This is a genomic window from Pseudalkalibacillus sp. SCS-8 (assembly GCF_040126055.1).
Lineage (GTDB): Bacteria > Bacillota > Bacilli > Bacillales > Fictibacillaceae > Pseudalkalibacillus > Pseudalkalibacillus nanhaiensis.
Genome location: NZ_CP143541.1, coordinates 1,209,151 through 1,439,836 on the forward strand (window position 1 = coordinate 1,209,151; position 230,686 = coordinate 1,439,836).

The 230,686-nt window shown below is 42.2% G+C and carries 228 protein-coding genes, 1 tRNA gene and 1 other annotated feature (2 of these 230 running past the window's edge); of the genes, 164 read left to right on the forward strand and 65 right to left on the reverse strand.

What is annotated here, in order from left to right; all coding sequences use genetic code 11:
* The 3 genes in view from V1497_RS06300 to V1497_RS06310 are tightly spaced (at most 21 nt apart) and all read left to right on the forward strand, a layout consistent with a single transcriptional unit that may run on beyond the window.
* Nucleotides 1-665, forward strand: partial view of an ABC transporter permease gene (locus V1497_RS06300; protein ID WP_349410126.1) — the 3' portion only. 286 nt of this gene lie to the left of the window's left edge; 665 of the gene's 951 nt are visible here — the last part of the coding sequence; its start codon lies beyond the left edge, outside the window; its stop codon occupies nt 663-665.
* A gap of 11 nt (nt 666-676) precedes the next feature.
* Nucleotides 677-1,603 (forward strand): oligopeptide ABC transporter permease, encoded by a 927-nt coding sequence (gene opp4C, locus V1497_RS06305; protein ID WP_349410756.1) that lies wholly within the window; start codon nt 677-679, stop codon nt 1,601-1,603.
* Between the two features lie 21 nt (nt 1,604-1,624).
* Nucleotides 1,625-3,625: a S9 family peptidase gene (locus tag V1497_RS06310; protein ID WP_349410127.1), complete on the forward strand. Its 2,001-nt coding sequence runs from the start codon at nt 1,625-1,627 to the stop codon at nt 3,623-3,625.
* 295 nt (nt 3,626-3,920) lie between these two features.
* Here the strand turns inward: V1497_RS06310 and V1497_RS06315 are convergent, their stop codons facing one another.
* Nucleotides 3,921-4,790 (reverse strand): STAS domain-containing protein, encoded by an 870-nt coding sequence (locus V1497_RS06315; protein WP_349410128.1) that lies wholly within the window; start codon nt 4,788-4,790, stop codon nt 3,921-3,923.
* A 126-nt stretch (nt 4,791-4,916) separates the two neighbouring features.
* Between V1497_RS06315 and V1497_RS06320 the strand changes: the two genes are divergently transcribed.
* The 8 genes from V1497_RS06320 (at nt 4,917) to V1497_RS06355 (ending at nt 12,108) form a co-directional block, all read left to right on the forward strand.
* The gene (locus V1497_RS06320; RefSeq protein WP_349410129.1) at nt 4,917-5,051 is read left to right on the forward strand and encodes a hypothetical protein; all 135 of its coding nucleotides are present in this window, start codon (nt 4,917-4,919) and stop codon (nt 5,049-5,051) included.
* Between the two features lie 33 nt (nt 5,052-5,084).
* On the forward strand, nt 5,085-6,779 hold the full coding sequence (locus tag V1497_RS06325) for a M3 family oligoendopeptidase (RefSeq protein ID WP_349410130.1): 1,695 nt from the start codon (nt 5,085-5,087) through the stop codon (nt 6,777-6,779).
* Between the two features lie 98 nt (nt 6,780-6,877).
* A complete protein-coding gene (gene deoD, locus V1497_RS06330; protein ID WP_349410131.1) occupies nt 6,878-7,591 on the forward strand; it encodes a purine-nucleoside phosphorylase in 714 nt (237 codons plus the stop codon).
* A 172-nt stretch (nt 7,592-7,763) separates the two neighbouring features.
* Nucleotides 7,764-8,462: an ABC transporter ATP-binding protein gene (locus tag V1497_RS06335; RefSeq protein ID WP_349410757.1), complete on the forward strand. Its 699-nt coding sequence runs from the start codon at nt 7,764-7,766 to the stop codon at nt 8,460-8,462.
* Nucleotides 8,452-9,471 (forward strand): ABC transporter permease, encoded by a 1,020-nt coding sequence (locus V1497_RS06340; RefSeq protein WP_349410132.1) that lies wholly within the window; start codon nt 8,452-8,454, stop codon nt 9,469-9,471. The genes V1497_RS06335 and V1497_RS06340 overlap by 11 nt, the downstream gene beginning before the upstream one ends.
* Before the next feature lie 30 nt (nt 9,472-9,501).
* The gene (locus V1497_RS06345; protein ID WP_349410133.1) at nt 9,502-10,167 is read left to right on the forward strand and encodes a TetR/AcrR family transcriptional regulator; all 666 of its coding nucleotides are present in this window, start codon (nt 9,502-9,504) and stop codon (nt 10,165-10,167) included.
* A 42-nt stretch (nt 10,168-10,209) separates the two neighbouring features.
* A complete protein-coding gene (locus V1497_RS06350) occupies nt 10,210-10,959 on the forward strand; it encodes a TspO/MBR family protein (protein WP_349410134.1) in 750 nt (249 codons plus the stop codon).
* A gap of 93 nt (nt 10,960-11,052) precedes the next feature.
* Nucleotides 11,053-12,108: a class I SAM-dependent methyltransferase gene (locus V1497_RS06355; protein ID WP_349410135.1), complete on the forward strand. Its 1,056-nt coding sequence runs from the start codon at nt 11,053-11,055 to the stop codon at nt 12,106-12,108.
* Nucleotides 12,109-12,155: 47 nt separating this feature from the next.
* Here the strand turns inward: V1497_RS06355 and V1497_RS06360 are convergent, their stop codons facing one another.
* The 3 genes from V1497_RS06360 to V1497_RS06370 are packed head-to-tail and all read right to left on the reverse strand — an operon-like array spanning nt 12,156 to nt 15,906.
* On the reverse strand, nt 12,156-13,280 hold the full coding sequence (locus V1497_RS06360; RefSeq protein ID WP_349410136.1) for a Ger(x)C family spore germination protein: 1,125 nt from the start codon (nt 13,278-13,280) through the stop codon (nt 12,156-12,158).
* Nucleotides 13,281-13,286: 6 nt separating this feature from the next.
* Entirely contained in the window at nt 13,287-14,375 is a 1,089-nt protein-coding gene (locus tag V1497_RS06365; RefSeq protein ID WP_349410137.1) for an endospore germination permease, read from the reverse strand.
* On the reverse strand, nt 14,365-15,906 hold the full coding sequence (locus tag V1497_RS06370; protein WP_349410138.1) for a spore germination protein: 1,542 nt from the start codon (nt 15,904-15,906) through the stop codon (nt 14,365-14,367). The genes V1497_RS06365 and V1497_RS06370 overlap by 11 nt, the downstream gene beginning before the upstream one ends.
* 146 nt (nt 15,907-16,052) lie before the next feature.
* Here V1497_RS06370 and V1497_RS06375 point away from each other — a divergent pair, with 146 nt between their 5' ends.
* The 5 genes from V1497_RS06375 to V1497_RS06395 all read left to right on the forward strand — a co-directional run bounded on the left by V1497_RS06375 (nt 16,053) and on the right by V1497_RS06395 (nt 20,167).
* The gene (locus tag V1497_RS06375; RefSeq protein ID WP_349410139.1) at nt 16,053-16,352 is read left to right on the forward strand and encodes a metal-sensing transcriptional repressor; all 300 of its coding nucleotides are present in this window, start codon (nt 16,053-16,055) and stop codon (nt 16,350-16,352) included.
* Between the two features lie 18 nt (nt 16,353-16,370).
* On the forward strand, nt 16,371-18,794 hold the full coding sequence (locus V1497_RS06380; RefSeq protein ID WP_349410140.1) for a heavy metal translocating P-type ATPase: 2,424 nt from the start codon (nt 16,371-16,373) through the stop codon (nt 18,792-18,794).
* A 26-nt stretch (nt 18,795-18,820) separates the two neighbouring features.
* Nucleotides 18,821-19,024, forward strand: a complete 204-nt coding sequence (gene copZ / locus V1497_RS06385; protein ID WP_349410141.1) for a copper chaperone CopZ — start codon at nt 18,821-18,823, stop codon at nt 19,022-19,024.
* Between the two features lie 413 nt (nt 19,025-19,437).
* Nucleotides 19,438-19,791: a hypothetical protein gene (locus V1497_RS06390; RefSeq protein ID WP_349410142.1), complete on the forward strand. Its 354-nt coding sequence runs from the start codon at nt 19,438-19,440 to the stop codon at nt 19,789-19,791.
* A 160-nt stretch (nt 19,792-19,951) separates the two neighbouring features.
* On the forward strand, nt 19,952-20,167 hold the full coding sequence (locus tag V1497_RS06395) for a DUF2188 domain-containing protein (protein ID WP_349410143.1): 216 nt from the start codon (nt 19,952-19,954) through the stop codon (nt 20,165-20,167).
* A 74-nt stretch (nt 20,168-20,241) separates the two neighbouring features.
* On the opposite strand, the gene V1497_RS06400 is transcribed toward V1497_RS06395, so the two are convergent.
* The gene (locus V1497_RS06400; protein WP_349410144.1) at nt 20,242-20,829 is read right to left on the reverse strand and encodes a CPBP family intramembrane glutamic endopeptidase; all 588 of its coding nucleotides are present in this window, start codon (nt 20,827-20,829) and stop codon (nt 20,242-20,244) included.
* Nucleotides 20,822-21,754 carry a DMT family transporter gene (locus V1497_RS06405; RefSeq protein ID WP_349410145.1) on the reverse strand — a complete coding sequence of 311 codons (933 nt, stop codon included), beginning with the start codon at nt 21,752-21,754 and terminating at the stop codon, nt 20,822-20,824. Before V1497_RS06405 ends, V1497_RS06400 begins: the two co-directional genes overlap by 8 nt.
* Nucleotides 21,755-21,917: 163 nt before the next feature.
* Between V1497_RS06405 and V1497_RS06410 the strand changes: the two genes are divergently transcribed.
* The 7 genes from V1497_RS06410 to V1497_RS06440 all read left to right on the forward strand — a co-directional run bounded on the left by V1497_RS06410 (nt 21,918) and on the right by V1497_RS06440 (nt 28,241).
* Complete coding sequence (locus V1497_RS06410) at nt 21,918-24,251, forward strand: putative bifunctional diguanylate cyclase/phosphodiesterase (RefSeq protein WP_349410146.1); 2,334 nt, start codon at nt 21,918-21,920, stop codon at nt 24,249-24,251.
* Between the two features lie 211 nt (nt 24,252-24,462).
* Nucleotides 24,463-25,506, forward strand: a complete 1,044-nt coding sequence (locus V1497_RS06415) for a glycoside hydrolase family 15 protein (protein ID WP_349410147.1) — start codon at nt 24,463-24,465, stop codon at nt 25,504-25,506.
* A gap of 118 nt (nt 25,507-25,624) precedes the next feature.
* Nucleotides 25,625-26,143, forward strand: a complete 519-nt coding sequence (locus tag V1497_RS06420) for a hypothetical protein (protein WP_349410148.1) — start codon at nt 25,625-25,627, stop codon at nt 26,141-26,143.
* A gap of 107 nt (nt 26,144-26,250) precedes the next feature.
* Nucleotides 26,251-26,523, forward strand: coding sequence for a hypothetical protein (locus tag V1497_RS06425; RefSeq protein WP_349410149.1), 273 nt, complete (start codon nt 26,251-26,253; stop codon nt 26,521-26,523).
* A gap of 178 nt (nt 26,524-26,701) precedes the next feature.
* A complete protein-coding gene (locus V1497_RS06430; RefSeq protein ID WP_349410150.1) occupies nt 26,702-26,923 on the forward strand; it encodes a hypothetical protein in 222 nt (73 codons plus the stop codon).
* 415 nt (nt 26,924-27,338) lie between these two features.
* Nucleotides 27,339-27,728, forward strand: a complete 390-nt coding sequence (locus V1497_RS06435) for a transporter (RefSeq protein WP_414703603.1) — start codon at nt 27,339-27,341, stop codon at nt 27,726-27,728.
* A gap of 156 nt (nt 27,729-27,884) precedes the next feature.
* On the forward strand, nt 27,885-28,241 hold the full coding sequence (locus V1497_RS06440; protein WP_349410152.1) for a cytochrome C oxidase subunit II: 357 nt from the start codon (nt 27,885-27,887) through the stop codon (nt 28,239-28,241).
* A gap of 44 nt (nt 28,242-28,285) precedes the next feature.
* Here V1497_RS06440 and V1497_RS06445 read toward each other — a convergent pair whose 3' ends face one another.
* Entirely contained in the window at nt 28,286-28,519 is a 234-nt protein-coding gene (locus V1497_RS06445; RefSeq protein ID WP_349410153.1) for an IDEAL domain-containing protein, read from the reverse strand.
* 190 nt (nt 28,520-28,709) lie between these two features.
* Here V1497_RS06445 and V1497_RS06450 point away from each other — a divergent pair, with 190 nt between their 5' ends.
* The 19 genes from V1497_RS06450 (at nt 28,710) to V1497_RS06540 (ending at nt 48,710) form a co-directional block, all read left to right on the forward strand.
* Nucleotides 28,710-29,084, forward strand: coding sequence for a hypothetical protein (locus tag V1497_RS06450; RefSeq protein WP_349410154.1), 375 nt, complete (start codon nt 28,710-28,712; stop codon nt 29,082-29,084).
* Between the two features lie 294 nt (nt 29,085-29,378).
* Complete coding sequence (locus tag V1497_RS06455; protein WP_349410155.1) at nt 29,379-31,193, forward strand: GAF domain-containing sensor histidine kinase; 1,815 nt, start codon at nt 29,379-29,381, stop codon at nt 31,191-31,193.
* Between the two features lie 16 nt (nt 31,194-31,209).
* Complete coding sequence (locus V1497_RS06460) at nt 31,210-31,851, forward strand: response regulator transcription factor (protein ID WP_349410156.1); 642 nt, start codon at nt 31,210-31,212, stop codon at nt 31,849-31,851.
* Between the two features lie 372 nt (nt 31,852-32,223).
* The gene (locus V1497_RS06465) at nt 32,224-32,859 is read left to right on the forward strand and encodes a GntR family transcriptional regulator (RefSeq protein WP_349410157.1); all 636 of its coding nucleotides are present in this window, start codon (nt 32,224-32,226) and stop codon (nt 32,857-32,859) included.
* 94 nt (nt 32,860-32,953) lie between these two features.
* Nucleotides 32,954-33,883, forward strand: a complete 930-nt coding sequence (gene hpaI, locus V1497_RS06470) for a 2,4-dihydroxyhept-2-ene-1,7-dioic acid aldolase (protein ID WP_349410158.1) — start codon at nt 32,954-32,956, stop codon at nt 33,881-33,883.
* Entirely contained in the window at nt 33,883-34,677 is a 795-nt protein-coding gene (locus tag V1497_RS06475) for a fumarylacetoacetate hydrolase family protein (protein WP_349410159.1), read from the forward strand. The genes hpaI and V1497_RS06475 overlap by 1 nt, the downstream gene beginning before the upstream one ends.
* Nucleotides 34,658-36,178 carry a 5-carboxymethyl-2-hydroxymuconate semialdehyde dehydrogenase gene (gene hpaE, locus V1497_RS06480; RefSeq protein WP_349410160.1) on the forward strand — a complete coding sequence of 507 codons (1,521 nt, stop codon included), beginning with the start codon at nt 34,658-34,660 and terminating at the stop codon, nt 36,176-36,178. The genes V1497_RS06475 and hpaE overlap by 20 nt, the downstream gene beginning before the upstream one ends.
* Nucleotides 36,179-36,269: 91 nt before the next feature.
* The gene (gene hpaB / locus V1497_RS06485) at nt 36,270-37,745 is read left to right on the forward strand and encodes a 4-hydroxyphenylacetate 3-monooxygenase, oxygenase component (RefSeq protein ID WP_349410161.1); all 1,476 of its coding nucleotides are present in this window, start codon (nt 36,270-36,272) and stop codon (nt 37,743-37,745) included.
* A 14-nt stretch (nt 37,746-37,759) separates the two neighbouring features.
* Nucleotides 37,760-38,743 (forward strand): 3,4-dihydroxyphenylacetate 2,3-dioxygenase, encoded by a 984-nt coding sequence (hpaD, locus tag V1497_RS06490; protein ID WP_349410162.1) that lies wholly within the window; start codon nt 37,760-37,762, stop codon nt 38,741-38,743.
* 281 nt (nt 38,744-39,024) lie between these two features.
* On the forward strand, nt 39,025-39,480 hold the full coding sequence (locus V1497_RS06495) for a pyridoxamine 5'-phosphate oxidase family protein (protein WP_349410163.1): 456 nt from the start codon (nt 39,025-39,027) through the stop codon (nt 39,478-39,480).
* 104 nt (nt 39,481-39,584) lie between these two features.
* Nucleotides 39,585-40,214: a TVP38/TMEM64 family protein gene (locus tag V1497_RS06500; protein ID WP_349410164.1), complete on the forward strand. Its 630-nt coding sequence runs from the start codon at nt 39,585-39,587 to the stop codon at nt 40,212-40,214.
* Nucleotides 40,215-40,333: 119 nt separating this feature from the next.
* Nucleotides 40,334-41,098 (forward strand): type I methionyl aminopeptidase, encoded by a 765-nt coding sequence (map, locus tag V1497_RS06505; protein WP_349410165.1) that lies wholly within the window; start codon nt 40,334-40,336, stop codon nt 41,096-41,098.
* A 409-nt stretch (nt 41,099-41,507) separates the two neighbouring features.
* Nucleotides 41,508-41,900: a DoxX family protein gene (locus V1497_RS06510; RefSeq protein ID WP_349410166.1), complete on the forward strand. Its 393-nt coding sequence runs from the start codon at nt 41,508-41,510 to the stop codon at nt 41,898-41,900.
* 167 nt (nt 41,901-42,067) lie between these two features.
* Nucleotides 42,068-42,313: a spore coat associated protein CotJA gene (locus V1497_RS06515; protein ID WP_349410167.1), complete on the forward strand. Its 246-nt coding sequence runs from the start codon at nt 42,068-42,070 to the stop codon at nt 42,311-42,313.
* Nucleotides 42,294-42,557 carry a spore coat protein CotJB gene (locus V1497_RS06520; protein WP_349410168.1) on the forward strand — a complete coding sequence of 88 codons (264 nt, stop codon included), beginning with the start codon at nt 42,294-42,296 and terminating at the stop codon, nt 42,555-42,557. Before V1497_RS06515 ends, V1497_RS06520 begins: the two co-directional genes overlap by 20 nt.
* 33 nt (nt 42,558-42,590) lie before the next feature.
* The gene (locus V1497_RS06525; protein ID WP_349410169.1) at nt 42,591-43,160 is read left to right on the forward strand and encodes a manganese catalase family protein; all 570 of its coding nucleotides are present in this window, start codon (nt 42,591-42,593) and stop codon (nt 43,158-43,160) included.
* 82 nt (nt 43,161-43,242) lie between these two features.
* Nucleotides 43,243-46,026: a collagen-like protein gene (locus V1497_RS06530; protein ID WP_349410170.1), complete on the forward strand. Its 2,784-nt coding sequence runs from the start codon at nt 43,243-43,245 to the stop codon at nt 46,024-46,026.
* Nucleotides 46,027-46,066: 40 nt separating this feature from the next.
* Nucleotides 46,067-47,173 (forward strand): glycosyltransferase, encoded by a 1,107-nt coding sequence (locus tag V1497_RS06535; RefSeq protein ID WP_349410171.1) that lies wholly within the window; start codon nt 46,067-46,069, stop codon nt 47,171-47,173.
* A complete protein-coding gene (locus V1497_RS06540; RefSeq protein ID WP_349410172.1) occupies nt 47,163-48,710 on the forward strand; it encodes a glycosyltransferase family 2 protein in 1,548 nt (515 codons plus the stop codon). Before V1497_RS06535 ends, V1497_RS06540 begins: the two co-directional genes overlap by 11 nt.
* Nucleotides 48,711-48,789: 79 nt before the next feature.
* On the opposite strand, the gene V1497_RS06545 is transcribed toward V1497_RS06540, so the two are convergent.
* From V1497_RS06545 to V1497_RS06560, 4 genes are all read right to left on the reverse strand, one after another.
* Nucleotides 48,790-49,593 carry a TerC family protein gene (locus tag V1497_RS06545; RefSeq protein WP_349410173.1) on the reverse strand — a complete coding sequence of 268 codons (804 nt, stop codon included), beginning with the start codon at nt 49,591-49,593 and terminating at the stop codon, nt 48,790-48,792.
* 283 nt (nt 49,594-49,876) lie between these two features.
* Nucleotides 49,877-52,063, reverse strand: coding sequence for a PAS domain S-box protein (locus tag V1497_RS06550; RefSeq protein ID WP_349410174.1), 2,187 nt, complete (start codon nt 52,061-52,063; stop codon nt 49,877-49,879).
* A gap of 176 nt (nt 52,064-52,239) precedes the next feature.
* Complete coding sequence (locus V1497_RS06555; RefSeq protein ID WP_349410175.1) at nt 52,240-52,866, reverse strand: O-methyltransferase; 627 nt, start codon at nt 52,864-52,866, stop codon at nt 52,240-52,242.
* Between the two features lie 21 nt (nt 52,867-52,887).
* The gene (locus V1497_RS06560) at nt 52,888-53,319 is read right to left on the reverse strand and encodes a hypothetical protein (RefSeq protein WP_349410176.1); all 432 of its coding nucleotides are present in this window, start codon (nt 53,317-53,319) and stop codon (nt 52,888-52,890) included.
* An 85-nt stretch (nt 53,320-53,404) separates the two neighbouring features.
* Between V1497_RS06560 and V1497_RS06565 the strand changes: the two genes are divergently transcribed.
* From V1497_RS06565 to V1497_RS06600, 8 genes are all read left to right on the forward strand, one after another.
* Nucleotides 53,405-53,950, forward strand: a complete 546-nt coding sequence (locus tag V1497_RS06565) for a GNAT family N-acetyltransferase (protein ID WP_349410177.1) — start codon at nt 53,405-53,407, stop codon at nt 53,948-53,950.
* Nucleotides 53,951-54,015: 65 nt separating this feature from the next.
* Nucleotides 54,016-54,804 carry a GNAT family N-acetyltransferase gene (locus V1497_RS06570; RefSeq protein WP_349410178.1) on the forward strand — a complete coding sequence of 263 codons (789 nt, stop codon included), beginning with the start codon at nt 54,016-54,018 and terminating at the stop codon, nt 54,802-54,804.
* Between the two features lie 170 nt (nt 54,805-54,974).
* Nucleotides 54,975-55,205 carry a hypothetical protein gene (locus tag V1497_RS06575; protein WP_349410179.1) on the forward strand — a complete coding sequence of 77 codons (231 nt, stop codon included), beginning with the start codon at nt 54,975-54,977 and terminating at the stop codon, nt 55,203-55,205.
* Nucleotides 55,206-55,219: 14 nt separating this feature from the next.
* Nucleotides 55,220-55,600: a hypothetical protein gene (locus V1497_RS06580; protein WP_349410180.1), complete on the forward strand. Its 381-nt coding sequence runs from the start codon at nt 55,220-55,222 to the stop codon at nt 55,598-55,600.
* Nucleotides 55,601-55,700: 100 nt separating this feature from the next.
* Nucleotides 55,701-59,198 carry a helicase-exonuclease AddAB subunit AddB gene (addB, locus tag V1497_RS06585; RefSeq protein ID WP_349410181.1) on the forward strand — a complete coding sequence of 1,166 codons (3,498 nt, stop codon included), beginning with the start codon at nt 55,701-55,703 and terminating at the stop codon, nt 59,196-59,198.
* The gene (gene addA / locus V1497_RS06590) at nt 59,191-62,931 is read left to right on the forward strand and encodes a helicase-exonuclease AddAB subunit AddA (protein WP_349410182.1); all 3,741 of its coding nucleotides are present in this window, start codon (nt 59,191-59,193) and stop codon (nt 62,929-62,931) included. The genes addB and addA overlap by 8 nt, the downstream gene beginning before the upstream one ends.
* Before the next feature lie 13 nt (nt 62,932-62,944).
* Nucleotides 62,945-64,114 carry an exonuclease SbcCD subunit D gene (locus tag V1497_RS06595; RefSeq protein WP_349410183.1) on the forward strand — a complete coding sequence of 390 codons (1,170 nt, stop codon included), beginning with the start codon at nt 62,945-62,947 and terminating at the stop codon, nt 64,112-64,114.
* A 2-nt stretch (nt 64,115-64,116) separates the two neighbouring features.
* Nucleotides 64,117-67,524: an SMC family ATPase gene (locus V1497_RS06600; RefSeq protein WP_349410184.1), complete on the forward strand. Its 3,408-nt coding sequence runs from the start codon at nt 64,117-64,119 to the stop codon at nt 67,522-67,524.
* Nucleotides 67,525-67,590: 66 nt separating this feature from the next.
* Here V1497_RS06600 and V1497_RS06605 read toward each other — a convergent pair whose 3' ends face one another.
* Nucleotides 67,591-68,967 (reverse strand): aspartate aminotransferase family protein, encoded by a 1,377-nt coding sequence (locus V1497_RS06605; RefSeq protein WP_349410185.1) that lies wholly within the window; start codon nt 68,965-68,967, stop codon nt 67,591-67,593.
* A gap of 290 nt (nt 68,968-69,257) precedes the next feature.
* Between V1497_RS06605 and V1497_RS06610 the strand changes: the two genes are divergently transcribed.
* Entirely contained in the window at nt 69,258-69,932 is a 675-nt protein-coding gene (locus V1497_RS06610) for a hypothetical protein (protein ID WP_349410186.1), read from the forward strand.
* 16 nt (nt 69,933-69,948) lie between these two features.
* Complete coding sequence (locus tag V1497_RS06615; protein ID WP_349410187.1) at nt 69,949-71,409, forward strand: efflux RND transporter periplasmic adaptor subunit; 1,461 nt, start codon at nt 69,949-69,951, stop codon at nt 71,407-71,409.
* A gap of 61 nt (nt 71,410-71,470) precedes the next feature.
* Here the strand turns inward: V1497_RS06615 and trhA are convergent, their stop codons facing one another.
* Together trhA and V1497_RS06625 are read right to left on the reverse strand one after the other, a co-directional pair.
* The gene (gene trhA, locus V1497_RS06620; protein ID WP_349410188.1) at nt 71,471-72,124 is read right to left on the reverse strand and encodes a PAQR family membrane homeostasis protein TrhA; all 654 of its coding nucleotides are present in this window, start codon (nt 72,122-72,124) and stop codon (nt 71,471-71,473) included.
* A 15-nt stretch (nt 72,125-72,139) separates the two neighbouring features.
* Nucleotides 72,140-73,909, reverse strand: coding sequence for a B12-binding domain-containing radical SAM protein (locus V1497_RS06625; RefSeq protein ID WP_349410189.1), 1,770 nt, complete (start codon nt 73,907-73,909; stop codon nt 72,140-72,142).
* 195 nt (nt 73,910-74,104) lie between these two features.
* Here V1497_RS06625 and V1497_RS06630 point away from each other — a divergent pair, with 195 nt between their 5' ends.
* The 3 genes from V1497_RS06630 to V1497_RS06640 all read left to right on the forward strand — a co-directional run bounded on the left by V1497_RS06630 (nt 74,105) and on the right by V1497_RS06640 (nt 76,843).
* Entirely contained in the window at nt 74,105-74,389 is a 285-nt protein-coding gene (locus tag V1497_RS06630; RefSeq protein WP_349410190.1) for a 4a-hydroxytetrahydrobiopterin dehydratase, read from the forward strand.
* A 9-nt stretch (nt 74,390-74,398) separates the two neighbouring features.
* Nucleotides 74,399-75,304, forward strand: coding sequence for a fumarylacetoacetate hydrolase family protein (locus tag V1497_RS06635; protein ID WP_349410191.1), 906 nt, complete (start codon nt 74,399-74,401; stop codon nt 75,302-75,304).
* A gap of 102 nt (nt 75,305-75,406) precedes the next feature.
* Nucleotides 75,407-76,843, forward strand: a complete 1,437-nt coding sequence (locus tag V1497_RS06640; protein WP_349410192.1) for an NAD-dependent succinate-semialdehyde dehydrogenase — start codon at nt 75,407-75,409, stop codon at nt 76,841-76,843.
* A 116-nt stretch (nt 76,844-76,959) separates the two neighbouring features.
* On the opposite strand, the gene V1497_RS06645 is transcribed toward V1497_RS06640, so the two are convergent.
* Nucleotides 76,960-77,406, reverse strand: coding sequence for a hypothetical protein (locus tag V1497_RS06645; RefSeq protein WP_349410193.1), 447 nt, complete (start codon nt 77,404-77,406; stop codon nt 76,960-76,962).
* Nucleotides 77,407-77,676: 270 nt separating this feature from the next.
* Nucleotides 77,677-78,894 (reverse strand): ornithine--oxo-acid transaminase, encoded by a 1,218-nt coding sequence (locus V1497_RS06650; RefSeq protein ID WP_349410194.1) that lies wholly within the window; start codon nt 78,892-78,894, stop codon nt 77,677-77,679.
* A gap of 140 nt (nt 78,895-79,034) precedes the next feature.
* Between V1497_RS06650 and V1497_RS06655 the strand changes: the two genes are divergently transcribed.
* Nucleotides 79,035-79,388 carry a YisL family protein gene (locus tag V1497_RS06655; protein ID WP_349410195.1) on the forward strand — a complete coding sequence of 118 codons (354 nt, stop codon included), beginning with the start codon at nt 79,035-79,037 and terminating at the stop codon, nt 79,386-79,388.
* A gap of 71 nt (nt 79,389-79,459) precedes the next feature.
* Here the strand turns inward: V1497_RS06655 and V1497_RS06660 are convergent, their stop codons facing one another.
* The gene (locus tag V1497_RS06660; protein ID WP_349410196.1) at nt 79,460-79,852 is read right to left on the reverse strand and encodes a hypothetical protein; all 393 of its coding nucleotides are present in this window, start codon (nt 79,850-79,852) and stop codon (nt 79,460-79,462) included.
* Between the two features lie 270 nt (nt 79,853-80,122).
* Here V1497_RS06660 and V1497_RS06665 point away from each other — a divergent pair, with 270 nt between their 5' ends.
* Nucleotides 80,123-83,020, forward strand: a complete 2,898-nt coding sequence (locus tag V1497_RS06665; protein WP_349410197.1) for an EAL domain-containing protein — start codon at nt 80,123-80,125, stop codon at nt 83,018-83,020.
* Between the two features lie 40 nt (nt 83,021-83,060).
* On the opposite strand, the gene V1497_RS06670 is transcribed toward V1497_RS06665, so the two are convergent.
* Nucleotides 83,061-83,837: a carbon-nitrogen family hydrolase gene (locus tag V1497_RS06670; protein ID WP_349410198.1), complete on the reverse strand. Its 777-nt coding sequence runs from the start codon at nt 83,835-83,837 to the stop codon at nt 83,061-83,063.
* A gap of 130 nt (nt 83,838-83,967) precedes the next feature.
* Here V1497_RS06670 and V1497_RS06675 point away from each other — a divergent pair, with 130 nt between their 5' ends.
* The 3 genes from V1497_RS06675 to V1497_RS06685 all read left to right on the forward strand — a co-directional run bounded on the left by V1497_RS06675 (nt 83,968) and on the right by V1497_RS06685 (nt 88,328).
* Nucleotides 83,968-85,137 carry a pyridoxal phosphate-dependent aminotransferase gene (locus V1497_RS06675; protein WP_349410199.1) on the forward strand — a complete coding sequence of 390 codons (1,170 nt, stop codon included), beginning with the start codon at nt 83,968-83,970 and terminating at the stop codon, nt 85,135-85,137.
* An 82-nt stretch (nt 85,138-85,219) separates the two neighbouring features.
* Nucleotides 85,220-87,067: an asparagine synthase (glutamine-hydrolyzing) gene (gene asnB, locus V1497_RS06680; protein WP_349410200.1), complete on the forward strand. Its 1,848-nt coding sequence runs from the start codon at nt 85,220-85,222 to the stop codon at nt 87,065-87,067.
* Between the two features lie 256 nt (nt 87,068-87,323).
* Nucleotides 87,324-88,328 carry a nuclease-related domain-containing protein gene (locus V1497_RS06685; protein ID WP_349410201.1) on the forward strand — a complete coding sequence of 335 codons (1,005 nt, stop codon included), beginning with the start codon at nt 87,324-87,326 and terminating at the stop codon, nt 88,326-88,328.
* Here V1497_RS06685 and V1497_RS06690 read toward each other — a convergent pair.
* A complete protein-coding gene (locus V1497_RS06690; RefSeq protein WP_349410202.1) occupies nt 88,325-90,079 on the reverse strand; it encodes an alpha-glycosidase in 1,755 nt (584 codons plus the stop codon). The genes V1497_RS06685 and V1497_RS06690 overlap by 4 nt on opposite strands.
* 169 nt (nt 90,080-90,248) lie before the next feature.
* Here V1497_RS06690 and V1497_RS06695 point away from each other — a divergent pair, with 169 nt between their 5' ends.
* From V1497_RS06695 to V1497_RS06720, 7 genes are all read left to right on the forward strand, one after another.
* The gene (locus tag V1497_RS06695) at nt 90,249-91,520 is read left to right on the forward strand and encodes an extracellular solute-binding protein (protein WP_349410203.1); all 1,272 of its coding nucleotides are present in this window, start codon (nt 90,249-90,251) and stop codon (nt 91,518-91,520) included.
* A 144-nt stretch (nt 91,521-91,664) separates the two neighbouring features.
* Nucleotides 91,665-92,951 carry a sugar ABC transporter permease gene (locus V1497_RS06700; RefSeq protein WP_349410204.1) on the forward strand — a complete coding sequence of 429 codons (1,287 nt, stop codon included), beginning with the start codon at nt 91,665-91,667 and terminating at the stop codon, nt 92,949-92,951.
* 1 nt (nt 92,952) lies between these two features.
* Nucleotides 92,953-93,795, forward strand: a complete 843-nt coding sequence (locus tag V1497_RS06705; RefSeq protein ID WP_349410205.1) for a sugar ABC transporter permease — start codon at nt 92,953-92,955, stop codon at nt 93,793-93,795.
* Between the two features lie 84 nt (nt 93,796-93,879).
* Nucleotides 93,880-94,905, forward strand: a complete 1,026-nt coding sequence (locus V1497_RS06710; protein WP_349410206.1) for a LacI family DNA-binding transcriptional regulator — start codon at nt 93,880-93,882, stop codon at nt 94,903-94,905.
* Between the two features lie 184 nt (nt 94,906-95,089).
* Nucleotides 95,090-96,040: a DUF3445 domain-containing protein gene (locus V1497_RS06715; protein WP_349410207.1), complete on the forward strand. Its 951-nt coding sequence runs from the start codon at nt 95,090-95,092 to the stop codon at nt 96,038-96,040.
* On the forward strand, nt 96,037-96,453 hold the full coding sequence (locus tag V1497_RS18685; protein ID WP_414703605.1) for a hypothetical protein: 417 nt from the start codon (nt 96,037-96,039) through the stop codon (nt 96,451-96,453). The genes V1497_RS06715 and V1497_RS18685 overlap by 4 nt, the downstream gene beginning before the upstream one ends.
* A gap of 151 nt (nt 96,454-96,604) precedes the next feature.
* Nucleotides 96,605-97,411, forward strand: coding sequence for a PDR/VanB family oxidoreductase (locus V1497_RS06720; protein ID WP_414703633.1), 807 nt, complete (start codon nt 96,605-96,607; stop codon nt 97,409-97,411).
* Between the two features lies 1 nt (nt 97,412).
* On the opposite strand, the gene ligD (V1497_RS06725) is transcribed toward V1497_RS06720, so the two are convergent.
* From ligD (V1497_RS06725) to V1497_RS06740, 4 genes are all read right to left on the reverse strand, one after another.
* The gene (gene ligD / locus V1497_RS06725) at nt 97,413-98,327 is read right to left on the reverse strand and encodes a non-homologous end-joining DNA ligase (protein ID WP_349410209.1); all 915 of its coding nucleotides are present in this window, start codon (nt 98,325-98,327) and stop codon (nt 97,413-97,415) included.
* Nucleotides 98,294-99,256, reverse strand: coding sequence for a non-homologous end-joining DNA ligase (gene ligD / locus V1497_RS06730; protein WP_349410210.1), 963 nt, complete (start codon nt 99,254-99,256; stop codon nt 98,294-98,296). Before ligD (V1497_RS06730) ends, ligD (V1497_RS06725) begins: the two co-directional genes overlap by 34 nt.
* Complete coding sequence (locus V1497_RS06735) at nt 99,253-100,074, reverse strand: Ku protein (RefSeq protein WP_349410212.1); 822 nt, start codon at nt 100,072-100,074, stop codon at nt 99,253-99,255. The genes ligD (V1497_RS06730) and V1497_RS06735 overlap by 4 nt, the downstream gene beginning before the upstream one ends.
* Before the next feature lie 313 nt (nt 100,075-100,387).
* Nucleotides 100,388-101,275 carry an SDR family oxidoreductase gene (locus V1497_RS06740; RefSeq protein WP_349410213.1) on the reverse strand — a complete coding sequence of 296 codons (888 nt, stop codon included), beginning with the start codon at nt 101,273-101,275 and terminating at the stop codon, nt 100,388-100,390.
* A 161-nt stretch (nt 101,276-101,436) separates the two neighbouring features.
* Between V1497_RS06740 and V1497_RS06745 the strand changes: the two genes are divergently transcribed.
* The 4 genes from V1497_RS06745 (at nt 101,437) to V1497_RS06760 (ending at nt 106,345) form a co-directional block, all read left to right on the forward strand.
* A complete protein-coding gene (locus V1497_RS06745) occupies nt 101,437-103,059 on the forward strand; it encodes an amidohydrolase (RefSeq protein ID WP_414703606.1) in 1,623 nt (540 codons plus the stop codon).
* Between the two features lie 87 nt (nt 103,060-103,146).
* Nucleotides 103,147-104,325: a histidine kinase N-terminal domain-containing protein gene (locus V1497_RS06750; protein WP_349410215.1), complete on the forward strand. Its 1,179-nt coding sequence runs from the start codon at nt 103,147-103,149 to the stop codon at nt 104,323-104,325.
* Entirely contained in the window at nt 104,294-105,556 is a 1,263-nt protein-coding gene (locus V1497_RS06755) for a hypothetical protein (protein WP_349410216.1), read from the forward strand. The genes V1497_RS06750 and V1497_RS06755 overlap by 32 nt, the downstream gene beginning before the upstream one ends.
* Nucleotides 105,557-105,862: 306 nt before the next feature.
* Nucleotides 105,863-106,345 carry a sigma-70 family RNA polymerase sigma factor gene (locus V1497_RS06760; protein ID WP_349410217.1) on the forward strand — a complete coding sequence of 161 codons (483 nt, stop codon included), beginning with the start codon at nt 105,863-105,865 and terminating at the stop codon, nt 106,343-106,345.
* A gap of 52 nt (nt 106,346-106,397) precedes the next feature.
* On the opposite strand, the gene V1497_RS06765 is transcribed toward V1497_RS06760, so the two are convergent.
* Together V1497_RS06765 and V1497_RS06770 are read right to left on the reverse strand one after the other, a co-directional pair.
* Complete coding sequence (locus tag V1497_RS06765) at nt 106,398-106,529, reverse strand: DUF3941 domain-containing protein (protein ID WP_349410218.1); 132 nt, start codon at nt 106,527-106,529, stop codon at nt 106,398-106,400.
* Nucleotides 106,530-106,573: 44 nt separating this feature from the next.
* Nucleotides 106,574-107,443, reverse strand: a complete 870-nt coding sequence (locus V1497_RS06770) for a DegV family protein (RefSeq protein ID WP_349410219.1) — start codon at nt 107,441-107,443, stop codon at nt 106,574-106,576.
* Between the two features lie 170 nt (nt 107,444-107,613).
* Here V1497_RS06770 and V1497_RS06775 point away from each other — a divergent pair, with 170 nt between their 5' ends.
* Nucleotides 107,614-108,456 carry a YitT family protein gene (locus V1497_RS06775; protein ID WP_349410220.1) on the forward strand — a complete coding sequence of 281 codons (843 nt, stop codon included), beginning with the start codon at nt 107,614-107,616 and terminating at the stop codon, nt 108,454-108,456.
* A 94-nt stretch (nt 108,457-108,550) separates the two neighbouring features.
* Here the strand turns inward: V1497_RS06775 and V1497_RS06780 are convergent, their stop codons facing one another.
* Nucleotides 108,551-108,811, reverse strand: coding sequence for a NifU N-terminal domain-containing protein (locus V1497_RS06780; RefSeq protein WP_349410221.1), 261 nt, complete (start codon nt 108,809-108,811; stop codon nt 108,551-108,553).
* Nucleotides 108,812-108,872: 61 nt separating this feature from the next.
* Nucleotides 108,873-109,325 (reverse strand): GNAT family N-acetyltransferase, encoded by a 453-nt coding sequence (locus tag V1497_RS06785; RefSeq protein WP_349410222.1) that lies wholly within the window; start codon nt 109,323-109,325, stop codon nt 108,873-108,875.
* A 218-nt stretch (nt 109,326-109,543) separates the two neighbouring features.
* Here V1497_RS06785 and V1497_RS06790 point away from each other — a divergent pair, with 218 nt between their 5' ends.
* On the forward strand, nt 109,544-110,227 hold the full coding sequence (locus tag V1497_RS06790; RefSeq protein WP_349410223.1) for a diphthine--ammonia ligase: 684 nt from the start codon (nt 109,544-109,546) through the stop codon (nt 110,225-110,227).
* Nucleotides 110,228-110,239: 12 nt separating this feature from the next.
* Nucleotides 110,240-110,809, forward strand: coding sequence for an SGNH/GDSL hydrolase family protein (locus V1497_RS06795; protein WP_349410224.1), 570 nt, complete (start codon nt 110,240-110,242; stop codon nt 110,807-110,809).
* 163 nt (nt 110,810-110,972) lie between these two features.
* On the opposite strand, the gene V1497_RS06800 is transcribed toward V1497_RS06795, so the two are convergent.
* Both V1497_RS06800 and V1497_RS06805 read right to left on the reverse strand, forming a co-directional pair.
* Entirely contained in the window at nt 110,973-111,125 is a 153-nt protein-coding gene (locus V1497_RS06800; protein ID WP_349410225.1) for a hypothetical protein, read from the reverse strand.
* A 42-nt stretch (nt 111,126-111,167) separates the two neighbouring features.
* Nucleotides 111,168-111,989 (reverse strand): Cof-type HAD-IIB family hydrolase, encoded by an 822-nt coding sequence (locus V1497_RS06805; RefSeq protein WP_349410226.1) that lies wholly within the window; start codon nt 111,987-111,989, stop codon nt 111,168-111,170.
* 148 nt (nt 111,990-112,137) lie between these two features.
* Between V1497_RS06805 and V1497_RS06810 the strand changes: the two genes are divergently transcribed.
* From V1497_RS06810 to moaD, 11 genes are all read left to right on the forward strand, one after another.
* Entirely contained in the window at nt 112,138-113,622 is a 1,485-nt protein-coding gene (locus V1497_RS06810; RefSeq protein WP_349410227.1) for a Na+/H+ antiporter NhaC family protein, read from the forward strand.
* 87 nt (nt 113,623-113,709) lie between these two features.
* Nucleotides 113,710-113,982: a hypothetical protein gene (locus V1497_RS06815; RefSeq protein WP_349410228.1), complete on the forward strand. Its 273-nt coding sequence runs from the start codon at nt 113,710-113,712 to the stop codon at nt 113,980-113,982.
* A 108-nt stretch (nt 113,983-114,090) separates the two neighbouring features.
* Complete coding sequence (locus V1497_RS06820; RefSeq protein ID WP_349410229.1) at nt 114,091-114,858, forward strand: alpha/beta fold hydrolase; 768 nt, start codon at nt 114,091-114,093, stop codon at nt 114,856-114,858.
* A gap of 152 nt (nt 114,859-115,010) precedes the next feature.
* Nucleotides 115,011-115,229 (forward strand): DUF1659 domain-containing protein, encoded by a 219-nt coding sequence (locus tag V1497_RS06825; RefSeq protein WP_349410230.1) that lies wholly within the window; start codon nt 115,011-115,013, stop codon nt 115,227-115,229.
* A 33-nt stretch (nt 115,230-115,262) separates the two neighbouring features.
* Complete coding sequence (locus V1497_RS06830) at nt 115,263-115,481, forward strand: DUF2922 domain-containing protein (RefSeq protein ID WP_349410231.1); 219 nt, start codon at nt 115,263-115,265, stop codon at nt 115,479-115,481.
* An 82-nt stretch (nt 115,482-115,563) separates the two neighbouring features.
* Complete coding sequence (locus V1497_RS06835) at nt 115,564-115,701, forward strand: YvrJ family protein (protein WP_349410232.1); 138 nt, start codon at nt 115,564-115,566, stop codon at nt 115,699-115,701.
* Between the two features lie 71 nt (nt 115,702-115,772).
* Nucleotides 115,773-116,084 carry a metal-sulfur cluster assembly factor gene (locus V1497_RS06840; RefSeq protein WP_349410233.1) on the forward strand — a complete coding sequence of 104 codons (312 nt, stop codon included), beginning with the start codon at nt 115,773-115,775 and terminating at the stop codon, nt 116,082-116,084.
* A gap of 122 nt (nt 116,085-116,206) precedes the next feature.
* Nucleotides 116,207-117,475 carry a gephyrin-like molybdotransferase Glp gene (glp, locus tag V1497_RS06845; RefSeq protein ID WP_349410234.1) on the forward strand — a complete coding sequence of 423 codons (1,269 nt, stop codon included), beginning with the start codon at nt 116,207-116,209 and terminating at the stop codon, nt 117,473-117,475.
* On the forward strand, nt 117,472-117,996 hold the full coding sequence (gene mobB, locus V1497_RS06850; protein WP_349410235.1) for a molybdopterin-guanine dinucleotide biosynthesis protein B: 525 nt from the start codon (nt 117,472-117,474) through the stop codon (nt 117,994-117,996). Before glp ends, mobB begins: the two co-directional genes overlap by 4 nt.
* A 4-nt stretch (nt 117,997-118,000) precedes the next feature.
* The gene (locus V1497_RS06855; protein WP_349410236.1) at nt 118,001-118,471 is read left to right on the forward strand and encodes a molybdenum cofactor biosynthesis protein MoaE; all 471 of its coding nucleotides are present in this window, start codon (nt 118,001-118,003) and stop codon (nt 118,469-118,471) included.
* Nucleotides 118,464-118,700 carry a molybdopterin converting factor subunit 1 gene (moaD, locus tag V1497_RS06860; protein WP_349410237.1) on the forward strand — a complete coding sequence of 79 codons (237 nt, stop codon included), beginning with the start codon at nt 118,464-118,466 and terminating at the stop codon, nt 118,698-118,700. Before V1497_RS06855 ends, moaD begins: the two co-directional genes overlap by 8 nt.
* A 79-nt stretch (nt 118,701-118,779) precedes the next feature.
* Here moaD and V1497_RS06865 read toward each other — a convergent pair whose 3' ends face one another.
* Nucleotides 118,780-119,592 (reverse strand): undecaprenyl-diphosphate phosphatase, encoded by an 813-nt coding sequence (locus V1497_RS06865; RefSeq protein ID WP_349410238.1) that lies wholly within the window; start codon nt 119,590-119,592, stop codon nt 118,780-118,782.
* A 167-nt stretch (nt 119,593-119,759) separates the two neighbouring features.
* Between V1497_RS06865 and V1497_RS06870 the strand changes: the two genes are divergently transcribed.
* From V1497_RS06870 to V1497_RS06880, 3 genes are all read left to right on the forward strand, one after another.
* A complete protein-coding gene (locus V1497_RS06870; RefSeq protein WP_349410239.1) occupies nt 119,760-120,056 on the forward strand; it encodes a hypothetical protein in 297 nt (98 codons plus the stop codon).
* Nucleotides 120,057-120,157: 101 nt separating this feature from the next.
* Nucleotides 120,158-120,337: a YjzC family protein gene (locus tag V1497_RS06875; protein WP_349410240.1), complete on the forward strand. Its 180-nt coding sequence runs from the start codon at nt 120,158-120,160 to the stop codon at nt 120,335-120,337.
* A gap of 95 nt (nt 120,338-120,432) precedes the next feature.
* Entirely contained in the window at nt 120,433-121,155 is a 723-nt protein-coding gene (locus V1497_RS06880) for an amino acid ABC transporter ATP-binding protein (RefSeq protein WP_349410241.1), read from the forward strand.
* 53 nt (nt 121,156-121,208) lie between these two features.
* On the opposite strand, the gene V1497_RS06885 is transcribed toward V1497_RS06880, so the two are convergent.
* Nucleotides 121,209-121,388 (reverse strand): YjzD family protein, encoded by a 180-nt coding sequence (locus V1497_RS06885; protein ID WP_349410242.1) that lies wholly within the window; start codon nt 121,386-121,388, stop codon nt 121,209-121,211.
* Nucleotides 121,389-121,609: 221 nt separating this feature from the next.
* Between V1497_RS06885 and V1497_RS06890 the strand changes: the two genes are divergently transcribed.
* From V1497_RS06890 to V1497_RS06935, 10 genes are all read left to right on the forward strand, one after another.
* Nucleotides 121,610-122,353 (forward strand): alpha/beta hydrolase, encoded by a 744-nt coding sequence (locus V1497_RS06890; RefSeq protein ID WP_349410243.1) that lies wholly within the window; start codon nt 121,610-121,612, stop codon nt 122,351-122,353.
* A gap of 151 nt (nt 122,354-122,504) precedes the next feature.
* Entirely contained in the window at nt 122,505-123,209 is a 705-nt protein-coding gene (locus V1497_RS06895; protein WP_349410244.1) for an NAD(P)-dependent oxidoreductase, read from the forward strand.
* Between the two features lie 61 nt (nt 123,210-123,270).
* Entirely contained in the window at nt 123,271-124,224 is a 954-nt protein-coding gene (locus V1497_RS06900) for a BMP family ABC transporter substrate-binding protein (RefSeq protein WP_349410245.1), read from the forward strand.
* Nucleotides 124,225-124,239: 15 nt separating this feature from the next.
* Nucleotides 124,240-124,431 (forward strand): ComZ family protein, encoded by a 192-nt coding sequence (locus tag V1497_RS06905; protein ID WP_349410246.1) that lies wholly within the window; start codon nt 124,240-124,242, stop codon nt 124,429-124,431.
* 342 nt (nt 124,432-124,773) lie between these two features.
* Nucleotides 124,774-125,709 carry a beta-ketoacyl-ACP synthase III gene (locus tag V1497_RS06910; protein WP_349410247.1) on the forward strand — a complete coding sequence of 312 codons (936 nt, stop codon included), beginning with the start codon at nt 124,774-124,776 and terminating at the stop codon, nt 125,707-125,709.
* A 21-nt stretch (nt 125,710-125,730) separates the two neighbouring features.
* Nucleotides 125,731-126,972 (forward strand): beta-ketoacyl-ACP synthase II, encoded by a 1,242-nt coding sequence (gene fabF / locus V1497_RS06915; protein ID WP_349410248.1) that lies wholly within the window; start codon nt 125,731-125,733, stop codon nt 126,970-126,972.
* A 198-nt stretch (nt 126,973-127,170) separates the two neighbouring features.
* Nucleotides 127,171-128,097: a glycerophosphodiester phosphodiesterase gene (locus V1497_RS06920; protein WP_349410249.1), complete on the forward strand. Its 927-nt coding sequence runs from the start codon at nt 127,171-127,173 to the stop codon at nt 128,095-128,097.
* Nucleotides 128,098-128,230: 133 nt separating this feature from the next.
* Nucleotides 128,231-128,452: a hypothetical protein gene (locus V1497_RS06925; RefSeq protein WP_349410250.1), complete on the forward strand. Its 222-nt coding sequence runs from the start codon at nt 128,231-128,233 to the stop codon at nt 128,450-128,452.
* Between the two features lie 110 nt (nt 128,453-128,562).
* On the forward strand, nt 128,563-129,312 hold the full coding sequence (locus V1497_RS06930) for a YjbA family protein (RefSeq protein ID WP_349410251.1): 750 nt from the start codon (nt 128,563-128,565) through the stop codon (nt 129,310-129,312).
* Nucleotides 129,313-129,526: 214 nt separating this feature from the next.
* The gene (locus tag V1497_RS06935) at nt 129,527-130,195 is read left to right on the forward strand and encodes a type 1 glutamine amidotransferase domain-containing protein (protein WP_349410252.1); all 669 of its coding nucleotides are present in this window, start codon (nt 129,527-129,529) and stop codon (nt 130,193-130,195) included.
* Between the two features lie 49 nt (nt 130,196-130,244).
* On the opposite strand, the gene V1497_RS06940 is transcribed toward V1497_RS06935, so the two are convergent.
* Together V1497_RS06940 and trpS are read right to left on the reverse strand one after the other, a co-directional pair.
* Nucleotides 130,245-130,373: a hypothetical protein gene (locus V1497_RS06940; protein ID WP_349410253.1), complete on the reverse strand. Its 129-nt coding sequence runs from the start codon at nt 130,371-130,373 to the stop codon at nt 130,245-130,247.
* A gap of 177 nt (nt 130,374-130,550) precedes the next feature.
* The gene (trpS, locus tag V1497_RS06945; RefSeq protein WP_349410254.1) at nt 130,551-131,549 is read right to left on the reverse strand and encodes a tryptophan--tRNA ligase; all 999 of its coding nucleotides are present in this window, start codon (nt 131,547-131,549) and stop codon (nt 130,551-130,553) included.
* Between the two features lie 50 nt (nt 131,550-131,599).
* Nucleotides 131,600-131,853, reverse strand: a binding site (T-box leader).
* Between the two features lie 415 nt (nt 131,854-132,268).
* On the opposite strand from trpS, the gene V1497_RS06950 reads away from it, so the two are divergent.
* The 7 genes from V1497_RS06950 to V1497_RS06980 all read left to right on the forward strand — a co-directional run bounded on the left by V1497_RS06950 (nt 132,269) and on the right by V1497_RS06980 (nt 139,442).
* Nucleotides 132,269-133,915, forward strand: coding sequence for a peptide ABC transporter substrate-binding protein (locus V1497_RS06950; RefSeq protein ID WP_349410255.1), 1,647 nt, complete (start codon nt 132,269-132,271; stop codon nt 133,913-133,915).
* A 112-nt stretch (nt 133,916-134,027) separates the two neighbouring features.
* A complete protein-coding gene (locus V1497_RS06955) occupies nt 134,028-134,960 on the forward strand; it encodes an ABC transporter permease (protein ID WP_349410256.1) in 933 nt (310 codons plus the stop codon).
* 77 nt (nt 134,961-135,037) lie between these two features.
* Nucleotides 135,038-135,892, forward strand: coding sequence for an ABC transporter permease (locus tag V1497_RS06960; RefSeq protein WP_349410758.1), 855 nt, complete (start codon nt 135,038-135,040; stop codon nt 135,890-135,892).
* Between the two features lie 15 nt (nt 135,893-135,907).
* Nucleotides 135,908-136,927: an ABC transporter ATP-binding protein gene (locus V1497_RS06965; RefSeq protein WP_349410257.1), complete on the forward strand. Its 1,020-nt coding sequence runs from the start codon at nt 135,908-135,910 to the stop codon at nt 136,925-136,927.
* Complete coding sequence (locus tag V1497_RS06970; protein ID WP_349410258.1) at nt 136,927-137,913, forward strand: oligopeptide/dipeptide ABC transporter ATP-binding protein; 987 nt, start codon at nt 136,927-136,929, stop codon at nt 137,911-137,913. Before V1497_RS06965 ends, V1497_RS06970 begins: the two co-directional genes overlap by 1 nt.
* A gap of 140 nt (nt 137,914-138,053) precedes the next feature.
* Complete coding sequence (locus V1497_RS06975; RefSeq protein ID WP_349410259.1) at nt 138,054-138,908, forward strand: DegV family protein; 855 nt, start codon at nt 138,054-138,056, stop codon at nt 138,906-138,908.
* 117 nt (nt 138,909-139,025) lie between these two features.
* On the forward strand, nt 139,026-139,442 hold the full coding sequence (locus V1497_RS06980) for a hypothetical protein (protein WP_349410260.1): 417 nt from the start codon (nt 139,026-139,028) through the stop codon (nt 139,440-139,442).
* Between the two features lie 4 nt (nt 139,443-139,446).
* On the opposite strand, the gene V1497_RS06985 is transcribed toward V1497_RS06980, so the two are convergent.
* Nucleotides 139,447-139,986 (reverse strand): HD domain-containing protein, encoded by a 540-nt coding sequence (locus V1497_RS06985; protein ID WP_349410261.1) that lies wholly within the window; start codon nt 139,984-139,986, stop codon nt 139,447-139,449.
* 244 nt (nt 139,987-140,230) lie between these two features.
* Here V1497_RS06985 and V1497_RS06990 point away from each other — a divergent pair, with 244 nt between their 5' ends.
* Entirely contained in the window at nt 140,231-141,421 is a 1,191-nt protein-coding gene (locus tag V1497_RS06990) for a putative glycoside hydrolase (protein ID WP_349410262.1), read from the forward strand.
* 87 nt (nt 141,422-141,508) lie between these two features.
* On the opposite strand, the gene V1497_RS06995 is transcribed toward V1497_RS06990, so the two are convergent.
* Nucleotides 141,509-141,694 carry a hypothetical protein gene (locus tag V1497_RS06995; RefSeq protein WP_349410263.1) on the reverse strand — a complete coding sequence of 62 codons (186 nt, stop codon included), beginning with the start codon at nt 141,692-141,694 and terminating at the stop codon, nt 141,509-141,511.
* A 265-nt stretch (nt 141,695-141,959) separates the two neighbouring features.
* Between V1497_RS06995 and V1497_RS07000 the strand changes: the two genes are divergently transcribed.
* Nucleotides 141,960-142,502, forward strand: coding sequence for a GNAT family N-acetyltransferase (locus tag V1497_RS07000; RefSeq protein WP_349410264.1), 543 nt, complete (start codon nt 141,960-141,962; stop codon nt 142,500-142,502).
* A 24-nt stretch (nt 142,503-142,526) separates the two neighbouring features.
* Entirely contained in the window at nt 142,527-142,652 is a 126-nt protein-coding gene (locus tag V1497_RS07005) for a hypothetical protein (RefSeq protein WP_349410265.1), read from the forward strand.
* 192 nt (nt 142,653-142,844) lie between these two features.
* Here the strand turns inward: V1497_RS07005 and V1497_RS07010 are convergent, their stop codons facing one another.
* Nucleotides 142,845-145,913: an efflux RND transporter permease subunit gene (locus V1497_RS07010; protein WP_349410266.1), complete on the reverse strand. Its 3,069-nt coding sequence runs from the start codon at nt 145,911-145,913 to the stop codon at nt 142,845-142,847.
* A 9-nt stretch (nt 145,914-145,922) separates the two neighbouring features.
* On the reverse strand, nt 145,923-147,098 hold the full coding sequence (locus tag V1497_RS07015; RefSeq protein WP_349410267.1) for an efflux RND transporter periplasmic adaptor subunit: 1,176 nt from the start codon (nt 147,096-147,098) through the stop codon (nt 145,923-145,925).
* 345 nt (nt 147,099-147,443) lie between these two features.
* On the opposite strand from V1497_RS07015, the gene spxA reads away from it, so the two are divergent.
* Complete coding sequence (spxA, locus tag V1497_RS07020) at nt 147,444-147,839, forward strand: transcriptional regulator SpxA (RefSeq protein ID WP_349410268.1); 396 nt, start codon at nt 147,444-147,446, stop codon at nt 147,837-147,839.
* A gap of 65 nt (nt 147,840-147,904) precedes the next feature.
* Here the strand turns inward: spxA and V1497_RS07025 are convergent, their stop codons facing one another.
* Nucleotides 147,905-148,576 (reverse strand): TerC family protein, encoded by a 672-nt coding sequence (locus V1497_RS07025; RefSeq protein WP_349410269.1) that lies wholly within the window; start codon nt 148,574-148,576, stop codon nt 147,905-147,907.
* Nucleotides 148,577-148,995: 419 nt separating this feature from the next.
* Between V1497_RS07025 and mecA the strand changes: the two genes are divergently transcribed.
* The 4 genes from mecA to pepF all read left to right on the forward strand — a co-directional run bounded on the left by mecA (nt 148,996) and on the right by pepF (nt 154,511).
* Nucleotides 148,996-149,667, forward strand: coding sequence for an adaptor protein MecA (gene mecA / locus V1497_RS07030; RefSeq protein ID WP_349410270.1), 672 nt, complete (start codon nt 148,996-148,998; stop codon nt 149,665-149,667).
* A gap of 102 nt (nt 149,668-149,769) precedes the next feature.
* On the forward strand, nt 149,770-151,284 hold the full coding sequence (cls, locus tag V1497_RS07035; protein ID WP_349410271.1) for a cardiolipin synthase: 1,515 nt from the start codon (nt 149,770-149,772) through the stop codon (nt 151,282-151,284).
* Nucleotides 151,285-151,380: 96 nt separating this feature from the next.
* Nucleotides 151,381-152,571, forward strand: a complete 1,191-nt coding sequence (locus V1497_RS07040; protein WP_349410272.1) for a competence protein CoiA — start codon at nt 151,381-151,383, stop codon at nt 152,569-152,571.
* Nucleotides 152,572-152,690: 119 nt separating this feature from the next.
* Nucleotides 152,691-154,511 carry an oligoendopeptidase F gene (gene pepF, locus V1497_RS07045; protein WP_349410273.1) on the forward strand — a complete coding sequence of 607 codons (1,821 nt, stop codon included), beginning with the start codon at nt 152,691-152,693 and terminating at the stop codon, nt 154,509-154,511.
* A 35-nt stretch (nt 154,512-154,546) separates the two neighbouring features.
* Here pepF and V1497_RS07050 read toward each other — a convergent pair whose 3' ends face one another.
* From V1497_RS07050 to V1497_RS07070, 5 genes are all read right to left on the reverse strand, one after another.
* A complete protein-coding gene (locus tag V1497_RS07050) occupies nt 154,547-154,729 on the reverse strand; it encodes a hypothetical protein (protein ID WP_349410274.1) in 183 nt (60 codons plus the stop codon).
* Nucleotides 154,730-154,814: 85 nt separating this feature from the next.
* On the reverse strand, nt 154,815-155,705 hold the full coding sequence (locus V1497_RS07055) for a ClpXP adapter SpxH family protein (RefSeq protein ID WP_349410759.1): 891 nt from the start codon (nt 155,703-155,705) through the stop codon (nt 154,815-154,817).
* Between the two features lie 54 nt (nt 155,706-155,759).
* Nucleotides 155,760-156,140 (reverse strand): globin, encoded by a 381-nt coding sequence (locus tag V1497_RS07060; protein WP_349410275.1) that lies wholly within the window; start codon nt 156,138-156,140, stop codon nt 155,760-155,762.
* Nucleotides 156,141-156,327: 187 nt separating this feature from the next.
* Nucleotides 156,328-156,945 carry a lytic transglycosylase domain-containing protein gene (locus V1497_RS07065; RefSeq protein WP_349410760.1) on the reverse strand — a complete coding sequence of 206 codons (618 nt, stop codon included), beginning with the start codon at nt 156,943-156,945 and terminating at the stop codon, nt 156,328-156,330.
* Between the two features lie 67 nt (nt 156,946-157,012).
* Nucleotides 157,013-157,606 (reverse strand): CYTH domain-containing protein, encoded by a 594-nt coding sequence (locus V1497_RS07070; RefSeq protein ID WP_349410276.1) that lies wholly within the window; start codon nt 157,604-157,606, stop codon nt 157,013-157,015.
* A 118-nt stretch (nt 157,607-157,724) separates the two neighbouring features.
* On the opposite strand from V1497_RS07070, the gene V1497_RS07075 reads away from it, so the two are divergent.
* Genes V1497_RS07075 through V1497_RS07090 form a run of 4 tightly spaced genes read left to right on the forward strand, consistent with a single transcriptional unit; the run spans nt 157,725 to nt 160,547 of the window.
* Complete coding sequence (locus V1497_RS07075; protein ID WP_349410277.1) at nt 157,725-158,117, forward strand: hypothetical protein; 393 nt, start codon at nt 157,725-157,727, stop codon at nt 158,115-158,117.
* A 50-nt stretch (nt 158,118-158,167) separates the two neighbouring features.
* A complete protein-coding gene (locus V1497_RS07080) occupies nt 158,168-158,794 on the forward strand; it encodes a GTP pyrophosphokinase family protein (RefSeq protein ID WP_349410278.1) in 627 nt (208 codons plus the stop codon).
* A 31-nt stretch (nt 158,795-158,825) separates the two neighbouring features.
* Nucleotides 158,826-159,620, forward strand: coding sequence for an NAD kinase (locus V1497_RS07085; RefSeq protein WP_349410279.1), 795 nt, complete (start codon nt 158,826-158,828; stop codon nt 159,618-159,620).
* A gap of 24 nt (nt 159,621-159,644) precedes the next feature.
* Nucleotides 159,645-160,547: an RluA family pseudouridine synthase gene (locus V1497_RS07090; RefSeq protein ID WP_349410280.1), complete on the forward strand. Its 903-nt coding sequence runs from the start codon at nt 159,645-159,647 to the stop codon at nt 160,545-160,547.
* 31 nt (nt 160,548-160,578) lie between these two features.
* Here V1497_RS07090 and prpE read toward each other — a convergent pair whose 3' ends face one another.
* Together prpE and V1497_RS07100 are read right to left on the reverse strand one after the other, a co-directional pair.
* The gene (prpE, locus tag V1497_RS07095; protein WP_349410281.1) at nt 160,579-161,319 is read right to left on the reverse strand and encodes a bis(5'-nucleosyl)-tetraphosphatase PrpE; all 741 of its coding nucleotides are present in this window, start codon (nt 161,317-161,319) and stop codon (nt 160,579-160,581) included.
* 427 nt (nt 161,320-161,746) lie between these two features.
* Nucleotides 161,747-162,931 carry an FtsW/RodA/SpoVE family cell cycle protein gene (locus V1497_RS07100; RefSeq protein ID WP_349410282.1) on the reverse strand — a complete coding sequence of 395 codons (1,185 nt, stop codon included), beginning with the start codon at nt 162,929-162,931 and terminating at the stop codon, nt 161,747-161,749.
* Between the two features lie 197 nt (nt 162,932-163,128).
* Here V1497_RS07100 and mgtE point away from each other — a divergent pair, with 197 nt between their 5' ends.
* The gene (gene mgtE, locus V1497_RS07105) at nt 163,129-164,481 is read left to right on the forward strand and encodes a magnesium transporter (protein WP_349410283.1); all 1,353 of its coding nucleotides are present in this window, start codon (nt 163,129-163,131) and stop codon (nt 164,479-164,481) included.
* A gap of 51 nt (nt 164,482-164,532) precedes the next feature.
* On the opposite strand, the gene V1497_RS07110 is transcribed toward mgtE, so the two are convergent.
* On the reverse strand, nt 164,533-165,723 hold the full coding sequence (locus tag V1497_RS07110; protein ID WP_349410284.1) for a PqqD family protein: 1,191 nt from the start codon (nt 165,721-165,723) through the stop codon (nt 164,533-164,535).
* Between the two features lies 1 nt (nt 165,724).
* A complete protein-coding gene (locus V1497_RS07115) occupies nt 165,725-166,870 on the reverse strand; it encodes a ThiF family adenylyltransferase (RefSeq protein WP_349410285.1) in 1,146 nt (381 codons plus the stop codon).
* Nucleotides 166,871-167,390: 520 nt separating this feature from the next.
* On the opposite strand from V1497_RS07115, the gene V1497_RS07120 reads away from it, so the two are divergent.
* Together V1497_RS07120 and fabI are read left to right on the forward strand one after the other, a co-directional pair.
* Nucleotides 167,391-169,232, forward strand: coding sequence for a monovalent cation:proton antiporter family protein (locus V1497_RS07120; protein WP_349410286.1), 1,842 nt, complete (start codon nt 167,391-167,393; stop codon nt 169,230-169,232).
* A 166-nt stretch (nt 169,233-169,398) separates the two neighbouring features.
* Complete coding sequence (fabI, locus tag V1497_RS07125; RefSeq protein WP_349410761.1) at nt 169,399-170,175, forward strand: enoyl-ACP reductase FabI; 777 nt, start codon at nt 169,399-169,401, stop codon at nt 170,173-170,175.
* A gap of 105 nt (nt 170,176-170,280) precedes the next feature.
* Here fabI and V1497_RS07130 read toward each other — a convergent pair whose 3' ends face one another.
* A complete protein-coding gene (locus tag V1497_RS07130; RefSeq protein ID WP_349410287.1) occupies nt 170,281-170,547 on the reverse strand; it encodes a penicillin-binding protein in 267 nt (88 codons plus the stop codon).
* A 253-nt stretch (nt 170,548-170,800) separates the two neighbouring features.
* On the opposite strand from V1497_RS07130, the gene V1497_RS07135 reads away from it, so the two are divergent.
* From V1497_RS07135 to cysC, 14 genes are all read left to right on the forward strand, one after another.
* Nucleotides 170,801-171,001, forward strand: a complete 201-nt coding sequence (locus tag V1497_RS07135; RefSeq protein ID WP_349410288.1) for a hypothetical protein — start codon at nt 170,801-170,803, stop codon at nt 170,999-171,001.
* A 95-nt stretch (nt 171,002-171,096) separates the two neighbouring features.
* On the forward strand, nt 171,097-172,020 hold the full coding sequence (locus V1497_RS07140) for a glycosyltransferase family protein (protein WP_349410289.1): 924 nt from the start codon (nt 171,097-171,099) through the stop codon (nt 172,018-172,020).
* A gap of 15 nt (nt 172,021-172,035) precedes the next feature.
* Nucleotides 172,036-172,785: a glycosyltransferase gene (locus tag V1497_RS07145; protein ID WP_349410290.1), complete on the forward strand. Its 750-nt coding sequence runs from the start codon at nt 172,036-172,038 to the stop codon at nt 172,783-172,785.
* Nucleotides 172,786-172,874: 89 nt separating this feature from the next.
* On the forward strand, nt 172,875-173,654 hold the full coding sequence (locus tag V1497_RS07150) for a sulfotransferase domain-containing protein (protein WP_349410291.1): 780 nt from the start codon (nt 172,875-172,877) through the stop codon (nt 173,652-173,654).
* 136 nt (nt 173,655-173,790) lie between these two features.
* Nucleotides 173,791-174,873 (forward strand): non-hydrolyzing UDP-N-acetylglucosamine 2-epimerase, encoded by a 1,083-nt coding sequence (gene wecB, locus V1497_RS07155; RefSeq protein WP_349410292.1) that lies wholly within the window; start codon nt 173,791-173,793, stop codon nt 174,871-174,873.
* A 3-nt stretch (nt 174,874-174,876) separates the two neighbouring features.
* Nucleotides 174,877-175,863 (forward strand): UDP-N-acetylglucosamine 4,6-dehydratase family protein, encoded by a 987-nt coding sequence (locus V1497_RS07160; RefSeq protein ID WP_349410293.1) that lies wholly within the window; start codon nt 174,877-174,879, stop codon nt 175,861-175,863.
* A gap of 26 nt (nt 175,864-175,889) precedes the next feature.
* Nucleotides 175,890-176,693: an SDR family oxidoreductase gene (locus V1497_RS07165; protein WP_349410294.1), complete on the forward strand. Its 804-nt coding sequence runs from the start codon at nt 175,890-175,892 to the stop codon at nt 176,691-176,693.
* Nucleotides 176,680-177,582 carry an NAD(P)-dependent oxidoreductase gene (locus tag V1497_RS07170; protein WP_349410295.1) on the forward strand — a complete coding sequence of 301 codons (903 nt, stop codon included), beginning with the start codon at nt 176,680-176,682 and terminating at the stop codon, nt 177,580-177,582. Before V1497_RS07165 ends, V1497_RS07170 begins: the two co-directional genes overlap by 14 nt.
* A 50-nt stretch (nt 177,583-177,632) precedes the next feature.
* A complete protein-coding gene (locus V1497_RS07175; RefSeq protein ID WP_349410296.1) occupies nt 177,633-178,382 on the forward strand; it encodes a glycosyltransferase in 750 nt (249 codons plus the stop codon).
* A gap of 44 nt (nt 178,383-178,426) precedes the next feature.
* Nucleotides 178,427-179,626 carry a glycosyltransferase family A protein gene (locus V1497_RS07180; protein WP_349410297.1) on the forward strand — a complete coding sequence of 400 codons (1,200 nt, stop codon included), beginning with the start codon at nt 178,427-178,429 and terminating at the stop codon, nt 179,624-179,626.
* A 53-nt stretch (nt 179,627-179,679) separates the two neighbouring features.
* Nucleotides 179,680-180,714, forward strand: a complete 1,035-nt coding sequence (locus V1497_RS07185) for a glycosyltransferase family 4 protein (protein WP_349410298.1) — start codon at nt 179,680-179,682, stop codon at nt 180,712-180,714.
* A 4-nt stretch (nt 180,715-180,718) separates the two neighbouring features.
* Entirely contained in the window at nt 180,719-181,864 is a 1,146-nt protein-coding gene (gene sat, locus V1497_RS07190) for a sulfate adenylyltransferase (protein WP_349410299.1), read from the forward strand.
* A gap of 3 nt (nt 181,865-181,867) precedes the next feature.
* On the forward strand, nt 181,868-183,634 hold the full coding sequence (locus V1497_RS07195; protein ID WP_349410300.1) for an SLC13 family permease: 1,767 nt from the start codon (nt 181,868-181,870) through the stop codon (nt 183,632-183,634).
* 7 nt (nt 183,635-183,641) lie between these two features.
* Nucleotides 183,642-184,256 (forward strand): adenylyl-sulfate kinase, encoded by a 615-nt coding sequence (gene cysC / locus V1497_RS07200; RefSeq protein WP_414703634.1) that lies wholly within the window; start codon nt 183,642-183,644, stop codon nt 184,254-184,256.
* A gap of 57 nt (nt 184,257-184,313) precedes the next feature.
* On the opposite strand, the gene V1497_RS07205 is transcribed toward cysC, so the two are convergent.
* Together V1497_RS07205 and V1497_RS07210 are read right to left on the reverse strand one after the other, a co-directional pair.
* Nucleotides 184,314-184,607 carry a hydrolase gene (locus tag V1497_RS07205; protein WP_349410302.1) on the reverse strand — a complete coding sequence of 98 codons (294 nt, stop codon included), beginning with the start codon at nt 184,605-184,607 and terminating at the stop codon, nt 184,314-184,316.
* Nucleotides 184,608-185,009: 402 nt separating this feature from the next.
* On the reverse strand, nt 185,010-185,768 hold the full coding sequence (locus tag V1497_RS07210; RefSeq protein ID WP_349410303.1) for a hypothetical protein: 759 nt from the start codon (nt 185,766-185,768) through the stop codon (nt 185,010-185,012).
* Nucleotides 185,769-185,875: 107 nt separating this feature from the next.
* Here V1497_RS07210 and V1497_RS07215 point away from each other — a divergent pair, with 107 nt between their 5' ends.
* The 4 genes from V1497_RS07215 to V1497_RS07230 all read left to right on the forward strand — a co-directional run bounded on the left by V1497_RS07215 (nt 185,876) and on the right by V1497_RS07230 (nt 189,422).
* Entirely contained in the window at nt 185,876-187,057 is a 1,182-nt protein-coding gene (locus tag V1497_RS07215) for a hypothetical protein (protein WP_349410304.1), read from the forward strand.
* A gap of 173 nt (nt 187,058-187,230) precedes the next feature.
* Nucleotides 187,231-188,112: a hypothetical protein gene (locus V1497_RS07220; protein WP_349410305.1), complete on the forward strand. Its 882-nt coding sequence runs from the start codon at nt 187,231-187,233 to the stop codon at nt 188,110-188,112.
* Nucleotides 188,113-188,205: 93 nt separating this feature from the next.
* A complete protein-coding gene (locus V1497_RS07225; RefSeq protein WP_349410306.1) occupies nt 188,206-188,448 on the forward strand; it encodes a hypothetical protein in 243 nt (80 codons plus the stop codon).
* Nucleotides 188,449-188,525: 77 nt separating this feature from the next.
* Complete coding sequence (locus V1497_RS07230) at nt 188,526-189,422, forward strand: MBL fold metallo-hydrolase (protein ID WP_349410307.1); 897 nt, start codon at nt 188,526-188,528, stop codon at nt 189,420-189,422.
* On the opposite strand, the gene V1497_RS07235 is transcribed toward V1497_RS07230, so the two are convergent.
* From V1497_RS07235 to V1497_RS07250, 4 genes are all read right to left on the reverse strand, one after another.
* A complete protein-coding gene (locus V1497_RS07235; RefSeq protein WP_349410762.1) occupies nt 189,409-190,092 on the reverse strand; it encodes a DUF421 domain-containing protein in 684 nt (227 codons plus the stop codon). The genes V1497_RS07230 and V1497_RS07235 overlap by 14 nt on opposite strands.
* Nucleotides 190,093-190,279: 187 nt before the next feature.
* Complete coding sequence (locus V1497_RS07240; RefSeq protein WP_349410308.1) at nt 190,280-190,714, reverse strand: GNAT family N-acetyltransferase; 435 nt, start codon at nt 190,712-190,714, stop codon at nt 190,280-190,282.
* A gap of 3 nt (nt 190,715-190,717) precedes the next feature.
* Nucleotides 190,718-191,236: a YjcG family protein gene (locus V1497_RS07245; protein ID WP_349410309.1), complete on the reverse strand. Its 519-nt coding sequence runs from the start codon at nt 191,234-191,236 to the stop codon at nt 190,718-190,720.
* A 101-nt stretch (nt 191,237-191,337) separates the two neighbouring features.
* The gene (locus tag V1497_RS07250; protein WP_349410310.1) at nt 191,338-192,063 is read right to left on the reverse strand and encodes an alpha/beta hydrolase; all 726 of its coding nucleotides are present in this window, start codon (nt 192,061-192,063) and stop codon (nt 191,338-191,340) included.
* Between the two features lie 127 nt (nt 192,064-192,190).
* Here V1497_RS07250 and V1497_RS07255 point away from each other — a divergent pair, with 127 nt between their 5' ends.
* Both V1497_RS07255 and V1497_RS07260 read left to right on the forward strand, forming a co-directional pair.
* Complete coding sequence (locus V1497_RS07255) at nt 192,191-192,745, forward strand: phosphatidylglycerophosphatase A (RefSeq protein WP_349410311.1); 555 nt, start codon at nt 192,191-192,193, stop codon at nt 192,743-192,745.
* Between the two features lie 115 nt (nt 192,746-192,860).
* Nucleotides 192,861-192,936 (forward strand) — tRNA-Val (locus V1497_RS07260).
* Between the two features lie 373 nt (nt 192,937-193,309).
* Here the strand turns inward: V1497_RS07260 and V1497_RS07265 are convergent.
* Nucleotides 193,310-193,483, reverse strand: a complete 174-nt coding sequence (locus tag V1497_RS07265) for an aspartyl-phosphate phosphatase Spo0E family protein (RefSeq protein ID WP_349410312.1) — start codon at nt 193,481-193,483, stop codon at nt 193,310-193,312.
* A gap of 156 nt (nt 193,484-193,639) precedes the next feature.
* On the opposite strand from V1497_RS07265, the gene corA reads away from it, so the two are divergent.
* Together corA and V1497_RS07275 are read left to right on the forward strand one after the other, a co-directional pair.
* Nucleotides 193,640-194,695 (forward strand): magnesium/cobalt transporter CorA, encoded by a 1,056-nt coding sequence (corA, locus tag V1497_RS07270; RefSeq protein ID WP_349410313.1) that lies wholly within the window; start codon nt 193,640-193,642, stop codon nt 194,693-194,695.
* Nucleotides 194,696-194,759: 64 nt separating this feature from the next.
* Nucleotides 194,760-196,280 (forward strand): MDR family MFS transporter, encoded by a 1,521-nt coding sequence (locus V1497_RS07275; protein ID WP_349410314.1) that lies wholly within the window; start codon nt 194,760-194,762, stop codon nt 196,278-196,280.
* Nucleotides 196,281-196,319: 39 nt separating this feature from the next.
* On the opposite strand, the gene V1497_RS07280 is transcribed toward V1497_RS07275, so the two are convergent.
* Both V1497_RS07280 and V1497_RS07285 read right to left on the reverse strand, forming a co-directional pair.
* On the reverse strand, nt 196,320-196,688 hold the full coding sequence (locus V1497_RS07280) for a VOC family protein (RefSeq protein ID WP_349410315.1): 369 nt from the start codon (nt 196,686-196,688) through the stop codon (nt 196,320-196,322).
* Nucleotides 196,685-197,428 (reverse strand): sulfite exporter TauE/SafE family protein, encoded by a 744-nt coding sequence (locus V1497_RS07285; RefSeq protein WP_349410316.1) that lies wholly within the window; start codon nt 197,426-197,428, stop codon nt 196,685-196,687. The genes V1497_RS07280 and V1497_RS07285 overlap by 4 nt, the downstream gene beginning before the upstream one ends.
* A 124-nt stretch (nt 197,429-197,552) precedes the next feature.
* Between V1497_RS07285 and V1497_RS07290 the strand changes: the two genes are divergently transcribed.
* From V1497_RS07290 to V1497_RS07305, 4 genes are all read left to right on the forward strand, one after another.
* Entirely contained in the window at nt 197,553-198,434 is an 882-nt protein-coding gene (locus V1497_RS07290) for a LysR family transcriptional regulator (RefSeq protein ID WP_349410317.1), read from the forward strand.
* Between the two features lie 64 nt (nt 198,435-198,498).
* The gene (gene dapD, locus V1497_RS07295) at nt 198,499-199,218 is read left to right on the forward strand and encodes a 2,3,4,5-tetrahydropyridine-2,6-dicarboxylate N-acetyltransferase (protein ID WP_349410318.1); all 720 of its coding nucleotides are present in this window, start codon (nt 198,499-198,501) and stop codon (nt 199,216-199,218) included.
* Between the two features lie 25 nt (nt 199,219-199,243).
* Entirely contained in the window at nt 199,244-200,365 is a 1,122-nt protein-coding gene (locus V1497_RS07300; protein ID WP_349410763.1) for an N-acetyldiaminopimelate deacetylase, read from the forward strand.
* A 376-nt stretch (nt 200,366-200,741) separates the two neighbouring features.
* Nucleotides 200,742-200,990 carry a YkuS family protein gene (locus V1497_RS07305; protein ID WP_349410319.1) on the forward strand — a complete coding sequence of 83 codons (249 nt, stop codon included), beginning with the start codon at nt 200,742-200,744 and terminating at the stop codon, nt 200,988-200,990.
* A gap of 46 nt (nt 200,991-201,036) precedes the next feature.
* Here V1497_RS07305 and V1497_RS07310 read toward each other — a convergent pair whose 3' ends face one another.
* On the reverse strand, nt 201,037-201,243 hold the full coding sequence (locus V1497_RS07310; protein WP_349410320.1) for a ChaB family protein: 207 nt from the start codon (nt 201,241-201,243) through the stop codon (nt 201,037-201,039).
* Between the two features lie 55 nt (nt 201,244-201,298).
* Nucleotides 201,299-202,144 (reverse strand): mechanosensitive ion channel family protein, encoded by an 846-nt coding sequence (locus tag V1497_RS07315; RefSeq protein WP_349410321.1) that lies wholly within the window; start codon nt 202,142-202,144, stop codon nt 201,299-201,301.
* A gap of 358 nt (nt 202,145-202,502) precedes the next feature.
* On the opposite strand from V1497_RS07315, the gene V1497_RS07320 reads away from it, so the two are divergent.
* The 6 genes from V1497_RS07320 to V1497_RS07345 all read left to right on the forward strand — a co-directional run bounded on the left by V1497_RS07320 (nt 202,503) and on the right by V1497_RS07345 (nt 210,215).
* Nucleotides 202,503-203,045, forward strand: coding sequence for a peroxiredoxin (locus V1497_RS07320; RefSeq protein WP_349410322.1), 543 nt, complete (start codon nt 202,503-202,505; stop codon nt 203,043-203,045).
* Nucleotides 203,046-203,291: 246 nt separating this feature from the next.
* On the forward strand, nt 203,292-205,046 hold the full coding sequence (locus tag V1497_RS07325) for an ABC transporter ATP-binding protein (RefSeq protein WP_349410323.1): 1,755 nt from the start codon (nt 203,292-203,294) through the stop codon (nt 205,044-205,046).
* A gap of 14 nt (nt 205,047-205,060) precedes the next feature.
* Complete coding sequence (locus V1497_RS07330) at nt 205,061-206,869, forward strand: ABC transporter ATP-binding protein (protein WP_349410324.1); 1,809 nt, start codon at nt 205,061-205,063, stop codon at nt 206,867-206,869.
* Nucleotides 206,870-207,133: 264 nt separating this feature from the next.
* Complete coding sequence (locus V1497_RS07335) at nt 207,134-208,462, forward strand: cytochrome ubiquinol oxidase subunit I (protein WP_349410325.1); 1,329 nt, start codon at nt 207,134-207,136, stop codon at nt 208,460-208,462.
* 11 nt (nt 208,463-208,473) lie between these two features.
* Nucleotides 208,474-209,493, forward strand: a complete 1,020-nt coding sequence (locus V1497_RS07340) for a cytochrome d ubiquinol oxidase subunit II (RefSeq protein ID WP_349410326.1) — start codon at nt 208,474-208,476, stop codon at nt 209,491-209,493.
* Nucleotides 209,494-209,552: 59 nt separating this feature from the next.
* Nucleotides 209,553-210,215, forward strand: a complete 663-nt coding sequence (locus V1497_RS07345; RefSeq protein WP_414703607.1) for a potassium channel family protein — start codon at nt 209,553-209,555, stop codon at nt 210,213-210,215.
* A gap of 56 nt (nt 210,216-210,271) precedes the next feature.
* Here the strand turns inward: V1497_RS07345 and V1497_RS07350 are convergent, their stop codons facing one another.
* Nucleotides 210,272-211,828: a mechanosensitive ion channel gene (locus V1497_RS07350; protein WP_349410327.1), complete on the reverse strand. Its 1,557-nt coding sequence runs from the start codon at nt 211,826-211,828 to the stop codon at nt 210,272-210,274.
* A gap of 314 nt (nt 211,829-212,142) precedes the next feature.
* On the opposite strand from V1497_RS07350, the gene V1497_RS07355 reads away from it, so the two are divergent.
* From V1497_RS07355 to V1497_RS07375, 5 genes are read left to right on the forward strand one after another with little or no spacing between them, the layout of a single operon-like run.
* The gene (locus V1497_RS07355) at nt 212,143-213,723 is read left to right on the forward strand and encodes a response regulator (protein WP_349410328.1); all 1,581 of its coding nucleotides are present in this window, start codon (nt 212,143-212,145) and stop codon (nt 213,721-213,723) included.
* Between the two features lie 2 nt (nt 213,724-213,725).
* Nucleotides 213,726-214,772 (forward strand): hypothetical protein, encoded by a 1,047-nt coding sequence (locus V1497_RS07360; RefSeq protein WP_349410329.1) that lies wholly within the window; start codon nt 213,726-213,728, stop codon nt 214,770-214,772.
* Nucleotides 214,773-214,790: 18 nt separating this feature from the next.
* Entirely contained in the window at nt 214,791-216,215 is a 1,425-nt protein-coding gene (locus tag V1497_RS07365; RefSeq protein WP_349410330.1) for a glycosyltransferase, read from the forward strand.
* 24 nt (nt 216,216-216,239) lie between these two features.
* Entirely contained in the window at nt 216,240-217,337 is a 1,098-nt protein-coding gene (locus V1497_RS07370) for a hypothetical protein (protein WP_349410331.1), read from the forward strand.
* Nucleotides 217,338-217,355: 18 nt separating this feature from the next.
* Nucleotides 217,356-219,140, forward strand: a complete 1,785-nt coding sequence (locus V1497_RS07375; protein ID WP_349410332.1) for a hypothetical protein — start codon at nt 217,356-217,358, stop codon at nt 219,138-219,140.
* A gap of 41 nt (nt 219,141-219,181) precedes the next feature.
* Here the strand turns inward: V1497_RS07375 and rnjA are convergent, their stop codons facing one another.
* Entirely contained in the window at nt 219,182-220,849 is a 1,668-nt protein-coding gene (gene rnjA, locus V1497_RS07380) for a ribonuclease J1 (protein ID WP_349410333.1), read from the reverse strand.
* Between the two features lie 3 nt (nt 220,850-220,852).
* The gene (locus V1497_RS07385; RefSeq protein WP_349410334.1) at nt 220,853-221,062 is read right to left on the reverse strand and encodes a DNA-directed RNA polymerase subunit epsilon; all 210 of its coding nucleotides are present in this window, start codon (nt 221,060-221,062) and stop codon (nt 220,853-220,855) included.
* Nucleotides 221,063-221,535: 473 nt separating this feature from the next.
* On the opposite strand from V1497_RS07385, the gene V1497_RS07390 reads away from it, so the two are divergent.
* Nucleotides 221,536-222,456: a DMT family transporter gene (locus tag V1497_RS07390; protein ID WP_349410335.1), complete on the forward strand. Its 921-nt coding sequence runs from the start codon at nt 221,536-221,538 to the stop codon at nt 222,454-222,456.
* Complete coding sequence (locus tag V1497_RS07395) at nt 222,453-223,232, forward strand: Cof-type HAD-IIB family hydrolase (RefSeq protein WP_349410336.1); 780 nt, start codon at nt 222,453-222,455, stop codon at nt 223,230-223,232. Before V1497_RS07390 ends, V1497_RS07395 begins: the two co-directional genes overlap by 4 nt.
* Nucleotides 223,233-223,285: 53 nt before the next feature.
* Here the strand turns inward: V1497_RS07395 and V1497_RS07400 are convergent, their stop codons facing one another.
* Entirely contained in the window at nt 223,286-223,597 is a 312-nt protein-coding gene (locus V1497_RS07400) for a hypothetical protein (protein ID WP_349410337.1), read from the reverse strand.
* 159 nt (nt 223,598-223,756) lie between these two features.
* Nucleotides 223,757-224,308, reverse strand: coding sequence for a peptide deformylase (gene def / locus V1497_RS07405; RefSeq protein WP_349410338.1), 552 nt, complete (start codon nt 224,306-224,308; stop codon nt 223,757-223,759).
* Nucleotides 224,309-224,549: 241 nt separating this feature from the next.
* On the opposite strand from def, the gene V1497_RS07410 reads away from it, so the two are divergent.
* The 5 genes from V1497_RS07410 to lpdA all read left to right on the forward strand — a co-directional run bounded on the left by V1497_RS07410 (nt 224,550) and on the right by lpdA (nt 230,604).
* Nucleotides 224,550-225,224 (forward strand): YkyA family protein, encoded by a 675-nt coding sequence (locus tag V1497_RS07410; protein WP_349410339.1) that lies wholly within the window; start codon nt 224,550-224,552, stop codon nt 225,222-225,224.
* 503 nt (nt 225,225-225,727) lie between these two features.
* Complete coding sequence (gene pdhA, locus V1497_RS07415; RefSeq protein ID WP_349410340.1) at nt 225,728-226,813, forward strand: pyruvate dehydrogenase (acetyl-transferring) E1 component subunit alpha; 1,086 nt, start codon at nt 225,728-225,730, stop codon at nt 226,811-226,813.
* A gap of 3 nt (nt 226,814-226,816) precedes the next feature.
* Nucleotides 226,817-227,794, forward strand: coding sequence for an alpha-ketoacid dehydrogenase subunit beta (locus V1497_RS07420; RefSeq protein WP_349410341.1), 978 nt, complete (start codon nt 226,817-226,819; stop codon nt 227,792-227,794).
* Between the two features lie 57 nt (nt 227,795-227,851).
* Nucleotides 227,852-229,189, forward strand: coding sequence for a dihydrolipoamide acetyltransferase family protein (locus tag V1497_RS07425; RefSeq protein WP_349410342.1), 1,338 nt, complete (start codon nt 227,852-227,854; stop codon nt 229,187-229,189).
* Nucleotides 229,190-229,191: 2 nt separating this feature from the next.
* Complete coding sequence (lpdA, locus tag V1497_RS07430; protein WP_349410343.1) at nt 229,192-230,604, forward strand: dihydrolipoyl dehydrogenase; 1,413 nt, start codon at nt 229,192-229,194, stop codon at nt 230,602-230,604.
* Between the two features lie 69 nt (nt 230,605-230,673).
* Here the strand turns inward: lpdA and V1497_RS07435 are convergent, their stop codons facing one another.
* A protein-coding gene (locus V1497_RS07435) for a hypothetical protein (protein ID WP_349410344.1) crosses the window boundary here: on the reverse strand, nt 230,674-230,686 show its 3' portion. The gene runs 374 nt beyond the window's last position; 13 of the gene's 387 nt are visible here — the last part of the coding sequence; its start codon lies off the right edge, out of view; it ends in the stop codon at nt 230,674-230,676.

A 230,686-nucleotide genomic window follows, 5' to 3' on the forward strand; every position in this document is an offset into this window, starting at 1 on the left:
TACCGAACACATTGTTTCTAATGGGTGTATCGACTTTGTTAGCGGTGTTGATATCGATTCCATTTGGAATCTTGTCAGCTCGTAAGCCGTACACACTTACTGATTACTCTGTAACGTTCACTTCTTTCCTAGGTCTAGCAACTCCGAACTTCTGGTTAGGTCTTGTTTTGATCATGTTCTTATCTGTTCAGTTTGGGTGGTTCCCAACTGGAGGTATCGCTACGTTGAATGAACCATTCAGCGTTTGGGATCGTATCCACCACTTGATTTTACCTGCCTTTGTATTAGCGACTGCGGATATGGCAGCTTTGACACGTTATACACGTACAAGTATGCTCGAAGTTTTGAAGCAGGATTATATCCGTACGGCTCGTGCGAAAGGTTTCAGAGAACAAAAGGTCGTTTATAAACATGGATTACGTAATGGTTTAATTCCAGTCATTACAATATTCGGTTTGATGCTTCCATCTTTCTTTGCTGGAACTGTTATTGTCGAAAAGATCTTCAACTGGCCTGGAATTGGATTATTGTTTGTCGATGCAGCCTTCCAACGTGATTACCCGATCATCATGGCAGTTACCGTTATTACAGCAGTCCTGACGGTAATCGGGAATCTACTTGCTGATATCCTATATGCTGTATTCGATCCAAGAATTGAGTATTAAGGGGGATTATGATGTCACAGCCTGATAATCAATTACAACCTAACGTTCCCGTCCATCCAGAGCCACATGCACCTCTTCCGCAAAAGAAGCCTGACACATTGACTCGGATTGCGGTTGACAAGTTCATTAAGAACAAGCTGGCAGTGCTGGGTCTGATCCTATTAGTCATGATCATCTTAGCGGCTATCTTTGCACCTTTGCTTACACCATACGATCCTAGTAGCCAGCAATTATTGAAAAAGCTCACACCGCCTAATGGTGAGCATCTTCTAGGAGTGGACACGTTAGGACGCGATATGTTTACACGTATGCTCTATGGTGCTCGTGTTTCATTATTAGTAGGATTTGCTTCGGTTGCTGCTTCAATTTTCATTGGTACGATTGTTGGAGCACTTGCAGGTTATTATGGAGGAAAAATTGACGCATTCTTGATGCGTGTCGTCGATGTGTTCCTTGCATTTCCTAGTTTGTTCTTACTTATTACGCTTGTAACTATTTTCGAGCCAGGTGTAGATAAGTTGATTTTAGCATTTGCTTTGTTCGGTTGGACGACAACGGCACGTCTCGTACGTGGAGAGTTCTTATCACTTAGAACACGTGAATTCGTTCTTGCAGCGAAAACAATGGGTGTTCGAAGCTCTAAGATCATCTTCTCACATATTCTGCCGAATGCGATGGGACCAATCATCGTTGCCGCAACATTGAATGTCGGTATCATTATCCTGGCAGAATCAGCACTTAGCTATTTAGGATTAGGAATCCAACCTCCTACACCGAGTTGGGGAAATATGCTTCAGGATGCTCAAAACTTGACGATCATGTATACCGCACCATGGTATCCGATCTTCCCTGGAGTCATGATTCTCATTACAGTATTGGCGTTCAACTTTGTTGGAGATGGACTCCGTGATGCTCTTGATCCGAAAATGAAATCCTAGGGTTTAAAAGGAGTGAAAGAGATGGATCAAAGAAAAGGTGTACAAATCGATGATTTATTAAGACTGAAATTCGTAAGTGATCCTCAATTATCTCCTGATGGAAAACGTTTAGCTTACGTTGTTAAAGAGATTAACGATGATAAAAAATATCAATCTCATATTTATTTGATGGATGTTGAAACGAAGGATATGGTCCGTTGGACGAGCGGACCTTCCATGGATGTACATCCGAGATGGTCACCTGATGGCTCAAAGCTCTTATTCTTATCGAACAGATCTGAAAAGAAGATGCAGGCATTCGTCATATCTGCTAAAGGTGGAGAGCCCGAACAGGTAACAAAGGTGGAAAAAGGTATCTCCAATCCCTCATGGCATCCGGATGGCCAATCCATTTTATATGGATTCACCGTAGAGGAAGATCAGGATTCCGACGAAGCGTCATTAAAAGGACCTATTATTGTGGACAAATTGAAATACAAGGCGGATGGGGTACCAACTCTCACAACCCAATCATATGCGCATATCGCAATGGTTTCGTTGAAAACAGGGGATGTGCAAGTTCTGACTGAGGGTGACACAAACCATTATTACGCTAATTTCTCACATGATGGGAAAGCAATCGTTTATGCTCGATTTGCTGAAGACCAACCAGGTTCATATATGAAATCGAAAATTTATCTTCAGGAATTTGGTGGAAAACCAGTTGCTATTTCAACGCTGAATGGAACTGTTTCTCATCCTGTATGTTCACCAGATGGTCGTTATATCGCTTATGTCGGACATAATCAAAAGTACGGACCTGCTACTTATAATGAAATCTGGGTATACAATCGGGAAAAAGGGACCACACAATGTCTGACAGATAAGCTCGACATCCAGATAGGAGATGTGATGATCAGCGACTTGCACTCAGTTGAAGCATCTCCGAATATGAAATGGTGTCATAACAGTGAGAAGCTATATTTCCTGGCGAGTGAATTTGGTAACACGGAGCTTTATTCCATCGATCTGTATGGAAATGTTGAAAAGATTGTAGAAGGTGATCGTCATATTTTCCAATATGCAATGGATGATGACTCCAAGGATGTGTATTTAGCTGTAAGCACACCATCTCATCCGGGAGATTTGGTAAGACATGATATTAACAGCCTTTTGGAGGAACCGATAACGTTCCATAATGAAGACCTGTTAAGCAATATCACGTTGTCAGTCCCTGAGCCTATCCAGTATGCTAGCCAAGATGGAACAGTCATCCATGGCTGGATGCTGAAGCCGAATGATTTCGTGAGTGGAAAAAAGTATCCAATGATTCTCTATATTCATGGCGGACCACACATGATGTACGGGAATACATTCTTCCATGAATTCCAGGTGTTGACTGCCAAAGGCTATGCTGTCCTTTATCTTAACCCGAGAGGGAGTCATGGTTACGGACAGACCTTCGTGGATGGTTGCCGTGGTGATTATGGTGGAGGAGATTACCATGATCTGATGGCAGGAGTTGATCATGCTCTTGATTCCTATGACTGGATTGATCCAGAAGAGTTGTATGTTACTGGAGGCAGTTATGGTGGATTCATGACCAACTGGATCGTCGGAAGTACAAATCGGTTCAAAGCAGCCGTCACTCAGCGGTCAATCTGTAATTGGCAAAGTTTTTATGGCGTAAGTGATATTGGGTACTTTTTTACAAAGGGCGAAATCGGTGCTCATATGGAAGAAGACCCTGAAAAGCTCTGGTATCATTCACCGATCAGGCTTGTGAAAAACGTCGAGACACCACTTCTTATCCTACATGGAGAGAAGGATTTCCGTTGCCCGATTGAACAGGCAGAGCAATTATACATTGCTTTGAAGCACCAGAACAAGGCAACGCGACTTGTCCGATTCCCTGATGCGGATCACAACCTATCGAGAAATGGAGATCCATCCATGAGGATGGCAAGACTAGAGCAAATTACAGGATGGTTTGATCATTATCGGGTAACCCCACAAACATCCAAGATGGTAAATGTTCAATAACATAAAAGTCTGGTTCACCCCTTCGATGAAACCTGAAGAGGAACCAGACTTTGTTTATTATTTAGAACCTTCGTCGTAATATTTCAAGAATCAATATGCTACTAAATGAATTTAGTAAGGGGGAGAACCATATGGGGTGGTTTATCGTTGTCGTTTTACTTTACTTACCGATTCTTTACCGGATCCATTCCCGATTGCGAAAGCTAGAGGACGAGGTGAGACGCCTCAGACAATAGGACAACAGAATTCACAGACACTAAAAAGAATGGGATTTCCCCCATTCTTTTTAGTGTTATTATTTCACCTGCAATTGACGTTGAATGAAACCGATGGCTTCAAGTGCTTTTTGCAGACTGCTATATGTCGTGATGTCTTTGAAATCAATGCCAAGAGAAACGACAGTCTGAGTCAATTCTGCACGCATGCCGGTAATAATTGTAGTTACACCCAATAATTTAAGAGCATTGACGACCCGGAACAGGTTGTGAGCAACCATCGTGTCAATGATGACAATACCAGAAAGGTCAATAATCAAGTACGTGACCTTTAGTTTACTGCATTGTTCTAGCGCTTTTTCAAGTATAAAGTGTGACCGTTCTTCATCAAGTTCCCCGATGATCGGCAATACAGCCGCACCGTTACTTACAGGAACGATTGGCATTAGAAGTTGCTGGACATTTGCATGAGCTTTACGAACGACTTCCTTGTGGTCCGCAATATAAGCTAAACTGAAGCAATAAATACAACGGTCAAGGAGTGGATCAATGATTGAACAAATATCAATCACGTCCTCAATCGTCAGATGAACTTGCTCTGCTTCCTGTTTAAGGATTTGTAATATCGCTTTACGGAAAAAGCGCAACCCGTCCAATGATTCTTCAAGGGGCACATCTTCGTTGACAGCTAATTCTCCAGCTTTTTTGCTCCAATCCGTCACAAGTTCGAAATAGTATTTTTCATCGCCATAAACTGCTTCTCCTAAATAACGTACAAAAGTGGCAGTGAACTCCTCAGCTTCTTCTGCTGTCATAGAAGAAAAGGACCTGTTCTGGATCCTCTGGACAACCTCCGGATCTTCCACCATGCGTAACTCCATCGCAAGTTTGTTCACATCATACCGATTCTCTACAATCTTCTCACCTATGACTCTCAAATTCTCACGCATACGTGCTTCCTCCAGTAAATTCAGTTATAAGGTAAGTATACACGATTTTAATTCCGAAAATAAATATATAAGACAGCCTAGTACTTTCATAGTATAAAAGAGTACACAGTGAGAGGTGTTGCTCTTATGAAAGGAATTGACTGGCAAATGGTTGCCTTCGTTACCGTATCACTGTTCCAGGATCATTGGATTTATTCCAAGCTTCCCAGGCTTTATTTCTATGAAAATAATCATCCTGCATCTAACGATCAAAAGCACTAGAAGTGGTGATAACCTAGAAAGCGAGGCACAGTAATGACGTTCAGTGAGTACCACTATGAAAGACCAGATATGATTAAATTCAAGAAAGCATTTCTTGCATTATTGAAGAAATTCGAACAAGCCTCAAGTAAAGTTGAACAAAATGAAAGAATGAAAGAAATCGTGCAATTGAGAACGGAATTTGAATCGATGATGACCATTTGTTCAATTCGGCACTCCATAGATACAACGGATTCATTTTACAAACAAGAGAAGGATTTTTTTGATGAACAGGCACCTGTTTATGAAGGGTATGTAAATCAGTTTTATAGGAAGCTTCTTCAGTCTAAGCATCGTTTTTATCTTGAGGAGGAATGGGGCTCGCAGCTCTTCAGGATTGCGATGCTATCCTTAAATACCTACTCCGAAGAAATTATGCAAGAGATGAAGGAAGAAAACAAACTGACAACACAATACTCTAAGTTGATTGCTTCTGCTAAAATTGAATTTGATGGGAAACAACGGACCTTAGCCCAATTATCACCCTTCATTCAATCCAAGAACCGTAAAACAAGGAAACGGGCAAGTGAAGCGAAATATCATTTCTACGCAGAGCATGAGGAGGAGTTCGACCTTCTTTATGATCAACTAGTGAAGGTTCGTTCACGCATGGCACATAACCTTGGCTACTCGAACTTTATCCAGCTCGGTTATGATCGTTTATTAAGGGTGGATTATGGTGAATGCGAGGTTCAAAAATTCAGGGAGCAGGTGCTGAAACACATCGTGCCGATTTCTCAAAGGCTTTTCGAACGACAGAGAAGACGAATCGGCACACCAACCTTGACTTATTATGATTTACCGTTTAATTTTAAGTCGGGTAATCCGACACCGAAAGGGGACCCAGAGTGGATTATCAGGAATGGAAAAAGGATGTATGCAGAACTGTCTGCAGAAACTAATGAATTTTTCCAGTATATGAATGACAACGAATTGATGGATCTTGTGAACAAGCAAGGAAAACGTTCGGGTGGATATTGCACGTATATCAGTAAATATAAATCACCATTCATCTTCTCGAATTTTGTTGGTACCTCTCATGATATAGATGTTTTGACTCATGAAGCAGGCCATGCCTTCCAGGTTTATTCCAGCAGGCATCTGACTATACCAGAATATGCTTTCCCAACGCATGAAGCTGCGGAAATTCATTCAATGAGTATGGAATTTTTTACATGGCCATGGATGAGGCTGTTCTTTGAGGAGGAAGCACCGAAATACTGGTTCAGTCATCTGAGTGGTGCACTGACATTCATCCCATATGCAGCTGCTGTAGATGAGTTCCAGCACTTCGTGTACCAGAATCCAGAAATTTCTCCTGCAGAACGGAAAAGAGCATGGAGAAAGATTGAACGTAAATATCTTCCTCACCGTGATTACGAAGACAACGATTTTTTGGAGCGAGGTTGTTTTTGGTATCAGCAAGGTCATATTTTCAGAACACCTTTCTACTACATTGATTATGCGTTGGCACAGATCTGTGCCATGCAGTTTTGGTGTAAAGCCTATGATGATTGGGAGCATGCGTGGTCGGAGTATTTATACCTTTGTAGACAGGGAGGAAGGATGTCGTTCACTGAACTTTTGAAAGGGGCGCGATTGAACTCTCCTTTTGAAGAAGACTGTGTCCAGTCTGTGGTTGCACCTATTGTTGAATGGTTGGAAGAGATCGATGACGCAGCCTTATGATTCCTTAAAGGATAAGATTACAAACGTTGCAAACAGGGTACCCTACATAACAGTGTCTATACCAGAGTATAATGTTTAATTTTAGGAGGAAAAGAAGCATGAGTATTCATATTGGAGCAAATAAAGGCGACATCGCAGAAACGATTTTATTACCTGGAGACCCGTTAAGGGCGAAATATATCGCTGAGACATTTCTTGAGGATGTGACGTGCTACAACGAAGTACGTGGCATGCTCGGGTTTACAGGTACCTATAAAGGAAAAAGAATTTCTGTCCAGGGAACAGGTATGGGTGTACCGTCGATTTCCATTTATGCGCATGAACTGATTGACAGCTATGGGGTCAAGAATTTGATCCGAGTCGGAACATGTGGTGCTTATCAAAAGGACGTGAAGGTACGTGATGTCATCCTGGCAATGTCTGCCTCTACGGATTCATCAACGAACCGTCATCGTTTCGGAGGGATTGATTTTGCACCTACAGCCAACTTCGATCTACTCCATGATGCATACGGAAAAGCAGTAGAACGTGGTTTGGAAGTGAAGGTAGGAAACGTCTTTACAAGTGATACGTTCTATAATGATACGATGGATCTTGCTAAGCAGCTGGCTGATTATCAGGTGCTTGCGGTAGAGATGGAGACATCTGCATTATACACCTTAGCGAACAAATTCGGTGTAAATGCGCTTTCGGTATTGACGGTCAGTGACCATGTTTTCACCGGAGAATCAACGTCTTCAGAAGAACGCCAAAAAACATTCAACGATATGATCGAAGTGGCATTGGATACAGCGGTCGAACATACATCATAATAATAACGGGAAAAAAGCACTCGGACCTCGAGTGCTTTTTTTATTTCTAGCTTGAAAAGGAATATAGAAGATTTAATCGAATAGTATAAATGAGTGATTACTCACTTTTTTATTCCAGTAGAGAGGATGATGATTGGTGGTAAATGAAAACATCATTCAGCTGACGGATTTGATGAAAAGATTTGGGAAGACGACTGTCATTCATAAAACGACGCTTGAAATCCGGAAGGGAGAGATATTTGGGATGCTTGGTCCTTCTGGTGCTGGTAAAACCACGCTTGTGAAGATGATTGCAGGAATCGAAAAACAGTCAAGTGGTGAGCTGAAGCTATTCGATATGAAAATGCCGTCTGCCCAACCGATCCGGCATATTGGTTATATGGCACAAACCGATGGCCTGTACCATGACATTACCGGGGAAGAGAATCTAAGCTTTTTTGCCTCGATGTATCACCTGAAAGGGAAAGAGAAGAAGGAGCGTTTGGTCCATGTTCTTGATTTAGTGGATTTGACAGCTCATAGGAAAAAGCTTGTCAGACATTATTCAGGCGGGATGAAGCGTCGCTTATCACTCGCAGTCGCCCTGTTGCATGAACCAGATTTGATCGTGTTGGATGAGCCGACGGTTGGTATAGATCCGGTGTTAAGACAGTCCATATGGAACGAATTATATAAGCTGAAAAAGAAGGGGATGACGATCCTTGTCACCACTCATGTCATGGATGAAGCAGAAAAGTGTGACCGACTGGCGATGATGAGGGAAGGGAAAATCATCGCTGTTGGAACTCCAGAAGAATTGAAGCAGAATACTGACACAAGCTCGATTGAAGAAGCATTCTTGCATTTTGGAGGTGTTCAACATGCGAATTAAAGCCTTGACCATACGAATCATCAAACAGTTCTTCCATGATAAACGAACCTTAGCGATGATGCTTGTCGCCCCTCTGTTGATCTTAACGATCATATCACTGGTATTTAATGGGGAGGATGTTGTCCCAGTCATCGGTTCCGATCAACTACCAAAACCGATTGAGGATAAACTTAAAGAAGCAGATGTTGAATGGGAAGAAATAAAAGAGACTGAGTATGATGAGGCCTTTCAGGAAGGGATCCTCGATGCCTGGGTGACGATGGTGGACCAACAGCTTCATATTACTGTCGAGGGCAGTGACCCGGGAATGAGCCAGCGAATCCTAAGCCTCATCCAACGGTCTTTGCAATCTGAAGCTGGAGCGATGAAACAGCCAGAAATCGAGTATTATTACGGTTCAGAAGACATGACGAGTTTTGATAACTTCGGTCCCGTCTTGATTGGATTCTTTGCATTCTTCTTCGTATTCTTGATTGCTGGCGTTTCGTTTTTGAGGGAAAGAACAGGGGGAACGTTAGAACGATTAATGGCGAGTCCGGTCAAAAAGTATGAGGTCGTGTCAGGTTACCTGTTAGGATTCGGGTTCTTCACGATCATCCAGTCTGTTTTGATTGTATTCTATTCCATATACGTCCTTGATCTTCTTATGATTGGCGATTTTCTTTGGGTGTTAGTCATAACATTACTTTGTGCATTCACAGCTTTGACACTTGGAACATTACTTTCGGCTTATGCGCAGAACGAATTGCAGATGATTCAATTCATCCCGATTGTCATCGTTCCTCAAGTTTTCTTTTCAGGTTTATTCGATCTGGAAGCCATATCTGATTGGGTGAGCTGGATCGGACCATTGACCCCGCTCTATTATGCAGCAGATGCGTTGAGGGATGTTATGATAAGAGGACTGGGGTTTGAAGAGATTCGTTTGAACCTACTGGTCTTGTTCGGTTTTTCCCTTGTATTCTCAATTGCAAATATGATTGCACTGCGAAAGTATAGAAGCTTTTAGTACTCTTCAATAATAAAGGAGTTTTCCCATATGGATGTAAAAGGATGGGCTGATGAGTTTTACCAGCTGTTGGATGAAGAAAAAATGACGGAAAAGCAGAAGAAAATCGTGCAGGCTTCCATTGAGGTATTTGCTGAAAAAGGCTATGCGGGTTCTTCAACCTCTGAAATCGCTAAAAAAGCTGGTGTAGCAGAAGGGACCATTTTCCGGCATTATAAGACGAAGAAGGATCTGTTGCTCTCCATCGTAGCACCTGTCATGGCGAAGTTTATGGCTCCATTCATCATTAAGGATTTGCATAAAGTGTTTGATCAGGAATTCGTTTCCTACGAACAATTCTTAAGGACATTATTCCTGAACAGACTTACTTTCATTAAAAAGCACTTAGCTGTGGTTAAGATCATGTTGCAGGAAATCCCTTTCCATCCAGAATTGAAGCAACAATTCCGAGAAACGGTCGTCGACCACGTCGTGGATAAGGTAGAAGAGACGATCGTGGTTTTCCAGGAAAAAGGGGAGTTGATTGATCTTCCTCCAATTTCAATTGTTCGTTTCACGGCATCTTCGCTTTTCGGGTATTTAATCGGAAGATTCATCCTATTTCCTGAACATGAATGGAATGATGAACAAGCAGTAGAGCAAACCATACAGATGATTCTGTATGGTGTCCATCGTCGTCCGGAAACAGAAGAATAAAACCGAATGTGTTGAGGTATGTATGAGATAGAGGTGACCTATATGAACAAAAAAGTGATCATGCTTTATTTGTTTTCTGTCTTATCCTACATTTTAATGATTGTTGTCAATGCAGCAGCTAATTTGCTGCCGCTAAACGGCCAAACGACCGGTGAGATATCAAATCGATTTCCTGTTCTCTTCACTCCAGCAGGATATGTTTTTTCCATCTGGTCCGTCATCTATCTTCTGCTTGCAGTTTGGCTGGTCTATCTCCTTTTTCCGAAGAGTGTTAATCACAATGTCTTTCAAAAGACAGGTGTCTGGTTCATACTTAGTAGCCTGTTGAATACAGCTTGGATCATCCTTTGGCATTATGAGTATTTCAACTTGACGATCGTCGTAATGGTAGGGTTGCTTCTTACACTGATCATATTGTATTCCAAGATTCAACAGTCTTCAGGCAGAAATCTGTTAGACCGTCTTCCATTTTCGGTCTATCTTGCATGGATTTCCGTTGCTACCATCGTGAATACCGGTGTTGTCCTCCTGTATAACGACTGGAGTGGATGGGGGTTACCCGATGTCACATGGACGGTGATCCTGTTGATTGGTGGTACGTTGTTGGCGATTGGATTTGCTATGAAAAATGAGGACCTTGTTTATTCAATCGTATTCGCCTGGGCTTATATCGGTATTGCGGTGAAACAGAAAGACTATGAATCGGTTCAGTTTACAGCAGTGGGCATGGCGATTCTTCTAATCTTATTCGTAATTATCAGCTTCATTCGAGCCCGAAGGCCAAACGTGTAATCGTCGGAATATTGTGAAATATTATTGACTTTACTGTTCCTTCGTGTGTACGATAAATCCATAGATAACCCTCAAATGGACGGAGGAAGTTGGATGAACCATTTACAGGTATTGGACAAAAAGGGACCGACACCTTATGATGAGACGGATTTCGAATTCACCGAGGTCTTTCCTAGTTACCGTGTTGATTTACGAAATCCTAGGAATGAAATGCCGGACAAATTTTTCAATGCCAATCTGGTCAGTGATTGGTCACAGCTATCATGGGATGATATCGGTAAGCCTTATGAGGTGAAGACGGTATCTGTCGAGCGGATTGAATGGGAACGAGAGCATAGACAGAAGATGCCTGTGAAGACCTCATGGGAATATTTCAATCGATCGTTCCACGAATGGTTTGTAAAGGATGTTCCTGAAGAAAAATCAGAAGCGAAACGAGCATTGAAAGCGCATTTGAAGCAATTTAAGGCACGTGATGTGAAAGAGAGCATAGGAGATCTGGTTCGCTTGTCCTTGTGGAATTATGCACATCTTGTCGAGGACGGCATTTGGGATCCGCGTGGAAAGCGGGCTCTATTCGAGGGTTTGGATGTTGAGAAGCCGAATATTTTATTTTTAGGAGCGGCAGAAGGATATGAAGCGATGCAGCTGCAGGCGATGTATCCTGGAGGACAAGTTGTCATGGTTGATTATGATCCGTTCTGCAAAACGAATCGCTTTACTGAATTTCCAGAAACGTATCCATTCCTTGGTGTTAATCCTCAGACAGGTAGTCCGCGTGTATGGTATAAACATCAAATGAATATCGACTATGTGGTCGAGGATATACGTAACTTAAAATACGGAAAGGAATTTGATATCGTCATCAGCGTCGGTCTGTTGGAGCATGTACCTGATGCATATAAGGAAGAAATTCTCGACTTCCACCGACGCTTCTTGAAGCCAGGTGGTTATGTAATCATGACGACACCGCGTAACCAGTGGAAATCCAGGATGTATTATCATGTTATGGCCGATGTGATGAATCATACGTACCGTGAACTGATGGACATCCGTCAGATGGGACTATACGTTTACCAGTCAGGGTTCGATATCTTGAGGCATGGGTACATGAAGGTCCATAATGGGATTGTTGCAAAACCACGATGAAAAAAGATCTCTTCTTAATGAAGAGATCTTTTCATTTCTATTCGTATCTAGTTAAGAATTCCATTTCCGGTAATTTCAACCGTTACTTTTGCATTTATAGGGATGTTTGGGTAATCTTTTTCCCATTCAAGGTTCTTCCAAACCTTTGGATGAAAGGCCATCAATTCTCTGCCAATCCCGAGTGGATCACTATTTGCATCCTGAAGTTGCCTAATCATTTGGTTCATTTCTTTAGTTAGCATTGTGGATAATTTCCCCTCAAGTTTCTTGAATTCCTTTTTACTTCCAAGATTATCAGAAGGGTATTCGATAATATTCGCTTTTAAATTTACATCGAAATCAACCGTGAACGAATGGTTTGAAACATTATTTAAAGTCATATCACTTTTGCTTTTGTATACATCAATTGTAATATAATTTTCTATATCCTGTCGTTTATCCACATGAACTTTCCGAGAAAAGCGAAGAAACTTGTTGGTCTTGTTCATCAAGGTCAAAAGTAGAGTCGCATCATTTGTGTTAATGAATCCTGTCATCCGGTCATCGTTGAATAAAGCAAGTCCTTTCACTTCGATTTCAGGTACTTCTTCGTGTAAGACTAGATAGGGAAGTACAGGATCAGAACCTGGATCCATGAATTTTGAAAGGATGGCTTGTACATCAAGTCTTGGTAGAATAGAGTTTTTTTCACTGCTGATAATCAGTTCTTCAATATATTCTGCAACCAAAGTATTTCCTTTCCTTATAATTTCCAGATACTTTGCTGCTTCACCATTTGTGATAGCAATCTTCCCATTTAATGAACTGGAAGGTTCCCTGTAAAAAATATCCAAGTATGGATACAAGCCTTCCTCCCCAATCACTTCACTATAAAGATATACTCGCGTTTTAGCCCCTGTAAAAGAATCAGAGAGTTTCTTATCTATGTTCATACGTGTTTCTCGCATATTTTTTCCTACGCCAGATACAATTTCATTTTGAGGAGATCCGCCACCGGATTCGGCCCCACTTGCGACAAACCCTCTGATAATTACAGTACCCCTTACGTGCCCATTTTCTGTTCGATCTAAAGCAGCGGCATAAACAAGGCGTGCATCCTTTATAAGGTGTTGATCCCAACAACCAGTTAATAAAAGCAAAGGTAGAAGAATTCCAAATAGAAATTTTTTCACCTTTTATCACTCCGATCTTAATGACTTAAGAATTGAAATCAACAATAATAGGATAGGAATGAACGCTATGAATCCATAACTTACATATCCGATATACGTACTAATTTGTTCAATTTCAAACTTTGTGTTAGGGATTAAAGCCAAAGCAAAAGCAACAGAAGCTACAATGTAAGCAGAAGCCTTATGACCCTTCAATTTGAAAAGATAGGAAACCCCCTTGGATGCAAAAAGCAAATAGCTGATAAAAGAAGTTGCAACGATTACAATCCAGATTGAAATGAAGAGTAGATCGATTCTTTCTACGATTTTAAAGGTGATTGCCTTTAACATATACAAGACAGGATGTGGTATCAGATCTATTTCCTTTGGAGAGAAAAACATGAAGCTGATCAGAACCAGGAAAACGTAAATCAAAACAGTAATGCCATTGGCTAAACTTACTGCTTTCAATATTGAACGGTCATTTGCCTGTGTATATTTTGATAGGATTAACAACTGTTCGAATCCCAGCATTGAAATCAAGACAGAATGAGCACCGATAAATATTTTTAGAGTGCCAGCCTGGCCGATTGGAAACAAATATCGGTATTCAACAGATGTTGGAAAGGAAATCAATGTCAAGATGATCAGAATTGGCACCAATATGGTTACAAACATGAAGAACCTAGCAATAATGCGAACTCTTTCTTTGACAATATAGATACCTGCAAAAACCATCATCAGCATTAGTGCCCATTTCGGAGTATGGGGCAACACCCATAGCTTTAGAATGGATTGATATAAATCCAGAATCAACATACATATCAACGTTCCATAAATGATATATAAGGTACTGATCAATTTACCAAAATATTTTCCGGCCAGCTTCTCAGCAATCCCATAAATGGTTTCTCCTGGGTATTTTTTTATGAGACCCCAAATGATGAAAATTAATAGTTGGGATATAAAGCCTGCTATGAGGACGGAAATCCATCCATCGTTTTGGGATACTTGATGTACTGCAAAGGGCAGCCCTAAAACACCCACTCCGATTTGGGTTTGCAGGATCATATAAAACAATTGATATTTGGTAATCGTTTCTGCTTTATTTTTCATCCTTTTTCCATCCTCTAGATGGCCACTCCTGCCTCAAGTGTTGAGGGGATGCGTCCATCGGCCGAGTATTCATCATCCAGCGTGGTAATCGGAAGATGGTATCCTTTAGGTCTTTTAGATGGAATGGAGCAAATGGAGCGAAGTAAGGGTGTCCAAAAGGTTCCATCTTACATAACTGAATCAGGATCATCATCAAGCCAAATACGATACCGATAAAACCGAATAATGAAGCCAAAATCATGAGTGGAAAGCCTAATATACGGATTGTCGTCGTCATTTCATTCGATGGCACCACGAAAGAAGAGATTCCCGTGAGTGCAATGACGATAATCATGACATTGGAAATTAAATTTGCTTGAACAACAGCAGTACCAATGACGAGTCCACCTACGATACCAATCGTCTGTGAAATCGGACTGGGTAATCTTACTGAGGCTTCCCTCAGCAACTCTAATGTAAGCTGCATGATGAAAGCTTCCAATAACGGTGGGAAGGGAATGAACTCAAGAGAGCTTTTAACTGAAAAGACAAGCTCAATAGGAATAACTTCCAAATTGAATGATACAAGTGCAATGTAAAAAGCAGGTAGTCCGATTGCAATCAAGAAACTGAAGACTCTGATGGCACGGAGAAATGTACCGACAACCCATCTGCTGTTATAGTCATCCGGCGATTGATAGAAAGTGAAGAAATTAACAGGTAATACAAGTACAGTTGGACTCCCCTCCATCAAGATAATGACCCTCCCTTCCATCAAGTTGGCTGTAGCCCGATCTGGACGCTCTGTATTCAGAACTTGTGGAAATGGAGACAACGGATAATCTTCAATGAATTCTTCGATATAGCCGGGTGTTTGTATGGAGTCCGTATCAATGTAGTTCAGACGTTCTTCTATCGTATTGACCAGTTCCGGATCGGCCAGGTCTTTGATATACATAATCGCAAGTTTCGTATTCGTCGCTTTCCCTAAAGTGATATATTTCATATAAAGGTTAGGATTCTCGATTCGCTTTCGCATTAAATAAATATTTGTTTGCAAACTTTCAATGAATCCTTCATGGGATCCGCGGATGACATACTCATTCGTAGGTTCAGAAACACTTCTGAAATTAGTCTGAAAAACATTGACTAAGTAAGCGAAGTCCATATCCTCAGTAAAAATGGTACATTGCCCTTCAATCATTCCTCTGATGATTTTCATCAAATCGAATGAGTGATCAATTTGGGTTGTGTTTATCAACTCAGGAATTTCCCCACTATTCGCTTGCTGAAGCGGCTTAATTATGAAATCTTTCATCTTTTCTTTACTGACTAAAGAAGATATGAATAGGATGGTGAGTTTTTTGCCGTTAAACGTAAAGGTCCTGGATTCAACATCATCTGAGCGGAACAGGGCGTTCTTAATAAAATCTATATTCTCATCTAAACTTTGAAAAAAAGGTTTGGAAGTCGTGTTCAATTCGGATTGATAAGAATGCAGCGCTTTTTGTGATTTCGATTTAAGCGGTTTAGGAAATTTCCTTCTTTTCATTTGAACACTCACCCCCTCAAGAATTCTACTTATTAATAACCTTTCCATGTCAGCTAAAATTATCCAAAAAAACGAAGCATTTGTGTTGATATATATACTAAAGGGGGGTATAGTATATATAAAGAAGAAATGGAAGGGTGAAGGTTATGCCTGAACATGATTCACCGATCATTCCAAGAACCGAAGAAGAGAAGGTGAAGATCCAGAATCGATTGAAGCGGATTGAAGGCCAAGTCCGCGGGCTTCAGAAGATGGTGGATGAAGACCGGTATTGCATGGATGTGCTCGTCCAAATTTCAGCGATCAATTCTGCCTTGAAGCAGGTCGGATTTACGTTGATGGAAAGACATGCGAATACGTGTATGAAGCATACGATTGAATCTGGAGACGGAGAAGAATACATTGATGAACTGATGAAGATTTTCAGACAATTCTCGAAGTCCTAAGGGAAAGAAGGTGCAACCATGAGTGAAGCACAACAGCTCACACATCAAGTAAGGGAAGAAACGCTACCCATTTCAGGTATGACATGCGCAGCCTGCTCAAATCGGATTGAAAAAGTGCTGAACAAGATGGATGGGGTTGAAGCCTCCGTCAATTTGACGACAGAAAAGGCGAAAGTGAAATTCGATGAAGAGAAGGTTTCGTCAGATGAGATCATCGAAAAAATTCAAAAGCTCGGGTACGATGTTCCTTCTGAACGAGTTGAGCTTGATATCGAAGGGATGACATGTGCTGCCTGCTCCAATCGCATTGAAAAGGTAGTCGGGAAAATGGCAGGCGTTACGCAAGCCAATGTCAACCTGACAACCGAGGTTGGGAATTTTGAATATAAGCCTGGAATCGTTACCCTTGAAGATATTCTTACTAAAATTGATAAGCTTGGGTATTCGGCATCAGTCAAGAAAGACCGAGATACAAAGCAAGAATCGAAGGATCGGGAGTTGAAGAAGAAGCAACGAACACTTCTTCTTTCCATATTGCTTTCCTCACCACTTTTATACACGATGTTCGGACATATGCCGTTTGAGACTGGAATTCCGGTTCCTCATATCCTTATGAATCCGTGGATCCAGCTTTTACTTGCGACACCTGTCCAGTTTTATATTGGAGGACCATTCTACATTGGCGCTTATCGTGCTTTAATGAATAAGAGCGCGAATATGGATGTATTAGTAGCGCTTGGAACCTCAGCCGCGTACTTCTACAGTCTTGTTGAAACGTTGCGCTTTGCCGTACGTCCAGGGTATGAGCCACAGTTATATTTTGAGACGAGTGCGATCCTTATCACGCTCATCCTTCTAGGGAAGTATTTTGAATTCCTGGCAAAAGGGCGGACGACATTAGCCTTGAAATCGTTGCTGAATTTACAAGCGAAGGAAGCGACGGTTCTGCAGGATGGCCAAGAGAAAAAGGTTCCAGTCGATCAGGTCAATGTAGGGGACCATATCCTCGTAAAACCCGGTGAAAAGATTCCAGTCGATGGGAAGGTCGTGAAAGGGCAATCGTCTGTCGATGAGTCGATGATTACGGGTGAATCCATCCCAGTAGAAAAAAATGTGGATGAGGATGTCATTGGATCGACCATCAACAAAAACGGTTCATTGATTATTGAAGCGACTAAGGTAGGGAAAGATACTGCTCTTGCGGGTATCATCCGGATCGTGGAAGAAGCTCAAGGTTCAAAAGCACCTATTCAACGGATGGCGGATGTTATTTCTGGAATCTTTGTCCCGATCGTTGTTGCAATCAGTGTCATCGTCTTCCTCATCTGGTATTTCGTCGCAGCTCCAGGTGAATTGACAGCAGCACTGGAGGCTTCGATCGCCGTCCTCGTGATTGCATGTCCATGTGCCTTAGGCCTTGCAACTCCAACCTCCATCATGGTAGGGACCGGTAAAGGTGCAGAACAGGGAATTCTCTTTAAAGGTGGAGAATATCTCGAAGGTACGCATAAGATCAATGCTGTTCTGTTGGATAAGACAGGGACGATCACGAAAGGCACGCCTGAGGTTACGGATTGGATTCCTTTTTCAGAAGACGATCAGCTATTGAGCTACTTGATTGCTGCAGAACGAGGGTCTGAACATCCACTCGCAAATGCAATCGTCACCTATGGACAAGAACAGAAAGCTGATGGCTTGGAAGCGGATGAATTTGAAGCTGTACCAGGTCATGGTATTATTGCTAAGATCAATAGCCAGGAAATCCTGGTGGGAACGCGAAAATTAATGAAGCAGCATTCGATTGACACTTCTTCACATGAAGAGGATATCATCCAGCTGGAGAACGAAGGCAAGACCGTCATGTTGATGGCTTTGAATAACGAACTCGCGGGTCTGATTGCGGTTGCAGACACAATTAAAGAAACATCGAAAGAGGCCATACAGCAACTGAAGAATATGGGCATCGACGTTTATATGATTACCGGTGATAATGAGCGTACTGCCAACGCTATTGCTGAACAGATTGACCTTGATGGGGTCTTTGCAGAAGTCCTTCCTGAAGAGAAGTCTGAAAAAGTAAAAGAGCTCCAATCAAAAGGTAAGAAGGTCATGATGGTGGGAGATGGCATTAATGATGCGCCTGCACTAGCTCTAGCTGATATCGGTGTCGCAATCGGTACCGGGACAGATGTCGCCATTGAAACAGCTGATATCACCCTTCTTGGCGGAGACTTATTGCTCTTACGTAAAGCAATCGTTTTAAGTCAGAAGACGATGAAAAACATCAAACAAAACCTATTCTGGGCTTTATTCTATAACTCTGCTGGAATACCGATCGCCGCTCTCGGACTTCTTGCACCATGGGTAGCAGGGGCAGCGATGGCATTCAGCTCTGTATCCGTTGTTAGTAACTCTCTTCGTTTGAAGAAAGTGAAAATATAAATATTACATCAGAGGAGGAATTAAGGATGGAAAAAACATTACAAGTAGAAGGTATGACATGTAACCATTGCAAGCAGGCGGTGACCAATGCATTGGCTGAATTGAATGGTGTGAACGAGGTCGATGTTGATCTTGAAAAAGGCACAGCATCCGTTCAATATGAAGAAGGAAAAGTAACAGAAGAAGATATGAAAAATGCAGTTGAAGAACAAGGGTATGACGTAAAATAGTGATTGATGATTTGAGGGCTGTCGGGACTTTCTCGACAGCCTTTTTTTGTTGGAAAGCTCTGTTTTTTGATGGATTTTCCCTATTTAATGGTCCGAAGTCTTGTATTTCGCATTTTCGGAGTCAATTTTAGCCGAATGAAGCCACAAAACTGAAGATTTTCCTGTGGAAAACTTGAAAAGAACGCTTCGGACGAAGAATGATCTACAAAAATGAGAAATTATCTACGAAAATGGAAATTTATCTACCAAAATTAAGGATTATCTACGAAAAACAGAAATTATCTACAAAAATGAGAAATTATCTACAAAACTGAATGATTCACTTTAAGTGGTCTTACGTGGCCAGCCAGAGCCTACTCAGAAACAAGTACATCCTTCCGGGCATAGATTGGCTAAGAAGGAAGGTGACAAAATTGAATTACTCGGAATGGAGCGGGTATACAGGTTGGGGAGAGTGGCATCCCCGTTTTCCGATCGGTACAGATCCAGACGATGTAACCCAGATGATGTTCTCAGCACAAAGTTTCCTTGTTCCGACCCAAGAGCTCCAAGTGTTATTGGAGAAGGTGGCGACCAATAAGACGTTTGCACATGATTTGAAAAAAGCGGCGGAATTGAATCAAAATGATAAAGTCATCAAAATGATTAAATCCGCAGGTGTATATACGGATTTCAATATACGGATCAACCCTGATGGAATCAGGATTGCTTTCAAGCCCGACCATGCAAATGCATGCTTCTTCATTTCTTTATCGTTATGTTGGTAAACTCGAACTTTGGACCTTAACAACCAATCAAGTTTGGGAAAATCCATGCTGAATTACATGGTTTTCTTGCGTATAAATGCAATAACTTTCCCAATACAAAGGCTTCTGGACCTGTGATAGGATAAAAGTACCTTAAATAATTGGAAAAGGATGTGGGACAATGTCTAGAATGATTGTAACCGTCAAAAGAGGGAAGAAATGGGCCAATATTTTAGACGGGAATTACCGATCCTCGAGTACTCATCTGACACAGCAGGACGCTATAGAAGTGGCGAAGCATCGGGCACAGCAGAAGGGTTACGAGCATGTGATCTACCGAAAAGACGGAACAATCCGCGAGATTAATAAATATCTACCACTTACTATTCAAAAGTAATGAGTAGGTCTTTCTTACCGCAAATAACATAACGACAAAAGGGATCGGCATCCAGCCAGTCTCTTTTTTTATTGTCACAGTAATGGAAATAAAAGAAAGAAAAACAGGTCAAAAATCCAATGTGAAATGAGAGCTGGTAAAAGAGACTGCGTATATTCGTATAAAATTCCCCAGAACAAGCCTGCAACAAGTGCAGCTGCAACAAGCAAGAGGCTGCCGGATGCGATGTGGGCAGCAGCATACAATGTGACTGCAACACCGATACGGAAAACAGAGGAACCTGGGAGGGAGGATTGGACAAAGCCCCTCCAAAACCATTCCTCAGCAGGGATGATTAACACAAACACAAGCAGGGTATGCCAAATCGTCTTCGGCTGAATCAATCCGTACAGGGCTCCGAGTTCTTCAAAAAGGGTTGGAGCCATGGACAAGACGACTGTTTTCCCGAAGGCAAACAATCCATATAAGAAAACGCCACTTACAACGGCTAGGAAGATTTGCTGTGCTTTCGGAGCTCCTAACGAAGGTCGTGCTTTCCACCAGGCGTATAGCAAAAGCCCTCCTTGGACGATAGGGAACAGGAGCCAGAATTCGTCCTTTGATTGAAAAGCGATGCCAAGAATGAGCCAGGCAACCAATACTGGTAGGACTACTTTAAACATTTTCCCGGACCTCTTTTACCGGATCTTTAGAGGACGCCTTCCTGGAAGCTTTATATTTTGGTCTCCTCAAAAACATATAAATACCGAATAGGATTATCATGCCCCCTATGAATTGTTCAAGACGAACGGATTCTCCAAGTAGGAAATAGGCGAGAATGGATGCCCCGATCGGTTCTCCGAGGATGCTCATTGAAATGACGGTCGTACTAACATGTTTCAACGCCCAGTTGAAGATGGAATGCCCAAGCAAAGTTGGGAAGATCGCAAGCAGTAAGAAATAGATCCAATCCATCTGTGGATATGGCGCAAGGTCATAATCAAGGCTCAGACAATAAATGAAAAGTGTACAAGTCGCCATTCCATAGACAAGGAATGTATAGGTCATGAGATGAAGATGCTTCCTGAGTGTTTGTCCAAATAAATAGTAAACCGTCACGGCCACGGCGCCGAGTAGGGCTAACAAATCACCGAACAGCGCCATTCCACTGATCTTAAAATCCCCCCAGCTGATCAATACACTTCCGCTGATTGCTAAGAGTCCTCCAAGTAAAGCTTTCAAAGATAATTTTTCCTTAAAGAAAATATATGTGCCGACAAAAGCGAAAATCGGCTGCAATGCGACAAGGACCACCGAGCTTGCCACAGACGTGTAATTCAACGATTCGAACCAAAGAATGAAATGGACGGCTAAGAAAATCCCTGAGAATAGACAATAGAGCAGGTCTCTTCTAGTCAATCTCTTAAAATCGTTTCTGAAGTAGATCACCATTACCGGGAGCATAAGCAGGGTGGTGAATAATAGACGATATCCTGCAATGACAGGTGCTGGTGCTGATGATAATTTTACGAGTATAGCAGAGGTTGAAACAGATAAAACGCCGATAAAAATAGCTATGTATGGATTGATGAATGGTTCTTGTTTCAACTGGAAACCTCCTATCGAATGGATGCCATTACTGGTAGTTTAGCACTCTCCACCTGGTTGAGGAATGCTTTTTTCACTGAAAATAATAAGAGAGATTGCTAAACAAGCAGGGAATCAATGTCGATATTAAAGGTATATGAGCTCAATGTGGAGGCTAAAATCAATGACCATGACTAATCGATTGATTGCGATTTTCACCATTACGATGTTTGTCATATACAGTCTTTTCAGTTTCAATTCTGAAGGGTTTTCATATTTTGCCATCTCCAGTTTTGGGTTCCTGCTCCTGATCAGTATAGGATTTCTACGAAAGGGAGCGTTGAATGAATCGAAGCTGAAGCGGATGCTTGCCGTTTTTACAGGGATAAGTATCGTGACAGTTGGACTTGCTGAAGTTCTAAGGTATTTCATTCCTGTGGATTCAGGACCGCTACGCCTCCTTTCTGAGAGCTTTTGGCTCATACATATCCTGTCATTGGCAATCGGTCTCGGTATTATTTTGAAGAAGGTCCGGACGAATTTCCAATTAAGTTATTTGTTATTGGATCTCCATATCTCGATGACTGTTTTTGGTTCCATTCTTTATGTCACCTACCAAACATATGCAAGTTTGGATGACTATCTATATACCATTGTTTATCCACTGGGCACACTCTATGTTTTGTTCATATTGGCAACGTTCTTTTTGGTCATCGATCGCCCAATTGCGAGACCAGTCTTGAATGGTCTACTTGCTGGAATTTCAATTTGTACAATTTCAAATGTTGTCTTGTTGATTGACTCGATGGATGGTCAGCTCTTCAAAGAAAAATATCTCTTCTTATATGGATTAGGCATGTTTATAATCGCTTCTTCATTCATAAGAAAACAAACGAACCGAAGGAAAGTGAATCCATTATCAAGGATAAGCTATGGTCATTGGGAAGTGATCAGACCGATCATCCAATATACCGGTGTACTGGTTCTCCTTTATGTATTCATTTTCTCATACAGGGATCATAATGTTCTCTTTGCTGGGATGGTGGTGACGGTCCTGCTTGTCATTTGCAGGGATATGATCAGTATCGTTCAAAACCAATCCCTGATCAGAAGACTGAAGATTTTCAACCAGCAGCTAGAAAAGAAAATCGGGGAACGGACGAAAGAATTGACAGATTCTCATCATGATTTGGAAAATGCGTTTAAACAGATCGAATACATTGCTACACATGATCCGTTCAGTCGTTTGCCGAACCGTCGATCACTGGAACAAATGATTGATTGGAAGATTCAAGTTTCAAAACAGAACCAAACGAATGTCGGTCTCATAATTATCGATATCGACCGTTTGAAGCACATTAACGATACACTCGGTCACTCGATCGGTGACGAACTTTTGCTGCAGATTGTGGACCGGATTCAAGCGAGTATACCGGCTGAGCTGTTCTTCGCTCGTCATGGGGGTGATGAATTCTCTATCCTCATGGAAGGATTTCATGATTCAAAAGATATTGAAGACCTGACTAGGGAGATCATCAAGTCCGTCGAGCAGCCGTTTGTTGTCAATGAGAAAGAACTTACGATTACGTTGAGCATCGGGGCAGTGATTTACCCTGAATTTGCGAATTCATCTGAAGAGCTTATGAAGCATGCTGACCTTGCCGTATTCAAGGCAAAGGAAGTCCGGCAAAATAAAGTCGTCTTTTATGAGCCGGAAATGAATAATGAGCTTGTTGGCAGGATGGAAATGCTGAGTGATTTGCATTCCGCTGTAAAACGGAATGAATTTATTGTATTTTATCAGCCGCAGTTTGATATTTTTGATGGAAAGCTTTCCGGTGTTGAAGCCCTTGTACGTTGGCAACATCCAATCCGAGGATTCATATCACCAGGAGAATTCATTCCCCTGGCTGAAGAATTCGACTTGATCGTTCCCATTGATCAGATCGTGATGGAAACTGCGATCTCCCAATACATGGTATGGGAGCGTCAGGGAATTGCCCCACCGCGATTAAGTGTGAATCTATGTCCGCAGCAATTCAAAAAAGGGGACTTAAGCTCAAGACTGCGTGAGTTGATTGAGAAGTACTCGTTTCCAGCAAACAAGCTCATCATTGAAATTACGGAAAGTGTCGCCATGAATGATGAGGATTTCCTGACCGAACAATTACGGGAAATTTCATCGACAGGCGTCCAAATCTCCATCGACGATTTTGGCACGGGATACTCTTCATTAAGTTATGTGAAAAACTATCCGTTGAATCAGTTGAAAATTGCAAGACCTTTCATCACCGATGTCCCTCATAGCTCGAATGACATTGCGATGGTGAAAGCCATCACCGATCTCTCACACCATTTCAACTTGTCTGTCGTAGTGGAAGGGGTGGAAACCCATGAGCAGCTTGATTTCCTCAAGTCGATTAGCTGTGAAGAGGTCCAGGGCTTTTACTTCAGCAAGCCTCTTTCGAAAGAGGAACTGGAATTCGGATACTTACAAGCTGTAAGTGGGACTGTATAACAGGATGAACAGCCGGCCTGAGCGCTTCTATAAGCTCTTTGGACGGCTTTTTTATGTTCAAATGGGCTGGCATTTGGACGGTTGCTGAATACGATAGTAGTGGCTTTAAAGTTGTAAAAGAGTATGGTTTTTATTGAAAGTTATGGAGTAAGTGAATGTTTTTTTGGGAATAAAGGAAACAACAAGGTTCAATAAGGTGAGGAAGGTTCATATGATCGAGAAATCTAAACTATATGAAGTGTTGGATACGATGAGGCTTTCAAACGGTGCATACCTTGCCAGTCCCTCAAAACATTATTCCTACGTATGGATCCGTGATGTCTGTTATACCGCTTTGCCGTATTTGTATCGCAATGATGGCTTATATGAAGACGCCTATTATGCACTCTTGGATTTGTTTAAAACGTATGAGTGGAAAATCGATATTCATCGTTTCAAAAGACCAGTGTATCGGTATGAATACATTCATGCCCGTTATTCGACTGATTTAAAGGAGCTGCCCGTGGAATGGGGGCATGCCCAGCATGATGCGATAGGCAGTTTCTTATGGGGAATTGGCGCAGGGCTATCCAGAGGGAAGCGGATGATCCGGGATGAAAAAGATCGGGAAATCCTGCAAAAGCTCGTGGATTATCTTGAATGTGTCCAGTATTGGTCTGATGAAGATAACGGAATGTGGGAAGAGTATCAGGAACTTCATGCTTCCAGTGTTGGTGCATGCGTTGCCGGCTTGAAAGAAGTCCGTATGTTAGTCGACGTTCCAGATGATCTGATTAAAAAAGGAGAAGAAACCCTCCGCTTCCTCTTACCAAGGGAAAGTAACACGAAAGACACAGACCTGGCACTTCTTTCCTTGATTTATCCTTATCAAATCGTATCAAGAAAAACCGCTCTCATGATCTTGGATCGGGTGACCTCACAGTTGGAGCGGACCTATGGGTGCATCCGTTATGTAGGCGATCAATATTTCAATGAAGGTTCAGAGGCAGAATGGTGTTTTGGGTTTCCTTGGCTCGGCTTGTGTTATGGACAATTAGGAAACCTGGATAAGATGGAAGACTACTTGGAGAAAACCAAACGGATCATTCCTGAAAACGGGGAAGTTCCTGAATTATATGTAGGTGGGAAGGATATACCGAATGAAAATACCCCGTTGGCGTGGGCAGTTTCAATGTGTATCCTGCTGTTTGAGAATGCTGAATCACTGAAAATGGTGAATTTGGACGGTGAAGGTAAAGAGACCTCCCAGGGTTGATAAGGGAGTCTCTTTTTTATTGGCTATCTATATAATGACTTGAATGCAGTTGGTTTTCCATATAATAGGTTGTTGTGGGAGATAATGATATACTTGTTATAGAAGGGAGGAAGGAAATGTGGACTGGCTCTATGGCATTTTCCTATTTATTATTTCATTTTTCATTCTTCTATCCATTTTTTATATTGCAAGGACCTATTACTTGAATAAGCAGCTTGATCGGAAATATAAATTGATCAACTGTGGTGATTCAGGTCAAATCTTTGTCTTACGTACCTTGCAAATGGTATTGATTATCTTCTTCCCCTTGTTTGTGCTTTTTGATGATTTGCCCAATCTGCCGAGTATCCTTTACTTAGTGATGCACCTTGGTCTATTCATTACACAAATCTATTCCACAATCTATATGGGAATAGGTGAAAAAGGATTACGAGTCGGCATTCGCTCGTTTCCCTGGGAAAAAGTGGACCGTTGTGAGATCTTGACAGGACTACATGAGGATAATCACCTCTATCCTTCCGGTGGTATCGTGCAATTCATCATAGGGGAAAAAATTTATCGGGCTCAAATGAAGAAAAAGCAGTTTTCAGAGCTTGCTTCTTTTATGGAAAATCATGTCGAAACAGACACAGATTGACAAAAATATTTCAATTGAATGAAAATTAAAAAATATCAAAAAATACCCTTTTTTCTTGGTTGAAATCTGATACAATATAGTCAATCCAAAATAGGAGGGAAGCAAGTTTGGAAAAAATAAAACTAGGTCAACCTCCCCACTGTCACAAGCTTTCTTTTGATGGGAAGTCATTTAAAATCAAAGGATTAAGCAACATAGTCGTCCCACTATCGAAGACGGAAACGGCACAAATTGATATCCTGAACGAGGAAACAGGTAACTTGAACCTTGTCGGAAAAGACACTATTTTGGCTCAGATGGAATTACCACTCCGATATTGTGAAGTCGGTCAGGGGTGGGTACTAGACAAACTCTCCAAGAAAAAGAAGAAATCAGGTTAAAACAACAAAGACACCAGGGGCTGACAATCTTTCGTCAGCCCCTTTTTGAATGATTCGAACGTATGAAATGGACGATTTAAGTCAAGGTTAGTACTAGATTGTACGAATAATTCCTACCATTGCCATCATATGAGTAAAACAATATAAAAAAGTATTTGTCTTGTAAGGAGTGGATACAATGGGAAAAGAATCAAACAAGTCGAAGAAACAACCTGAACTGTATTCTGATTCAGCGCTTAATCCTGGGTACGAAACAGGCTCTACAGAAAATCCATCCCAGCTGTTTTATCTAGACGGTTCGATGGGAAATTCAATTGTAGATTTTGATGAGGAAGATCTGGATACAGGTGTCGATGCCATTACAGAGCAAGAAATCATGCAGCATAATAAGAATGAATAGGACGTATGAAAAAAGCCAGGTTGGGAGCTTGGCTTTTTTTGATACCTTGATTTTTAAACATGTTCCAATTTTCGAAGAAATGCATTCGAGTGATCCATACAATAAGGGCATGTATCATATGACTTTTCCAATAAGGAATGAATATAATGACTGTTAATACTGTCTTCACGATGCTGATGATCATAATGGGGTATGTTGCATGCGTCACAAACAAATGAGGATTGGTGAATGATTTTGGTTTGATGGTGAATGATGTATTTGGACACATTGAACCCTCCAGGGAATTGCCTTACTAAGTAGTTCGATGTAGCAAAGGGTTTTGGGGTAGGTCAAGAGTAATGATTTGGGCAATTACCCAGCACTCTCTATCTATCCGGAACATAGAATAGTCTGAAACCCATATGGAAGGGGGAGTGTGTCTTTGAACAATCGGCAAAATAACCCGCTTTCGTCTCTTTTGAAAAATATTTTAGGCGGTGGAGGGCAGCAACAAGGTCCCCCAAGTGGACCTCCATTCCCAACTGGAGGAGGACCTCCGCCTGGTCCACCACCAAAGTTTACACCTAATCAATCTTCAGCATCCTTGCAGGCAACCGCAAATGCAGGCACATATGCGGTCGACCCCGGTGCAATACGTCCTTGTGTAGGTAGATATGTTTACATTTGGCTTAGGGGCGGTTATTCGTATTGGGCATGGCTCACATTCGTAGGAAGAAGATCTGTGGCAGGATACCGTTGGACAGGATATCGATGGGTATATTTTGGGATTGATCGTAGACAGATCGTCTCCTTTGTCTGTTATTAATCGATCAATCATTTAAAATAGAGTAAGCACTCGATCATGATGTGGAGAGATTTATCTTCATCATAATCAGTGCTTCATTTTTTTGACTTCGTATGTAAGGCTGCTCCCTAGAACAGAATAGAGATTAAATCCCCTAACGTAAAAGGAGGCAACCAAATGTTCGGAATACGTCTACTCCCATGTTTCTTACTCCTGTTCATAACACTGCTTGGTTGTGTCCCTGATCATTCAAGGCAAGAAGATATCCGACCTGTCACAGTAATTGAAGTTGAAGCAGAAAACTGGCGCTTCAATAAAGAAATTTACAAAGTATTTGCTGGTAAACCCATTACGATAAACTTCAAAAGTGTCGAGGGCCATCATGGTTTTGGTATTAAAGGCTTTCCCGAATACAACATTGAAGGTGAAGGGTCGATGAAGGTTACGTTAGAGCCAGGTGAGTATCAAATTTTCTGTACAGTACCTTGTGGTGAAGGACATGACGATATGGTCGCTACGTTAATCGCTGTTTAATGGGAACAGTAAAAGGAGCTGACAGAGTCAACTCCTTTAAAACATTAATTATCCTGATACCTTCTATACTTTTCCGACAATTCTAAAAATGACTTATAATCATTGCGGGCCAAGGCTTCATCAATTTGGACTAGTAGCTTTTCTCTCTGGTGTTCAAAAAATGCCTCGTCTAAGATCAATTGGGCGGCAAGGGATACAAAAAACTGTTCAGCTCTCTTTTGTTTCTGTTGAGCCTGTTCTTTCATCTTAGCTTGAAATGATGAGGTGTGTTTGTTCATGAGGATTCCTCCCAAACCCTTTTAGTTATTATCTAAGATATGCAACCGGATGTCAATTAGTTTTCAGAATATTACATAAATTTATTTTTTCTAAAATCGAGGTCTGAATGTCAGTCCTGAAGAACAAGTATATTTTGATTGAAGATGTCCAAAATATACGTAACATCAAAGGACTGGAGGCTTGAACCGGATGGAAGACAGCCATTACTATGTGACAATGCAAGCAGGCGTCAGCAATGCAGAGGTTCGGAATGAGAAAGGGCAATCCAGCTACGATTTCGAGATTGTGGCGAATCAAGAGGAAGCTGCATTATTGAAGGATTTATTAGAAGAGGCTAAGAATGCTGACAGGATCGGTTATGAACATGCTCATTTCTTTTCCAATGTTCTTGATACCGCAGATCGTGATAACATGATTTATGACCGTCTGCTGAATCAAATCTATTTGACGATTTATGATCTAGGTACTTCCAGAACGAAGGAAGATATCGAACAAATGGGTATTTTGGAGAAGCTAAGAGAAATCAAACCGAGCCACAATCCGAACGATCCAACTGTAAAATGAAAACTGATGAAGCCCCCCATCATATATGGGTGGGTTTTTTCAATGAGATGGAATAACCGTTCACATAAGGAATATCATGAGAAACTCAAAAAATCCTGAGGATTCATGTATACTTATTACGAGTAATCTTGTTAACCTCAACGTTTAAGAAAGAGGAGGATCCACCTTGAAAATAAAAAATGCATGGCTGGCAATTCTATTGCTTGTTGCTGGTTTCGTATTCGGCTTTGGCTATTGGATTTCAAAGGGGCTCTTCGGATAAGTAATGAAGATCAGGATTAGGAGCAATCAATTATGGACGTCTCATTAATTAAGCGTCGGGAACGACTTACAAATACGACAATCCTTAGCATGACCCTATTCGGATGGTTTTTGGTCTTTTTCAGTCTCTTTAAAGTGGAACGCATACAGGGTGATTTATGGACCCTGGTCCTATTGATTGCATTCCTCCTCATGACAGAACTTTATCCAATTCCGGTCTGGAAAGGAATTACGACTCTCAGTTTCCCGCTGATCTATACATTCGTATTGATTTATGGAATATGGCTCGGTATCATCACGCTTGCCATTGTAAGTTTGACAGTCAACTTACTGAAGAAGAGGAAACAGCATGTCGTTTGGTTCAACCCTGGTCAGTTGGCGATCACCCTTTGGCTGACAGCAGTTCTCACAACGTTTTTCTTGGAACGATTTCACATCAATATTTCAGATGGCATAACGTATTATTACGTACATACAGCTTGCTTTACGTTCATTTTTTATTTGATCAACAATTTAATCATCGACCTTGTCCTCTGGTTAAAGCCCCAGCCATATGCTTGGAAAGACTGGAAGCATAAGACGTATCAGGAAACGGTGATCGTGCTAATATCGATTTCCTATCTTGTGTTCATGTTTGCCCTTGGGAATCAAAATCGTGGCGTCGTAGACGTTTTCTCTTACCTGTTTTTCTTTTCACCACTTGTTGCAGCATCCATCATCAGTGCTGTAATTAGTAATCAGCATCGTGAAAAAAAGAGATTGCAAGCTTTGGTGCGGCTCACCAAGGAGCTGAATCAAAGTCTGCCATCACATCAATGGGCTTCAGCAGTCGAATCAAGAATCGATGAGTTCATCCAAACAGATGCAACCTTGTTCCTTATCAAGTCAGAAGACCAAGGATGGAAGGTCGTCATTCAGAATGGAGGGATCATCACGGGCATAGAAGATGTCTTCGAAACAAGTTGGATGGAATCTGTTGATGAATCCATCCATTATAACGCTCGAAAACACATCCCGATTTGGTTGTCCGCCTACTTGTATCCATCCATCCGTTCAGTAATGATCACGCCTTTACGGGTGGAGAATGAAACTGTTGGTATCCTTTTAGTAGGAAGCGAAAAGAACCAGATCTATCAGTCCAATGATATTCAATTCCTATCGACACTTGCCAATCAATTAGCGGTCATTATCAAAACCAGAATGTTGTTTTCTGAAAGGGAAAAACGAATCCTGCTGGAGGAACGAAACCGAATTGCAAGGGAAATTCATGATGGTATCGCTCAGACCCTTGCAGGTGCGGTCATGAAGCTTGAGTCGTCCAAAAGGGTCAAAGCTGAGAGTGAAAAAACTACCCTTGTCAATGAGAGCATTGAAAAATTAAGAGGAAGTCTTGGGGAAGTACGAGAGTCCATCTATGCGCTCCGACCTGCACCGACGGAAAAGTTCGGTGTAGAGGAAGCGGTTCGTGCCAAGGGAGAAGATCTTACGAGAGATTATGGCCTTCCAGTTAAGATGAAAATAATCGGGGTCCCATTTGAAATCCCACCCCACATAGAGCAAAATGTTTACGAAGTTATTTCAGAAGCGATGCAAAATGCCGCGAAGCATGCTGAAGCTTCCAAGATCCAAGTCACATTCAAATACCGTAAACATGACTTGATCGTCAGAGTGAAAGACGATGGAAGGGGATTCCATTTGTATGAAGCGTTATTGAAAGCGAATACAGATGCGCATTATGGTATCCTTAATATGAATGAATTGGCCGATCAAATTGATGCATCTCTGAAAATCAATAGTTCGGAGCGATTTGGTACTGTGATCCTGATGGTCGTACCGATATCAAAGTAGGTAGGGGAGAAATACAATGATAAAAGTACTGCTGGTTGACGATCATGCAATCTTGAGAGACGGGTTGAAAAATATCATTGCAGTAGAAGAAGATATTGCCGTGGTAGGTGAACTGACTTCTGGCAATGAAGTTCTCGAGACGATCGAAACGACGAAACCTGATGTCATTCTTATGGACATCAACCTTCCAGATAAAAATGGCATCGAAATGACTGGACTGGTGAAGCGGCATTATCCCGAATGCAGAGTCCTCATTCTGACGATGTACAAGCATGATGAATATTTCATGTCAGCCTTGAAAGCAGGCGCAGACGGCTATCTATTGAAAGATGCACCTGCAGAAGAGGTTATTGAAGCGATAAATGAGGTAGCGAACGGTAATTCCATCTTGCATCCGAGTATGGCGAAGAAACTTGTAGATTACCACCAAAAAAAGAATCAACTGAATCAAAGCGTGAAGGATTTGACGGACCGGGAAAAAGACGTCCTCATTTGCCTCGTAGAAGGATTGAGCAATAAGCAAATTGCTGAACGTCTTTTTATCAGTGATAAGACAGTGAAAATTCACGTCAGCAATATCTTTAAAAAATTAGAAGTGAAAAGCCGGTCACAAGCGATCATTTTCGCTGTGCAAAATCAAATTGTACCACTACCATAAACGGTTGAAGGTGATGATGAAAGGATCTGAAATGATCCATTCACATCACCTTTTTTGTGTTGTGTGTAGCCTTTGAGAGTGGATGAAGGACAAATCAGAGCGGACAATATGCGGAAATGTCCTTCATAGGGGTGATGAAGGACAAAACGACAATGATAGGCAGGCAAAAAGAACTTCATAAGCCTGATGAAGATCCAAACGACAATGAAAGGCAGGCGCACCCATAGAGACGCTAACGCATAAGACAACTTCCCCCGATCCCCCCCCACCCCGCAATATATTTGTGACTATTGTTATAATTCTGAATTTTTAGTTGAAATCATATATGATTTTATATATCATAATTTTATGAAAGCGCTTAACTATAAATCAATGAATAAACAACAGTATGCGTACCAGTTGCTGCGTGCCAGAATCCTGGATGGCACATACGGACCTGGTTACCGGATCGTCATCGACCAGATTGCTAGGGAAATTGAGACAAGCGCGATACCTGTTAGGGAAGCTCTTCGTCAGCTTGAATCTGATGGATTAATCCAATTCAAGCCTTATAGTGGTGCAATCGTCACCCCAATCAATGAAAACGAGTACTTGGAAACATTATCAGTACTCGCAGTCATTGAAGGGTATGCGACAGCAATCAGTGGGCAGCACTTTCCGAAAGAGCGGATCCCTGATCTTCAGGCTGTCAATGCATCTATGAGACAAGCCTTGGAGGAAGTCGATTTCATTTCGTTTGGCAAACACAATCGAGCCTTCCATGCGCTGACGTATGAGTATTGTGATAATCGCTACCTTGTTGAGAACATCCGTACAACCTGGAAACGTCTCGACTCAATCAGAAGGTCTGGTTCGGCATTCATGCCCGTAAGAGCCAAAGAATCCATTGAGGAGCACGATGAAATTATTCGCCTGCTGGATGCGCAAGCTGAACCTCATGTCATTGAATCCTTTGTCAGAGAACACAAACTGAATACGGTCAAATCCTTTTATCATCAAAGACATTGAATACGATAAGGAGGTATCCAAGTCATTTCTTCACTTTATGCATGAACGAATTTACGAGATTGCCAATCTATAAAACATAAAAGGAGAGGAAAGAATGTCTAGATTTGATGAGTTGAAGCAACGAATGAGAGGATCCATCGCTCCAATCATTACGCCGTTTAAAGAAGACGATTCTCTTGATCTTGAAACCTTGAAAGAGCTGATCAATTGGCACATTGAGAGCGGGACGCATGGAATCTCTGTAACAGGTACGACAGGAGAACCAAGCTCCTTGACCCTCGAAGAACGTATAGAAGTGATGGAAACCGCCGCAAAGACTGTTAACGGTCGTGTTCCATTCGTGCCCGGAACAGGATCAACCAACCATCAGGAAACGTTATACCTCACCAAGAAAGCAAAAGAAATCGGTGCCGATGCCGCCATGGTCATCGTCCCTTACTACAACAAACCTTCACAACACGCCTTATACAAACACTTCAAAACAATTGCCGACACCGTAGATATTCCAATCATCATTTACAACATCCCAGGACGGACAGCTGTGAATATGGACGTCAAAACGATTGCCCGCCTTAACGAAGACTGCGAGAACATCATTGGTATCAAAGAATCGAATAAAGATTTTGAACATGTGAACCGGGTATTGCTGAATTGTGGACGAGATTTCTTACTCTATTCAGGCATCGAACTGCTCTGTTACCCAATGCTTGCAATTGGCGGAGCTGGATATATCAGTGCTACAGCCAACGTCATGCCAGGAAGGGTTGCTGACGTTTACAACTACTGGGCGAACGGAGATGTCCAGAAAGCGCAAGAGCTTCATTATGATTTGATGCCGCTGAATGATGTCCTTTTCAAGGATACGAATCCAGCGCCACTGAAAGCTGCGCTCGGTATGATGAACCGGATCAATCCTCAACTCCGTTTGCCGATGGACCTTCCGAATGAAGAACTTCAGAAGGAAATTCGCTCCGTCCTCGATCACTATGGTCTTTTATCAAAAAATGTAGGGAGTCATGCGTAATGAAACATGCTCGTTTTATCGTAGAAGGCAGAGAACAGTTTGGCATTTTTGAAGATGGCAAGATAACCGCTTCATCTGGAAAAGTGTATGAAGAGAAGGACATTGACGTGTGGCTTGCACCATTCAAACCGAATAAGATGATCGGTCTTGCACTCAACTATGCGGATCATGCAGATGAGCTAGGCCTCGAGAAACCGAAAGAACCTGTGCTTTTCATTAAACCGAACTCATCAATTGTGGGACATAAGGCGCCTGTTTATTATCCGGATGGTGCGACATACATGCACTATGAAAATGAACTCGCTGTCGTCATCGGGAAGGAAGGTCGCAACATCAAAAAAGAAGAAGCAATGGAGTATGTTAAAGGATATACGATTGCAAACGATGTGACGGTTCGGGATTTCGTCAATAACATGTATCGTCCGCCTGTACGAGCGAAGGGGCATGATACCTTCGGACCTATGGGACCTTACTTCGTTGATAAGGACGACATTCCAGACGTAAATAACATCGAATTACGTTCTTATGTGAATGGAGAGTTGCGTCAGCAAGGGAATACGAAAGACCTTATCTATGGAATTGAAGAGTTGATCGAGTTTATCAGTTCGTTCATGACACTTGAAGAGAACGATGTAATCTGGACAGGGACACCGAAGGGCATTTCACATGTCTACCCAGGTGATAAGATCCGACTCGAAATCGATTATTTAGGCGCGCTCGAAAATGAAATTTTAGATGGAAGAACGGAAAAGGTTACGGCAGGGGGTGCCGATCATGCAGAAACCAACCGTTAAGGATCCTGTCCAGCTCTATATTAATGGGAAATTCCAGGACGCTCATCAGGGGAATACGTTTGAAAATCTAAGCCCTTACTCAGCTGAAGTGTTGAATAAAGTAGCGGAAGGACAGAAGGAAGATATCGAATTCGCGGTTGATGCTGCGAAAGATGCATTCCGTAATGGTCCTTGGGGCTCGATGAAAGTGAGTGAACGTCTCACTTACATTAATAAGATTGCAGACTTGATCGACGAGCATATCGATGAAATTGCACATCTCGAGTCTTTGGATACCGGTCTTCCTATCAAGCAGACGAAAAAGATGACATCGAGAGCCGCTTCCAATTTCCGTTTTTATGCGGAGATGGTGAAAAATCGTATGGTCGGTGAGGCGTATCAAGTGGATGATGAGTTCCTCAATTACACGGTACAGAAGCCTGTCGGTGTTGCAGGGCTGATCACCCCATGGAATGCTCCGTTCATGCTGGAGACATGGAAGGTTGCTCCTGCTTTAGCGACCGGAAATACCGTCGTCCTCAAACCAGCTGAGTGGTCCCCGCTGACGGCTAATAAGCTTGCAGAAATCATTGATGAAGCAGGACTTCCGAATGGCGTTTTCAATATTGTACACGGCTTTGGTGAAACGGCAGGAGCGTCTTTAGTCGCACACCCTGATGTCCAACTGATTTCGTTCACTGGGGAGACGACGACAGGCTCAGAAATCATGCGTAACGGCGCAGCAAGCTTGAAGCGCTTTTCTATGGAACTTGGTGGAAAGTCGCCGATCATCGTTTTTGATGATGCCGATATGGAGCGAGCACTGGATGCATGTGTATGGGGGATCTTTTCCTTCAACGGCGAGCGATGCACTGCGAACTCACGGCTTTTCCTCCAGGAATCAATCGCTGACACGTTCATCGAGCGGCTAAAAGAACGTGTATCCAATATCGTCGTCGGAGATCCGATGGATATGGAAACAGAAGTCGGACCGCTAATCCATAAGGAACATTATAACCGGGTGAAAAATTACTTAGCGATTGCTGTCCAAGAAGGAGCCAAACTCTACCAGGGTGAAATACCTGCTGGACTTGAGACAGGGAACTTTGTTGCTCCGACCCTATTGTTGGATGTGAAAAACGATATGCGGGTCGCGCAGGAAGAAATCTTCGGGCCTGTTCTTTCGGTCATGACCTTTACCACCGAAGAGGAAGCCATTCAGCTTGCCAATGATATTAAATACGGACTGGCAGGTTACGTATGGACCAACGACATGAAGAAAGGGCATAGGGTTGCACAAGCTGTTGAAGCAGGAATGCTCTGGGTGAATTCACAGAATGTCCGTGATCTTCGTATCCCATTTGGTGGATCCAAATCTTCTGGTATCGGACGTGAAGGTGGTCACTATGCCTTTGAGTTCTACACAGAAATGAAGGTCATCCACGTCGCAATGGGTGAGCACCATATTCCGCAATTCGGTAAGAAACAGCTGACGTCATCTACGACACAAAATCATTCATAGACCTCCGATTGAATCATGATAAACAACCAGGAATGATTTTGTCGGCGACAGCTTTTTAAGGATCAAGATCAATAATTCAGGAGGGATCGATTTGGGCGCACGTACTGGTAAAGAATATATAGAAGGGTTGAAGGCGGCTAAAAACAACGTTTGGATTCATGGGGAGCGGGTGGAGGATGTCACCACCCACCCGGCTTTGAAAAATGTCGTCCAATCCATGGCACAGCTGATGGATATGCAGCACGAAAAACCTGATGAAATGCTCTATACATCCCCGAGTTCAGGGGAGAAGGTAGGCTTGTCCTTCATTGCTCCAAAAACGAAGGAAGACCTTGTGAAACGAAGTAATATGTTTACCGAATGGGCACGGCACACAGGAGGTATGATGGGCCGGACCCCGGATTACTTGAACACGAGTGTCATGGCATTCGGTACGGCGGAGAAGTTCTTTGCAGAAACGGATCCGATGTTTGGAGAGAATGTCAGGAAGTATTATGAATACTGTCGAGAAAATGATGTCACTTTGACACATACTCTTATCCATCCACAGGTCAATCGATCGAAGATGCAGCATGAACAAAAAGATCCTGGCATCTCAGCTCATATTGTTGAAAAGAATAAAGACGGCATCGTTGTAAACGGTGCGCGCTTGCTTGCCACTCAAGGTGGGATTACAGACGAAATTGTCGTCTTCCCTTCAACATTGAACAAAGCTTCGTCAGATGACGATCCATATGCGATGGCCTTTGCCATTCCGAACAATACGAAAGGCTTGAAGTTCGTATGTCGTGAATCGTTTGATGTCGGCCGTAATCAATGGGATCATCCTTTAAGCTCAAGGTTCGAAGAAAGTGATGCAATTGTCATTTTTGATAACGTCTTTGTACCGTGGGAGCGCGTTTTCGTAGCTGGAAGCTCAGAAATCTGTAACCGGACTTATGTGGAAACGAATGCGATGGTCCATATGACACATCAAGTCATTGCAAAGAATACGGCCAAGACGGAATTCGTTCTCGGGGTCATCTTAAGTATGATCGATGCAATCGGCATTGAACGGTTCCAGCATGTTAAAGAGAAAGCGTCCGAAGTGATGATCATCCTCGAAACGATGCGCTCTCACTTGTTCCGTGCAGAACAAAATGCATCCCTCGACAAGTATGGAAACATGACGCCGGACTTTGCACCGTTGAATGCCGCACGAAATTGGTATCCGAAAGTGTATCAACGTATGGTCGAAATCGTCCGTATCCTTGGTGCATCTGGATTGATGGGCACGCCGACACAGGATGATTTCAACAGTGAAGAAATCGGTGAATTCGTCCATCGTTATACGCAAGGCGGACAAATCGATGGATATGAAAAAGTACAGCTGTTCCGTTTGGCCTGGGATATTTCCCTCAGTTCATTCGGTGGACGTCAAGCCTTGTATGAGTACTATTTCTTTGGCGATCCGATCCGCATGTCCAATGTGTATTATGACGTTTATCAAAAAGAGCCGTATAAGGAAATGGTCAAATCTTTCCTTGATAGGGTAAAACCGACTACCGCTCAGAATGTGAACGTTTAAGGAGGCTTCAAACGATGGACTTTAACATTATCCGTATCGCCAGGGTCGTCATGCAGGTGACCGACCTTGATAAAGCGAAAGCTTTCTACGTCGATGCACTTGGATTCGTTGAGACTGAGCGGGACGATGAACATCTGTATCTACGTGGGATGGAAGAACATGTGCATCATAGTCTTGTATTGAAAAAAGCGGACAAACCGGGTATCCAGGCGATGTCTTATAAAGTCATGGAAGACAGTCATCTTGACCAACTCCATGAGCATTTCCATTCCAAAGGTATGAAAACGAAATGGATGGAGCAAGGAAACCAACGAGCTGTTGGAAGAACGCTGCGTGTCCAGGACCCATCGGGACTACCGCTTGAATTTTTTGCCGAGATGGAGAGTGCAGAACGTTTGTTGCAGCGCTATGACCTATACCGTGGTGCCCGCATCCAGCGTATCGATCATGTCAACTGTATGGTCCCAGATGTAGAAGCGGCCCAAGCATTCTATATGAATGAACTCGGGTTCCGATGTTCAGAATATACAGCCACTGAAGATGATCGTGTGTGGGCTGCATGGCTTCATAGAAAACCGACTGTCCATGATCACGCATTCATGAACGGCATCGGACCACGTATGCACCATGTCGGCTTTTCATTAAGTGACCCGATGAGTGTGATCCATTGCTGTGATGTTCTTGCATCAATGGGGTATGCACATTCCATTGAACGAGGTCCAGGACGCCACGGCTTATCCAATGCCTTTTTCCTTTATTTAAGAGATCCGGATGGTAATCGTATCGAGTTATATACAGGCGATTATTTGACGAGTGACCCCGATTTCAAACCGATCCGTTGGGATTTGAACGATCCAAGGAGAGCGACTTTCTGGGGGCATGCCGCACCGGATAGCTGGTTCAATGAAGCCACGGTCGTCTTAGATGTTCATACCGGTAAAGAAGTCAAAACAGGTGAGCCAGTGTTACAGCAACGAAAACCGGATTTCGTCACGTGATTGTTTGTGGTTTACAAGGCTAAGGGACTTTTTTAACATCCCTTAGCTTTTCTATATGGTGCGTTTGCAGGTGCATAAAAAAGGGCAACTTATGAATAGGAAGGGTCTGTTTTCAACTGGAAAACATCAACCTTACTCTCTTTGACAAAACCGATAAAAACACTGAAGAGAGTGTTACGGCTTGCACCTCTCCTTGTGCGTGATATGATTGTTTTAGTGGAAGCGATGGGTGTATTCGAACATGGCTTCAAAGAAGGTTACTATTGAAAGGAGTTTTTGACTTGGCAAAACAGGAAATCCCGACAAAACTTTCACCTGAACTTGTTGAATTTTTTCAGGGTGAAAAGCTGGTAAACATTGCAACAGTAGATGCAGAAACTGGAGCTCCTAATGTAAATGCAATTTCATGGGTGAAAAGTGTCGATGAAAAACGTATCCGTTTCTCAGTGACGAACAATTCAAGAATCGTTGACAACATCAAAGCGAATCCAGGTGTTGTGCTGAATATCATCGGTCTTGAAACCGTTTATTCCATCCAGGGAAAAGCTGAAATTCTTGAAGATACAATGGAAGGCGTAAACCTTAAATTAGCGAAAATCGAAATTACAGTAGAGGCTGTATTCGAGAGCATGTTCTGGGGGGCGAAAATCACCCAGGAGCCAGAATATGAAAAAACATACAATCCGGAAAAAGCGAAAGAACTAGATGACTCGGTCTATGCCGCTATGATGAAGTAACGCTTCACTGCCAGTTTTCACTGGCAGCTTTTTTTTACTGAATGACAATGTAGAATTTATGATAGAATGATACCAAACAGATGTTGAATTGAAGGGGTACATCGATGAGTGTGTATTGGGAGAAGTTCAAGTATTTTTTAACCGACCTGTCACAAGAGGATATTCTGAAATGGTTGGAAGAGTATAAAGATCTCGGACCTTTTCCGGGTATTTTTCTGCCTATGCTTGAAGCATTTCTTCCGATTTTACCGCTTGTGCTATTCGTTGCCGGAAACGCAGCAGCTTACGGATTTTTCTGGGGCGTATTGTTTTCCTGGATCGGTACAGTCTTCGGCTCCATATTCGTTTACATGCTCGTTCGCCGACTGGCACAACAACGATTCATGAAATTCATCGCAAACCATAAGAAGACGAAATCGTTACTATCGTGGGTTGAACGAAAAGGATTTGGACTATTGTTTGTCCTGTATTGTTTTCCTTTCACACCTTCAGCTTTAATCAATGTGGTTTGTGGGTTGTCAAAAATAAGTACGTTAACATTCGTTCTTGCGGTAAGCCTCGGAAAACTCGTCATGGTCTTTTTCATCTCCTATATCGGACATGATTTCTTTTCAATTATAAGAGAGCCTGTGAAGATGATCGTCATTGGTGCTGTTGTTGTTGTGTTATGGTTGATCGGTAAGCTGTTAGAGAGGAAGCTACATAAACCGTTGAAAACGAAAATATCGGAGTAACCTGCTCAAGATTATTGAATAGGGTAGAAAATAGGATGATTCTTTATGGAATTATCCTTTTTTAATGTTTGATAAGCGAACGATACATCGTCTTTAAAATAGAAGGTCTCGTAGAAAGGATGATCATTCTGTTTACCTCATTGAAAACCAAAGAGGAAGTTGAACGGATGCATGAAGCTGGTAGGCTTTTAAGCGACTGCCATAAAGAAATTAAAAAGTTAATCCGCCCAGGCGTAACGACCATGGAAATTGACGCATTTGTGGAAGAGTACCTTAAAAAACATGGTGCAACAGCTGAACAAAAAGGCTATCAAGGTTATCCTTATGCAACTTGTGCGTCAGTCAATGATGTGGTGTGCCATGGCTTTCCAACTACAGACCCGTTGAAAGATGGGGATATCGTTACGATTGATTTTGTGGTGAATTTGAATGGATGGTTAGCTGATTCCGCGTGGTCCTATGCAGTGGGAAGCATAAGCGAAGAAGCTGCAGATCTTATTGATGCAGCAGAAAAGGCGCTTTACAAAGGAATTGAACAAGCGAAGGTAGGGAATCGGATTGGTCATATTGCCAATGCAATTGAGACTTATGCGAATGAGAGGGGCTATTCAGTCGTAAAGGATTTCATCGGTCATGGGATAGGTCAAACCATTCATGAGTTTCCTATGGTGCCTCATTTTGGTCCTATTGAGCAGGGGCCGGTTTTGAAAGAGGGTATGGTTATTACGATTGAACCGATGTTGAATTGTGGGGAGTATTTTGTGTATGTAGAGGAGGATGGTTGGACGGCGCGTACGGTTGATGGAGAGCTTTCAGCGCAGTTTGAGCATACGGTTGCGATTACGAAGAAGGGGCCAATCGTGTTGACGAATCAATATCGTTGAGAAATTTCATATTGCTCCCCCTTAAGAGCTTGGTTGTTAGAGGTGGTTTACATGCAAGCATGACACCACCTCTTCCGCCAAGCTCCTTTTCGCTGCGCTCAACCATTTCATTTTTAAGGGGGAGCAAAGGAGCATATTCTATAAGTGGTCCCATTTGAAGGTTCGACAATAGAGGAAAAGAGTTACTCCCCCTTAGGAGCTTGGTCGTTAGAGGTGGTTTACATGCAAGCATGACACCGCCTCTTCCGCCAAGCTCTTTTTTTGTTGATATCTTAAAGAAAATAAAAGCGTCTGCCTGGAGCTGTTTGCTGTAAAATTATAAAGTTACTTGACAAAAATAAGTGATTAGCATATTATACTTACATAAAGTAAGTGTAAAGAAGTTAAGTACAAAAAGGAGAGGTTATTTATGGATATAGCACTACTACTATTACGAGTCGTCTTTGGGGTGACCTTTGCAGCTCACGGGACACAAAAGCTATTCGGCTGGTTTGGCGGTCATGGTTTGGCTGGAACAGGTGGTTTTTTCGAATCGATCGGTATTAAACCAGGCTATACAATGGCATTAATTGCAGGGGCTGGAGAGTTGATTGGTGGATTGCTTATCGCCTTTGGTTTCCTTACTCAACTCGGGGCTGTTTTGATGATCGTACCGATGATTGTTGCCATCATGAAAGTCCACGGAAAGAATGGCTATTGGATTTCGGAAGGTGGAATAGAATACAACATTGCCATCATAGCAGTGGCAATTGCAATCGGTCTTGCTGGACCAGGTATGTATTCGTTGGATGCGATATTTTAAAGGATATTTTCAAATCGTACGGAGAGCGGTCTTCTTAAAGAGGCCGCTCTTTTTTTATGCCCATAAGTTACTATTCATAACTAGGGTACATATGGCATTGGTGCTTCTATTTCAATTTCTGCTGAATAAGGTGTATATGACATCGTCTAATAGGAGGTTGCCCTTGTATGTATACGTTTCGGAAGTCTTATCATCCTTATGTAGGGCCATTCGATCCTTGTCCGCCAATTCGCGTGAAGTATTATGAAACACCCCCAAATCTGTATTTAGGTTATCAACCTTATGGTCTTCAGCAGTTTGATCCTTGTACAGCATTGAAGAAAGGTACACTTTGGCCTGCATTGTATGCTCCTTACACCAATCCATATAAGAATAGGAAGGAAGGTAGCGCCAATGACGGAGCGGATGTCTGAGGAGTTCTACAAATGGATGCAACAACTTCAAGAGGTGGATTTCGTGTTAGTTGAGTTGACCCTCTATTTGGATACCCATCCAGAGGATTATCAAGCCATCCAACAATACAATGAATACGCTCAAAAAAGTAAGACGCTTCGTCAGCAAATCGAGCAAAAGTATGGACCGCTTATGCAATACGGTCAAAGCTATTCAGGCTATCCGTGGAATTGGAATAAACCTCCATGGCCCTGGCAAATGTAAATTTCTTCAATGAAAAGGAGGCGAGAGTGAATCATGTGGGTATATGAGAAGAAATTACAATATCCGGTGAAAGTGAGTACATGCAATCCTCGTTTAGCGAAATATCTTATTGAGCAATATGGTGGAGCTGACGGAGAGCTGGCTGCCGCGTTACGTTACTTGAACCAGCGATATACCATCCCCGATAAGGTAGTGGGTTTGCTGACCGATATCGGTACAGAGGAATTTGCCCATCTTGAAATGATTGCGACGATGATTTATAAACTCACTAAGGATGCAACGCCAGAACAAATGAAGGAAGCAGGCTTAGGGGAGCATTATGCAAACCATGACGGCGCCTTATTTTATAGTAATGCCGCGGGTGTCCCATGGTCAGCTAGCTACATTGCAGCCAAGGGGGATCCGATCGCTGATCTGTACGAGGACATTGCAGCGGAGGAGAAAGCAAGGGCTACATATCAATGGATCATCAATATGAGTGATGATACTGATTTGAATGATAGTCTCAGCTTTTTACGGGAAAGAGAAATCGTCCATTCCCAACGATTCCGGGAAGCTGTAGAAATCTTAAAAGAAGAACGAGATCGGAAAAAGATTTTTTAATATATCCGTGACGGTTCATCTGTGTTCATTTTAGCCAACCGTTGCTTTGGGTTGGTTTTTTAATGGAGAGGGGGGTGGATGCATGAATGGTGGAGGGCAAATTGAGTTTTGTTTACATTGTAAACCAGTCAACCTATTCAGTACATGTGTAAGGTGTTTTCATTGTGGATGCCAGTGTTATGAAAGACATTTATTCTTTCATCCTACAATCGAATATTATTTCTATATTTGTTGTTCTTGCCGATTTCTTCATTGCACTCCATGCCCTATACCTCCTAGAAAAGGTAAAACAGGACCTACTGGGCCAACAGGAGCAACTGGAGCTACAGGAGCAACTGGACCAGCAGGTGGAACGGTTATTGTCACTTCGACTGGTGCAACAGGAAAAACAGGAGCAACTGGAGCAACAGGTGCTACAGGAACAACAGGATCGACTGGAGCCACTGGGACGCCAGGTGCAATTATCGTAGTAAGTATGACCGGTGCAACTGGAGCCACTGGAGCCACTGGACCTACAGGTGCAACGGGAGACACAGGGACAACCGGAGCAACCGGAGCCACCGGAGCGACCGGAGAAGTCGGAGCCCAAGGAGAAAAAGGGGACACTGGAGCGACTGGTGCTACTGGAGCCACAGGAGAAGTCGGAGCCCAGGGAGAAAAAGGAGACACCGGTGCCACAGGGGGCACTGGAGCGACCGGAGAAGTCGGAGCCCAGGGTGAAAAAGGAGATACCGGAGCCACCGGGGCCACCGGAGCGACCGGAGAAGTCGGAGCCCAAGGTGAAAAAGGAGATACCGGAGCGACTGGTGCAACAGGTGCGACCGGAGAAGTCGGAGCCCAAGGAGAAAAAGGGGACACGGGAGCAACAGGGGCTACTGGAGCAACGGGAGAGGTCGGAGCCCAAGGTGAAAAAGGAGATACCGGAGCGACTGGTGCTACAGGAGCGACCGGAGAAGTCGGAGCCCAAGGAGAAAAAGGGGACACCGGTGCGACAGGAGCAACTGGTGCGACCGGAGAAGTCGGAGCCCAAGGAGAAAAAGGGGACACCGGTGCGACAGGAGCAACTGGTGCGACCGGAGAAGTCGGAGCCCAGGGAGAAAAAGGGGACACCGGTGCGACAGGAGCAACCGGAGCGACCGGAGAAGTCGGAGCCCAGGGTGAAAAAGGGGACACTGGTGCGACAGGAGCAACCGGAGCGACCGGAGAAGTTGGAGCCCAGGGAGAAAAAGGGGACACCGGAGCGACTGGTGCTACTGGAGCAACGGGAGAAGTCGGAGCGCAAGGTGAAAAAGGGGACACCGGAGCGACAGGAGCTACTGGAGCAACGGGAGAAGTCGGAGCCCAAGGAGAAAAAGGAGACACCGGAGCGACAGGAGCTACTGGAGCAACGGGAGAAGTTGGAGCCCAGGGAGAAAAAGGGGACACCGGAGCGACTGGTGCTACTGGAGCTACTGGAGCCACCGGAGAAATCGGAGCCCAGGGAGAAAAAGGAGACACCGGAGCGACAGGGGCAACCGGCGCGACAGGAGAAGTCGGAGCGCAAGGTGAAAAAGGAGATACCGGAGCGACTGGTGCTACTGGAGTGACCGGAGAAGTCGGAGCACAAGGTGAAAAAGGAGCCACCGGGGCAACGGGAGCCACCGGGGAAGTCGGAGCGCAAGGAGAAAAAGGAGACACCGGAGCAACAGGGGCTACTGGAGCAACGGGAGAAGTCGGAGCGCAAGGAGAAAAAGGAGACACCGGAGCAACAGGAGCAACCGGCGCGACCGGAGAAGTCGGAGCCCAGGGAGAAAAAGGGGACACGGGAGCGACAGGAGCCACAGGGGCAACCGGAGAAGTCGGAGCGCAAGGAGAAAAAGGGGATACCGGAGCGACTGGTGCTACTGGAGCGACCGGAGAAGTTGGAGCGCAAGGAGAAAAAGGAGACACCGGAGCAACGGGAGCCACCGGAGAGGTCGGAGCTCAGGGAGAAAAAGGGGCCACGGGAGCTACAGGGGCAACAGGAACCACAGGAGCTACAGGGGCAACTGGACCAACGGGCTCAACTGGTATAACCGGAGCGACAGGACCTACTGGGCGAACAGGGAATACTGGATCAACCGGAGCCACAGGAGCGACAGGCCCAACAGGAGCTACAGGAACAGCAGGAGAGGCTGGACCGAAAGGAGCAACAGGAGCAACAGGCCCAACAGGAGCTACAGGGGAGGTTGGAGAAAGAGGTCCAAGAGGTCCACAAGGAGAACAAGGCCCAACAGGAGCCACTGGGGCAACCGGACCGACTGGAGCAACAGGAGCCACTGGGGCAACCGGACCGACTGGCGCAACAGGAGCCACTGGGGCAACCGGACCGACTGGCGCCACTGGAACAACAGGCTCAAATGGGCCAACTGGTCCAACTGGAGCAACCGGTCCCACAGGTCCGACCGGGGCAACGGGAGCGACAGGTGCTTCAGCTAGCAACCAATTTTTTTACTCCTATCATACTGGGACAGAAGCTGTTGCAAGTGGAGGATCAGTGACCTTTGATTTTAATGGTCCAAGTAATGGGGGAGCAGTGAGCCACACTGCAGGCACAGATACGTTCACCTTGAACGAAACGGGTACTTATAGGGCGATCTGGCGTTTATCTGTAATGGAAGCGAACCAATTTGCCTTACACCTAAATGGAACTCCTCTCGCTGGAAGTCGATACGGAGTAGGGACGCTTTCCTCGAACTACGGTACGACTACCTTTTCTGCTAATGCTGGAGACACCCTCACCCTTGTAAATGACACATCTACCGGGGGGAGTGTGACCCTGTCGAACAGTATGGGCGGGGATACCGACGGGACGTCTGCATCGATTACCATTTTCAAGTTGGTTTAATTTTGATTTACGAAGAATAAATCAGGTGGAGGGAGAACGAATGGTTTCAATCAGTTTATGTATGATCGTGAAAGACGAAGAGGCAACGATTGAGAGATGTTTGAACTCCGTCAAAGATGTCGTGGATGAAATCAATATCGTTGATACAGGCTCGACTGACCGTACCAAAGAAATCGTTTCCAAATATACAGAGAGGGTTTACGATTTCAAATGGGAAAATCATTTCGCTAAAGCACGAAACTTTTCTTTTGAACGAGCAACCAAAGAGTACATCTTGTGGCTGGATGCGGATGATGTATTTCTAGAAGAAGAACGAAGAAAACTAGCGGAACTGAAAGAGAACCTTGATCCTTCAATTGATTCTGTAACAATGAAATATATTCTCGGTATGGATGAGAATGGCAATATCACCTCGGTCATAAGAAGGAACCGACTCGTAAAAAGGTCAAACGGTTTCAAGTGGCATGGGATGGTACATGAGTACTTGGAGGTGGGGGGAAACATCCTTAACAGTGATATCTCATTGACCCACCTGAGTGAAAAACATGATCATGACCGAAATCTCTTGATCTATGAACAACAATTGAAGGAAGGAAATCCGTTAACAATTCGTGATTTGTTTTATTATGCAAATGAGCTGAAGGATCACCAACAGTATGAAAAAGCGATTGACTACTATGAGAAGTTCCTTTCATCAGGGAAAGGGTGGGTAGAAGACAATATTGTCGCATGTGGAAGACTCGCAGATTGCTACCATCATATGGGGAATCATGAAAAAGAATTGGATGCTGTCTTACACTCCTTCAAGTATGATATCCCTAGACCGGAGTTCTGCTGTAGACTAGGATACCATTTTTTAAACAAGGAAGAATATCATACTGCCATCCATTGGTATAAACAAGCCATTCAATGTGAAGTTGATGATGAGAATTGGGGATTCAAATCTCCCTCCTTTAATACATGGCTTCCGAATTTACAGCTTTGTGTTTGTTATGACCGGATTGGTGACTATGATATGGCTTACCATCATAATGAAATTGCATCCCAATATAGACCCAACGATCCATCTATCCTTCATAATAAGACCTACCTGGAATCAATATTGTTTACATCGAATGTGAATGCAGGGTCTGCAGATGGGTGCTAAAAAGAAAGTGTTGATCGGTTGCCCTATCCATCAGAAACCTGAAATTTTGAAACTCTTTCTAAAATCTCTTCAAACGTTGTATCTTTCAGAACTAGAGATTAGCTACCTACTCATTGATGATAATAAAAACAAAGAATCGAGCGATTTGTTGTTAGATTTCAAGAACAATAATGAGCGCGTCGAAATCCTACAATCAGTCCTAGTTGATGAATATATATGTGATGACATAACCCATCGGTGGAATGAGAAACTCATATGGAAGGTTGCTTTCTTTAAGAATTGGATGATAGAAGAAGCGAATAATCATGAAGTCGATTTCCTTTTTTTGCTTGATTCGGATATCCTGTTACATCCCAATACCTTAAAACACCTTATTAATTGTGAAAAAGATATCATTTCTGAAGTGTTTTGGACTAAATGGCAGCCTGAATCCGCTCCCCAGCCTCAGGTTTGGTTAATAGACGAATATACCCAATGGAGACAAGAACGTGGGGAGAACCTATCAGAAGAAGAAATCAATGACAGGTATCAAGCATTCATGGATATGCTTCGAAAACCAGGAGTTTATGAAGTCGGAGGCTTGGGGGCTTGTACGCTGATTAGTAAAAAGGCGTTCAGCTCTGGAGTGAACTTCGATCCGATCTACAATCTTTCCTTTTGGGGTGAGGACCGACATTTCTGTATTCGAGCAGCTGCTTTAGGTTTTACCTTATTTGTCGATACGGCTTACCCTGCCTTCCATGTATATAGAGAAACGGATCTTGAAGAAGGGAAGCACTTTCTGAAACGAACAAATTGTGAAGAAGGTTTTCCCAATATAAATTTGATAAGTGAAAGTGAGCCGAAGATAACCTTATCTATGGTTATCAAAAATGAAAGTGGAAAATTCTTAAGGAGAGTATTGCAAGAACATATTCATTACATTGATGAGGCAGTCATCATTGATGATGGAAGTACAGATGATTCAGCGGAAATTTGCAGGGAGGTATTAAGTGACTTTCCTGTTCGACTAATACAGAATTCACAATCGAAATTTAATAAGGAAATTGATCTAAGAAAACAACAATGGATAGAAACGATCCGGTCAGAACCTGAATGGATTTTAAACTTAGATGCAGATGAAATGTTTGAACCAAAGTTTAAGGATGAAATCAGACCTCTGTTACGAACTACTCCTTACGATGTATTATCCTTCCGTCTTTTCGATTTTTGGAGTGACACTCATTATCGTGAGGATCAATATTGGAAAGCACATTTGGGATACCGTCCATTATTAATTCGCTTTAACAAGGATTTCGACTATAAATGGAAAGAGGCTCCTGTACACTGTGGCAGATTTCCTAGCAACATCTTTTCTCTATACAATGGTCTTTCCGACTTGCGTCTAAAACATCTAGGATGGATGAGGCCGGAGGACCGTCTTGAAAAATATAAACGCTATATGGAAGCTGACCCTAAAGGGATTTATGGATCCCTTGAACAATATTTGTCTATCTTAGATGAAAATCCTCACTTGGTGAAATGGAAAGAATATTAATTATAGTCAGATGTATAGAGAGACACGTATAAAAAACTGAGCTGTAAATTCAATCGAATTCACGAGCTCAGTTTTATTGTTAAGCATTTTCTGGTCGATTCGTCGACCTTCTACCTTTGTTCTCTGTTTCTTTATTCTGTCCTGAGAGGACCCATCCACCGATCGCGATTGCAATCAAGATACCATAGAAGGTCAATTTCCAGCCTACGCTGTGGGTGAAGTGTTCATCAATCCAGCCAATATTAGGATGGGCGATTGTATGAATGACAAGCTTCACACCTACCCAGATAACAATCAAGTAAGCCGCTGTTTCGAGCCCTGGGCGCTTCTTCAATACTTTGGATATATAGGTTGCTGCTGTACGAATCAGCAACAGACCGATGAGACCTCCGAGGAAGATGACCGCAAATTGTCCACCGTCCATACCACCTATCGCTGGAAGTGGTGTTTCAGGCAAGGCGATGGCCAGCGCGACTGCTGCAAGAATGGAATCCACAGCAAACGCGATATCTGCAAGCTCGACTTGGATAACGGTTTTCCAAAACCCTTTTTTGTCGACGTTCTGTCCAACTTTGCCGACTTCATCTTCTTCCTGGTTCTTTTTCCGTTGTTTATAAAGATGTTTCACACCGATATAAATCAAGTACGCTGCACCGATTGCTTGCACCTGCCAAACATTGACGAGGAATGTAATGAGGAATAGGGCTGCAAATCGGAAGACGAAGGCTCCTAGTATGCCATAAAAGAGTGCTTTCTTCCGTTGTTCTTTCGGAAGATGTTTTACCATAACAGCCATGACGAGTGCGTTGTCAGCAGATAGCAAGCCTTCAAGCCCAACAAGGATTAAAAGGGTCCAAGCATACTCTAACCATAAAGATTCCACTGTAAAAACTCCTTTCAATATGGAAAAAGACTCGAATCCCTCTGAATGGTTCCAGTCAAAGTCTTTAAGAAAACGCAAAAAGACCTTTACCATTAGAGGCAAAGGTCTTGCTAACAACGTCGAGTTGCCGATAATGCCGAGAGAAAAAATCTCTGAAATGACGACATTATCGTGAAAGCTACTCCCCTTTGTAATTCTAAGGTAATTATACAAATTGTCCGAGTCTGTTGTCAATCAGGCAAATGTGTATACTACCGTTAGCGATACCCAAACAGGGTGCTTATTAAACGCTTTCGTTGGAAAATTCGAGGGGGAGTAGGATTTCTACAATCGTGCCGACATTAAGTTTACTCATGAAAGTCAGTTTTCCATTGTGATGTTCGATGATCTTGTAACAGATCATCAAGCCTAAACCAGTGCCACGTTCTTTTGTCGTGTAGAACGGTTGTCCCAGCGTTTTCAGACGCTGTTCTTCAATTCCACAGCCTTCATCTTGAATGGTGATTTTCACCATATTATTCGAATCTTCAACTATGGAGATGTAGATATTACCACCTTGCTCCATCGATTCGATGGCATTTTTCAATAAATTGATGAATACCTGTTTCAGTTGACTGCTTTCTGCAAGTATCGATGCGGTATCCGTTGAATAGTCCTCATGGATATTGACATTATGCATGATCGCTTCCGAGTTTAGGAAAGAAACGACCTCTTGCAATAGCTGTGTCGGATTCGCTTTTGATAATGCTGAGTGCTGGGGCTTTGCAAGCATAAGAAACTCACCCACGATGCCATTGACCCGTTCAAGCTCATCCAGCATAATCGTGCAATAATCATCATAACGATTATCAGTTATGGATTGGATCAATTGGATGAAGCCTTTTAAGGAAGTAAGTGGATTTCGAATTTCGTGCGCGATTCCTGCCGCAAGTTCCCCTAGGACAGATAACTTATCGGAACGGATCATCAATTCATCCAGCTTTTTTTGTTGCGTGATATCTTTAATGACGAGTACTGTACCATTGCGTTCTTCGTCTTCCAATATGGGTGTGATGGTGATATCCGCAAGAATCGGCTGTTCTTCCTTTCGTTGAATCCATTGGTTCCGTTCTTTATAGACCGCCCAGTTTTTCGTAGAATCATCAAATTTATCTAATTTCTTCGATGGATTGAAAAGGAGGGAAACAGGTTGTCCAATCAACTCTTCCTTCTCATAACCGAGTAGGTCGAGAGCTGCGAGATTTGCGAAGTTGATTGTAAGATCGCTTGTGATACTTAGTATGCCATCTCCGGCAGTATTAAGGATCATTTCGTTCTGTTGACTGATCCGTTTTACTTCTTTTTCGATTTTTTTCCGTTCACTGATGTTAGACAGCATGACGAGAATTCCTTTTTCCCCTTCAAAATGAATCGGCATTGCAGTCATTTCCACGTCAATTTGTTTGTCATCCAAACGTAAGATTTTTCCTTCTCTCCGTTTATAATGGAATTCAAGATTTTCTAGAGTCTCTTCGAGAGTAGCGATGCAATCATGATATTGTTCAGGGATCAGTGTCCATTTCGACCGTCCAATCAGTTCATTCCTGTCCCTAGCTTGAAACAGTTTGACGAATGCTGGATTTGTATATCTCAACTGATCATTAACATTAACGGCGATGGCAATAGGCGAGTTTTCAACAAGATTCCGATACCGCTCTTCACTTTGTTCAAGTGCAGCACGATATTCCAATTGTTCGGTAATATTTCGAGCGATGCCATATACTCCTTTGATTTTTCCTTGTACGACAATCGGAACAGCCGTCACTCTCAATTCAATCCGCTCGTCTCTTGCATTCATGATTGCACTCCTGAATGTAAGTGATTCTCCTTGCATGACTCTATGGAAGTTTGTAATTGCGTTAGCCTTGTAGTCAGGGGTGATATAAGGGAGGAAAGTACTCTTTTTCATTTGATTTTCACTATGACCGGTCATGATTTCCCCTGCTTCATTTACACTCGTAAAATAGCCATTGCTGTCCAGGGAGAAAATGGGGTCAGGGTTATACGTAAAGAACGATTTAAGATGCTCCCGATTCATTTCGAGATCATTCTCTTTCTCTTTCCGGTCCTGTATATCAATGCAGGTGCCAATGACTTGGACAACTTCTCCATTTTCACGCACAGGACTTAACGTAACAATATAGGACACATTCCGGTCGAATCCTTCATAAGAGAAAGCTTCACCGCCCCATGCGCGTTCATAAAGCTTCCCTTTTGCATTAGCAGACTTTTGTGGCATGAAGGCTTTCAATTCATTTCCAACAATCTGCTCTGTAGTCAAGTTCATCTTTTTAAGTAGTTTTCCTTCACAAAATGTATGGATGAAACGACCGTCGTCCGTCTTATGGAAGGTGAAAATCATACCGTTCACATTTTGAATGATATTTTGCAGATACTCTTTTGTGATTCCTTCTATGAGTGGTGTATCCATCCTTTCCCCCCTCTAGTTCATTATCAGCTATAGTAAAACTTCAATGTGTATCGCCGAAATCCTTTTTAAATATTGTAGATATAAAAGTGATGGACTTTCAGTAAGATTTCTTACATTTAGATGAGATATAAAAAGAACTGATTCATCACGTGATGATCAGTTCTTTTTTTTGATCTTTATTTGACTCTTGCGATCGTCAGGCCGTCACCGATTGGAATCAACAAACTTTCAAGTCTTGGATCTTCAGCGACCTTTTGGTTATAAGCTTGTAAAGCTCGCGTGTCTTTATCAGTCGTTGCTTCATTTAGAACTTCGCCACTCCACAGCGTATTGTCAGCTGTGATGATTGAACCAGGCTTTGAGAGTTTTATGCAAAGATCCAAATAATGGACGTAATTTTCTTTGTCTGCATCAATGAAGAAGAAGTCAAACTCGGTATTTTCTTTTTCAAGTTCTTTCAACGATTGGAGAGCCGGCCCGGTTTTCATTTCAACGCGGCCGTTGAAACCCGCCTCCTCGATGTGCTTTTTGGCCACTTTTGCATAAATTTCTTCCAGTTCCAATGAGGTCAAGCTTCCTTCTTCATTTCCACGGAGAAGACAAATTCCGCTGTAGCCTCCTAAGGCACCAATTTCCAGCATCTTTTTCGCGCCTGACATTTTGACAAGTAAAGTTAGTAATTTACCAGTCTCTGGAGATACAGAGATTGTAGGCATTCCGATTTCTATCATTTTATTTGTTATGTGGCCATATTCTTTGTCATCGGGAGTGAACAAGCTTTGAATATACGTTTCCACTTTCATCGATTATAACCTCCTTGATACTTATTCTTCAGATGGTCTTCTAACTTCTATACTATTTATAATGGTGAAACCTAAAACGATTCCAGAAAGAAAATGCAGTCGATCATTGCCAAATAACAAATCAGCGAAACCTAAAACATCGCCCCAGGCGAGAAGGGTGAAGTAATAAGCAGGAAAAAGCAGGATCAATAGCGAAGGAATGCCGAAAATAATCAACTTCCGCCAATTCAGGTGCCATGAATTCCGATTCCTGAGAGATTGGATATGTAAAGGGATTGCCATTAAAATACCGATGACGATCGGAAACAGAATGGAATAGTAAAATACAGGTGTAAGTAAGAAGTGCTTCTCTGCACGGATTTGAATCTGGGATTCCAATTGAAATCCCAACATGATTAGCACGCCATAACCAAATAAAAACAGAAGGTAACGGAGAGAGGAATGATTCTTCATAAGCTGACCTCCAAATTATTCTCACAACATTATTCGTAACGACTTGTAATCTTCTAACCTCGTTCACTTTTAAGGAGATGATCGCATGATTGAGAAAGGACCGTTTTATATACGACCATTGCAAGAGACAGATATCCCTTATATGACAAAATGGTTGAGTGATCCGGAAGTACTTGAGTGGTACGAAGGCCGAGATCAGGCTCACGATGCTGAGCGGGTCAAACAACATTTCTTTTCAGGGGCTGATGAACGTGTAAATAGGAATCTCATTCTTCTAGAAGATACTCCTATCGGTTATGTTCAATATTACCCCTTATCTGAAAAAGAAAAAAGGCTTTATGGATATATTGATGAGGAACCTATTTTCGGGATGGACCAATTCATTGGCGAATTGAAGTATCAAAACAAAGGAATCGGCTCGTCGTTCATCCTCTTAATCGTTGATTTCCTATTCGAGGAATGGGGGGCAAAAAAAGTTGTAATGGACCCGAGGAAACGGAATGAACGGGCTCTACGTTGCTACGAAAAATGCGGATTCAGACGAGTGAAAGAATTGAAAGCGCATGAAAAGCATGAAGGGAAATGGGAGGATTGCATTCTAATGGAGAAGACGAGAATTATAAACCTATAAAAGGGTTGCATCATTTTACCATTTATGTAAAATGGTCATACGTTCATGATTTAGGGGGATGGGGAATGATACGTTTATTAACAGAGCAAGATCATGCGAATGTCATGGAATTCCTAAGTGAGGAACCAGCATTGAACCTTTTTATAATCGGAGATATTGAGAACTTTGGTTACGAGACGTCGTTTCAACAACTATGGGGAGAATGGATTGGGGACGAATTGAATGCCGTATTACTACGTTACAATGAAAATTTCCTCCCATATTCAAGAGGCAAGTTCAATGTACATGGATTTGCAGAAATCATGAAGAAGCATGAGCAATTTCAGATCCTTTCTGGAAAGGAAGAGATCGTCAACCAGTTTGAAGGACTCCTCCCAGTCGGAAAGAAAAGGAGCATGTATTTCGCTGAACTTGTTGATAACAAGTCTCTTGAGAACGATATGGACCGTTCTGAAATCCAGGTAGCGGATGAGAACGACGTTGATAAAATTCTCTCATTAAGAACGTCGATTGAGGAATTTTCCGACTCTGTATCTTCACGTGAAGGGCTTATTCAAGCTATCCGATCAGGAAGTGGACGTACATATTTTATGACTGAGGACGACAAAGCGATTGCAAGTGTCTCCACCACTGCTGAAAATTCACTTTCTGCGATGGTCATCGGTGTGTGCACAGCAGCTTCGCACCGGAATCGAGGTCTAGCATCCAAGTGTTTGAGCATGCTCTGCCATGATCTTTTAGAAGAAGAGAAATCGCTTTGTCTCTTCTATGATAATCCGGCTGCAGGATCCATTTACAAACGTCTCGGTTTTCATGAAATCGGTCGGTGGACGATGTGGCACAAAGCTGTATAATATGCAAAGTTCTCTTCATATAAGGGTGCCCTAACATCATCTAGTCAGATGCTTAGGGTCACCCTTTTTTCTGTCTTATCTCATGCTCTCCTACGGTTAATGTTACCAAATTAATTTCGTTGCATACAGAACGAATGTTCGTATATACTAATTTTAAGGGAGGGAACAGCATGAGGAGAATGTTGATCAGAGCACTGGAACATAAAAAACCGATTGAAATCGTTTATTTGTCAGCTGATGAGACCATCACCCAACGAGTTGTCTGGCTGTCATCCATGACAGAAAAGACTGTGACCGGGTATTGTTCAATGAGGAAACAGACCCGTTCGTTCTGTGTTGATCGAATTCTCTCATGCCGTATTCTACCTATATCACGTGGCAATTCGCATACTGCCGGCTAAGGAGGGAGGATCTCATGTATGCAACAAAGGAAGAGAATCAGCTTATTGACAGATTCATCCTTTATCCGATGCTCCTTACGATCTTGAATCGGGACTTGTTGATTTTTCAAAAAGCACCACTCAAGTTTACACAGCCCTACGTGCTTTGGATTGAAGCGAAGATGAGGGAGATCACACAAGAGCTCCACCGAACAAGAATCGAAATGAAAAAACGAAATATCAAGGTGACCTTCCATCGGTATCATGAAGACACTTCTGAATACAATGTTTTCGTTCGCGGCTATCATGAAATCATCAAATATTCCAATTTCCACCTCCGTAATCAAGCTGAATTGTCCCTGCAAAAATTATTTTTAGGCCTCAATTGGCAAGAGCGAAACACCAAAAGCTCCTAAAGTGAATTATCAATACTTGCCAACATTCATAAACTACAAAATCACATGAAAAAATGAGATAATAAAGAATACGATTTTTGAGACGGAAAGGGGAATGGATATGTCGGTCCGATTCATGGTCGGAAGATCCGGTACAGGTAAGACTACGGTCTGTCTTGATGAAATCAGACAAGAACTACATAACGCTCCAACGGGCAAACCCATTGTTATGCTCGTGCCTGATCAAATGACCTTTCAAATGGAATACGAGCTAGCGAAAACACCTGGACTTGGCGGAATGATTCGTGCACAGGTGTTTAGTTTTTCCCGCCTCGCATTGAAAGTGTTGCAAGAGACCGGAGGGTTGACCCGGTATCATGTAAATTCAACCGGGATGAACATGTTGCTCAGGAAAGTTGTTGAAAAGCTGAAAAATGAACTGGTCATTTTTCATAAATCATCTGAGCAGAATGGATTTTATGAATTGCTTGAAGAGATGATCAAGGAATTCAAGAGGTATTGTTTAGGTGCTGGCGATCTTGAACAATTGGAAAATAAATTGCTTGATGAATCCGATGACAGAAGTCTATTGAAGGACAAGCTGCACGATTTACATATCATTTATCATGAGTTGGACAAGATCCTAGTCAACCAATATGTCGATTCCGAGGACTATCTTCGTCTGCTGGAAGAAAAGATGCCATCTTCCACATTCTTCGAGGATTGTGACGTATGGATCGATGGCTTCCATAGTTATACGCCACAAGAAATCGGTGTCATACGGGCGCTGATGAAAAAGGCGGATCGTATGACGCTTACGCTCACGATGGACGAGCCAACCGAACATCAACCATCTGACTTGGATTTATTCAGGATGACACACACCACCTATCATAAAATAAAAGAAATTGCGATGGAGGAAGGAGTGGAAATAGAACCGCTGCATGTCCTCGAACATACATATCGATTTGACCACTCCCCATCCATCAGGCATTTGGAAAACTATTATCATGAACGTCCGGTCATTCCTTACTATGGTGAATCATCTGTTCAAATAAGCGGTGCTGTCAATCGGCGTGCTGAAGTTGAAGGGGTAGCAAGGGACATACAAGAGCTCGTACATAAATCAGGCTACCGCTATCGGGACATTGCAATACTCGTTCGCGATGCTTCAACCTATTCCGATTTGTTGGAGACGCTATTCGAAGATTACGAGATTCCTTATTTCCTTGACCAAAAGCGATCCATGCTTCACCACCCTTTAATTGAATGCATCCGTTCAAGTCTTGACGTCGTCCTGCAAAATTGGCGCTACGATGCAGTCTTTCGTTGTGTGAAAACGGATTTGTTATTTGATGATGAGAAATGGAATACGAAAGAACTTAGGGAACGCGTGGATCAGCTTGAAAATCATGTACTGGCTCATGGAATCCATGGAAAGAAGCGATGGACGAGTCGTGAAAACTGGGTTTATCGGAAATTCAGTTCCCTCGATGCTGCCATAGGAACACAAACAGATGCCGAGCTTGAAAAAGAACAATTGATTAATCGTGCACGACAAATGATTGCGGATCCTTTAGCCCGATTGGAACGGGACCTGAGGGAGGCGAAAAATGGAAAGGAGCTATGCGAAGCCCTTTACCTCTATTTGGAATACCTGCAAGTTCCTCGTAAGCTGGAAAGCTGGCGCTTGAAGGCAGAAGAAAATGGTGAATTGAGCTTGGCGAGAGAGCATGATCAGGTTTGGAAGGCAGTCGTTGACTTGATGGAACAGATGGTCGAAATCGTAGGTGATGAACCGTTAAGCCTCGAGTTATTCAATAAGATGCTGGATACAGGCCTGGAGTCGATGCGCTTCGCACTCGTCCCGCCATCCATTGATCAGGTCCTTATCGGAAGTCTTGATCGATCTCGGTTTTATGATGTCAAATGCAGTTTCATCATTGGCGTGAATGATGGTGTTTTACCTGCGAAGCCATCCGAGGATGGCATATTCTCTGAGGATGATCGTGAGGCGTTGAAAACACTCGGGGTGGAAATGGCACCGACAGCAAGGGAAAATCTACTCGATGAAAATTTCTTGATTTACATGGCTCTCTCTAGTGCATCGGATTACTTGTACATTTCGTATCCATTAGCTGACGAAGAAGGGAAGGGGCTTGTCCCATCCATTCTTATCAATCAATTGAAAGAGTTGTTTCCAGAGCAGAATGAAAGACTGCTCATGCAGGAACCGAATGAAAGTGAGGAAGCGATTGAACGTTTCATCGCACGTCCTGGAAGAACCTTATCGTTCTTGACGAACCAGTTGCGCCATTGGCAGAAAGGGTATCCAATCTCAGCGGAATGGTGGCATGTATACAATTGGTTCGTGGATGACACCGGCTGGTCGAAAACAGCAGAACGGACAATACACAGTCTCTTTTATGAAAACAAGGCACAAAAGCTTACTGGTAAAACGAGTAAGGAATTGTACGGAGACCAGTTGAAAACGAGTGTATCCAGGATGGAAAGGCATCAGTCCTGTCCATTTTCCCATTTTGCAAGCTACGGACTCAAACTGGAAGAAAGACAATTGTTCCGCCTTGAAGCACCAGACATCGGACAGCTATTTCATGCTGCATTGAAAGAAATGGCGGATATCTTGAAGCAAAGAAGAATGGACTGGAGGGAGTTGTCTGCATCCGACTGCTATCGGATTGCAGGGGAAGTGGTTGAAAAGCTCGCTCCACGATTACAAAGCCAAATCCTTCTCAGTTCCAACCGCTATCAGTATATTAAGCGAAAACTGAAAAATGTCGTAGGGCGAGCCTCTTATGCTCTTAGTGAACAAGCTAAAGCGAGTGGGTTCTCTCCTGTCGGGCTTGAACTTGGATTCGGCATGAATGAACGTATCCCTGCTTTGAAGTACAAGCTGCAGGATGGTACGACGATGGAAGTGGTTGGACGGATTGACCGAGTCGATGCCGCAACGAAAGATGATGACCTGCTTCTAAGAGTGATTGATTATAAATCGAGTCAGAGAGGGTTGAACCTGTCTGAGGTCTATTATGGAATCGCTTTGCAGATGCTTACCTATCTGGATGTCGTTTTGACTTACTCAGACACGTGGTTAGGGAAATCTGCCGAACCAGCAGGTGTCCTGTACTTCCACGTTCATGATCCTGTCCATTCATCCAAAAAACTTTTGACTCTTGAAGAGATTGAAAAAGAACTTTTCAAGAAATTCAAAATGAAGGGGTACGTTCTGGATGATGAGGAAGTCGTAAAAATGATGGATAAGACGATTGATGGTTTCTCTGAAATCATCCCAGTCGCGACTAAAAAGGATGGAAGCTTCCGAAAAGGATCCTCGACAATGGAAAAGGAACAATTCGATGATGTCCGCTCATTTATACGGTCAAAAATCGGTTCGATCGGTTCAGATATCATGAATGGTAATATTGATATCTCACCTTATGAAATGCAAAAAAAGACTCCGTGCACGTACTGTTCATTCCGGTCGGTATGTCAATTCGATCACTCGCTGGAAGAAAACGATTATCGAATCCTGAAAGATATGAAAGAAGATGAATTATTCAATTTGTTCAAAAAGAAAGGAGGAGATGGAAATGCGTGAAGTTATCCCGAAGCCTGAAGGAGCCCAATGGACAGATGAACAATGGCATGCGATTACAGCTAGAGGAGAAGACATTCTGGTCGCAGCAGCTGCGGGTTCTGGTAAGACAGCTGTTCTTGTTGAAAGGATCATCCGTCGATTGACGGAAAAAGACGGTGTGGATGTCGACCGGCTTTTGATCGTCACCTTTACAAATGCAGCGGCAGCTGAGATGAGAAAACGAATCGGAGTAGCATTGGAAAAGGCATTGAAGGAAAGACCAGGATCGCTTCATATCCGACGTCAGCTCACGTTGTTGAATCGAGCCTCCATATCCACGTTGCACTCCTTCTGTATCGAAGTGCTCAGAAAGTATTATTATCAATTGGATCTGGATCCAAACTTCAGGATCGCTGATGAAACAGAAGTTGAGCTCATACGTCAGGAAGCCCTTGAGGAATTATTGGAGGAGGAATACGGTCGTGAAGGGAATGAAGCCTTCTATGACCTTGTCGATCGTTTCAGTGATGACCGGGCAGACCATGAAATTCAACGCATGATTTTAAGGCTATATGATTTCTCTCGTAGTTACCCATGGCCGAATATGTGGCTGGAAAACATGTTAGGGATGTATATGGCAAGTGAAGAAGTCGATACGATCGACGACCTCAGCTGGACAAAAGAGTTGCTGCAGGATGTGAATCTGCAATTGAGGGGGATGCTGGAAATCTTGGAACAAGCGAAGGAACAAGCTCTGGCACCAGGGGGCCCTTCTCCTTACTTCGAAACGATCCAGGATGATGAGCAGCAGATCCGGGCATTGCTGGATGCGGGCACGCAATCGTGGACTTCTCTGTACCACGCTTTCCAGTCCCTCAACTTTTCACGATTGAAGGCTTGTAAAGGTGAGGATTACGATGATGATCTGAAGGACCTTGTCAAATCAATGCGAGATCGTGTGAAAAAGCATGTGGATGGCTTGAAGGAGGATCTGTTCAACCGACGACCGGAATCATATGTAGAGCACATCCGTGAACTGGCACCTGTTTTACATACATTGGTTGGACTAGTCAAATCGTTCGATCAACGGTTCAAAGCGATGAAGAAAGAAAAAGGGATTGTCGATTTCTCCGACCTTGAGCATTATTGTCTTGCGATTTTGACGGATGAGCAAAGTACGGAAGAACGATTGATTCCTTCGAAAGCAGCAAAAGAATACAGACAAAAATTCATTGAAGTTCTCGTTGATGAATATCAGGACACAAACCTGGTCCAAGAGTCGATTGTCCAATTAGTGACAAAGGAACCTGGTCAGGGGTCCAATTTATTCATGGTGGGAGATGTGAAGCAGAGCATTTACAGATTCCGGTTGGCAGAGCCCTCACTTTTCTTGGATAAGTACAAGCGGTTTCAAGACTCAGACCCTGGAGAAGGAGTCCGTATCGATTTATCACGGAACTTCCGTAGTCGAAGAGACGTGATTGACAGTACCAATTTCTTGTTCCAGCAAATCATGAATGAAGCTGTAGGTGAAATCGAATACGATGATGATGCAAAGCTTCGTTTAGGAGCAGAGTTTCCGGAAAGTGAGCAATCCAGAACGGAACTAGCGCTCATCAATCGGAAGGACGAGGCAAACGATTCCGAAGAGGATATTGAAAACCTCCAGTCGATTCAATTAGAGGCGCGATATATGGCCACTCGGATCAAAGAACTGATCGGTCATAATGAACAACAAGAACCGTATCAGGTGTATGATGCAAAACTCAAAGCATATCGTCCAATCACTTACAGGGACATTGTCATCCTGCTTCGATCGACTGCAACGGCAGCCCCGACAATCCAAGAAGAATTCAAAAAGCAGGGCATCCCTGCCTATGCTGATTTATCAACAGGTTATTTCGAGGCTGTCGAGGTCTCCATCATGATGTCACTTTTACAGGTCATCGATAATCCTTATCAAGATATTCCTTTGGCATCTGTTCTCCGTTCACCGATTATCGCCCTCACAGGAGAAGAGATGGCAGAGGTGAGGATTGCGGACAAGGAAGGATCGTATTACGAAGCCCTTGTTGCGTATATGAATCAATCAAACAATCAAGCTGCCAGAGAAAAAGTAACCCATTTCTACAATCAGCTTCAACGTTGGCGGACAAAAGCCCGCCAGGGAGATTTATCAGATTTGATTTGGCAGATTTATAGAGAGACGGGTTATTACGATTATGTAGGCGGTATGCCTGGAGGACAACAAAGGCAAGCGAATTTACGAGCGTTATATGATCGGGCAAGACAGTACGAAAAGACCTCCTTTAGAGGATTGTTCCGATTCCTGAGATTCATAGAGCGGATGAAGGATCAGGGTAAGGATCTAGGAGCAGCACGTGCCCTTGGGGAACAGGAAGACGTGGTACGCATCATGACAATCCACAAGAGCAAAGGATTGGAATTTCCTGTCGTGATGCTTGCGAACTTGAATAAACGGTTCAATGAAATGGACTTGAGGGGCGGATTTCTTCTTCATAAAGAAATTGGTTTTGGAGCAAAATTCATGAATCCAAAACTTCGGATCAGTTATCCGACGCTCCCTCAGTTGACGATACAAAAGCGCCTCCGTATGGAGATGGTAGCAGAAGAGATGAGAATTCTCTATGTTGCACTGACACGAGCAAAAGAGAAGCTTATCCTTGTTGGAGCAGTCAAAGATTTAGACAAAGAACTGAAACAATGGCAGCTTGTCCTAGCTCGCGATGGGTGGTTATTACCTGATCTTGATCGAGCGACGGCAAAATCCTATCTGGATTGGATCGGGCCTGCCGTCATCCGGCATCCGAGTATGGATGACCTTCGTAAGCGGATCGGCGGTGGCCTCGTCCAAGTTGATAATCGTGCTGCAGAGGTTCAAGGACGTTGGGAGGTTCAGATCATCCCATCAGCAGAAATTGTTGTCGATGCTGAAGAGAAGGTTGATGAGCAGGCTGAGCGACTTGATAAGATTAAAAAGTGGGAAAAGGTTGAGGTTGAAGAAAACGACCAAATTCACTCCAAATTATCATGGGAATATCCTTATCAGCACTCGAAAAGACATATGTCTAAACAGTCGGTGACCGAACTGAAAAGGAATTTTGAAACGCGTGATGAATACGGAGACACGACCTTCATCAGCCAATTCCGTAGTACAATCAGCGAACGGCCTAGCTTTTTACAGGAAAAGTCGATGACCGCCGCTGAAAAAGGGACAGCTATGCACCTTGTCATGCAGCATGTAGCTACAAATGGAAATGTAACTCAAGAAACGATCAGAGAAACCATTGCCAAACTGGTGAATCAAGAATTCATGACTTCCGTCCAAGCAGATGCCATTGAAGTAGATTCAATCGAGGCATTCTTCAAGACAGACCTTGGCAGGCGCTTACAGCAGGCAAGCAAAGTTCATAAAGAGGTTCCTTTCAGTCTTGCTTTGCCAGCATCTGAGGCGTATGGAGATTGGAAGGGTGACGGAGAAGAGTCCGTGCTTGTCCAAGGTGTGATGGATAGCGTTATTGAAGAAGAGGACGGATTCATTCTATTGGATTATAAAACAGATGCAATCTCGCATCGATTTGAAAACTATGAAAAGGCGCGGCCTATTTTAGAAAAAAGGTATGCCTTACAATTGCAGCTCTATTCAAAGGCGATTGAAGCAATTTGGAAAAAGCCTTGTAAGGAGAAGTACCTATACTTTTTTGATGGCGGACACCTCGTAAAGCTGCCATAGAAAGGAGGATTCCATGAGGATACTGCATACCGCTGATTGGCATCTCGGAAGGACGCTGGAAGGTAGGAGCCGGTTAAAAGAACAAGAAGCGTTTTTAAAAGAGTTATGTGAAATCGTCGTCGCTGAAAAAGTGGATGTCGTGTTGATGGCTGGAGATGTTTTCGATACGGTCAATCCACCGGCGACAGCTGAGCAACTGTTCTACGAGTCAATGGCAGAGCTTACGAAAGATCATAAGTGCCAGGTGGTGATCATCTCTGGGAACCATGACAGCCCAGAACGACTGAGCGCGTCAGGTCCATTGGCAAAGATGCACGGCATTAGGATTGTTGGTCATCCGACAATCCGCCCTATTGAACTGGAGGTTGAAAGGACAGGTGAACGTCTGAAAATCGCAGGTCTCCCTTATCCTTCGGAATCACGTTTGAAGGAGCTGTTGTCTGATTCGTTTGATGAAGCAGCGTTACGTGACGCTTATGATGTACGTATTGAGAAGATCTTCCAAGAGCTTTGCAAAGGTTTTGACTCTTCAAGTGTAAATGTGGCGATGAGTCATATTTACGTAGCTGGAGGAAGGGAGAGCGAGTCCGAGAGGCCGATCCAGGTAGGTGGTGCCTATACAGTCACCGCCAATGCCCTGCCTCCGGGTGCTCAATATGTCGCACTAGGACATCTTCATCGCCCGCAAACGATCAAAAGGGCAGAGAGCGTAACCAGATATTCAGGCTCGCCACTATCCTATAGTTTTTCGGAGGCTGGGCAGACGAAATCTGTCACAATTGTCGACCTGAAACCTGGTTCCGAACCTGACTGGAGGGAAGTGTACCTTTCCAGCGGAAAGCCTTTAGTAAGATGGAAGGCTGAGGAAGGGTTGTCCCAGGTCCATCGATGGTTGGAAGAAAAGAAAGATTCGAATGCATGGATTGACTTGGAAGTCCATTTGCAAGATACATTAAGCATGGAAGAAATCCACAAATTGAGAAACGCCCATGAAGGGTTCATTCATATCAGGCCCGTGTTTGAAGAAATAGATTCAGCAATTGAGGGTGTGAGAATGTCGGAGCTGCCGATTGATGAGCTGTTTTCACGTTTTTATAAGCGACAGACGAACGGTGGTACCCCTGATGATGAGACTGTAAAGTTATTTATGGAATTAATCGGCGAAAATGAAGGAGGTGCGTGAGTATGCGCCCCATTCACTTATCTGTAATGGGTTTACATAGCTTCAGGGATAAACAGGAGGTTGATTTCCAAACCCTATGTAAAGGCGGGGTCTTCGGCATATTCGGACCTACTGGAAGCGGGAAATCCTCCTTGTTGGATGCTGTGACACTGGCATTATACGGTAAGGTTGAACGAGCAGCGAACACCATTCAAGGGATCATGAATCATGCTGAAGATCAGTTGAATGTAAGTTTTACATTTGAACTCGGTCACGCTACATCAGGTAAACGATATGAGGTTGAACGTACGTATAAACGATCCAAAAACGATTCTGTACGGACGAGCACTTGCCGCCTTATCGAAGTAGTCAATGGTGAACACATCGTATTAGCGGACAAAGAGCGTGATGTGACAGCAAAGGTTGAAGAGATCCTGGGGCTTACGTTGACGGATTTTACAAGAGCGGTCGTTCTGCCTCAAGGAAAATTCGCTGAGTTTTTATCCCTTAAAGGTGCCGATCGGAGACAAATGCTTCAACGATTGTTCCGCCTTGAACAATATGGAGATGTTCTCTACCACCGATTGAAGGTCAAAATGGACGAAACCAAAATGGAGTTGAAGGAGATTTCAGCTGAGCAACAAGGATTAGGAGAAGCTTCTAAGCAAGTTTTAAATGAGTTGAAAAAGAAGCTCGCCGATGCGATCCATTCCGTTCAGGTGCAACATACTAATCTCCAAAAGAAAGAAGTTCAATTTGATCATTACCGTCAGATTTGGAAGTGGCAGGAAGAGTTGAATGAGGTGAAAGGGTCTTTGGAGGAGTTGAATAAAAAAGAATCCGACATCAAGACCACTGAGGAAGCACTTCACACAGCACGGATAGCTGAATCCTTATTGCCGATTGCAGAAGAGCTCGATTCATTAAACACGGACCAAAAGCACTGGTCAGAATCCTGTGCAAAGTTGCAGGCTGAAACGAACGATGCTGTTGTAAAAACAGAGGAAACGAAGAAGACGCTGGATTCTATAAAAAAAACCAGAGCTGAAAAAGAGCCGGGATTATATGAACGCCTCCAAGAGCTTAAACAAGCTCTAGAGCTTGAAAATGAAAAGGATCAGGTGAGCGGACAGCTTGACCACCAAAAAAATGAACTGAAGAAAGAAACCGAGTCCCTTAAAGCCCTTCAAACCGAATTGGACCAGCATAGAGAGCGGAAAAAGCGGGCGCTTGTTAAACAATCTGAGATCAAACGGATGTTGGATGAAAAGGCTATAAGCTTAGATGATCGGAACAAGTTGAGGGATGCGGGAGCTCTGAAGAAGGAAATCGACTCCATCAGTAAGCAGAAAAACGAAATGACAGGGGAATATGAGACTGTCTCCCAAACTTTACGTGCTGTTATATCTGAAATTGATAAGCAAAACAAACATCAGTGGAAAGTGAAAGAAAATATCGCCTACCTCCGTAAACATACCGAGTCGATCTACAATCGTGTATGTGAACATGAACGTGTCATTGAAGAAGCAAAAAGTTCCATCGAAGGATCTTTACATGATTTGAAGGAACAACAGAGAAAAACAGAGCTTCACGCTTTATCCTCTCAAATTGCTGCTCAATTGAAGGAAGGGGAAAAGTGTCCGGTTTGTGGTTCGGATGATCACCCTGAACTAGCTATTCCACATGAAAATGAGATGGATTATTCCGCGATCGTAAAGGAATATGAAGAGCTGTTATCTTCGGTTAGAAGTGAAGAAGTCCAGATGGGGCACTGCAAACGAGATCTCGAATATTTATATGAAGCATTGCAGGAGTATATCCAGAAGGATGAGTTCGCAAGTGATGAAATTGCTGCAGCAAGGTTTGAGGAGATTCAGGAATCCTTCCATTCAACTGAAAGCCTGCACAACTATTTGAAGTTGTTGCAAACGGAAACGAAAGGCTTTAAACAAGACCTTATCGAGTTGAAAGAAAAGAAGGCGAAATATATTCTTGACTATTCCAACAGTGACAAGCAGCTGTTGGAACATACAACAACTGAAAAAAATCATGAAAGAGAACTTGACCGGCTTACCATCAAAATAAATGAGGCGGATGAACAGCTTCGTCACCTTCAGGAAAAGTGGAATGCCTCCTATCACATGTTCCCTTATGCTGAGCTTGAGGAACAGCAGAGAGAGATGGATCAACGGGAGAAAGATGTTTCAGAATTGAGTGCACGTTATGATAAGAGCGTGTCATACCTCCTTGAAATGGACGATACGATCTCGAAAGCGTATGACCACGTACAATCGTTAACGCTGAAAGTAGCGGGGATCAAATCGGAGATATCCAATTTAGAAAAAAGAGAGACCCTTATCCAAGAGAAACTGAAGGAGCGATGTGGGGAAGAATCGGCTTCAACCCTCATAACAAAGGTCCAAAACGAAATTGATGAGCTTAAGAACAAGGAACAAACGATCCATCAGTCATGGGAACAGCAAACGAGGAACCTGCAAAAGCTTGAAAAGGAACTTGAAAGCGCCCGCTCTACTTTACGACACTTAGGTGAACGTCTTGAAAAGGTTCAGGATCATTGGCGCAAGAAAGTAGCCGAAACACCCTTTGAAAGTACGGAGGAAGTCAAGGATGCTGTTAATACGAAACAACAGCTTGAACTATGGGAAGAAGAAATCAAGCGGTTCAATCAACAAAAGCAGCAGCATCTAAACGACCAAAGCCGTCTTCTGAAGTTGTTGAACAATCAAGAGGTGAGCGAGCAGGAATGGTTAAAGGTCCAAGAGGAGCTGAATCAAGCTAAAGAAGCCAAAGAAAAGGCTCTATCTGAAAAGGCAAGACTTGAAGGTGAGGTAGAGGACCTCGAAAAGAGAGCTGCAAAATACGAAGAATTGGAAACAGAACGGAAAGAAAAAGAAAAGCTTTCTGAAAGATTAGGGAAACTCCAAACAGTCTTCAGAGGGAACAGCTTCGTGGAATTCATTGCAGAGGAGCAATTGAACCAGGTGGCGAGAGACGCTTCCCAACGACTTGGGGAACTGACTAGACAGCGTTACGCGCTGGAGGTCGATTCTACTGGTGGCTTCGTTATACGTGATGATGCCAATGGTGGTGTAAGAAGACCTGTCACTTCACTATCTGGTGGTGAAACCTTCCTCACTTCATTAGCGTTAGCACTTTCCTTGTCTGCTCAAATCCAGCTGCAAGGGGAGTATCCATTGGAATTCTTTTTCTTGGATGAAGGTTTCGGAACACTTGATCAGTCATTATTGGATACCGTCATATCAGCACTTGAACGACTTCAAATGCAACGTGTCTCCGTCGGTGTCATTTCTCATGTACCTGAGCTGAGGGCACGATTACCACGCAAGTTGATTGTCGAACCGGCAAAACCGACCGGGGCAGGAAGCCAAGTTTCTATTGAAACCCTCTAAAAATGAACTGCACCCCCTGATTAGGCACAGCTAGCCAATGGAGGTGCAGTTTTTTATATTCTTCTATCAGCTATTCAAAACACGATCAATTGCACGTTCATGAGCTTCGACTGTCAGTTTGATCGTTTCTTCATCATGCGCTAACGACATTGAATAGCGGTTGAGAGGTTTCGTGTAGATTCCCTGGTTCAAAAGTTCATAATCCAATTTCTGACGGAGCTGATGGTTACATTTTTTCAAATCTCGATATCGCTCAACGTCAGATTCTGTGAAGAGAATATTGAAGATGCTCCCTGTTCCCACTGTTTTCATTTGGATTCCCTTAGCATGATAGCTTTTTTCAAGCTGGTTTCTCAAATCATACGTACGCTCAACGATTTTCTTCATATTGTTTTGGGATTCGAGTACCTTGATTGTCGCAAGTCCTGCTGCAAGAACAGTAGGGTGACCATTATAGGTTCCACTATGGAAAAGCACATCTGTCTTTTGTGTACTTGATGACCCTGTTGTCAGAATATCGCGGCCTTTGTTGGAAGCGCTGACCATCATGATATCCTTACGGCCACCGACAGCTCCAACAGGAAAACCGCCGCCCAGCACCTTTCCGAGAGCCGTGAGATCAGGTTTGATGTCATAGACGGCTTGTGCCCCTCCGAGTGACAATCTGAAACCTGTTTTTACTTCATCAAAAATCAGCAGAATGCCAAGTTCTTCTGTAAGCTTCCGTAAACCATGGAGGAAGCTTGGGTTTGCTGGGATGAACCCTCCTTGTACAGGTTCAATGATGACCGCACTTAGTTCGTCTTTATGTTCTTTGAGGATTTGAGCGGTTGCTTCTAAATTGTTGAATGGAAGAATGACGGTATTTTCGACATAGTAATCTGGAATGCCACTTGATTCAGGTACAGCCGATGGATGGTCTTCTGAACCTGCTTCTTTTTCATCAGGATTGATGCTTAAGAGCACCTGGTCATAGCCTCCATGATAGTGTCCTTCAAATTTAGCCAGTTTCCTTTTACCGGTGAAGGCCATCGCCATGCGGATCGCCAATTGTGTTGCTTCTAAACCGGAGTTGGTATAACGTACCATGTCAATTCCGGGATAAAGATCGATCAATTTTTCAGCCATTTCAATCTCTGTCTTGTGAGGCGTTCCAAAAATCGTCGTGCCCGCTTCAGCCATTTGTTCGTGGACGGCTTCAATGACGTCTGGATGCCCATGCCCCAGGATGAGAGCTCCGTAACAAAGGAGGTAATCAATGTACTCATTCCCATCTACGTCGTATAAACGGCTTTTAGAGGCCTTTTCCATGAACAGTGGATTGGGTGGAAAGTATTTGATATTAGCGGTGACACCCCCTGGGATGACCTGACAAGCTTGATCATAGTAGGAGGATGACTGTGTGGTCGATCTTGGTTGTCCCTTGGCCTTTTGCATTGTCATAATTCTCTTCACTACTCCTTAAATGATAGTCTTTGAGGATAATGTTCGTGAATATAGGGTCAAAACTGGTGAGGTGTTATTGGAATTCCTCATTTCCAAATTCATAAAACAAGGAATTTGCAACTTTTTATCGAAGATTAGCAAAACAATTGATTATTTATCGGTTACAATGGTGTGAAGCAGATAATTTTTTACTATTTTATTATTGGAAAAATATGATATGCACCTCATTTTCTGGTAGGATGAAAGAGATGTGCCTATGATAGGATCGTTGGAATGGAGGAAGAAGATTGGAACATCACGTACATGTTTGGAGAGGCTTATTCAAGCCGGAGGACACTTTACATAATTTAAGAGAATCCCAGTCTATCCATGGGTATCGATTAAGATTGTTAATCTTGTTATTCTGCAGTTCAATCATTTTTGGACTTGTTTTCTATATTTGTGCTGCTGAATGGCTTCAGATGCCGGAAGTGGTAAAGCTGAAGCTGACCGCTGAACAGGAATTTTCTGCTGCCATTTTAATCGGTATTGGTGGCGCAATCGTTGGATTGATTATCCCTTTTTTGATCATTGGCTCTATGACTCTTTCTTTTTGGGGATTTTTCCGTGATATCGGATACAGGAAACTATTCATCCTACATACGTATTTGTTTGTCATCATTCTGGTTGCTATCGCTGCTCATATTCCATATATGTGGGCTTTCGGCTCTACTGAAATCCTTTCCCCATTTGGAATCGGACCTTGGGTGAAAGCAGTGACCAATAATGTGTTTTTGACCACGCTTGCAGGATGGATCACCCTCTTCTCCTTATGGCATTTATATACGACAGTCAAGCTTCTCATGGAGACATCGTTGAAGCCGAAGAGGTATATCTATACCGTAGCAATCGGTTTGCACGTTACGTTCATCCTCATCCTTGCCGTGATCAACATGATGTATCATCTTCAGTTGAATGGGTAGAAACGGAGGTTTTCTAGTGAATCGATATATCAAGAGAGCATTGATCGTGCTTCCGATTGTGCTTTTCGTTATTGTGAATACGTATCTTTTCGTGTTGAATAAATCATTGTTTGCAAGTGAAAAACCATATGACGCTTATCAAATCGATACTCATGATATGAGGGATACAATCGAAATGACTGGCATCATCATGCCTGAAGAGAAGGAAGAATTCTTTTATGATGAAAGCTATGGCGCGTTAAAGGAAATCCTTGTAGAGGAAGGAGAGGAGGTTTCGGCTGAAGACGAAATCCTCGCCTACCATACGGAGAATTTAGAAGCTCGGATAACGGCTCTAGAAAACGAGGTAGAGGTGCTCGAAACGGAAAAAGACTACCACGAGGATCGAGAAACTTTGATCAGCAACCAGATTTTACAAGAAGAAAGTAAAGAGGACGATGAAAAGAACGAGACAACCATTTTCCTACTCGAGCAAGAGGAAGCGGAGGCTGCTTACCAGGCTGATCGAATTGACACGATCATTTCGAACAAAGAAAGTGAAATCACTCAGTTGGAGACGCAATCAGAAGAAGTTACCATTAAAAGCTCGATCTCAGGTAAAGTCCAGGAAGTAACCACGCAAAGAGGTGCAAATAAGGCTCCCCTTGTCGTTGTCGTGAATGATGACGATCTCTTTGTACAAGCTTTTCTTTCAGAGAAGGAAGCCCTTTTCGTTAATGAAGGGGATGAGGTGAAATTACAATCCGTCAAAGGTGAAGAGTGGGATGGCTTGATTACATCTGTCCAACCAGCACCTGAACATGAAAAGGAAGGCATGTTCAAGATAGAAATTGAATTTGTAGAGGATGACACAACCGAATTCCAAATCGGGCATACACTGAATGTTACTGTTAAGCCAGTCGTTGTTGAAGATGCAATCGCTGTAAAGCCTGAGAATATTCTTTATGAAGATGGTCATGAGTATGTTTTTGTCGTAGAGAATGATTATGTTGATAAACGAAAAGTCCAACTTGGCTTCAAGAATGATGAACTTGTCCAAGTCACGAAAGGCTTGAAAGCCGGGGAACATATATTAATGGAACCGAACCGCCTTTTAGTCGATAATATGGAAATTGAAGTGAAAGTTATTCCATTGAAAAAGGTCATAAAAACAAGCGTGGAGACGGAAACGGATTCAACCGAAACAGGAACATCGAATACCGATTCTTCCAGCACAGAGGATCAGGAGGAGTCTGAAGACACTGACAACGATTCTTCTGATACTGAGGAACAAAACGATGAGACGGAAGACACTGATTCTGAGTCAAACACAGATTCTCAGAATGATGGATCGGATAATACAAATACAGATACATCAGACACAGAAGAGCAGGATGATGGAAAGAAAAGTCGCTACAATAGTGACAAAAAGGATCGACAAAATATTCTTGACCCTCCTGCTGAAGAGAGGGATGAGGATAGCGGTCCGAAAGGATGAATGTCTTTAACGCATACAAAAAGGGTGATCGAACATCGATCACCCTTTTTACGTGTATTCCTTAAGCGACTGAAATCGGTAAAACGTACAACAGAATGGCAAAGAAGTGAGTCGCTGTCCCCGCAAGTACGAATACATGCCAAACAGCATGATGATACGGGAAAGCACGCCACACGTAAAAGATCGTTCCAACCGTATAGAGGATGCCTCCTAGGATGAACAGCATGCTCCCATCTGTAGGAAGAGCGGTCATAAGAGGCTTCCAAGCAAATACGGCAAGCCACCCCATGATGATATAGATGATGGTTGAAAGGAAAAGGAATCGCTTCACAAAGAAGGCTTTGAAAAAGATCCCGACAAGAGCGATCCCCCAGACGATTCCGAACAACGTCCAGCCTAAGGCTCCCTTAACGACAATGAAAAGGAAAGGTGTATACGTTCCCGCAATGAATACATAAATCGCTGCATGGTCAAAGATTTCAAACAAATCCTTCAATTTTCCCTCAGGAAAACTATGGACCAGTGTGGAAGCTGTATAAAGCAATAGCATGGACGCGCCATAAATTGAGAAGCTGACGACATGCCATACTGAACCATCCATCGCAGCCATGACCACCAATAAAACAAGGGCTACAACACTGAAAACCGCACCGATCCCATGTGTAATCGCGTTGACGATTTCTTCCTTACGTGTATACGTGTGTGTATTTGCCATCTTTATCCTCCTTCATCAAACAACGGCATTTGAACGAATTTGCTCATCACTGATCGTATAGGCGCTCGCCGATTGCTGCTTAGGGTCAAAGTAAACGATCAGCAATGTATCGGACTCTATAAGGTCTCCTTCATTCATGAGTGTTTCCAAATCAAATGGAAGTCTCTCAATCATAACATGCTTGTGTAGTTCCTTCTCCCCGAGACCAAGACTAGCAAAGGAATCTGAAACCTGCTCAGGGTGCTCTGCCAGGTATCGCAGGTAGGAGGACTGGGTCTGTTTATCCATCGTGAAGTCCCACCATGGTTTTCGTGGTTTATGTTTCTGCCTGATGAAGTAGTCATACTGCATCAACCCTTCGATGACTGTCAGATTGTCAACGCCATGATCAGACAAGAAGGAATGGAGACGCTTGAACAGATCCTCAAGTTGATGACCGATTCTCGACCATCCCCGTTTTTCCCAGTAATCTCCGAAAGCCTGGAAGAAGTCGAAAGCAGAAGGGAAGACATGATCAATCAAATAACTCACGGTTGTATCCATCCTGTGGTCATTCCAGAACTTTTCTAAGACATCTTCAACGCGCTTGATTTTGATGATTTCGTCAAAACTCAGGACGTTGTTCCCGAGGATTTCATATGGGGCTTTATCCATATAGACGTAGTCATGCTGCTCTGCTCGTAATCGTAAGCCTGTTCCTCGTAACATCTTCAAGAAACCAAGCTGGACCTCTTCAATCCGAAAAGCGAACACATCATTGAAGGTCTTGCGGAACGAATCGTAGTTTTCTTCAGGTAATCCTGCAATCAGATCCAGGTGCTGAACGATTTTTCCGCCATCCCGCACAGTTGTGACCGTTCTTGTCAGTTTTTCAAAGTTCTGTCGGCGCTCCACGAGTTCGTTTGTTGCATCATTCGTCGATTGAACCCCGATTTCAAAACGGAATAAACCTGGAGGTGCGTGTTCATTGAGATAGTCGATGACCTCAGGGCGCATGATATCCGCTGTGATTTCAAATTGGAAGACGGTTCCTTCAAGGTGTTCGTTGATCAAAAACTCGAACATTTCAAGAGCGTAATCTCTTCGGATATTGAAGGTCCGATCGACGAATTTGATTGTCCTGGCACCATTCTTCATCAGAAAACGAATCTCTTCTTTCATCATTTCGATATCGAAGTAACGGACACCCACCTCGATGGAAGATAGACAAAAGGCACAAGAATAGGGACATCCTCTACTCGTTTCGATATAGGTGACCCTTTTCGAAAGTTGAGCGAGGTCTTCCTCAAACCGGAAAGGAGAGGGAACCTTTTTCAAATCGAGCTTTGGCCGTGGTGCTGTTCGGTGAGGCTTTCCATCTTTCATGAAAGCGACACCTGGCACATTGTCAACCTCATCTCCTGATTCGATGGCACGAAGGAGATCCTTGAATGTTTCCTCCCCTTCTCCGACAACGATATAATCCACATGCTGAAGGCGTTCGATCCAGTGAGGGACGTCATAGGAGACTTCTGGTCCACCTAGAACAATTTTAATGTCTGGTTTTATTTTTCGTAGCATTTCAATGATCGGAATCGTTTCTTCGATATTCCAAATGTAACAGCTGAAGCCGATGACATCCGGATCTCGGGAATACAGATCGCTCACGATGTTCATGATCGGATCTTTGATGGTATACTCGGCCATCTGCACATCATATTCAGGGGCACAGTAGCTTTTCAAATAGCGAAGCGCAAGTGATGTGTGTATATATTTTGCGTTCAGCGTACTTACGACAACATTCATTCATTTCACTCCAAAGCTTGTTATTAACACCTTATTCTACCACATATCCGTTGGAATCTTTACATGTATTACTGGAAAAGAGGAGATTTTACTACCGGGTGGAAGTATATACATGGTAGTCGAGCGTAATGTTTTACAAAATATAAGCAATCTCTCATCATGATAGTATGATTTGACCATAAGGAGGATTTTGAAGTGGAACGTTTATCTGAAAAGCAGATTGAACAACAGTTAGAAGCATTAGAAGGATGGTCTTTGGAGGACGAAAAATGGATCGTGAAGAAATACCGATTCAAGCAGTATTTGGACGGAATCGACTTCGTCAAAAGCATTGCGGACCGATCTGAAGAAGTCCAGCATCACCCGCTTATTTCAATCGACTATAAACTCATCACTGTAAAATTGAGTTCCTGGAAGGCAAAAGGTTTGACTGACCTCGATTTTCAATTAGCAGCAGATTATGATCGGCTTTATCGATAGGTGATACATATGAAATTTTTAACGGCGGTATATAGAAATGAGACGATGATTGGCTTGTTGAGAGAGGACGAGCAAGTGGTGAATCTCACTGGGGCCGCTTCTGAACTCGGCATACCATTTCCTGTTACTTTATTGGAAGGGATTCAGCAAGGGGAGAACTTCCTTGAGCAGACCCGACAGCTGGTCGAACAGTTGAATAATCAGGACTTGCAAAATAATTTTACATTGTCTGTACATGACATCGATTTCCTTGCGCCGATCCCTCGACCAACCAAGAACATCTTCTGCGTTGGGAAAAACTATCGGGAACATGCGCTTGAGCTTGGTGATGAAAGCGACATCCCTGAGGTTCCGATGATTTTCTCAAAAGCACCAACATCGGTCATCGGGACGAATGAGACGATTCGTATCCCGACAGAGGTGACAACTGAAATCGATTACGAAGGTGAACTTGCTGTTGTCATCGGTAAGACCGGAAAGCGAATCAAGAAAGAAAGCGCTTATGATCATGTATTCGGATATACATTGATTAATGATATAACAGCCAGGGATTTACAGAGTAGACATAAGCAATTCCTGATTGGAAAGAGTCTGGATACCAGTTGTCCGATGGGTCCTGTCATCGTTCATAAATCGGCGATCCAGGATCCGCAAAAACTCTCGATAACGACTCATGTGAATGGTGAACGACGCCAGCAATCCTCTACGGAAATGATGATTTTCTCAATCGCTGATCTAATTGAGGATTTGTCAAAAGTGATGACACTCGAAGCGGGTGACATCATTGCAACCGGGACCCCAGCAGGCGTGGGGAAAGGATTTAAACCGCCGAAGTACTTGAAGGCAGGAGATGTCGTTTCGGTAGAGGTGGAGTCGATCGGAATCCTGAAAAACCCTGTTCAGAATGAGGTTTAATTGTCCCTTCCCACAGGAATTGTTTAGTGATGATGCTTTGGAAAGATGATCTACCAATAGACATTGCACACATACTATCAAATGTAAATGGAGGCGTTACGAATGGAAAAAGGGATTTTCATTAATAACGAATGGTCTGATCATGGTCTTGAAAAGGTCGAAGTTTTGGACCCGGCTACTGGTGAAGTCGTCGGGACAGTTCCGAAGGGCGGGAAGAAGGAGACAAGGAAAGCGATTGAAGCAGCACACGATGCATTTCCTTCCTGGTCAGCTCTAAATGCTTATGAGCGTTCAGCATATCTTGAAAAGCTCTATGACTTGATGATGGAAAATGAGGACGAGCTTGCACGGCTGATGACCTCCGAAATGGGGAAACCGCTCAAGGAATCCAAGGGCGAGGTCCAATATGCTGCCTCCTTCGTAAAATGGTATGCGGAAGAAGGAAAGAGGGTATATGGTCGAACGATTCCTGCATCGAAAGACAATAAACGGATGCAAGTGATTAAACAGCCTGTTGGGGTCGTTGGAGCGATTACGCCTTGGAACTTCCCAGCTGCGATGATCACGAGGAAAATGGCGCCGGCTCTTGCTGCAGGGTGTACGTTCGTCGTCAAGCCGCCGAATGAAACGCCATTGACGGCTGTCAGACTGGTGGAGCTCTGTGAAGAAGCAGGTTTCCCGAAGGGTGTCGTGAACCTTGTTTCTGGTAAGTCCTCGGAAATTGGTGAGGAGTTGTTATCCAATCCGAAAGTGCGGAAAATCACATTCACCGGCTCGACTGAAGTCGGAAAGGTATTGATGAAACAAGCATCCGAGCAGGTGAAGAACCTATCTCTCGAGCTTGGCGGGCACGCACCGATCGTCGTCCTTGATGATGCAGATGTTCCGTACGCAGCCCAGCAGACGGTCGCTTCAAAATTCAGAAATGGCGGGCAAACGTGTATCTGTGGAAATCGCATCTATGTTCAGGAAAGCATCTATGACGAATTCATCAAGCATGTCGTTGCTGAAACCGAAAAACTGAAGGTTGGTAACGGTTTTGAAGAAGGTACGGATATCGGGCCGATGATTAATAAGGAAGCGTATGAAAAAGTCGGTAAGCATGTGGATAATGCCGTCAAGCAAGGTGCTAAACTCGCTACCGGTGGAAAAGGGAAGGAAGCTGAAAACGGTACGTACTTCTATGAGCCGACCGTGATCATTGATGTTGAACCGAGCATGCTGATCATGAACGAAGAGACGTTTGGACCAGTTGCACCGATCCAAAAAGTGAAAACGGATGAAGAAGCTGTCAAATATGCCAACATGACGCCTTTCGGGCTCGCAGCCTATGTGTTCAGTGAAAACTACAGCCGTGGAATGAAAGTAGTCGAAGCATTGGACTATGGGATCGTCGGTTGGAATGACGGTCTTCCATCAGCAGCCCAAGCGCCATTCGGCGGAATGAAACAGAGCGGACTCGGACGAGAAGGCGGCATTGAAGGAATCGAAGCCTACCTCGAAACGAAATACATCTCGATTGGCATGAGAGAAGAATAATACTGAATTGAAGGATCGCCCCCTGGAGGCGGTCCTTTTTCAATATAATGAGAAGTGTCAGGCACCAATCAGGGAGCATACTGTTCCAAGGGACCCCGATTGGTGCCTGACACTATTTATTTTTCTGCCATACCGACGACGGCTTTTTTCTGGTTTTTATCAAGTAGCGGGGAAGCGACGAGCAGCATGGAAACGAGCAGGGTGATGTAGAGGCCGAAGGAAATGATATTACCTGAATTCGTCATCACATACAGACAGCTCATGACAGCAATAACGCCGGCAAGAGAGTCGAAATACCATTCCAGCGGTCGCTTGCGTAAGAGGCTGATCACTACGAGCATCGATAGGATCGGAGCGAGTAGCATAAGGTAGACCTGGAGCATCTGGTCGTTGGAAATTGTTATGATGCCCAAATCATTCAGTTCATTTGCGAGATTTCTTGTTTTGTATGGAACAAGGAATCCGGTTATCGTCACAGTCGTGAAGAACAGCGGAATTTTAAGCCATGGAAGGACAAAACTGACGAGCAGACCGAGGTGGAGAAACAGACGCAGATTCTTCATAGGTTATGCATACCTCCATTGATGACTTGCTACATCTAGACTTATTCAGCATTGTCCTAAAAAAGACCAACAGTTGATTTGTAGTAGCGAGGAGGGTTTAAATTTAGGAAGATAGACCGATTTGAGGGTAAAGCCATAAATTTCACAAGATTATACGCAGATTTTAAAATTTATACGCATATTCGCCATAAAGATAGACCAAAACAACATATAAAGAATTTCGTCCACAAAAAAAGCAGGCTGATAAAACAGCCTGCTTTCTCTTATCACTTATACACTCAATACATCTTTAATTTGCTCGATTGCCCAATCAAGGTCTTTTTTGTCGATGATTAGTGGAGGAGCGAATCGGATAACGGTATCGTGTGTCTCTTTACATAACAATCCTTTTTCCTTCAGACGCTCACAATATGGACGTGCCGCTTCTGTCATTTCAACTCCAATGAACAGGCCGCGTCCGCGCACTTCTTTAATTTTCGGATTCTCGATTGACTTCAATTCCTTCATGAAGTATTCGCCTAATTCAAGGGAACGTTCTACAAGCTTTTCATCTTCAAGAACCTCAAGAGATGCGATGGATACTGCACAGCCTAGTGGGTTACCACCGAACGTAGAACCGTGTGATCCTGGGTTGAAGACACCAAGGACATCCTTGTCTGCCGCCACACATGAAATCGGGAATACACCGCCGCCTAGTGCTTTTCCTAGAATGTACATGTCAGGTGTAACAGCTTCCCAATCACAAGCGAATTTCTTACCGGAACGTCCTAGTCCAGCTTGGATTTCATCCGCAATCATCAAGACATTTTCAGATGTACAGAGTTCGCGTGCTTCTTTCAGGAACCCTTCTGGTGGGATGTTGATACCCGCCTCACCTTGGATCGGTTCGAAAAGGAATGCAGCCGTATTTTCTGTAATCGCATTGCGCAATGCTTCAATGTCACCATAAGGAATCAGCTTGATGCCAGGAAGCATCGGACCGAATCCGCGCTTATATTCAGCTTCGGAAGAGAGTGATACAGCTGTCATCGTACGTCCATGGAAGTTACCTTCACATGCAATGATTTCAGCCTGGTTGTCAGCAACTCCCTTAACATCATATGCCCAACGACGAGCGGCTTTGATCGCTGTTTCTACAGCTTCAGCTCCCGTGTTCATTGGAAGAATCATGTCTTTGTTCGTAAATTCAGATACTTTTTCGTAAAATGGAGCCAGTTGGTCATTATGGAATGCCCTTGAGGTTAACGTCACACGATCAGCCTGCTTTTTCAAAGCGTCGATGATCTTCGGATGACGGTGCCCTTGGTTAACGGCAGAATATGCACTCAACATATCCATATAACGCTTTCCTTCAGGGTCTTTTACCCAAACACCTTCTGCTTCGGAAATGACAATCGGCAGTGGAAGATAGTTCTTTGCTCCATACTGCTCTGTCTTTGAAATGATCTGTTCTGTTCCATACTGGTCTGTTAGTTGATTTTGATTCATGTGCTCACTCCATTCTTGTCATTTGGTTTCGTCCTTATTATAAAGGATAATTCGTAAGCAATACACCCATATCTACGATTTCCCTTTCTGAATGCCATCTGATATGATAAAAATGATTGTGTACAGAGGAGGAATTGAATATGGCAGGAATGATTCATGCGCATGTCTCATCATGGGCTGTCGCACTTATTTTGTTCATTGTAAGTTATTTCTTATTGAAAGCTGGAAAAGAAAAAGGGCATAAGATTGTGAACATGATCCTTCGTTTGTTCTATGTTCTCATCCTTGTTACAGGTGGCTACATGGTTGTCTTGTATATGACCGGGGGCTTCCAAGCATGGGTGATTCTGAAAGCATTATTCGGAATCATCGTTATCGGTGGTATGGAAGCCGTAATTGGAAAAACAAAACGAGGTGCCTCTGCTGGAGGAATGTGGCTCATGCTGCTCATCTCCTTCATCATCGTCTTATACCTTGGATATGGCATTCTATAAGTAAAAAAAGGTTGAACGCTGACGAACTTTTTCGTCTACAGGGCGTTCAACCTTTTTTTTGCTTCATCACGCTAATCTTCGAGCCATCCCTCATTCAAAATGATCATGATGACTTCTTCGACCTTCTTTTCCTTCGAATTTTCCTCATAGTATGTATCAATTCGGTCTAACAGAACTTCCGGCTTGGAGACTGTTATATCCTTTGATTCTAAAGCCTTCACGAGTTGGAGGATGAACGCTAAACGTCCTTCTTCAGATAACGCTTCCCAATCATGACCTGACTTTTTCAGTATATTGGCTGGATTAGCTGCGGATTGTGGTTCCGTGTTCGACTCGTTCACTTGTGGGATGGTTACATGCTTTGTTTCATCCACGAAAAGGTCCGTTAATTCAGGGCTGACCGCAACCGCTGCTATACCGAATAATAATCCTAATGTAAGAATGCCAAATAAAAGATTTTTCATCCATCTCAGCCTTTTCTTTTCATTTGTTTACGTTACCCAGTATAACATTTTCTGATCGATTCGGTTTGTGAACATGCATTTCTAACTGAATCTGCACAAATGAATCCTATGAACCAGTAAACTTCAAATAAATGGAATATACGAGTGAGAAAACAGGAGTTTATACATACGCTGACCAATGAAGAGAAAGGAAGATGTTGTCGATAAGAAGAGTAGAGGTTTAGCATACTCGTTTTACAACGAATCCGAAGGAACTGAGGAAATATACCGATGAAGACGTACAATACAATGTATCAAACCATAGAACAACTAAATACGTTTATTGATAATCATGGATTAAGGAAGGAATCTAATCTCCTCATTCAAATCTTCACCAAGGATAAGAGATCTCGTGTAATTGAACTTCATCAGTTTCTGACTGAACGATTTCCAGACGCATGTATCATCGGGGCAACGATAGATGCGTTTTTTTGTGATGAAGTCATGAAGGAAGGGACAGTCGTTTCGTTCACAGCTTTCCAACGGACTCGTCCGGCCAGTATCTCAATCAACCTTACAAAGGAGATGGTCGGTTATGATTGTGGATTGAAAATCGGGAGCCAAATCATATCACCGGATACAAAAGTCTTAATATTAATTGGGACAAATCATATGCCGATGCATCACTCCTTATTAACAGCCATTGAAGAACATTATCCAAATGTCATTGTGGCAGGCGGAAACGCTGTACCTTTAATCGATGGCGAAGAATACGTGATAACCGATGATGGAATCCTTGAGAACGGTATTGCTGCTGTTAGTTTATCTGGTGAACATTTACGCGCCTCTTTATATGCATCCACAGAATGGAATCCCGTAGGCCGTTCGTTCACCGTAACAAAAGCTGAGAAAGAAAGGATTTATCAATTGGACGGTAAACCTGTTCAGGATATTTACCAAAAGTACCTTGGAGCAGGAGGCCTCATAGGTTGGAAAGATTCAGATATCCCTTTTCCTCTTATTATAAAAAGGGGAACATCCAAAAAGCCTCTTCCAATAAAAACACTTCATGAAGACGGTTCAATCACCGTTTTTGAAGACGTAGAAGAAGGAGTATCCGTTCAGATCGGCTGTGGCGATGCAAGACTTCTCTTGAATTCGTTTCATTTCATCACAGAGGTTTTACGAAAAGTACCTGTTGAAGGGCTTTTCATGTATTCGTGCTTATCACGGCTTCGCTTTTTCAAAAAAGGGATCGAGTACGAAATGAAGGCTGTCAACCAGCTGGTTCCAGTGTCAGGAGCATTTACAGCTGGTGAATATTATCATGAAGACGGGAAGAATGAAATGCTTTCCTATGCCTTGACCTTCCTGGCATTAGCAGAGGATGAAGTCTATCTCGAAGAATCCGATGTCCATCATGTGGCCAACAGTAATCATGAACTGAAGGAATTGCTTGCATTGTCACAGCTCATTAAGTCATCGACAGAGGATTTGGATGAGCTTCACCATCATCTGAAGGAGTCGGAGGAACGGTACAAGTCCTTATTTGAACATAATCCTGATATCGTATATTCCGTTGATATATATGGCAATTTGACGAGTTTGAATGCAGCGGCTGAAAAATTATTGGGCTATTCCAGTGAGGAAGTCGTCGGGAAAAATGCTTTGGAATTTTTGCGGACAGATGAAAGCGAACGTGTTCGTGAGTATTTCAAGCTTGCCCTGAACAATCAACCACAGCATTATACGACTGTCATCAAACACAAAAATGGAGATATGATTCTATTTGAAGTGGCGAACATGCCGATTAAGGTGAATGATCAGGTTGTAGGGGTGTATGGCGTCGCCAAGAATCGAACTGATCAAATTCTAGCTGAAGAGAAAATCACACAGCTTGCCTATCATGATAGCTTGACAGGGCTCCCAAACAGACTGCTTTTTCATGAAAAATTGAATGCATTGATAGCAAATGCAAAGGAAACAGGTGAAGCTGTAGCAGTCATGGTGATTGACCTTGATGGATTCAAGCTGCTTAATGATGGATTGGGTCATATGGCAGGTGACCAGATTCTAAAGCAGATCGCTAAGAATTTAAGCGGTGCGTTGGAAAAAGGACAAGTACTGGCTCGTTTTGCAGCAGATGAATTTCTCATTCTTATGCCACAGGCAAATGAGTTCGCCGAAATCTCAGCGCTGGCCAATAAGTTCCTATCCATCATTAAAAAACCGATTTATCTCCGCGGGAAAGAATACGTCGTTTCTGCCAGCATCGGAATCAGCCTGTTCCCACAAAGCGGCGAAGAGGATGAAACCTTGTTGAAGAATGCGAATATCGCTCTCCACCAGGCAAAAGCGGCTGGACGGAACAGTGTTCAATATTTTACGGATGAAATGAATCAATCTGTGAATGAGCGTCTTGAGCTGGAAAACCATCTTAGAAAAGCGATGCAACGAAATGAATTGGAGCTTCATTATCAACCACAGATCGATGTTTCAACGGGTGAAGTATTTGCTTTTGAAGCGTTGATAAGATGGAATCATACAAAGCGTGGTATGATCCCGCCGAACCAATTCATCCCGATCGCTGAGGAAGCAGGGCTCATCAATGGAATCGGTTCCTGGGTCATGAAAGAGGCGTGTCATCAAATTCAGCGCTTGCATCATAAAGGGATGGATCATCTTTCAGTTTGTGTCAATGTTTCAGGTAAGCAATTCCAACAACCTGCCTTCATTGAAGAAGTAGAAAGCTGCCTGGAAGAAGCAGGTCTGGATGCGCATCATCTCCATATTGAGTTGACGGAAAGCATGATGCTCGAAGACGTTGATCACAGCTTGGCGATTATGAATAGACTAAGAGATTTAGGTGTGAAGATTTCTGTCGACGATTTCGGCACAGGCTATTCTTCACTTAGTTATTTAAGAGAATTTCCAATCGACATTTTAAAAATCGACCAGTCCTTCATCCGTAATTTGAAGCAATCCAACCCTGATGCGGCGATTGTGAGGGCGATCATCACGATGTGCGAAGGCTTGAATATGACGGTTCTTGCTGAAGGTGTGGAAACAAAGGATCAATTAGCTCTCTTGAAGGAGTTCGGCTGCAATCAAATCCAAGGGTACTACTTCAGTAAACCCGTCAAAAGGGTTGAGATGGAACCATTGATAAAGAAGCAGAACATCATCTGAAAATGCAAGAGAGGTGACGCAAAGCGTCACCTCTTTTTACCTAATATAAATCTGTCCTGCGGTCTTCATAGACCGGGATGCGTTGGCGGATTTCATCCAATTCCTCAATGCTGATATCAGCGTACAACGTGGTCTCCGACTCTTCTGCTTCTGTGATGATTTCACCCCATGGATTAATTACCATGGAATGTCCACCGAATTCGTTGGCAGGATCAGAACCGATTCGATTACAAGCAACGACATAGCATTGGTTTTCGATGGCTCTCGTAATCAACAGGTTACGCCAGTGATCGTTTCTCGGCTTCGGCCATTCAGCCGGGATGAATAAGATCTTCGCACCTTCAAGCGCATGTTTGCGCATCCATTCCGGAAACCGGATATCATAGCAGATGAAACCTGCAGCGGGGTGGTCATCAATTCGGAAGTGACCATCGTCACTGCCTGAAGTCAGATATTGTTCTTCATTCATCAGTCTGAATAAGTGGACCTTGCTGTATTCTTTCACCATCTTTCCTTCGCGGTCGAAAACCATCATCGTGTTGAATACATCGTTTCCTTTTCGAACAGCTACCGAGCCAGCGATGATATTGACATGATAAGTAACGGCGAGGGAGGAGATGAACTCGATGGTTTTTTCTCCATTCGGATCTCCGATATCATCAAGATTTTTCAAGTCATAACCGGTCGTCCATAATTCTGGTAGGACGATGACATCCGCTTTTTCATTACACGCTTCCCTGATTTTCTTCGTTACATGTTCGAAGTTCAGTTGTGGATTCCCAAATTGGATATCCATTTGAATAACGGCTACCTTCAATTGGTTTACCCCCTTAAAAGTCAGTGTTCAATCTGTTTTCCTTTACTTTTCATCCTTTACACTTTAACATAAATGATTAGAATTTTCGTATAATTCTGTTTTGTCCAATGTACATTCGGAGGTGCTCACTATGGATCGTTTTCAGTATTCAGATTCACTAATACGTTTACCCGATCAGTTCTTCGCAAAACTTGTGAACAAAATCAAACCTTACTATGAAGCTGGTTACGACATGATCAATCTTGGGCAGGGGAACCCGGATCAACCTACTCCTGACCATATCATACGTTCCTTGCAAGAGGCTGCGGCTAATCCAACCTATCACAAATACCCGCCTTTCAGAGGCTTCCCTTATTTGAAGAAGGCAATTGCAGATTACTATAAGCGTGAATATGACGTTGATCTGGATCCCGAGAAAGAAGTATCCGTCCTTTTTGGTGCAAAAACCGGACTTGTAGAGGTCAGCCATTGCTTCTTGAATGAAGGGGACTGGGCACTTGTCCCGGATCCCGGTTATCCTGACTATGAATCTGGGATCGCTTTTTCGGGGGCTAAGAGCCACAAAATGCCCCTGGATCGAGAGAATGATTATTTGCCAGATTACGATCAGATTCCGGATGATATCCTCTCCCAGGCTAAGCTCATGTTCCTGAATTACCCGAATAACCCGACAGCGGCGACGGCTACACCCCAATTTTTCGAAGAGACCATTCAGCTTGCTGAGAAGAACAACTTCTGCGTCGTGCATGATTTCGCTTATGGAACAATAGGATTTGACGGGAAAAAACCGATCAGCTTTCTTCAGATCGAAGGCGCAAAAGACGTTGGGATTGAAGTTTATACGTTATCCAAAACCTTCAACATGGCTGGATGGCGCATCGGTTTTGCGCTTGGGAATGAAAAAGTGATTGAAGCTCTGAATCTGCTGCAGGACCATAATTACTGCAGTATTTTCGGCGGAATCCAAGAAGCTGCAGCGACAGCCTTGAATGGTCCCCAGGATTGTGTTTCAGATTTGTTGAAGCTGTATGAAGAACGGCGCAACGCCTTCATTTCAGGTTTAAGAGCACATGGATGGGAAGTGGATGCACCAAAAGGATCCTTCTTCGCCTGGATTCCTGTGCCTGATGGTTACACATCTGAATCGTTCACTGAACTTCTCATGGAAAAAGCCCATGTGATCGTCGCTCCAGGAAATGGATTCGGCGAAAATGGGGAAGGATACGTTCGCGTTGGCCTTTTATGTGATAAGGAAAGATTGATAGAAGCTGTCGATCGGATTACACAGCTGAAATTCTAAAAAAGGAGGCCGACTTATCTGATGGGCACAATTCCATCCTGCACGCATAAATTGTATGTAGAAGGATGGAGGGGTGAGCGAGATGTGTGGAATTACAGGCTGGATCGATTACAAGAATGACCTGACACAACATACCGAAACGATTAAGAAAATGGCTTCCACCTTAGGAAAAAGGGGACCTGATGCGACGAATCATTGGACTCTCCCTGATGTTGCATTCGGTCATGCAAGATTGGTTGTCGTCGACCCAGAGGGCGGGGGACAACCCATGCACAAATCCTATCATTCAAGGAATTATACGTTAGTTTATAACGGAGAATTGTACAATACGGAGGACATCCGCAAGGTTCTTTTGACGAAGGGGCATACCTTCCAATCGCACAGTGATACGGAAGTGCTTTTGACCAGTTATATCGAATGGGGCGAATCCTGTGTCGATCACCTGAATGGTATTTTCGCGTTCGCGATTTGGGATGAGACGAAGAAACACGTTTTCCTGGCAAGAGACCGTCTTGGGGTAAAACCGCTGTTTTATCGTGTTGGTAACGGTTCGCTCCTATTCGGATCTGAATTGAAAGCAATCCTTGCACATCCAGATGTGAAGGCGGAAATCGATCGCGAAGGCTTGCAGGAGATTTTCGGATTAGGTCCTTCACGTACACCAGGTCATGGCGTTTTTAAAGGATTGAGTGAACTGCGTGCTGCCCATGCGATGAAATACGATCGAAACGGAGTCAAAGTATGGCGGTACTGGGATGTTGAAAGCAAGGAGCATGTCGAGTCGTTCAATGATACGGTCGATCATGTTCGGTGGCTTTTGAAGGATGCCGTCGAACGACAATTGGTAGCGGATGTCCCGGTTTGTACGTTCCTATCTGGTGGGGTCGATTCGAGCGCAATCAGTGCATTTGCCTCACGCTATTATCAGCAGGAGGGGCGAGGTGCTCTTCACACGTATTCCATCGATTATGAGGATAACGATAAATATTTCAAAAAAAGTACCTTCCAGCCAAACTCTGACGGGCCTTGGATCAAAATCATGCGGGATTATCTAAAGACGATTCATCATACTTCTGTCATTGATAATGAGAAGCTGCTGCATTATTTAAAAGCAGCTGTCCATATGAGGGATTTGCCTGGCATGGCCGACGTGGATTCGTCCTTGCTCTGGTTTTGTGAAGAAATCAAGCAGCACTTTACTGTCGGTCTTTCAGGTGAATGTGCGGATGAAATTTTCGGTGGGTATCCGTGGTTTTATCGGAACGAGCTGCTGGAGAGAGAGGCGTTCCCATGGATGCACTCTGTCGATGAGCGGGCGTCGATTTTGCGTTCGGAATGGCAGAAAAAGCTTTCCTTACAGGAGTATGTCCAAAGTCGTTATCAAGCAACGGTCGATGAAACGCCGAAGCTTGATGGCGAAAAACCGGAGGAAGCCCGCCGTCGCGAGATGTTCTACTTGAATATGCATTGGTTCATGGCAACCTTACTGGATCGCAAGGACCGGATGAGCATGGGGGCAAGTCTTGAAGTCCGTGTGCCGTTTGCCGACCATCGAATTGTTGAGTATGCATGGAACATCCCATGGGAGATGAAGATGCATGAGGGCAGGGAGAAGGGAATCCTTCGAAAGGCATTGGAAGGGATTCTGCCGAACGAAATTTTATATCGGAAGAAGAGCCCTTACCCGAAGACCCACCATCCGGAGTATACGCGGCTCGTGACCGAATGGCTGTCATCCATCATTGAAAAGGATTCAGCACCATTGTTGGAGATTGTGGACCGGTCGAAGGTGGAGGAGATCATTCGAACAAAAGGCGAAGCGTTCAAAACGCCATGGTTCGGGCAGCTGATGACCGGACCACAGCTGATCGCCCACCTTGCCCAAATCAATACCTGGCTAGAAGACTATAACATCAATATTGTGGAATGAAGACTGGCGTGGGGCGCCAGTCTTTTTTTATGTTGTGGGTGTGGTTGCATGTTTGTGGTGCATAAATTGTGAACTAGGTTCAAAATTTCTGATCTAGGTTCAAAATTTCTGATCTAGGTTCATAATTTCAGAACTAGGTTCATAATTATTTGATTTGGTTCGTTTTAGTCCAATCTAGGTTCATAATTTACATCTAGAAGGAGTTTCCACGGAGAATGAAGAATTAATCGAGGAATGAATACGAAGGAGTGATGCAATGGAATTGATGAAACCGCTGACCGCTCTTCAGCTTATGGTCATGCTCAATAGAAGTCCCGCGAAAGATCCCCAACACGCGAAACATCCTCTCATAAAAACAAGACTGAAAAAGTTGATCACAGGCTATAAAGGGGAGGTCAGCGTTGAATACCAGCTTCGTTATTTGCCTTCTGATCAATTTGTCATTCTTCATGACGTTCGTATCCCTATCGGAGACAAGTATTTTCAAATTGATTTCCTAGTGTTATCCCGGTACTTTTACACAATTATAGAAGTGAAAAATATTTTCGGTGAATTATACTTTGATCCAGTCTTCAATCAACTCATTCGTAAAAACCAGGATGGATCGAAATCAGGTATCCTCGACCCGACAATCCAGGTAGAGACCCAGAAAAAGCAGCTCGAAAAATGGTTGAACAAGAATAAGCTTCCCATCGCCCCGATTAAATACCTCATAACCATCAGCAACCCGAAAACAATACTAAGTACTTCAATCAATAACCACCACATTTCAAACTGGATCATCCATAAGCATTCACTCCCTGAAAATTTTGAACAATTTACAGCCAACTATCCGAACGCAATTCTTACACACAATGAAATAAAAAAAGTCACTCGAAAGCTGAGAAAACAGAACGAGCCATTACTTTCGGATGTATTACAAATGTACAACTTTAAACCATCCGATATTCTCACAGGTGTCAGCTGTCCGAACTGTTACCTGGTTCCTATACCAAGACAAAAAAACCGGACAAGATGGATTTGTCCGGTTTGCAAAACAGAATCTCTTTCAGCCTATCTTTCAGCAATAGCGGATTATGGACTACTTTTCAACCAATCGTTCACAAACCGACAAATCAGAGCTTTTCTGGGGGTTGATTCCAGAACAACCATGTACAAGCTTTTACAAAGGATGAATGTATCCCTGAACGGAAGAACGTACACCCTCCCATTAAAAGAGATCTATCACCACGCCAACAAAGACTTTCCGGACGTACTCTAATCCACAGATCGTATCATCCTGAATTCCCCAGCTGGTATTCCGATTTTTCCTGTTGATTGGAAGGTTTCATCGTTCCATAGATCGTGGAGCTGTTTTCCTTCTTCAAATTCTTCGCCTAACACGACGCGTTTTTCTTCACCAGTAGTATTAATCAAAATTGCAATCGTTTCGTCTTCAAACCTGCGCTCATATACGAGTATGTCTACATCTTCCTGCGTCAGAAATCGAAATGTCCCATCCCCTTGCAAAGCGCGATGCTTTTTTCGTAGGTGAATCAATTTAGATACGAACCTGAACAGTTCGACATCCTGTTGTTCTTCCTCCCAGACCATGCACTTTCTGCAGTCCGGATCGCCCTTACCGTCCATCCCGATTTCGTCCCCATAATAGATACAAGGCGTCCCGGGGAAAGTGAGCTGGAAGAGGAACAGCTGCTTAACACGATTCTTATCACCATCAGCAATGGTCAAAATCCGAGGGGTATCATGGCTTCCAAGCAGGTTGAATGCGACATCGTTCACATTCATCGGATAAGCGACCATCCATTTTGTAATCTGTTCAGTAAACGCTTTTCCGTCTATCGTACCTTTTGCGAAATAATCAAGGACCGCGTTCGTGAAAGGATAATTCATGACAGCATCGAATTGATCGCCCTGTAACCAAGGCATCGAGTCATGCCAAATTTCCCCGAGGATATAAACTTCGGGCTTTATACTCTTAACGGCTTTTCTGAAGTCGCGCCAAAACGCGTGATCCACTTCATTCGCAACATCTAGACGCCAGCCATCGATATCAAACTCTTCTACCCAATATTTCCCGACATTCAATAGGTAATCACGTACATCAGGATTTTCAGTATTCAGCTTCGGCATGGATGGCACGAACGCGAATGCATCATAGGATGGGACAGGTTCTTCTTTAATCGGAAATTCATGAATATGAAACCAATCCTTGTACTTCGAGTTATCTTGGTTCTTAAGGACATCCTGGAAAGGTTCAAAGAAATAACCGCTATGGTTGAAGACTGCATCAAGCATGACGCGAATTCCTCGACTATGACATTGGCGAATGAGCTCCTTGAATGTTTCCTTGTCACCAAATTGAGGATCGATTTCAAAATAATCGATCGTATCATACTTGTGATTGGAATGAGCCTTGAAAATCGGCGTAAAGTAAATACCTGTAACACCTAGTGCGACGAGATGATCAAGATGATCGATTACCCCTTGAAAATCGCCACCAAAGAAGCTGTCCACTTCAGGTGACACACTATTCCATGGAAGCGTCCCTTCTGGATCGAGTGTTGGATCACCATTTGCAAAGCGTTCGGGGAAGATTTGGTACCATACCGTGCTCTTTACCCAGCTTGGGGCACGGAATACATCAATTGCATTCAGGAATGGAAAACAGAAGAAGAAATTCGTATCCTTTGGATCTTCATCTGAAAATCCTTTTTCTCCATATATGAGTGTCTCTTTTCCATCACTTAGTTCGAATCCATATCGTAATCTACGAAACTCCGGTTCTACTTCAACCAACCAATAATCAAACAGCTCATCAGAACCTTCCAAGTACATGGGTTTCTTCTGGTTCTGCCACTGTTCATCCTTCCATACATAAGGATCTCCATATATGAGGAAAACCTGCTCTAGATCATTCTTTTCAGTTCTTAATCGGATGTGGAGTGTAGTTTCAGAACGGGCATAGGCATAGTTATCTTTCGGGCGATGGTAGATTGCGGATTTCAACAATGGGAACACCTCTTTTTCAGCAGACTTATTTTAATCAATCATAATTTAATAGAAAAAGTTATGCAAACGGTTGCAGAAACTTTTTTCTCTATGTATAATCAAATTAATCAGTGCAAACGTTTTCACAAAAACATACGTGCTAAAAACGCCTATTAGGGGAGGTCAATTTATGTTAAAGAAGTTTTTGAATGTTTCATTGACTGCTGGATTGGCAGTATCGATGCTTGCCGCTTGTGGTCCGCAGGATGATGGAGAAGGATCATCTGAAAAAAAGGAACCAAGTGACAAGCCAGAAGAACTTGTTGTTTGGGAAGATAAAGAAAAAGGGGTAGCACTTGAACCTGCTATTAAGAGTTTCGAAGAGAAGTATGGCATCAAGGTCACTTTCCGTGAGCTTGGTATGGCAGATGAAATTCGTGAACAATTGCCTTTGGATGCACCAGCTGGAACAGGACCAGATGTGTTGACATTACCACATGACCAAATCGGTTCTATGGCAACGCAAGGCTTGCTTGCTCCGCTGGATGTAGATCAGAAGGTGATTGATACATTCACAGAATCTTCTATCCAAGCTCAAACATTCGAAGGAGAGCTTTACGGTTTACCGAAAGCGACAGAAACACCAGTCTTCATTTATAACAAAGCACTTATGGACAAGGCACCTGAAACGTTCGATGAGCTTTATACATTCTCAAAGGATTTCACTAAGGGTGGTAATTACGGATTCCTTGCACTTTGGGATAACTTCTACTTTGCAAATGCAATCATGGCTGCAAACGGTGGTTACGTATTCGACCGTACAGACGAAGGACTTGATGCAAGTAATATCGGTCTAAATAACGAAGGGGCCGTAGATGGCGCTGAATACATCCAGAAATGGTATGAAGAGGGCTTGTTCCCGAAAGGAATTGTTGGTGAAAACGGCGGTGCGGCGATGGATGGATTGTTCAACGAAGGTAAAGTCGCTTCTGTCATGAACGGACCATGGGCTTTCAAAGGCATGAAGGATGCAGGGATTGAGATCGGTGTCGCTCCACTTCCTGAATTGCCGAATGGTGAATATCCACAAACCTTCATCGGTGTAAAAGGATGGCATGTATCAGCTTATTCTGAAAACAAAGAATGGGCTACAAAACTTGTCGAGTGGCTTACAAACGCTGAAAATGCAAAGATTCGTTACGAAAAAACTGGTGAAATTCCTCCAGTCAACTCGTTGATTGAAGATCCGATCATTGCTGACAATGAAGGGGCAAAAGCTGTGGCAGTCCAATCGCAACGTGGTACACCTATGCCGAACATCCCTCAAATGGGTCAAGTTTGGGAGCCGATGGCGAACGCTCTTCAGTTGATCGTAACAGGAAAACAAGAACCGAAGCCAGCACTTGAAGATGCAACGAAAACGATCAAGCAACAAATTGAAGCGACAGGCGCTGGAAACTAAGACGTTTGAAAATGAGGCGGTACCTCCGAACCGGGGTACTGCTTCAACTTTATTAACCGACGTAAATAAAGAGCTTACCAAGCTTCACCTATCGCCAAAAGCTTGATCAATTGATTATCAGGATAGAAAGGACAAGGAGCATTTATGACTGACAAGACTTCAAAGGCAACGAAACATCGGAAAAGAGCATTGTTCTTGTCCCTCATTCCCGGTTTTGGGCAGCTTTATAACCGGCAATATTTAAAAGCCCTTGCATTCATCATTTTAACTTTCTCTTTCATCATTGCGTTTAAAGACTTGCTCAACATGGGTCTTTGGGGGATTGTGACCCTTGGGGAAAAGCTCCCTCGGGATCACTCCATTTTTTTGATGGTAGAAGGGATCATTGCAATTCTTGTCCTTGCCATTGGACTAGGTGTATATGCTTTGAACCTTTATGATGCTTATGTAAATGGGAAGAAGAGGGATTCAGGACTTCGGCTGCATTCCATCAGGGAGCAATATCGGAACGTCGTCGATACCGGCTTTCCTTATTTGATGCTTTCACCAGGTGTATTTTTACTGATTTTCGTCGTTATTTTTCCAATCCTATTCGTTATTTTGCTGGCATTCACGAACTATGATCTCTATCACTCACCTCCTGCTAAATTAGTGGATTGGATCGGCATTCAGAACTTCATCGATATTTTCAAACTGGATATTTGGAGAAAGACATTCTTCAGTGTCCTTTCATGGACGATTATCTGGACATTCGTCGCTACGACAATCCAGATCGCCATCGGGATTTTCTTGGCGGTGTTATTGAATCAGAAGGACTTGAGGTTCAAAAAGCTGTTCAGGACGATCTTAATTTTACCTTGGGCGATTCCAGCCTTCGTATCTATTCTCGTATTTGCTGGTATGTTCAATGAATCCTTTGGCGCAATCAATAATGATGTGCTCGCTTTATTCGGCATTGATCCGATTCCATGGTTGACCAGTCCATTCTGGGCAAAAGTTGCGCTTATCCTCATCCAGTCATGGTTAGGATTCCCGTTCATCTTCGCGATGGTTACGGGGGTACTGCAATCCATTCCAGAGGAACAATACGAAGCAGCTACTGTAGACGGAGCAACCATGCTCCAGAAATTCAGAACCATAACGCTACCGATGATTTTATACGCAATTGCACCGATTCTCATTACCCAATACACTTTCAATTTCAACAACTTCAATGTCATCTTCCTGTTCAATGGGGGAGGTCCGCCAATGCCGGGTCAGACAGCAGGTTCGACGGATATCCTTATCTCATGGATTTACAGTCTGACATTGGAGTCGAAGCAATATGCGAAAGCAGCAGCCATAACGATGGTCCTTTCCGTAATTGTCGTATCAGTTGCGTTATGGCAATTCCGCAGGACGAAATCGTTCAAAGAGGAGGATATGATCTAACATGAGCATGAAAAAACAGAAGTTGATCCGACTCACCTTATCCTATATCGCCATTTTCATTGCGCTTACGATCGTGATCTATCCTGTCCTTTGGATCGTAGGATCATCGTTCAATCCAGGAAACAGTCTGTCTGGATCAACGATCATTCCGAAGAACGCCACACTGAATCACTACAAGGAACTGTTCGATCTTGATCAGAGCAAATACTTGATTTGGTATTGGAACACATTGAAGATTTGTACAATAACGATGGTCCTTTCGGTTACGATGATTGCCTTGATGGGTTATACCTTCTCAAGATATCGTTTTGTCGGTCGGAAAAATGGTTTGATGACGTTCTTGATTTTACAAATGATTCCTAACTTCGCAGCGTTGATCGCCATCTATGTCCTTGCGGTGGTTACGAAGTTGATTGATACCCACTTAGCCTTGATTCTCCTGTATACAGGTGGATTGCTGCCAATGAATACATGGTTAGCGAAGGGATACTTTGATACCATTCCGAAAGAATTGGATGAGTCAGCTCGAATTGATGGTGCTGGACACTTCAGGATTTTCTGGCAGATCATCCTACCATTAGCTAAACCGATTTTAGCTGTCATCGCTTTGTTCAGCTTCATCACGCCGTTTGCGGACTTCATCCTTGCCAAAATCATTCTTAGAAGTGAAGAAAAGTATACGCTTGCAGTTGGCCTTTACAATCTTGTTGCCAAACAGTTCGGGGCTGAGTTTACGAAATTCGCAGCGGGAGCGGTATTGATTGCGATTCCGATTTCCTTGCTCTTCTTATCCCTCCAACGTTATCTGATCTCTGGATTGACAGCCGGGGGTACAAAAGGATAATAGGGAGTTTTGGCGCAACTTTTGAACATGCTTCCCTAAATCATGGTAAAATGAAACTAGAAGAACCAACAGGAGGATGCGTACATGGGAATTACGATTAAAGATGTAGCTAAACTCGCGAATGTAGCTCCTTCTACAGTATCTCGAGTGATTGCGAACAATCCGCGGATCAGTGAAGATACGAAGCGCAGGGTTCGTGAAGCGATGGATTATTTAGGCTACCATCCGAACTTCACGGCAAGAAGCCTCGCGAATCGCAGTTCACGTGCAATTGGAATTGTAATGCCGAGCTCAGCTGAAAAAGCCTTTCAGAACCCGTTTTTCCCTGAGGTTTTACGGGGAATCAGCACGAAAGCTCATGAGCAGGAATATACGTTATTAATGTCAACGGGTACCACTGAGGATGAAATATACCGGGCTGTTGTCGGAATGGTACAAGGGCGAAGAGTCGATGGTATTGTATTGCTCTATTCAAGAGTGGATGATCGGATCATGAATTATCTGTTTGAACAGAAATTTCCATTCACTGTTGTAGGTAAGCCTTATAAGCACGATGATCTAATTAATCACGTCGACAATGATAACTTCCGTGCTTCCAAAGAATTGACTGAGTTCCACATTCAAAATGGGCACGAGCGTATCGGTTTTGTAGGAGGAAGCTTAAGCCTTGTCGTAACGACGGACCGTTTGCTCGGTTATGAAAAAGCGTTGCAGAATGCAAAGATTCCTTATCGAAGCGAATATGTCATCCATGCTGATTTTGCTGTAGAAGAAGGACGTAAAGCCGTATCGTCCTTAATGAACTTGGATGACCCGCCAACCGCACTTGTCGTGACGGATGATCTTATGGCTCTTGGCGTTTTGAGGATGTTGGATGATATGGGCATGCGTGTACCAGAAGATGTCTCTGTCTCCAGTTTCAACAATGCAATGATTGCTGAACTGGCAACACCGTCTCTGACATCTGTTGATATCAACATTTACGAATTGGGGTATCAAGCAGCCGATACGTTGCTTCATTCCATTGAACAACCTGAAGCATCACCTCGAATCATCAAGGTCAATCATCATATCATCCGAAGACAATCGAGCGGAAAAAACAAACAATAAAAGATCAATTCATTCAGGGGCGACGCATACCAAATAGTTAAATGGTATGCGTCGTCTTGTTTCGTTATTGATATTGCGATGTAATCACGGACTCTCTGACCCCGCTGCGCCTCGATTTTCCTGAAGGATTTATCCACTAACTATGGAAGTGTTATGTTAACGAAATCCTGAGAGGTGTGCATCGATGTCGATTCATTCATTTCCGTTTCCGTTCTCCAAAGAAGAGTATGCGTATTCCAATAATTCTTCATTACTCGATCCACCATGGATGATTACGGTTACGGACGATTATAAAAAAGAGATTATGTTGAAGCGGAAACTGTTGCAACAAAATCATGACCGTTGCTTCAGATCGCTTCCGATATCACTGGAATCACAATGGGAAGTGTTGCGTCTCGTCCTACATCAATTAGCCGAGGCGTATCCTTCACATTTTTCACTTTCCCAAAACGGCAAGGAATTCAAGTTCCAGAATCATCTTTTAGAGGAAGAAGTGCAATTTGTATTCCGAGACAACGCTTCGATTGATTTGGAACCGTTGGATATTGTCGGCCGTCATGTACAGGAAGATCTCATATTGATGGGTGATCGTAGTGACGGATTATTTTTAGAAGCTGGTCAATTGTGTTTTCCATCGAATTGGTCGCTGACGTTCGTCCTCGGAATGGAATTTAAGTCCATTCATTACCCCGTACCAGGAATTAAAGACAGCGGTTTTATTGAAAAGGTGGAACGCTTCATTTCTAGAATCGGACCAAATACCGCATGGGAACGTAAAAATTGGTCGATTACCATATCGGAAAAGCTTGATACCCCACTGGAAACCTATGCGGATTGGGGGAGATTGAGGAAAGAAGTCACGCATGAGAATGCTGGAGAAATGGTGCATCTCAGAGTAGAAGTACAGAGGCTGTATCGTCTGCCAATCAATCATGACATCCTCTTTTCAATTCATACGTACCTTTTATCACTTGAGGAACTCGTGCAGCATGAGCAATGGTTAAAGATGTTTTATGAAAATATCAGGACATTGTCTTCTGATATTGCGGATTACAAAGGTATTTCTCAGTATAAAGATGAGGTCATTCATTTTCTTGAAAAAACAATGGATGACAAAGAGAAGATGATTCGATGAACAAAAGGACGATTATTTTAACAGATCAAGAGAATCGAGAACGAGCACAGTCAAGGAAAAGAGAAATTGAACAAGAAGGCTGTCATTGTACCATCTATCAGTTGGATGAACGAATAGAATTAAAAGAACTTCTTTCTAGCCAGCCTCTTGGAACGAAGGTGGTTATTCTGGCAGACGACAACGTGCAAACCTTACGCCAGCTTACAAAAGCAGTCGGGTTCACGAATAGGGACATCACAGTGGTTCAAGGAGAACATGAATCGTCGCGGATTTTCTGTTCCCAGTGTCATCACATACAAAAAGTTCCCAGATATCAGGAGTATCAATGTAGCAATTGTCAGAACCACATTGAACCTTCCGATCATTTTTCGGCTTTTCATCAAGCCTACCTGGGATACCCAGTTTTTAAATAAAGGAATGAATACGTCCATGCAAAGAACCTATCAACTTAGAGTAGTGAAAACAGAACAAGTCACCCCGACAATAAAATCTTTTACGCTGACTTCTGAGCGAGCTAAGCTCCCTGGCTTTGGGGCAGGGGCACATCTATCACTCAAGCTTCCGATGGGGCTCAGGCAATATTCCCTTATTAATGATCCGTTTCAGGAAAAAAGTGAATTCACGATTGCCGTGAAAAATGTGGGGACGAAGGAAGGGGGTTCGGCCTTCCTTCATCATCATGTCCATACAGGGGATGTCATTGAAGCATCAGGACCTGAAAATTTCTTCCCCGTCCGGACAGAAGCAAGGCACCATTTACTCTTGGCAGCAGGAATCGGAATCACCCCATTTTTATCAATGATGGCCTTTTTGAAAGGGATGAATCAGCCTTTTGAACTTCATTATTCAGGATCGAGTGAACATGAATGTGCGTTTTACTCCACCATTAAAGAAAACTATCCTGATGAATCCACCTTTTATTTCATGAAAAGAGAACAGAAAGAAAGAGAGCTAAAGAAGGTGCTCGAGGATCAACCCGTTGGAACACATATTTACATATGTGGGCCCTCATCCTTTATGGATACTTATCTTTCCTATTGTAAAAATCTTGGTTATCCAGATGAAAATCTCCACTCTGAGCGATTTCGACCGGCGAAAATCACACAGAAGCCATATCCCTTTTCGGTTACCGAAAAGAATACAGGGAAAACTGTTCAAGTCCAGTCAAACCAAAGCTTATTGGAGGCACTTCGTGAAGAGGGGATTCCGGTTCCGTATGCTTGTCGAATGGGTGTCTGTGGTACATGTGAAGTGAACGTATGTAACGGTGAAGTGATCCATCATGATACCTTTTTGACAGAAGATGAACGGAAGGAAAAGATGCTGACTTGTGTATCCCGGGGTAAGGGGCATCTCTCTGTAAGGGTATGAATCACTGCCTCAACAATCCTTCCAATACACGGCGGAATGGTTGCTTATTTCGGGCAGTTTCCATTTCGGAGAATGGACAGCCGACTTGTTTGATCCGCTCAAGGACGTCATGCATGGAATAACGTTCGGGCCTTACTTTTTCGTCCACTTCATGCCAATAGAGAGGAGTCGCGACGAGTGCTTCATCAACCCCTCTTAATGAATACGGAGCAATGATTGTTTTTCCTTCAGCATGCTGTAGAAAGTCAATATAACACTTCGATCCCCTGTTTTCTTTTAACCGCTCGATTGTGAAGTCACCGGGAAACTGATTCACCAGATATTCAGCAATGAACTTGGTGAACACCCGTGTGTCATCATAGGAAAAGGTATCCCGCTGTAGTGGGATATAGATTTGCAAGCCTTTGTTTCCTGATGTCTTGACAAAACCCTTCAATTCGAGACGGTCGAGGATTTTTTTGATTTCGATGGCGGCTTTAACGGCGAGATGGAAATGATTCCTTGATGGTGGATCCAGGTCAAACACGATTTCAGTTGGAAAAGGAGAATCAATCGTATTGAATGGAATATGAAATTCTAGGGCGAGTTGGTTCCCTAACCAAAGAAGGGTGGCAAGCTCATTACATACGATATAGTTGATTTTGTCATCTGATTTGGTTTGAACAAATTCCGGAGCATAATCCGGACAGTTCTTCTGATAGAAGAAATCATCATACATTCCATGAGGATAACGTTTCACAGTCAGAAACCGGTCTGATAAGAATGGGAGCATGCGCTTGTGGACTTCAATCAAGTACTGAAGATAGGCTTGTTTGGTGATGTCCTTCTCAGGATACAAAACTTTATCCAGGCTTGTAACTTGAATCGTATGTTCACCGATTTTCAATTCTCCATTTGCTTCTGAAGTGCTTCCCATGTGCAATCCTCCCAATGGATATCCAATCTGAACTGGATGAATCTCGGATGTCTTAACTGCATCTGGTACAATTCAAGAAACTCCAACTCCACACAGATTCGCGGGTTTACTGTGATCCGATTCCCGGTTTTACCCACCTGATTCTTTTTAACGATTTGAATCAACGCTTCCCGTTCTTTTCCTTCGAGTCCATGCGAAAATAATCCAATCGGCTGTACCTTGTCGTCCAGTAAAATTCCGACATGAACATACCCGTTCCCTTCATCAAATCCTATCACGATAAAAATGGATCGATAGAGTCGTTTGACCTTCAACCAGTCATTGGTGCGTTTCCCCGCCAGCCACAGACTATTTTTCCTCTTTGCGACCACACCTTCGCCTTTCGCATCCTTCACTCTCTCAAAGAGTTGACTCCCATCTTGGAATGAGGGAATCCATTGAATCCGGGATTGATCGTTCACAGACACCAATGGACAGGATAAATCATTCATTAAGGTTTCTAATTGATGCTTCCGTTCCCTATAGGGCTGATTCTTTAATGTTCTACCTGATAAAGTCAACAGGTCGAAAACGAGTAAAGTGGCAGGGGTGTTAGCTGCTCGTTCCCTGATTGTTGCTTCTTTTTTTAATCTTCCACGCTTTTGGATACTCGCGAAGGAAGCCTTTGTATCTGACTCTAAGATGCATAGTTCTCCGTCCAATAAAAGAGGAAGGCTATCCTTTTTGTTCCTTTGGATATCTTTAGCTTTTTCCATGATTTCTGGAAATTCCGTTGTGAGGGAACGGAGATTTCGGCTGTAAAGGTCGATTAGATTCTTATCAATATAAAGAAGGGATCTAAAGCCATCATATTTAATTTCAAAACACCAATCACTTCCTGAAGGCAGCTCAGAAGTGAGGGTAGGGAGCATGGGTTTGTAACGCATCATTCACTGCTCGCTTTTTTCTTCCGTGTCGTGGTTTTCTTCTTTTTCTTTTTTGGTTTCGTATCATCAATACTTGCCTGCAGGGCATCCATTAGGTCAACGACATCGGCTTTCGGACGCTGTTTGGCGACCTTGATTTGTTCGCCTTTCACCTTGCTTTGAATTGCTTCCATCAAGGCTTCACGATAATCATCCTTATAGTTTTCGGGGTCGAATTCCGTTGTCAATTGCTCAATCAATTGGACCGCCATCTTCAATTCTTTTTCGTTCAAATCGATCTCTTCCGGGATTTCAGGGACAAGATCAATGTTCCGCACTTCATCAGGGAAGTGGATCGTTTCAAGAAGCAGTCCTTTATCATACACACGTACGACTGCTAGATGCTGTTTGGAGCGAATCATGACTTTTGCTATTCCGATTTTCCCTGACTCTTCCATAGCCGTTTTCAATAAACTGTACGGCTTTGCGCCATTTTCACCTGGACCAATGAAATAGGAGCGATCGAAATAAATCGGATCGACTTCGGATAGGTGGACGAAATCCATGATTTCAATTGATTTGGTTTGTTCTTTTGCCAAGGCTTCCAGTTCATCCTTCTCTAACTCGACGAATTTGTTTGGTTCATATTCGTAGGCTTTGACGATATCTTTCTGTTCTAACGTTTCCTCACATGCTGTACATTTTTTCTCATATTTGATCGGACTATGATCCTCTTTATGGAGCTGTCTCATTTTAATGTCCTTGTTTTCTGTAGCTGCAAACAGTTTGATGGGGATGGTCACCAAACCGAAGCTGATCGAGCCTTTCCACATTGTGTGCATACCGAGGCATTCCCTTCATCCTTTTACTCATATAGTGAGCGTATAAGGCCAATTCCATAAATACCAGTTTTTACTAACACAAGGTTCTGTTAAAAAATTTTGTTGATATTGCAAAGCTTCATGCGGACGCTTTCCGCGGGCAACGCTTCAGCCTCCTCGACCTCGTTCCTCGCTCTGCGGGGTCTTCAGCTGTTGCTTTTCCCGCTGGAGTCGTCGCCTTACGCTTTTTATTTCCTTTCGTATTAACACTAAAAGCAAACAGAGCCAACAACAAAAAAACGGCACTTAATAGAGCCGTTTTTTGGAACGATCTTTAACTATTTACGATAATTCCACCGTTGACGTGGATCATTTGTCCCGATATATAGCTGGCGTCATCTGAGGCGAGGAATACATAACTCGGTGCAACTTCATCAGGCTGTCCAGGACGTCCCATCGGCGTATTTTTTCCGAACTCTCCGACATGTTGCGCATCGAAAGTGGAAGGGATCAATGGTGTCCAGATTGGACCGGGTGCAACACCGTTGACTCGGATTCCTCTCGAAATGAGGTTTTCAGATAATGATCTTGTAAAGGCGACCATAGCCCCTTTCGTACAAGAGTAATCGATAAGATGATCATTCCCTTTATAGGCTGTCACCGAGGTTGTGTTGATGATTGTGCTTCCGCTCTTCAGATGAGGGAGAACGGCTTTCGACATGTAAAAGCATGAAAAGATATTCGTCCTGAACGTTCGCTCCAGCTGTTCCTGGTCGATTTCTTCAATGCCATTCTTAGGATGCTGTTCCGCTGCATTGTTCACAAGGATGTCAATCGCACCAAACTCCGCCATGACTTGTTGAACGGCATTCTGACAAAACTGCTGATCCCCGATATCACCAGAGATCAGTAAGCAACGCTGACCTTCTTCCTCGACCTGACGCTTCGTTTCATTCGCATCCTCATGCTCATTCAGATAGAGGACCGCAACATCTGCGCCTTCCTTGGCGTACAAGATGGCTACCGCTTTCCCGATGCCGCTGTCTCCACCAGTAATGATCGCTTTCTTGCCTTTGAGCTTCCCACTACCCTTATAATAGGTATCTTCGGTTTGAGGAGTAGGCACCATTTCAGATTCTGTACCGGGCTGATGATCCTGATGTTGAGGAGGTTGTCCGGTTGGTTTTTCTTGATGAGGTGAATAAAGGAATTGTTGAAGCATATCGAGTATTTCCCCTTTCCTATTCATTCAATTAGTCAGTGTTTAATGTTCCTTATACTATTACCGTTTTCATGAAATCTAATCATTATGTGATTCGGCAATCAAATGGTTTGAAAGACCTATTTGATTGGGAAGGTTATACGTAGAAAAGAAAAGGAGGAATGGCTTTGATTATTGATAACGTTCGACTATATCGACCAAACAGGAAAGATGACCCCGAGCAAATTCATCATATCCTCATCGAAGATGGAAAAATATCAGAGATAAGGGAAGGTCGTTCTGCGGAACAAGGGGAGCACGTTTATGATGCGGATCAACGTACAATCATGATAAGTATCACAGATTCCCACTTGCATCTCCTCCGATATGGTCTGATGAAGACTGAACTGGATTTAAGAGGCGTTACTTCCTGGGAAGATTTGAAGAAAGAAGTGCGCGAATATTACCCATACATGGAAGAACACGATTGGATCATCGGCCGAGGTTTAGAGGATGACGATTTCACCGATCTGGATCATCCTTTGACGGCAAAGGATTTGGATGAAATCCATCTGGAAAAACCGATGTTCTTCATGCATCGGGATGGACATGAATGTGTCGTCAATCAAACGGTTCTAGATAAGGTGAAAGAGGAAGAGGAGTTTCTTGAAAAGGTGCCGGAGGATTTCGTTGAAAAGGATGAAAACGGTGAATGGAACGGAAGATTCAAAGACACAGCCGTCCATTACATCAAACGACATTTCCGTGCTAGACCGAAGGATGAAGCGAAGGATGCAATCGAGGCAGCTGTCCCATATTTGTTGAGAAATGGGATCACCTCAGTCCATACAGATGACCTGAACTTCATCAAAGATTATAAAATCTTGATGGAAAGCTACCAAGAGCTTGAGGATGAAGGGAAGCTCCCTGTCGATGTTTATCTACATTACTACATTTTCCAAAAAGAGGACTTGGAACATTTCCTAGATGAATTCGACCTTCGGACAGGTGAGGGAAGTGAGAAGGTGAAGGTCGGAGCGATCAAGATTTTCCTTGATGGGACACAAAGGCTACACACTGCGGCGATGCGGATGCCTTATAAAGACAACCCTGACACGGCAGGGGATCTTGTCTACTCTCAAGATGACCTCAATGCCATTGTTCGACTGGCATCTGAAAATGGCATGCAAGTTGCCATGCATGCATTAGGTGACAGGGCGACGGAGCAAGCTATCGAGGCTCTTGAACAGCCTGAGGTTGATGTCGATAAACTTAAACATCGTATTATCCATGCACAAACGTTAGGGCCGGATCTTCTCGATCGTTTGCGTGACCTTAAACCATATCTTGAAGTGCAGCCATCATTCTTGATGGATGAGTATGACCAAAAGGCCAAATGGGTAGGTGAGGATCTAGCACCATTCTGTGATGCATTCGGGTCATTGGAAAAGAACAACATCCCATATACGTTAAGCTCTGATGCGCCAATAGGTGACTTGAATCCATTCGTTTCCGTCTTTGCTGCTGTCAATCGGACGGATTTGAATCATGAACCTGAAGGAGGATGGGTACCATCAGAAAAGCTGACCGTCGATCAATCCTTTGAAGCTTTTACGTACACTCCACGTTTATTGGAATATACGGAAAAAATAAAAGGACGGCTAGAGGAAGGGTATAACGCTGATTTCTTGCTCCTTTCAAAGCACCCGAAATTAGCAGACGAAAAAGACCTGCACAACATTCGTGTTGAACAAGTATGGGTAAAAGGCAAGCGGGTCTATGCTGGAGAAACTGCAACAGTTTGATGAGCATTTTTAAACTCTCGAGTTAAGCCTCATTTTTTCTTAAGTCTGTTATAATGGCAGTAATAGTGGGATGAGGGAGAAAAAACAATGAAAAAGAGGCATGAATTAACGAGAGATGATGCGAACCAACTGATCGAGTTGTTCCATACTTATCACGAGACAATCTTGACTGAATGGTTGAATAGTGCATCCATATCAGACGATGATCCTTATCGTGATGAGATTACGATCAATGGCGGGCATACGATCCGCCTGATCGTAGCTTACATAAACGATCCGAACACGCAATTGATCGAGCAATTGACAAAGAAAATTGCCCGGGAACGAGTAGAGGCTGAAGTGGGCATCGGGGAGTTCATATCGAATATCAATCTCGGTCGTTCCATTATTTATCGGGTTTTCAGTCGTATTGATATATCTGAAGCCAGCCAGATGAAGTACTTGCTTGTCGTTAACGACTTCTTCGATCTCTATATGTATCATTCCATAACGGAGTATACGAGGGTAAAAGACTCGATCATTAATAATAAGACCCGCTTCATTCAAGAAATGCATAGTGATCGGTTATCCATCCTCGGTCAAGTAGCTGCCAGTTTTGCACATGAATTCCGAAATCCTCTGACATCGATAAAAGGTTTCATTCAAATGATTGAAAAGGAAGCTACCCCTGAAACGGCTACCTATTTTACAATTATCCAGCAAGAGCTTGAGAGTCTTGAAAAAAAGATCACTCAATTTCTATACTTATCAAAAATGAAAGGGCTGGACGACCAATCCGAATACTTTTCTCTTGATCAGGTCGTAAAAGGGATGCTCGAATTCCTTTATCCAAGGTTTCTGGATGAAAACATAAATGTCAACCATGAAATTGAATCAGGATTAGAGATGTATGGGGTAGAAGAACAGATCAAACAAGTACTACTCAACATCCTGAATAATGCTGTCGAGGAACTGACCGAAATTGAGGTAGACCGTATGGTGAAGGTTAGAGCACACCAAGAGGGTGACCTGATCCACTTGAATATTTCTAATAATGGGCCGATGATTCCTGAACATTTATTAGAGGACATTTTCGAACCATTTATCTCAACCAAACAATTAGGAACCGGCTTAGGTTTATCCGTATGCAAACAAATCGTCGAGAAGCACAAAGGTACGATACAGGTATTGTCTACGGATAATGAAACATCTTTCTCAATCACATTTCCAAAGCCATCTAAGAAAGGGGAACATCATGACAACAACGATTCATTACAATGCAAGTGAGCTGAAAGAAGCGATTGTACAAGACGCGGACATCCATAAAAGGAGACCTGTCTTGATCTGCAATTCCCATATAACCGGACTAGCTGTTGCGAGAGGATTGGGGAGGAAAGGTGTACCTATCATTGCGTTGGATCGCGAAGACCGAGGATTGGCATTTTCCTCTAAGTATGTCCTGCATCGTGGTGTTTGTCCAAATCCTGTCGTTGCTGAGAAAGCCTTCATACAATATTTATTGGACATCGGTCCTGCCTTCAAGGAAAAATGTATTCTCCTTCCATCGATGGATGAGTGGGCATTAGCTATGGCGAAATATGCGGACCAGCTTTCCGAGTATTATATTTGGCCGTTTTCTTCCTATGAGACAATCAATGAAATCCTGGATAAATCGTCATTGTACAAAAGAGCCAATGAGCTGGGCGTTCCCGTACCAGCATATGAGAGAGTCACAGAATCGAACCATAAACAGCTTCCAGTAGATCTTTCATTCCCGATGGTACTAAAGCCAATCAACAAACGAGCTTTCTATGATACGTTTCAGGAAGGGCTTTTCATTGCGAACAATCTGAAAGAATATGAAGAAATGACAGCAAAGGCCAAAGATGCAGGACTCGATCTAATTGCTCAGGAGTTCGTGGATGTAAACCGGGACGGATATGTCACGATTGTCGTTTATATGGACGGAGAACAGAATTTAAGAGGGGCACTGGCCGGGCAAAGGCTGGAAATCTATCCGCCTCGCTCAGGGACGACCTGCCTTGTAGAATCCATAGAAGCTCCTGAACTTACAGAACGTGCCGTTTCTGTCTTAAAAGCCTTTTCTTACGAAGGAATCGCTGAATGTGAATTCTTATATGATCAAAAAGACGGCGAATATAAATTGCTCGATATCAACACAAGGCCATGGAAGTGGATCGGACTTCCCATCCACTGCGGTGTCAATCTTCCCCATCTCCTTTATTGTGCAGTAAATGAAGAGCCATACACGAGCTTGAACCCAAAGGTCGGTGTAAAATGGGTTTATATGAACGATTACAAAAAGTTAAAGGAACAAAAAGAAGGATTATTTGATGGAGATATCCTCTCAAAAGAGGAATGGATGGAAATCCTGCAGCATCGAACCGATGAAAGCAGCTTGATCACGATGGCTGTGGAGTCGAACGATGATCCAGAACCTGCGTACCGTCAGCTTCAGAATGCCTTTTCAAAACGCTCTTATTATTGCCCATGCTAATGGTGAAATACTTACTTGAAAATAAAAGTGACCCGTTCGGCTTTAAACTCTCAAAGCCGGAACGGGTCATTTTTTTATGAAGCTGAATCCTCAACTATCTAATTAAAATTAACTTAGAATAATTTCTCAACACCATCCTCTTGTTTACCCCCATTCCCTCCATATTCAGGCAGGAAGTACACATTTTCTGCATAGCAATCCTGATGGAATCTGACTCTTATCCCCGTGAAATTCCATTCAAAAAGCAATACGATCATAACACCGCGGAATTAAAGGGAAGCATGCTTTTCGGTAGGATGTCGTTCAATGAATCGTTATGAAGGATTGCTTGAAAGCTATGAGCCACTCATTAAGAAATTGATCAAACGTTATGCCTACGCAGGAACATACGACGAACTTTTCCAGATTGGTCGTATTGCCTTGTGGGAGGCATGTGAGCGTTATACTTTGGGAAAAGGATCGTTCCCAGCTTATGTCCAGTCCTATATCAAGGGTAGATTGCTCCATGAAGTCCGGACTTATATGCGGAAAAGGGTTGAAGTATCTGACCATACAACAAATATGCAGACGATGTATGTGGTCCCTTACTTGGATGAATTGATTGTCGAGGAATATTTGAAGGGTCTTACCAAGCGAGAGCTGTTATATGTGAGATACGTTATGATCGAACAGGGGAGACAAAAGGATCTTGCTGAACGAGAAGGGGTTTCTTATGAGACAGTCCGTTCCTGGAGGAAAAGTGCATTGATGAAATTGAGGATAAAAGGAAAAACAATGAACAAGATATGAAAAAGCAAGAGGGAGACCTCGAAGGTCCCCCTCAATCCTTTTGTATAAAAGCTTATAGATGGTCCGTTTTCTTGGAATATTGCCTTGTACCTTTTTTGATATTGGCATCCTGCATTTCATTTTTTATTTCCTGACGGGCTTGATTATCCCGCTTTTTCTTATCGTTGTCTTTCGTATTGGACATGGAAATCCCTCCTTGTTGCTTAATCTTGACGTTAGTGGAAGGATTTATTCCGTATCAGGATCTCCATTCAAAAAGTATACAGCCAATGTTCCTGGTCCCGTGTGAGCACCAATGGCACAACCGATGGTATTCACCATCACGTTCTTCACATTCAACTGGTCTTCAATCATGGCTTTTAACTCGTTTGCTCGCGTGAGGTCATCAGCATGAGAAATTGTAATCGTCTGGTTTTCAAATTGGCTGCCACGCTCGTCAATCAGTTCCATCAGTCGAGAAAGCACCTTTTTGCTGCCTCTTACTTTCTCCAGAGGAAAAAGCTTTCCATCTTCCATATGAAGCACCGGTTTGATCTTCAATAACCCGCCTACAAAGCCGGCTGCTTTAGAGACGCGTCCTCCACGAACGAGATACTCGAGATCATCCACTGTAAAAATGTGTTTGATTTTGTCGATAAGGGTATTGGTGTAAGTGACGACCTGCTCTGTATCGGTTTTCTCGTCCCTTATTTTCTGAGAGACATAGTAGGCGATAAGCCCATAACCGAGAGAAGCACTCCTGGAATCGACGATCGTAAGGTCAAGATCGACGCCTTCTTCCACTAATTGATCCCTTACGAGACATGCAGTTTGGTATGTACCTGATAATTCAGAAGAGAGGGTTAGATAGATAGCCGGTTGATTTTTACTTGCAAGCTCTTCGAATAAACTTTTCATTCGTTCAGGAGGTACTTGGGATGTCTTCGGAACAGCACCGTCCTTCATCATGGAATACAGTGTGGATGGTTGGATGGTTTCCTTATCATAATATTCTTCATCGTTCACATGAACAACTAAAGGAAGTACCTCAATATTGTTTTCGTCAATGACATGTTGAGGCAAGTCGGATCCAGTATCCACAATTAATTGAATTGACATAGTCACACCTCGCAAAAATGATTACAAATTCATAACTTTTCTATAAGTGTAGCCTTGTCATCTGTAAAAAGCAACGTATTGTTTAAAAGGTGACAAATAACCATTGACAAATAGAAAGAAGATTTGTTAAAAATAGAACGTTCTATTAGGAGAAGAAGGTAGGGATTCGTATGGCGATCATTTCAGAATTGAAGAAAATAACGATCATCCTGCTTGGAGCGGTACTCGGAGCCGTTTCATTGAACTATTTCTTGATCCCGGCAAATGTATATGCAAGTGGATTTACAGGAATCGCCCAATTGCTGGCTAGTGTTTTAAAGGAGACACCGATTCCAGCTTCGACCGGTATTTTACTATTCATACTTAATGTGCCAGTGGCGATCCTCGGTTGGGTGAAAGTAGGAAAATCGTTTACGGTATACAGCTTTTTCAGTGTTGCTGCGACAACTTTCTTCCTCGAAGTCATTCCGATCAAAGTCATTTCAGAAGACATTCTTCTGAATGCAGTATTCGGTGGAGTGATTGCTGCAATCGGTATCGGTTTCACCCTTAAGTGGGGGGCTTCTACTGGAGGAATGGATATTGTCGCAATGGTATTATCAAGATTAAAGGACCGTCCAATCGGGATTTATTTCTTTACCTTGAACGCCTTCATTATATTGACTGCTGGGTTATTATATGGTTGGGAGAAGTCGCTTTATACACTTGTCACCTTATACGTCACCTCCCGTGTAATTGATGTCATCCACACTCGTCATGAAAAGTTGACTGTTATGATTATTACGAAGAAGGGCGACGAGCTGCAAAAGGCCATCCATGAAAAATTGGTACGTGGAATCACGAAAATTCCTGCCAAGGGAGGCTTCACGGATGAGGAAAAAGACCTGCTCATCATAGTGGTGACTCGATATGAGCTCTATGATTTGGAGCACACCATTAAAGAGGTGGACCCACATGCGTTCACCAACATTGTCAACACGACCGGAATTTTCGGGTTCTTTAGACAGGATTAGAAAATCACAAGGTCATGGTATTTTAACCAAGTCAAAGTACTAAAAAAGCTGATTCACAATCAACGTGGAATCAGCTTTTTTTGATGATCTAGAATTAATAGGCGTTTTGGAATACTTCTTGTACTTGAGGCACAATCGTGTCCCAGTCTCCGTCCATCGTTTTGTTGATGGTGATGAAATCTTGGAAACCGAATATGGATTCGACACCATCGATTTTAAGGAGTGCGGAAGCGACTGCATCATCCGGGTTATCCCCTTGACGATAGGAAAGCCTTCCCTCAAACAATGGTTGATTGGCTGAAAATTTCAAAGCATTTGGATTTGGTGTTGGGTCAATTGAGAATTCTACTGCCATAATGACAAAACTCCTTTCATTCTTTCTTTCAATTGTAGCAAACTTGGCCCTAAGACGTCAGTCAAAACGAAAATCCGTACCTTTTGGATACGACTTCATAAAAACCTAGTGAGTTGTAAAGGTGCTTCGTGACAACATTGTTGATTCCCGTTTCAAGTTCAATGGATTTGATGCCTGACCTTTCTGCCCAATAGACGACGTGGAGCAGAAGTTTCTTCGCAATTCCTTTGTTCCTGAACTCTTCATGCACATACAGTTCATTCAGCCACATATAATGGCCTCCACGGGCAAGGCTGACCCCGATATTGAAGAAAGCAGCTCCGACAATCTCATCATCGATTTCAGCAACGACGATATAGGCGGTCTCTTTGCTTTCCAGTGCAAGGTGGATTCCAGTCATGATCTGATCGAATGTGCCGAAATTCTCATTGCTGATACGCTGTCTTGTAAGTAATTCAGCCACCTGTTTCTTGAGCGAATCAGGTGTATCTTTTTCAAGTTCATAAACGTTCATGGTGATACCCTCCTATAACCCACTTTCCTATTTCCAGTTTATCAATCGTTTTCCTGCAAAGTAAGATGTGATTTTACAATTTTTTTATTTTTTACAAGGAAAAATTGGAACTTTTCACCTGGTTCGATCGTCTAAATAGGAGAGGCCATTCTGTGATGTACGAAAAGTCCCGGATTTGAACGAATACTATAAAAAGATTCGACGTAAAGGAGTTACATATGGCAAAGTCTTCTGTCCTTTTTTGGAGTGGAGGAAAAGATAGCTTGTTAGCACTCGACGTTATGCATCGGTCGGTTGAATACGACGTTGACTATCTGCTTACAACATATAATCGCCAGACGGAACGTGTACCGTTCCATGGCATTCACATCGATTTGATCAAATCACAGGCCAGTGCATTGAAAATCGCTCTAATCACGGTCCCATTACCCCCGACACCTACGAACGAAGTCTATCAGGAATCTGTATTGTCCACATTGAAGAACTTGAAAAAGAACGGCGTTGAAGCGGTCATCCATGGAGATCTATACTTGGACGAGCTCCGTGCGTACAAGGAAAGAATAACGTCTGATGCCCATTTGACCCCTGTATTTCCATTGTGGCAAATGGATTCGTCTGAGGTAGCATCAAAGTTTATTGAGGATGGATATAGAGCAGTCATTTGTGGGGTTGATCAAGCACGTTTATCACAAGGTTTACTTGGTCATTTTTATGATAACGCATTCCTGGAAAGAGTAAGGGATCAGATCGATCCTGCAGGTGAGAATGGTGAATTCCATACCTTTGTATTTGATGGTCCTATCTTTAATGAGCCTGTCAAATATTCGCATTCATCTGAAGTCCACACCTTATTTGAGCGTTATAAATTTTTAGAATTGAATTCTGATTTTCATTACGCATAGGAGGTTGTGTAAATGCCTACTTTGGTTTGTTTCGGAGACAGCTTGACAGCAATGGAAGAAAGCATTGATGGATCAGAACGTCTTACTCCCCGACTTAGACATCATTTCTCGGAGTGGACCATCGTCAATTCCGGAGTTCCGGGAGAAACAACGAGAGCTGCTTTAGCACGTTTACAAGACGATGTCCTTCGACATGCACCTGATCTTGTTACGATTCTTTTCGGATCGAATGATGCGAGTGAGCATAGGCGGATTGAAATTATGGAATTTGAACGGAATTTAGAAATCATGATCGATCGCATATCACCTCAAAAGACAATATTAATCAGTCCACCTCCTATCCGAGAAGCGGCTCAAGATAAACGTTCAAATGTAGAGCTCGAACATTATGTTGAAGTGACAAGGAAAATTGCTGCAAAACGAGGCTGTTATTTCATTGATTTATGGGAACATTTTTCACACAATGACCGATATGAGGATCTTCTTATACAAGATGGATTACATTTCAATGAGCAGGCTTATTTCGTCTTTTCCGAGCTCATCATTGAAGAAATCAAAAGCATACATGCAAAAGCTGTTTAAAGATTAGGCTCTGTTAAAGAATGTTGTTGAATTTTGAACAGCTTCAGGCGGACGCTTCTGTTTTCTTTAAATATCAACAATAAAAGCTAACACAAAGATTAAAAAAACAAGGGATTGACCTGTATGGGTCAATCCCGTTTATATGGGAGCAATTCAAATCCATTCATTCTCCGCCGATAGAAAGGTTTTGTGATCGTTCTTTCTGTGCGGCACGGTCAGCGGTAGACATCGTAGTTTGAATTTCTTTCTCATCGTTTCCTGCTACTCGCTCTGCCCCTTGTTGTATGGTTCGTTTTGATTTGCTTTTTTTACTCATAACCAAAACCTCCTTAACGGTAGTATCCCGCAAAGGACCAGACTATAAACTTTCCTTCAATGAAAGAAGATCCTCAAGGAAACATGCGATTCCATCCTCTTCATTCGATAAGGTTACACCATTGGCTATATTTTTCAATTCTGGAATCGCATTCTCCATTGCAATTCCATGTCCAGCATATTCAATCATCTCCAAGTCATTATCTTCATCACCAAAAGCGATGATCCGTTCCTGCGGGACGTTAAAATGGTCGGCTACGTGCTTTAAACCGACTGCTTTATTGAGACCTGCCCTTACGATTTCGATAATGTTCCAAGGTGCAGCCCAGACACGATGATCAATGACCTCAGCATGCTGATTTTTCAGCAACTCCCTTAATTCTTTCAAATGGTGGTCGTGTGGCCGGATGAGCAGGGAGGTGGGATCATGCTGCAACGATTGATGTAGATGACCGATTGTCATACTAGAGGACTCAATCATGAACGTATTCGTGATGAAGTCATCCTCATAATGGAGATACACATCATCAAGCACTTCTGCTATGACATTTTTCACTTCAAAATCCAGGCAAGTATTGACGATGTTATGTGCTGTATTAAGATCCAGTGGATTATGATGGGTTTTCCAGGTTGAATCCAACGGATGATGGATAAAAGCGCCGTTAAAATTAATAATAGGAGTAGTCAGTTCCAGTTCTTTGTAATAATGTGCACTGCCTCGGAACGGTCTTCCGGTCGATATGACGACATGATGGCCATGAGCGATTGCTTTCTTCAACACATTTTTAGTATGTAATGAAATTGTTTTATCATCTTTCAATAGTGTTCCATCCAAATCGATGGCAATTAAGTATGGTTTAGTCATAAATTGAACTCCTCTCTCTAACATACACGTATTACCAATTTTACCGATAGACCCAGAAATTGTCCATTACTGAAGAACTTAGGTTTTGTCGAAAAAAACAATAATGTGTTATTATATGAAACTGTACACATGGAATGGAGGAAAGTATATGGGAAACGAACATCACACAAGCGAAGTAAAAGAGGCGATCGGGAGAAAAGAAATTAAACGCCTTGAGTTTCGCGGAGGAGTCTTTGCAGCGACTATTCCTCTCGTATTTTTTATTGTTTGGGCCATCACATTGAGTACACAAGAGCTTGTTACCGAAGAAGGTCTTGTACTTGGGATGGTACTTGGTATTCTAATTGGTCTATTCTTTTGTAAATCGAAATGGTCGGACTATGCGCAATCCCTCTTTTCGGGCATGGCGCAACCGATCGGAGTCATTGCAGTCATTGCCTGGTTCTGGGCTGGAATGTTTGCCAAGCTTTTGTCTGCAGGAGGACTCGTCGATGGTTTGATTTGGTTAGGCTTTCAAACCGGACTTGAAGGCGGTTATTTCGTAGGTCTGACGTTCCTTCTTGCAGCTCTATTTTCGACAGCTGTCGGAACAGGATATGGAACCGTCGCTACATTCGGCATATTGATGTATCCAGCTGGACTAGTCTTAGGAGCAGATCCTGTCGTCCTATTGGCAGCGATTCTAAGTGGTGCTGTTTTCGGAGACAATTTAGCACCAGTATCGGATACGACGATTGTATCGGCTACGACGCAAGAAGCAGATGTACCTGGTGTCGTGAGATCTCGATTCAAATATTCAATTACTGCTGCAATTCCATCGCTTATCCTATTCATCATTTTCGGTGGTGGAGGTCAGACCGAGAACCAGGCGGTCCTCACGCAACTGGAACAGCAGGTATCAGCACAGGGACTCTGGCTGTTGCTGCCATTTGTGCTTGTCCTTTATTTAGCCTTAAGCGGTCATCATTTATTGACCTCTCTTACGTGGGGGATCGTTGCATCGATCGCAGTCATCTTCTTTACAGGTACTCCGCTAGAGAAAGTGATATCCATCCATAAAGAGAATGGTTCTGCTGTTGTAGAAGGTGCACTGATGAATGGAATCGGTGGTTATTTCAATATGGCGATATTGATCCTATTCATCCTATCTGCTGCTCATCTGCTTGAGGTTGCAGGCACGATGGAAGCGATCAGAAACTTCTTCCTTAAGCTGATCAAGAAGATCGTTCGCAGAGCAGAACTATCTATCTTTGCGATTGTTGCTTCTTTAAACATTTTCATAACGATTAATACAGCAGCTGAAATTGCTGCAGCACCATTTGTTCGTAAGCTAGGGAAAGAATTCAATATTCACCCTTATCGACGAGCAAACTTCTTAGATACAGTCTCCTCTTCCTTAGGATATATTTTCCCATGGAGTGGAGGAGTCTTACTGGCATGGGCAACGATAAAGGGTGCAGCGAAGGATTATGAATTCTTGACGGTCGTAGACCCTACTGATGTATTCCCTTATGTTTTCCAAGGCTGGGGACTGCTTATCGTTATGTTCATTGCAGCCTATACGGGTTGGGGACTACGTTTTACCGGTAAGAACGGGGAAGAGATTCACCCCAAGGATTATCGACCAGAGTAAATCCTGACATGGGTTTAATTTGCCATGTTTAGTGGAATGAAGAAAGGGTAAACATGAAAACATACTACTTGAGGAGGTTGACCTTAAATGAAAAACACTGCTAAAAAAGCCGTTGTGTCTGGTGTAGCTGCAAGTCTTGCAGGTGTTGCCACGTATTATCTCAAGGATCGTTCGAACCGAATCAAGATGAAGGAAATGTTTGCTGATCTATCGACAAGACTCAAAGATCGAAACAATCAGTACGACAACTCCAATGTTCCACTAGATAAAGCAGGAAAACCCCAGGACCTTGAGGATAGTAAGATGCTTGACGAAGGTGCTCAAACAAGCGTGAACTATTACAATAAGACCCAACAATAGTTTCATGAAAGAGGAGGGACCCGAAAACTCGATTCGGGTGCCCTTTTTCTTTTTGCATTCCACCGCTTTTTGATAAAATAAAGGAAATACATACCAGGCAGGTGAAATATGTTACAAATCCATACAGAATATGTAGAAGACGTCCCAGTACTGAATATCGTAAAGTCGGATCGAGCTGAACAAGCACTTCCGACATTGATTTTCTTGCACGGCTATACAAGCTCGAAGGAACAAAATCTTTCCTATGCCTATTTGTTAGGACAAAAAGGATTTCGAGTCCTGTTACCGGATGCCCCTCTACATGGAGAACGGGAATTGCCACATTCGGTGGAAAAACGGCAGTGGCAATTTTGGGATATCGTCATGCAAGGGATCAATGAACTGAAAGTCATTGTTGAATATTACATAAGCGAACAGAAAATTGACCCTGAGCGCGTATGTGTTGCCGGCACCTCAATGGGGAGCATAACGATGTTCGGAGCTTTGACACAATATGATTGGATCAAAGCCGGAGTGTCCATGATGGGTACTCCTAGTTATGTGAGGTTCGCCAATATGATGCTGGAGCAAATCCGAAAAGGGGATATGGAATTGCCTGTTCCCCTTACGGACCTGGAGCAAAAAGTAAGTGGTCTAAACATGTTTGATCTATCTGAAACCCCCGAACGTTTAGGTGATCGACGTTTATGGATCTGGCACGGGGAAGCGGATTCTGTTGTACCCTATAACCTCACTCGGGCTTTTTATGACAAACTCCTTCATGATGGGTATGTCAAGGAAGATCAAGTCCATATGGTGACAGACCCAATCGCCGGTCATAAAGTGACAAGGGATGCGTGTCATCAGGCAGTCCAATGGGTTAGTGAAAACGTATAAGAAAATGGAACCTGCTTTTATCTCTTCATAACCATGATGAAGAGTGAAAGCAGGTTTTTTGTATTTATAGATGGTTTTTACAAATGGTTGAAAACTTACCTCCCCACTTTTTCCTTCAATCAGGTATTTATGAAGTGAAAGGGGGTGAGGATATGGCAACGGCAATATTAGATGATACAAGATTAATCATCACGTTTGATGCTGGTCTAGATAGTGAAGGGAAACCCGTTATCAAACGTAAGACGATGAACAATGTCAAGAGCAGCGCAACACATGACCAATTGTTCGAGATGGTCCAGGCTTTGGCTCCACTCCAGCAATACCCTGTAAATCAGATTGAGCGGGAAAACTCATTCGATCTAAGTGCGTAATGGGAAATTATTAAATAGAAAGGAGGAGAACGGATGGCGAAACAAATTGAGCTTCTGTTTGAAAATACAGAAGGGAAGACGGTACGTATTTCACTTGATCAACCAGTAGAGCCTGTTGACACATTGGCACTCAATGCGGCAATGGACAAGATTGTGACAGACAATGTCCTTATTTCATCGGGTGGTGACCTGATTGCAAAGAAGGGCGCTCGTATTGTAGAACGTAATGTGACAGATGTTCCACTGTCTTAATTCATGATGTGAAAGGAAGGGCTTACGAGCAGCTCTTCCTTTTTGAAACTTGTATCACAAATTTCAAGGAAGGAGCAAGGGGATGGAACAATGGATATCTGTCATGAGCGAATTCGGTTTTCCTGTCATTGTAACGTTGTACTTGTTGCATCGGATAGAAGCAAAATTAGAAGCCCTGAATCAATCCATATTGAATCTTCCCAGCCAATTGAAAAGTTGATGCGGAATATTTTATGTCATGCTCCAAATGGGTTATACTAAGAGTAGAAACTGATTTGGAAGGGGTTCGTTATGGCAACAGAAGAAATGAAAGAAAAGATGATGGAAGCACTAGAAGAAGTTGAAGACCCGGAACTAGGCATTGACATCGTCAACTTAGGACTTATCTATGACGTGGAACTTGATGAAGAAGGTATGGCGAAAGTGACGATGACCTTAACAGCAATGGGATGTCCACTGGCTGGTACGATTGCAAACGATGTACGGAATGCTCTCATCGATTTCCCTGAAGTGAAAGACGTCGATGTGAATATCGTTTGGAACCCACCATGGACGAAAGATAAAATGTCCCGTTATGCAAAGATTGCTCTAGGGATTCAATAAACCTTTTATCACTAGGACTGCCCTTACAGAGGGCAGTTTTTTAGTATGGTTCCATTTTAAAAATGAAAGGCTGAGTACTCTTTGGTAAAATGAAAGTGGATTAACAGAAGGCGGTGTATATTATGGCAGTGGAACGCAGAAAACCGATACCGATTGGAGAAGCGGTAACGAAAGTACTGACCCATCCCCTTGAGCTCCAAACTGAAAACATACAAATTGAAATGGCACTGGATAGAGTTCTTGCGGAAGACATCGTTGCAGATCATCCAGTTCCACCATTCGATCGTTCTCCCTATGACGGATTTGCACTGAGAGCAGAAGATACGAAAACGGCCTCTTCAAAAAATCCTATCTCTCTTAAGGTTATAGAAGAGATTGGAGCAGGGGAAGTCGCTCGGAATACGATACATGCGGGACAAGCCATCCGGATCATGACAGGTGCTGCAATCCCTCAAGGTGCTACTGCAGTGGCAATGCTCGAGGTTGTCAAAGAATTGAAAGATGGTACAAGCCCATCCATTGAGGTCGGCCGTTCATTTGGAGAAGGTCAGAATATTGCTTTACAAGGTGAAGATACAGAGAAAGGGAAGACACTGCTGAAGAAAGGTACGGTCATTACACCCGGAGTGACAGCGTTGCTCGCCACATTCGGCTACGAAAACGTGAAGGTATATCGTAAACCTCGGATTGGCATTTATGCTACGGGTACGGAATTGCTTGATATAAACGAGCCATTACAGCCAGGTAAAATCCGTAATTCGAATGCATATATGATTGCTGCACAGATTCGAAGAATGGGCGGTGAACCCGTCTATTTCGGAAAGTTGGCAGATGATTTTGAAACATGCTTTGAAGCTGTCCAATCAAGCATTCAGGATGTAGATGCACTTGTGACCACAGGTGGTGTATCCGTGGGGGATTATGATTACCTCCCAGCGATTTATGAAAAACTAGGAGCTGCAACCTTATTCAATAAGATCGCGATGCGTCCAGGCAGTGTTACAACAGTAGCTGAGTATAAAGGCAAGCTCTTATTCGGATTATCTGGGAATCCATCAGCTTGTTTCGTCGGCGGTGAATTGCTCGTGCGACCATTCATCCGACTTTCAATGAATAGTAAGCCGTTCTTAGCAAAGACGATCGCTTCTCTAGGGCATGATTTTCCAAAACCGAACCCATTCACCCGTTTGGTAAGAGGAAAAGTAGAGTATACCACTGATGGACTTGTAGCAAGTCCGACAGGCTTGGATAAATCGAGCTCCGTCACATCGATAGCAGAAGCAGACGCGTTCATTGTATTACCAGGTGGTACACGGGGATACAAGGCTGGAGACGACGTGGAAGTCCTTCTGTTCAATAAAGATAGTGAAAAGGATCCTTGGAACGAATGATCCCAATTCTTCAAATTGTAGGTTATAAGAACAGTGGGAAAACGACTGTGATTAAAAATGTCGTCCATCATCTCTCAGAAGCAGGCTTCCGTGCAGGAATCATCAAGCATCATGGACATGGGGGCAAGCCGGATGTCATAGAACCGGAACGTTCGGATACTGCTCAATTTCGGCAATCTGGAGCATATGCTACTGCTGTTGAAGGTGATGGAGAGATTCACATCCAGTTCCAGTATCGCAATCCTTCTCCGTTGAAGAAAATGATTGAGCTTTATCTTAAGCTCCCTCTTGATGTCATTTTGGTCGAAGGGTATAAAAGGGCTGGGTATCCGAAGCTGTTGGTTGTACGGAATAAAGAAGAGTGTATTCATTTGCTGTCTTCTTCTCAAAATGTAATCGGTATCATTCATCACGGTATAGATGAAGCTTTTGAAGTAAAAAAAACGATTCCGACATTTCAAATGGAAGACCCACAATCTTACGTAGAGTTCATACTAGCAAAGATTGAAAATGGAGTGTAGACAAATGTCTGATCAATTTATGGTTACAAATAACGAAATAAAGGTAAATGAAGTTATAAATAGAGTTATCCATCCAGAAGCCGGGGCGATCAACACTTTCATCGGCACTGTCAGGGAATGGACAGGAGATAAGCGTACGCTTTATTTGGAATATGAAGCGTATGTTCCGATGGCTGAAAAAAAGCTGTACCAGATCGGTGAGGAGATCCAACAGAGATGGAAGGAAGCGAAGGTATCCATCGTCCATCGGATTGGACGTCTTGAAATTACAGATATAGCAGTCGTCATCGCGGTCGCTACCCCTCATCGTGCAGACTCTTTTGAGGCGAGTCGTTATGCCATCGAGCGAATTAAAGAAATCGTCCCGATTTGGAAAAAGGAGCATTGGGATGACGGTGAAGCCTGGATCGGAAATCAATTGGAAACAGTGGCGTATCCAAAAGGGAAGCCGGGAAAGGAGCAATTGGATGATTAAAGTATTACTTTTTGCTGGTTTGCAAGAAAAAGCCGGGAAAACCGAACTGACAATCAATAAAGATGAGATGACGGTTAATGAGCTTGTCGCCCACATTCGACAAAGCGATGAGAATCTGGAGTTGACCAATGTGATGATTGCTGTCAATGAGGAATTCGTTAATGATCCTGAACAGATCATAAAAACGGGCGATGACATTGCGTTGCTCCCACCAGTCAGTGGAGGATGATTTCTCACAATCCGCTAAAAAACGCTTGGATCGATTTTTACGGATCCAAGCGTTTTCGTATGTTCTTTACCATTTTTCATTACATGAAGAATAGAATCATCGGCCCGACGATAAAACAGTAGACAGCGAAATATTTCAGGTTTCCGCGTTCCATGATCCCCATAAGCCACTTTAACGAAATGTAGGAAGCGATGAACGAAATCAAGAAAGCAACAAGGTAAGGAATCAATAGTTGATCAAGCATCGGATCGTTCTTCAAGTCTCCAAAGCTTAGTAGCATCGTTCCAACGCTGACAGGGATATAGAGTAGGAATGAATAGCGTAGTGCTGTTTCCTGTTTCATCCCTCTTGCCATGGCCGCTACGATTGTTGCTCCTGAACGGCTGATGCCAGGAATCAAAGCAACAGCCTGGGCTAGCCCGACAATTAGAGCGTCTTTAACAGACAAATCTTGATCCTGCTTACGGCCTCTAAGATTTCTGATCAACCAGAGAGCAATTCCTGTCACGATCAAAGTGGCACCAATCACTTTAATATCCTTTAGATTCTCTGAGATGAAGTCCTCTGCCAAAATCCCGATTACTGCAGCTGGGATGGTCCCGATGATCAAATAGATGATAAACATGAAATCCGAGCGATACTCACGATTCCTTGTTTTCGTATAATTCAACCCATTGGAAGCGAGACGGATTAAATCGGCTCGGTAGATCACAAGAATGGCAAGCAGAGAAGCGAAGTTCATGAAAACTTCAAAGCTGAATCCTTTAATATGTATGCCAAGGATTTCTTCTGCTAATACAAGGTGTCCACTCGAAGAAATCGGAATTGGTTCTGTAATGCCTTGTACAAATCCGAAAAAAGCATATTTCAGCAAGGTAAACAATTGATCCATTTCTATGTTCCTCCAGTTAGAGCTCTGTTTGTTTTTTTCACATGTAGTCATTAAACAATAAAATTCGATGCGCGTAAAGAGACAATATTGTGAGCAATAAATTTTCGGTGTTTCCTTACACATATTCAAAATGGATGAATATCATGAAAATGTGAGGGGGGAACGTCGTGTCTTATGGTAAATATATGAAAGCTTTGAACATGCATAACCAACAGATGATGAAACAGTGCAAAAAGCACCTGCATCAATATGTACAATGCAATATGCTCGATGGGAAAGTATATGAAGGCTATGTTGAGAAAGTTGATAAACAGAATCTATACTTAATCGTTGAAGTTTCTTATAAAAAACAACCCGGTGGACAGCAAAGGAAATACATGGGGTTTCCAGATCCAGGTCTTGGCTTTCAGCGGATCATTTTGCCTCTGCATTTCCTTACAGCAATTTCCCATCTCCCATATTGAAAAAGTCACCGAAACAGGTGGCTTTTTTATGTGATTTGAATTTCCGAGCGTAATTTTTTTAGAGAAACAAGGCAACCATACATATGAAGGAGTGATGATTCATGGGACAAAACCATCAATTCAACCCGGGACAAAAGGCACCAAATAATGGGGTGTATGTCGAAATCGGAGAAACAGGCAGCATGGTGAATAATCCGAAAGAGATCAAATTACATGCGGGTGATTCTTTTCCAGAAACGAGTAATCACAATCGGAAATGGACATACAAGCGAAAGCCTTAGGAAAACTCTTGCTCCGAAAGTGACACCCTCTACTTCCTCTTGGTACTTTCCTGGTGCAGTGTGTTAGACTACTTGGAGAGGAGAGAGGATGCAAAATGATAAAAGTAGAAAATCTAAAAAAATCATTCGGTTCACTTGAAGTTTTGAAAGATATCAATGTGGAGATCAAACAACAAGAAGTAGTATGTGTCATTGGACCATCCGGTTCTGGAAAGTCCACTTTTCTCAGATGTCTTAACTTGCTCGAATCAATTACAGATGGGCATGTCTATATTAAAGGGATCGATATAACGAATAAGCAGACAGATATCAACAAATTGAGAACAGATGTTGGAATGGTCTTCCAACAGTTCAATCTATTCCCTCATAAGACGGTTCTTGAAAACATCATGGTGTCCCCTATAAAAGTTCGGAAGTGGGACAAGAAGAAAGCAGAAAGGAAAGCCAGAGAACTTCTTGAAAAGGTAGGGCTCAGTGAAAAAGCTGATGCATATCCAGCTTCCTTATCAGGGGGACAAAAGCAAAGAGTTGCGATTGCAAGATCTCTTGCGATGGAACCTGAAATCATGTTGTTCGATGAACCGACATCTGCTTTAGATCCAGAGATGGTAGGGGAAGTGCTTGAAGTGATGAAAGGACTTGCTAGAGAAGGGATGACGATGGTAGTCGTCACCCACGAAATGGGTTTTGCAAGAGAAGTGGCAGACCGGGTCATTTTCATGGATGAGGGATATATCGTTGAAGAGAATGTACCTGCCAAATTGTTTGAAGAACCACAGAACGATCGGACGAAAGCTTTTCTAAGTAAAGTACATTAATGATAAATAAAAAAACGGGGCTGACTTCATCGTCAACCCCGTTTTTTTATTGTTTACTCGGCTGTTTCGTCTTGAATGCCTGCATCCCCAAGAATGAAGACAAATACAGAGAAAATCAGTCCGATCACACTAGCTAGAAGCAAGCTATACTCGCCGCCTTGCATAGAAGACAATACATAAAAAGCCATGTTGCTCAATAGAAGAGCCCAGATGATTGTCCAAATATAACGCATTACGATCACCTCAGATTTAATATGTAGCATATATCCATTTCATATTGTAGCACAACTTCCCTTCTATCAAAACGATTTCAATAAACTTCCTAAAAAAGTTCACGAATTACTTGGATAACCCACGAGATGTACAATCCACCGGAAAATGGGTGTCTGACACGTTCTCTTTTAATTTTCTCGCATACATTAACTAAGAATGAACGTTTAAGGCGTGATAAACAATGTGTGGACATTCTCACCGTTTTTTCAAATTGAATGATCAATGTGTGATAACTCATATACCTGAACGGCCAAATGGGTTTGCCATCATTTTGATTGGAGATGTCAATCATTATGTAACGGATCAAACCAGCTCCTGGTTGCAACATCCAGAACGCTCAAAATTTCTAGATGATTTATGTTCGTTCGGTTATACCATCTTCTATTCCAACCTCTATGGGAGGCATTGGGGGAATGAGAGAAGTGTGGATTTATTGAATCGTATGTACCATACGATACTAAAGCAAGAAATCATCAATCCGAAGATCCATATCCTTGCTGAAGGAATGGGGGCATTATCCGCTCTGAAGTGGTTGGAAGGACATGGCGAGAAAACGAGATCAGCAGCCTTCCTGAATCCATGCTTAAGTCTGAAGGTTCATGGAGAGGCTGTTCGAGAGCAGAAGCTGTTTTATAAGAGTTTTCATCGTGAGATTTGCCAGGCGTATGAACTTTCCGAGCATGAAGCGGATGAATTCATCCAGAACCATAGGGGTTACCGATCGTATACGTCTAACAAACCTGTGAAAATCTGGCACAATATGCATGGATCTCCCTACTCGTTTATGAACCATAGTCGGGCATATGAGCATTTTCGGGATGAAATAGGGGCACCGATATCACTTTCGCTGCAATTATCCGGCAATAAACAGGATTTTGCACGGAAGGTGAAATTCTTCTTTCAACAACATGAGAAGGACTTATAAGGGTTGACGACAGTTCCTGCATATCTTACCGTCAATCCTTATGTCATTTACCACTGACAGTACATACATCTCTAGAAGACGTAACTTTTAGTTCATAAATCGAGATCCTGAAATAAGATAATAATAAGAATAATCTGGAGGGTCCTGAATAATGAAAAGAGTCTTAATCACAGGTGTTGCAGGAGAAGTGGGTATGATCCTTGCGAATGCATTCATTGATAAAGGTATTGATGTATACGGTGTAGACCATGTAAATAGAGAAACACATGAAGGGCTGGATCTGATTGGAAGAAATGCCCTTTTTCATTTTAACAATCAATCCATCTCTGAAATTGATTGGTCAGCAGAGGACCCGGTAGATGTCATCTTTCACCTTGCACAAAGTGTTCCGACGTCTCCACGTATCTCCGAAATAAAAAAATCCGTTTCACAATCTCTTTCGAATATGAAGCGTTTAGTCGCTTTTGCAGCTGAGAGTGGAGCCAAAGTAGTGATCATTTCGTCGACAGATGTATTCGGTCCGATTTTGACCGACTATGGGAAGAAAGATCTTGAACCAGCACCAAGAAGCTTATATGGCACGTTGATGTTGGCTGAAGAAACATTTCTGAAAAGAAACGCAAAAAAAGATAATGTCCCTTACCACATTGTCCGACTTCCTTGTTTAATGGGTAGTAATCATCCAATCAGTGACAAATGTCATGCAATTGATACAGATGACAAAGCAGGATTTACGACTGAAGAGAGAGAAAATAGTAAAGAAGTCATTATTACCAGGGAGGAGTTCATCGAAATCTGTCTAAAGATCATAAATGATGATCTGGACGAATCAATTATTACATTATTTAATAAGTAGCAAGAATCGTATATACTAGTAATAGTTTGAATTTGGTCAGTGTTGAAGGAGAGGAAAATACATGAAAATAGTGATCCCTTTCCTGATTGCGGTGTTACTGCTCCCTCTTACAGGATGCCAAAAGGCTTTGGGGAGCGGAGAATTAGAGAACGTTGGACTTTTGATTGAGGATACGATCAATGACCAAGGCTGGGGTACGAAGGGCTATAAAGGCTTGCTTAAAGTGAAGGAAGAATTTGACAATAAAGTATTCTATCGAGAAGAAGTGAAATCAAAAGCACAGGTTCTGAAGGCAGTCAGAGAATTTCAAGAAAATGAAGTCAATCTAATATATGGACATGGTAAATTGTACGCACCGATTTTCATGGAGATCAAATCGGAGTTTCCAGATATCCATTTCGTCAGTTTTAACGGAAAAGTAAGTGGAAAGGGCATAACAAGTGTCCACTTCGACTCCTATGCTATGGGTTATTTTGCAGGAATCATTTCAGGAGCCATGACAAAAACGGGACAAGTCGGAATGATTGCAGCCTTTCCTTGGCAACCCGAAGCAACTGGATTTAGAGAAGGTGCGAATCTTTACAATCCGGATGTTGAAGCTCATATTTCATTTGTCCGGGATTGGAGTAATGTCGATCAGGCTATGAGAATCTTTAATGAGATGAAGGAAAAAGGAGTCGATATCTATTATCCTGCAGGGGATGGCTATACTGTACCTGTTATCGAAAGGGTGAAGGAAGAAGGGGCATATGCGATCGGTTTTGTGTCAAACATGGCTGATCTCGGGAAACAAACAGTCCTCACAAGCACCGTTCAACATGTGGATCGACTCTATGTCATGATTGCAGAAAAGTACAATGATGGTACGCTTACATCGGGGAACATCCATTACGATTTTCAAGAGGAAGTCATTTCTCTCGCTCCATTCAGTGATGAAGTACCGTTAGAATTACAAGAAAAGCTGACCATTTTGATAGAAGATTATAAAAAAACCGGGAAGCTGCCAGCACCATAAGGAGGGAGAAAAAACATGAACCAGGAACGAAATATGAAATTCATGCAAATCGCAATGTCACGATTGCCAGAGGCGAAGCAGTTCATGGAACAAAAAGGCATTGAAATCACAATGGAAGATATTCAGCCAATGATGAATTTGTTAATGAACGTGATGAATGATGCGTATGAATTAGGCCGATCTGATGCGCAAGAAAACACTGAATAATACGTAAAGCGTAAAATCCATTACATATTCTTAAATCCTCCGTGATAATGCCACGGAGGGTTTTTTATATCTAAGTTATGTTAGCTTTTATTGTTCATTTTAATGAAATTAGACTGCGTAAGGCGACGACTCCAGCGGGAAATCAACAGCTGAAGACCCCACAGAGCAAGGCATTAATGATCTTCGACTAGCTGTTCAATATCTACAAAGCCTATAGATACATACTGTTGAAAAGGCTCTCTTGCTAACTAGACAAAAAGATCAATATGGATTAAAATTAGTACCAAGTCATAACATAAGATACTAAGGGGATTTAAAAGTCATACAAAAAGGGGTAATTGGATGAATGCAGGTATAATCGGAATTGGCAAATATGTCCCGGAACGTGTGATGACCAATCAAGAGCTTGAAAAGATGGTTGATACATCTGATGAATGGATTCGTACGAGGACTGGTATAGAAGAACGAAGAATTGCAAATGAAGATATGAATACGTCCCACATGGCGGAAAATGCAGCAAATGAAGCACTAAAAGATGCAGGTCTTGAGGCAAGCGAAATCGACCTTATTCTTGTTGCTACAGTAACAGGAGATTATGGATTTCCTTCTGTAGCATGCCTTATTCAAGAAAGACTTGGAGCAAAAAATGCAGTTGCAATGGACCTGAGTGCAGCATGTGCTGGGTTCATTTATGGTATGATAACAGCACAACAGTATATTAAAACAGAAACCTATAAAAATATCCTTGTTATCGGTGTTGAGAAGCTATCAAAAATTACAGATTGGGAAGACCGTAATACGGCTGTCCTGTTCGGTGATGGTGCAGGAGCTGCTGTCCTTGCTCCCGTTGCAAGTGATAAAGGGATTTTATCATTTGATATGGGATCAGATGGTTCAGGAGCGAAGTATCTCTTCCAAAATGGCGATCACTTGTACATGAACGGAAGAGAAGTATTTAAATTTGCAGTGAGACAAATGCCTGAATCCTCTATGAAGGTTGTTGAGAAAGCCGGGTTGAAAAAAGAGGATGTCGACTTCTTGATTCCACATCAGGCGAATATCAGAATCATGGAGGCAGCACGTGAGCGGCTGGATCTCCCGAAGGAAAAAATGGCTTCGACAGTCGGAAAATATGGCAATACATCCTCTTCGTCTATCCCGATTGCGTTAGTCGATGCAGTAGAAGAAGGCAAAATAAAAAATGGCGATGTGTTGGTACTCGTCGGGTTCGGCGGTGGTTTGACCTGGGGTGCCGTAGCATTACGTTGGGGAAAATAGTTGTAAGGAGCTGAAGTTACGATGAGCAATAAACGAGTTGTGATTACAGGACTTGGTACAGTCTCTCCAGTAGGAAATGACACAGAGACAACCTGGGAAAATATTATTAATGGTAAATCTGGTATAGGTGAACTGACACGACGGGATAAAGATCAATTTCCTGCTAAAGTGGCAGGAGAAGCAACAGATTTCGATCCAGAGCAATATTTGGATCGTAAAGATGTACGTAAAATGGACCGATTTACACAGTTTGCAATTGCTGCTTCCTTACAGGCTGTAAAAGATGCAGACCTGACGATCACAGAAGAGATTGCACCTCGTGTCGGTGTATGGATCGGTTCAGGGATCGGCGGAATGGAAACGTATGAGCAGCAGTTCCAAGTGTTCATGGAGAAAGGTCAACGACGTGTGAGTCCATTCTTCGTACCGATGATGATTCCGGATATGGCTTCAGGACAAGTTTCCATTATGCTAGGAGCAAAAGGAATCAATTCTTGTACAGTGACAGCCTGTGCATCTGGTGCCAATTCCATTGGCGATGCATTCAAGGCGATCCAACGGGGCGATGCAGACATTATGGTCACTGGAGGCTCAGAAGCCCCAATTACAAATATGGCACTTGCAGGCTTCTCATCTTCCAAAGCCTTGTCAACAAACCCGGATCCATCAAAAGCGAGTCGTCCATTTGATGCAAACCGTGATGGTTTCGTAATGGGTGAAGGTGCAGGGATCCTCGTGATTGAATCCCTTGAATCTGCGCAGAAGCGTGGCGCAAAAATCCATGCAGAGATTGTCGGATATGGTGCAACAGGAGATGCACACCATATTACGCAACCAGCTCCGGGTGGAGAAGGTGGTGTCCGTGCAATGAACATTGCCTTGAAGGATGCAGGCCTTAAACCGGAGAATGTCGACTATCTTAATGCGCATGGTACAAGCACGGATTTCAATGACAAATACGAGACCGCTGCAATTAAAACGGTCTTTGGCGACCATGCTCGCAGACTTGGTATCAGTTCTACAAAATCGATGACAGGACACTTGCTAGGTGCAGCAGGAGCCTTGGAAGCCGTGTTGTCTGTCAAAGCGATCCAAAATGACATCATGCCACCAACAATCAATTATGAAACACCAGATCCTGAGTGTGATCTTGATTATGTTCCGAACGAAGCACGACGTGCAGATGTGAATGTCGTCATGAGTAACTCACTAGGGTTTGGCGGCCATAACGTTGCGTTGGTGTTCAAGAAATTTGCTGAATAATTACCTAAACGAATGAAACCGGCTGTCGTAAATTAGCGACAGCCGGTTTTTTTTGTGAAAGATGGGTTTTTGACCGTACTCTTTCTACCTTTAGAATATTTACGATATTGAAAAGATTTGTAGATAAACCAAAACGTCCACTCAATAAATCTCCTTTATTCTTTTAGTTGAATGATCGACGTAGGAGGAGATGGACAAATGAAAAGATTTTTCATACTGGCATTAGGTTTGATGTTATTCATGACATCAGGGTTATCCCATGTAAGTGCGGAAACCGAAAGTGAGAAGGACGAACGAGACGAGGAGAACATATTGAATATTGCACATCGAGGTGCTTCCGGGTATGCACCTGAACATACACTGGCATCCTACTCATTAGGAGAAGAAATGAATGCAGACTATATTGAATTGGATTTACAAATGACAAAAGATGGTGAACTCATCGCTATGCATGACGAAACATTGGACCGTACGACCAATGGAGAAGGATTGGTGAAAGATCATACGTTGGAAGAAATCAAACAGCTTGATGCTGGCTCTTGGTTCAATGAGAAATATCCTGAATTCGCAAAGAAAGAATATGAAAACCTGAAAGTCCCGACATTAGATGAAGTACTTTCGAAATATGGGAAAGAAGCAAACTATTACATTGAAACGAAGTCACCAGAAGTTTATCCTGGCATGGAAGAAAAACTACTAGCGACATTGGAAAAGCATGGACTGATTGGAGAGGGTACAGACCCGAATAAGGTGCTCATCCAGTCATTCAGTCCGGCAAGTCTTAAGAAAATCCACGAGCTTGATTCATCCATTCATCTCGTTCAATTGCTTTGGTATACAAGTCCAGCGTCCATATCGGATGCAGAGCTTTCCGCATACAAAGATTATGCAATTGGACTCGGCATGAACCACAGTCAAATTGACGAGAACTATGTACAAAAGGTAAAACAGCATGGTTTTGAAATTCATCCATACACCGTAAACGAGAAAGAAGATATGAAAAAGCTGCTCAAATGGGGTGTAACGGGAATGTTCACGAATTATCCGGACAGGCTGGCACAAGTGACAGCTGATATGGAAAACGAGGATGATGATGAACAAGGTACTAATGAGGACGACCAATAAGAGTAATGGTAAGAGAGCTGATCATCAGAGATCAGCTCTTTTTACTTTACTGGCCATTTCATGGTATATCTTCATATCTCCACCCATATAGTGAAGTAACGTTGTACAAGCACTCAGATAGGGGATGGGGGCTTTGATATTTCGACTATTCATACTGATGATCGGATTCAGTTTTGCTGTTTCAGGTGGAGTGAGCTTGATTGCTTTTCTGAATTTAATTACTACTGGACATGGATTTGTCAACTATCTCGTTTTTGTTTCGACACGTATAGAATTCACGATTTTTTTAATCGGACTTGTTCTTATATGGGGGAGTATTTACCTGCCTTCACTGAGGAGAAAATCTGACGAATAACAAAAAAGTACAAACATCGACGGAATTTGGTTGTCCAATCGAATAAAAATTCTTACCTCTGACTATACTGATTCTAACAAACAGTAAATCCTGTAAAGTGAGGGGTATACATGTTGTACTTGAGAGATGTTTGGGTAAACTGGTTCGAAGGCGAAGAAAATGGTTACAATGTATGTGAATTTCATGAATGGCGTAAGGAGGACTTTATTGAACTATTGGATCAAGTGCCAATCATGAAGATGGATTCCGCTCTTCTTGACTACATAGAAAATGACTTGAGTGAATTGCCGAACGAATTGTTGGAAGAAGTCAAAAACAAAAGCTATATACGGAAGAACAACCAAAGGGAACAGATTGAGTATTGTTTCATTGCGACAGACGGTCGGAAATGTATGATCATCGATACGATGGGATACCGGATTCCAATCAGGAAAAGCAGGATGATTCCGAGGCAGGAACAGCTCGTTTATGAAATGGCAGAGGAATTAGATCCGAAACACTATTCGTTCGAAACGGTAGACCAATCACAGAAAGAATATCACATCCTTTCACCTGATCCAAACAGTATGAAAGGTCTGACAAGAAGAGAAAGACAATTGAAACAGCTTCTTTTCATGGCGCTCGATCAGATGTATTCAAGTGCGAATACGGCTGAAGCACGGTATTGGTATACAGAATGGTATCCAGAAAAATATTCTGCTATACAAGGGATGAGTTTCGAAGAGGCATGGAGAGCTTTGTATATGGAAGTAAGCCAAGGATGGACACCAAAACATCAAACCATATGTGAACGCTTGATAAAAGGACAACCTTACTTTGAGAAGATTTGGGAACTTGAAAAAGGCACACATGTCAATTGAATGTAAATGCTAAAGGGATGCGGTTCTGACCAGCATCCTTTTTTTTTCTGCCCAACGTAAACCATTAGACAGAGAGGTGACATCATCCATTGGATTGATTGAGCAAGACAATTTTTCACCAAGCACGTGAGTTGAAATCGGAAGGGGTACAAGTTTAAACTATGGACAAGATGGGTAAATTGATACCTGATACTTGCTATAGGAGGGAACAACAATGAGTAAAAAGGTACTTATGATTGTCACCAATGCAGATCAAATAAATGATGAAAAAGAAACGGGACTATGGCTCGAGGAATTTGCTGTACCGTATAACTTATTCGAAAAAGAAGGTTATGAAATTCACGTAAGGAGTCCGAAAGGTGGAGATATTCCACTTGATCCGAACAGTATTCCTGAAGAAAGAAGGGAAGAGTTCGATGAAGCCCGTGAAAAGCTGAAGAACACTCAGCCACTTTCTGAAGCAGATGCAGAGGAAGAGTATGATGCGGTATTCTTACCTGGGGGACACGGAACGATGTTCGACTTCCCGGATAATACATTGATGCATACGATCCTTTCGAAGGCTGCTCAAGTGGAAAAAGTCATCGGAGCGGTTTGTCATGGCCCTTCTGGTCTTGTAAATGTAACCCTTGAAGATGGAACTCCACTTGTAAAAGGAAAGAAAGTCAATTCCTTTACAGATGAGGAAGAAGAAGAAATGCAGCTTGTCGAAGAAATGCCGTTCTTGCTGGAATCGACATTACGCTTAAAAGGAGCAGAATTTGTCCGAGGTGAAAAATGGACTGATTTCTCCGTGCGTGACGGAAACCTGGTAACCGGTCAAAATCCGATGTCAAGCGGATCCACAGCTGAAAAAGTCATCGAAGCATTGAATGAAAAATAAGCGAAAATGAAGGATGATCCTTTTGGATCATCCTTTTTGTTGATGAAAATTATTTTCTGTAGTCGTAGCATTTTTCCATACAAGGGTTTGCAGATGCATCTGTGTCAGCTGCAACTATCCCTGTTGTGAAAGCAGTCGCAACTGCTAAAGCCATCAAACCAAATTTCAGTTTCTTCATTATTATATAGCCCCCTTTCTATTAACAGAATATTACGAACAAAATATACCATAAATATACATAAATTTACATATTATACAGTAAATTTATCGTTAAATGATTCGAAAGTAATATTTTTCCATGTATATCTCATAAAAAATGAGGGTGACCTAAAGGATAGGCTGCCCTCATTTTTTGTTATTTCTTTTTCCGTTTTCGTTCTAAGCCCATTGCACGTTCAGCCTTCGCAAGCATTTTGTTAGCGACGAAATTAGCCTTCTCTGCACCTCTGTCAAGGATTTCGTCTAATTCATCTTCAGAATTCAACAATGTTTCATACCGTTCTTGGATTGGTTTCAGTTCACTGATGATCGCTTCAGCAACATCATTCTTGAACTCTCCATAACCTTTATCTTCATACAATTGCTCAAGTTCTTCAATCGTCTTACCAGAACATAAGGAATAGATCGTAAGAAGATTTGAAACACCTGGTTTGTTTTCTTTGTCATACTTAACGGTCATATCTGAATCAGTTGTTGCACGCTTGACTTTCTTCATGATGGTTTTCTCATCATCAAGCAATGAGATATACCCGTTGACATTTTCATCTGATTTACTCATCTTCTTGTTCGGATTTCCAAGATCCATAATTCGCGCACCGACCTTAGGGATATGGACTTCAGGAATCGTGAAGATATCGTTGTATTGCTTGTTGAACCTTTCAGCTAAATTACGGGTCAACTCAAGATGTTGCTTTTGATCTTCTCCAACAGGGACGATATTAGTGCCATAAAGTAGAATATCGGCTGCCATTAATGGAGGATAAGTCAATAAACCAGCAGAAACGGCAACCCGGTTTTCCGATTTATCTTTAAATTGGGTCATTCTCTCAAGTTCACCCATATAGGAAATACATTGCATGATCCATGCCATTTTCGTATGGGCAGGTACTTCTGATTGGATGAACAATGTGGATTTATCAGGATCGATGCCGATTGCAAGATAGAGGGCAGCAAGCTTCTTGGAATTCGCCCTTAATTCAAGCTTATCCTGTGGAACTGTTATTGCGTGTTGGTTAACAACACAGAAATAACAATCGTGTTCTTCTTGATACGTAACAAAATGTTTCAAAGCTCCGAGATAATTCCCGAGAGTAGGGAACCCAGTCGGTTTCACGCCAGAAAATATGGTAGCCAATTTCACCACTCCTTAAGTTTGATATATAAAAAAACACGCTGCATTCGTCTTTTTGGGACGATTGCACCGCGTTGCCACCCATCATTATTCCTATCGATGTGATAAGAATCACTCTGAATCTGTCTGTGTTGAACAAACAGAAGTCCATTATAACGTCAGGACAAGACGTCAAAGCCTACTTGTAGGATCACGTTCGGTTTGATTGCTCAGAAGTCCATTCCACTATCACCCTTATCTGTTTTCACCAACCACAGACTCTCTTTAAAGGGAAGAATCGTGTACTACTCTTCTTCATCGCAAATAAACTGTGTTTTTGTTTATTTAGTATATCTAAATGGACGGGTGAATGCAATAAAGTTAAACAGGCTGTAATCCTTGAGATGATCTAGAAAAACATGAAAATTGGATTACTCGTCCATATCATTGGGAGATAAAAGTAAATATGACAGCCTTTAAAACGATTTCATATACATATTATTCTAATAATTTACCTAGAATCCCCATAAGCACTTGAAAATAAAATAGGTAAAAAGAACTATTTTTTGTCATGAAACCGTAATGAACAAGGGGATTTTGTAAAAAATATTAAAAAATCACATGCAAAATAGTGTGAAAACTTGTATAATACTAGTTGTGAACGAAATTCCTTAAAAATCTGACAATTTTTTCGGAACGCGTTTACCTATTTATCACCAATATTTAGGGGAGGTCATTTAAGAATGAGAAAGTCAAAATGGTCATTGCTTTTAACACTTACTTTGGTGTTGAGCATGGTTTTAGCTGCTTGTTCCGGCGGAGACGATAAGGACAAAGCAGGCGACGACGGAAAATCTGGCGGAAGTGGAGATGTTGCTCAGGAATTGAACGTCAACATCAATACTGAACCGTTCTCTTTAAACCCAGGACTAGCTAATGATACAACTTCATCAGCTGTTCTATTGCAAACATTCGAAGGTTTGACTCGTATCAACCAAGATGGTGAGCCTGAGCCTGCAATGGCAAAGGAAATCAAAAAGTCTGATGACTTGACTACTTACACATTCACACTTCGTGATGATGTGAAATGGACGAACGGTGACCCTGTAACAGCTCAAGATTTCGAATGGGCTTGGAAATGGGTGCTTGATCCTAAAACAGACGCTCAATATGCTTATCAGCTTTTCTATGTAAAGAATGCTGAAAAAGCTAAGAATGGCGATGTGTCTGTTGATGAAGTCGGCGTAAAAGCGCTTGACGAAAAGACTCTTGAAGTAACACTTGAAAACCCAACTCCTTATTTTGAAGAGTTGACTGCGTTTTACACATATTTCCCTGTAAACAGCAAGATCGCGAAAGAAAATCCTGATTGGTACCAAGATGCTGGCGAACTTTACACGTCTAACGGACCATTCAAGATGACGACTTGGGAGCACAGCGACAAAATCATCCTTGAAAAGAACGAAGACTACTGGGATGCAGGCGCTGTAAAACTTAACAAGATTACAATGATCATGGTTAACGACCCGAATACTGAATTGAACATGTATAAGAACGGTGAGCTTGACTGGGCTGGATCTCCAACAGGAAACATCCCTCTAGAAGCGATCCCTACTCTTAAGAAAGAGGGAGACCTTCAAATCAAGCCAATCGCTGGAACTTACTGGTATAAGTTCAATACTGAAAAAGAACCATTCAACAATGCGAATATTCGTAAGGCATTCGCATATTCGATCAATCGTCAAGCAATTGTAGAACAAATTACTAAAGGTGGACAAGTTCCAGCAATGGGCGCTGTACCTCCGACAATGTTCCCTGAAAACGAAAAAGGCTACTTCAAAGATAACGACGTTGAAACTGCTAAAGAACTATTAGAAAAAGGTATGGAAGAACTTGGTTATGATAGTGTAGAAGATTTCCCTGAAATCACACTTTCTTATAACACAAGTGAAGCACATGCTAAGATTGCTCAAGCAATCCAAGACATGTGGAAGAATAACTTGGGAATTGATGTATCACTTGAAAACGCTGAGTGGGCTGTATATATCGAAAAGCTGCACGCTGGAGACTACCAAATCGGTCGTCTTGGTTGGTTAGGTGACTTCAACGACCCAATTAACTTCTTAGAACTATACAAAGAAAAAGGCGGTAATAACGACACTCGTTGGACAAATGAAGACTACAAAGAGTTGTTGAACAAATCTGCTAAAGAAACTGATGCTGAAAAGCGTGAAGAACTTCTTAAGCAAGCTGAGCAAATCTTGATGGATGAAATGCCAGTATCTCCTATCTACTTCTATACTAATGTCTATGTTAAGAACGACAAAGTTAAAGATGTAGTAATCTCAGGACTTGGTGACGTTCAATACAAATGGGCTCACATTGAGTAATTTTTAACAATTGATTTGAAGTTGATACATTCATTGTTGAGGTATATGGGGTCTCCCCATATGCCTCAATTAATGTATGGAACTAATTAGCATTTTATGGAGGTGTATCCATTTGTTTCGCTATATATTAAAGAGACTTGGCTTTATGGTCATTTCCCTACTTGTCATCATCACAGCTACCTTCTTCTTGATGAAAGCGGCACCAGGTGGACCATTCACGGCAGAAAAAGAAATTCCACCGGCAATTAAAAAGAGTTTGAATGCTCATTATGGGCTGGATCAACCATGGTACGTCCAATATACGGACTATATCGTAGCCATTGCACAATGGGACTTCGGTCCATCTTTCAAATATAAAGGACAAAGCGTTAATGATATTATCAGTGACGGCTTCCCGATTTCATTTATACTTGGTATGGAATCTATATTCCTTGCAGTTGCTATTGGGATATTGTTAGGAGTTATTGCAGCACTTAAACATAATCAGTGGCAAGACTACGGGGCAATGGTCATCGCAGTACTTGGAATCTCTGTCCCTAGCTTTATAATAGCGACCGTCCTGCAATATTTCCTAGCAATCAAGGCAGGCTGGTTCCCTGTTGCGCGTTGGGAAGGTTTCATGTATACGGTACTTCCGGCAGTTGCCCTTGCTTCAACACCATTAGCGTTTATTGCACGCTTGACTCGTTCAAGCATGCTTGAGGTATTGAGCTCAGATTATATTAAAACTGCAAAAGCAAAAGGGATTAAAAAGAATGTCATCATTGTTAAACATGCGATCCGTAATGCTTTGATGCCGGTTGTATCTTTCATGGGACCTTTAGTTGCAGCGATCCTTACAGGAAGCTTCATCATTGAAAAGATTTTCGGTATTCCGGGTCTGGGACAACACTTTGTAACGAGTATTACGAACCGTGATTACACAGTCATCATGGGTGTAACAGTGTTCTACAGCGTGTTGCTACTCGTATCAATCCTTATTGTGGATATCATTTACGGCTTCATTGATCCGCGTATCAAGCTGACAGCTGGAAAGGAGGACTAAACGTGCAAGAACAGAAACAACAGTTACCAGATTCCTATTTTGAGAAAGTTGAAAAGAACTTCGAAGATTCCGAAAAAATTGCAGGGCCTAGTATTTCCTATTGGCAAGACGCTTGGCGTCGGTTCAAAAAGAATAGGCTTGCTATGGTCGGAATGATTTTGATCGGGTTACTCGCTATCATGGCACTTGCCGGCCCTTCTTTAACGCCCTATGATTACCGTACAAATGACTTGATGAACGCGAATATGGCACCATCAGCTGATCACTGGTTCGGTACAGATGAACTCGGACGTGATATCTTTACACGAAACTGGCAAGGAGCTAGAATTTCACTATTCATCGGTCTGACTGCCGCCGTTCTTGATTTGTTCATTGGAATCATCTGGGGTGGCGTAACAGGTTACATCGGTGGAAAGACGGATGAAGTCATGATGAGAATCGCTGACATCTTGATCGGTATTCCATATCTATTGGTCGTTATCCTCCTGATGGTTGTATTAGAACCCGGACTGATGACGATGATCATAGCAATGACCATTACAGGTTGGATAAATATGGCGAGGATTGTTCGTGGACAAGTCCTCGGTTTGAAGCAACAAGAATATGTTCTTGCTGCCAATACACTAGGAGCAGGGTTATCAAGAGTCATGTTCAAGCACTTGATTCCGAACACAATGGGACCTATATTGATCACCATGACTTTGACTGTTCCAACAGCTATTTTCACAGAAGCATTCTTAAGTTATTTGGGCTTAGGTGTACAGGCTCCACTAGCAAGTTGGGGTACGATGGCGAGTGAAGGACTGCCTGCTTTAACATATTATCCATGGCGATTATTCTTCCCAGCATTTTTCATCTGTCTGACAATGTTTGCATTCAACGTTATCGGAGATGGACTGCGAGATGCCTTGGATCCGAAATTGCGCAAATAACAGGGGTGAAATAACATGGAAAAAATATTAGATGTAAACAATTTGCAAGTTTCTTTCCAAACGTATGGAGGCTCTGTTCAAGCAGTAAGAGGAGTTTCATTCCACGTTAACAAGGGAGAAACATTAGCGATTGTCGGTGAGTCAGGCTCCGGAAAAAGTGTGACCGCCCAATCAATCATGAAATTGATACCGATGCCTCCAGGTGAATTTAAAGATGGTTCCATCATGTTCAATGGAGAAGACATCATTAAGAAGAATGATGTTCAAATGGAAGCGATCCGTGGTAAAGATATCGGGATGATTTTCCAGGACCCGATGACATCATTGAACCCGACAATGAAGGTCGGACGTCAAATAACAGAAGGCCTCATCAAGCATCAGGGAATGAAGAAACAAGAAGCAGATGATCGTGCGATTGAAATGCTTCGCCTTGTTGGAATCCCGAACCCTGAACAACGGGTAAATCAATATCCGCATGAATATAGTGGAGGTATGCGTCAGCGTGCAATGATTGCGATTGCACTAGCTTGTAATCCTAAGCTTTTGATTGCTGACGAACCAACCACAGCATTGGATGTAACGATCCAAGCACAAATTCTAGATTTGATGAGAGATCTTCAAAATAAGACTGGTAGTGCAATCATCATGATTACTCACGACCTCGGGGTGGTTGCGAATGTTGCTCACCGTGTAGCAGTTATGTATGGTGGACAAATCGTAGAAACAGGGAATGTAGATGAGATTTTCTACAACTCCAAACACCCTTATACATGGGGTCTGCTCGCATCGATGCCGAAAGTCAATAGCGAGTCAGAAGAGTTGCTCTCTATTCCTGGATCTCCACCAGACTTGAGTGATCCACCAAAAGGGTGTCCTTTTGCGGCTCGTTGTCCTCATGCAATGAAAGTGTGTGTGGATCACATGCCGGAAGCGACAGAGGTTTCAGGATCTCATAAAGCATCGTGCTGGTTGTTAGATGAGAGAGCACCTAAAGTTGAAAAGCCTGCAGAGGCATCGGTTGGAGGTGCAAGATAATGGCAGCAAAAGAAAAACTGGTAGAAGTTAGGAACTTGAAGAAACATTTCGACGTCGGTAAAGGCAAAAAGCTTAAGGCTGTTGACGATGTTACTTTCGATATATACCGAGGAGAAACATTAGGGCTAGTTGGAGAGTCCGGATGTGGTAAATCCACTACAGGACGTACGATTATCCGTTTATATGGTGCAACGGATGGCTCCGTACTTTTCGAGGGCGAAGATGTGCACGGCAAGAAGGACAAAGGGAAATTAAAGCAATTCAACCGTAAGATGCAAATGATTTTCCAGGATCCATATGCATCTTTAAACCCGAGAATGACTGTAAAAGATATCATTGCAGAGGGCATTGATATCCATGGATTGGCCAAATCGAAAGAGGACCGCCTCAATCGTGTTTATGAGCTACTTGAAACAGTCGGATTGAACAAAGAACACGCGAACCGTTATCCTCACGAATTCAGTGGCGGTCAACGTCAGCGTATCGGTATAGCCCGTGCATTAGCTGTCGATCCAGAATTCATCATCGCAGATGAACCTATTTCTGCACTGGACGTATCTATTCAGGCACAGGTTGTCAATCTGATGCAGAAGCTTCAACGTGAGCGCGGATTGACGTACTTGTTCATTGCCCATGACCTTTCCATGGTCAAGCATATCAGTGATAGAGTCGGTGTTATGTACCTTGGTAATATGGTTGAACTAGCCGAAAGTGACACGCTCTATGAAGAGCCGCTTCACCCATATACGCAGGCATTGCTATCAGCTATTCCTGTACCAGACCCAGAACTGGAACGAAGCCGTGAACGGATCATCCTGGAAGGGGATGTTCCGAGTCCAGTTTCTCCACCAAGTGGCTGCCGTTTCCGTACAAGATGTCCACAAGCGATGGATGTTTGTGCGAAAGTGGTGCCAAAGTGGCAGGAAGCAAGAGAAGGTCACTATGTGGCTTGTCATCTATATGATGATGAAGTAAAAGAAAATTAATGAAATGGATAGAACGATCTCGATTTTGGGATCGTTCTATTTATATACAAAGATTTTGCAGAGAATATTGTAATTTTTTCGAAAAGCCTATAGGATAGTAGATAGTAAGGAAAGCAGTAGGATAGGAATGAGGAAAAGATATGCGTATTGCTATAGTATTAGATAGTGGAAGTGACTATTTGGGTCAGGAAGAAACGATTGAAACATCGTGCCCTGTGCATGTTGTTTCCTTAAACGTCAATTTCAAAGGTGAAGAAACCTACTTAGATGGAATAACCATCACGCATGAGGAATTCTACGATAAGATGAGGAACGCCAAGGAATTGCCCAAGACAAGTCAGCCTGCTCCTCAAAAGTTTCATGATACATTCAAACATATTCTTAATGATGGCTATTCAATTATCTATCTAGGTATGGCTAGTGGCTTGAGTGGAACATATCAAAGTGCCAACGTCGCTAAAGAGATGCTATCTGAAGAAGAACAATCTAGACTTTTCTTGATTGACACAGGTACAGTATCTGCGGGTGTCATTTGTTTATTGGACTATGCAGATAAGTTGATTCAACAAGGAAAAACCGTTGAAGAGATTTATCATGACGTTGAAGAAAAGAAAAAACAAGTTTCAGGGATCATTTTACTTGAAACGCTTGAAAATTTGGTGAAAGGCGGACGGATCTCAGCAATACAAGGCAGAGTTGCTGGCTTCTTGAACATCAAACCGCTTATAAAAGTGAAAGATGGTGCTGTTGAAACCTTAGAGAATTTCCGAGGAAAGAAAAAGGGGATTCGAAAAGTGGCTGAAATGGTACAGGAATGGAAAGAAAATCATGAGGAACTCTTTATCGTCCATAGTTATCCATCACGACAAATGGTGATTGATTCATTCAAGGACCAATTCTCACTGAATTCGTTCAAGAAAATTCGCTATATCAAATTAGGTAGCGTGATCGGGACGTATGGTGGAGAAAATTCCATAGGGTTCATTAAGTATTAACAGTTCTGGCATACAGAACTGTTTTTTTATTGTTTATTTTTATAGAAGGAATCATCAGAGCTTGTGTATAATACTTCATAAAAACTCGTATAAATGGAGTGGAGGGGGTTTTTGGAAATGATTTTTTATCAGTATGACCCTGACATGGACCACGAGTTTGTCAGTAACCTTATCGACAGAGGCTTGATTAAGATTCCTGAAACATCCAGCATGAAGGGTAACCGAATCCAAGTAACTGACAAGGATGAAATCTTTTTATTTTCAAACGACCACGAAGAGGTAGGGCTCATTTGGCTTGTTATACAAGATCGGCATTCTATGGATGTCCATGGTTTATATATGGATGAACGCATTGATTCCGATCGTTTGAAAGGGAAATTCATGAGTTTTGCTGTCAAAAGGGCGCGGTATTTAAACCTAGATACGGTACGTTTCCATATGGATCAGGCAATTGAAGAGGGGACCCAGGTTGCAGATGGACTGGGTTGTGTCAAAATCCAGCTCGAAGGTCAAACGGTACATTGTACCCTGTGAGATATCAACTCGTTTGTTGAAATCTGGCCGTACTTTGATCCTGTTGGATTTTTTCATCCAATTTCCTAATTAATTTTACTGCTTTCTCATACGCCATCATCCGATAATGATGTTTTCCATCTGGTTCTTCATCCGCTTCATCTGCCAATTTGACGACCTTTTGAAGGGGACTCAACTTTAACGTTCCTTCTGGGAGATAAGAGTCTGTATGCAGTAAAATAGCAAGGGATATTTCTTTGGCCGTCTCTCTGTCCTCACCTAATTCGATCAATATTTTATGAGCTCGCTCAGCCCCTTTGATGGCATGAATATCATTGGCTCTGTATCTTTCAAAGTCCCATTGGCCATCCTCTCGATACCAAGTATGGTGACCGATATCATGGAGCAGGGCAGCTTTACAAGCAAGGGACGGATTGACATCGTATTCCTTTGCAAGCTTGAAAGCATGATAACTGGAGGCAATAGCATGCACGACTCCGGATCTTTGAATATGTTTTTGGGCTTTTGGATGTTCAAATAATTCCAATAGAGTTGGTTTATGCATTCGAATTCCTCCCTCTTTTGAGTATATTGTTCAAAAATATAGCATGTTTTTAAGTGCACTTCAAGTGAAATTGTCTTCCATATAAGTGACTTCCACGTCAAGGGAAATTTTCTTACAATAATCGCAAGTTTCTCATGTGGAAATGGAAATTTGATGAAATATGTGTCGAAAGTTACTTTTCATGAAATGAATGGTTTTTTATAATAGTAATTATACATTTACATCATTAGAGGAGGATCGGAATATGGGGATGTTAAAAGTCATCATGTCAGTATTTCTTCTATCTTTCCCACAATGGGAGATGGCAGAAGAGAAGCAAAACCATCAGATCTCATTACACCAAGGGATTCAATCTCATTTTATGAAAAGAGAACTCCCTGAAAATTTACCACGATTTGTTTATGATTCAGGATTGTCATTCGAATATCCCGATGCAGTTCGAGGCATTTATGTAACGGGGCATTCAGCAGGAGGAAGTCGATTTGAAAAACTCATCTCATTAATCAATACAACCGATCTGAACGCTATGGTCATAGACATTAAGGATGACCATGGGAATATCACCTACATACCAGATGAGGAATCCTCCTTACAACCATTCGGTAAGCCATTCATCAAAGATCCGAGGAAAATGCTTGAAACACTTGAAAAGCATCAAATCTATCCAATAGCACGTATTGTCGTGTTCAAAGATTCGATCCTCGCTAAGAAGAAGCCTGAGCTCTCCTTTAAGGATGGAAATACGGTTTGGAAAAATCGTCGTGGCGAGGCATTTGTCAATCCATTCATGAAAGAGGTTTGGGAGCATAATTTGGCGATTGCTATTGAAGCTGCGAAGTTAGGCTTCAGGGAAATCCAGTTTGACTACGTTCGGTTCCCTGAAGGGTTCGAGAAGCGTGATACGACTTTAAATTACAACATGGGGGATTACGCTAAATTGGATGTGGAGAATGTCCAAAAGCGTGTGACAGCTGTTACAGATTTCGTGGCATATGCAAAAGAACAGTTGGAACCCTATAATGTTGACGTATCAGTGGATATTTTCGGATATACAGCAACCTTACCAGAAGCACCTGGAATCGGTCAGAACTTCACGAAAATCGCGAGTCACGTAGATGTCATTTCATCTATGATCTATCCAAGTCATTGGACCTCATATTTTGGTATAGCTAAGCCTGATTTGGAGCCGTATCGTCTTGTAACGGAATATGCGAAGATGGAAAAGAAAAAACTTGCTGAATTGGAATCACCGCCTACGTCACGGCCTTGGATCCAAGACTTTACAGCATCATACCTGGGAGCTGGGAACTACAGAGTTTATGGGAAGGCTGAAGTCGAGGCACAGATAAGAGCATTGAATGAAAACGGAATTAAAGAATTCCTTTTGTGGGATGCCGGCAATACCTATACACCAAATGTGGATTATACACCTTAACGAAAGTATGAAAGAGTGTGATACCTTGTAAAGGTTCACACTCTTTTTTTATTCTCATCCCCCATTAATGTGGCTGACGATAAATCCTTAATTACGGCCGTCCCTTCCGACTTTATGCCATCCTGTTTGAGTGCTTTTGCTTTTATTCAAGAAGAATTTTGCGTTACCTCTTCCGAAGATTTTGGCAGCAGTACCATGTGTGATGATTCCCATCAGTGCTGTAAGGCCGATAATCGATAAGCCGAGTAGTGTCATATCAATGAAAAAGTCCATAGCCGATTCCTCCTTGTATGTAACATCCACAATTTTCTAATACTATCATTGTAAAAGAAGTTTCGTTCCGTGGAAAGAGGGGAATTAATATAGTGCTTATTTAACCCCGGTAACAAGCCTCTCATAAACCATCATTAAACGAAATTTACTCCAATATGAAGTTTGAATTTTCATTATTTTGCAATTAAATATATGTCAAAATCCAAAGCGAATCGGAGGTTATGTTATAATGAAAGGGAAGAATGGAAAAAGAAAGGATAGATCAATGAACTGGTACGAAAAATTAAACGAGTATTTTCCTGTAGAAGAAATGAAATCCAAGAAACACATGGAGCTATTGTTAAAGGAAAAAGGGGACGTTTACCATAAGGATGAAGGTGAGCATCATGTCCTCATGTACGCTGAATTTGAAGATTTTCTTTTCGTTGATTACATTTATGTATCAGGAGCTGCCCGAGGTCAGGGAATTGGTCGAAAGTTATTGGAAAAGCTAAAAGAAAAAGGGAAACCGATCATTTTAGAGGTTGAACCTGTAGATTATGAAGATACGGACACCGAGAAGCGTCAGCGATTCTACAAACGAGAAGGTTTCAAGCATGCCAAGTCGATCGGTTACCGACGCCGCTCTCTAGCGACGAACGAAATCAACGAAATGGAAATCCTGTATTGGGCACCGAAAGATGAATCAGAAGAAATGGTTTATGAAAGCATGAAGAAAACCTATGAAAAAATTCATACTTATAAGGATGTAGAGTTGTACGGCAAGTCTTATCAGGATGTAGATGATGTCTTAACATTCGAAGAGTGAGCAGATGAAAGGACGGTGATGGACATGAAGCGCCGTACTCGAAATAAGAAGAAGCGTGATTGGTTGAAAGACCTCATAAAAAATAAGCTTCCGGGCTGGACACCTAAACCGACAAAGGGACCAGCATCTCAATCGAAACATACTGCTTGATGAAGCTTTTGGCATTGTAAGACACTTGTACAGTCCAATAAAAAGGAGTTGACCATAACACCTATCAGAATAGGTGGCTGGTCAACTCCTTTTTTATTTGCTCTGTTAAAGAATGTTGTTGATTTTGAACAGCTTCAGGCGGACGCTTTTGAATATCACCATTAAAAACGAACAGAGCTCTTTATTTAAGCATTAAACTTCGATCAAATCCTCTTTGTATTTCTTTTTCAATTTCCTTTTTTGTTTTATGCGATCGAATAGCAGATAGATGACTGGAATGAAAATTAAACTGATTAATGTACCGAATAGCAATCCGAAAACGATGACGATGGCCATTGGCTGTTGAATTTCTGTACCCTCACCTATACCGATCATAAGCGGGATCAACCCTAAGATCGTTGTCAGGGCTGTCATTAAGATAGGTCTTAACCTAGCTTGTCCGGCTCTCACGACCGCCATTGCGGTTGAACCTGTCCTCTTCTTCAACTGATTGATGTAATCTACTAGGACGATCGCATTGTTTACGACAATACCTGTAAGAATCAATATCCCTACAAGTGAGCCTACCCCGAATGGTTGTCCGGTTACGAGCAGTCCGAACAATATACCGATAATCGTTAGGGGAATGGAAAACATGATGATGAAGGGATAAAAGAATGATTCAAATTGTCCTGCCATTACCATGTATATAAGTACAATGGCAAGGGCCAGCGCTCCACTCAATTTAAAGAACGCATCATTCATCTGTTGATTCTGACCTCCGAAGGAAACCTTGTATCCTGGAGGTAAGGAAACCTGCTCTTTAATACGATTCTTGACATCCTTCACCACATTACCTAAGTCCCGATCTAAAATTGATGCTGTGACACGTATTTCTCTTAGACGATCTGTCCGGTTGATTTGACTTGGGCCTTCACCTTGTTTAATTTCTGCAATTGTACCAAGCGTAACCAATTCACCTGAAGGGGACTCGATCTGTAACTCTTCAAGCTCATTCACCGTCTCAAGTTTAGAAGGATCGACTCTGAGCTGCACATCAACTTGATTGCCGCTACGGTTAAAGGTTGTTGCAACTTTTCCTGTTGTTGCGTTTTGGACAGCAACCGAAACTTGGGCACTTGTAAGTCCGAAACTTGATGCCTTCGCGCGATCGAGCTCAATCTCAATTTGTGGGGTTCCGGTTTCATAGTTCGACTCAATCTCACGAACGCCATCAACCTTACTGATTTCCTCTTGAATGTCATCCGATACTGCTTCGAGTGTTCTTAAGTCTGGGCCGGAAATCTCTAAGGAAATAGGAGACTCGGAAAAGCCATTGTCACTTGCTTGGACAGCAACCTCCGCTTCTTTTATGAACGCAAGCTCCTTACGGATTAATTCTGCCACTTGAACATCAGACTTTTGTCTTTCCCCGATTGGTTTCAATAAGATGCTGTACATGGCTTTGTTATTGTTCGTGCCAGCACGGATTGAGAAGTCATTGGAGCCTCCCACCGTTACATAATACAGGTCGATTGCTTCGATATCCTGAAGTTTCTCATCAATTTTTTCTGTAGTGCTGAAAGTCCGCTCTGAGGAGCTGCCAGGTGGCAGTTCGACTTGTATGCTCACATAGCTTTGGTCCTGAGCAGGCAAAAATTCCGTTCCGATAAAGGGGATGGCACCTAGTGAGATCATCAGGAGGACGAGAGTACTGATGATGACTCTTTTCGGATAACGTAAGGCCTTCCTCAATACATACACATATCTTCGCTGTAATCCGATATATTTGCTTCCGATTGTACGCTTTGTTTGTTTCTTCGCCATAATGCTGGATGAAAGCAAAGGCACAATAATCAATGCAGTGATCAATGAGGCAACCAGTGCATATGTAACACTCAAAGCAAGAGGTTTAAATAACTGTGCTGCAAGGCCGTCAACAAAGACGATCGGCAGGAATACCACAACGGTCGTCAAGGTTGAAGCGATGACGGCACCACCTACCTCCTTAGTCCCTTGAATGGCTGCATTTTTAAGGGAAATCCCTTTTTCTCTCAATCGATAGATGTTTTCGAGAATAACAATTGAATTGTCTACAATCATTCCGACACCTAAAGCCAATCCTCCTAATGTCAACACATTAAGTGTTTGACCGGAGAAATACATGAAAATGAAAGCAGTCATGACAGAGATGGGTATTGAAAAGCCGACAATCAATGTACTGCGTAAGTTCCTTAAGAATAAGTAGAGAACGCCAGCTGCAAGCAAACTACCGATAATCATATTGATGAGGACCGCTCGTATGGATTGTTTAATGAATTTTGCCTGGTTGAAGATGGTTTCGACTTTTACATCTTCGGACAATTCAAGGTTGTTCAGTTTTTCTTCAACTTTATTTGCGACGGTTACCGTGTTTTCGCCTGATTGTTTCAGAATTGAGATACCGATACTAGGCTCGCCATTCAAATAACTGATCTGGCTTGCAGTAGCAGTGGTCTCAGTTATCTCTACGATCTTCGAAAGCTCGACGACCCCACTTTTTGTAGGAATAGGGAGCTGCTTCAATGTGCTGATTGAATCAAATTCTCCAACGACACGAAGCGGGTACTCGAGACCTTCATCCTTTATTTTTCCACTCGGTAAGGTGATGTTTTCCCCTGCAAGCACTTGTCTAAGTTGATCGATGGTGAGCCCGTATTGTTTCAATACAGCTGGATCGACAGAGATATTCACAACCTTCTCTGTACCACCCTCAATTGTGACGGATGCAACCCCTTCAATGGAATCCAATACTGGTTTGATTTCGTTTTCCACCAATTTCTTGGCAGATACGAGGTCTCCTCCAGGGGCTTGGATGCCTAGTCTGACAATAGGCAGATCATTAGGATTAAAGCGGAGTACGCGTGGCTGAGGTGCTTCATTCGGTAGTTGTTCACGTACAGCGTCCAGCTGCTCACGCATTTTCAGGGCGGCAAAATCCATATCTGTCCCCCAGGTATAAGAAACGATGATTAGGGCTCCACCGGTTCGTGATACAGATGAGACACTTTCCACATTCGGTATCGTCCCCATGATATTTTCAATTGGCTGTGCTAATAATTTTTCCACTTCTTCTGGACTTGCGCCTTCATATGTAACCGTAACGGCTGCAACAGGAAATGTCAGGTCAGGGAAGAGGTCAACGGGTGTGTTTTTGACACTGACCGCACCTATGATCAACATGAAGAGGATGACCATTCCCATTGCAATTGGTCTGAATACGGAAAGTTCTGTTATTTTCATTACATCCACTCACTTTTTGATGCTTATTTTCGAACGATTTGTCAGTTGGTATTTTCCTTCTGTCACAACGAGGTCACCTGCTGATAAGTCTTCTTCTGCTATGTGACTCGTCTTTTTTCCTTGTTGAATGATGGTGATGTTTCTTTTTACTGCACGTCCATCTTTAACAAGGAAGACATAGACTTGATCTTCTTCATACAGGAGGGCCTCATTGGAAATGGTCAATGCATCCTTCGAGCGACCGATAGTGATCCGACCGGTTGTGACAGTGTCAGCACTTATCGTCTCTTTTATATCGTCAAGGGGGACAGCAACCGTATAGGAGCCTGTTTCATTCGGATCCTTTGGTAGTTCATCAATCTTGCTTTTGAACTGTCCAGGAATGTCATCGAATTCCATGACGATCTCCATCGACTCGGTGATTTCTTGAATTTGAAATTCATTCAATTGAAAGACAGCTTTCCATTCTTCGTCACTTGATACGATAGCAAGAGGGGAACCGGGCAGAGCTGGCATTCCCTTCTTGACTTGGATACGGTCGATGGTCCCGCTGATTGGTGATTTGATTTGAGTCGCTTGTATCGCTTTCTTGACTTCATTGACACTTTTTCGAGCTTGTTCCAACTGACTGTTGATGAGAGGAAGCGTCGTTGCTGTAAGCGAAGCTCCTGAACCTGTGAGCTCTTTAAGCTGTTCAAGAGAGGTAATGATACCCTGTAACCTGTTTTCGTCTTGTACTTCTTCTGGTAAGTCAAGACGTTCAAGCTCGTTGATTGTATCATCAAGAACAGATTCAGCCTGAGTTTGAGCTGCCTTTTGCTGTCGATTGGCTGTATAGATTTGGTTACGAGCATCTTCTAAAGCGCGAACAGCTGCCTGTGCTTGGGACAATTGTTGTTCGAGGTCTCGAGTATCCAAGGAAAATAACAATGTGCCAGCTTTTATTTGGTCTCCGTTGGCTACATGTATTTTTTTAACTCCAGTAGGGATTGTAGTTGTTATAGGAACCTGTTGGGAAGGCACTGTTTTTCCAACCAATTCGATTTCGTTTTGGAAGGTTGTTCTTTTTACTTCTGAAGTCGAGACCGGGATTGCGTTACTCGTTGTATTTTCACTTGTAATCTGATCTTCTGAACATGCTGTTAGTAGGACCAGAAGGGATAGGAACATTATTTTGACTTTCATTCATACTCACTCCATTTAAAGAAACATCGTAGCTAACCTTCATTATACGTGTTTGTATGCTATCCGTGTTGTTCGAGAGGTTACAATCTATGTACGAAATGTTGAAGGGCATAATTTTTTTTGGATTCTTTATATATTGAGTTTATGGTTTTAAAAAAATACAATAAGGGTATCACAGGTATATATTGTTCTCTTGACAATTCCAAGGAAGATGATAAGAATAATCCCTATACCCCCTATCATCCATATACAAGATGTAGTATAATATAAAATATGATTAAATAATTTTTTTAAAGTAAGATTCACTATAAATGTTATAAATCATGAAAGGAGACGAATTTCCTTATGGTTACACTATATACTTCTCCAAGTTGTACGTCTTGCAGAAAGGCTAGAGCTTGGTTGGAAGAGCACGAAATTCCATTTAAAGAGCGTAACATCTTCTCCGAGCCACTGTCGATCAACGAATTGAAAGAAATACTCCGTATGACAGAGGAAGGGACGGACGAGATCGTTTCTAAGCGTTCTAAGACTTTCCAAGAGTTAAACGTCAACCTTGAAACAATGCCTCTTCAAGAACTTTTCGAATTGATGAGTGAGAATCCTGGATTGCTTCGTCGACCGATTATGATTGATGAAAAACGTCTACAGGTCGGCTATAACGAAGACGAAATCCGCCGCTTCTTACCTAGAAAAGTTCGGACGTTCCAATTGCTTGAAGCACAAAAGATGGTTAACTAGACAACACCAAAAAAAGCTTTTGCTTTCCATTACGGTCAGCAAAAGCTTTTTTTTACTTTCTGATTTTAGTTGACGTTGGTTCTTGTTTTTACTCTATTGGAGAGCCATCCGAATAAAATTACGCCTGAAACGATGATGATGGTAATGAGGATCTCCAGGAAGATATTGTGACCGATAGCTGTTTGGATAATCGGTTCTTCTAAAATCATCTTTGCTGCGGTATATGCAAGAATCCCGGCTCCAAAATAGACGATGATCGGAAACCTTTCCATGAAGTGCAGAATCAATTTACTCCCCCAAATGATGATCGGTACAGAAACCAATAATCCGATGATGACGAGTAGAATGTTTCCATGGGCCGCTCCAGCAATAGCAAGAACATTATCAAGCCCCATCACGAGATCAGCAACAACGATCGTCTTAATTGCTGCAGAGAGCGTAGTTCCACTCTTTATATCCGCCGCACCATCGTCTTCGGCGAGAAGATTATAAGCGATATATACCAGAAGGATACCACCAATCAATAACAAATAAGGAATCTTCAATAGATAAACTGCGACAATGGTCAGTACGACCCTTACGACGATGGCTAAACCAGTCCCGAAAAAGATCGCCTTATTCCGTTGATGTTCGGGTAGATTTCGACTTGCAAGTGCAATGACGACTGCATTGTCACCACCTAAGACGATATCAATAGCGATGATGGTTAGTAATGCGATTATAAATTCTGTTTCCAAAAGGATTCCCCTTTCTATATATCCTGAGGGTTCATGAAATAATACAAGCAACTGACATTCGCAAACCCAAGATTTCCCTCAGAAACACTTGACGTTCGTAGCGAATCCACGTACAATTCACAAAAAAGTATGTACAAACAGTAGAACGTTGAAAGTATAAAATAGTTTTTTGAAGCAGTCAAGGTTAAGATGCACAGTTAACGGGCCTATTTTGAGCAAAAGCAAAAAATGGTCATGCATTTTTATTTCATTCCTCAACTATTTATCATAGAATAGAAGTACAAGAAACTCCAACTTTTAGATAAACGATTCAGCAAGACCCAAATCGGGAATACCTATAATAAGGAAGATAATTTTCACATTACAGGGGTTCAACATCTCTTCCAGGTATTAATCTGGATCGAAGGGAGAGAAACACCATGGAAATAGAACGTGTAAACGAGTATACGATTAAGTTTTTTATAACATATCACGATATAGAGACAAGAGGTTTCGATAAGGAAGAAATTTGGCAAAACCGTGAAAGAGGAGAAGAACTCTTCTGGGAAATGATGGATGAAGCGCATCAGCAGGAACAGTTCTCATTAGAAGGGCCGCTATGGATTCAGGTCCAAGCGCTGGATAAAGGGTTGGAGATTCTCGTTACGAGAGCATCCCTATCACAGGATGGTTCGAAATTGGAACTTCCGATCTCTGATGATAAGCAAGTCGACCTTCCAGTAGATGATAATATCGAGAAAATGCTTGACCATCACTTCAACGCCGATGACGATTCGGAGAATGCTGATGATGACGAAGATTATTTATCATTCATGATCCGTTTCTCTGATATCGAAGATGTAATTGCGTTAAGTCATACGATTGAATCTGATTCCTTCACTGATTGTCTGTATCATTATGAAAACAAATATTATCTGTACGTAACCTTTTATGAAACGTTCAGTGAATCTGAACAAGATGATGTGTTGAGTCAAATGCTTGAATATGGTGATGAAACAGAGCTTACTGTTTACCGTATAGAGGAATATGGCAAAGTGATTCTAGCTGAAAATGCACTGGAACAATTGAACGGGTATTTTCCTGAGAAGTAGTGGAACGCCGATTTTCGTCTGAATTTCGGCGTTTTCGTTTTTTACATCAATCATTGTTGCAGTGGTCATTTTTTATTTTTTAGGACTTGAGGGATTGTCGTCATGTTTAAGAAAACGTTGCAGGTTCTTTTGTTCATCATACTTATCGTTACAGTATTCATCCTGACCAAACCGTATTGGGAAAACTGGATTCTTGGTGCATTAAGTCTCTTTTTTACTTTTTCAGCCTTGTTCATAGGCATTGTAATCTTCCTTGAAAACCGACACCCTTCACAAACCTTGACGTGGTTTGTCGTGTTGGCTGCATTTCCGCTTGTCGGGTTCTTCTTTTATATGCTATTTGGAAGGAACTACAGGAAAAAGAAAATGTTCGACCAAAAAGCGTTGACGGATGAAGAAGCATTCTCAAGATTTGAACAGAATCGTCCGATCGATGATGCACAATTGCAAATGATGGGTGATCACCAGAGATTATTGTTCAAATTGGCACAAAGACTTGGTAAAAGTCCGATATCCTTCAATACGGAAACCAAAGTGCTTACAAATGGTGAAGAAACGTACCGATGGATTATAAAAGAATTGAGAAATGCTAAGGAACACATACATATGGAGTATTATATCGTCAGAGACGATAAGATTGGCCGAGAGATCCAGGAAGTCCTCATTGAAAAAGCGGAGGAGGGGCTGGAAGTACGGTTTTTATATGATGCTGTCGGCAGCTGGAATTTATCGAGAGGGTATATTGACACCTTACGTAAAGCTGGGGTACAAGCTGTTCCATTTCTTCCTGTAAAGCTCCCGCTACTGAATAATAAAATCAACTACCGTAATCATCGAAAAATCGTTGTGATTGATGGAAATCTTGGATTTGTCGGTGGTCTGAATATTGGAGATGAGTATCTTGGACTCAATCCTTCATTTGGATTCTGGCGTGACACTCATCTGATGGTAAGTGGGGAAGCGGTCCGGAGCCTTCAGTTGATCTTTTTACAGGATTGGTATTCAATGACTGGAGAAACTTTACTTGAGCCGAATTACCTTTCTCCGGAAATCCCGACGAAGGCAATAAGTGGCGGGGTCCAGATGATTTCAGGGGGACCTGATCATCAGTGGGACGTCATTAAGAAGCTTTTTTTCTCAATGATCATCTCCGCCAAAAAGTCGATATGGATCACTTCGCCTTATTTCATACCTGATGAAGATATTTTGAATGCGCTCCGTGTAGCGGCTTTAAGTGGGATTGACGTCCGTCTCCTGTTTCCTGCCAAGCCGGACAAACGATTACCTTTTTATGCCTCCAGGTCCTATTTCCCGAGCTTACTGGAGGCAGGTGTACAAATTTATGAATACAATAAAGGGTTCCTGCATAGTAAGATCATCATCGTGGACAATGAACTTGCCTCTATTGGGACGGCGAACATGGATATGAGAAGCTTCCACTTGAATTTTGAGGTGAATGCCTTCTTATATCGAACAGAGAGTACCATGGATCTAGTTGAGGACTACTTAATGGATCTTGAGGATTCGACTCAGCTCGTCCATGAATCCTTTGCCAACCGACCTTTCTATTACAAACTGATTGAATCGACATCGAGGCTGTTATCTCCGCTGTTGTAATAAAATATAAAAAGAACCTTCCAAACATTGGAAGGTTCTTTTGTTTATCTGGCGAATACCAACTGTATGAAATAATTCCATAAGAGGGGTGGTTCCTTGTTAACCGCTTTAAGAGAAAATGGTGAACTCCTTAATCTTGCTATTCCTCAGAAAAAATCGACACTTCTGGATATGAAGAATAACGAACAGTTCCGATGTCCGGTGTGTAAGAGAAAGATGATGATTCGTCTCGGGGAAAAGCGGATTTGGCATTTCTCACATGAAAAAGGCAGTATATGTCGTGCTGATTTTGAACCTGAGTCCATGTATCATTTGTTTGGGAAGAAACAACTGTACCAGCAGCTGGTAAATCAATCTCTAAATGTCGAATTGGAAACGTATTTACCGCACCTTAAACAGCGCCCAGATTTGTTTGTGACGAATCTATCTCCACCTATTGCCATTGAATATCAATGTGCAACGATTCCCACCGATCTCCTCTTCAAACGAACCACCACCTTCCTGAAAGCAGGTATTCTCCCTTATTGGATCCTTGGAAAGAAAAGACTTAACAACGTTTCAAATCATCTTTATCGCTTTGATGAGCTGTCTGTCCAAGCTCTCTGTTGGATTGAACGATCAAACTCTTCTCCCTTTCTACTGTATTATTGTCCTCTCACTTCAGCGTTCACGATGTTATATGGAATTTTCCCCTTTTCAACGAATACATTTTTCGCTTTACATGAAATATTCTCTTTAAACCGATTCAAACTTCCCTTCTTTTTAAAAAATCCATCTTTACGTTTTCCAAACGAGTTTGTAGACCTGTGGATCCAGAAATTGACCAATGCCAGACTTTATTTACATGTTAATAAACAAGCCTCAGTTATATCCTTGAAACGGATGTTCTTGAATAGAGGAATCACGCCTTGCCTTTTTCCGTTAGAAGCTGGAATGCCATTGAAACATGGGATATGGTTCGAGACACCAGCGTATGTTTGGCAGAGTGTCTTTTTGGTTGAAATCCTTCATCCATTTCCGTTAGATACTTCTTTTGAATTCAGAGATGTGTATAGAGGATTTGTAACTCATATGCCCATCTATAAAATCAAAATCCGTAAGGGATTGAATATGCCAGATAGCCATTTCTCCTATGCACTCATGGATTACCTTTGCTGGTTGAGTAAAATTGGGATCCTGAAGAAAACTGGGAAGGCAACATTCCGGAAGAAAAAAGAGATTCGATTTCCAAACACGATTGAAGGAGTGGAAGATAAGGTCAGACAAATGATTCTTTCGTGTAGATGAAGGATAATAGAGGTGGTGCTAGAATTTATATGTAGTAGGTATGTTTTGTAATTGATGAAGGATACCTTTACCATTGACCTGTAACCGTTAATCGGGAAAAGAAGGAGGATGTAATCATTATGGCAGAACAAGCAGTAAAATCACTTCCTAAAAGAGAAGAAATACCAGTTAAGGATACGTGGGATCTTGAAGCTATTTTTGAAACTGATGAGGTATGGGAGGCTGAATTCAAGAAAATAAAAGAGTTGATCCCTCAAATTGATCAGTATCAAGGAAAGCTTGGAGAATCAGCAGATGTTTTGTATGAAGCTTTACAATTACAGAATGAAATCACAATGCGTTTAGGAAAGCTCTATACATATGCTCATATGCGTTATGATCAAGACACGACAAATTCATTTTATCAAGGGTTGAATGACCGTGCTTCATCTTTAGCAACTGAAACGAGCAGCCACCTTTCATTCATTGTGCCGGAAATCCTTTCGCTTGAAGAAAGTATTATCCGCTCTTTCGTTGAAGAAAAAGAAGAATTGAAGCTTTATGAACATATGCTTGATGAAATCAATCGAAGTCGACCGCACGTCCTTTCCCAAAAGGAGGAAGCACTTCTTGCAGGAGTCAGTGAGGTTACAAACAGCTCCAGTAATACTTTTGGAATGCTGAATAATGCGGATATGAAATTTCCGACGATCAAGGATGAAAATGGGGAAGAAGTCGAAATAACGCATGGCCGTTATATCAGATTCTTAGAAAGTGATAATCAAGAAGTCCGCAAGAATGCCTTTGAGGCAATGTACGGTACGTATGATAAGTTCAAGAATACATTTGCTAGTACCTTGAGTGGGACGGTCAAGAAAGACAACTTTAATGCACGAGTAAGAAAATACGATTCTGCGAGACAGGCAGCGTTGGATTCGAACAATATTCCAGAACAGGTCTACGATAATCTGGTTAAAACGGTGAACGATAATCTTCATCTGTTGCATCGTTATGTGAGGCTCCGTAAGAAAGCTCTGGAGCTTGATGAGCTTCATATGTATGACCTTTATACCCCGATTGTGAAGGATGCTAAGATGGAAATTCCTTATGATGAAGCGAAGGAGCTTGTCCTGAAGAGTCTTGCACCGATGGGTGAAGGGTATGTCGATATCGTACGAGAAGGCTACGAGAAGAGATGGATCGATGTACAAGAGAATGTTGGTAAGCGAAGTGGTGCCTATTCTTCTGGAGCGTACGGAACGATGCCATACATCTTGATGAACTGGCAGGATAACGTGAATAATTTGTTCACACTTACTCACGAAATCGGTCACTCCGTGCACAGCTATTACACAAGGGAAACACAGCCATATCCATATGCGAACTATTCCATTTTTGTCGCAGAGGTTGCTTCCACGTGTAATGAAGCATTGCTGAACGATTACTTGCTGAAAAATACTGAAGATAAGAAGAAAAAATTATACTTATTGAATCATCATCTTGAAGGATTCCGTGGAACTGTCTTCCGCCAAACGATGTTTGCAGAATTCGAACAGTTGATCCATGAACGTGCGGCTGAAGGTGAAGCGTTGACACCTGAATTATTGACAAAGCTATATTATGAGTTGAATGAAAAATACTTCGGAGAAGATATCATCATCGATGAAGAAATTGGATTAGAGTGGGCAAGAATTCCTCACTTCTACTACAATTACTATGTCTATCAATATGCAACTGGATTCAGTGCTGCCGCTTCCCTTTCTAAACAAATTCTTGAAGAGGGAGAACCAGCAGTCGAACGCTACCTCGAATTCTTGAAGGCAGGAAGCTCGGATTATCCGATCGAAGTCTTGAAAAAGGCAGGCGTGGATATGACAAGCAGTAAACCAATCGAAGACGCACTATCTGTGTTTGAGGAAGTATTGGATGAAATGGAAAAATTGCTGTTTGAAGAACAATAATACGAAATCAAAAGGGCTGACATTCGTCAGCCCTTTTATATTTTGAAGCCTTTGAATTTATTCCGATTGTTGAAACGGACCAATAGATGGAAGATGGACAGAAAGAGTAGAGGGGTGGCGATGAACAAAGGGAAGATTTTTAATAAACCAAGGACGACAAGAACAAAGCTTACAAGCACGGCAAAGAGGCCGATCAACGTTCTATAGGTGACTGGCATATTATCCATCTCCTTTCCTTACTATCGTATGAGTGCTTCCTGAAAACATGCTTATGGGTAGCGGAAGATATAAAAAAGCCATCCTTTAAGAGGATGGCGATTGAATATAACGCCAGAACGTACCATGTTTTACAGGAACCCGCTCGACGATTTGTTGTAATGTCAGTTTCTTCATTTCGTTTTCCACTTCGCGATAGGAAAGGTTGTAGACCTCAGAAATTTCCTTTGTAGCAACGAATCCATATCTCCTCAAAAACTCTTCTAATGGAGGTGGAGAGCATTTTTCAGGTAATTCGCCAAGAAGTTCTTCCAGAATATGCACGTAAACATCATAGGAATACATCCCTGTTATTTTGATTCCTTCATTGGACGTATCACTGAAAAAAACGAGGGACGGAAGTTGATTGACTTCCATTTCTTGAGTGGTTTTCACGTCGCATTGGAATGCTTTCACAGCTGTTTCAGAATGTAGGTCTTTCTTGAATTCTTCTACATCCAAACCTGCTTCCTCCGCACAGCTTGTGAGGACGTCCAGCTTTGTGATGTTCTGCTTTTGCAAGAAGAGGACTTCTCTCAGTTTCCGTAAGAAAAGCATCCCGCTTGTTTTACCTTGTAGTTCTGCAGCTTTTACAGCTATTGATGCGATATAGGGAGTCTGAATTGGATCTTCAAACCAAACGTCACCATCACATGACATACCTGATCGATTGGCCGTAATCTCCCATTTCTTTGCGACATCTTCCTTTGTACACATCCCGTTTCGTTTCTGGACGACAGAATTCCAATAATCGATACGTCCGCCCATCAGATGTCTCAAGCGAAAATGGGTGCCGTATTCGATTTGCAGTTTTTTTATTACGGGTTCCAGCCCCCAGCATTCTGGACATAAAGGATCCACGAATGAATAGATTTCAATCGGTCGTTTCTTGGGAGAAAGAGGAAGTTCGCACTCTTCACATTCAGTTTCAGATGACATTTTTGTGTTCGATCCATTTTCAAGTGCCAATGGTTATTCTCCTTTCTCTCGTTCTTATTCAGGATGGTTAACCATATGATAAGCCGTCATCGTCAATCGGCTGATTATTTGTTCCTTATAGGGGCTTTCCAAATCTACTTCTTCCATCGCTTCTTTCATACATGACAACCATGCCTCAGCTCGTGTTTTTGTTATTGGAAATGGAAGATGTCTTGCACGTAACATTGGATGCCCATGTTCCGCCGTGTATAGCGTAGGTCCACCAAGAAATTGAGTCAAAAATTGTTTCTGTTTACGCATCGTTTCAGTTAAGTCATCCGGAAAAATCGGTGCTAGGTCCGGGTGGTGCTGCACGCGGTTATAAAAAGCTTCTACCAGTTTTTCAATCATATGTGATCCACCAATGTTTTCAAATGGTGTCTGTTGATTATCCATAAATTGTAACCTACCTTATTTTGTTCCAAGAAGTTCATACTTATTTTAGCAATGCTGTCCTTCATTCGGCAAACAATCTGATTGAGGGACTTATTTATGAAAGGTGAGTCAGTCGAATGCGGAATAAAAAAAGAGTGAACATGATGAAGACTTGAGCGTCTTCCCGTTCACCCTTACAGGTCTGAATTTATACGTTTAGATAATTGTGCATCACTTTCTTCACATAGTTGGTGGTTTCGTTGAATGGTGGTATTCCATTATATTTTTCTACATTTCCTGGTCCAGCATTATAAGCGGCAAGCGCTGTCTGGATATTGCCATCGAAACGATCGAGCATCTCACGAAGATACTTAGCGCCGCCCATAATATTGTCTTTTGGATCATATGGATTCTTGACATCCAGCCATTCTGCTGTCTTAGGCATAAGCTGCATAAGTCCCATGGCACCAGCAGGGCTCGTACTTAACGCATTATAATTCGACTCCTGCTTGATGACAGCATGGATCAGCGAAGGGTCAAGCTTATATCTTTCAGCAGCTTCATTTATGTAGTTGGAATAAGGTTTGTCATGTGTATCTGACTGTATTCTGTCCAGTTGCTGTGGCTTTTGGAGCTGCCCGAGTGCAAATGGCTTAGCAGATGAATGGATCATTCTCCGGTTCGTTACAGGCTGTAGCAAGGATTGTAGCTCTTGCTGGAATAAAGGATTCCAGGAAAGGCGCGGTAAAGAAGGACCGCTTCCATTATTGAATCGACGGATGGATTGAAGGTGAAGAAAGGATTGTATCCACTGGCTATTCATGATCATCCCTACTTTCTTAAGTACCCTCATCATACCAAATGATGTCAGTTCACAACAGTTGGAATTTCATTTAGGAGAGAGATTCTTTATGATCAAAAAAGCGTTTAATCTTATTCGGGGTTTCTCTCAAAGGGATTTGAAATTTCTGAAGCAATTCTTTAAATTCCTTTTCACCTTGTTTCCGGTTTGGAACCTCGAACTCCACTTCAAAATCTTCAACGCTTAAATATTTTGAATGGTCTAAGACAAGAAGACCGGATTCATATGGACGCTCATGACGTGAAGTCATTAAAGATCCTGAACAGTGCAGGCTTGATGGTTGAATTTCGAACGTCTTTTCGATGTGTCTTAATACTTCACTTTCTGGAGTCTTCGTTCCTTCAATCATATGACGTGCTTCATCTTCTGTCAGCGTGTCGCTGAACTCCATTAGATCTTCGCCATGAGGCTGTTTCAGCGTCAACGTATACGTGTTTTGTTTTTTCCTGATCCGGAGCGCACTTCCGTTTTTCTTGAGTGTATCGGCATCTGTATCGAAATAATAATTCGTTTGAGTTGTGAAGGATGTTTCAGGAATGGAAAAGTAATTCATCAGGTCTTGGAATTCTTCCTTAGTCAATAGGTTCTTCAGTTCAATTTCAACTTCTTGATTCAAAATGAGCACCTCGATTAGCAATTTTTCCGTGTTATTATCTCATATCCATAAAGGGTCTACAATTATTATCAAGCTGGAAAATATGATACACTTATAGTTGGTAATCAGATTTATACATAGGAGGACCATGATGACTACAAGACTAGAAGTGACATCAACTGAGATACAGGACAACATCATACAATTCAATACAAACAGTGAAAATCTACCTGAGAACTTAACATTGGAACCATCTGGACAAGTTCTTGTAGACTCGGATTCCCTATCATTCATTTATATATTAGAAACGGACGACAGCTTCATCTATGTGTCCATTCCAAAGGACCACTGGACCGGGCTGAAGAAAGTCATGGAGGAAGAGAAAGAAGCTGTCTTGAATCTATCGGACCATCAGACCATTTCATTAAAAGGTTTGAAGGATGAGATGGATTACCTTACACAGAACATTTCAGGGAATGCTAATTACGGAAGTGAAATGATGAGCAGTGTGGAGGAGATCTTCCAACCAGAGAAAGACTAGATCTTCTCTTCACTCAGATTTCCCGAATATTAAATTTCGGTGGTGGTAAGATGGACTGGAACGTTCTATTGAATCCTTATAAACAAGCAGTGGAAGAACTTAAAATCAAACTTAAAGGCGTAAGGGAACAATGTCTCATTGAAAATAAACATTCGCCGATTGAATTTGTCACGGGCAGAGTGAAGCCGATTGCAAGTATACTGGATAAGACGAAACGGAAGAACTTATCATTGGATGAAATTGAAACGGAAATCCAGGATATTGCTGGTATCCGTATCATGTGCCAATTCGTTGATGATATTTACGCTGTCATCCATCTGTTAAGTAATCGGAAAGATCTCAAGATCATTGAAAAGAGAGATTATATAACCAATAAGAAACCAAGTGGGTATCGTTCTTTCCATGTTGTTGTTTCGTATCCAGTTCAAATTGGTGAAGGTGAAAAGCATTTGCTCGTTGAAATACAAATTCGTACATTGGCGATGAATTTCTGGGCGACCATTGAGCATTCTTTAAACTATAAGTATTCCGGCGCAATTCCGAAGAACATCGAGAACCGGTTGCAGCGTGCAGCAGAGGCTGCATTCCGACTAGATGAAGAAATGTCGCTGATTAAAGGTGAAATTCAAGAAGCGCAAAAGATCTTTGAGCAGAAAGAGAAGCGGAAGCTTACATAATCGACACTAGTAAAGTGAGGATTTGATAGCCATGAAATTTTCGATTATATCAAAAGGTGATGAAACATCCGCAAAGCTTGAAAAACGGATCAAATCTTATTTGTTGGATTTCGACCTGTCTTGGGATGAGAAGGAGCCGGACATCGTCATATCCATCGGTGGAGACGGAACCTTGCTTCATGCGTTCCACCATTATATTGAGCGTGTCGATGAAACGGCTTTTGTCGGTGTGCATACTGGTCATCTCGGTTTTTATGCAGACTGGACGCCGGAAGAGGTAGAAAAGCTTGTCATACATATCGCAAAGACACCTTTCCAAATTGTCGAGTATCCGTTACTGGAAGTGACTGTAAGATATCTGAATGATGACAAAGAGAGCCGCTATTTGGCGATGAACGAATGTACAGTAAAGAGCGTGGAGGGCTCACTTGTCATGAATGTGGAAATTAAAGGTGAGGAGTTTGAAACATTCAGGGGAGATGGTTTATGTATCTCCACACCTTCAGGAAGTACGGCCTATAATAAGGCTCTAGGTGGAGCAATCATCCATCCATCCTTACCGTCCATCCAACTGGCAGAAATGGCATCAATCAATAACCGTGTATTCCGTACTGTAGGATCGCCGCTCGTCCTGCCTCAGCATCATACGTGTCTGTTAAATCCGGTCAACGATGTCGACTTTCATATTACAATCGATCATCTCTTTCTCCTGCATGAAAAAGTCAAATCAATACAATGCAGAGTAGCTGAGGAGAAGGTACGATTCGCCCGATTCAGACCGTTCCCATTCTGGAAAAGAGTCAAGGAATCCTTTGTAAAGGAATAATGAAAGGAAACGAGTAGAAGGAATATGAAGCAAACAGCGTTTTCATGGTCGGTCGATTTTTCTGAGGCGGGCATGTTATTGCGAGATTATCTCATCAGGAAGAAAATGATTTCCAGACAGGCATTGACAGACATCAAGTATAAGGGAGGCGCACTCTTCGTAAACGATGAGAGTGTTACGGTAAAACGTCGACTATGCGAAGGTGACGTTGTGAAGGTCGTATTCCCCAAAGAGGAAATCAGCCTTTCCATGGAACCTGTTTCAATCCCTTTGAAGGTTTTATATGAGGATGAACATTTCCTTGCTGTCAATAAGGCGCCTTGTCTGCCTACGATTCCTTCTCGGTTTCAAAACGATGAATCCCTTGCTCAAGGGGTTCTTCATTATTTTCAGGAGAATGGAATTCCATCTACGATCCATACGATCAACCGCCTGGACCGAGACACCTCTGGAATCGTCCTTTTCGCCAAGCATCGTTACGGGCATTCCTTGCTCTCCCGCCAGCAACAATCAAGGAAGCTCAACCGTACGTATGTTGCCCTTTGTCATGGTACACCCGCCATTGAAAAAGGAATGATCGATCGACCGATTGGCAGAAAAGAAGGGAGTATCATTGAGCGTTGTGTAACGGACGGGGGCCAGCAGGCGATTACACGTTATGAGCTGAAACAGAGCTATGAGGACTATTCCCTTGTGGAGCTGAAACTGGAAACGGGGAGAACCCATCAAATACGGGTTCATATGGCCTCCATCGGATATCCTTTGCTTGGAGATGACTTGTATGGCGGTGAGCGATCCATGATTGATCGTCAAGCTCTCCATAGCAGGACGATGCGATTTTACCACCCATTCAAAGAGAAAGAGGTAAATCTTGAAGCACCTATTCCAGATGATATGAAGAAGTTGATCCAAAGAGAAAGAGGATGACCCGAGCGGTCACCCTCTTTCGTTTTTTATATCAATCATCGAAAGATCTAAACTTTTCTTCAACGACCGGCATGCTTGATGGAACGGAGACGGTTGTATCTTCAGGATAACGATAGGCTGTTAAGCTGCCCCCGAACACACATCCTGTATCAATATTGATCGTATTGCCCGCACGGCGTGGTTCTTTCACTGGTGTATGTCCATAGACGATGATTGGATCACCGCCGTACTTCTTCGCCCAATCTCGTCGAATAGGCATGCCATCCTCATGTCTTTCTCCTGTAATATCACCGTAAAGGACGAAGGTCCGTACTCTCTTATGGGTATGGCCAATCAAGTCTTCTCTTATGCCAGCATGGGCGACGACTAATCGATTTTCATCAAGTTGTAAATAAAGAGGAGCAGCTTCAAACATTTTCTTGAAACGTTTAGAAACATCTTGTTTCTGCTTGGACGATAATTGATTGAACTCTTCTACAGTTGTCTCAAGTCCATGTTTGATCTGGACATTCCGGCCTAGGAAATAGCGATACAATTTGTCACAGTGATTCCCAGGAGAATACAATGCGGTGTCTTGTTTAACAAGTCGGTATACAAACTCAATCACTTTAATGGAAGCAGGACCACGATCCGTCAAATCACCAAGGAACACCAACTTCCTTCCTTCAGGATGCGATAAGTCTCCATCGTGATTTTGGTAACCGAGTTTTTCAATCAGCTCAATCAATTCATTGTAACAACCATGTATATCCCCAATGACATCGTATCTCATAATTTCACCTCTTGGTAATGATATCCGTATGAAGATTATTTATAAAATAACAAAAGTGGAAGGAAAAAGCACCTGCAGGCTGACCGGAAAATTCGATTACTCTTATTTTATGCTAGAAATCTGCTGAACTTGGAACGATTGAAGCTGTTTTGAGCGATTCACAAGCCCTTTTTTCTTTTTACTGGCCGATTTAGCATCGAAATGGCTTTGTACTCCGTTAAAAAAGGACGAAGCAGCAGTTTATCTACCAAAAATGAAGATTTATCTACGAAAAATTGAAATTATCTACGAAAATTCAGGATTATCTACAAAAATGAAGAATTACCTACAAAAACATATATTTATCTACAAAATGGATTTTCAGGTGGAAAAAAGTGATTCGAGCCGCCAAAACTTAAAAAGCACCTGCTTGAAGCAGGTGCTTTCTTCAATCAAACATATAATTCCGTGTTCGCGACCTGACATTCAATACAAGTCCGATGGCAATCATGCTGGCTAGGATGGAGCTTCCTCCATAACTGAGAAACGGCAATGGAATACCTGTAATCGGTAAAAGGCCGATTGTCATACCGATATTTTGGAAAACCTGGAAGGTGATCATGCCGATGACGCCTGCACATAAATAACTTCCGAACGGATCATTACTTTCCAAAGCAGTCTGGATGATCCGGTAAATTAATAGGAAGAACAATGAAATTAGGAAACTGGTCCCCATGAACCCGAATTCTTCACCGACAACTGAGAAGATAAAGTCGGTTTGTGGTTCTGGGATGGTAACATTTCCTCCTGTAAAGCCTTTCCCATATAATTGGCCTGATCCAATCGCTAACAGTGATTGGACAAGCTGATAACCTTCCTCTTGATCAAATTCATACGGTTGAAGCCAACCGTAGAACCGGTCAAGCTGATAAGGCTTTAAAAGATAGGTAGTGAAAAATTCCGTGAAATATAAATAGATTAATACTAATGACGTAATAACAGCTGTCAATAAGAACGACAACAGCAGTATGATTCGCCACCGAATTCCCGAAACTAACAATAAGCTTCCGATAATGGCAATGAACACCATTGTCGTCCCGAGGTCGGGTTGTTTGACGACAAGGAGGACAGGAGGAAGCGAGACTAAGGCGACCTTTCCTACGAGAAGGAAATCATCCTTTATGGTTCGATTCTTATATTTTTCATTGTGGACAGTGATCAAATTGGCGATTGTAATGATCAATGCGACCTTCATGATTTCAGAAGGCTGAAATGCTACTCCGCCATATCGGTACCAGCTGTGAGCTCCGTTGATGTTAGGAACAATCGCTTGAGGTGTACCTGCGTTCGGATCGACTAAAGGAATAATCGCAATTCCGAGCAAGAGAAACATACCAGCGCCATAGATATACCAGGACAACTTCAAGAATTGATCGAAGTCCAGGATCATCACAAATGCAATGGCTACGAAACCAACTGCATACCAGACCAATTGTTTAATGACAAAACTTGGTTCGTAGAGACCGACTGCACTATAGATCGCTATGCAGCTTGAACAGATCAAAAGAAATAAGATGAAAAGTAGGTTATAATCAATTTGTTGAAAAGGGGATTCTTTTTCTTGGTTTGTCATGCGTGCTACCTTCCTTACTTAGAAGTTCAATCAAAATCATAACATCTTTTTACTGAAGGAACTATGCATTTCATGAAAATAAATTGAAAACATCCCTATGAAAATTGACAAAGTTGAGTCTGTTTCTTAGGATTAGACTGTTACATAGTTGATTAAAATGATCAGTAACAATGTACCCTGAAGAGAGGGGGATCTAGATGGAACAAATGGAGGATTACGAGTTTCAACATGTCATTGATGCATTGGACAGGGAGGACATTGATCAGTTTCGTGCCGATTTTCTCGACATGCATCCATATGACCAAACGAGACTCTTTAGGGAACTAGGTGATGAACAACGTATCCGTTTATATGGATACCTTTCACCTGAGGAAATGGCTGAGATATTTGAGAATATTGACATAGAAGACACAAAGGCATACTTATTCGAGATGCAGCCGTTTTATGCGGCTGAAATGCTCGGTGAGATGTATGCCGACGATGCTGTAGACGTGTTGAATGATCTCGAGGCTGAACAGCTAGCCAGTTATTTGACGATCATGGATGACGAGGCTGCTCAAGAAATCAAAGAGTTGCTTCATTATGAGGAAAAAACGGCCGGAAGTATCATGACCACCGAATTTGTGTCGATTCGTGCCCACCAAACAGTAGTGGAAGCGATGCAAATCTTGAGGAAAGAAGCACCGGACGCCGAAACGATTTATTATGTGTTTGTCGTCGATGAAATGAAGAAGCTTGTCGGAGTCATTTCATTGAGGGATTTAATCATAGCTGATGAAAACACTTTCGTTTCGGAGGTCATGAATGATCGAGTCGTATCCATTTCGGTGGGGGAAGACCAGGAAGAGGCGGCGCGCATGATGAGAGACTATGACTTCCTTGCTCTACCCGTTGTTGATTTCCAGAACCATTTATTGGGAATCATTACAGTCGATGATATTGTCGATGTCATCGATGAAGAAGCATCTGAAGATTATTCCAAACTTGCCGCAGTATCCGATATGGACACCGTCGACCGAAATCCGATGCAGGCAGCGAAACGGAGACTGCCATGGTTGATCATCCTGTTATTCTTGGGAATGATAACCGCAAGTTTAATCGGACAGTTTGAAGATACGATCAACCAAGTCGCTATACTCGCAATCTTCATTCCGCTGATTGCAGGAATGGCAGGAAATACCGGGACTCAAGCACTGGCAGTAGCCGTCAGAGGAATTGCAACAGGAGAAACAGATAAACAAGATTTGAAAAGTCTCATCCTCAGAGAAGCCGGCACTGGTTTGATTACAGGAACAACCTGCGGAGTTGTCATTACCGTAATCATATACTTATGGCAAGGTTCGATTCATCTCGGTCTTTTGGTAGGAGTCTCCATACTCCTTACATTGATTGTCGCGACACTTGCTGGTGCTTTAATACCGTTGATGATGCATAAGATGAAAATCGATCCTGCGGTTGCATCCGGACCATTCATCACAACCATTAATGATATCATCAGTGTTCTGATCTATTTCGGAATGGCGACTGCCCTCATGAAGTACCTTATATGAAGAGGCTAAAAAAAAACCTTTGGAGACCGTGAAACGGCACCAAAGGTTTTTTCAGTCTACTTGAACGGAACGCTTGTCTTTCATGAAATTGTATTTCGTCCTTGCTCCTTTGAGCCATAACAACCCATTTACGATTGAAATGGTGACAATAAGCAGCCCGTCCCAAAAATAGAAGCTATTCAACTCATTCTGAGAGATTTGATGGAAGGTATTCGTAGCTACTGTGTAAAAACCAGGTGCAGAGTAAAAGACGAACAGAAGGATAGCGATACTTGCACCAATAGCATACAATCCTGTAAAGACTTGTACATAGTTTCGTTCAACTTGGTTCAGTTGTTCACGTAATGGGATTTCGCCGTGATTGATTCCTAATCTTTCTTTCAAAAAGAGTTTCGCATAATCATGTAAACCTGGAACATTAATCATATTCATAAGAATGTAGTAAAGATCCGTCCGTAAGAAAATCAGACAGTGCCATCCGAACCTGAAAACTAAGATGAAAGCTGTCAGTTCCATTAGTTGTGGATAAAAAGCAGGGTTGGATAATTGAACAATCAACGCGATGAACAACATGATTCCGTCAAAGAACATTCCCCCAAGATAAGGAATGTACCTCTGATTCTTTGGAATGGACCAAAGTCCTGTCATATCCGCTTCAACGACAAGCCAATATAATCGTAAGCTCAATCGGAAAGTAACCGGTATCCCGAGTCTGACTGCAGCGAGATAGTGACCGATTTCGTGGAGAATAGTCAGTCCCCAGGATAAAACAAAAAGTACCAAGAGGCTAAGGCCCATGGATTCAAATACGAACATATCTTCATAGGATGGTAACAATGCAGGCTTATAGATAAACAAACCGATACACGATAAAGATAAGATCACATAGAGGGGAATTGTGATCGGGTTATAAAAGACCATTCCTAATCTCTTCACGTTTTCATTGAATGGAACCGAAGTATTTTCTGCTTCTTCACAAGCTTCCCCATCAATTTCTGCAACGAGACCGATCTCCTTAAGATCAGTTACAAACTCACTAACATCCACATCGATCTCTCTTTTTTGGAGTTGGGTTGTAATTTCCTCGATGGTGTTTGTACCATCCAAGAGCTCGATGATTGCTACGGCCTCATAAGGAACTCGTATGAACGTACCTGTTATGGAGGAACCAACTGTATATTCATCTCCATCCTTCTGGACAGAGAGATCGACAGTCACTTTTGATTCAGGGGTAAGTATCATGTTAAACGACTTCTCTTTCCTTTTTTGATATGGTCAATAACGTTTCTAAATCTACTGGCTCTCCTGCTTCAGGAGTCCTGCTCCCACAGGTTGGACAATCATCGTGTTTTTCCCAATTGGTAATGGATGTCATCTGATAGGTGATCGTATCCAATTCATAAGTTGAGGAGTGGGGAGTACGATCCGCGAATCCTCCCAGATGCTTTGCGATCTCATTTGTTAATAGACCGGTCAAAATTGCGACATTAGGTGGATAAGCTGTATTCCGCTTCTCAAAAGAAACCCCATAGACAGACTTCAACTGGTGCTCGAATTCGCTGCTTTTTCGAAGTGAATCAATCAAACTACAGTCGTAACAGCCACCTTCATCAGAGATAAACTTCTGCCAAAGGATTGTTTTGTTTCCTAATCCACCTTGGAGGAAAGGCTTACGATTCTTCACGCATGCAAAATTGACCCATCTCGTTGAGAGGATAGTAGGTTGATCGATTCCATTCACGATGATATCTGCTTGTTTGACCAGTTCATCAATGCAGCTCGCGTTTACCACTTTTAAGTTATGTACTTCAATTTCTATGTCCTTATTGATTTTTTTTAGACGTTCTCCGGCTGCTACTGTTTTCAGCGTTCCGATTTCATCTTCTGAATAAAGGAACTGTCTGTTCAAGTTGCTTAGTTCTACCGTATCGTAGTCCAGCCCGATGATCTTGCCGACACCTAATCCAGCAAGGCTTGCAGTCAGCATACTGCTTCCGCCGAGACCCAAAACGAGCACGGTCGAATCCTTCAATCTTTCCTGAAATACGTATTTATTTGTTTGGAGATCAGCAAAATTGGAATAGTAATTGATGTTCGCTCGATACCGTTCCTGGTCATGATCACTCAAGGTAGCGATTCTCGTCCCATCGGCATCTTCTATTAGTTTATGTTCATCCAATTCTTCGATCATATCCATGACTTCCTGTTCGGAAACTTGGTGTTCAGCAGCAATATCAGTAATGGATTTTGTACCATCGAGGGAATGTAGAATTTTTCTGATGGTTCCGTCTGCATCTTCAATCTCAAGGCTGCCGTCCTCTAAACCGATTTGAATTTTATCTTCTTGTTCAATGATTGGGGTATAAATCACTTTAAATAACGGTTTCAACACACTTCCTCCTCATTGAAAAATATATGTCTGTAAATGAAAGTAGAAGGGCCAGTCCGATATGCCGTACTCTCCATTGTTGATTTATGTAAAAAAACGATGCTGGAGTGGAGTTTGGCTTGAGTCGGATAGTCCCTTCTACATGGATCCATTTAAGTTATTAATGGATTACCAGTTGTGACGTACAAGTGGTACTAGCTTTTCAACTTTTTTGATTTTGATCTTTTTCATAAAAAGTCCCTCCTTTATGTAAAGTTTCAAAATTCTATATCTTTTGTAAAAATATAGAACTTATATATTTATAATATTTTAAAAACTTACACATTTCAATATATTTCTTATAAAATCTCCAAAATATTTTTCGACACCTATATTATTAAATATATTTACATTTTGATGGTGGGTTTTCTTATCGCTTTTCCCTGGTCCTCATTTGGAAAGTATGTAACAATCGAGGTCAAAAGGTGTGTAAAACAGTTGACTATTTCAATGGAATAATCAATTGGACAGGGAGGTTGTTATGGAAGAGACACATTCATTCATGTCGCTATTCATTGTCGTACTTGTCGCATTCCTCACACCGATTGTATTGAATAAATTCAAGATACAAATCCTTCCGGTAATCGTGGCCGAAATCATGGCAGGACTCATCATTGGAAAAACTGGGTTTGATATTGTAGAAACCGACTCTTTGTTAAAGACGTTATCAACACTTGGTTTCATTTATTTGTTGTTCTTGAGTGGGTTGGAAATTGATTTTTCCATCTTTTCTTCAAAAACGAAAAAGTCGAACAAAAAAGATCCGAGTGGTATCGCACTCCCATTTATCATTTTCGGACTTATGATGGGTCTTTCATATGGCGTTTCCTGGTTGTTTGTATGGGCAGGATTCATTGATAGTGCTTTCCTGATGTCGTTGATTATAGCGACGATATCATTAGGAATCGTCGTTCCGACGTTGAAGGATGCAGGAGTCATCAAGTCTGAGCTTGGTCAAACGATCCTCCTCATTACGGTCATTGCTGATTTGGCTACGATGATTCTTCTTGGGGTGTTCGTTTCGGTCTATTCGCCAGAGGGGAAAAATACCTGGTTATTGTTGCTGCTCTTTGCGGCAGGATTGGCTCTTTATTTTATCGGAAAATATTTCAGGAAACGTTCTACATTTGAAAGCCTGACAAAAGGTACGATTCAAATTGATACGAGGGCCGTTTTCACCTTGATCATCGTACTTGTAGCGCTCTCTCAAAAAGTGGGGGCTGAAAGTATTCTCGGAGCATTTTTGGCTGGTGCACTCGTATCTTTATTGTCACCGAACCCATCAATGGTACAAAAGCTCGATTCCTTCGGTTACGGCTTCTTGATTCCGATCTTCTTTGTCATGATCGGTGTAAGGCTTGATTTATGGGAGTTGTTATCAGACATGCAAGTATTGATGTTAATGCCATTCTTACTGCTTGCATTCATGGTGACGAAGGTTGTTCCGGTTCTATGGTTGAAAAAATGGTATAAGGTGAATACGGTGTTGAGTATCGGTATCCTATTGTCTTCAAAATTGACGTTGGTCATTGCTGCTGCTGAAATTGGCGAACGGATGAATATAGTAGATTCGAGAATGTCTTCCGCAATCATCCTGGTTGGAGTAATCAGCAGTATAGTCGGACCGATTTTCTTCAAAAAGGTATTTCCTAAAACGAGTAAGGGAGAAAAGAAGACGATGGCGATTCTCGGTGCAAACAGTATTACATTGCCATTATCTAAAAAGCTGTATGAAGATTATCAAGTATCGCTCTATCATTTGAACTCGAACAAGCTGGATCAGCATTATTCAGAAGATCATTCATCTATTTATGATGTTCATCTAATAGAAGCTTTCGAGGTAGAGGAGCTTAAGCAAAAAGGAGTTTTCGAGACGGATCTGCTGCTCGTTTCCACCCATGATGATGATGTAAATGCTAACATCGCTATAAAGGCCAAGGAGCATGATATCGAAAGGATTATTGTCCGCATTGAAGATCATGATAAAGCAGAGCGTTTGAGAAATGAGAACATAGAAGTGTATTCTAAATTCGCTTCAACCATCATGCTGTTGGAGGCAATGATCAAATCTCCAAGCATCATGAAGTTATTCACCAATCAGGATAATATGTTATCTGAAGTTGTTGTGAACAATGGCGTCCATGCCGGAAAACCGATTAAACGCCTTGAATTTTTAGGGGATACCATCATTGCCCGTATCTTCAGAGACAATGAGTCGATCGTGCCGCATGGTGATACGGTTCTGAAAGTCGGCGATCGATTGGTTGTCACTGGTAGCAAAGATTGTGTGGAAAGGTTGAAAACGCATATCAATGCATCATGAATAAATGAACGGGAGTGATTAATCACTCCCGTATTTTTTCATAAGAAAAGAGAAAAAGGGAATCATTTTTATTGTACAGTGGATTCATGATATACTGTAATTAGGACTTGGTCATAATAACAAATCATAAGTAACTGAAAATAAAAATTTTCTAGGAGGTCGAATGATGGGTCTTTCATTAGAAAACCGTACATATGTCATCATGGGAGTGGCGAATAAAAGAAGTATCGCTTGGGGTATCGCACGTTCGTTGAGCGAAGCTGGTGCTCGTTTGGTCTTTACGTATGCAGGAGATCGTTTTGAAAAGAACGTTAGGGATCTTGCTGAATCATTAGATCGAAATGATTCTCTTGTTATTCCGTGTGATGTCACAGATGATGAACAAATCAAGGATGCGTTCACACGTATTAAGGAAGAAGTGGGTGTCATCCATGGTGTCGCGCACTGTATCGCGTTTGCGAAAGTGGAAGAACTGAAAGGCGAGTATCTCAATACGACTCGTGAAGGTTTCCTGTTGGCACATAACATCAGCTCTTATTCCTTGACGGCAGTTGCAAAGGAAGCGCGGGAACTCATGACAGAAGGTGGCAGTATCGTAACGATGACTTACCTTGGAGGAGAGCGCGTCGTCAACAATTACAATGTGATGGGTGTTGCGAAAGCCTCGCTTGATGCGAGTGTGAAGTATCTCGCAAATGATCTCGGGAAGGACGGAATCCGTGTAAATGCGATTTCAGCTGGACCGATCCGTACACTCGCAGCCAAAGGTGTTGGTGATTTCAACAGCATTTTGAAAGATATTGAAGAACGAGCACCATTACGCCGTACGACTACAACCGAAGAAGTCGGGGATACCGCGTTATTCCTGATGAGCGACCTGTCAAGAGGTTTGACAGGAGAAATCCTCCATATTGACAGTGGATTCCATCTTCTTGGGAGATAAATATAGTGAATTGAGAAGACCCTATTATCAATAGGGTCTTTTTTTTGTGCATAAAAAAAAGCTGACACTTTTAAGAAAGTGTCAGACAGCCGTTCAACGACTAGATTAGTCGTGAATACGAATACCTTGGATCTGGCGACAGTCAAGGATAACAACATCTCTGTTCCCATAATCTTGAATAAAAGTAGCACAGCAAGTTTCTTCATCGAGACATGAGAAGATCAGGTTATCCGTATCTTCCGTTTCGCCACTGACGATTGCGTCAACTTTCGTACCTGGACGAAGTTTTCGAAGCTGATCACAAATACATCCATCACACTTGGAAGCTCTCTTTTTCTTATTACAGCCGCACTCATTGTCAAATAAACTCATTTCTTTTCCTCCTTCTAGGACAGTTGTATGCACCCTACAATGCATATATTTAAGGGTTACTATACTATATTGACTTGGACGTGGATGTGAATGGGTCAAGACCTACTTGTACCAAAAAATGGATGTTAGCCTGTCCGCTTAAGTCTATTTCTACTAGAAAGGTATGTTTGTCCATACTCAATACCATTAATTAACATATATATAATTGAGCATCTTGTAAGATGTTTAATTTCTTATATAAAGGAGCAAACAAATGGCAACGTATGTGTTTTTACGAGCTTTAGAGGGTCAAACTCTTTCTGAAGTGATGATTGAAGGTATGGATGGCATGATTCTGACAAATGTTGTGCTTGTTCAAGCAAACGCTCAATATGCTATTTTCAACCAGGCTGGATCTGGCGGAATTGGTCAAATCATGGTTCCGATCAACAACATTTCAGGAATCATTATGTAACAGGACGTGAGACTCGGGATGAGTCTCACTCTTTCTTATACTTAAGGAAAGCAAGTATTTTTTTTGGAGCTTTCTTATTAATTTGGAGTGCTGACATGAAAAAGCTAACAATATTGTTCATTACAAAGCCGATGCAGCATCATATTGAACGTAGTACGTATTATCTTGGTAAAGAGCTCGAAAAATTTAGTAATTTGACATATCACCATGTGGATGGAAATCTACCAGATATCATTCGTCAAATGTCTATTAAACCCGATTTCATCCTATTCAATGATTTGAAACCGGATTACTGTCCATGGATGCGAAATGTCGATCAGGTCAAGATTCCAAAAGGGACCCTTGTTCATGACCTTCATTACCGTATTCCTAGAAGGAAGAGGATGTATCAGAAGGATCAGATTCCTCACCTTTTCGTTCAGTATCGTGAAGCGTTCTGCAAATGGTTTCCTGAATTTGTCGATCAAATGATTTGGCTTCCTCATCATGTACCTGCGGAAATCTACCGGGATTACTCATTCGAGAAAGACATTGACATCTTGATGATGGGAAGTCTCATTCCACATCTATATCCGCTTCGATTACGAATGTTCCAGAAGCTAAAGCTGCATCCAGGGTTCAAATATTTTGATCATCCTGGCTATAAAGGAATTCCAGCAGACAACAGATATGTCACCGGACCAAGATATGCGCAAACGATGAATCGAGCGAAAATCTTTTTAACCTGTGATTCAATTTATAAATTTCCAGTCCTGAAATATTATGAAGCACTAGCTTGTAGGACATTGTTGCTTGCCTCAGGTTCAGCTGAACTGAAGGACCTTGGGTTCATAGACAAAGAGACATATGTTGAAGTGAATGAAACGGATTTCTACGAGAAAATAATGTTTTATTTAAAAAACGAGAGTGAACGTAATCGTATTGCATTAAACGGGATGAAACTTGTCCAACAGAAGCATACGACTCAAATAAGAGCAAAAGAGTTGCTCGCACATATCCAACAAATTGTGAAACGATAAAGGAAGGACATTATTATGGGGATTACAAAGCCGAAAGTATCAATTATTATACCGTTTTATAATTGTCCATACGTTGACAGAGCGATTGAAAGTGCCCTGGCTCAAACGTATTCCAATTGTGAAATCATTGTCGTGGATGATGGTTCGACGATGCACATCGACCGAGTCAAACCATATACGAACAAAATCAACTATATTCGAAAAGAAAATGGCGGCACCGCGACCGCATTGAATAGGGGAATTGAAGCAGCATCAGGTGATTACTTCACATGGCTTAGCTCGGATGATCTGTATCACCCTGAAAAAGTCGAAAAGCAGCTTGAATTCATGCAGAATTTGAACGCAGAAATCTGCTACGGCAATTATTATTTGATGAATGAACAAGATGTAATAGATGGAAAACCTGTTGGGGTAGGGGTCAAGTCCAAATGGCATTTCCTTAGGGCGATGAGGTCCGGTTGTATCATCAACGGATGCACCGTAATGGCTCGGATCGACCTGCTGAAGCGTGCAGGTCTATTTGATGAAACTCTCCCTTTTACCCATGATTATGACTTATGGTTGAGGCTATCGTCATATTCTACTTTCCACTACCTACCAGAACCCCTTGTATATTACCGTATTCATGGGAATATGGGATCGAAGAAAAATAAAGCAGCCATAAATATCGAAATCCATACAGTTAAACGGAAGCATCGAGATATGATCAGCCGGTTAATCAACATGAATGCACCACAAAGGCAATCAAGATTCTTCCACAGGTGAACGATTGGAAAACATTTTACGTTTGTCCAATCTATTGATGTATAACCACATAGATTGATATCTAGATTATATAGAAAGGAAGAAAAATATTGGACACATCAAACCAGAACGGTCTGCCGCCCTTTTTCATGAATTCCATTCCGAAGAGCGGTACACACTTACTCAAGCAGATCCTTATGGGCATTCCGGGAATGCAGCACCATCCGGATAAAGGGATATTTGGACACTTTCACACACAACCCCCTAAGCAATTGAATTGGATCAGAACCCTTGATCACAATGAATTTGCAAATGGGCATCTCTATTATTCTCCCGAGTGGGAAGCGTTCTTCAACGAATTGAATATGAAGCAGATCTTTATCTTCAGGGATCCACGTGATGTCATCGTATCCTATGCCTATTTCATACCAAAACTCGAGATCCATCCCTTATATCCAACTTTTAATCAGCCAGGCTTTACCCATCGAGACAGACTAAAGTTCCTTATTGAAGGAGGAGATCCCATCACTTCAACGAAATATGAACAGCCCGATGTGAATAAATGGTTTACGAGCTTCTCAGATTGGATGGACCGGAAAAACATTTTTACAGTGCGGTTTGAAGATCTGACAACATCGAATGTGAAGAAGTATCAGGTTCTCCACAAGATGGTGAAATTCTTATGGGACGATCAACCTGTTCCGTATACACGTCCTGTGATGGTCGGTAAAATGGCCCTGAACATCAAGCCAGAGTCATCGCCAACGTTCCGTAAAGGAAAAAGTGGCGGCTGGCGTGAGGAATTCGATGAAGAACTGAAGCAGCTTTTCAAAGAAAAGGCAGGTCAACTGCTCATCGATCTCGGCTATGAAAAGGATTTAGATTGGTGAAACGGCACTTGGACAAGTGCCGTTTTTTCATTTTTATCCATTTTCATAGGGGGTTGTCTATGCTACCAAATGTCCACTACATAGTATAGAAATAAATGGAAAAGGATTAATTAAACATAATGGGAAGGAGCTTTGTATGAAGGTAGTAACGATTCTCGGAACGAGACCAGAAATCATCCGACTAAGCCTGATCCTGAAACAGCTTGATCAATGGGCAGAAAAGCATGTTATCGTGCATACCGGTCAGAATTTCGTTTACAACTTAAGTGAAATCTTCTTTAAAGAGCTTGAACTTCGTATGCCCGATTACATTTTACAAAATGAACAACAATCATTAGGTCAGCAGCTTGGGACAATGTTTACGCGAATTGAAGAAATCCTGGTAAAGGAAAAGCCAGACAAAGTCCTCGTATTGGGAGATACGAATAGTGCATTAAGTGCGATTCTGGCGGAAAGGATGGGAATCCCTGTCATTCATATGGAAGCGGGAAATCGTTGCTTTGATTTGAATGTGCCAGAGGAAAAGAATCGAAAAGTTATCGACGCTATTTCGACTTATAATCTCCCCTATACGCCGAACAGTAAAGAAAACCTCATCCGTGAAGGTGTTCCCTCTAATCGGATTCTATTATTCGGTAATCCCATCTATGAAGTCTTACTGAACTATCAAAACAAAATCGATCAAAGTACCATTCTAAAGAAATTGGATATCGAGCCTCGAAACTATTTTCTTGTCACGACACATCGTGCTGAAAATGTTGATGATCCAATCCACCTTAGAGAAATATTCGAAGGGTTGAACGCAATTGCGGAAAAATTCGATAAACCGGTCATTTGCAGTATCCACCCTAGAACAAAGAGCCGCTTGGAGAAGCAAGTCGGTTTGAAGCATCACCCTCATATCCGCTTTTTTGAGCCGTTCGGATTCTTTGATTTTGTCCACCTGGAGAAGCATGCCTTTTGTGTTCTAACAGACAGTGGAACGGTTCAAGAGGAATGTTGTATTTTCCAAGTGCCAACCGTAACGATACGAAACAGCACGGAACGTCCTGAAACAGTGGACTGCGGAAGTAACGTCGTGTCAGGGCTCGATCGTAGACGGATTGTAGATGCTGTTTCAATCATGGTGAACAATAAGACTGGCTGGGATTGTCCAGTTGGCTATCTTGAAAATGCTGTATCACAAAAAGTGGTTCAATTTATATTAGGAGGTCGCTAAACATTGCGAAACAAGACAATTTTAATAACGGGAGGAACCGGGTCGTGGGGCCATGAACTTGTCAAACAATTACTTGAAAAGGACCCGAAGGAGATTCGGATCTTTTCCCGGAATGAGGCAAGTCAGGTGCAAATGCAGCACGAGTTTGAGTATAACCCGAAACTAACCTTCATCATTGGAGATATAAGGGAATATCAGGGTCTGTCCAAAGCTACTGAAGGTGTCGATTATGTATACCACCTTGCCGCTCTAAAGCATGTCCCCATTTGTGAGCATCAACCCTATGAAGCTTTGAAAACCAATGTGCTTGGAACTCAGCATGTCATTGAAGCAGCGATTGAAAATAACGTTGAGAAGGTTATCTATATTTCTACAGATAAGGCGGCAAATCCGTCAAATTTCTATGGAATGACGAAAGCGATTGGAGAGAAATTGATTATCTATGCCAATCTGTTGAGTAAAAAGACGAAATTTGTCTGTGTAAGAGGAGGGAATGTCCTCGGAACAAATGGAAGTGTCATCCACATCTTCAAGCGCCAAATCGAGCAGAAAGGGGAAATCGGAATTACGGATAAGAGGATGACCCGTTTCTTCCTTACGCTACAAGATGCAATCAAGCTGTTGTTCAAGGCAACATACGAAAGTAAAGGTGGAGAGATCTTCGTCATGAAGATGCCTACATGCAAAATCCTCGATTTAGCTGAAGTATTAATTGAAGCTTCTGGAAAGAAGGATGTTAAAATCATTGAATCTGGTATACGTCCTGGTGAGAAATTGCACGAAATCCTTTTATCAGAATACGAGAGTAACACGACGGTATATTTTGATGAAGAATATTTCGTCATCCTGCCGACCATCGAACTGGAAAACTTGGATGCGTTTTACAGTACGTTCAAAAAAATCGACTTGCATAGCTACAGCTCACATGAATGCTTGATGACGAAAAAGGAAATCAAAGAGATGCTGCATAAAGGCGGGTTTTTATCATGAAGATCCTGGTTTTAGGTGGAAGGGGGATGGCAGGTCATGTGGTTACCAATTATTTGATCAAACTTAAAAGGTATGATGTGAGCTTTACACATCGCGATCGTTCCCTTAAGGAAGGAATCCATCTGGATGTCACCAAATTTGATGAAGTCAGAGCCTTGATCCAATCCACTAAGCCGGATGTCGTCATAAATTGTGTAGGCATTCTGAATGATCATGCTACACGAAATCTTCATGAAGCCATCAGAGTTAACACACTACTCCCTCATATCCTTTCTCATGAACTGTCAAGAATCGGAAGTAAATTGATCCATATCAGTACAGATTGTGTGTTCGAAGGGAATCGAGGGAAATATACGGAGTTTGATCCACCAGATGGTACAAGTACCTATGCAATCACCAAAGCGAACGGTGAAGTCATCACATCCCCCCATCTTACGGTTCGTACCTCGATTATTGGTCCAGAGCTGAAAAATGGCATCGGTTTGTTTCAATGGTTCATGAAGCAGACCGGCGATGTGAACGGATACGTGAAGGTATTCTGGAATGGTGTTACGACATTAGAATTGGCCAAAGCGATTCATGCTTTCCTCGATTCTGAACTTTCCGGCCTCTATCATTTGACTGCACCTGAAACCGTTTCAAAATATACCTTGTTAGAGAAGATCCAAAAGACGTTCAATAAGGATGATGTTACACTGATTCCTTACGACAAGGTTGCATGTGACAGGACATTAGTCAATACGAAGAATGAAATCCACTTTCATGTTGCCTCATATGATCAAATGCTTCAGGAGTTGCGTGACTGGATGAGAGAGCATGAAAACAGCTAGGAAACGAATCCTCATCACTGGAGGGAGCGGTTACACTGGTCGCCATGCGTTCAATTATGCAATGAATTCTGGTATGGAGGTCACTTGTATTGGAAGGAAATTAGACGAACAGGACACAGAGATAGCTAACCATTTTATTGCATGTAACCTCCACGACCTTGATCATATCAACCAACTAATGAAACAATACCAACCTGATTATGTTTTACATCTGGCAGGATTCAATGATGCTGCCTTATCTTGGACATCCCCTCATTCGTGCCTGACAACCAATGTCGTAGGGACTTTGAACCTATTGGAAGCACTCCGAAACCACTCTCCGAGCTCTAGAAGCTTGATTATCGGTTCAGCTCTACAGTTTCAACCTCACATTGAAAACCCGCCACATCCTTATAGCCTTAGTAAAACGATGCAGGTACTACTATCAGAAGCATGGCGGGATTTGTTTTCATTGGATATAAAAGTGGCGAAGCCCTCAAACTTGATAGGTCCTGGTCCTTCCAATGGCATCTGCTCAATAATTGCAAGGAAGATCACAGCTGCTGAGTGTTCAGGTGGATCTATCGATATCCATATCGATAATGGACTTGATCAACGAGATTTCATCGACATACGGGATGTAGTCGATGCATATTTCAAGATCTTGACAGCTGAGACTCGACAAATGTTTTTTGAGATCGGATCTGGAACGAGCAGGACGATGAAAGAAATGATGAGCTATTACAAGGGTTTGACTGAACAACCTTTCACTGTCAACTACAAACAAATGAAAGCAGCGTCCCCAGTAAAGACTGACTTGACCGCTATACAATCAATCGGGTGGACCCCGAGTTATTCCCTTCATACATCATTAAAGGATACGCTTTCCTACCAAAGGTCCCAAATATGAGAAATACAAATTCCATTCTATTGATTTAAAGTTGAAATGAGGAAACAGATATGTTCAAAAAAAATCCAAAGGTAAGTGTCGTCATACCCTTTTACAATTGTATGTTTGTGGGAGAGGCGATCAGGAGTGTATTGAGACAAACCTACAAGAACTATGAAATTATTGTGGTGGATGATGGCTCAACAATCAACCAACACCTCATCCATCCTTATTTGGATAAAGTGAAATACATCCAAAAACCAAACGGTGGAACTGCAAGTGCTTTAAATAAAGGGATCGATACGGCTGGGGGAGATCTCATCGCCTGGTTGAGTTCGGATGACATCTTTTTAAGAGGGAAGTTGTCCAAACAAGTTGCTGTCATGGAGGAAACAGGGGCAGATTTGGTATATTCGAATTTTAATCATATTAATGAACAGAGCAAAATTACGAGAAGGAATGTCGGCATCGTGTTGGATAATCGTTTGGATTTTTTGAAGCAGCTGCCAAAAAGCTGCCCGATTAATGGGAGTACCGTTCTCATAAAGAAGGATCTGTTCTCGACGATCGGATTGTTCGATGAGTCTTTGAAATATACTCAGGATTATGACATGTGGATTCGAATGGCTGGTAAAGCGCACATCCATATGATAAATGAACCTCTCATAAATTATCGCCTGCATGAAAAGATGGGATCGAAGCAACATGTCGAACATCAGTGGAAAGAAATCGCGATGATCAAAGAAAAATATCGTGGAATGCTTGCCAGGTTAATCCATTGTGAAGAACTCGGAAAAGGGGATGATTGTGATGACGATTAAGCTCACGGTCTTGTATGTCACATCGATGAGGAAGGTCATTCTTCATGGCTAAACAAAATCCAATTGAAATCAGTGTCATCATACCGACGTACAATAAATATCCTCAGAATCTATTGACGCTTTACTCCCTCGAGCATCAAAGCTTCGATCTCTCTAAGGTGGAAGTCATCATGATCGATGACGGCTCAACCGATCAAACGAAAAAGGTGCTAGAATCACATCCATTTCCATTTTCTTTCTATTACATCAGAAGTGAAAAAAATATAGGCAGACCTGCAGCTCGAAACCTGGGATTGAAGGCCGCAAGAGGTAACATCATCATCTTTTTGGATGCTGAAATCCTAGTAAGATCCAATTTTCTTCAGATTCACCACAGTTATCATCAACAGACGCCAAATCTTGTTGTCACAGGGATCATGTTCCTTAAACGTTTGTACTCTGTATTGTTTCCGGACTTTTCACAGAAGCAGTTGGAGGAGTGTAGAGAATTGATGATGAGACATCGTGGAATGGCGCAAAAATTCGAAGACTTTACGAATTCCCCTCAGGTGATCCCTCTTATTGAAAAGAGAGATATCTTCAGACAGAACTATACACGGATGAGCCTCCCTACTCATTTTGAAACGCTTTATAAATATCTCATTATTAACAATTACGGTTATAGCCTGACAAACTATCAAATCCCTTGGCAGCTGTTTGGAACAGGTCATGTATCGGTTTCTAAAAAAGCAATTGATCAGGTAGGCCCGTTTGCCGAATACCCAGGTTACGGTTGGGACGATTGTGAAATGGGTTATCGGTTATACAAAAACGGGGCCACTTATGTAACAGATCGACGACTGATTAGTTACCACCAAGAACACCCAGTTTTGACCAGTATTAAAGATGAATCCAAGAAAAACTATTATCGGTTTCAAGAGACGTATAAAGAGGTTGATCAGATGATCATCAGTCTCACTTTCTTACCACATCCCTACAATCTCCATGAAACCAATCAAATTTACATTCAATATCAACAATTGATGAATGAACATCTCTCAAAACTTCCTGTGATAAGAAGAACGTTCTATCTGATGTTACGAAAAATCGGTGTTTTAGCAAGCCAAAAGAGTAAACTTACAAACTTGAAACCAGAGTTAAGCCATGAGGATAGGAAGAAATTAAAAGATGAAAGGCTATTTCTGAAGAGCTTGAATCGTTATGAGCTGTTCATCGAGTGTTTTGAAAGGTTGGAAAACCTGTGAGAATCCTGTGATGGAAGTACTAATAAGGTGTTGATTGAAAGGATGCTATGTAAATGAAAATAACATTTGTTGCTCTCACTCTTTGTAAGGGAGGAGCACAAAGGATGCTGGTGGAGCTTGCAAATGGATTGGCTCGTAAAGGCCATGATGTCAGTTTCCTGATGCCTCCTCAAGGGGTAATTGAATACCCGGTTCAAGTAAAAGTCATACGAACGAGCGGCAGTATGATTACCGTAAATGATATTCCAAAGAGTGATGTAATCGTCTCCAACTTCTACACCTTGGTTCGAGTGTGTGAAGAAGCGAGTCATGCTGGTAAAGGTACCCACGTCCGAATTAGTCTTTGTTATGAACCGGTTTTTCTGCCAGATCATGAAAAATCGTTTCGAAGCTACCATCAAAGCAAGAATTTGATCGTTCTATCCAATTGGCAACAGCAGCTTATCCGATTAAACCATGGAATTCATGGAGAAATTGTTCCAGTGGGCGTCAGTGCGGCCTTCCGTAATATCAGGAAAAACAACCCTGGTAATGGCATCCGAATCAGTGGAATGCTGAGAATTCCAGAAGGAGGCTACTCCTGGCATAGAGAACAAGAGTACTTGATTGAAACATTCACAGCGATTAAACGTAAATTTCCGCATGTTTCGATCAATCTCATTACCCCGCCGAGTGAACTAAGGTCCTCTAATACCCTTCGAAGATATCATGCTAATCCGCTTTTCAATTCGCTTACTCCTCAAGATGATCAACAACTCAACCAATATCTGAACAACACAGATATCTTTGTAAGCTCTTCTACTTATGATACTGCCTCATTGCCTGGACTTGAAGCGATGAAATGTGGTGCAGCTTTGGTCACCGTTTATTCAGGAGGGAATATGGACTATTGCCGTCATGAGGAAAACTGCTTAATGTCATACAGATATGAGAACAAACTTGCTCAACATTTAACTACTCTAATCAACAATCCTGCTTTGCGTATTCGAATAGCACGTGAAGGAGAGAAAGAGGCTAGCAAATGGACATGGGCAAGAAGTGTCAAGTTGTTTGAAAGAGCAATCCAAACATTCATGAAAAGGAGGTAAGCGGATGGTCGGGAATCCTCATGGAGGAACATTAATCAATCGAATTGAACAATTGAATGGAAAAACTATCAAAAGTCTCACTAAAGTGAATTTGACTCCCGTTCAGCTGTCCGACTTAGACTGCATAGCAAAGGGTGTTTATAGTCCACTTGAAGGCTTTATGAACAAGGATGATTATTCTTCTGTTTTAAACAGGATGCGGTTGAAGAATGGCGTTGTTTGGACAATTCCAATCACCTTATCCATTTCAAAAGAGCAATCAAAAAACATTAGAGTTGGTGAAGAAGTGGCTTTGATGCATGAAGGCCTAGCTTACGGTTGGATGGAGGTAGAAGACATCTATGATGTCGATTTATTGGAGGAAGCAACACGGATATATGGGACAACCGATTTGGAACATCCCGGTGTAGCGAGGTTACTAGGAGGTCCTTCTCGTAACATCGGTGGAAAGATTACGATGTTCAGAGAAGTACCAACCCTTTTTCCAGATCATGCACGAACGCCTGTGGAAACAAGGAAACTTTTCGAAGACAGAGGATGGAAGACCATTGTTGGCTTCCAAACTCGAAACCCGATTCATCGGGCCCATGAATATATCCAGAAAACAGCATTAGAACATGTTGATGGATTATTCATCCACCCTTTAGTAGGAGAAACCAAACCGGATGACATACCCGCTGACATAAGGATGGCTTGTTACAACGTTTTGATCGAGAATTACTATCCAAAAGACCGTGTTCTTTTAGGAACTTTATCTTGTTCCATGCGATATGCTGGACCAAGGGAGGCTGTGTTTCATGCTCTTGTTCGAAAAAATTACGGTTGTACGCATTTCATCGTTGGTCGTGATCATGCAGGAGTAGGTGATTATTACGGGACATACGATGCCCAGCACATCTTTGAAGCATTCTCACCTGAAGAACTAGGCATTGTCCCGGTATGTATGGAGCACAGTTTCTATTGCCGAATCTGTGAGCAGATGGCGTCTTCAAAAACGTGCCCTCATGATCGAACAGCACATATCCATCTTTCCGGTACCATGGTGAGGAACATGTTAAAAAAAGGCGATGTCCCACCGAAGTACTTTAGTCGGCCAGAAGTCATTGAACAACTCCTTCAATATTATGGTCGACCAAAGGATGAAAAGTGATTAATGAGCCTGGATATCATCATTACATTCAGTGTGATCGGTCTCATGTTCCTTCTGTTGATGGTCAACTGGTATAGTGCAGAGATCATCGTATTAAGTGCCGTCATCCTGCTGATTTGGAGTGGCATCCTGACCATCCCCGAGGCATTCAATGGTTTCACCAATGAAGGGGTCCTGACAATTGCATCTCTTTTCATCATTTTATATACCATCCAGCAGCATCCGGCGTTTTTAAAAATAACCAGAATCGTATTTGGTAATAGTCAAACACTTCAAAGTGGCTTAGGACGTATGATGGTGGTGACCGGATCATTCTCAAGCTTCATGAACAATACACCGCTCGTCGTCATGCTTACGCCAATCGTAAAGAGATGGTCTGAAAAATATGACATTTATCCTTCTAAACTTTTAATCCCTCTTTCCTATGCGGCAATCATAGGAGGCATGTGTACATTACTAGGAACATCAACAAATCTCGTGGTGCATTCGTTACTCCAAAAGGAAGGTCAAGAAGGTTTTTCCTTATTTGAACTCGGTTTCATAGGGGTCCCTTTCTTTATTATCGCTTTCATTTATATGTGTCTCTTCGGTCACCGTTTGTTACCTGAACGGACTGTCGTTCATAGGACGGATTTACAAAAAAATCAATTCAATGTGGAAGCCATCATTACGGATGATTTTCCGTACATCGGTAAGACGATTGAGCAAGCAGGTTTAAGACACTTGGATAAAGGCTACGTCATGGCGATTTTACGCCAAGGTGAATGTATCTTCCCAGTTTCACCAACACAAAAAATCAACTCCGGCGACCATCTTTTGCTTATCGGAGAAGAAACCTGCTCTGAAGAAATTAAACGGTTCGATGGAATCATCATTCAACCGTTGAGCATGGAATTTTCACATCATGTTTCGGATTTACAGCTTATCGAGGCGACCATACCCAAGGACTCCTCTTATATTTCATCATGTATTAGAGAAATCGGTTTCCGTTCTGAGCATGGTGGAGTCGTTGTGGCGGTCTACCGAAAAGGTCAACGCTTGAATCATAAGGTTGGATCGATCCGGTTGAAGGCCGGAGACACGCTTTATATTTTAGCTGGGAATAGTGAAGGACGATATGAGCGGTCAACAAAGAATTTGGTTTTGTTGTCTACTCATACATCTGTAAAGGAGATACGGATAAGGGATTGGATTCCGATTTTTCTATTCGGTGGTATGCTCTTTACAGTCACGGTGGGGTTGGTAGAAGTTACCCATGCTGCAATTACCACAGCTATAATCCTGCTTTTGATAAAGAGTATCACATTCGATCAAGCGAAGGATGCGATCAAATGGGATGTTTTATTTGTCATCGGTGGTGCATTCGGGATTGCAGAGGCGATGATCAAAACGGGTGCTGCTCAATACCTTGCTGATTTATTAATAAGTCATATGGATAAGGTGACACCGTTTCTCTTGTTAGTCTCTGTCTATGCATTGACGAATCTATTGACCGAATTGATTACGAATAACGCAGCTGCTGTCATCATGTTTCCGATTGCGATGGCATTCGTCCAAGAGCTGTCAATGAACCCTGAGCCGCTTGCGGTTGCAATAGCCATTTCAGCTTCAGCCAGCTTTTCCACACCTGTCGGATATCAGACGAATTTACTTGTCTACAGCTCTGGCCAATACCGGTTCATGGATTTTCTTAAGGCAGGTATACCTTTGAATTTGATCGGTTTTGTCATATCCATGCTGATCATACCACTCATTTGGCCATTAACTTGAGGAGGAGATAGAGATGGGATCGAACCTATTTTGGCATCAACAGGATGTTTCAAAAAAAGCCAGACAAATCTTACAAGGGCATAAGAGCTTCGTCATCTGGTTTACAGGTCTTTCGGGATCAGGTAAATCAACAATCGCGAATAAATTGGATCGTGCCTTGTATCGGAATTCTGTTTCTACGTATTTATTGGATGGAGATAACATCAGAATGGGATTGAATAGTGATTTAAGCTTCAAGCCAGAAGATCGTGCGGAAAATATCCGTAGGGTAGGAGAAGTGGCAAGGCTGTTCGTCGATGCAGGTATAGTGGTTTTAGCGACGTTCGTTTCACCGTATAAGAAAGATCGTGAATTTGTCCGGAGCTTGTTGAACAAAAATGAATTCATTGAAGTTTATGTAAAGTGTAACATGGATACGCTTAAAGCACGCGATCCAAAAGGGTTATACAAAAAAGCTCTAAATGGCGAGATTGAAAATTTCACAGGGATTTCAGACCCATATGAACCACCAGAGAATCCGAATATAGTCGTGGATACGACAATGATGTCTGCGAGTGTTTGTGTAAAGCAAATCCAAAATTATTTATATAATAATGGTTACTTATCAAAACTTAAGAAATAAAAAGAGGCTGATCATTCTCAGCCTTAATTTATTAGGAATTATTCGAGGTCTTAGAGGTTAATCGTTCGTGTCCAAAATGATTGCGTCAATTTTACGGCAATCGACTAGGACGATGTTACTCTCTTCCCTTTCAAGTTCACTGTTACCGTTATTGTCTTCTTGTACAAATCTTGCACAACATGTTTCCGGGTCAAAACATAGAAAGACCAGGTCTTCAATTTCTTCCCCATTAACTAAGATTTCTTCTATCTCTGTACCTGGCTGTAGCCTTTTCAGCTCATCACATAAGCAACCCTCACACTTGGAAGGTTTCTTTTTCTTACCACAATAGTTGTCATCGAACAGACTCACATGAATCCTCCTTTCCAACATACTGCCTTATAAAGCGTGGCTAAGGTTATTACTATACTATGAGACTTGAAAAATACTGGGTAGGACAAAGCCTATAGACGTACAAAAATGGTTGTCTGCCTCTGTTGATCGATAAAAGTTCTTAGAATCTTGTTACCAAAAATTAAAACCAACATACCCTATAGAGGTGTTGGTTCTAATTGTTATTAATTCGGTTTCCAGGTGACTCTCCCGCAGGATTTGCAGCCCGTTTGTTCTGTTTTCTCAAAAAGATTCTTCTTTTGCTTCGTTGATCTTCTACGTTTCACTTGTTTATACAATTCTATGACATCCTTCTTGTTCAACTCCATCACTCCATCATAATGATAGTGTATCTTATTCGTACAAGATGAAGAAGGTGTACTATTTTCTATAAAATGGATTGATGATTTTTGTTTCGTTTTTTTTGTTCGTTTGCTTGAATGGATCCATTTTGGATGTCGGATTTGAATTGTTCATATATTTGAACGGATCGAATGGAGGGGCTTTTTTCTCCGTTTCTGGCCTCTCGAGAGAAGGCTTTTCCGGCCAGGTAGTATGAAGCTGGAATGAAGAAAGGTGAGGATTAATTGGTGTAAGGACTTTTCGAAGCAGCGACTCGTATGTTTCTGGAGGGATTGACGAAATATCTTGAGTAGATCCTCCAGATCCCCATTGAAGTACAAGGTAAGTCAACCATTCTGTAAGATCTTCAAGTCGATCAGGGTTCCAATAGATTTTCATGTTATTTGTAGGAATATTCATATGAAACATTTTAAAAATCCAATCTTTGGTTGATCGATAGGGACCAACTTTGTTTTCATAAGAAAATTGATAACCATCAGCCTCCACTAGAAGGAACAGATTTGGATCTTTTTTTTCAATCAAGGAGATTGTAAGATCGGCAGGACCTTCCTTAGATGACAGGGTAAGATCTGTATGCTTAAGGAGTTGATTCAGCCGTAAATTCTCTTTGGGGCTTAAGCCGATCACACATACCGTCTGACCATTCAAGTGACCTTTCAATTCATTATAGCGATTCTCCCAAACCAATCCCCAGAAGATGACAATCTGCTTCATCGCTTGAAGTTCATTTATAGGCAGTCTACATAGCTCTTTTCTATTAAAAAACACAGGATACAAAGCATTCCCTCCTCCAAAAATAGGCATTAATCTTTGTGTCATTAGCCGTCGTATTCCCATAGTATGTATTGAATCTTCAGTTCATGATGAAGAAAGGAAGGGAAACTATGAGTCATAAAAAGCACAAAATACCTAAAGCTCAGAATAGCTTACAGGATGAGTGTATACGCGTACAAAAAGTGTACGACTGGGTAACCGATGCACTTACCGTTCGTAAGACGGTTCTTTTTACCCGGGAACAGATTTGTGAAATTGAAGAAGCGATGGAAGATCCAAGTCGTCGCCCTTTACGTATCATCTGTGAACCGCCGGAAACACCACCAATTTTCCCTCTTAACAACAGAAGAAGTCATGACCATGATCATGATGATGATAGGCTTGAATTCATCTGCGAGCAGGTCGGAGAAAAGCGTGATGTAACCGTTTCGACGAATGGTGGATTTGTTGATGCGCAATTGGTGGAATTATTAATCAGTACGGATCTCAGAATTCTCGTTGTGGATCGCCACGGTTGCATCGTAACGAAGTCGAACATCAATGCATCTGTATTTGAATCCTTCGTACTTTGCTATCCTGACGGAACAGATCTGTTCTGTAAAGTTTCGAAGATCTTCTGCCGCATTCCTTCTGGTACAGTACTTCTTAATTCTCCAGCACCTGAAAGCTTCGATATCGAGATTACATTCTGTCTGGATATCCAGGTTGAAGCTGAAGTTAAACTGGAAGTACTTGCGAAGTTCTGTTCACCACGGGATAACGATCTGATCGCACCTGATGTCGTCGATCAATGTCCTAAGGTAGAATTTCCGCCACAATGCCCAGATATCTTCCCGCGACCTAACTGTGACTGCGCTGCTGAAGGGGAAGCAAGTGGAGAAACAGGGGAAGATGCTACACACTCTGGAGAGCTGGCTGTTCTCGTTAACATTTGCCCAGACTGCAGCTTAGTGGATAGTGAATTACGTGCAAGCTTCAGAGATGAAGATAACAGCGATGGAAGCGACAGCTTCGACTTCACGGCAACGACATTCGATCAAGATACACTTTGCTGTGAGAAGACGAAAGACGGCTTGAAGTTGATCATCAGTGGAGAAGGTAAAGTAGACGGTCGCACAGTGGATTATAACTTCGCAGTTGTAGATGGAGACTCAGGTACACAGTATCAGCTGCAGCTCATCGATCGCAGAGGCAGAACGCTCTTTGATTCTGATGTAGTCGAAGCAGAAGAAGGCGAAGTCAAGGTCGAAGATTGTGTCACATTCGATGACATCAAGATGAAGAGAGTATAATAGCCAAATTGAAGAGCGGGGTGACTCGCTCTTTTATTTTTTGGATGATCATTGCTTTTATTGTGGAGGTACACACTTCTACCAATAGATTGAGGTTCTTGTAAAGTCTGGAGGGGGATATACATAAGATAATGATAATAGGGATATATCCCGTTGAGGAGGGAGCCTCTATAATGAACCGACATAAAGAAATGAGTTACGATCGGCTTGTTTCTCGCACGAAATATTACCAAGAGAAATCATTGGAGCTCGAAAAGAAATTATTATTCGCAGAAGAAAAGATGGAACAACTGGAAATACAGCTCAAGGAAGCTATAGAAAATGATGACCTAAAGAATGAATTAGAGAAAAAAGAAGAAGAGCTTGAATCCTACCATCAAGAGGTTCATCGGTTGAAAATGTTATTATCACAATCCAATCAGGCTGCAATGGAGAAGAAAATCAAAGGATTTGAAGAGCTGTTAGAAACGGTGGAAAAAGAAATCAATGATAAAGAAAAGCAAATTGACAGCTACAGAAGTAAAATCAAAAGTTTGGAGAAAAGGGTCAAGGTCCAGAGTCATGCACCTGAAGATGTCCATTTGACTGAAGTCGAGAAAGAACACCTGCAGCTAACCGCTTATTTCAATCACAGTCTCATTTGCCGCAATGATGCGTCCTACGTCATCCATGGAAGCTTCCATATGACCAACAATGGAATGGAGAAGCTCAGTAAACCGATGATCTGTTTCCGCTTCCAGCCCATTGACTATACGAACCTAAAGGGAAAGATCAGTTCTATGGAACAGTCGAATGTAAAGGACGATAAGCAGGACGGTCTTCAATGGATTTATATAGAGAATGAATGGGCCCAACAGGCGAAAGAGAGAGGGGAAATTTGGATTACTCCTTTGCACGATCTTACAATTGCGCCAAATCAGACGATTTCATTGACCGATTTCCAAATTCCAATAAAGAAACAATTTGAAGACAATATTGTGATTGAAGCCTTCGTCTATTTTCAAGATCAGGATTTCCGTGTAAGAGCAATGAATCAGATCGCTCTCAATTTCTAATACCCGAAAAAAGTCATCATTTTTCGAATATTATATCAACAAAGCGGGTATAGAAATCATAAATAAACAATGGATGTAAAGCAGGTGATCCTTATGGGGTATGTACCACCATATATTTCTGATCAACGAATGATCTATGGAAGTCGAGATCAAGACGTATACTCTACCCTCAAATACAAATTAGAACCGGTAGAAAGAGCTCACTTCAAAAACGTATCTGAGAAAATGAATGAAATGGAACGGCCTGGAAGAATGAAGTCCGATCATCAGAAGCCGTTCCAAAAAATATTGACAGAATTAACAGGAAAAGGATCAAATGTGAACGAAATAGTATAGGACTGACAAAGGATCGATCAGATCGAATGTCAGCCCTATTTTTTTTATGTATCCTTCTGTGAATGGTGTGATGGTTCATGAATTTGATTCAATTAAATCATATTTGTTATTACTTTAATGGTCCAGTTAATGTCGGGTACTTGAATCAAGGTGAATATGGCGTACTGATTGATACCGGAATCGATCAGCAGGCGATGAAGAAAATTTTGCGACAGCTGAACGATCGTTCATTACCTCTCACTCATCTTTTTATTACGCATGCACATACTGACCATTATGGTGGTGCCCACTATTTACAGCAGCAAAAGGATATTCAAACCATCGCTCCTATGATTGAAGAGGCGATCCTTCAAAACCCTATTTTGGAGCCTATCTATTTATTTAACGGTAACCGTCCATTAAATGAGCTTCGGAACAAATTCCTTGAAGCAATGCCGATTCGCGTCGATCACGTCGTTTCTGAGGGGTTGTTTCTTTTTGGATCGATTGAATCCGAAATTATACTACTACCCGGTCATAGCATTTACCAGGTCGGGGTAAAGGTGGAGCAGATTCTATACGCCGCAGACAGCTATTTTGGGATGGAACAGCTTGAAAAACATCGGATTCCTTTTTTGATTGATGCAGATGCAACGTTAGCATCGCTTGAAAAACTTTTAGCCATGAACGGGATCGGTATGGTTCCAGGTCATGGGCAATATGAAGAAGATCCGACAAAGACACTCATATTGAATTATGATCATCACGTAAAAATCATTTCGAGTATGTATGAAATCCTGAATACGTATCCATTGGGATGTTCCTTCGAGGTATTCATGCAAGAAATGTGCAGAAGGTGGGAGGTCAAGCTTCCGAATTTATCTGTTTGGACACTTTATCGTACAGCGGTTTCTGCTTATCTTTTAAAAGGAATCGAAGATAATAAGATCCGCTATGAAATAAAAGATAATGTTCTCCACTTTATTTCAATTTAGCTTGTGTATGCTTCGTAATGAATAATTCGTCTGGAGATTGCCACTCAGCATGAAGGACGTCACCAACATGAACGATGTCTTTTTCCAAAAGCTTTTTCTTCAACCATGCCTCATTTCTTCCAAGTTCTTGTAGATTGTCATATACAATCTCACCATCTAGAATTAACGAGATCGGTAAGGTGACTTCTTCTTCAGGAAGTTCCATGTCTTCCCGCTTAACCATATCAACATTGGATTTTGGCAATACACTGACTGTTCCATTCGTTTCTAATATGGCATATTCCACATCATAAATCGTAAAGTACCCCTTCTGTCGAATCAAACCTTGTAACTGATTGATATCAAGCTTACTTTTCTTCAATGCTGGGTATACCAGTTTCCCTTTATGAATGACAATGACGGGCTGGCCTTCAAGCAGACCTCTGACCCCTTTCTTTTTCTGTGTCCAGAACTCAATCAAAAAAATAAGTAGTCCCCAAACGATTAGTGCATATAGAATCGAAAAAATATGTACATTTTCATCATAAATCGCATTCCCCAGCAATTCTCCCAAAATTAACGAAGAAATGAAATCAAAGGGTGTAATTTGCGAGATTTGGGTTTTTCCGAGCAGGCGAGTTACGATGAAAAGCCCTGCAAACCCCAATATCAACTCCAATGTCAATTGCATGAAGTCCACATGAATTCCTCCGTTTAATGACGTTCTACCTTCAGTTTGTTCATCGACAGGGAATAATAAACATGAGTGAAGTGGAAGGGAACGGGTAGGGAGGCGATTTTGTGCTTGTTTCGGAATGAGCATCAATTCGCTCTAAAATGAAAAAAACGACCTAGAATGGCCGTTTTTTTAATATAAATCAAATAGGTCTGACTTTTTTCTCCATTGCAACATGAGGGATACCTGCATCCATGAATATGTCTGACTTGGTTTCATATCCTAATTTATTGTAGAAGATTTCAGCATGGGTCTGCGAATGGAGTTTAATGTGCTGAGCATGTTGATCCGCTGCTGCTTTCTCAATTGCCTCCATTAATCGTTTACCGATACCTGTTCCTCTGTACTCCTTCAGGATACACACTCTCTCTACTTTAGCATAATCATCAATGAGTCTCAGTCTGGCAGCGCCGATTGCCTGATTGCAATCGTATACGACAAAATGGATGCTGTCCTTTTCATATTGATCAATTTCTTCTTCTTCAGGTACGTTCTGTTCTTGAATGAAAACTTTAGAACGGACAGAATAGGCGTCCCTTAATTGTTCATCATCTGAAACGACCTTCACGAGAGGCACTTTTTATCGGACCTTTCCGAGATGGAACGTTTCATAAACTGTCCATGAGCCATTTTCTAATTGATACAGTAACTGGAATCGATCAACAGTTTCTGTGTGATCAATATCCATCATTTTCAAAGATTCAAGGACATCATGGTGCTCTTCATCAGAAAGCTTCTGGGCCAGGGTGATGTGCGGAACAAAATTATATGGGCGCTCACTGTATAGTTCATCTTGGTGGAGCTGCTCATGAAGTTTCGTAAGTCGTTCCTCTTCTTTCACCTTAAAATAGATGACATTATTGACAGGGTGGAATGAACCTACCTTATACACATGCAAATCAAACGGCTGTATGTTATCCGAGATTTCATGTATGTGTTTTGCCATCTCTTTCAATTCATCTTCATCATCGACATCGAAAGGATCTTTTAATGTCAAGTGAGGAGCGATCAAAGCATAATGTGGATCGTATCGCTTGCGATATGAGTTAACAAGGTCTTGTAGTTTTTTTGATGGAAATATTGCAATACCGTATTTCATAATTTCCCTCCTCGTGCTTCATCCAGTTTCTTTTGATATTGAGCACCTTCATTATAGCAAATTTTCTAACTATTTCATACAGGTATTCAATGAACCGTCACTTACTCAGAGAACAAGAATTTTAAGGCTTTTGGTATATCCGGCTGCCAATAGGTCCACTTATGATCACCGTCAAATTCTTCATAATAATAATCAAAAGTTTTATTAGAAAATACACGGTTCAATTCCCTGTTAGGTTCGATGAAATTCTTCACCTTACCATTTGTCGTCTCCACTTCATCTTCATGCTTACCCGCTACATGGTAGATGGATAGAAGTGAAGGGTCCTTGAATGCAGACACTCGATCAAGCACACTATCGTCGACGTAAGGGGATTGCAAGGCAACTTTACCAAAAGTCCTTGGGTATTCCAATGCTGTTACCAGGGATACCGTCGCGCCGAGTGAGCTGCCGATCAGAGCCCGTGCACTTGCGAGTTCAAGGGTTGAGTATTGATCTTCAATATACGGAAGAAGTTCATTAACCAGGAACCTGACGTATTTTGCTTGTTGCTCACCTTCTGGATGATACTTCCTTCTGCGGTCCTGGACATCTTTATATGGAACTCCTACGATGATGAATTCCTCAATTGCGTGATCCTCAAACAATGTTTCAGCTGATCGATGGATTTTTCCCATATTGAAATAGTCTTTTCCGTCCTGGGCAATTAAAACGGAATACCTTAATAACGGTGTATAGGATGGCGGTAAATAAACGTGTAGTTCAATTTCTTCACCAAGAATATCGCTATGAATTGTTTGTTGTTCTCGTTTTCCTTTTTGCTGCATGGAACATCATCCTCCGATTTTTTTCGCTTTTTCAAACAAAAGGATTTATCTGAGATTGATTGTAACATAAATGTTATACTGTTTATAAGCAAGCCAAATGCGCTGGTATAGAGAGGGGAGTCGCAAGATGAAGAAACGTATACACAGTAAAGAAGTGAAGGCGGCAACAATGGAGCTCCTGAAAGAACGTGGAATCCGCATCATTGATGTTGCTGAAATCGTCTACGAAATGCAGATTCCTTATGCCCCGACATTAAAAATGGAAGACTGTATTGAGAGTGTTGAAGCCGTACTGGAAAAAAGAGAGATCCAACACGCCTTGCTAGTAGGAATTGAGTTAGATAAATTGGCTGAACAAAACAAATTGTCAGAACCGCTCCAATCCATCGTCGAAACAGACGAGGGTCTGTTCGGCATCGATGAAACCATCGCGATGGGAGCTGTTTTAGGATACGGAAGTATCGCCATCACAACCTTCGGCCATCTTGATAAACAAAAGATCGGTATTATTGAAAAATTAGATACGAAGAAAGGGAATGGGGTTCATACATTCCTGGATGATCTGATTGCAAGCCTTGCTGCAAATGCTTCCAGCAGACTGGCTCACCGCATCCGTGACAGAGAAGAAAACCTGAAAGAAGAAGAAATTCGAAAAAGAGATGAAGAAGAACGAATTGGGTAAATGGCCAATAGGGGACCTGAAATGGTATTTGGGTCCCACCCTTCAAAAATATAAAAAAGTCTATTGACTTTTAAGTAAGATGGAAGTATAGTAGTAATTGTCGTTGAAAACAAACGATCCGTTAGCTCAGTTGGGAGAGCGCTACCTTGACAGGGTAGAGGTCACTGGTTCGAGCCCAGTACGGGTCACCATACATACTAAATTTAGCCACTTTCCATATAGGGAAGTGGCTTTTTTATATTAACAATAGACTTATTCATCCGCTAAGTTCTACCGTTCAACTCCTCCTCAAAAATTGTCCAAATGATATAGGGAACAAAAAACATCCATAACAATGTGCCAACCACATCGTAATGGATGTTTTGATTACTCATCTAATTCATCCTAATATTCTTCTGTAAATAAATATGAGAGTTATGAAAGTGTTCAACAATAGAAGTCAGGGTATATTAGATTTACAATTGATGTGTAGGATGCTTAGGTGAAGGTTGAAAGTAGAGGAGCCAAAATGGAGCATGATTCTTGTATTTATTTCACTAAACGAAATATAGTGAGATACAATTTCTAAGAAATCTTTTTAAGTTCAACCCTTCGATCACGAAGCTGATTTGAGAGATGAAGATGCAGAAGACGGTCTAATTCTTGACTGCATTTCAATGTTTCTGTCGATGACATGCCGTATATTTTAGCGGTTTCTAACATTTGTGCACGCTTGCGCTCGATTGTCAATGATAACATTACCCTTCCCTCCGTATATAGAAAGATTAGCCTTGTACATTATCATACAAAAATAAAAAAAAGAAAATAGATTCGTCTAAAGTTCTTAAGATTCGACAGAAATAGAATGGGACTTATAATGAATCGACATTCATTTTCAGTACTGGTGGTGAAAGCATGAGTAAAGAAAAAGAAATGGAAAAGAAGAAAGGGCTTCCTCCAGGATCCCTTGTCTATGTAGGAGATGAGGAAGCCTCCAAAACAAAAATATCCATAATCGATTACCTTGGTGAGAATTTAGTTGAAAGGAAAATGAATCATATAAAGGATATCTTTCCATACACAGATTCCAATTCCGTTACCTGGGTGAATATCGAAGGTCTGGACGACATCAGCGTATTTAAAACGATTCGAGATGAGTATGGTGTCCATCCATTGTTGATTGAAGACATACTAAACACGGAACATCGACCGAAAATCAATATCTTGAATGATTACGTCGTTATGATATTGAAGATGGTTTGGTTCAATAAGGAAGAGGTCGAGATTGAAGAGGAACAGATCAGCATCATCATTAAAGACCAGACAATTTTCACGATTCAGGAGCGGGAAGGGGATGTACTCGAACCTGTCCGAAAAGCGATTCGCCAAAACCTAGGAAAGATCCGCCATATGTCAGCAGGGTATCTCGTTTATTCGATTCTCGATGCAATCGTCGACCAATATTTGATTGAATCAGAGAGGATCTCTTCAGACATCGAGCAGATTGAGGAAGATATGGTGATGAACCCGGATCAAACGGTCCTTCAGCAAATTTATTATTATAAAAACATCGGGATGCATTTACGGAAGATTGTCTGGCCTGTAAAAGAAATCATTACAGGTCTTGAGAAAACAAAAGTAATCGACTTGAATACAGGATTCTATTTGAAGGATGTTAGTGACCATATCATTCACGTCATGGATACCGTTGAAATGACGAGAACGATGGCTGCGAATTTATTGGATGTTTATTTTTCCAGTGTGAGCAACAAGATGAACGAGGTCATGAAAGTATTGACGATCGTTTCGACGATTTTCATTCCCTTGACATTTGTCGCAGGAATTTACGGTATGAATTTCATGTACATGCCCGAATTGGATGAACCTTATGCCTATCCGGTGGTTTGGGGATTGATGATTGCGATGACGCTTGGCATGATACTTTATTTCAAGAGAAAACGTTGGTTCTGATTATAATTAGACGATAGACTGATATAATGGGAGGAGTTTACATTCGAAAATTGGAAGTGGAAGTATGACGAAAGAAGATATTCTAACGGGGATTAAAGAAAAATCAACAATGAGACCACTTGTACTCGCAGCAGTCATCCTAGCGATGTTCATGGCTGCGATTGAGGGGACAATCGTATCGACTGCCATGCCGAGTATCGTAGCTGATTTAGGAGGCTTCCGGTTATACAGTTGGGTTTTCTCAGCCTATTTATTGATGCAGGCTGTCACCATCTTGATTTATGGGAAGCTTTCGGATTTGTTCGGCAGAAAGCCGGTTTTTACATTCGGGGTCAGCATGTTCATGATCGGGTCTTTCTTGTGTGGATTGGCTGAAACAATGGAAGCATTGGTCTTATTCCGGTTCATCCAAGGTTTAGGAGCTGGGGCGGTCATGCCTATTGCAACCACGATCGTCGGAGATATGTATACGATGGAAGAACGAGCGAAAATCCAGGGGTATCTTGCTAGTGTATGGGGAATATCAGCCGTTATCGGACCCGCCTTAGGCGGATTCATCGTCCTCTATTGGAACTGGTCATGGGTATTCTGGTTGAACATTCCCCTTGGTATCCTCGCTATATTAGGGACGCTTTTATTCCTTCATGAAGATGTTGAAAAGAAGAAGCATAATATTGATTATCTTGGTGCGTTTTTGATTTTCGCGGCCGTAAGCAGCCTGATGTTCGCATTGATTCAAGGTGGTGTAGCTTTCCCTTGGACCTCTTGGCAGATCTTTGGCTTATTCGGTTTTTCCGTTATAAGCGTCGTATTTTTCATCTTACAGGAAAAGAGAGCCCAGGAACCGACTATGCCCCTTAGCATATGGCAGGATCGATCCATTACGATTGCGAACCTTGCTTCGTTGACCAGTGGAGCGATATTGTTCGGTATATCCTCCTTTCTTCCGGCTTATGTGCAAGGTGTGATGGAGGAATCTCCTCTGGTCGCTGGATTTACGTTGACGACGATGTCCATAGGGTGGCCGATCGCCTCGACTCTAGCCGGAAAATTAATTATAAAATGGGGCTTCCGTACCGTTGCGGTCGGCGGGGGGATTGCACTTGTCATCGGGTCGGTTTTCTTCATGATGCTTGACCCATCAAAAGGTCCGATCTGGGCTGGAATCGGTTCATTCATCATCGGTGTCGGAATGGGGCTCTCGACAACAACCTTCATCGTGTCCATTCAATCTGCCGTTGATTGGAAAAAGCGAGGGGTAGCGACGGCTTCAAATATGTTCATGAGGATCCTAGGTAGTGCGATCGGTGCTACACTACTAGGTGGGGTTCTGAACAATAAGCTTCATGCTTATCTGCAAGAGAAAGGTGCAGATCTTAAGGAATCCTTATCGATTGATGCTGCCAATATCCTTCTTGACGAAAAACGTCGCGAGGAATTGAGCAGGGAGACATTAGCAATTCTGCAGGAAGGATTCAACCTTGCATTAGACCGTGTATATATCGGTGTGTTCATCCTTGCAGTTATTAGCTTCGTCCTTATCATTTTCCTACCGAAAAAAGACAAAACAGATCATGAAACGTAAAAAGGAGGTTGACATTCCGTGTCAGCCTCCTTTCTCTATTTAACATTTTTCTAAGAACTCAATACGATTGTTGAACGGATCAAAAAATGAGAATCGCTTCATACCAGGAATTTCGGTTTCTTCTTTGGTTTTGACACCTTCTTTGATGAGGTGATCTTTGACCTGCTCCAAATTTGAAATTTCAAAAGCAGGGTGTCTTTTACTTTGTTCGGTATGAGGCTCTGTACCGATGTGAAGTTCAATACCAGCAACTTCGTACCATAATCCACCGTTTGGTTTTAACGCGTCAGGTTTCTCAATTTCCTGCAAACCTAGAACACCCGTATAAAAGCTCCGGGCAGTATCCTCTTCACCTGTCGGGATACATACTTGGACATGGTGCAATCTTTCAAAACGAATTTTTGTCATGATAGCTTTCCTCCAATCATTTGATACATTAATTGTAGTAAAAGTAAAATCGTGATAACTCTCAGAATGAGTTTGACGGTAGACTTTGAAAATTTCCCTGCGAGTCTGACGGCTATCTGTGCTCCAATCAATGAACCGAGAGCTAGAGGGAACGCAATATTCCAATCCAAGTGTCCTGCAAAATAAAAGCTGACAAATGCTCCTAAACAGCTTAAGAAGGTATTGAACCGGGTATAGGCTATCGTTCTGAGATATGAAACACCCTGGTAAAAGAACAGATACATCTGAAAGGTCGCTTGCCCAGGACCGAACATGCCGTCATAGGTGCCGATGCCGAAGAGACCTGGGTATGACCATTTGGTAAGTCGCTCTGTCCCATCATCAACCTTTGGAGGTTTTTTCAAGAACGATAGGAGGAAAGCGAAGATCAACAGGCCGATTCCAATCAACAACATCGTCTTTTCAGATAGGGAGGAGGCGATTAATCCACCGATTACACCACCAGCAAGGCTGAATGGGGCTATTTTGGCAGCAGATTGGAATTGGACTTCCTTTTTCCTCAACAATACATAAAAACTTGAAAATGAACTGATCATATTTGAAAACTTATTTGATGCGATTGCCGTGTGGATTGGAACTCCCGCGACAAGCATGGCAGGCAGGTTGATCAAACCACCGCTTCCCGACAAGGTTCCGATGAACGTAGCAATGAAACCAATAGTGATTAATAATAGGAACATTACTGGTACCTTCTTCCAAGTGTTCTTATAGTGTTATCTTATGGCAGTATTCGTTATAATAAAATGACGAATAATTTATACTTTATGATAAGAAAAACTTATGGACCAAGGTGTGTGAAGAGTCATGCAAATGACGGAATTCCATGTACTGAATATACTCGCAGAAGAACTGAACATGCGGAAAGCTTCGGAAAGGCTTTATGTTTCACAGCCCGCACTTAGCCAGAGGCTTCAATCCATTGAACAGCGTTGGGGCGCGAAGCTGTTCATCCGTTCTCAAAAAGGGTTGACCTTGACACCAGCTGGTGAAAAGGTAATTGAATTTGTCAATCAGACCATACAGACAGAAGAAGAAATCAGAGACGAAGTATTGTCGATGGGAGATGTCGTTCATGGAACATTGAAATTAGCGGTCGCTTCCATCATCGGACAGTATTGGCTCCCGAAGGTATTGAAGGAATATGTCGATCGTTATCCGAATGTCAAGATATCGTTGGTTACGGGATGGAGCAGTGAGGTTCAGCGCCAGCTTTATCGTGATCATTTCCATGTCGGTGTCATCCGAGGATATCCGGATTGGAAAGGTCCAAAAGAACATTTGTTATCGGATGAGCTCCATCTGGTCGATACGAAGATCAGGTCACTTGGAGAGTTGGAGGAAACGACAAGACCGTTCATTCAATTCAAAAGTCACTCCACCTATTATCAGGAAATTCAGGACTGGTGGGTCAGACAATTCAAATCCTCACCGAAACGGACGATCGTCGTCGATCAGATTGAAACGTGCAAGCAAATGGCATTGAATGGGATCGGTTATGCGATACTGCCTTCCATCAGCTTGCCGAAACAGGATCCTCACTTCCATACGATTCCGATCATGAATGAAAAAAAGGAACCGTTGATACGGGATACGTGGATCATTTATAGTGAAGCGGCCCAACAACTGAAGCAGGTGAAAGCCTTCATCGATCTCATAAAAGAAATGAAGGAAAACGGTGTTACTTAACAACAGAAGGAAAATACGATAAAATGAATCCGATTGAAAGAGAAAATGAAGGAGGAAACGGATTATGAAAATGATGGATGCAAACGAGATCATCTCGTTTATTCAAAATAGTGAAAAGTCTACACCTGTAAAGGTACATATTAAAGGGGATATTGAAGGAATCGATTTCGGTTCGAACACGAAAGCCTTCATTACTGGGAACACTGGTGTCCTTTTTGGTGAATGGAAGGAAATCAAAAACGCAATCGAAGAAAACGAAGCTTCAATTGAAGATTATGTCGTAGAGAACGATCGCCGAAACTCTGCGATTCCTTTGCTGGACCTGAAAGGTGTACAAGCCCGAATTGAGCCTGGCGCGGTCATTCGTGACCAAGTTGAAATCGGCAAGAATGCAGTAATCATGATGGGCGCAATGATTAATATCGGATCCGTCGTTGGTGAAGGTACAATGATCGATATGAACGTGGTATTGGGCGGTCGTGCAACTGTAGGAAAGAATTGTCACATCGGTGCTGGGTCCGTGTTGGCAGGGGTCATTGAACCTCCTTCTGCAAAGCCTGTTGTTGTTGAAGATGGGGTTGTAGTTGGTGCAAATGCTGTCATTCTTGAAGGTGTGACAGTTGGTGAAGGTTCTGTTGTCGCTGCAGGAGCGGTCGTAACAGAAGATGTCCCTCCAATGTCTGTCGTAGCTGGAACACCAGCAAGGGTCATCAAGAAAATTGATGAGAAGACGAAAGGGAAAACAGAAATCAAGCAAGAATTACGCCAGTTGAAAGAAGATTAATTGAAAAAAGGAGAGGGCAGAAATGATGTCACGCGATGATCTCATCGAAATCCGCCGCTCTCTTCACCGTATACCAGAGCTGGGTTTTCAAGAAGTGAAGACCCAGCGCTTTTTGTTGAATCACATCCAATCGTTACCTCAAGAAAACCTTGAGGTCGTTGAATGGAAGACAGGACTATTGGTGAAGGTGCATGGAGCGAAACCTGATAAAACAGTGGGTTACAGAGCTGATATTGATGGGTTGCCAATTGAAGAGGAGACGACTTACGAATTTAAATCAGAGCATCCAGGCATGATGCATGCTTGTGGCCATGATTTCCACATGACTATCGCCTTAGGTGTGCTTTCCCATTTTGCATCAAATCAACCGAAGGATAACCTGTTGTTCGTATTTCAACCAGCTGAAGAAGGCCCAGGAGGAGCATTGCCGATCTTGGAAAGTGAGGTATTCAATGCCTTCCGTCCTGATATGATGGTTGCCCTGCATATAGCACCGGATCTGCCTGTCGGTACGATTGGGACGAAAGAAGGCTTATTGTTCGCCAACACTTCTGAGCTTTTCATCGACTTGACGGGGAAAGGCGGCCATGCGGCTTATCCGCATAAAGCGAATGATATGGTCGTAGCAGCAAGTAATCTTGTTTCCATGATGCAGACGATCGTTTCAAGGAATATCGACCCGTTGGACTCGGCTGTCGTTACAATCGGTAAAATCACTGGTGGGACGAAGCAGAACATCATTGCTGAGAAAGCTCGGATCGAGGGAACGATCCGGACATTATCACCAGAAGCGATGGGCAAAGTGAAGAAACGGATCGAAGCACTTGTTGCTGGTATTGAAACCGGGTTTGAATGTGAAGCTGAAATCGATTATGGTTCGAACTATTATCAGGTGGATAATGAACCACAATTGACTCGAGAATTCATGAAGTTCGTCCAGGATAGCAAGTATGATCTTATTGTAAGTGATAAGGCGATGACTGGAGAAGATTTCGGTTATTTCTTGAAAGAGATTCCCGGATTCATGTTCTGGTTAGGCGTCGATACACCATACGGCCTTCATCATTCAAGAATAGAGCCGAAGGAAGATGCTCTTGAAGTAGCGGTGAATTTGCTCATTGAGTACCTAAACTATAAATCGAATTAGAGTCCGAGTTAGGGCTCTTTTTTTTTTGGTTGAAAATGTTGGTTAAGGGGTTGAGGACCGAAATGAGTGTCAGGAATAGCGGAAAAGATCTTCATAAGGGCGATGAAGATCAAAATAAGCTCAGAATCCAGCGGAAAAGATCCTCAATAGGGCGATGAAGATCAAAATGAGCTCAGAATACAGTGGAAAGGATCTTCATAAGGGTGATGAAGGACAAAACACCCTCAAACAATAGCAGAAATGTCCTTCATACAGCGAATGAAGGACAAAACGATATCAAAATACAGCGGATGTGTCCTTCAAGCGTATTCATGTATGTGCATATCGCCTGCCACATACGGTTAACTTAAGAGAAAGTATGGAGGAGGTGGAAGGTATGCCACGAATTGGAGTAGAACATTCATTATCTGCTGTACAAGAGGCTTTGCAAAGTAAAGGATATGAAGTGAAGCAGCTTCAGCAAGAACAAGATGCCGCTGATTGTGATTGCTGTGTAATCACAGGACAGGATGAAAACGTAATGGGGATCCAGAATACCATGACACAAGGATCTGTCATCAATGCACATGGAATGTCAGCAGATGATGTTTGTCAACAAATCGACCAACGTTTCCAACAACAATAATCCATAATAAAAGGGAAAGGGATAGCTGTCAGCTATCCCTTTTTTCTTAGTCATCTTTTTTGACCCAATTGTCATTTTCATTCTTTGTGTATTTCTCTTTTACTGCACTCCATGCAACTTTGTGAGCCGTCTTCTCTTGATCATACTGTTCACTCGCTGAATTGAAAGCCTCTTTATAGATTTCTTGAGCGTGTTTTTTTAGTAGGTTATCCTTTACTTGGTCAGGCAGTTCACTTTTCTTATCGTATGGCATAAAAAAGTACCCTCCTTTTGATAAGAAGGGTACCCTGAAAGTTGGTCAGATAAACTTAGTCGTTGTTTTCGTTTTTGTGAATATAGACTTGATGTGGGAATGGGATTTCGATTCCGTTTGCATCAAGCGCTTGTTTCATTGCTTTACGTAATTCACGCTCGACAGCCCACTGCATATTCGTTTTCGCTTGAGCAATGACACGGATGACAACATCTGATGAACCAAGCGACTGTACGCCGACTACATTCGGTCCATCCACGATGTCCTCGTTGGATTCTGCAACACGATCACATGCCTCCTGCAGGACTTGGATCGCTTTATCAATATCATCATCGTATGAAATACCGATATCGACCAGCGCTCTCATGTTTCCACGAGTATGATTGCTCACTGTACTGATGTTACGGTTTGGTACGTAATGTAATGTTCCATCGAAACCACGAATATGTGTGGTACGTAAACCAGTTTCTTCAACAATTCCATCCATTCCGGCTGCAGTTACATAATCTCCAACATCAAGCTGCTTTTCGAGTAGGATGAAAAATCCAGTAACAACATCACTGACTAGTCCTTGTGCACCAAAACCAATTGCAAGTCCTATAACACCTGCACCAGCAAGTAAGCCAGCTATGCTGATGCCGAAGGTTCCCATTACGACAACAACCAATATGAAAATTAATACATATCCGTAGATGCTTTTAGTCAAACTTTTAAGGGTTTGTGCTCTTCCTTCGGACATGTCTTTCTTTTCTTCCAGCTTTTGAAAGGAAGAATTGATGATCCGGTTCCCAATTCCTTTTGCAATTCCATACACAATAAGAATGAGGATAAGTTTAATTGTTACGATTCCAAGATTTCTTAATACTTCTGCCCATTGAATATTAGCTATAATTTCTGGCAATTAACGTCAACTCCTTATTACATAATCGCTAGGCTAGTATCACTATAACGAATACAAGCGGTAAATCGCAATCGATATGTCCATTTATAAGTATATCCTTTGAGATAGTAGATGAAACACGATAAAATAATGAAGGGCAGGTCTTTTCCCGATTAGATAATGAAGAAATTGGGAATAGTAATCTTGTCGATGAGGCTATTTTAAATTAATTCTCATTTAATATTGACTATTAAAAATGGATTAACTATAATATAGCTGTAGATATAATGGAGTTAAGAAAGGGGAAGTAGCAGGACAAGCTTACCTGTACTTGAACCTTTTTTAATAAAATCTTTCATCTTTCAGGAGGTTTTACACAATGGCAGAACGTATGGTAGCAAAACAAGCACCGCGCTTCGAAATGGATGCGGTACTTCCAAACAAAGAATTCGGTAAAGTAAGCCTTGAAGAAAACATGAAAAATGACAAGTGGACAGTCCTTTTCTTCTATCCAATGGACTTCACTTTCGTTTGCCCGACAGAAATCACTGCACTAAGTGATCGTTACGATGAGTTTGAAGATCTAGATGCTGAAGTGATTGGTGTATCCACTGATACAATCCACACTCACCTTGCATGGATCAACACGAACCGTGATGACAACGGTCTTGGACAATTGAAATATCCACTAGCTGCAGATACGAACCACAAAGTATCTGAAGAATATGGCGTTCTTATTGAAGAAGAAGGTGTAGCACTACGCGGGCTATTCATCATCAGCCCAGAGGGTGAACTTATGTACTCTGTAGTGAACCACAACAACATCGGACGTGACGTTGATGAAACACTACGTGTACTACAAGCACTTCAAACTGGTGGACTTTGCCCTGCGAACTGGAAACCAGGTCAAGAAACTCTTTAATATTCAATCAGCAAATCTAGAGAAAGGCTGGCCGTCTGGTCAGCCTTTTTATATCGAAGAATTAATCAGAAAATTAAAACATTTATATGGGCATTCCTTATAACTCCTGTCATCCTGGCTTTTTCAACCTGTTAGAAAATGTGTGATGGACGAATAAGAGCAAAATTATGGTTATTTATTTCGGAATCCGTTATATTATGTATATTATGACTTTTTAAACAATACATAAAAAAGGCAGGTGTCTTCATGGAAACATTCAAACGTTTGAAAGAGTTTTATTGGCCTTATCGCAAGTATTTCTTCTTATCCGTTTTTTCTTTATTGTTCGTTTCAGGAATCACAGTCATCTACCCGATGCTGCTCCAATTTACAATCGACGAAGTCATTATATCGGGACAATATAAGTGGATACCTTACTTAGCGATCGGTTTCATACTCGTGATGATGATAAAAGGGACAGCGACGTTTTTTCATCAATATTTGGGAGATCTTTTCGGGGTCACGGCGGTATATAAATTACGAGAAGCACTCTATAAGAAACTTCAGTATTTACCGTTCAGATATTATGACAATGCGAAGACCGGAGACCTGATGTCACGATTGACTGCTGATGTCGAGGGGTTTCGGTTCTTTTTATCCTTCGGTTTCGCTCAAATCATTAACTTCCTCCTATTGGTTTCGTTCAGTTTAGCTGTCATGTTCTACTATTCGATTCCATTGGCTCTCGTCACACTAGGGATGCTGCCATTCCTCGCCATTGCGGTGTATCGATTTGACAAGCGTGTCCATCCTGCCTTCAGAGGGATTCGGAAATCAATGGGACGCTTGAATACAAAGGTGCAAGAAAACGTCAGTGGAATCAATACGATCAAGTCTTTGTCCAGAGAAGACTTTGAGATCGGAAAGTTTGTAAACAATAACAAGGATTATCGAGATAATTACTTGAATACATCCGATATTTGGGCGAAATACTTCCCACTGATGGAGCTGATCGGACATTTGTGTGTCGTATTTCTGCTTTCATATGGTGGGTATCTCGTGTTTGAAGGAAGCTTGCAGCCAGGTGAATTAGTGGCGTTCTTCAGCCTTGTCTGGTACATCATCTGGCCAATCATGATGCTCGGATTTGTCATCAACACGTTCTCCCAGTCCAAGGCTTCTGGAGAACGTCTTCTCGAAATATTGGATGAACCAGAGGATATTCAGGATGTAGAGGATCCTCTTGAAATGGAAACGCTCAACGGTGATGTCGAATTCGTAAATGTGACGCACAAATATGCAAGTGAAGATGAGCTTGCATTAAAGGATGTATCCTTCAAAGCCCCTAAAGGAACGACGATTGGGTTGTTGGGGGCGACCGGTGCCGGAAAAACGACGATTACACAATTGATTTCAAGATTCTACGAACCGATCGAAGGTTCCATACTCATAGATGGCAGGGATATAAAAGAGTATGCCATCAAGTCCTTACGGAAAAATGTCGGTGTCGTCCTTCAGGAAACATTTTTATTTTCATCTACGATACGCGATAACATCGCTTATGGAGATGCCGATGTCGCATTCGAAAAAGTCGTAGACGCTGCCAAGCGTGCACAAGCGCATGATTTCATCACGGAATTGCCTGATGGCTACGACACAGTACTCGGAGAAAGAGGCATGGGATTGTCTGGGGGGCAAAAACAACGCATCGCCATTGCAAGGGCGATTTTATCAGATCCGAGCATACTCATTCTTGATGATGCGACAAGTGCAGTTGATATGGAAACGGAATTCAAGATACAAAAGGCATTCCAGGAAGTGATGAAGGATCGTACGACATTCATCATCGCTCACCGTATCTCCTCCTTGAAGCATGCAGATGAAATTCTTGTTCTTGAAGAAGGCAGAGTCGCTCAACGAGGAACACACGATGAATTGATCAATCAGGAAGGTATGTACAGAAGAGTGTACGATATCCAATATCAAGATAAAGCTGCTATCAAGGAAAAGAAGACAGGTTGACGGGGGTGAATGAGATGGAGACAAAATCAAATACAAAGAAAAGGTTTCATTATTCGCAAGATCGAGCGATCGAAAAGCAATTCAATTGGCAACAGCTTTTCCGATTATTTGGATTTATGAGTCCATATAAAAAAAACCTGCTGCCTAAAGCAATCATCACGATGTTGATTACAACTGGAGTCCGTCTGGTCATACCGATCTTCATCGGGGTGCTCCTGTTCGACCATGCGATCAAAGATAAGGACGAAGGTCTGCTCGTACAGCTCATTGTCGGTATCCTTGGGCTATATATCCTCTCCTGGATAGCAAATACCTTCAGAATTAAATGGACCAATCAGTTAGGGCAATATATCATCTATGATATCCGTCAAGGTTTGTTCAAGCATATTCAGCGTTTATCGCATCGTTTCTTCGATCAGCGTTCAGGAGGCTCCATCCTCGTCCGGATCATCAATGATGTAAACTCACTTCAGGAGTTGTTTACGAACGGGGTCATCAATCTTTTGATGGACTTCATCCTATTGGTTGGTATACTCGTCATCATGTTCGTGCTGAGTCCTGAACTTACTCTTGCGATCATGATTGTACTCCCAATCATGTTCTTCATATCAACGAAGCTACGACGCAATATTCGAAGGTCCTGGCAAACTGTACGGATAAAACAAGCAAAAATGAATTCCCATTTGAATGAAAGCATCCAGGGAATACGCGTTACACAATCGTATACGCAAGAGCGAGAGAATATGGGCTTTTTCGAAGGTGTGAATGGAGAAACATTCGAAAGCTGGCGTGATGCAACCAAGAAAAGTGCCGTATTCAGACCGTTTGTTGAAATGTCGAATGCAATTGGAACAGCTATTTTGATCTGGTATGGTGTCCACCTTATCAGGAACGGAATGGACTATGGCGTATTCGTCACCTTTGCTTTTTATCTCGGTATGTTCTGGGAACCAATCTCCAGAATGGGGCAGGTATACAATCAATTACTAGTCGCGATGGCTTCCAGTGAACGTATATTTGAATTCCTTGATGAGAAACCGAATGTATCTGAGAGGAAGGATGCAATTACCTTCAAAGACATTGACGGTAAAATCGAATTTGAAGATGTCGAATTTGCCTATGATGAAAAGCGTAAAGCATTGGACGGAATCAATCTGACGATTGGAGCAGGAGAAACAGTTGCGCTTGTCGGCCACACAGGCTCAGGAAAAACGACGATTGCCAACTTGATCAGCCGGTTCTATGATCCTACTAAGGGTAAGGTGAAAATTGACGATGTCGATTTAAAGGATGTTAAACTGGATAGCCTGCGTCAGAAGGTAAGTGTCGTCTTACAGGACACGTTTATCTTCTCTGGGACGATTATGGAAAACATACGGTTCGGTAAGCCTGATGCTACTGATGAAGAAGTGATTCATGCTGCGGAAGCGGTAGGCGCAGGTGCATTCATTGAAAAATTGGATAATGGATATGAAACAGAGGTAGAAGAGAGAGGGAATGTCTTGTCAGTAGGGGAAAGGCAATTGATTTCCTTTGCACGGGCCTTGTTGGCTGACCCTAGAATCCTCATACTTGATGAAGCTACTGCAAGTATTGATACAGAAACCGAATTGAAGATCCAGAATGCGCTCAAGACGTTATTGAAAGGGCGAACAGCGATCATCATCGCCCACAGGCTATCTACAATCAGAGAAGCAGACAATATCTTCGTGCTCGATCATGGCACCTTGATAGAACAAGGAAATCATGATTCCTTAATGAAGCAAAAGGGAGAGTATTACGATTTAATCGTTTCCCAATTCAAAATGCTAGATGCGATGTAAAAAGGAGCTGACCTTTCGAGGTCAGCTTCTTTCATTTAGGTCTTACCAAATACATTATGCTCAACACTTCACAAACTTACAGATGGCTGTTAGAATGAATGGCGACAGATTGTGAATTTTGTCACAAACTAAGTTTTAAACTGAATTGTAACATTTCGCAACTTGTTCTCGTTTTCATGAAAATTGAATAAGGGTAAAGAACAATGTATGCACGAAAATGATTCGTTCGAGAAAATCTTGTAACAAATTTTGGGGGGATGAAAGATGCCAGAACTCGATAGCGCCATGTTAAGTCGATTGTTGACAAGTCTTACATTAGGATTCCATATCATCTTTGCAACGCTAGGTGTCGGAGTCCCCTTGCTGATTAGTGGAGCTGAATGGATCGGTATTCGTCGTAATGATCCACATTATCGACTTCTTGCGAGAAGATGGACAAGAGGGTTCGTCGTAACGGTTGCTGTCGGTGTTGTTACAGGAACATGTATCGGTCTTCAATTATCATTATTATGGCCGAGCTTTATGGAGGTAGCGGGTCAAGTTATCGGATTACCGTTATTCTTGGAGACGTTTGCTTTCTTTTTTGAAGCCATTTTCTTAGGGATCTATCTCTATACATGGGACCGGTTCGAGAACCCCTATTATCATTGGTTGATATCAGTGCCTGTCGTCATCGGTTCGTCGGCGTCCGCTTTTTTCATATCAACCGTTAATGCTTTTATGAATGCACCGAAGGGCTTTAAGCTCGATAATGGCAAGTTAACAGAAATCCAGCCACTGGTGGCGATGTTCAATCCGGCAACACCGACGAAAGCGGCACATGTCATTTCATCCGCCTATTTGACGTCCGCTTTTGTACTTGCAGCAGTTACAGCTTTTCTTATTTTGAAAAAGGGACAGACAGAGTATTACAAGAAGGCGTTACATTTCACCATGGTCACTGCATTCGTTTTTGCCATTGCTACGGCTATCATCGGCGATTTTTCAGGAAAATATCTTGCAAAATATCAACCTGAAAAATTGGCAGCTGCTGAATGGCATTTCGAAACGGAAAAGGGTGCGGATCTGATTGTAGGGGGAGTGTTGGATGAGAATGGTGAAGTAAAATATGCGCTTCGTCTACCTAAATTCTTGAGTATCCTTGCCCATGGCGACCCAAATGCTGAAGTAATTGGTCTTGAGGAATTTCCGAAAGAAGAGACCGCTCCATTGTTCATCCACTACCTTTTTGATTTGATGGTCGGTATCGGAATGTTTTTAGCAGCTCTATCAACCTTATACCTTGTCCTGCAAAGGTGGAACAGATCATGGCACCATTCGAGGGTGTTCTTGTGGGCAATTGTCGCTTCGGGACCTCTTTCTATGCTCGCCATCGAAGCAGGATGGATTTTTTCAGAGGTAGGGCGTCAGCCATGGATTTTATGGCATGTCATGAAGACAGTGGAGGGTGCTACGACAAGTGACCATGTCGGTGCGATGTTCCTCCTCTTCCTCGGTCTTTATATTGTACTTGGCTGGATCTGTACGGTTGTATTGCTGAAAATGTTCAAGGATAACCCGGTTGAGACAGAATTCGAGCAGATGGAACGGTAAGGAGGGCTAGTATGGAGATACAATTACTTGGTATAACCGTTCTTTGGATTTTCCTTTATGGGTATTTGATCGTCGCGTCCATTGATTTTGGTGCTGGGTTCTTTGCCTATTATGGAAAAATCACGAAGAGGGATCATATCATCAATAACATTATCAGTCGGTATCTGTCGCCTGTTTGGGAAGTTACGAATGTCTTTTTTGTCTTCTTCTTTGTAGGCTTGGTCGGTTTCTTTCCAAGCACGGCGTATTACTACGGGACAGCATTGCTTGTCCCAGGAAGTATTGCTCTCGTACTTCTTGCCATTAGAGGCTCTTTTTACGCTTTTGGTAATTATGGAGCGAAAGACAGTCACCTGTATACGTTTCTATATGGTGCGACAGGATTGCTCATTCCCGCTTCCTTATCCACTGCACTCACTATTTCAGAAGGCGGTTTTATTGTGGAAGAAAACGGGGCTGTGATTTTCCTTGTGGAAGAATTGTTCACCAGCTTCTATTCTTGGTCGGTCGTGTTGCTGGCAATCGTGAGTGTGCTCTATATAAGTGCAATGTTTTTGTCCTTTTATGCAAGTAAAGCGAAGGATTGGGCTGCGTTGGATTTGTTGAGGAAGTATGCCCTCTTTTGGAGTCCACCAACCATTTTAGCAAGCTTTCTTGTCTTTTTAGCATTACGTGACCATAATCTTGAGCACTTTAACAGCATGCTTGAATATTCCTATTTTTTCCTGATATCCTTTATCTGTTTTAATATAGCTGTGTGGTTTGTCTATCGGAATAAACGTTACGGAATGGCCTTCATATTTGTGATGCTGCAATTCTTTTTCGCCTTCTTCGGGTATGGTATTTCACATTTACCATATATTCTATATCCTTACATTACAATCGATGCAGGCTTTACGAATGAAACGATGGGTATAGCATTAGTCATAGCCTTTATCGCAGGACTTCTTCTACTCATTCCATCATTGATTCTTCTTATGCGTATGTTCTTATTCGATGCTAAATATGTAGAAGGAAGCAGGGAAAAATGATTCAGATGTATGGTACAATATGATGAGATTTAACGTTAATGGCAATTGGGGGAGTAATTGTGAAAAAGCAATTCGCTGTAATCGGTTTAGGACGCTTCGGTGGAAGCATTTGCCGTTCTCTAAGCAACAATGACATGGAGGTGCTTGCAATAGACAGTGATGAAGATCGTGTTAACGAATTCTCTTCTATTGCTACCCATGCTGTCATTGCAGATGCCACAGATGAAAGCGTTCTGAAAAGTCTGGGTGTGCGAAATTTTGATCATGTTATCGTTGCAATCGGTGATAACATTCAAGCTAGTATCTTGACGACACTGATCCTTAAGGAATTGGGTGTTGCCCATATTACGGTAAAAGCACAAAATGATTATCATGAAAAAGTGCTCAGAAAGATAGGCGCTGATCGTATCGTCCATCCTGAAAGGGATATGGGGCAACGGATTGCGCATAATATCATGTCGAATAACGTTCTCGATTACTTGGAGCTTTCAGATGAACACAGTATTGTCGAATTGATTGCAAGTAAGAAAATGCATGACAAAACCCTTATTGAATTGGATATACGCGCGAATTATGGTTGTAACGTCATGGCCATCAAACGGAACGATGATATTGTCGTATCTCCTCAGGCTACACATACCATCCGAGAAGGGGACATCTTGATTGTTATTGGTGCGGATAATGACATAAGCCGTCTTGAAAAGCATCTGTTGATGGAATAGAAAGCTTTCACATAAAAAAGGCTGCTCCTTTGATAGGAGCAGCCTTTGTCATTTCATTAAGATAAGTTGTTTGGGTCATTGAAATCAGTGTTATCAGCATTATTGTTTGATCGGTTAACGCTCATTTGATCGATCTTAGCATCCAAATTTCGAAGATGCTTAGCTGCAAACTCTTTTCCACCCAGTCCAAAGGATAGGCCGAACGCAAGGGCCAGTGCTCCAAGAATGAGGATGAACGCAGAATTGACAATGGAGTCTGCTACTCCGAGTTGATCAAGAGCCATGAAAAAGGCTAATACGATGATTGTATACTTTGCAACACTAGCTAACACTTGATAGCTTGGACCTTCAAGAATATTGAGAAGCAGCTTCTTGACAAGGTTTCCAATGTAGAGGCCAATGGCAAGAATGATAATCGCAGCAAATAATGCTGGCAGATATCCAATTATGGCTGCTGCAAGTGAAACAAGGAAATCCAACTGGATCAGTTCAAGAGCTTCTACTACAAACAAGAGCACTACGAAGATTTGAGCTACATAACCGACAATCTCAGAAAGGCTGACTCTTGATTCAGATGGATTCCATCTACCGATTCCCATGTGCTTCAGAATGGAATTGAACCCTAGTCGTTCAAGTAGGGAGGTAACAATGGAACGTATCCATTTTCCAACGAACATTCCGACCAAAATCAAAGCGATAGCGACCGCAATGTTCGGCAGCATAGTCAAAATGTCGTTCAGCATGGCGATGGCAGGATCGGATATGCCTTTAATATCCAGCTGCTCTAGTGCTGAAATGACCGTCGGAATCAAAATCAAGACAAACACGATTGTGCCGATGACAGAAGATAAGCTTGTTCCCTCAAAGAATTTCGAAAGGCCGAGACGCTCTGCAGCTCGTTCAGTCCCGATACTCTTCAAGAAGTTTGTCAGAATATCCCGGACGATCTTCGCCACAACCCAACCAATCAGGACGATCAGTGCTGCAGCAAACAGTTTCGGTAAGAATGCAAGAAGGCTTCCGATCATGTTTGCAAATGGTTCGCTTGTCCCTGTTATTTCAAGTGCTGATAGAACACCAGGTAAGAAGATTAATAGTACTAAATAGAATACGATTTTCGAAGCGTTATGAATAGCTTTACTTGCTTCTTCATCGCTCTTTGTGATGTTCCATTTCCTCAACAGCTTCTCTACACCTGTCCCTTTACTGAACTTTCTCACTGCCCAGCTAAGAACAGATGCAACAATCCAGCCTAATAGAAGGATCAATGCAGCCTTCAATACATTCGGCACCGTCGCAGTGATCGCTTCTAACATACTGACAAGCGGTGTTGCGATGAAACTCAAGCTAAGTATGTTGAAGAACATGATGAAGACGAAGACAAGAATCAAATAGTAGACGATTTTACTTACGATTTTTTCTGATGAATATTTCTTGTTTTGCCCTCTAAACAGTTTGTCGTCCACACTGGTCTTTTTTAAAGCACGACGGACGACACTTTCAATTCCTTTCGCGATGATCCAGCCTACAAGCAGGACCAATAGTGCTACGATCAGGTCAGGTAGTTTGCCAAGGTAGGCGGACCATTCCTGCATGATTGAGTTGTAGTTCATTTTGCCATCTCCTTTTCTATATGTTGATGGTATAACACTACCCTTCCTTCCGTTCGAGCTAAACATGGGAGTGTCGTGTATGAACTAGGCCGGAACTCTCATTTATATGTGCTGTATATGTGACCATTTGCGTTTGCAGTTGTCATTTTGTACCGTAAAGATACACAATCTTATTCCAAATTTGAAGAAAAGTGGTGAAGAGTGGAAATTTTTCTTATATATTTCTCGAAAATAGGATATTATTATTATATTAATCTCCAATTATCGACATCGTTATACAAATTAAATTAGTAATGTCCATGGGGAGTTGTAAGATGCCATATAATGCGAAGCAAGAAGCCATCACATATTACAGATCAGAACTTATGAAAATCATCCACACGATGAATCAGCCTGAACGGAAAGAAAAGCAAAGCGCCTTCAGAAATCTTTATGAGATGTTTGAGCGTTTGGAAGAATATTGTAGTCTTTTCCGATTGAATGATTTACATAAATTGACGGTGTTCCTTATCACCAAGATTGAATTGTTAAATGGACATGTCCGAATCAAGCCAGGTGATGAGCGTTTATTCATGAGTGGCTTACGTATGTTGTACAACGAATTGACGGATTATCAAGATTTCGGATCGAAGAGAAGAAAAGCGAGATTAACTGCACCCACAAAGAAGTCAAGGACGATATTCGTCTATGACCAGGATGAACTGTTTGTCAAATGGCTCCAGGACCAATTGGTTGATTCTGAATATCAGCTTATCGATCTATCAGTGAAACGTATTAATTTTGAAGCTCTGGAAGATAATCCGGACATCTTTATCATCAATTTTGCTGGAAAGCAAGAAGGGGAAGAATGGGTCACATTCATCCGAGAGCATTATTCCGCATCCTTGCCAATCATCGCTTTAACCACATCTGATCATCACCTGGAGCATATTGATATCCTTCAATACAACATTACACATATCGTTAAGAAACCGTTTGAACCTAGCCTGTTATTCGCGTATATGGATCATGCAATTAAGCAGAACAGGCTCGATGTGAATGTTTCATCAATGCGTACTCAAGATATGAAACATCAAAGAAATGAAATCGAAGCTCTCATCAAAAAGGAATGGATGAGGTTCCAACGATTTCAGGCAATGTTTTCTCTTATTTGGATCAAGGTTGATGGAATCTCAAGATACGACGTACTCAATCAATTGAAATTAAGCATTTCCCAGACGATTAGACCTTATGATGAGTTATATATCTGGTCCCCAAGTTCTTTGATGCTCTTGCTTCCAGTGACGCCGCTGGAAGGTGCTGTTGCTGTTGGAAATCGAATCATTGAAATGGTCGATTCAAAAGAACTGCCTTATGCCAAGGATGTGTACTGGGGAGCAATCCAAAGTGAAAATGAGTATAGTTCTTATGAGCAGCTTTTGGAGAGATTAGAAGCTGATGTAAATCCGGTAACATCTGTTCAAAGATCCATAATAATCCCAAGACTTGATGAAGGGACAAGGAACGAACACAATGAGAGGATAAAAGTTCTGCTCATTGACGACGACCTCGTTACATCAACCATCCTCTCGAATCATCTTGATGAAGAAAAATGGGAGCTTGAAGTTTGCAGCGAAGGAGTAGATGCTTTAGATCATACTCTCCAATACCTCCCAGATATCATCCTATGTGAGAGCAAGCTGAAAGACTTGGATGGATACTCTTTCTGTCTTCAAGTGAGACAACTGCCTAAGCTTGAGAACACGATTTTTTGTTTTCTGACTGAACAGGAGCTTAAGCATTACATTATTCGGGCGTTTCACATCGGCGCAGATGACTATTTCTTGAAACCTTTCTATATAGAAGAATTGGAAGTGCGTTTGCAAAGGCATCTTCACGTCAGGAGTCGGGTATAGCGATGAAGGTCTTATTCATTTATTTACTACTGATGGCAATCGGCTATATCTCACTAGTCATCTTAACAGTGTTCATTTATCTTGTTATTCGAAAAACGATTCGGAACCACTATGTAAGGAAGAAAGTCGCCTATTATCTTTATATTTATCCGAAAGTCATTCGACAAATTGAAGAAGGGGCAACACCGAGAATCATCGGGGTACATAGCAAGTGGAAAAGGGAAGTCCTCAGAAACGTTCTGATTGAGGCTGCGTCAATTTTCAAAGGAAAAGAAGAGATGGATCAGATTCATGTTTTATCGGATACGATCGGTTTGACCAAAGACCTTGAAAAGAAATTAAATGACAAGAAGTGGTGGATTGCTGCAGATGCGACACGAGTCGTAGGCCGTCTCAGGCTGAAAAGCTTGGCACCAGCCCTTATCCAAAACATCACTTCAGAACATTATGATCTTTGGGCTTCCTCGGCACGTGCTCTGAGTCATATGGATTATCATAAAGTATTGATTGAATTCATCTTTGAAAATGAAAAGAAACTTAATGAATGGTCGATCATCCGGATTATCGACATGCTGAAAGATCTTTCAGAAGAAAATGTGGAAATCATTATTGAAAAGATGGAATCGTGTTCTCCTTCATTAAAAAGTTTATTCATTGAAATTCTAGGTAAAAGTCGTGCCTACACAGCACTCTCTCATATTGAGAAATACTTGGATTCCCATGAAAGTGAATTAAGGGTCAAAGCCCTACGTGCACTTACTGATTTGAATATGACGACACGTCCTGAAAAAGTCATCAGCTTCCTGGAAAGTGAAAATTGGATCGAGCGGTTGAGCGCCACACTCGCGGTAAAGGCTTGCCGTCTTCGAGAGGGGATCACCCAACTTGTACCTTTATTAGCAGATGCGAATTGGTGGATTCGGTACAGGGCTGCTGAAACATTATACGCTTTTGGAACGATTGGAATTCGAAAGCTAGTAGACGTACAAAACCATCATGAAGATAAATTTGCTAGAGAAATGGCTGAACGAATTCTTTCAAATCAGTAAAAGTAGAGGGGGATGGGAATGCTTAATGAACTTTTTCATATATTCAATGTTTTCATTTTCGTGTATGTCATTATCGTAGATGGTTTTTATTTGATGCTCTTCTTCCTATCATTTAAGCAGATTCAAGAGTATTTAAAGCGATCTCCCTACAATGAGATAAAAGAATTCCGTCTATCGAGCCTCACAACACCGATTTCCATCATTGTCCCAGCTTATAATGAGGAGAAAACGATCTCAAACAGTATCTCGTCATTGTTGCAGATCAACTATCCAGAGTTCGAAATCATCGTCGTTAATGATGGCAGCAACGACGAGACGATCGAACGACTAAAAAATGATTTTTCTTTAATTGAAATTCCGATCATGGCCGTTCGTAAAAAAATCAAGACTGAAACAGTACATAAGATGTATCGTTCCACCAAACATCCTTCTCTACTGGTTATTGATAAAGAGAATGGTGGTAAGGCAGATTCATTGAATGTGGGTATCAACTTTTCCACCTATCCTTACTTTTGCAGTGTCGATGCAGACTCGATGCTTGAGCCGGACTCATTGATGAAAGCGATGAAACCGTTTTTCGAAGGTGGAGAAAACGTCGTTGCCTGTGGTGGAATCATTCGGGTCATCAATGGTTGCTCTGTGGAGAATGGCTATTTGAAAAAGGTCCGTCTACCTAAAAACAAATTGGCGATCAGCCAAGTCATTGAATATTTAAGATCTTTCCTTATGGGGCGGCTCGGATTGAGCAGTCTCAATAATCTTCTTATCGTCTCTGGAGCATTTGGCATCTTCCGAAAGCATGAAGTGCTTGAAGTAGGTGGGTATGATGTCGATAACCTAGGTGAAGACATGGAATTGATTGTCAGTCTTCAGAAATACCTGTATAAGACAAAAAGTGATGCAAAGGTGTTATTCGTACCAGACCCTGTTTGTTGGACAGAGGTTCCGGAGGATTTAAGAAGTTTAGCCAAACAACGGACAAGGTGGCAGGTGGGATTACTCCAAACATTGATCAAGCACAAAGATACGTTATTCAATCCTCGCTATAAATCGATGGGACTCCTTGCTATGCCATACTTCCTATTTGTCGAACTACTAGGGCCTACGATCGAATTGCTGGGCATGCTCTTTGTCATTGTAGGTTTATATTTTGACTTGGTGAACATCCCATTTGCGATTCTCTATTTCGTCTTCACCCTTGTATTTGGAGTTTTCCTTTCGGTTACGGCGATTTTACTTGAAGAATACAGCTTTAGAAAATACGAAAGAGTATCCGATCTCTTTCGACTCCTCTTTTATAGTATTCTTGAAAACTTTTGGTTCAGACAAATCAATGCTGTTTTCAAAACTTGGGGCTTCATACGATTCATGAGAAAAGATAGACGTTGGGGATTACAGAATCGAAAGGGCTTTTCACAAACGGACCAACAACAAGTCATGTAAGTTAGTGAGTAAGGGTGGATTCAGATGAAATATAGGTTTATCGTATTGATGTTTCTGACTCCGATGTTGATTTTGGCGGTATTGCCATTCTTATTATGGCAGCTGAAGGATGTCGAACATAAATCAATTCAGGTGATTGATAAAACAGTCCCAAAGAACGATTATCGAGAACACTTAGGGTTATTCTGGCTGCTTGATCATAGAAAGGCTGTAAAAGCTGATGGGGAGTATTACAGGAAGGAAACGGATTATTATGGATATGATCCGGAAAGCCAATCAGGAGAGACTGGGCTTGAAATCGAGAAGGAAGTTGACTTGATCTATGTAGCCGACACCTATGGGATTTATACAGAGGATCTCCGAGATAAACCGACGGGTGAACGGTCAAAGCTGATTTATGGAGGGCTTACGATCTTCGATTGGAATAAAATTATTGAAGCGAAAGATGAAGATGTTACTTTGATTTTAGAATTCAATTCAATCGCATCTCCAACAGATCATACGACCCGTTCAATCGTTGAAAAGGAAATGGGCTTCCAATGGTCTGGATGGATCGGGCGGCATTTCAAAGATCTTTCTAGTGATGAAATCCCTCCCTGGTTGATTCGGAATTACGAAAGCCAGTACAGAGATGATTGGCGTTTTGAAGGGGAAGGACTTACCTTCGTCCATGAAAGCGATCGGGTCGTCGTTTTGAATGAGGAAGATATTCGTGGACGGGTATTATTTAAATGGCTCGATCCAGGCGTTCAGCATTACCCTAAGGCAACAAACAGTCGTTATCATTATTGGTTTGACATCATCGAACCTGATGAAGATACGCTTATTGAAGCGGAGTATGAAATCGACATGGTGAAGAGTGGACGGACTAAGCTGGAGGAAAACGGGATTCCGACCCATTTTCCAGCAGTCATCCGTTTGCCGGATGAACGAAAATATTATTTTGCGGGGGACTTTGCAGACATACCAGTGGATTATAATTCGAGATGGACACTACCCGATGTCTTTTATGGAATTTATTCCTTCTTCCATCCAGATGAAGAATTTTTTTGGAAAAGTTACATCCCTATGATGGATCAGATATTGGAAGAGACTAATTCCAGCACGGATGGTTCTCTATAGAAGTAAGGAGCGTACAAGGTGAAACGATTGAAAAACTTTTCGTTATGGTTCATATTTTTAGCAACATTCGGCTTTGCTGGTGGAGGTTATTTCCTTCTATTCTTAATCGTTCCTTTTGAAGAATGGCTTGTCAATAAAGGAGTTTCACAAAGTCAAATCGACAATCTCCTCTCGTATTTCGTATACGGGTGGATTATTTTCGGGTTTTTGATATCCTTCCTATATTTCATATTTTTTGTTAAGAAGAATAGAAAGATTGTGAGTTATGTTCTGGTTTTCTTTACAACCTTGAATGCAGCTTTTGTTTTCTATTTATTCATGAATACGGACTCTGCAATTGTAGCGATGAGTAGAGGTGAGGTCGAGCAAACAACAGATCAGCTGACCTTTGGACCTTATCCGGATAAGGATTCTTTACGGAATCTGAAAGAAGAAGGCTATGATGGTGTCATTACATTATTAAGTCCGACCATAATCTTTGAGAACGAACTGCTTGATAAGGAAATGCAAAATGGGGAAGAAATCGGATTGAGCATTCATTCTTTTCCGATGCTCCCCTGGGTTGGAGATAACGGAGAATCGATAAATGGAATCGTCAACCTGGTGAAGGATAACCCTGACAAGAACTTCTATGTCCATTGTTATTTAGGTAAGCACCGCGTTGATCTCATCAAGCAGACGATATTGAAAAGGTTGGAGGGACAGACCGAAACTTCTTCAGAAAGTGCACGGATTCTTATACCATCGGAATTCATCCGTGGAAATGTCTATACCTATGATAGAGAGTCCATCATTCTCGGACCTTATCCAACACCAGAAGAATGGCTCAAACTGGTCAGGTTGAATATCGGGGAAATCGTCACCTTGCTCGATGAAAATTCAAGCCGTTTTATGGAGGAAAAGAAGATCGCTAAAGAACAAGGGATGCTTTTCACCCCTTTTACTTTGGACTCAAAGTCTCCTGATCCAAAGCAGCTGGAGAACATCAGCAATTATCTAAGAAACGCACCGCATAAAGTTTATGTACACGGTTTTTCAACAGAAAGGAAAATACGGGCATTGGAATTGATGCTCAGTAAAGGACTCCTTCCTGTTAAACAGGAGCTGTTATACGACGAGTTTAATAAGGACAGCCTAGATATTGTAGGGGAATGGCTTGTGTTAGGAGCTGGGCTGAGAGCCGAACAGGCTTCCGTGTTAAAGCAGGCTGGAATCAACACTGTCATGTATGCAGGGAATACGAAGGACTATGGCTCACATTTGATGGACGCAATCCTAAAAGAAAATTTGAAGTTGGAGTTTATTCCTTATAAAGGGAAAGATATCGATGATTTATACCAGCTAGCGTCCCATATTGCAAAATATGATTCTCAAACCTATCTGTATGGGTTGAAGGGAAAAGACAAAGCCACGTTACATAAGATGCTTGAAGGCATGTTGTATGGGGTGAAAGATGAAGAATTGCACGATTTGAAGGTTAAGAATGGAGCGTTTAACGTAAAGGCAAGAAAACTTCTGATTGGACCATCTCTTGAGAAAGAGGAGTGGGTTAAATATTTGGTTCGAAATGGTATTACGAAGATCATTATGATACAGGCACCGAGTGTTCAATCTGAGGAAATGATAACACGTCAAAAGCAAATTGCGGCCAATCATCATATACCATTCCAGATCCTCCAGATGGATGAACAATATAGTGAAAAACTGCTTGACCAATTATCAAACAGTGATGAAACCACCTATTTGATCGTACCGAATGAATTAAATGAGATGGTGTTACAAGACTTAGATGACTTTAGATAAAAAAAGACCTCCGGAAGCCCGGAGGTCTTTTATGTTGATATTTAAATTTCCATAATGATCGGCAAGATCATTGGTCTACGTTTTGTTTTCTCATACAGGAATGGAGCAAGGACATCGGTGATTTCATTTTTAATTTCTGACCATTGCGTAGTCCTTCTTTCCATCATTCCATTCAAATGTTTGGAAAGGATGCTCTGAGCGTCATTGATCAGATCTTCGGATTCTCTCATATAGACGAATCCACGTGAGATGATGTCCGGACCTGAGACGATCTTGAATTCTTTCATATTGATGCTCACAACTACGACGACAAGACCTTCTTCTGAAAGGATCTTTCTGTCGCGCAGGACGATGTTTCCAATATCTCCAATACCATTACCGTCGACATAAACAGAGCCGGATGGAATTTTTCCAGCGATTGATGCTTCATTCTCACTCAAAGCAAGAACTTCACCGTTATCCATGATGAAGCAATTCTTTTCTTCAAGCTCACAATCAATGGCAAGCTTCGTGTGCATCTTCATCATTCGGTATTCACCGTGAATCGGCATGAAATACTTCGGTTTCATCAAGCGGAGCATCAATTTCTGCTCTTGTTGGCCACCGTGCCCGGAGGTATGAATGTCATTGAGTGAGCCTGCGATGACATTAGCCCCTGCACGATAAAGCTGGTTGATGATTCTGCTTACACTCAATGTATTACCTGGAATCGGTGAAGATGAGAAGACAACCGTATCTCCAGGAATGATTTGAATTTGACGATGCGTACCATTCGCAATACGGGATAAGGCTGCCATCGGCTCACCTTGGCTTCCTGTACATAGAATGGTCACTTCGTTATCAGGCAGTCGATTGATTTGGTTGGCATCGATGAAAGTATCCTTTGGTGCCCTGATGTAACCGAGTTCTTGTCCGATCGTGATGGACGAATCCATGCTACGGCCGAATACGGCTACTTTACGATTATGCTGGACTGCTGCTTCGACAACCTGTTGAAGACGATGGATGTTGGAAGCGAATGTAGCAAAAATGATCCTGCCATCTTCTTTCCTGAAAATATCCTGGATGCTTTCACCGACTCGACGTTCTGACATCGTGAAATCTGGGACTTCACTATTCGTACTGTCCGACAGTAAACATAGCACACCTTCCTGACCGATTTGGGCCATTTTATTTAAGTTAGCCGGTTCGCCAACAGGCGTGAAATCAAATTTGAAGTCTCCTGTATGGACGATATTTCCTGGAGGTGTCTTTACTACAATTCCATATGAATCCGGAATCGAGTGTGTCGTTCTGAAGAACGTCACGGATGTCTTACGGAATTTGATGACGTCATCTTCTTGGATCTCATAAAGCTTGGCTCTTCGTAATAGGCCATGTTCTTCAAGCTTGTTTTTAACAAGTCCGATAGCGAGCTTACCGCCGTAAATCGGGATGTTGACCTGGCGGAGCAAATATGGAATTCCTCCGATATGGTCTTCGTGTCCGTGCGTAATGAATAAACCTTTGATTTTATCAACATTCTTCACCAGGTAAGTATAATCTGGAATTACATAATCGATCCCTAACAATTCATCCTCTGGAAATTTGATACCAGCATCGACAAGGATGATTTCATCCTGGAATTGAATGCCATATGTGTTCTTACCGATTTCGTCAAGTCCGCCTAGTGCGAAAACTGCTGTTTGATGGTTTTTTACAAATTTCATTTGTTATCGTGTCTCCAATTCAAAATCTTCTGATTGCTTTTCGTATTCAAGATGGGATCCAGTAACCTCTTGAACAAATTCGATATTATAGTTGCGACCTGCTAGTGCACTACGTACTGCTTGCACAGAATCTGCTTCCATATAGAGGCTTTTGGTTGCTTCACGTACAGGTACCTCAAACAGATTCTCCTGATAAAATACTTTAAAAATCATGCTTAACTCTCCTTACCGTTTTCAATTAAATTCATCTGCGTTTTATTATAAATGAATTCACCATGTTTTTCATGTTTTTTTCATCGATTATGAATTTATGATGCCGACTATGTAAAAATGGTATCTGAATACATAAGATACCAAATTAATGGACGCAAAACAAATGATTCGTGATTGGGGACATACTTGGCCTTCGGGTGTAGCCCCTCAAAATTCTCCAATGTTCTCTGATTCGCTCTTTGATTCGTTTACTCATTTTTGTTGATTCTCCTTTTCTCATACATTTCATCAAGTGGATGCTGCCAATAAAACAGCAAGAATCTGAAAGGGTTTATGACGGATGGCCAACCACTCCACATCACCTGATGTTATACTTAGTATGGAAAAATCAGAGAAGAATCATTGAGGTAATAAGTGGCATTCACGATTATGACCGATAATATTGGGCCATTGAACATGAGAAGGGGACGAAGATGAGATTATATATGGCATTGATCACTTTAAGCTTGATATGGGGTACTTCTTTCTATTTTATTAAAATCCTGGTCGAGGAGATCGGTCCATGGGGAATCGTTTTTCTTCGTTGTACATTAGGAGCATTTACGTTATTGCTGATTATTATATTTCAAAAGAGAAAGTTCCAGTTGAAAGAATTACCTTGGAAGGCCCTCGTATTGGTGGGTTTTTTGAATGCGCTCATTCCTTGGGGGTTGATTGCAATAAGTGAAATGAAAATTTCGAGCAGTTTAGCCTCGATCGTGAATGCTACCACGCCTATATGGACGAGTGTCATAGGTGTTCTCATCTTCTCTGTGACACTGAATTTTAAACAGTGGGCAGGAGTGATGATCGGTTTCCTTGGAATCCTTGTTCTGATTGACCTCGATCCGGTCCAGTTATTCAAGGAGGATTTAATCGGAATGGGGACGATGATTGCGGCTACACTTTGCTATGGATTCAGCTCACAATTTACGAAGAGACATCTTCAAGGTATAAGTGTTATGATAATTTCAGTCATGACCCTGTTGGTCGGCGCTTTGGGAAGCTTACTCATCATGACTTTTACAGGAGCTTCTCTCTCGGTCCAATCCTTTTCATTCGATATCATCGGAGCCCTGATTGGTTTAGGTGTTTTCGGGTCAGGACTCGCTTATCTGCTTTTTTATTACATGATACAAAAAGGCAGTGCAGAATTTGCGACATTCGTAACCTACCTTGTGCCGATTACAGCGATGGTGTGGGGATGGTTGTTGTTAGATGAACATATACCTCCACATGCAATTTATGGCTTATTGATGATTTTCATCGGGGTGTACCTGTCTACAAGGAAAACCGTCAAAAGCCATCAAGCAACTTCAAAGACAATCAACAAGAAACAAAGGGGTATTATATGAAGAATAAAATTGTATTTTTCGATATTGATGGTACGTTACTGGATCACCAAAAAGAGATACCAGTAGGAACGAGATCAGCCATCCAAGAATTGAGCGAACGACAAGTACCGATGATCATTGCGACCGGTAGAGCTCCATTCATGTTCAAAGCTCTCCGTGAATCACTCGGAATTGATGGCTATGTAAGTTTCAACGGTCAATATGTTTCTTATGAAGATTCTTGTGTTTATGAAAATCCACTTGATGAGTCAATTTTACAAAAGCTTGTCACACACTCTAATGAGTTCGACCACCCGATGGTCTTTCTGAATACGGAGGAAGGGAAGGCGACACATGATCAACATCCTCATATTCAGAAATCGATGAATGACTTGAAAATGCATCATCCTGCACACGAGCCTGATTTTTTCCGTGGTCGCTCGATTTTCCAAGCACTACTTTATTGTGAAAAAGCAACGGAAGAATCCTTCTATAAAGACGCTTATAAGGATTTTAATTTTATCAGATGGCATCAATATTCCATTGATGTATTACCTAGAACAGGATCCAAGGCAGTTGGTATCGAGAAAATGATCCAGCATCTCGGATATCATCAAGAGGATGTCATCGCTTTCGGTGATGGTCTCAATGATTTGGAAATGCTTGAATATGCAGGAACAGGAATAGCAATGGGGAACGGTAAAGAAGCTGCAAAAAGATCAGCAGACTTCGTGACTAAAGCTGTCGATGATGATGGAATCCGTCATGGTTTGAAGAAGCTAGGTCTAATCCGATAAAGTCAACCTATGTAAGAGGATTGGAGAGAAGATCTCTCCAATCTTTATTTAAATTACCAAACCCAAGAAGAACGTCCACGTGATGAACGCTTACGTCCAGAAGAACGTTTACGTCCAGTTGAGCGCTTCTTACCAGAAGATTTCGAACGACGCTTCTTGCCAGAAGACTTCTTACCAGAGGATTTTTTGCCAGAAGATTTCTTTCCGGAAGATTTCCAATCATGGTCATAATACTTGTCTTTCTTCTTACAAATACACTCGAATTTTTCGAAGTCATAACCAGAAGACTTTTTGTCGCGCTTCTTACGACAAGTTCTGCAGTCGCACTTTTTCTTCTTCTTATATTCATACTCGTAATATCCCATAGTTCAACCTCCTTTCCCTATTAACAATCTATTCAAGCTTGTCCTTGTCTGTCTGTACGATTGGAACATGGTAAACGCATATTTTTTGGCAAAATAAAAAAGACTGGCGTTATTTTCGCCAGTCTTCTTAATGCGAACTATGAAATTTTAGTGGTAATGTTATCGACCAATCGAAATCCCGTCCGGTCTTTCAAACGGATTCTCTTTGTTGATATGGTCATAGAACATTACCCCGTTCAGGTGATCAATTTCATGTTGGAAGACAATCGAGGGGAGACCTTTTAATTTCAATTCGATTTCTTGACCATCTACATCGACCGCTTTAACTTTGATCTTATGATAGCGGGGAACAAATCCAGGTACTTCTCGGTCGACTGAGAGGCAGCCCTCGCCCCCTTCGAGATAGGCTCTTTGAACAGAATGGCTGACAATTCGTGGATTGAATAAGGCATGGCTATATTCCATTCCATCTTCATCTTCAACAAGAACTGCAATCATTCGTTTACTGATGCCGATCTGTGGTGCTGCTATTCCGATCCCAGGTCGTAGATTATATTTGACGCTCATTTCAGGGTCTTGACTATTGACCAAGAATTGATGCATCTTTTTCAAGGTTTCCCGGTCTTCCTCAGAAGGTGGCAATTGTACCGCTTCTGCTCGTTCGCGTAAAACGGGTGCACCCTCTCTTACTACATCATTCATCGTAATCATATTTTCAACTCCTCAAATCATGCTGTCTTACTTTAAACGTTCCAAAAAGCATTGTGATTATTTTAACACAATTTTGTTTTTAAAAGAATATGTGCCCAAAACAGGAAATGTTCATCTTCCGTTCTAAAACCAAAGAATCGGTCATAATTTACTATTATCCTTGTCCTGTATAATTTTCCTTGTATAGCAATATGGAAACGTATATCATAAATATTTAGAGAAGAATTCGATAGGGGGAACCATGTTGTTCAGCAGAAAATCAGGTATCATCATGATTTTATTCACATTATCGGTGCTATTGGCAGGTTGTACAGCGGGGCAGTCAGTCGAGGAGAAAATGTATGAACATCTTGAACAGGCAGTCACTTTGGAACAAGGTTTTGCCGATGTGCAACAGCCACTTGTGGAGGCTGAAGAAAAGGAACAGAAGCTCTTCAGTGAAATCATGACTCTAAGTATGAAGGAGTTCGAACAGATCAAGAAAATGGCGGACGAAGCTTCGGGTTTAGCTGAAACACGTCAAGAGCTGCTTCAAAAAGAAAAGGAAAGTATAGATACAGCTTACGAAGAATTCAAATCAATCGAGGAAATGGTCGACCAATTAGAAGAAGAGAACCTGAAATCAATCGCAAAAGAACTTACTCAAAAAATGAAGGATCGTCATGAAAGTTATAACAAGCTGAATGAAGCTTACAGCAAAGCACTGAAAATGGATCTTGAGTTATATGCAATGCTGAAGAAGGAAGACCTATCACTGGATGAGTTGAAGGCATTCACTGAGGAACTCAACCTTCAATATGATGAAGTACTGAAAAGTCAAAACGAATTTAATGCATTGACAGATGAATATAATGAAAAGAAACAAACATTTTATCAAGAAGCAGGCTTCACAACTGAAAAACCGGATGCTGCTTGATGAGGGGCAAACCGATCTGAAAAGGTCGGTTTTTTATTTTTTCATCCAAAGATTTCGTCAATCCTAAAAAAGCCTATTGTAAAAGGGATGCATTGTAATAGTACAGATGGTTTTTCTATACTAATACAGAATGAATTACATCATGGTGGCCAACGCACTTAAGATCAGGGAAATACATAGAATAGACAATATGATTGACGTGTTTTGAGGATGTAGTGTAAACTAAAACCCATACGTAGTTGTACTAATGAAATGGATTATTTTTATTGGTACAGTTTTTTGTTTCTGCACCAGTATATACGATCGTCAGGAACGATTATTCAGCTTGGAAAAAGGGTAAAGCATGTTGTAGTCAGTTAGAAGGGAAACTTACGAAAACCTGTGGGTTTAGTCATGCTTTCGTACAAAAGTGGACAATCTAAGTATTGTGTATATATTGTCTGGTTGTTTCTAATAAAGACACATCATGCAACTTTTTAATATGAAAGGAAGAGGTGACCTTCATGGGTACAAAAACCCTAACACAAATTGAAGAGGAATTTGAAACATTCCAAATTCTGAACGAAGAAGGCGAAATTGTTAACGAGGATGCAATGCCTGATCTATCAGATGAAGACTTGCAAGAATTGATGACACGTATGGTCTATACGAGGATATGGGATCAGCGTGCAATCTCCCTTAACAGACAGGGACGTCTAGGATTTTACGCACCTGTAGCAGGCCAAGAAGCTTCTATGTTAGGAAGCCAATACGCATTGGATAAAGAAGATTTCATCCTGCCAGGTTATCGTGATGTGCCTCAAATCGTCTATCATGGACTACCGCTTTATCAAGCGTTCTTATTCTCTAGAGGACATTTTCATGGTAACCAGATTCCTGAGGGTGTAAATGTTATTTCTCCACAGATTATCATTGGTGCACAAATCACCCAAACAGCAGGAGTTGCGTTAGGACTTAAAAAACGTGGCAAGAAGAATATCGCGATTACTTACACAGGTGATGGTGGAGCCTCCCAAGGGGACTTCTATGAAGGAATCAACTTCGCAGGAGCGTTCAATGCACCAGCTGTATTTGTCGTACAGAACAACCGCTTTGCAATCTCCGTACCAGTAGAAAAGCAATCTGCTGCTAAGACGATTGCACAAAAAGCTGTTGCAGCTGGAATTCATGGTGTACAAGTTGATGGTATGGATGTTCTTGCTGTATACGCAATTACGAAGCAAGCTCGTGAACGTGCGATTAATGAAGAAGGTCCATCACTGATTGAAACGCTTACGTACAGATATGGACCACATACAATGGCCGGAGATGACCCAACCCGTTACCGTACGGAAGAAATGGACGACGAATGGGAAAAGAAAGACCCGCTTGTACGTTTCCGTAAATTCCTAGAAGGCAAAGACCTATGGTCAGAAGAGAAAGAAAACGAGGTTGTTGAAAAGGCGAAAGAGGATATCAAAGCTGCGATCAAAAAAGCAGACGAAGCGCCGAAACAAAAAGTTACAGACTTGATTGACATCATGTATGAAGAGCTTCCTAAAAATCTACAGGAGCAAATGGAAGAATATAAAGAAAAGGAGTCGAAGTAAGCCATGGCCCAAATGACGATGATTCAAGCGATCACTGATGCGATGCGCATTGAATTGAAAAATGATGAGAACGTTTTGATCTTTGGGGAAGATGTAGGTCAAAATGGAGGCGTGTTCCGCGCAACTGAAGGTCTTCAAAAAGAATACGGTGAAGATCGCGTCTTTGATACCCCGCTTGCAGAGTCTGGAATCGGAGGTCTTGCAATTGGACTTGCATTGCAAGGATACCGTCCAGTTCCTGAAATCCAGTTCTTCGGATTCGTATACGAAGTAATGGATGCGATTTCCGGGCAGATGGCTCGCATGCGTTACCGTTCTGGTGGACGCTACAATGCTCCAATCACCGTTCGTTCTCCATTTGGTGGGGGCGTTAAGACTCCGGAGCTTCACGCAGACAGTCTTGAAGGATTAATGGCTCAACAGCCTGGATTGAAGGTTGTCATCCCATCAACTCCATACGATGCAAAAGGTTTATTGTTAGCTGCTATCCGTGACAACGACCCTGTCATTTTCTTGGAGCATATGAAGCTTTATCGTTCTTTCCGAGGAGAAGTTCCTGAGGAAGAATATACGATCGAAATTGGTAAAGCGGATGTGAAAAGAGAAGGTAAAGATGTGACCATCATTACTTATGGTGCAATGGTACACTCTTCACTTAAAGCAGCAGAAGAACTTGAAAAAGAGGATATCCAAGCAGAAGTCATCGACCTTCGTACAGTAAGTCCGCTTGATATTGATACAATCATTGAATCTGTCAATAAGACTGGACGTGCAATTGTCGTACAAGAAGCACAAAAGCAAGCTGGAGTTGCAGCGAATGTCGTAGCAGAGATCAATGATCGTGCGATTCTATCATTAGAAGCACCAGTGTTGCGTGTAACTGCACCTGACACAGTGTTCCCATTCTCTGCTGCGGAAGATGTATGGCTTCCTGATTACAAGGATATTGTGGAGAAAGCGAAGCAAGTAATCGATTTTTAAGCGAAAAAGAGATGAACTCTCCAGTCAGAGTATATACAAAACAAGGAGGCGAACCCTGTGGCGTTTGAATTTAAACTGCCGGATATCGGTGAAGGTATCCATGAAGGCGAAATCGTGAAATGGTTTGTCAAGAAGGGAGACGAAATCAAGGAAGATGATATCCTTCTTGAAGTACAAAACGATAAAGCTGTCGTGGAAATCCCGTCCCCATATGACGGTACAGTAAAAGACATTAAAGTAGATGAAGGAACCGTAGCAGTTGTCGGTGATGTCCTTCTTACAATTGAAGCTGAAGGTTATGAAGGCGAAGAAGAGGCTGAAGAATCTGAAGCGAAAGAAGAAAAGAAGGAAGAAAAGCAAGAAGACAAGCAGGAAGCGAAAGAAGAAAAGAAAGATGAAAAGCCTGCTGAAGATGAAAAAGAAGAAACAAAAGCAGAACCGGCTTCTGAAGAAGATAACGATCCTACAAACCGTGTGAAGGCTATGCCATCTGTACGTAAGTATGCTCGTGAAAAGGATGTCAACATCAAGAAGGTACAAGGATCTGGCAAGAACGGACGTATCTTGAAAGAAGACATTGACGCTTATCTTGAGGGTGGACAAGAAACAACACAGGAAGAAGCGACTCAAGAAACTGAAGCGAAGCAAGATGAGAAAGCTGCAGATGCAAAACCAGCTGCTGCAGCGCAGCAACAGCTTGAAACACGTGAGAAATTGAAGGGTATGAGAAAAGCGATTGCAAATGCGATGGTGAATTCAAAACATACGGCTCCTCACGTTACGCATATGGATGAAGTCGTCGTGACTGACTTGGTCGCTCATCGTAAGAAGTTTAAAGAGGTTGCTGCTGATAAAGGCATTAAGCTTACTTACCTTCCATATGTCGTGAAAGCATTGGTTTCTGCATTGCGTGAGTATCCGATCTTGAATGCATCAATTGACGATAAGAACGAAGAGATTGTTCATAAGCACTATTACAATATCGGTATTGCTGCTGATACGGACGCTGGACTTGTTGTTCCGGTCATCAAAGATGCTGACCGTAAATCGATCTTCACGCTTTCAGATGAGATTAATGAATTGGCAAAGAAAGCGCGAGATGGTAAGCTAACAACGGATGAAATGAAAGGAAGTACTTGCACGATCTCGAACCTAGGATCTGCAGGTGGACAATGGTTCACTCCGATCATCAACCATCCAGATGCTGCAATTCTTGGTGTCGGACGTATCCAAGAAAAGCCGGTCGTTGAAAATGGCGAAATCGTAGCTGCTCCTGTACTAGCGGTATCCATCAGCTATGACCACCGCCTAGTAGACGGAGTAACTGCACAGAACGCCTTGAATCATGTGAAGCGTTTATTGAACGACCCACAACTATTGATAATGGAGGCATAAAAATGGTAGTTGGAGATTTTGCTGAAGAAATTGACACACTCGTCATTGGATCAGGTCCCGGGGGATATGTAGCTGCAATTCGAGCTGCTCAAATGGGACAAAAGGTGACGATCGTCGAAAAAGGCGATATTGGTGGAGTATGTCTTAACGTAGGTTGTATCCCTTCAAAAGCAGTCATTAATGCAAGTCATCGTTTCGAGCACGCGCAACATTCAGATGACATGGGGATTACAGCTGAAAATGTCAAGGTCGATATGAGCAAGGTTCAAGAATGGAAAGCTGGTATCGTCAAGAAGCTTACAGGTGGAGTAGAAGGTCTTCTTAAAGGTAACAATGTTGAAATTGTAAAAGGGGAAGCCTACTTCTCTGATACAAACACCGTACGTGTTACAAAAGATGAATATACTTCTCAAACGTACAAGTTCAAGAATTGTATCCTTGCGACTGGTTCCAGCCCAATCGAACTTCCGTCCTTCAAGTGGAGCGATCGTGTGATCTCCTCTACAGGAGCACTTGCTTTGACAGAAGTGCCGAAGAAGATGGTTGTCATCGGTGGAGGTTATATTGGAATCGAGCTCGGAACGGCATATGCAAACCTTGGTACTGAGGTGACCATCCTTGAAGGTGGTAAGCAAATCCTTCCTGGATTCGAAAAACAGATGAGCACGCTTGTTTCTCGCCGACTTAAGAAAAAAGGTGTAGAAATCATTACGGATGCAATGGCTAAAGGTGTCGAAGAATCTGACGATGGTGTCAAAGTGACAGCTGAAGTCAAAGGTGAAGAAAAGTCATTTGACGCTGATTATGTCCTCGTCACTGTTGGTCGTAAGCCGAACACAGAAGAACTTGGTCTTGAGCAAATCGGTGTCAAAATCAATGACAAAGGTTTGATCGAGGTAGACAAGCAAGGTAAAACTTCTGTAGATGGCTTGTACGCAATCGGAGATATCGTACCTGGTCCAGCTCTTGCTCATAAAGCTTCTTACGAAGGTAAAATTGCTGCAGAAGCGATTGCTGGTGAAGCTGCTGAAATTGACTATCTTGCGATTCCAGCTGTCGTATTCAGTGATCCTGAGCTTGCAAGCGTTGGATACTCTGAAGCTGAAGCGAAGGACGCAGGATTTGATGTCAAAGCTTCCAAGTTTCCGTTTGGAGCAAATGGACGAGCGTTGTCATTGAACGATGCAGAAGGATTCATGAAGCTGATTACCCGTAAAGAAGACGGTCTTGTAATCGGTGCGCAAATTGCAGGCCCTAACGCTTCTGATATGATTGCTGAATTAGGACTAGCGATTGAAGCAGGTATGACGGCAGAGGATATCGCGATGACGATCCATGCCCACCCGACTCTTGGGGAAATTACGATGGAAGCAGCTGAAGTTGCAATCGATCTACCGGTTCACATCGTTAAGTAATGAGTTGAATAATAAGCGAAAGGCTGTCGAGATTTTTCTCGACAGCCTTTTTTTATATGCTTCCTATAGTCAATTTGAATAA

Bases quoted from the DNA above. Each gene is read 5' to 3' on its own strand.
- V1497_RS06990 (WP_349410262.1), top strand. From the start codon at position 140,231: ATGGGGATGTTAAAAGTCATCATGTCAGTATTTCTTCTATCTTTCCCA.
- V1497_RS06450 (WP_349410154.1), top strand. From the start codon at position 28,710: ATGGAAGACAGCCATTACTATGTGACAATGCAAGCAGGCGTCAGCAAT.
- V1497_RS06715 (WP_349410207.1), top strand. From the start codon at position 95,090: ATGTCGATTCATTCATTTCCGTTTCCGTTCTCCAAAGAAGAGTATGCG.
- V1497_RS06625 (WP_349410189.1), bottom strand. From the start codon at position 73,909: ATGAATGTTGTCGTAAGTACGCTGAACGCAAAATATATACACACATCA.
- V1497_RS06340 (WP_349410132.1), top strand. From the start codon at position 8,452: ATGCGAATTAAAGCCTTGACCATACGAATCATCAAACAGTTCTTCCAT.
- V1497_RS06315 (WP_349410128.1), bottom strand. From the start codon at position 4,790: ATGCGTGAGAATTTGAGAGTCATAGGTGAGAAGATTGTAGAGAATCGG.
- lpdA (WP_349410343.1), top strand. From the start codon at position 229,192: ATGGTAGTTGGAGATTTTGCTGAAGAAATTGACACACTCGTCATTGGA.
- V1497_RS06460 (WP_349410156.1), top strand. From the start codon at position 31,210: ATGATAAAAGTACTGCTGGTTGACGATCATGCAATCTTGAGAGACGGG.
- V1497_RS06800 (WP_349410225.1), bottom strand. From the start codon at position 111,125: ATGAGTAAAAAAAGCAAATCAAAACGAACCATACAACAAGGGGCAGAG.
- V1497_RS06820 (WP_349410229.1), top strand. From the start codon at position 114,091: ATGTTACAAATCCATACAGAATATGTAGAAGACGTCCCAGTACTGAAT.
- V1497_RS07000 (WP_349410264.1), top strand. From the start codon at position 141,960: ATGAACTGGTACGAAAAATTAAACGAGTATTTTCCTGTAGAAGAAATG.
- V1497_RS07320 (WP_349410322.1), top strand. From the start codon at position 202,503: ATGGCAGAACGTATGGTAGCAAAACAAGCACCGCGCTTCGAAATGGAT.
- V1497_RS06805 (WP_349410226.1), bottom strand. From the start codon at position 111,989: ATGACTAAACCATACTTAATTGCCATCGATTTGGATGGAACACTATTG.
- V1497_RS07245 (WP_349410309.1), bottom strand. From the start codon at position 191,236: ATGAAATACGGTATTGCAATATTTCCATCAAAAAAACTACAAGACCTT.
- V1497_RS06810 (WP_349410227.1), top strand. From the start codon at position 112,138: ATGGGAAACGAACATCACACAAGCGAAGTAAAAGAGGCGATCGGGAGA.
- V1497_RS06550 (WP_349410174.1), bottom strand. From the start codon at position 52,063: ATGGATACACCACTCATAGAAGGAATCACAAAAGAGTATCTGCAAAAT.
- V1497_RS06890 (WP_349410243.1), top strand. From the start codon at position 121,610: ATGTGTGGACATTCTCACCGTTTTTTCAAATTGAATGATCAATGTGTG.
- trhA (WP_349410188.1), bottom strand. From the start codon at position 72,124: ATGGCAAATACACACACGTATACACGTAAGGAAGAAATCGTCAACGCG.
- V1497_RS07175 (WP_349410296.1), top strand. From the start codon at position 177,633: ATGTTCAAAAAAAATCCAAAGGTAAGTGTCGTCATACCCTTTTACAAT.
- V1497_RS06605 (WP_349410185.1), bottom strand. From the start codon at position 68,967: ATGACAATGCAAAAGGCCAAGGGACAACCAAGATCGACCACACAGTCA.
- V1497_RS06500 (WP_349410164.1), top strand. From the start codon at position 39,585: ATGAGTGTGTATTGGGAGAAGTTCAAGTATTTTTTAACCGACCTGTCA.
- V1497_RS06570 (WP_349410178.1), top strand. From the start codon at position 54,016: ATGATACGTTTATTAACAGAGCAAGATCATGCGAATGTCATGGAATTC.
- V1497_RS06400 (WP_349410144.1), bottom strand. From the start codon at position 20,829: ATGTTTAAAGTAGTCCTACCAGTATTGGTTGCCTGGCTCATTCTTGGC.
- cls (WP_349410271.1), top strand. From the start codon at position 149,770: ATGTTTAAGAAAACGTTGCAGGTTCTTTTGTTCATCATACTTATCGTT.
- V1497_RS06675 (WP_349410199.1), top strand. From the start codon at position 83,968: ATGGATCGTTTTCAGTATTCAGATTCACTAATACGTTTACCCGATCAG.
- V1497_RS06825 (WP_349410230.1), top strand. From the start codon at position 115,011: ATGGCAACGGCAATATTAGATGATACAAGATTAATCATCACGTTTGAT.
- V1497_RS06375 (WP_349410139.1), top strand. From the start codon at position 16,053: ATGCCTGAACATGATTCACCGATCATTCCAAGAACCGAAGAAGAGAAG.
- V1497_RS06720 (WP_414703633.1), top strand. From the start codon at position 96,605: ATGGGGCTCAGGCAATATTCCCTTATTAATGATCCGTTTCAGGAAAAA.
- V1497_RS06780 (WP_349410221.1), bottom strand. From the start codon at position 108,811: ATGGCAGTAGAATTCTCAATTGACCCAACACCAAATCCAAATGCTTTG.
- V1497_RS18685 (WP_414703605.1), top strand. From the start codon at position 96,037: ATGAACAAAAGGACGATTATTTTAACAGATCAAGAGAATCGAGAACGA.
- V1497_RS06645 (WP_349410193.1), bottom strand. From the start codon at position 77,406: ATGAAGAATCTGCGTCTGTTTCTCCACCTCGGTCTGCTCGTCAGTTTT.
- def (WP_349410338.1), bottom strand. From the start codon at position 224,308: ATGATTACGATGAATGATGTAGTAAGAGAGGGTGCACCCGTTTTACGC.
- V1497_RS06880 (WP_349410241.1), top strand. From the start codon at position 120,433: ATGATAAAAGTAGAAAATCTAAAAAAATCATTCGGTTCACTTGAAGTT.
- V1497_RS06575 (WP_349410179.1), top strand. From the start codon at position 54,975: ATGAGGAGAATGTTGATCAGAGCACTGGAACATAAAAAACCGATTGAA.
- V1497_RS07350 (WP_349410327.1), bottom strand. From the start codon at position 211,828: ATGAACTACAACTCAATCATGCAGGAATGGTCCGCCTACCTTGGCAAA.
- V1497_RS07340 (WP_349410326.1), top strand. From the start codon at position 208,474: ATGGAGATACAATTACTTGGTATAACCGTTCTTTGGATTTTCCTTTAT.
- V1497_RS06705 (WP_349410205.1), top strand. From the start codon at position 92,953: ATGAGCATGAAAAAACAGAAGTTGATCCGACTCACCTTATCCTATATC.
- V1497_RS07360 (WP_349410329.1), top strand. From the start codon at position 213,726: ATGAAGGTCTTATTCATTTATTTACTACTGATGGCAATCGGCTATATC.
- asnB (WP_349410200.1), top strand. From the start codon at position 85,220: ATGTGTGGAATTACAGGCTGGATCGATTACAAGAATGACCTGACACAA.
- spxA (WP_349410268.1), top strand. From the start codon at position 147,444: ATGGTTACACTATATACTTCTCCAAGTTGTACGTCTTGCAGAAAGGCT.
- V1497_RS07010 (WP_349410266.1), bottom strand. From the start codon at position 145,913: ATGAAAATAACAGAACTTTCCGTATTCAGACCAATTGCAATGGGAATG.
- V1497_RS06975 (WP_349410259.1), top strand. From the start codon at position 138,054: ATGCGTATTGCTATAGTATTAGATAGTGGAAGTGACTATTTGGGTCAG.
- V1497_RS06855 (WP_349410236.1), top strand. From the start codon at position 118,001: ATGTCTGATCAATTTATGGTTACAAATAACGAAATAAAGGTAAATGAA.
- V1497_RS06560 (WP_349410176.1), bottom strand. From the start codon at position 53,319: ATGAAGAATCATTCCTCTCTCCGTTACCTTCTGTTTTTATTTGGTTAT.
- V1497_RS06640 (WP_349410192.1), top strand. From the start codon at position 75,407: ATGGAAAAAGGGATTTTCATTAATAACGAATGGTCTGATCATGGTCTT.
- corA (WP_349410313.1), top strand. From the start codon at position 193,640: ATGAGTAAAGAAAAAGAAATGGAAAAGAAGAAAGGGCTTCCTCCAGGA.
- V1497_RS07300 (WP_349410763.1), top strand. From the start codon at position 199,244: ATGTCACGCGATGATCTCATCGAAATCCGCCGCTCTCTTCACCGTATA.
- mecA (WP_349410270.1), top strand. From the start codon at position 148,996: ATGGAAATAGAACGTGTAAACGAGTATACGATTAAGTTTTTTATAACA.
- V1497_RS07280 (WP_349410315.1), bottom strand. From the start codon at position 196,688: ATGACAAAAATTCGTTTTGAAAGATTGCACCATGTCCAAGTATGTATC.
- V1497_RS07060 (WP_349410275.1), bottom strand. From the start codon at position 156,140: ATGGATAATCAACAGACACCATTTGAAAACATTGGTGGATCACATATG.
- pepF (WP_349410273.1), top strand. From the start codon at position 152,691: ATGGCAGAACAAGCAGTAAAATCACTTCCTAAAAGAGAAGAAATACCA.
- V1497_RS06740 (WP_349410213.1), bottom strand. From the start codon at position 101,275: ATGCTTCAACAATTCCTTTATTCACCTCATCAAGAAAAACCAACCGGA.
- dapD (WP_349410318.1), top strand. From the start codon at position 198,499: ATGAAAATGATGGATGCAAACGAGATCATCTCGTTTATTCAAAATAGT.
- V1497_RS07195 (WP_349410300.1), top strand. From the start codon at position 181,868: ATGAGCCTGGATATCATCATTACATTCAGTGTGATCGGTCTCATGTTC.
- V1497_RS07275 (WP_349410314.1), top strand. From the start codon at position 194,760: ATGACGAAAGAAGATATTCTAACGGGGATTAAAGAAAAATCAACAATG.
- ligD (WP_349410210.1), bottom strand. From the start codon at position 99,256: ATGATGCGTTACAAACCCATGCTCCCTACCCTCACTTCTGAGCTGCCT.
- V1497_RS06530 (WP_349410170.1), top strand. From the start codon at position 43,243: ATGAATGGTGGAGGGCAAATTGAGTTTTGTTTACATTGTAAACCAGTC.
- V1497_RS06795 (WP_349410224.1), top strand. From the start codon at position 110,240: ATGCCTACTTTGGTTTGTTTCGGAGACAGCTTGACAGCAATGGAAGAA.
- sat (WP_349410299.1), top strand. From the start codon at position 180,719: ATGGTCGGGAATCCTCATGGAGGAACATTAATCAATCGAATTGAACAA.
- V1497_RS06650 (WP_349410194.1), bottom strand. From the start codon at position 78,894: ATGAATCAAAATCAACTAACAGACCAGTATGGAACAGAACAGATCATT.
- rnjA (WP_349410333.1), bottom strand. From the start codon at position 220,849: ATGAAATTTGTAAAAAACCATCAAACAGCAGTTTTCGCACTAGGCGGA.
- V1497_RS07100 (WP_349410282.1), bottom strand. From the start codon at position 162,931: ATGACAAACCAAGAAAAAGAATCCCCTTTTCAACAAATTGATTATAAC.
- V1497_RS07170 (WP_349410295.1), top strand. From the start codon at position 176,680: ATGAAAACAGCTAGGAAACGAATCCTCATCACTGGAGGGAGCGGTTAC.
- V1497_RS06750 (WP_349410215.1), top strand. From the start codon at position 103,147: ATGAAAAAGAGGCATGAATTAACGAGAGATGATGCGAACCAACTGATC.
- V1497_RS07110 (WP_349410284.1), bottom strand. From the start codon at position 165,723: ATGATACTTACCCCTGAATCAAAAGTGACTGTCGATCTCTCTGTCCAG.
- opp4C (WP_349410756.1), top strand. From the start codon at position 677: ATGTCACAGCCTGATAATCAATTACAACCTAACGTTCCCGTCCATCCA.
- V1497_RS06835 (WP_349410232.1), top strand. From the start codon at position 115,564: ATGGAACAATGGATATCTGTCATGAGCGAATTCGGTTTTCCTGTCATT.
- V1497_RS06430 (WP_349410150.1), top strand. From the start codon at position 26,702: ATGGGAAAAGAATCAAACAAGTCGAAGAAACAACCTGAACTGTATTCT.
- V1497_RS06865 (WP_349410238.1), bottom strand. From the start codon at position 119,592: ATGGATCAATTGTTTACCTTGCTGAAATATGCTTTTTTCGGATTTGTA.
- mgtE (WP_349410283.1), top strand. From the start codon at position 163,129: ATGGAACAAATGGAGGATTACGAGTTTCAACATGTCATTGATGCATTG.
- mobB (WP_349410235.1), top strand. From the start codon at position 117,472: ATGATCCCAATTCTTCAAATTGTAGGTTATAAGAACAGTGGGAAAACG.
- V1497_RS07130 (WP_349410287.1), bottom strand. From the start codon at position 170,547: ATGAGTTTATTTGACAATGAGTGCGGCTGTAATAAGAAAAAGAGAGCT.
- V1497_RS07235 (WP_349410762.1), bottom strand. From the start codon at position 190,092: ATGCAATTGACATTGGAGTTGATATTGGGGTTTGCAGGGCTTTTCATC.
- V1497_RS06875 (WP_349410240.1), top strand. From the start codon at position 120,158: ATGGGACAAAACCATCAATTCAACCCGGGACAAAAGGCACCAAATAAT.
- V1497_RS07395 (WP_349410336.1), top strand. From the start codon at position 222,453: ATGAAGAATAAAATTGTATTTTTCGATATTGATGGTACGTTACTGGAT.
- V1497_RS06455 (WP_349410155.1), top strand. From the start codon at position 29,379: ATGGACGTCTCATTAATTAAGCGTCGGGAACGACTTACAAATACGACA.
- prpE (WP_349410281.1), bottom strand. From the start codon at position 161,319: ATGAGATACGATGTCATTGGGGATATACATGGTTGTTACAATGAATTG.
- V1497_RS07255 (WP_349410311.1), top strand. From the start codon at position 192,191: ATGAAGAAACGTATACACAGTAAAGAAGTGAAGGCGGCAACAATGGAG.
- V1497_RS07085 (WP_349410279.1), top strand. From the start codon at position 158,826: ATGAAATTTTCGATTATATCAAAAGGTGATGAAACATCCGCAAAGCTT.
- V1497_RS06940 (WP_349410253.1), bottom strand. From the start codon at position 130,373: ATGAAGAAACTGAAATTTGGTTTGATGGCTTTAGCAGTTGCGACTGCT.
- V1497_RS07265 (WP_349410312.1), bottom strand. From the start codon at position 193,483: ATGTTATCATTGACAATCGAGCGCAAGCGTGCACAAATGTTAGAAACC.
- V1497_RS07330 (WP_349410324.1), top strand. From the start codon at position 205,061: ATGGAGACAAAATCAAATACAAAGAAAAGGTTTCATTATTCGCAAGAT.
- V1497_RS06475 (WP_349410159.1), top strand. From the start codon at position 33,883: ATGAAACATGCTCGTTTTATCGTAGAAGGCAGAGAACAGTTTGGCATT.
- V1497_RS06695 (WP_349410203.1), top strand. From the start codon at position 90,249: ATGTTAAAGAAGTTTTTGAATGTTTCATTGACTGCTGGATTGGCAGTA.
- V1497_RS06660 (WP_349410196.1), bottom strand. From the start codon at position 79,852: ATGAAAAATCTTTTATTTGGCATTCTTACATTAGGATTATTATTCGGT.
- copZ (WP_349410141.1), top strand. From the start codon at position 18,821: ATGGAAAAAACATTACAAGTAGAAGGTATGACATGTAACCATTGCAAG.
- V1497_RS06535 (WP_349410171.1), top strand. From the start codon at position 46,067: ATGGTTTCAATCAGTTTATGTATGATCGTGAAAGACGAAGAGGCAACG.
- V1497_RS06770 (WP_349410219.1), bottom strand. From the start codon at position 107,443: ATGTCAATTCAATTAATTGTGGATACTGGATCCGACTTGCCTCAACAT.
- V1497_RS06510 (WP_349410166.1), top strand. From the start codon at position 41,508: ATGGATATAGCACTACTACTATTACGAGTCGTCTTTGGGGTGACCTTT.
- map (WP_349410165.1), top strand. From the start codon at position 40,334: ATGATCATTCTGTTTACCTCATTGAAAACCAAAGAGGAAGTTGAACGG.
- V1497_RS06380 (WP_349410140.1), top strand. From the start codon at position 16,371: ATGAGTGAAGCACAACAGCTCACACATCAAGTAAGGGAAGAAACGCTA.
- V1497_RS06635 (WP_349410191.1), top strand. From the start codon at position 74,399: ATGAAATTTTTAACGGCGGTATATAGAAATGAGACGATGATTGGCTTG.
- V1497_RS06520 (WP_349410168.1), top strand. From the start codon at position 42,294: ATGACGGAGCGGATGTCTGAGGAGTTCTACAAATGGATGCAACAACTT.
- V1497_RS06515 (WP_349410167.1), top strand. From the start codon at position 42,068: ATGTATACGTTTCGGAAGTCTTATCATCCTTATGTAGGGCCATTCGAT.
- V1497_RS06950 (WP_349410255.1), top strand. From the start codon at position 132,269: ATGAGAAAGTCAAAATGGTCATTGCTTTTAACACTTACTTTGGTGTTG.
- addA (WP_349410182.1), top strand. From the start codon at position 59,191: ATGCGTGAAGTTATCCCGAAGCCTGAAGGAGCCCAATGGACAGATGAA.
- V1497_RS07370 (WP_349410331.1), top strand. From the start codon at position 216,240: ATGAAATATAGGTTTATCGTATTGATGTTTCTGACTCCGATGTTGATT.
- V1497_RS06895 (WP_349410244.1), top strand. From the start codon at position 122,505: ATGAAAAGAGTCTTAATCACAGGTGTTGCAGGAGAAGTGGGTATGATC.
- V1497_RS06995 (WP_349410263.1), bottom strand. From the start codon at position 141,694: ATGGACTTTTTCATTGATATGACACTACTCGGCTTATCGATTATCGGC.
- V1497_RS06710 (WP_349410206.1), top strand. From the start codon at position 93,880: ATGGGAATTACGATTAAAGATGTAGCTAAACTCGCGAATGTAGCTCCT.
- fabI (WP_349410761.1), top strand. From the start codon at position 169,399: ATGGGTCTTTCATTAGAAAACCGTACATATGTCATCATGGGAGTGGCG.
- V1497_RS06830 (WP_349410231.1), top strand. From the start codon at position 115,263: ATGGCGAAACAAATTGAGCTTCTGTTTGAAAATACAGAAGGGAAGACG.
- V1497_RS06920 (WP_349410249.1), top strand. From the start codon at position 127,171: ATGAAAAGATTTTTCATACTGGCATTAGGTTTGATGTTATTCATGACA.
- V1497_RS06325 (WP_349410130.1), top strand. From the start codon at position 5,085: ATGACGTTCAGTGAGTACCACTATGAAAGACCAGATATGATTAAATTC.
- V1497_RS07180 (WP_349410297.1), top strand. From the start codon at position 178,427: ATGGCTAAACAAAATCCAATTGAAATCAGTGTCATCATACCGACGTAC.
- V1497_RS06980 (WP_349410260.1), top strand. From the start codon at position 139,026: ATGATTTTTTATCAGTATGACCCTGACATGGACCACGAGTTTGTCAGT.
- hpaD (WP_349410162.1), top strand. From the start codon at position 37,760: ATGGACTTTAACATTATCCGTATCGCCAGGGTCGTCATGCAGGTGACC.
- ligD (WP_349410209.1), bottom strand. From the start codon at position 98,327: ATGGGAAGCACTTCAGAAGCAAATGGAGAATTGAAAATCGGTGAACAT.
- deoD (WP_349410131.1), top strand. From the start codon at position 6,878: ATGAGTATTCATATTGGAGCAAATAAAGGCGACATCGCAGAAACGATT.
- V1497_RS07355 (WP_349410328.1), top strand. From the start codon at position 212,143: ATGCCATATAATGCGAAGCAAGAAGCCATCACATATTACAGATCAGAA.
- V1497_RS06345 (WP_349410133.1), top strand. From the start codon at position 9,502: ATGGATGTAAAAGGATGGGCTGATGAGTTTTACCAGCTGTTGGATGAA.
- V1497_RS06905 (WP_349410246.1), top strand. From the start codon at position 124,240: ATGAACCAGGAACGAAATATGAAATTCATGCAAATCGCAATGTCACGA.
- V1497_RS06760 (WP_349410217.1), top strand. From the start codon at position 105,863: ATGAATCGTTATGAAGGATTGCTTGAAAGCTATGAGCCACTCATTAAG.
- V1497_RS07005 (WP_349410265.1), top strand. From the start codon at position 142,527: ATGAAGCGCCGTACTCGAAATAAGAAGAAGCGTGATTGGTTGAAAGAC.
- wecB (WP_349410292.1), top strand. From the start codon at position 173,791: ATGAAGGTAGTAACGATTCTCGGAACGAGACCAGAAATCATCCGACTA.
- V1497_RS06355 (WP_349410135.1), top strand. From the start codon at position 11,053: ATGAACCATTTACAGGTATTGGACAAAAAGGGACCGACACCTTATGAT.
- V1497_RS07365 (WP_349410330.1), top strand. From the start codon at position 214,791: ATGCTTAATGAACTTTTTCATATATTCAATGTTTTCATTTTCGTGTAT.
- V1497_RS06665 (WP_349410197.1), top strand. From the start codon at position 80,123: ATGAAGACGTACAATACAATGTATCAAACCATAGAACAACTAAATACG.
- V1497_RS06840 (WP_349410233.1), top strand. From the start codon at position 115,773: ATGGCAACAGAAGAAATGAAAGAAAAGATGATGGAAGCACTAGAAGAA.
- hpaE (WP_349410160.1), top strand. From the start codon at position 34,658: ATGCAGAAACCAACCGTTAAGGATCCTGTCCAGCTCTATATTAATGGG.
- V1497_RS07225 (WP_349410306.1), top strand. From the start codon at position 188,206: ATGGGGTATGTACCACCATATATTTCTGATCAACGAATGATCTATGGA.
- V1497_RS06885 (WP_349410242.1), bottom strand. From the start codon at position 121,388: ATGCGTTATATTTGGACAATCATCTGGGCTCTTCTATTGAGCAACATG.
- V1497_RS06580 (WP_349410180.1), top strand. From the start codon at position 55,220: ATGTATGCAACAAAGGAAGAGAATCAGCTTATTGACAGATTCATCCTT.
- V1497_RS06965 (WP_349410257.1), top strand. From the start codon at position 135,908: ATGGAAAAAATATTAGATGTAAACAATTTGCAAGTTTCTTTCCAAACG.
- V1497_RS06815 (WP_349410228.1), top strand. From the start codon at position 113,710: ATGAAAAACACTGCTAAAAAAGCCGTTGTGTCTGGTGTAGCTGCAAGT.
- V1497_RS06465 (WP_349410157.1), top strand. From the start codon at position 32,224: ATGAATAAACAACAGTATGCGTACCAGTTGCTGCGTGCCAGAATCCTG.
- V1497_RS06440 (WP_349410152.1), top strand. From the start codon at position 27,885: ATGTTCGGAATACGTCTACTCCCATGTTTCTTACTCCTGTTCATAACA.
- V1497_RS06935 (WP_349410252.1), top strand. From the start codon at position 129,527: ATGAGTAAAAAGGTACTTATGATTGTCACCAATGCAGATCAAATAAAT.
- V1497_RS06410 (WP_349410146.1), top strand. From the start codon at position 21,918: ATGACCATGACTAATCGATTGATTGCGATTTTCACCATTACGATGTTT.
- V1497_RS07305 (WP_349410319.1), top strand. From the start codon at position 200,742: ATGCCACGAATTGGAGTAGAACATTCATTATCTGCTGTACAAGAGGCT.
- V1497_RS06790 (WP_349410223.1), top strand. From the start codon at position 109,544: ATGGCAAAGTCTTCTGTCCTTTTTTGGAGTGGAGGAAAAGATAGCTTG.
- V1497_RS07140 (WP_349410289.1), top strand. From the start codon at position 171,097: ATGAAAAAGCTAACAATATTGTTCATTACAAAGCCGATGCAGCATCAT.
- V1497_RS07400 (WP_349410337.1), bottom strand. From the start codon at position 223,597: ATGGGATATTACGAGTATGAATATAAGAAGAAGAAAAAGTGCGACTGC.
- V1497_RS07325 (WP_349410323.1), top strand. From the start codon at position 203,292: ATGGAAACATTCAAACGTTTGAAAGAGTTTTATTGGCCTTATCGCAAG.
- V1497_RS07310 (WP_349410320.1), bottom strand. From the start codon at position 201,243: ATGCCATACGATAAGAAAAGTGAACTGCCTGACCAAGTAAAGGATAAC.
- V1497_RS07015 (WP_349410267.1), bottom strand. From the start codon at position 147,098: ATGAAAGTCAAAATAATGTTCCTATCCCTTCTGGTCCTACTAACAGCA.
- V1497_RS06525 (WP_349410169.1), top strand. From the start codon at position 42,591: ATGTGGGTATATGAGAAGAAATTACAATATCCGGTGAAAGTGAGTACA.
- V1497_RS07145 (WP_349410290.1), top strand. From the start codon at position 172,036: ATGGGGATTACAAAGCCGAAAGTATCAATTATTATACCGTTTTATAAT.
- V1497_RS06985 (WP_349410261.1), bottom strand. From the start codon at position 139,986: ATGCATAAACCAACTCTATTGGAATTATTTGAACATCCAAAAGCCCAA.
- glp (WP_349410234.1), top strand. From the start codon at position 116,207: ATGGCAGTGGAACGCAGAAAACCGATACCGATTGGAGAAGCGGTAACG.
- V1497_RS06685 (WP_349410201.1), top strand. From the start codon at position 87,324: ATGGAATTGATGAAACCGCTGACCGCTCTTCAGCTTATGGTCATGCTC.
- V1497_RS07420 (WP_349410341.1), top strand. From the start codon at position 226,817: ATGGCCCAAATGACGATGATTCAAGCGATCACTGATGCGATGCGCATT.
- V1497_RS06395 (WP_349410143.1), top strand. From the start codon at position 19,952: ATGTCTAGAATGATTGTAACCGTCAAAAGAGGGAAGAAATGGGCCAAT.
- V1497_RS06310 (WP_349410127.1), top strand. From the start codon at position 1,625: ATGGATCAAAGAAAAGGTGTACAAATCGATGATTTATTAAGACTGAAA.
- V1497_RS07390 (WP_349410335.1), top strand. From the start codon at position 221,536: ATGAGATTATATATGGCATTGATCACTTTAAGCTTGATATGGGGTACT.
- V1497_RS06370 (WP_349410138.1), bottom strand. From the start codon at position 15,906: ATGAAAAGAAGGAAATTTCCTAAACCGCTTAAATCGAAATCACAAAAA.
- V1497_RS07290 (WP_349410317.1), top strand. From the start codon at position 197,553: ATGCAAATGACGGAATTCCATGTACTGAATATACTCGCAGAAGAACTG.
- V1497_RS07080 (WP_349410278.1), top strand. From the start codon at position 158,168: ATGGACTGGAACGTTCTATTGAATCCTTATAAACAAGCAGTGGAAGAA.
- V1497_RS07410 (WP_349410339.1), top strand. From the start codon at position 224,550: ATGTTGTTCAGCAGAAAATCAGGTATCATCATGATTTTATTCACATTA.
- V1497_RS06785 (WP_349410222.1), bottom strand. From the start codon at position 109,325: ATGAACGTTTATGAACTTGAAAAAGATACACCTGATTCGCTCAAGAAA.
- V1497_RS06365 (WP_349410137.1), bottom strand. From the start codon at position 14,375: ATGAAAAATAAAGCAGAAACGATTACCAAATATCAATTGTTTTATATG.
- V1497_RS07120 (WP_349410286.1), top strand. From the start codon at position 167,391: ATGGAAGAGACACATTCATTCATGTCGCTATTCATTGTCGTACTTGTC.
- V1497_RS07055 (WP_349410759.1), bottom strand. From the start codon at position 155,705: ATGTCATCTGAAACTGAATGTGAAGAGTGCGAACTTCCTCTTTCTCCC.
- V1497_RS07075 (WP_349410277.1), top strand. From the start codon at position 157,725: ATGATGACTACAAGACTAGAAGTGACATCAACTGAGATACAGGACAAC.
- V1497_RS06335 (WP_349410757.1), top strand. From the start codon at position 7,764: ATGAAAAGATTTGGGAAGACGACTGTCATTCATAAAACGACGCTTGAA.
- fabF (WP_349410248.1), top strand. From the start codon at position 125,731: ATGAGCAATAAACGAGTTGTGATTACAGGACTTGGTACAGTCTCTCCA.
- V1497_RS07385 (WP_349410334.1), bottom strand. From the start codon at position 221,062: ATGATTTTTAAAGTATTTTATCAGGAGAATCTGTTTGAGGTACCTGTA.
- V1497_RS06900 (WP_349410245.1), top strand. From the start codon at position 123,271: ATGAAAATAGTGATCCCTTTCCTGATTGCGGTGTTACTGCTCCCTCTT.
- addB (WP_349410181.1), top strand. From the start codon at position 55,701: ATGTCGGTCCGATTCATGGTCGGAAGATCCGGTACAGGTAAGACTACG.
- pdhA (WP_349410340.1), top strand. From the start codon at position 225,728: ATGGGTACAAAAACCCTAACACAAATTGAAGAGGAATTTGAAACATTC.
- V1497_RS06320 (WP_349410129.1), top strand. From the start codon at position 4,917: ATGAAAGGAATTGACTGGCAAATGGTTGCCTTCGTTACCGTATCACTG.
- V1497_RS06565 (WP_349410177.1), top strand. From the start codon at position 53,405: ATGATTGAGAAAGGACCGTTTTATATACGACCATTGCAAGAGACAGAT.
- V1497_RS06755 (WP_349410216.1), top strand. From the start codon at position 104,294: ATGACAACAACGATTCATTACAATGCAAGTGAGCTGAAAGAAGCGATT.
- moaD (WP_349410237.1), top strand. From the start codon at position 118,464: ATGATTAAAGTATTACTTTTTGCTGGTTTGCAAGAAAAAGCCGGGAAA.
- V1497_RS07050 (WP_349410274.1), bottom strand. From the start codon at position 154,729: ATGCCAGTCACCTATAGAACGTTGATCGGCCTCTTTGCCGTGCTTGTA.
- V1497_RS06765 (WP_349410218.1), bottom strand. From the start codon at position 106,529: ATGTCCAATACGAAAGACAACGATAAGAAAAAGCGGGATAATCAAGCC.
- V1497_RS06735 (WP_349410212.1), bottom strand. From the start codon at position 100,074: ATGCACACAATGTGGAAAGGCTCGATCAGCTTCGGTTTGGTGACCATC.
- V1497_RS07285 (WP_349410316.1), bottom strand. From the start codon at position 197,428: ATGTTCCTATTATTAATCACTATTGGTTTCATTGCTACGTTCATCGGA.
- V1497_RS07335 (WP_349410325.1), top strand. From the start codon at position 207,134: ATGCCAGAACTCGATAGCGCCATGTTAAGTCGATTGTTGACAAGTCTT.
- V1497_RS07165 (WP_349410294.1), top strand. From the start codon at position 175,890: ATGGCAGGTCATGTGGTTACCAATTATTTGATCAAACTTAAAAGGTAT.
- V1497_RS06775 (WP_349410220.1), top strand. From the start codon at position 107,614: ATGGCGATCATTTCAGAATTGAAGAAAATAACGATCATCCTGCTTGGA.
- V1497_RS07135 (WP_349410288.1), top strand. From the start codon at position 170,801: ATGGCAACGTATGTGTTTTTACGAGCTTTAGAGGGTCAAACTCTTTCT.
- V1497_RS06415 (WP_349410147.1), top strand. From the start codon at position 24,463: ATGATCGAGAAATCTAAACTATATGAAGTGTTGGATACGATGAGGCTT.
- V1497_RS06910 (WP_349410247.1), top strand. From the start codon at position 124,774: ATGAATGCAGGTATAATCGGAATTGGCAAATATGTCCCGGAACGTGTG.
- V1497_RS07250 (WP_349410310.1), bottom strand. From the start codon at position 192,063: ATGCAGCAAAAAGGAAAACGAGAACAACAAACAATTCATAGCGATATT.
- V1497_RS07090 (WP_349410280.1), top strand. From the start codon at position 159,645: ATGAAGCAAACAGCGTTTTCATGGTCGGTCGATTTTTCTGAGGCGGGC.
- V1497_RS07185 (WP_349410298.1), top strand. From the start codon at position 179,680: ATGAAAATAACATTTGTTGCTCTCACTCTTTGTAAGGGAGGAGCACAA.
- V1497_RS06600 (WP_349410184.1), top strand. From the start codon at position 64,117: ATGCGCCCCATTCACTTATCTGTAATGGGTTTACATAGCTTCAGGGAT.
- V1497_RS06745 (WP_414703606.1), top strand. From the start codon at position 101,437: ATGGCTTTGATTATTGATAACGTTCGACTATATCGACCAAACAGGAAA.
- V1497_RS06700 (WP_349410204.1), top strand. From the start codon at position 91,665: ATGACTGACAAGACTTCAAAGGCAACGAAACATCGGAAAAGAGCATTG.
- V1497_RS07215 (WP_349410304.1), top strand. From the start codon at position 185,876: ATGAGTCATAAAAAGCACAAAATACCTAAAGCTCAGAATAGCTTACAG.
- V1497_RS06540 (WP_349410172.1), top strand. From the start codon at position 47,163: ATGGGTGCTAAAAAGAAAGTGTTGATCGGTTGCCCTATCCATCAGAAA.
- V1497_RS06655 (WP_349410195.1), top strand. From the start codon at position 79,035: ATGGCAGGAATGATTCATGCGCATGTCTCATCATGGGCTGTCGCACTT.
- V1497_RS06970 (WP_349410258.1), top strand. From the start codon at position 136,927: ATGGCAGCAAAAGAAAAACTGGTAGAAGTTAGGAACTTGAAGAAACAT.
- V1497_RS06555 (WP_349410175.1), bottom strand. From the start codon at position 52,866: ATGAAAGTGGAAACGTATATTCAAAGCTTGTTCACTCCCGATGACAAA.
- V1497_RS06595 (WP_349410183.1), top strand. From the start codon at position 62,945: ATGAGGATACTGCATACCGCTGATTGGCATCTCGGAAGGACGCTGGAA.
- V1497_RS07220 (WP_349410305.1), top strand. From the start codon at position 187,231: ATGAACCGACATAAAGAAATGAGTTACGATCGGCTTGTTTCTCGCACG.
- hpaI (WP_349410158.1), top strand. From the start codon at position 32,954: ATGTCTAGATTTGATGAGTTGAAGCAACGAATGAGAGGATCCATCGCT.
- V1497_RS06930 (WP_349410251.1), top strand. From the start codon at position 128,563: ATGTTGTACTTGAGAGATGTTTGGGTAAACTGGTTCGAAGGCGAAGAA.
- V1497_RS06350 (WP_349410134.1), top strand. From the start codon at position 10,210: ATGAACAAAAAAGTGATCATGCTTTATTTGTTTTCTGTCTTATCCTAC.
- V1497_RS07230 (WP_349410307.1), top strand. From the start codon at position 188,526: ATGAATTTGATTCAATTAAATCATATTTGTTATTACTTTAATGGTCCA.
- V1497_RS06445 (WP_349410153.1), bottom strand. From the start codon at position 28,519: ATGAACAAACACACCTCATCATTTCAAGCTAAGATGAAAGAACAGGCT.